The organism is Kitasatospora sp. NPDC091207 (assembly GCF_044768625.1).
GTDB lineage: Bacteria > Actinomycetota > Actinomycetes > Streptomycetales > Streptomycetaceae > Kitasatospora.
Genome location: NZ_JBIVVS010000008.1, coordinates 115,343 through 290,794, shown reverse-complemented (window position 1 = coordinate 290,794; position 175,452 = coordinate 115,343). Strand labels below are relative to the sequence as shown.

Annotated in this window: 157 protein-coding genes, 1 pseudogene and 1 riboswitch (1 of these 159 running past the window's edge); of the genes and pseudogenes, 73 read left to right on the top strand and 85 right to left on the bottom strand. The window is 73.9% G+C overall.

Annotated elements, in window-relative coordinates; genetic code table 11:
• Window positions 1-92: 92 nt before the first annotated feature.
• Both ACIQTO_RS17085 and ACIQTO_RS17080 read right to left on the bottom strand, forming a co-directional pair.
• On the bottom strand, window positions 93-539 hold the full coding sequence (locus ACIQTO_RS17085) for a hypothetical protein (RefSeq protein WP_402388391.1): 447 nt from the start codon (window positions 537-539) through the stop codon (window positions 93-95).
• A gap of 61 nt (window positions 540-600) precedes the next feature.
• Entirely contained in the window at window positions 601-1,107 is a 507-nt protein-coding gene (locus tag ACIQTO_RS17080) for a DinB family protein (RefSeq protein ID WP_402388390.1), read from the bottom strand.
• Between the two features lie 294 nt (window positions 1,108-1,401).
• Between ACIQTO_RS17080 and ACIQTO_RS17075 the strand changes: the two genes are divergently transcribed.
• Together ACIQTO_RS17075 and ACIQTO_RS17070 are read left to right on the top strand one after the other, a co-directional pair.
• Window positions 1,402-2,211 carry a class I SAM-dependent methyltransferase gene (locus tag ACIQTO_RS17075; protein ID WP_402388389.1) on the top strand — a complete coding sequence of 270 codons (810 nt, stop codon included), beginning with the start codon at window positions 1,402-1,404 and terminating at the stop codon, window positions 2,209-2,211.
• A gap of 219 nt (window positions 2,212-2,430) precedes the next feature.
• The gene (locus ACIQTO_RS17070; protein ID WP_402388388.1) at window positions 2,431-3,846 is read left to right on the top strand and encodes a non-ribosomal peptide synthetase condensation domain protein; all 1,416 of its coding nucleotides are present in this window, start codon (window positions 2,431-2,433) and stop codon (window positions 3,844-3,846) included.
• A 57-nt stretch (window positions 3,847-3,903) separates the two neighbouring features.
• Here ACIQTO_RS17070 and ACIQTO_RS17065 read toward each other — a convergent pair whose 3' ends face one another.
• From ACIQTO_RS17065 to ACIQTO_RS17040, 6 genes are all read right to left on the bottom strand, one after another.
• Window positions 3,904-5,436: a M1 family metallopeptidase gene (locus ACIQTO_RS17065; protein ID WP_402388387.1), complete on the bottom strand. Its 1,533-nt coding sequence runs from the start codon at window positions 5,434-5,436 to the stop codon at window positions 3,904-3,906.
• 187 nt (window positions 5,437-5,623) lie between these two features.
• Window positions 5,624-6,496, bottom strand: a complete 873-nt coding sequence (locus tag ACIQTO_RS17060; protein ID WP_402388386.1) for a sulfurtransferase — start codon at window positions 6,494-6,496, stop codon at window positions 5,624-5,626.
• 97 nt (window positions 6,497-6,593) lie between these two features.
• Window positions 6,594-7,673 (bottom strand): class I SAM-dependent methyltransferase, encoded by a 1,080-nt coding sequence (locus ACIQTO_RS17055; protein ID WP_402388385.1) that lies wholly within the window; start codon window positions 7,671-7,673, stop codon window positions 6,594-6,596.
• Between the two features lie 102 nt (window positions 7,674-7,775).
• Entirely contained in the window at window positions 7,776-9,428 is a 1,653-nt protein-coding gene (locus ACIQTO_RS17050; protein ID WP_402388384.1) for a beta-N-acetylhexosaminidase, read from the bottom strand.
• Window positions 9,429-9,507: 79 nt separating this feature from the next.
• Complete coding sequence (locus ACIQTO_RS17045) at window positions 9,508-9,834, bottom strand: hypothetical protein (protein ID WP_402388383.1); 327 nt, start codon at window positions 9,832-9,834, stop codon at window positions 9,508-9,510.
• 162 nt (window positions 9,835-9,996) lie between these two features.
• On the bottom strand, window positions 9,997-10,920 hold the full coding sequence (locus ACIQTO_RS17040) for a polysaccharide deacetylase family protein (RefSeq protein ID WP_402388382.1): 924 nt from the start codon (window positions 10,918-10,920) through the stop codon (window positions 9,997-9,999).
• Between the two features lie 174 nt (window positions 10,921-11,094).
• Between ACIQTO_RS17040 and ACIQTO_RS17035 the strand changes: the two genes are divergently transcribed.
• Entirely contained in the window at window positions 11,095-11,949 is an 855-nt protein-coding gene (locus ACIQTO_RS17035; RefSeq protein ID WP_402388381.1) for an SAM-dependent methyltransferase, read from the top strand.
• Between the two features lie 57 nt (window positions 11,950-12,006).
• On the opposite strand, the gene ACIQTO_RS17030 is transcribed toward ACIQTO_RS17035, so the two are convergent.
• Complete coding sequence (locus ACIQTO_RS17030; protein ID WP_402388380.1) at window positions 12,007-12,876, bottom strand: Fpg/Nei family DNA glycosylase; 870 nt, start codon at window positions 12,874-12,876, stop codon at window positions 12,007-12,009.
• Window positions 12,877-13,044: 168 nt separating this feature from the next.
• Between ACIQTO_RS17030 and ACIQTO_RS17025 the strand changes: the two genes are divergently transcribed.
• The 5 genes and pseudogenes from ACIQTO_RS17025 to ACIQTO_RS17005 form a co-directional block, all read left to right on the top strand.
• The gene (locus ACIQTO_RS17025) at window positions 13,045-13,557 is read left to right on the top strand and encodes an SRPBCC family protein (protein ID WP_402388379.1); all 513 of its coding nucleotides are present in this window, start codon (window positions 13,045-13,047) and stop codon (window positions 13,555-13,557) included.
• A gap of 64 nt (window positions 13,558-13,621) precedes the next feature.
• On the top strand, window positions 13,622-14,281 hold the full coding sequence (locus tag ACIQTO_RS17020) for a hypothetical protein (protein ID WP_402388378.1): 660 nt from the start codon (window positions 13,622-13,624) through the stop codon (window positions 14,279-14,281).
• 96 nt (window positions 14,282-14,377) lie between these two features.
• Entirely contained in the window at window positions 14,378-15,193 is an 816-nt protein-coding gene (locus tag ACIQTO_RS17015) for a DsbA family protein (RefSeq protein ID WP_402388377.1), read from the top strand.
• Window positions 15,190-15,816 (top strand): vitamin K epoxide reductase family protein, encoded by a 627-nt coding sequence (locus ACIQTO_RS17010; protein ID WP_402388376.1) that lies wholly within the window; start codon window positions 15,190-15,192, stop codon window positions 15,814-15,816. The genes ACIQTO_RS17015 and ACIQTO_RS17010 overlap by 4 nt, the downstream gene beginning before the upstream one ends.
• 61 nt (window positions 15,817-15,877) lie before the next feature.
• A pseudogene (locus ACIQTO_RS17005) lies at window positions 15,878-16,147 on the top strand (dihydrofolate reductase family protein); the annotation flags it as partial.
• 97 nt (window positions 16,148-16,244) lie between these two features.
• Here the strand turns inward: ACIQTO_RS17005 and ACIQTO_RS17000 are convergent.
• Window positions 16,245-17,243, bottom strand: a complete 999-nt coding sequence (locus ACIQTO_RS17000; protein WP_402388375.1) for an adenosine deaminase — start codon at window positions 17,241-17,243, stop codon at window positions 16,245-16,247.
• Window positions 17,244-17,511: 268 nt separating this feature from the next.
• Here ACIQTO_RS17000 and ACIQTO_RS16995 point away from each other — a divergent pair, with 268 nt between their 5' ends.
• Both ACIQTO_RS16995 and ACIQTO_RS16990 read left to right on the top strand, forming a co-directional pair.
• Window positions 17,512-17,796, top strand: coding sequence for a DUF6158 family protein (locus tag ACIQTO_RS16995; RefSeq protein ID WP_402388374.1), 285 nt, complete (start codon window positions 17,512-17,514; stop codon window positions 17,794-17,796).
• A 124-nt stretch (window positions 17,797-17,920) separates the two neighbouring features.
• Window positions 17,921-19,309: an NADP-dependent succinic semialdehyde dehydrogenase gene (locus tag ACIQTO_RS16990; protein WP_402388373.1), complete on the top strand. Its 1,389-nt coding sequence runs from the start codon at window positions 17,921-17,923 to the stop codon at window positions 19,307-19,309.
• A gap of 50 nt (window positions 19,310-19,359) precedes the next feature.
• Here the strand turns inward: ACIQTO_RS16990 and ACIQTO_RS16985 are convergent, their stop codons facing one another.
• Both ACIQTO_RS16985 and ACIQTO_RS16980 read right to left on the bottom strand, forming a co-directional pair.
• A complete protein-coding gene (locus ACIQTO_RS16985; RefSeq protein WP_402388372.1) occupies window positions 19,360-19,641 on the bottom strand; it encodes a hypothetical protein in 282 nt (93 codons plus the stop codon).
• 41 nt (window positions 19,642-19,682) lie between these two features.
• The gene (locus tag ACIQTO_RS16980) at window positions 19,683-20,720 is read right to left on the bottom strand and encodes a Ku protein (RefSeq protein WP_402388371.1); all 1,038 of its coding nucleotides are present in this window, start codon (window positions 20,718-20,720) and stop codon (window positions 19,683-19,685) included.
• 156 nt (window positions 20,721-20,876) lie between these two features.
• On the opposite strand from ACIQTO_RS16980, the gene ACIQTO_RS16975 reads away from it, so the two are divergent.
• On the top strand, window positions 20,877-21,179 hold the full coding sequence (locus ACIQTO_RS16975) for a hypothetical protein (RefSeq protein ID WP_402388370.1): 303 nt from the start codon (window positions 20,877-20,879) through the stop codon (window positions 21,177-21,179).
• Between the two features lie 68 nt (window positions 21,180-21,247).
• Window positions 21,248-23,497, top strand: a complete 2,250-nt coding sequence (locus ACIQTO_RS16970) for an MMPL family transporter (RefSeq protein ID WP_402388369.1) — start codon at window positions 21,248-21,250, stop codon at window positions 23,495-23,497.
• 39 nt (window positions 23,498-23,536) lie between these two features.
• On the opposite strand, the gene ACIQTO_RS16965 is transcribed toward ACIQTO_RS16970, so the two are convergent.
• A complete protein-coding gene (locus tag ACIQTO_RS16965) occupies window positions 23,537-24,805 on the bottom strand; it encodes a metallophosphoesterase (protein ID WP_402388401.1) in 1,269 nt (422 codons plus the stop codon).
• Between the two features lie 275 nt (window positions 24,806-25,080).
• On the opposite strand from ACIQTO_RS16965, the gene ACIQTO_RS16960 reads away from it, so the two are divergent.
• The 6 genes from ACIQTO_RS16960 to ACIQTO_RS16935 all read left to right on the top strand — a co-directional run bounded on the left by ACIQTO_RS16960 (window position 25,081) and on the right by ACIQTO_RS16935 (window position 33,874).
• Window positions 25,081-26,532 carry an amino acid permease gene (locus ACIQTO_RS16960; RefSeq protein ID WP_402388368.1) on the top strand — a complete coding sequence of 484 codons (1,452 nt, stop codon included), beginning with the start codon at window positions 25,081-25,083 and terminating at the stop codon, window positions 26,530-26,532.
• Window positions 26,533-26,693: 161 nt separating this feature from the next.
• A complete protein-coding gene (locus ACIQTO_RS16955) occupies window positions 26,694-27,626 on the top strand; it encodes an EI24 domain-containing protein (RefSeq protein WP_402388367.1) in 933 nt (310 codons plus the stop codon).
• Between the two features lie 569 nt (window positions 27,627-28,195).
• Window positions 28,196-28,864, top strand: coding sequence for a transglycosylase SLT domain-containing protein (locus ACIQTO_RS16950; RefSeq protein ID WP_402388366.1), 669 nt, complete (start codon window positions 28,196-28,198; stop codon window positions 28,862-28,864).
• Window positions 28,865-29,235: 371 nt separating this feature from the next.
• On the top strand, window positions 29,236-29,592 hold the full coding sequence (locus tag ACIQTO_RS16945; protein ID WP_402388365.1) for a hypothetical protein: 357 nt from the start codon (window positions 29,236-29,238) through the stop codon (window positions 29,590-29,592).
• Window positions 29,593-29,799: 207 nt separating this feature from the next.
• Window positions 29,800-30,834 (top strand): glycosyltransferase family 2 protein, encoded by a 1,035-nt coding sequence (locus tag ACIQTO_RS16940; RefSeq protein WP_402388364.1) that lies wholly within the window; start codon window positions 29,800-29,802, stop codon window positions 30,832-30,834.
• A gap of 151 nt (window positions 30,835-30,985) precedes the next feature.
• The gene (locus tag ACIQTO_RS16935; protein ID WP_402388363.1) at window positions 30,986-33,874 is read left to right on the top strand and encodes an FAD-binding and (Fe-S)-binding domain-containing protein; all 2,889 of its coding nucleotides are present in this window, start codon (window positions 30,986-30,988) and stop codon (window positions 33,872-33,874) included.
• 52 nt (window positions 33,875-33,926) lie between these two features.
• Here ACIQTO_RS16935 and ACIQTO_RS16930 read toward each other — a convergent pair whose 3' ends face one another.
• Window positions 33,927-34,391, bottom strand: a complete 465-nt coding sequence (locus ACIQTO_RS16930; protein WP_402388362.1) for a CBS domain-containing protein — start codon at window positions 34,389-34,391, stop codon at window positions 33,927-33,929.
• Complete coding sequence (locus ACIQTO_RS16925; RefSeq protein WP_402388361.1) at window positions 34,388-35,395, bottom strand: SPFH domain-containing protein; 1,008 nt, start codon at window positions 35,393-35,395, stop codon at window positions 34,388-34,390. Before ACIQTO_RS16925 ends, ACIQTO_RS16930 begins: the two co-directional genes overlap by 4 nt.
• A gap of 144 nt (window positions 35,396-35,539) precedes the next feature.
• On the opposite strand from ACIQTO_RS16925, the gene ACIQTO_RS16920 reads away from it, so the two are divergent.
• Window positions 35,540-36,349, top strand: a complete 810-nt coding sequence (locus ACIQTO_RS16920) for a uracil-DNA glycosylase (RefSeq protein WP_402388360.1) — start codon at window positions 35,540-35,542, stop codon at window positions 36,347-36,349.
• 29 nt (window positions 36,350-36,378) lie between these two features.
• Here ACIQTO_RS16920 and ACIQTO_RS16915 read toward each other — a convergent pair whose 3' ends face one another.
• The 3 genes from ACIQTO_RS16915 to ACIQTO_RS16905 form a co-directional block, all read right to left on the bottom strand.
• Window positions 36,379-38,307 carry an anthranilate synthase family protein gene (locus ACIQTO_RS16915; protein WP_402388359.1) on the bottom strand — a complete coding sequence of 643 codons (1,929 nt, stop codon included), beginning with the start codon at window positions 38,305-38,307 and terminating at the stop codon, window positions 36,379-36,381.
• The gene (locus ACIQTO_RS16910) at window positions 38,304-38,978 is read right to left on the bottom strand and encodes an isochorismatase family protein (protein WP_402388358.1); all 675 of its coding nucleotides are present in this window, start codon (window positions 38,976-38,978) and stop codon (window positions 38,304-38,306) included. The genes ACIQTO_RS16915 and ACIQTO_RS16910 overlap by 4 nt, the downstream gene beginning before the upstream one ends.
• Window positions 38,979-39,184: 206 nt before the next feature.
• Window positions 39,185-40,399, bottom strand: coding sequence for a 3-deoxy-7-phosphoheptulonate synthase (locus ACIQTO_RS16905; RefSeq protein WP_402388357.1), 1,215 nt, complete (start codon window positions 40,397-40,399; stop codon window positions 39,185-39,187).
• A 537-nt stretch (window positions 40,400-40,936) separates the two neighbouring features.
• On the opposite strand from ACIQTO_RS16905, the gene ACIQTO_RS16900 reads away from it, so the two are divergent.
• The gene (locus tag ACIQTO_RS16900) at window positions 40,937-41,701 is read left to right on the top strand and encodes an SDR family NAD(P)-dependent oxidoreductase (RefSeq protein WP_402388356.1); all 765 of its coding nucleotides are present in this window, start codon (window positions 40,937-40,939) and stop codon (window positions 41,699-41,701) included.
• A gap of 30 nt (window positions 41,702-41,731) precedes the next feature.
• Here ACIQTO_RS16900 and ACIQTO_RS16895 read toward each other — a convergent pair whose 3' ends face one another.
• Window positions 41,732-42,634 (bottom strand): ScbA/BarX family gamma-butyrolactone biosynthesis protein, encoded by a 903-nt coding sequence (locus ACIQTO_RS16895; RefSeq protein WP_402388355.1) that lies wholly within the window; start codon window positions 42,632-42,634, stop codon window positions 41,732-41,734.
• A gap of 133 nt (window positions 42,635-42,767) precedes the next feature.
• On the opposite strand from ACIQTO_RS16895, the gene ACIQTO_RS16890 reads away from it, so the two are divergent.
• The 3 genes from ACIQTO_RS16890 (at window position 42,768) to ACIQTO_RS16880 (ending at window position 46,952) form a co-directional block, all read left to right on the top strand.
• Complete coding sequence (locus tag ACIQTO_RS16890; RefSeq protein WP_402388354.1) at window positions 42,768-43,421, top strand: ScbR family autoregulator-binding transcription factor; 654 nt, start codon at window positions 42,768-42,770, stop codon at window positions 43,419-43,421.
• Between the two features lie 294 nt (window positions 43,422-43,715).
• Window positions 43,716-44,867: an IS701 family transposase gene (locus tag ACIQTO_RS16885; RefSeq protein WP_402388353.1), complete on the top strand. Its 1,152-nt coding sequence runs from the start codon at window positions 43,716-43,718 to the stop codon at window positions 44,865-44,867.
• 579 nt (window positions 44,868-45,446) lie between these two features.
• Window positions 45,447-46,952 (top strand): transposase, encoded by a 1,506-nt coding sequence (locus ACIQTO_RS16880; RefSeq protein WP_402388352.1) that lies wholly within the window; start codon window positions 45,447-45,449, stop codon window positions 46,950-46,952.
• A 154-nt stretch (window positions 46,953-47,106) separates the two neighbouring features.
• On the opposite strand, the gene ACIQTO_RS16875 is transcribed toward ACIQTO_RS16880, so the two are convergent.
• From ACIQTO_RS16875 to car, 3 genes are all read right to left on the bottom strand, one after another.
• Window positions 47,107-47,820, bottom strand: a complete 714-nt coding sequence (locus ACIQTO_RS16875; protein WP_402388351.1) for a ScbR family autoregulator-binding transcription factor — start codon at window positions 47,818-47,820, stop codon at window positions 47,107-47,109.
• Window positions 47,821-48,352: 532 nt separating this feature from the next.
• A complete protein-coding gene (locus tag ACIQTO_RS16870) occupies window positions 48,353-49,063 on the bottom strand; it encodes a methyltransferase domain-containing protein (RefSeq protein ID WP_402388350.1) in 711 nt (236 codons plus the stop codon).
• A 136-nt stretch (window positions 49,064-49,199) separates the two neighbouring features.
• Window positions 49,200-52,688 (bottom strand): carboxylic acid reductase, encoded by a 3,489-nt coding sequence (gene car / locus ACIQTO_RS16865; protein ID WP_402388349.1) that lies wholly within the window; start codon window positions 52,686-52,688, stop codon window positions 49,200-49,202.
• A 492-nt stretch (window positions 52,689-53,180) separates the two neighbouring features.
• Here car and ACIQTO_RS16860 point away from each other — a divergent pair, with 492 nt between their 5' ends.
• Window positions 53,181-54,584 carry an MFS transporter gene (locus ACIQTO_RS16860; RefSeq protein WP_402388348.1) on the top strand — a complete coding sequence of 468 codons (1,404 nt, stop codon included), beginning with the start codon at window positions 53,181-53,183 and terminating at the stop codon, window positions 54,582-54,584.
• Window positions 54,585-54,760: 176 nt separating this feature from the next.
• On the opposite strand, the gene ACIQTO_RS16855 is transcribed toward ACIQTO_RS16860, so the two are convergent.
• Complete coding sequence (locus ACIQTO_RS16855) at window positions 54,761-55,636, bottom strand: CHAD domain-containing protein (RefSeq protein WP_402388347.1); 876 nt, start codon at window positions 55,634-55,636, stop codon at window positions 54,761-54,763.
• 112 nt (window positions 55,637-55,748) lie between these two features.
• On the bottom strand, window positions 55,749-56,135 hold the full coding sequence (locus ACIQTO_RS16850) for a hypothetical protein (protein ID WP_402388346.1): 387 nt from the start codon (window positions 56,133-56,135) through the stop codon (window positions 55,749-55,751).
• 906 nt (window positions 56,136-57,041) lie between these two features.
• Between ACIQTO_RS16850 and ACIQTO_RS16845 the strand changes: the two genes are divergently transcribed.
• From ACIQTO_RS16845 to ACIQTO_RS16835, 3 genes are all read left to right on the top strand, one after another.
• The gene (locus ACIQTO_RS16845) at window positions 57,042-57,719 is read left to right on the top strand and encodes a hypothetical protein (protein ID WP_380576528.1); all 678 of its coding nucleotides are present in this window, start codon (window positions 57,042-57,044) and stop codon (window positions 57,717-57,719) included.
• A 237-nt stretch (window positions 57,720-57,956) separates the two neighbouring features.
• Window positions 57,957-58,784, top strand: coding sequence for a DsbA family protein (locus tag ACIQTO_RS16840; RefSeq protein ID WP_402388345.1), 828 nt, complete (start codon window positions 57,957-57,959; stop codon window positions 58,782-58,784).
• A 67-nt stretch (window positions 58,785-58,851) separates the two neighbouring features.
• Complete coding sequence (locus ACIQTO_RS16835; RefSeq protein WP_402388344.1) at window positions 58,852-59,511, top strand: vitamin K epoxide reductase family protein; 660 nt, start codon at window positions 58,852-58,854, stop codon at window positions 59,509-59,511.
• A gap of 40 nt (window positions 59,512-59,551) precedes the next feature.
• On the opposite strand, the gene ACIQTO_RS16830 is transcribed toward ACIQTO_RS16835, so the two are convergent.
• The 3 genes from ACIQTO_RS16830 to ACIQTO_RS16820 form a co-directional block, all read right to left on the bottom strand.
• Entirely contained in the window at window positions 59,552-60,634 is a 1,083-nt protein-coding gene (locus ACIQTO_RS16830; protein ID WP_402388343.1) for a serine hydrolase domain-containing protein, read from the bottom strand.
• Window positions 60,635-60,692: 58 nt separating this feature from the next.
• Entirely contained in the window at window positions 60,693-61,181 is a 489-nt protein-coding gene (locus ACIQTO_RS16825) for a GNAT family N-acetyltransferase (RefSeq protein WP_402388400.1), read from the bottom strand.
• A gap of 75 nt (window positions 61,182-61,256) precedes the next feature.
• Window positions 61,257-61,673 (bottom strand): ankyrin repeat domain-containing protein, encoded by a 417-nt coding sequence (locus tag ACIQTO_RS16820; protein WP_402388342.1) that lies wholly within the window; start codon window positions 61,671-61,673, stop codon window positions 61,257-61,259.
• A 427-nt stretch (window positions 61,674-62,100) separates the two neighbouring features.
• Between ACIQTO_RS16820 and ACIQTO_RS16815 the strand changes: the two genes are divergently transcribed.
• The 3 genes from ACIQTO_RS16815 to ACIQTO_RS16805 all read left to right on the top strand — a co-directional run bounded on the left by ACIQTO_RS16815 (window position 62,101) and on the right by ACIQTO_RS16805 (window position 64,676).
• Window positions 62,101-62,295, top strand: a complete 195-nt coding sequence (locus ACIQTO_RS16815) for a hypothetical protein (protein WP_327674940.1) — start codon at window positions 62,101-62,103, stop codon at window positions 62,293-62,295.
• Between the two features lie 113 nt (window positions 62,296-62,408).
• Window positions 62,409-64,022, top strand: coding sequence for a hypothetical protein (locus tag ACIQTO_RS16810; protein ID WP_402388341.1), 1,614 nt, complete (start codon window positions 62,409-62,411; stop codon window positions 64,020-64,022).
• Between the two features lie 279 nt (window positions 64,023-64,301).
• Window positions 64,302-64,676: an RNA polymerase-binding protein RbpA gene (locus ACIQTO_RS16805; protein ID WP_030396357.1), complete on the top strand. Its 375-nt coding sequence runs from the start codon at window positions 64,302-64,304 to the stop codon at window positions 64,674-64,676.
• Between the two features lie 168 nt (window positions 64,677-64,844).
• Here the strand turns inward: ACIQTO_RS16805 and fxsA are convergent, their stop codons facing one another.
• From fxsA to ACIQTO_RS16780, 5 genes are all read right to left on the bottom strand, one after another.
• Window positions 64,845-65,414, bottom strand: a complete 570-nt coding sequence (fxsA, locus tag ACIQTO_RS16800; RefSeq protein WP_402388340.1) for an FxsA family membrane protein — start codon at window positions 65,412-65,414, stop codon at window positions 64,845-64,847.
• Window positions 65,415-65,573: 159 nt separating this feature from the next.
• The gene (lnt, locus tag ACIQTO_RS16795) at window positions 65,574-67,196 is read right to left on the bottom strand and encodes an apolipoprotein N-acyltransferase (protein ID WP_402388339.1); all 1,623 of its coding nucleotides are present in this window, start codon (window positions 67,194-67,196) and stop codon (window positions 65,574-65,576) included.
• A 170-nt stretch (window positions 67,197-67,366) separates the two neighbouring features.
• The gene (locus tag ACIQTO_RS16790; RefSeq protein WP_402388338.1) at window positions 67,367-67,822 is read right to left on the bottom strand and encodes an N-acetyltransferase; all 456 of its coding nucleotides are present in this window, start codon (window positions 67,820-67,822) and stop codon (window positions 67,367-67,369) included.
• A gap of 102 nt (window positions 67,823-67,924) precedes the next feature.
• On the bottom strand, window positions 67,925-69,589 hold the full coding sequence (locus ACIQTO_RS16785) for an amidohydrolase (protein ID WP_402388337.1): 1,665 nt from the start codon (window positions 69,587-69,589) through the stop codon (window positions 67,925-67,927).
• 31 nt (window positions 69,590-69,620) lie between these two features.
• Window positions 69,621-70,061 carry an Lrp/AsnC family transcriptional regulator gene (locus ACIQTO_RS16780; protein ID WP_329486516.1) on the bottom strand — a complete coding sequence of 147 codons (441 nt, stop codon included), beginning with the start codon at window positions 70,059-70,061 and terminating at the stop codon, window positions 69,621-69,623.
• 229 nt (window positions 70,062-70,290) lie between these two features.
• On the opposite strand from ACIQTO_RS16780, the gene ACIQTO_RS16775 reads away from it, so the two are divergent.
• Window positions 70,291-70,743, top strand: a complete 453-nt coding sequence (locus tag ACIQTO_RS16775) for a hypothetical protein (RefSeq protein WP_380573055.1) — start codon at window positions 70,291-70,293, stop codon at window positions 70,741-70,743.
• Between the two features lie 133 nt (window positions 70,744-70,876).
• Here the strand turns inward: ACIQTO_RS16775 and ACIQTO_RS16770 are convergent, their stop codons facing one another.
• Window positions 70,877-72,040, bottom strand: a complete 1,164-nt coding sequence (locus ACIQTO_RS16770) for an acyl-CoA dehydrogenase family protein (protein WP_402388336.1) — start codon at window positions 72,038-72,040, stop codon at window positions 70,877-70,879.
• Window positions 72,041-72,431: 391 nt separating this feature from the next.
• Here ACIQTO_RS16770 and ACIQTO_RS16765 point away from each other — a divergent pair, with 391 nt between their 5' ends.
• Both ACIQTO_RS16765 and ACIQTO_RS16760 read left to right on the top strand, forming a co-directional pair.
• Window positions 72,432-72,989, top strand: coding sequence for a uridine kinase (locus ACIQTO_RS16765; RefSeq protein ID WP_402388399.1), 558 nt, complete (start codon window positions 72,432-72,434; stop codon window positions 72,987-72,989).
• A 429-nt stretch (window positions 72,990-73,418) separates the two neighbouring features.
• The gene (locus ACIQTO_RS16760; RefSeq protein ID WP_402388398.1) at window positions 73,419-75,509 is read left to right on the top strand and encodes an AAA family ATPase; all 2,091 of its coding nucleotides are present in this window, start codon (window positions 73,419-73,421) and stop codon (window positions 75,507-75,509) included.
• A 64-nt stretch (window positions 75,510-75,573) separates the two neighbouring features.
• Here the strand turns inward: ACIQTO_RS16760 and ACIQTO_RS16755 are convergent, their stop codons facing one another.
• The 10 genes from ACIQTO_RS16755 to ACIQTO_RS16710 form a co-directional block, all read right to left on the bottom strand.
• The gene (locus tag ACIQTO_RS16755) at window positions 75,574-76,557 is read right to left on the bottom strand and encodes an NAD-dependent epimerase/dehydratase family protein (RefSeq protein WP_402388335.1); all 984 of its coding nucleotides are present in this window, start codon (window positions 76,555-76,557) and stop codon (window positions 75,574-75,576) included.
• 150 nt (window positions 76,558-76,707) lie between these two features.
• Window positions 76,708-77,754: a hemolysin family protein gene (locus ACIQTO_RS16750; protein WP_402388334.1), complete on the bottom strand. Its 1,047-nt coding sequence runs from the start codon at window positions 77,752-77,754 to the stop codon at window positions 76,708-76,710.
• Window positions 77,751-79,091: a hemolysin family protein gene (locus ACIQTO_RS16745; RefSeq protein WP_402388333.1), complete on the bottom strand. Its 1,341-nt coding sequence runs from the start codon at window positions 79,089-79,091 to the stop codon at window positions 77,751-77,753. Before ACIQTO_RS16745 ends, ACIQTO_RS16750 begins: the two co-directional genes overlap by 4 nt.
• 245 nt (window positions 79,092-79,336) lie before the next feature.
• Entirely contained in the window at window positions 79,337-79,771 is a 435-nt protein-coding gene (locus ACIQTO_RS16740; RefSeq protein ID WP_402388332.1) for a PH domain-containing protein, read from the bottom strand.
• Between the two features lie 153 nt (window positions 79,772-79,924).
• Complete coding sequence (hisG, locus tag ACIQTO_RS16735) at window positions 79,925-80,773, bottom strand: ATP phosphoribosyltransferase (RefSeq protein WP_380573064.1); 849 nt, start codon at window positions 80,771-80,773, stop codon at window positions 79,925-79,927.
• Window positions 80,774-80,824: 51 nt separating this feature from the next.
• Window positions 80,825-81,097 carry a phosphoribosyl-ATP diphosphatase gene (locus ACIQTO_RS16730; RefSeq protein WP_030306151.1) on the bottom strand — a complete coding sequence of 91 codons (273 nt, stop codon included), beginning with the start codon at window positions 81,095-81,097 and terminating at the stop codon, window positions 80,825-80,827.
• A gap of 111 nt (window positions 81,098-81,208) precedes the next feature.
• Complete coding sequence (gene ribH / locus ACIQTO_RS16725) at window positions 81,209-81,682, bottom strand: 6,7-dimethyl-8-ribityllumazine synthase (RefSeq protein ID WP_402388331.1); 474 nt, start codon at window positions 81,680-81,682, stop codon at window positions 81,209-81,211.
• 43 nt (window positions 81,683-81,725) lie between these two features.
• Complete coding sequence (locus tag ACIQTO_RS16720; protein WP_402388330.1) at window positions 81,726-82,985, bottom strand: bifunctional 3,4-dihydroxy-2-butanone-4-phosphate synthase/GTP cyclohydrolase II; 1,260 nt, start codon at window positions 82,983-82,985, stop codon at window positions 81,726-81,728.
• Complete coding sequence (locus ACIQTO_RS16715) at window positions 82,982-83,629, bottom strand: nicotinamide riboside transporter PnuC (RefSeq protein ID WP_402388329.1); 648 nt, start codon at window positions 83,627-83,629, stop codon at window positions 82,982-82,984. Before ACIQTO_RS16715 ends, ACIQTO_RS16720 begins: the two co-directional genes overlap by 4 nt.
• Window positions 83,626-84,288, bottom strand: coding sequence for a riboflavin synthase (locus ACIQTO_RS16710; RefSeq protein ID WP_402388328.1), 663 nt, complete (start codon window positions 84,286-84,288; stop codon window positions 83,626-83,628). Before ACIQTO_RS16710 ends, ACIQTO_RS16715 begins: the two co-directional genes overlap by 4 nt.
• A gap of 187 nt (window positions 84,289-84,475) precedes the next feature.
• Window positions 84,476-84,603: riboswitch (FMN riboswitch) on the bottom strand.
• A gap of 236 nt (window positions 84,604-84,839) precedes the next feature.
• Between ACIQTO_RS16710 and ACIQTO_RS16705 the strand changes: the two genes are divergently transcribed.
• Window positions 84,840-85,088 (top strand): SCO4226 family nickel-binding protein, encoded by a 249-nt coding sequence (locus ACIQTO_RS16705; protein ID WP_402388327.1) that lies wholly within the window; start codon window positions 84,840-84,842, stop codon window positions 85,086-85,088.
• An 80-nt stretch (window positions 85,089-85,168) separates the two neighbouring features.
• On the opposite strand, the gene ACIQTO_RS16700 is transcribed toward ACIQTO_RS16705, so the two are convergent.
• Window positions 85,169-85,474 carry an antibiotic biosynthesis monooxygenase family protein gene (locus tag ACIQTO_RS16700; RefSeq protein ID WP_402388326.1) on the bottom strand — a complete coding sequence of 102 codons (306 nt, stop codon included), beginning with the start codon at window positions 85,472-85,474 and terminating at the stop codon, window positions 85,169-85,171.
• A 128-nt stretch (window positions 85,475-85,602) separates the two neighbouring features.
• Here ACIQTO_RS16700 and ACIQTO_RS16695 point away from each other — a divergent pair, with 128 nt between their 5' ends.
• A complete protein-coding gene (locus ACIQTO_RS16695) occupies window positions 85,603-86,298 on the top strand; it encodes an MSMEG_1061 family FMN-dependent PPOX-type flavoprotein (RefSeq protein WP_402388325.1) in 696 nt (231 codons plus the stop codon).
• A gap of 94 nt (window positions 86,299-86,392) precedes the next feature.
• Here the strand turns inward: ACIQTO_RS16695 and ACIQTO_RS16690 are convergent, their stop codons facing one another.
• Window positions 86,393-86,581 carry a YegP family protein gene (locus ACIQTO_RS16690; RefSeq protein WP_402388324.1) on the bottom strand — a complete coding sequence of 63 codons (189 nt, stop codon included), beginning with the start codon at window positions 86,579-86,581 and terminating at the stop codon, window positions 86,393-86,395.
• Window positions 86,582-86,744: 163 nt separating this feature from the next.
• Here ACIQTO_RS16690 and ACIQTO_RS16685 point away from each other — a divergent pair, with 163 nt between their 5' ends.
• Window positions 86,745-87,167 carry an HIT family protein gene (locus tag ACIQTO_RS16685; protein WP_402388323.1) on the top strand — a complete coding sequence of 141 codons (423 nt, stop codon included), beginning with the start codon at window positions 86,745-86,747 and terminating at the stop codon, window positions 87,165-87,167.
• Between the two features lie 82 nt (window positions 87,168-87,249).
• On the opposite strand, the gene ACIQTO_RS16680 is transcribed toward ACIQTO_RS16685, so the two are convergent.
• On the bottom strand, window positions 87,250-88,023 hold the full coding sequence (locus tag ACIQTO_RS16680) for a GntR family transcriptional regulator (protein WP_402388322.1): 774 nt from the start codon (window positions 88,021-88,023) through the stop codon (window positions 87,250-87,252).
• 268 nt (window positions 88,024-88,291) lie between these two features.
• Here ACIQTO_RS16680 and ACIQTO_RS16675 point away from each other — a divergent pair, with 268 nt between their 5' ends.
• From ACIQTO_RS16675 to ACIQTO_RS16655, 5 genes are all read left to right on the top strand, one after another.
• On the top strand, window positions 88,292-89,386 hold the full coding sequence (locus ACIQTO_RS16675; RefSeq protein ID WP_402388321.1) for a glycoside hydrolase family 19 protein: 1,095 nt from the start codon (window positions 88,292-88,294) through the stop codon (window positions 89,384-89,386).
• Window positions 89,387-89,542: 156 nt separating this feature from the next.
• Window positions 89,543-90,598 carry a serine hydrolase domain-containing protein gene (locus ACIQTO_RS16670; RefSeq protein WP_402388320.1) on the top strand — a complete coding sequence of 352 codons (1,056 nt, stop codon included), beginning with the start codon at window positions 89,543-89,545 and terminating at the stop codon, window positions 90,596-90,598.
• A 232-nt stretch (window positions 90,599-90,830) separates the two neighbouring features.
• A complete protein-coding gene (locus tag ACIQTO_RS16665) occupies window positions 90,831-92,015 on the top strand; it encodes a thiolase family protein (protein ID WP_402388319.1) in 1,185 nt (394 codons plus the stop codon).
• Window positions 92,016-92,245: 230 nt separating this feature from the next.
• On the top strand, window positions 92,246-95,872 hold the full coding sequence (locus ACIQTO_RS16660; protein ID WP_402388318.1) for a SpoIIE family protein phosphatase: 3,627 nt from the start codon (window positions 92,246-92,248) through the stop codon (window positions 95,870-95,872).
• Window positions 95,873-96,143: 271 nt separating this feature from the next.
• On the top strand, window positions 96,144-96,560 hold the full coding sequence (locus ACIQTO_RS16655; RefSeq protein WP_402388317.1) for a nuclear transport factor 2 family protein: 417 nt from the start codon (window positions 96,144-96,146) through the stop codon (window positions 96,558-96,560).
• 14 nt (window positions 96,561-96,574) lie between these two features.
• Here the strand turns inward: ACIQTO_RS16655 and ACIQTO_RS16650 are convergent, their stop codons facing one another.
• Entirely contained in the window at window positions 96,575-96,802 is a 228-nt protein-coding gene (locus tag ACIQTO_RS16650) for an SDR family NAD(P)-dependent oxidoreductase (protein WP_402388316.1), read from the bottom strand.
• 72 nt (window positions 96,803-96,874) lie between these two features.
• Window positions 96,875-97,897 carry a pseudouridine synthase gene (locus ACIQTO_RS16645; protein ID WP_402388315.1) on the bottom strand — a complete coding sequence of 341 codons (1,023 nt, stop codon included), beginning with the start codon at window positions 97,895-97,897 and terminating at the stop codon, window positions 96,875-96,877.
• Between the two features lie 167 nt (window positions 97,898-98,064).
• Between ACIQTO_RS16645 and ACIQTO_RS16640 the strand changes: the two genes are divergently transcribed.
• From ACIQTO_RS16640 to ACIQTO_RS16630, 3 genes are all read left to right on the top strand, one after another.
• A complete protein-coding gene (locus ACIQTO_RS16640; RefSeq protein ID WP_402388314.1) occupies window positions 98,065-99,156 on the top strand; it encodes a PP2C family protein-serine/threonine phosphatase in 1,092 nt (363 codons plus the stop codon).
• A gap of 118 nt (window positions 99,157-99,274) precedes the next feature.
• Window positions 99,275-99,670: a DUF3224 domain-containing protein gene (locus ACIQTO_RS16635; protein ID WP_402388313.1), complete on the top strand. Its 396-nt coding sequence runs from the start codon at window positions 99,275-99,277 to the stop codon at window positions 99,668-99,670.
• Window positions 99,671-99,778: 108 nt separating this feature from the next.
• A complete protein-coding gene (locus ACIQTO_RS16630) occupies window positions 99,779-100,609 on the top strand; it encodes a DUF5995 family protein (RefSeq protein WP_402388312.1) in 831 nt (276 codons plus the stop codon).
• A 40-nt stretch (window positions 100,610-100,649) separates the two neighbouring features.
• Here the strand turns inward: ACIQTO_RS16630 and ACIQTO_RS16625 are convergent, their stop codons facing one another.
• Entirely contained in the window at window positions 100,650-102,089 is a 1,440-nt protein-coding gene (locus ACIQTO_RS16625) for a GuaB1 family IMP dehydrogenase-related protein (RefSeq protein WP_402388311.1), read from the bottom strand.
• 301 nt (window positions 102,090-102,390) lie between these two features.
• Between ACIQTO_RS16625 and ACIQTO_RS16620 the strand changes: the two genes are divergently transcribed.
• A complete protein-coding gene (locus ACIQTO_RS16620; protein WP_402388397.1) occupies window positions 102,391-103,893 on the top strand; it encodes an SDR family NAD(P)-dependent oxidoreductase in 1,503 nt (500 codons plus the stop codon).
• Between the two features lie 21 nt (window positions 103,894-103,914).
• A complete protein-coding gene (locus ACIQTO_RS16615) occupies window positions 103,915-104,370 on the top strand; it encodes an NUDIX hydrolase (RefSeq protein WP_402388310.1) in 456 nt (151 codons plus the stop codon).
• A gap of 162 nt (window positions 104,371-104,532) precedes the next feature.
• Here the strand turns inward: ACIQTO_RS16615 and ACIQTO_RS16610 are convergent, their stop codons facing one another.
• The 3 genes from ACIQTO_RS16610 to ACIQTO_RS16600 are packed head-to-tail and all read right to left on the bottom strand — an operon-like array spanning window position 104,533 to window position 107,992.
• Entirely contained in the window at window positions 104,533-106,764 is a 2,232-nt protein-coding gene (locus tag ACIQTO_RS16610; protein WP_402388309.1) for an FtsX-like permease family protein, read from the bottom strand.
• Entirely contained in the window at window positions 106,761-107,471 is a 711-nt protein-coding gene (locus tag ACIQTO_RS16605) for an ABC transporter ATP-binding protein (RefSeq protein ID WP_402388308.1), read from the bottom strand. The genes ACIQTO_RS16610 and ACIQTO_RS16605 overlap by 4 nt, the downstream gene beginning before the upstream one ends.
• A complete protein-coding gene (locus ACIQTO_RS16600; RefSeq protein ID WP_402388307.1) occupies window positions 107,468-107,992 on the bottom strand; it encodes a PadR family transcriptional regulator in 525 nt (174 codons plus the stop codon). The genes ACIQTO_RS16605 and ACIQTO_RS16600 overlap by 4 nt, the downstream gene beginning before the upstream one ends.
• Window positions 107,993-108,570: 578 nt before the next feature.
• Between ACIQTO_RS16600 and ACIQTO_RS16595 the strand changes: the two genes are divergently transcribed.
• Window positions 108,571-109,239 carry a hypothetical protein gene (locus tag ACIQTO_RS16595; RefSeq protein WP_402388306.1) on the top strand — a complete coding sequence of 223 codons (669 nt, stop codon included), beginning with the start codon at window positions 108,571-108,573 and terminating at the stop codon, window positions 109,237-109,239.
• 70 nt (window positions 109,240-109,309) lie between these two features.
• Here the strand turns inward: ACIQTO_RS16595 and ACIQTO_RS16590 are convergent, their stop codons facing one another.
• Window positions 109,310-109,957, bottom strand: coding sequence for a YoaK family protein (locus ACIQTO_RS16590; RefSeq protein ID WP_402388396.1), 648 nt, complete (start codon window positions 109,955-109,957; stop codon window positions 109,310-109,312).
• Window positions 109,958-110,176: 219 nt separating this feature from the next.
• Window positions 110,177-110,530 carry a hypothetical protein gene (locus ACIQTO_RS16585; protein WP_402388305.1) on the bottom strand — a complete coding sequence of 118 codons (354 nt, stop codon included), beginning with the start codon at window positions 110,528-110,530 and terminating at the stop codon, window positions 110,177-110,179.
• 179 nt (window positions 110,531-110,709) lie between these two features.
• Between ACIQTO_RS16585 and ACIQTO_RS16580 the strand changes: the two genes are divergently transcribed.
• The 5 genes from ACIQTO_RS16580 (at window position 110,710) to ACIQTO_RS16560 (ending at window position 114,755) form a co-directional block, all read left to right on the top strand.
• A complete protein-coding gene (locus ACIQTO_RS16580; RefSeq protein ID WP_402388304.1) occupies window positions 110,710-111,693 on the top strand; it encodes a TIGR01777 family oxidoreductase in 984 nt (327 codons plus the stop codon).
• A gap of 95 nt (window positions 111,694-111,788) precedes the next feature.
• Complete coding sequence (locus ACIQTO_RS16575; RefSeq protein ID WP_402388395.1) at window positions 111,789-112,157, top strand: BlaI/MecI/CopY family transcriptional regulator; 369 nt, start codon at window positions 111,789-111,791, stop codon at window positions 112,155-112,157.
• Complete coding sequence (locus tag ACIQTO_RS16570; protein ID WP_402388303.1) at window positions 112,154-113,053, top strand: M56 family metallopeptidase; 900 nt, start codon at window positions 112,154-112,156, stop codon at window positions 113,051-113,053. The genes ACIQTO_RS16575 and ACIQTO_RS16570 overlap by 4 nt, the downstream gene beginning before the upstream one ends.
• A 372-nt stretch (window positions 113,054-113,425) precedes the next feature.
• Entirely contained in the window at window positions 113,426-113,692 is a 267-nt protein-coding gene (locus tag ACIQTO_RS16565) for a hypothetical protein (RefSeq protein ID WP_402388302.1), read from the top strand.
• A 910-nt stretch (window positions 113,693-114,602) separates the two neighbouring features.
• On the top strand, window positions 114,603-114,755 hold the full coding sequence (locus ACIQTO_RS16560) for a hypothetical protein (RefSeq protein ID WP_402388301.1): 153 nt from the start codon (window positions 114,603-114,605) through the stop codon (window positions 114,753-114,755).
• Window positions 114,756-115,440: 685 nt separating this feature from the next.
• Here the strand turns inward: ACIQTO_RS16560 and ACIQTO_RS16555 are convergent.
• The gene (locus tag ACIQTO_RS16555; protein WP_402388300.1) at window positions 115,441-116,454 is read right to left on the bottom strand and encodes a LacI family DNA-binding transcriptional regulator; all 1,014 of its coding nucleotides are present in this window, start codon (window positions 116,452-116,454) and stop codon (window positions 115,441-115,443) included.
• Between the two features lie 195 nt (window positions 116,455-116,649).
• A complete protein-coding gene (locus ACIQTO_RS16550) occupies window positions 116,650-117,672 on the bottom strand; it encodes an NlpC/P60 family protein (RefSeq protein ID WP_402388299.1) in 1,023 nt (340 codons plus the stop codon).
• Window positions 117,673-118,102: 430 nt separating this feature from the next.
• Between ACIQTO_RS16550 and ACIQTO_RS16545 the strand changes: the two genes are divergently transcribed.
• The 4 genes from ACIQTO_RS16545 to lysS all read left to right on the top strand — a co-directional run bounded on the left by ACIQTO_RS16545 (window position 118,103) and on the right by lysS (window position 125,145).
• Window positions 118,103-120,010 carry a methylmalonyl-CoA mutase family protein gene (locus tag ACIQTO_RS16545; RefSeq protein WP_402388298.1) on the top strand — a complete coding sequence of 636 codons (1,908 nt, stop codon included), beginning with the start codon at window positions 118,103-118,105 and terminating at the stop codon, window positions 120,008-120,010.
• A complete protein-coding gene (gene scpA / locus ACIQTO_RS16540) occupies window positions 120,010-122,214 on the top strand; it encodes a methylmalonyl-CoA mutase (RefSeq protein ID WP_402388297.1) in 2,205 nt (734 codons plus the stop codon). Before ACIQTO_RS16545 ends, scpA begins: the two co-directional genes overlap by 1 nt.
• 12 nt (window positions 122,215-122,226) lie before the next feature.
• On the top strand, window positions 122,227-123,222 hold the full coding sequence (gene meaB, locus ACIQTO_RS16535; protein WP_402388296.1) for a methylmalonyl Co-A mutase-associated GTPase MeaB: 996 nt from the start codon (window positions 122,227-122,229) through the stop codon (window positions 123,220-123,222).
• A gap of 267 nt (window positions 123,223-123,489) precedes the next feature.
• Complete coding sequence (gene lysS / locus ACIQTO_RS16530) at window positions 123,490-125,145, top strand: lysine--tRNA ligase (RefSeq protein ID WP_402388295.1); 1,656 nt, start codon at window positions 123,490-123,492, stop codon at window positions 125,143-125,145.
• 46 nt (window positions 125,146-125,191) lie between these two features.
• Here lysS and ACIQTO_RS16525 read toward each other — a convergent pair whose 3' ends face one another.
• The 7 genes from ACIQTO_RS16525 to ACIQTO_RS16495 form a co-directional block, all read right to left on the bottom strand.
• Window positions 125,192-125,758 (bottom strand): AAA family ATPase, encoded by a 567-nt coding sequence (locus ACIQTO_RS16525; protein ID WP_402388294.1) that lies wholly within the window; start codon window positions 125,756-125,758, stop codon window positions 125,192-125,194.
• A 23-nt stretch (window positions 125,759-125,781) separates the two neighbouring features.
• Entirely contained in the window at window positions 125,782-126,207 is a 426-nt protein-coding gene (locus tag ACIQTO_RS16520; protein ID WP_402388293.1) for a hypothetical protein, read from the bottom strand.
• A gap of 107 nt (window positions 126,208-126,314) precedes the next feature.
• Window positions 126,315-126,947 carry a hypothetical protein gene (locus ACIQTO_RS16515; protein ID WP_402388292.1) on the bottom strand — a complete coding sequence of 211 codons (633 nt, stop codon included), beginning with the start codon at window positions 126,945-126,947 and terminating at the stop codon, window positions 126,315-126,317.
• 56 nt (window positions 126,948-127,003) lie between these two features.
• Window positions 127,004-127,696, bottom strand: coding sequence for a pentapeptide repeat-containing protein (locus tag ACIQTO_RS16510; protein ID WP_402388291.1), 693 nt, complete (start codon window positions 127,694-127,696; stop codon window positions 127,004-127,006).
• 65 nt (window positions 127,697-127,761) lie between these two features.
• Window positions 127,762-127,932, bottom strand: a complete 171-nt coding sequence (gene amcA / locus ACIQTO_RS16505) for a multiple cyclophane-containing RiPP AmcA (protein WP_402388290.1) — start codon at window positions 127,930-127,932, stop codon at window positions 127,762-127,764.
• Complete coding sequence (amcB, locus tag ACIQTO_RS16500; RefSeq protein ID WP_402388289.1) at window positions 127,929-129,068, bottom strand: cyclophane-forming radical SAM peptide maturase AmcB; 1,140 nt, start codon at window positions 129,066-129,068, stop codon at window positions 127,929-127,931. Before amcB ends, amcA begins: the two co-directional genes overlap by 4 nt.
• 217 nt (window positions 129,069-129,285) lie before the next feature.
• A complete protein-coding gene (locus ACIQTO_RS16495; RefSeq protein ID WP_402388288.1) occupies window positions 129,286-129,765 on the bottom strand; it encodes an ATP-binding protein in 480 nt (159 codons plus the stop codon).
• 241 nt (window positions 129,766-130,006) lie between these two features.
• Here ACIQTO_RS16495 and ACIQTO_RS16490 point away from each other — a divergent pair, with 241 nt between their 5' ends.
• Genes ACIQTO_RS16490 through ACIQTO_RS16480 form a run of 3 tightly spaced genes read left to right on the top strand, consistent with a single transcriptional unit; the run spans window position 130,007 to window position 132,046 of the window.
• Entirely contained in the window at window positions 130,007-130,333 is a 327-nt protein-coding gene (locus ACIQTO_RS16490; RefSeq protein ID WP_402388287.1) for a putative quinol monooxygenase, read from the top strand.
• Window positions 130,330-131,568 (top strand): helix-turn-helix domain-containing protein, encoded by a 1,239-nt coding sequence (locus ACIQTO_RS16485; RefSeq protein ID WP_402388286.1) that lies wholly within the window; start codon window positions 130,330-130,332, stop codon window positions 131,566-131,568. The genes ACIQTO_RS16490 and ACIQTO_RS16485 overlap by 4 nt, the downstream gene beginning before the upstream one ends.
• 4 nt (window positions 131,569-131,572) lie before the next feature.
• Window positions 131,573-132,046: a hypothetical protein gene (locus ACIQTO_RS16480; protein WP_402388285.1), complete on the top strand. Its 474-nt coding sequence runs from the start codon at window positions 131,573-131,575 to the stop codon at window positions 132,044-132,046.
• 52 nt (window positions 132,047-132,098) lie between these two features.
• Here the strand turns inward: ACIQTO_RS16480 and ACIQTO_RS16475 are convergent, their stop codons facing one another.
• Entirely contained in the window at window positions 132,099-132,701 is a 603-nt protein-coding gene (locus ACIQTO_RS16475) for a superoxide dismutase (protein ID WP_402388284.1), read from the bottom strand.
• A 161-nt stretch (window positions 132,702-132,862) separates the two neighbouring features.
• On the opposite strand from ACIQTO_RS16475, the gene tsaD reads away from it, so the two are divergent.
• The 3 genes from tsaD (at window position 132,863) to ACIQTO_RS16460 (ending at window position 139,133) form a co-directional block, all read left to right on the top strand.
• Window positions 132,863-133,930, top strand: coding sequence for a tRNA (adenosine(37)-N6)-threonylcarbamoyltransferase complex transferase subunit TsaD (gene tsaD / locus ACIQTO_RS16470; protein ID WP_402388283.1), 1,068 nt, complete (start codon window positions 132,863-132,865; stop codon window positions 133,928-133,930).
• A 189-nt stretch (window positions 133,931-134,119) separates the two neighbouring features.
• Window positions 134,120-136,429 carry a collagenase gene (locus ACIQTO_RS16465; protein WP_402388282.1) on the top strand — a complete coding sequence of 770 codons (2,310 nt, stop codon included), beginning with the start codon at window positions 134,120-134,122 and terminating at the stop codon, window positions 136,427-136,429.
• A 373-nt stretch (window positions 136,430-136,802) separates the two neighbouring features.
• On the top strand, window positions 136,803-139,133 hold the full coding sequence (locus ACIQTO_RS16460) for a collagenase (protein ID WP_402388281.1): 2,331 nt from the start codon (window positions 136,803-136,805) through the stop codon (window positions 139,131-139,133).
• A 67-nt stretch (window positions 139,134-139,200) separates the two neighbouring features.
• On the opposite strand, the gene ACIQTO_RS16455 is transcribed toward ACIQTO_RS16460, so the two are convergent.
• The 3 genes from ACIQTO_RS16455 to ACIQTO_RS16445 form a co-directional block, all read right to left on the bottom strand.
• Window positions 139,201-139,689 carry a DUF5990 family protein gene (locus ACIQTO_RS16455; protein WP_402388280.1) on the bottom strand — a complete coding sequence of 163 codons (489 nt, stop codon included), beginning with the start codon at window positions 139,687-139,689 and terminating at the stop codon, window positions 139,201-139,203.
• Between the two features lie 80 nt (window positions 139,690-139,769).
• A complete protein-coding gene (locus tag ACIQTO_RS16450; protein ID WP_402388279.1) occupies window positions 139,770-143,090 on the bottom strand; it encodes a type 2 lanthipeptide synthetase LanM family protein in 3,321 nt (1,106 codons plus the stop codon).
• A 133-nt stretch (window positions 143,091-143,223) separates the two neighbouring features.
• Window positions 143,224-143,403, bottom strand: a complete 180-nt coding sequence (locus tag ACIQTO_RS16445; protein WP_402388278.1) for a hypothetical protein — start codon at window positions 143,401-143,403, stop codon at window positions 143,224-143,226.
• A gap of 404 nt (window positions 143,404-143,807) precedes the next feature.
• Here ACIQTO_RS16445 and ACIQTO_RS16440 point away from each other — a divergent pair, with 404 nt between their 5' ends.
• Window positions 143,808-144,320: a histidine kinase gene (locus ACIQTO_RS16440; protein ID WP_402388277.1), complete on the top strand. Its 513-nt coding sequence runs from the start codon at window positions 143,808-143,810 to the stop codon at window positions 144,318-144,320.
• A 110-nt stretch (window positions 144,321-144,430) separates the two neighbouring features.
• Here ACIQTO_RS16440 and ACIQTO_RS16435 read toward each other — a convergent pair whose 3' ends face one another.
• The 7 genes from ACIQTO_RS16435 to ACIQTO_RS16405 form a co-directional block, all read right to left on the bottom strand.
• Window positions 144,431-145,648 (bottom strand): serine hydrolase domain-containing protein, encoded by a 1,218-nt coding sequence (locus ACIQTO_RS16435; RefSeq protein ID WP_402388276.1) that lies wholly within the window; start codon window positions 145,646-145,648, stop codon window positions 144,431-144,433.
• A 175-nt stretch (window positions 145,649-145,823) separates the two neighbouring features.
• Entirely contained in the window at window positions 145,824-146,882 is a 1,059-nt protein-coding gene (locus ACIQTO_RS16430) for a LacI family DNA-binding transcriptional regulator (RefSeq protein WP_402388275.1), read from the bottom strand.
• Between the two features lie 127 nt (window positions 146,883-147,009).
• Window positions 147,010-148,725 (bottom strand): glycoside hydrolase family 36 protein, encoded by a 1,716-nt coding sequence (locus ACIQTO_RS16425; RefSeq protein ID WP_402388274.1) that lies wholly within the window; start codon window positions 148,723-148,725, stop codon window positions 147,010-147,012.
• Between the two features lie 2 nt (window positions 148,726-148,727).
• Window positions 148,728-149,606 carry a carbohydrate ABC transporter permease gene (locus ACIQTO_RS16420; RefSeq protein ID WP_402388273.1) on the bottom strand — a complete coding sequence of 293 codons (879 nt, stop codon included), beginning with the start codon at window positions 149,604-149,606 and terminating at the stop codon, window positions 148,728-148,730.
• Window positions 149,603-150,526: a carbohydrate ABC transporter permease gene (locus ACIQTO_RS16415; RefSeq protein WP_402388272.1), complete on the bottom strand. Its 924-nt coding sequence runs from the start codon at window positions 150,524-150,526 to the stop codon at window positions 149,603-149,605. The genes ACIQTO_RS16420 and ACIQTO_RS16415 overlap by 4 nt, the downstream gene beginning before the upstream one ends.
• Window positions 150,523-151,866 carry an extracellular solute-binding protein gene (locus ACIQTO_RS16410; RefSeq protein WP_402388271.1) on the bottom strand — a complete coding sequence of 448 codons (1,344 nt, stop codon included), beginning with the start codon at window positions 151,864-151,866 and terminating at the stop codon, window positions 150,523-150,525. Before ACIQTO_RS16410 ends, ACIQTO_RS16415 begins: the two co-directional genes overlap by 4 nt.
• A 156-nt stretch (window positions 151,867-152,022) precedes the next feature.
• Complete coding sequence (locus tag ACIQTO_RS16405) at window positions 152,023-153,177, bottom strand: aminotransferase class V-fold PLP-dependent enzyme (RefSeq protein WP_402388270.1); 1,155 nt, start codon at window positions 153,175-153,177, stop codon at window positions 152,023-152,025.
• Between the two features lie 300 nt (window positions 153,178-153,477).
• Between ACIQTO_RS16405 and ACIQTO_RS16400 the strand changes: the two genes are divergently transcribed.
• Window positions 153,478-155,826 carry a collagenase gene (locus ACIQTO_RS16400; RefSeq protein ID WP_402388269.1) on the top strand — a complete coding sequence of 783 codons (2,349 nt, stop codon included), beginning with the start codon at window positions 153,478-153,480 and terminating at the stop codon, window positions 155,824-155,826.
• Between the two features lie 76 nt (window positions 155,827-155,902).
• On the opposite strand, the gene ACIQTO_RS16395 is transcribed toward ACIQTO_RS16400, so the two are convergent.
• Window positions 155,903-156,307: an ArsR/SmtB family transcription factor gene (locus ACIQTO_RS16395; protein WP_402388268.1), complete on the bottom strand. Its 405-nt coding sequence runs from the start codon at window positions 156,305-156,307 to the stop codon at window positions 155,903-155,905.
• A 173-nt stretch (window positions 156,308-156,480) separates the two neighbouring features.
• Here ACIQTO_RS16395 and ACIQTO_RS16390 point away from each other — a divergent pair, with 173 nt between their 5' ends.
• On the top strand, window positions 156,481-157,359 hold the full coding sequence (locus tag ACIQTO_RS16390; protein WP_402388267.1) for a nuclease: 879 nt from the start codon (window positions 156,481-156,483) through the stop codon (window positions 157,357-157,359).
• A gap of 57 nt (window positions 157,360-157,416) precedes the next feature.
• Here ACIQTO_RS16390 and paaK read toward each other — a convergent pair whose 3' ends face one another.
• Window positions 157,417-158,763, bottom strand: coding sequence for a phenylacetate--CoA ligase PaaK (gene paaK, locus ACIQTO_RS16385; RefSeq protein WP_402388266.1), 1,347 nt, complete (start codon window positions 158,761-158,763; stop codon window positions 157,417-157,419).
• A 226-nt stretch (window positions 158,764-158,989) separates the two neighbouring features.
• A complete protein-coding gene (locus ACIQTO_RS16380) occupies window positions 158,990-159,898 on the bottom strand; it encodes a LysR family transcriptional regulator (RefSeq protein ID WP_402388394.1) in 909 nt (302 codons plus the stop codon).
• A gap of 278 nt (window positions 159,899-160,176) precedes the next feature.
• Here ACIQTO_RS16380 and ACIQTO_RS16375 point away from each other — a divergent pair, with 278 nt between their 5' ends.
• Window positions 160,177-160,872 (top strand): type 1 glutamine amidotransferase domain-containing protein, encoded by a 696-nt coding sequence (locus ACIQTO_RS16375; protein WP_402388265.1) that lies wholly within the window; start codon window positions 160,177-160,179, stop codon window positions 160,870-160,872.
• 162 nt (window positions 160,873-161,034) lie between these two features.
• On the opposite strand, the gene ACIQTO_RS16370 is transcribed toward ACIQTO_RS16375, so the two are convergent.
• The 3 genes from ACIQTO_RS16370 to ACIQTO_RS16360 all read right to left on the bottom strand — a co-directional run bounded on the left by ACIQTO_RS16370 (window position 161,035) and on the right by ACIQTO_RS16360 (window position 164,682).
• Window positions 161,035-161,769 carry a Mut7-C RNAse domain-containing protein gene (locus ACIQTO_RS16370; RefSeq protein WP_402388264.1) on the bottom strand — a complete coding sequence of 245 codons (735 nt, stop codon included), beginning with the start codon at window positions 161,767-161,769 and terminating at the stop codon, window positions 161,035-161,037.
• A gap of 262 nt (window positions 161,770-162,031) precedes the next feature.
• Window positions 162,032-164,290: a heavy metal translocating P-type ATPase gene (locus ACIQTO_RS16365; RefSeq protein ID WP_402388263.1), complete on the bottom strand. Its 2,259-nt coding sequence runs from the start codon at window positions 164,288-164,290 to the stop codon at window positions 162,032-162,034.
• Between the two features lie 119 nt (window positions 164,291-164,409).
• Window positions 164,410-164,682, bottom strand: coding sequence for a heavy-metal-associated domain-containing protein (locus ACIQTO_RS16360; RefSeq protein WP_402388262.1), 273 nt, complete (start codon window positions 164,680-164,682; stop codon window positions 164,410-164,412).
• 231 nt (window positions 164,683-164,913) lie between these two features.
• Between ACIQTO_RS16360 and ACIQTO_RS16355 the strand changes: the two genes are divergently transcribed.
• Entirely contained in the window at window positions 164,914-165,840 is a 927-nt protein-coding gene (locus ACIQTO_RS16355) for a hypothetical protein (RefSeq protein WP_402388261.1), read from the top strand.
• Window positions 165,841-165,912: 72 nt separating this feature from the next.
• On the opposite strand, the gene ACIQTO_RS16350 is transcribed toward ACIQTO_RS16355, so the two are convergent.
• Complete coding sequence (locus ACIQTO_RS16350; RefSeq protein WP_402388260.1) at window positions 165,913-166,770, bottom strand: LysR family substrate-binding domain-containing protein; 858 nt, start codon at window positions 166,768-166,770, stop codon at window positions 165,913-165,915.
• A 57-nt stretch (window positions 166,771-166,827) separates the two neighbouring features.
• Here ACIQTO_RS16350 and ACIQTO_RS16345 point away from each other — a divergent pair, with 57 nt between their 5' ends.
• Window positions 166,828-167,238 carry a DUF5997 family protein gene (locus ACIQTO_RS16345; RefSeq protein WP_402388259.1) on the top strand — a complete coding sequence of 137 codons (411 nt, stop codon included), beginning with the start codon at window positions 166,828-166,830 and terminating at the stop codon, window positions 167,236-167,238.
• A gap of 81 nt (window positions 167,239-167,319) precedes the next feature.
• Window positions 167,320-167,949 (top strand): serine/threonine-protein kinase, encoded by a 630-nt coding sequence (locus tag ACIQTO_RS16340; RefSeq protein ID WP_402388393.1) that lies wholly within the window; start codon window positions 167,320-167,322, stop codon window positions 167,947-167,949.
• Window positions 167,950-168,040: 91 nt separating this feature from the next.
• Here ACIQTO_RS16340 and ACIQTO_RS16335 read toward each other — a convergent pair whose 3' ends face one another.
• Complete coding sequence (locus ACIQTO_RS16335) at window positions 168,041-168,508, bottom strand: SsgA family sporulation/cell division regulator (RefSeq protein WP_402388258.1); 468 nt, start codon at window positions 168,506-168,508, stop codon at window positions 168,041-168,043.
• Window positions 168,505-168,708 (bottom strand): hypothetical protein, encoded by a 204-nt coding sequence (locus ACIQTO_RS16330; protein WP_402388257.1) that lies wholly within the window; start codon window positions 168,706-168,708, stop codon window positions 168,505-168,507. Before ACIQTO_RS16330 ends, ACIQTO_RS16335 begins: the two co-directional genes overlap by 4 nt.
• A 180-nt stretch (window positions 168,709-168,888) precedes the next feature.
• Here ACIQTO_RS16330 and ACIQTO_RS16325 point away from each other — a divergent pair, with 180 nt between their 5' ends.
• The 3 genes from ACIQTO_RS16325 (at window position 168,889) to ACIQTO_RS16315 (ending at window position 173,073) form a co-directional block, all read left to right on the top strand.
• The gene (locus tag ACIQTO_RS16325) at window positions 168,889-169,797 is read left to right on the top strand and encodes an Lrp/AsnC family transcriptional regulator (RefSeq protein ID WP_402388256.1); all 909 of its coding nucleotides are present in this window, start codon (window positions 168,889-168,891) and stop codon (window positions 169,795-169,797) included.
• Window positions 169,798-169,948: 151 nt separating this feature from the next.
• A complete protein-coding gene (locus ACIQTO_RS16320) occupies window positions 169,949-171,430 on the top strand; it encodes an APC family permease (protein WP_402388255.1) in 1,482 nt (493 codons plus the stop codon).
• A complete protein-coding gene (locus ACIQTO_RS16315; protein WP_402388254.1) occupies window positions 171,427-173,073 on the top strand; it encodes an amidohydrolase in 1,647 nt (548 codons plus the stop codon). Before ACIQTO_RS16320 ends, ACIQTO_RS16315 begins: the two co-directional genes overlap by 4 nt.
• Window positions 173,074-173,125: 52 nt before the next feature.
• Here ACIQTO_RS16315 and lysA read toward each other — a convergent pair whose 3' ends face one another.
• Together lysA and ACIQTO_RS16305 are read right to left on the bottom strand one after the other, a co-directional pair.
• Entirely contained in the window at window positions 173,126-174,565 is a 1,440-nt protein-coding gene (lysA, locus tag ACIQTO_RS16310) for a diaminopimelate decarboxylase (protein WP_402388253.1), read from the bottom strand.
• A 71-nt stretch (window positions 174,566-174,636) separates the two neighbouring features.
• Window positions 174,637-174,936: a hypothetical protein gene (locus ACIQTO_RS16305; protein WP_402388252.1), complete on the bottom strand. Its 300-nt coding sequence runs from the start codon at window positions 174,934-174,936 to the stop codon at window positions 174,637-174,639.
• A gap of 458 nt (window positions 174,937-175,394) precedes the next feature.
• On the opposite strand from ACIQTO_RS16305, the gene ACIQTO_RS16300 reads away from it, so the two are divergent.
• Window positions 175,395-175,452: the 5' end (the start) of an ABC transporter ATP-binding protein gene (locus ACIQTO_RS16300; protein WP_402388251.1), read on the top strand. Its footprint extends 719 nt past the window's final position; 58 of the gene's 777 nt are visible here — the first part of the coding sequence; the start codon lies at window positions 175,395-175,397; its stop codon lies off the right edge, out of view.

Genomic DNA, 175,452 nt, shown 5'->3' with positions numbered 1-175,452 from the left:
CGAGAGCTACCTCGCCGGCCTCCACCTCCGCGCCTCGATGATCTGGATCAAAGACCTCACCAAGACCCCTTGATCACGACCAAATACGCTCCCTAACCGGCCTCCGGGACTCCGGACCCCGGGACACCGGCCTCCGGGGGCCCGCCCAGGTCGGCGGCCAGCTCCTGGACGCCGTCCTCGCCGAACCGGTGGACCAGCAGCGCCACCCACTCCACCGCCTCGGCCCGCTCCAGCGGTGTCCAGCCGGACGCGGACGGGTGCTCGTCCACCACCAGGGCCTCGGCGACCAGCCGCAGCCCCTCCGGCACCGCCGGCAGCCGCGAGCCGTCCAGCCCGCGCAGGGCCAGCCGCCGGGCCGCCGCCGCGACCTCCCGGCCGCCGGCCGCCGGCGCCGGCAGCCCGCCGCCGCTCCCCGGCCCGCCCGTCGGCGCCTCCACCTGGGGCTCCGCGGCCAGCCAGGAGGCGATCAGCTCCCGGATCTCCGGCTCGTCCGCCATCTCCACCATGCCCGCAAGCATGCCGGCGGCAGGCTCGGTCATCATCACCGTCATGTGAACGAGAACGGCTGTCACCCCGTGCGGCGTTCATCCGCGCCCGCGGCTACGCCCCCACCGAGCCGTCGATCGCCTCGCGCAGGAAGTCGGCGTGGCCGTTGTGCCGGGCGTACTCGTGGATCAGGTGCAGCATCACCAGGCGCAGCGACACGTCCTCGCCCCACTTCGGCATGTGGCCCGTGACGTCCAGTGACGGCGCCGCCCGCTCGATCCGCCGGGCGTGCTCGACCTCGGCCGCCCAGGCCGCGAACGCCTCGCCCCGGTCGGCGTCGCCCGCGTCGTAGGCGACCTGGAAGTCCCCGTCCGGCGACCAGACGAGCGGAACGTCCTCCTTGCCGATCACCCGGCGGAACCACGTCCGCTCCACCTCGGCCATGTGCCGCACCAGCCCGAGCAGGCTCAGCGTGGACGGCGGGCTCGACCGCAGCCTCAGCTGCTCCTCGGTCAGCCCCTCGCACTTCATCGCCAGGGTCGCCCGGTGGAAGTCCAGGAAGGCGCGCAGCATCTCGCGCTCGCCCCCGGTCAGCGGCGGCGCGATCCGTTCGGTGGTCATCCCGGTCTTCTCCCTGGTCGGACGGTCACACGGGCACCCCGTCCGGGCCCCGCTCCCATCCAGTCCCATCCGGCCCCCGCTGTCCACCCGATTTCCGGCGGCGCCCCCGCACCCGAGCGGCGGGTGCGCCGCACCCCGTTGCCCCCAGTGCCCCCGACCGCGTCAACACGCCGTCCACCGCCGTCCCCCGCAGGCCTCATTCACCGCGGAATGCGTTCGGACACGCACCGGTTCGGGTACGTGCCACACGCGCCCGAGGGCCGGGCCGCGCCACACGAGGAAGCCGAGCAGCCGATGGACCAGAACCGCATTCCCGCGACCGTACGACGGACGTACGGCGTCGACGACCTGAGTCAGGCGCCCAGTTTCGCGGGCGGATTCATCAACTTCGGCGACTGGAGCGGCATCGACACCGACGCGCCCACCCCCGAGGACCGGATCCGCAGTCAGGAGGACCTCTACCGCCGGGTGCTGCGCACCTTCCCCGCCCCCACCGAGCGGCTGCGGCTGGCCGAGGTGGGGTGCGGGCGGGGCCTCGGCGCGGCGCTCGCGCTCTGCGAGTTCCGGTTCGCCGCGGTGACGGGCGTGGACATCCACCCGGACCAGGTCGAACGCGCCCGCGCGGTCAACGCCAAGGCGCTGGCGACCTTCCCCGACCGCCTCGCCTACAGCCTGGGCGCGGCCGACGACCTCCCCTTCCCCGATACCGCCCTGGACGGCCTCTACTCCGTGGAGGCGGCCCAGCACTTCCGCGAACTGACCGGCTTCGCCCGCGAGTCGGCCCGGGTCCTGCGCCCCGGCGGCCGCCTCACCGTGACCACCTTCTTCAGCTCCGGCCCCGAGGTCGCCGAGCGGCTGAGCATCCTGCTCGGCAGCTTCGCCGACGGCCTCGACGTCGCCCACCCGCTCGCCGGCTTCCTCACCGACCTCACGGACGCCGGCTTCACCGACGTCACCGGCGAGTCGATCGGCACCGCCGTCTGGCCGGGCCTGGACCGCTACCTGACGGACACCGTCCCGCCCGGCCACTGGTCACGCCACTTCCTCGCCGCCTGGCAGAACGGCCTGCTCGACTACCACCTCGTCACCGCCACCCGCGCCTGACCGCACCCGTCCACGGCCGTCGTCGCCGGCCGCTACGGACGGCGAGGTCCGGCCGGCCCGGCCGAGGGCTCGACGCCACCTGGGCGGTACGCCACACTCGTGCCTGGGCCGCACACGCGTTCCCACCGCACCGACCGTCCCACCCCGCCCCGCAGAGCACCCGGATCACCCCCACCCCACGCGCCGCCGCGTCCGGAACCCCACGACGGAGAGCACACGGTGACCACGAGTCAGCAACTGGAGATCGTCCTCTCGGCCGGCCGGTCCGGCACCGGGCCGGCGACCTGGGGCCAGCAGGCCATCTGGGACGCCGTGAGCCGGCTGGCGCCGGCCGATGCGCCGCGCTACAACATCACGGCCTCCGCCCCCCTGGACCCGGGCCTGCCGGTGCCGGTCGTCCTGGACGCCCTGGAGGGCCTGCTCCACCTGCACGACTCCCTGCACACCCGGCTCGCCCTGGACGACCGGGGCCGGCTGCGGCAGACCGTCGACCCGGACGGCCGGCTGACCGTGCACATCCGCCACTGTGACGGTGACGGCACCACCCCGGGCAAGGTCGGCGCCGAGCTGCACGACGAGTTGGCGGCACTGCCGTTCGACTGTGCCACCCAGTGGCCGCTGCGCGTCGGCCTGGTCGAGGCGGGTGGGCTGGTGCGGCACATGGCGCTCGTGCTGTCGCACTCGGCACTGGACGGCGCGGGCATGGGCCTGCTGGTGATGGACCTCACCGAACTGGCCCTGGGCGCGTCCGTCGAGTCGATCAGTACCGCTCGCGGCTCCCAGCAACCGCTTGAGGAGGCGGAGTTCCAGAACTCCCCGCGCGGCCTGCGGCGCGACGTGAACGCCCGCGCCCATGTGGTGCGCAAGCTGCGACTGGGGCCGCCGCGCCTCTTCCCGCCCGTCCCGGACGACGGGCCGAGACCGTTCCCGAACGCCGTGCTCAGCTCCCCGGCCCTGCTCCGGGCGATCGAGCCGGTCGCGGCCGCGCACCGGGCGAGCACCTCCTCGGTGCTCCTCGCGGCGGTGGCGGTGATGACCGCGCGGCTCTCCGGGTCCCCGGACGCGGTGCTCCAGGTCATCGTCAACAACCGCTTCCTGCCCGGGCTGGCGGCCGCCGTCAGTGTGGTGGCCGGCGACGGCCTGTTCCATCTGCCCGACGCCGACGGGGACTTCGGCGACGCCGTCCGCCGCACCCACGCCGCCTCGATCGCCACCTACCGGCACGCCTACTACAACAAGCGCCTGCTGGACGAGGAGATCACCCGGCTGACCGCCGAGCACGGCCCGCTCGCCGACCGGTCCTGCGTCTTCAACGACACCCGCGACCTGCTCCCGTCGGCGCTCGCCGGCTCCGACCCCGGGGCCGACCCCGAGCCCGGCACGGACTCCGGTACCGAGCCCGACCCCAAGGAGACCACCCTCACCTGGCCGGTGGAGTTCGCACCGCGCCCCGGCCTCTCCTACGCCCTGGACGCCCTCCAGACCGCGGACGCGCTCCGGCTCGCGATGACGGCGGACAGCTCGGTGCTCCCCCGCCCCGCGATGGAGCGCTTCCTCTACGGCGTCGAGGCCCTGATCCTCACCGAGGCCCGGGCCCTCGCCGAGTCCCGGGCCGTGGCCGCGCCCAGCTCCTGAGCGGCAAGCGCCCGCCGGTCCGGCCGGCCGCTCCACGCGGCCGGCCGGACCGGGGCGTCAGTGCCCCTGGTCGTGCACCGAGTTGGTCTCCTGGATCTTCTTCCAGGACTTCGGCTCCCGCGGCTGCGCCCCGGCGGTCTGCGCCAGGGCCGGCGCACCCGCCCCGGCCGACGGCGCCGCCGGAACGCCGGCCGAGGAGAGCGCCGGCTTCGAGTCGGTGAACAGCCAGGTGTGGAAGAGCTCCCCGAGCGGCTTGCCGGAGATCCGCTCGGCGTACGCCTGGAACTGCGGGATGCTGGCGTTGCCGTAGCGGCGCTCGGTCGGCCAGCCCTTCAGGATCCGGAAGAACGTCTCGTCGCCGACGGCGTTGCGCAACGCCTGGATGGCCACCGCGCCCCGGTCGTAGACGGCTCCGGCGAACTGGTGATCCGGGCCGGGGTCGCCCGGCTTGACGCTCCAGAAGGCGTTGTCGGCCGGGTAGGAGGAGTAGACGTAGTCGGCGAGTTCCTGCGCGGTGCCCTCGTCCTCGTGCTCGGACCAGAGCCACTGCGCGTAGCGGGCGAAGCCCTCGTTGAGCCAGATGTCGCTCCAGCGCTGGACGGAGACGCTGTCGCCGTACCACTGGTGCGCCAGCTCGTGGACGACGACGGCGGTGTTGGAGCCGCGGGAGAACTGCGCCGGGCTGTAGAAGATCTGGGTCTGGGTCTCCAGCGCGTAGCCGGTGGTCACATTGGGGACGTAGCCGCCGATCGAGTCGAACGGGTACGCACCGAAGTAGCCGCTCAGCCAGTCCACCAGCTCTCCGGTCCGCTCGACGCTGGCCCGTGCCGCGCCGTCGTTCGCGCCGAGGTCCTTGCTGTAGGCGGTGACGACCGGCAGCCCGCCGGGCGTGGTGTCGGTCCTGATGTCGAACTTGCCGATCGCCAGGGTGGCCAGATAGGTGGCCTGCGGCTTGGTCTGGCGCCAGTTGTAGCGCGTCCAGCCGGCCCGGGAGCTCTGGCCGGTCAGCAGGCCGTTGCTGATCGCCTGGGTGCCGTCGGGCACCAGGACGGAGACGTCGAAGGTGGCCTTGTCGGTGGGGTGGTCATTGCTCGGGAACCACCAGGGCGCGCTCTCCGGCTCGTTGGCGGCGACGCCGCCGTCGGGGGTGCGCAGCCAGGCGGAGAAGCCGCCGCGCTCCACCGCGCCCGGCTTGTCCGCGTAGCGGACCACGACGGTCACCGGGCTGCCCTTGGCGAGCGGCCGGGCGGGGGTGATCTCCAGCTCGGACTCGCCGGTGGCGGCGAAGGCGGCGGCGCGTCCGTTGACCAGCACCTCCTTGACGCCGAGCACGAAGTCCAGGTTGAACCGGGTGAGGTCCTGGGTCGTGGTGGCGAGGATGGTGGCGGTGCCTTCCAGGTCGTCGGTCGCGGGCTGGTATTTGAGGCGGATGTCGTAGTGCGAGACGTTGTATCCGCCGTTGCCGGCGTTCGGGTAGTAGGTGTCGCCGATGCCGGCCGCGCCGGGGCCGCCCTGGGCGGCGGAGGCGGGGACGGTCAGCAGCAGGGCGAGCGCGCCGGCGGCGGCAGAGACGATCAGCCTCTTGCGCACGGTGGTCCTCCAGGGTCACTGGGACAGTGGGTCGCATCGATCCCTGTCCCGGTGAGCCCGGACCCACTCCTTCAGGATGAAATGTTCATGAGAAGAAACGAGCCGAAATGGCGCCGCCGCGCACCCGTCACCCGTCACGGCCCCTCACCCGGCGGAACGCCCCTCCCCGCCCCCCGGTGTCCTCACCTCACGCCCCCAGCGCCACCGGCGCCCGCACCAGCGAGCCGTACTCCGTCCACGAGCCGTCGTAGTTCTTGACGTGCGGGTACCCGAGCAGCTCGGTCAGCGCGAACCAGGTGTGGGCCGAGCGCTCCCCGATCCGGCAGTACGCGATCACCTCGCGCTCCTGCGCCACGCCCTGCCCGTCGTAGAGCGCGCGCAGCTCCTCCGCGGACCGGAAGGTGCCGTCGTCGTTGGCCGCCTGTGACCAGGGGATGTTCACCGCGCCGGGGATGTGCCCGGGCACCTGGGCCTGCTCCTGCGGCAGGTGCGACGGGGCCAGCGTCTCGCCCCGGTACTCGGCCGGCGAGCGGACGTCCACCAGGACGGCGTCGGAGCCGGGCTTGGCGAACACCTCGGCCTTGGCCAGCACCTCGTCGCGCAGCGCCCGCACCTCGGGGTGTTCGGGCCCGCCCAGCAGCAGGCCGCTGTGCTGGTAGTCCATCACCTCCCCGCTGAGCTCGCGTTCCTCCAGCTCCCACTTCTTCCGCCCGCCGTCCAGCAGCCGCACCGGCCCGTAGCCGCGCAGTCGCAGCAGCCAGTAGGCGTAGGCGGCGAACCAGTTGTTGTTGCCGCCGTACAGCACCACGGTGGTGTCGTCCTCCACCCCGGCCGCGCGCAGCAGCCGCTGCACGCCCTCGCGGTCGGCGTAGTCGCGGCCCACCCGGCTGTGCAGGTCGGTGGTCCAGTTCCAGCCGACCGCGCCCGGGATGTGCCCCCGCTCGTACGCCGCGGTGTCCTCGTCCACCTCGACCACGCGGATCGTGCCGTCGTCGAGGTGCTGGGCGAGCCATTCGGTGGGAACCAGCGCCTCGGGGTGTGCGTAGCCGTTGCCGGTCATCGCCGCCCTCCTTCACTCGGACTCTTCGAACCTACGTCCGACCGCAGGCCCCGGCCACCCCCGATCCCCCGGCCCCGCGCCCCTCGGCCGGTACCCGCTACGCGTCGCCCCCGGCCGGCCGCACCACGTAGTACAGATTGAGCACGTCCCCCTCGACCCGCTTGGTCTCCACCGCGCCGAATCCGGCCTCGGCCAGCATCCGGCGGGCCGTCTGCTCGCCCCAGACCGTCCCCAGCCCCGCACCGCCCTCGCCGAGCGAGACCGTCATGCAGTAGAAGGTGGACAGCGCGTACAGCGCCGGGGCCAGCGGGTGGTCGATGTTCTCCTCCAGCCGGCTGCTGGCGGCGATGTCGCCCATCAGGAAGACGCCGTCCGGCCGCAGCGCGCCGGCCACGGCGGCCAGCGTCCGGTCCGGCCGGGCCAGGTCGTGGATCACGTCGAAGGCGGTGATCAGGTCGTAGGAGCCGGTGAGGTCGGCCGAGTCGGCGACGTCGAAGCGGGCGTTGTCCAGGCCCAGCCCGGCGGCTTCCGCCCGGGCCGCGGCGATGCCGGTCTCGGAGATGTCGACACCGGCGCACCGGCTCGTCGGGAAGGCCCGGGCGAGCAGGTTGACGGCGTGCCCCTGCCCGGTGCCGATGTCGAGCGTGTCGATCCCGGCGTCCAGCCGCTCGGTCAGTCCGGGCACCAGCGGGATGATCGCCTCCACCAGGGCCAGGTCGTAGACCCGCGCCGACTCCTCGGCCTGCAGGGCCTGGAACCGCGGGTACGCCGAGTAGGGCACCCCGCCGCCCCGGCGGAAGGCCTCCACGACCTGCTGCTCGACCTCGCCCATCAGGCCGAGGTACTGCGTCAGCCCGGCCATGTTGTCCGGTCCGGCCACCCTGGTGAGCGAGGCGGCGTGCTCCGGCGGCAGCGTGTAGGTGGCGTGCTCCGGGTCGTAGCCGACGATCCCGCCGACCACCATGCCGCCCAGCCACTCCCGGACGTAGCGCTCGTTCAGCCCGGCGGCGCGGGCGATCTCCTCACTGGTCGACGGGGCGAGGCCCGCCATGGTGTCGAAGAGCTCGGTCTGGTGGCCGATACTGACCATGAATCCCAGGCAGCCGTCGTTCATCACCTGCAGGATGCGACCCGCGAACTCCTCTTGTTCCACCGGGTCGAGTGTCGGTGCGGACATCGTTCCTCCTCCGCCGTCGAAGCCGACGCGAACTCCCCTCTCGTCACGCTACGCCGCCCGGCTCCGATCCCCCAGGCCCGAACGAACGGCCGCCCGACGGCGCTACCGCGCCGGCCAGGGGATCTCGGACCGCTTCTCGTAGCCGAAGCCGGCGGCCGTCCAGCGGGCCCCCTCCTCGGCGAGCCGCTGCCGGAACCCCGCCCAGTCGTGGCCCGCCTCCGGCGACCAGCCGAGTTCGGCCAGCGCCGGCAGCCTCGGCAGCAGCATCAGGTCGAGCCGCTCCGGGGTGTCCAGGGTCTCGGTCCAGAGCGGCGCCTCCACCCCGAGGACGGAGCCGGCCGGCAGGTCGACCAGGGTGTCCGGGTCCCAGGAGTAGGCGGACCGGACGTCGATCGTGCCGGCCCAGCGCAGTCCGAGCGGGTACGAGGCCTCGTACTTCATGTCGAGGTAGCTCCGGCCCGCCGGGGACATGATCACCTTCACCCCGCGCCCGATCGCGTCCCGGACGTCCTGGTCGCGGCCCTTGCCGTCCCAGTACTGCAGCAGCCCGACCCCGCCCGGTCCGGCGGCCGGCGCGGTCTGGTTCCAGCCGACCGGCGTCTTCCCGGCCGCGAGCACCTGGGCACCGACCCGTCGGACGAAGTCCCGGTAGGCCTCGGGCGGCACCGCCCGCACCTCGTCGCCGCCGATGTGCAGGTACGGGCCGGGGGTGAGCCGGGCGAGCTCGGCGATCACCTCACCGGTGAAGGCGAACACCGCCTCCCCGGTGGGGCAGACCGTACTGAAGCCGACCTCGGTCCCGGTGTACGGCCAGGGCCGCGCGCTGCCGGTGCAGTTCAGCTCGGGGTAGGAGGCGAGGATCGCGTTGCTGTGCCCGGGCAGGTCGATCTCGGGGACGACGGTGAGGTAGCGCTCCTGGGCGTACCGGACGATCTCCCGGTAGTCGGCGGCGGTGTAGAAGCCGCCGGGCGTACCGCCGACCTCGCTGCTCGCGCCGACGGCGGTGAGCGCGGGCCGGCCGGGGATCTCGATCCGCCAGCCCTGGTCGTCACTCAGGTGCAGATGCAGGTAGTTGATCTTGTACAGGGCCAGCCGGTCGATGTACCCCTCGACCTCGGCCACGGTGAAGAAGTGCCGCGCCACATCGAGCATCGCGCCCCGGTAGGCGTAGCGCGGACGGTCCTCGACGGCCACGGCGGCGACCGACCACGGCGGCCCGTCGGCCACCGGGGCCCGGCTCTCGATCCGCGGCGGCAGCAGCTGACGGAGCGTCTGGCCACCCCGGTAGAGCCCCGCCGGGGTGCGGGCGGTGATCCGGACGCCCTCGGCGTCCGAGGTCAGCCGGTACCCCTCGGCGCCGGTCTCGGCCGGCAGCGCGGGGTCGAGTTGGAGCCGGATGCCGTCGGCGGGCCCGTCCTCCGTCACCTTGAACGGGTACCCGGTCGGCCGCCGCAGCTCGCCGGCCAGCTGCTCGGCGATCCGCCGGACCTCGGCACCCTGCTCCCCAACATCACCGACCCGCACCGCGGTCCGTTCGGAGAGGCGGTAGCCGGGGCCCGGACCGGCGGTGGCGGCGAGCGGCGCGGGGACGATCCGGTCGGCGGTGCGCGGCCCGGCGGGCGGCCGGGCGGCGGCGGTGTCCTCCGGCCCGAGCACCCGGTGGAGGCCGAGGCCCGCGGCGGCGAGCAGCAGCACGGCGAGGACGATCAGCGGTCCGCGGACCCGGGCGGACAGCCCGGCGATTCGTGTCAGCAAGGCCGCTCCCGGTGCCGGTTCACCGGAATGGTCTCAACCAATCGCCGAACTGTCCCGCACTTCGACGGAATTGCTCACCTCAGGAGAACACCACGGAGCGCAGCTTGAGCCGGTTGCCGAGCTTCGTGCCCGGGTTCATCACGCGGAAGACGTCTCCATTGCAATCGAAGTCGAGGAAGACGGTGGCGGTCGAGGTGGTGAAGTTCTCCGGCGCGAACGCCGGATCCTTCTCGGTGGCCCCGAGGAGGTTGACGCACTCACCGCTCACCGGGTCGGCGATGCCGGCCGGGACGCCGGGCCCGACCTTGTAGAGGAAGTCACCAGTGGCGGCACCGGCGGAGGTCGGCACGGCGAGGACGAGGGCGATCGCACTGGCGGCGGCGAGCACGGTGTTGCGCAGACGCATGGGGGTGGGCCCTTTCAGGGCGGTACTCGGTGGTACCTGGGGAATTGATGCGTTATCACCCTAGAGGCCGCAAAATCGCAGAAACGGTTCTTCCAATCCACCCTTTCGAGTGGTTTAGGGCGAAAAGCCGCTACCTCCAACCCCGGGTCCGCCGGCCGCCGCTCACCCCGGGGGCGCGGTGAACCGGTACCCCGAGTCGATCAGCACCGGCAGGTACGTCTTCAGCGCGGCCACCGTCTGCGAACGGTCCCCGCCGCCGTCGTGGTTGAGCACGATCGAGCCCGGCCGAACGTCCTTCAGGATCCGGTCGGTGATCACGCTGGTCCCCGGCCTGGCCCAGTCGCGCGGATCCACCGACCAGGCCATGTTCCGCATCCCGAGGTCGGCGGCGATCTTGAGCGACGCCGTCGACCAGTCACCCCCCGGCGCGCGGAACCAGGTCGGCGGCTTGCCGGTGGTCTTGTTCAGCAGCTCCGAGGTCCGCTCCAGCTCGTCCCTGATCTTGGCATCGGAGAGACCGCGCAGGTCCGGATGGGTCCAGGTGTGGTTGGCGATGTGGTGGCCCCGGGCGGCGATCTCCCGGACCAGGTCGGGGTGTTCGACGGCGTTCTCGCCGATCAGGAAGAAGGTCGCCCTGATCCCGTGCTGCTCCAGGAGGGCCAGCACGGTCGGGGTGTGGCGCGGGTCCGGCCCGTCGTCGATGGTGAGGGCCACCACCTTCCGCTCGGCGTCGAGTTCGTACACCGGTTTGCTCTCGGCGGCCGTCAGCTTCCGGGGCGCGGCCACCGGCGAGCCGGAGGCGGCGGGGGCGGCGGGCGCCGAGGCGGTGGCGGTAGCGGAGGCGGTGGCGGACGGGGCACGGGACGGAGCCGCGGAAGGCGGAGCCGACGGAGCCAACGGGGCCGCGGTGGCGGACGCGGGCGCGGCGGCGGGCCCGTCCGACGGCGCGCCGGCCGCCTCGGCACCGGGTGCGGCGGCCCCGCCGTCCACCCCCTGCGACTCCCGGCAGCCGGCGACCCCGAGCAGTGACATCCCGGCCGCGACCAGCAGTAATCTACGCGAAGTAATCTGACGATCAGACAGCATGATCAATGCTTCCCCCGCGAACCGCCCCGCCTCCCACCGGCAACTCCGACGGCCCCCAGCACCACTCCGACGGCCCAGTTCCACCCCGGTCCGGCGGACCGGGCGACAGCCGCCCCACCTGGACCGCTACGCTGACCTCCCCAGTGTGATGATCTGTCTTCAGAGGACGTGGCCATGACGACAAGTCAGGACTTCTCCGACCAGCCCCAGGACGACGCCGTCGAGCTGAGCCAGTGGGAACGCTTCGGCGTCGACACCAGCGCTCCGCACTCCGCACGCGTGTACGACTACTGGCTGGGCGGAAAGACCAACTTCCCGCCGGACCGCGCCATGGGACAGGCCATCGAGCAGGCCGTCCCCAGCGTGAAGGCGATGGCCAAGGAGAACCGCGCGTTCCAGGGCCGCGCCGTCCGCTACCTGGCCCGGGAACAGGGCATCCACCAGTTCCTCGATCTCGGCACCGGCATCCCCACCTCGCCCAACACCCACGAGATCGCCGAGGCGGTCAGCCCGGACACCCGGGTGGTCTACGTCGACAACGACCCGATCGTGCTGGCCCACGCCCGCGCGCTGATGGTCTCCACGCCGGCCAGCCGCACCACCTACATCCACGCCGACCTGGGCAAGCCCGCCGAGTTGCTCGGCGACCCGGCGCTCACCTCCACGCTGGACCTCGACCGGCCGGTCGGCCTGCTGATGATCGCCGTCCTGATGCTGGTCGCGGACGAGGACGACCCGTGGGCCAAGGTCGCCGCGCTGCGCGACGCGCTGCCCAGCGGGAGCTGCCTCGCGCTCACCCACCCCACCCAGGACTTCGACCCGGAGAGCGTCGCCAAGGTCGCCGAGGCGGCCCGGGCGGGCGGGATGACCCTCGTCCCGCGCACCCGCGAGGAGGTCGCCGGGTTCTTCGACGGCTGGGAGCTGATCGAGCCCGGCGTCGCCCCCGTGATGGCCTGGCGCCCGGACGGCGAGCCGCCGGCCGACCCGACCGCCGCCTACTACTGGGGCGGCGTCGCCCGGAAGCTGTAGCCCGGCGTCCGTCGGTGCTCCCGGGGCGGCGCGGTCCGCCGGCCGCCCCGGGGCGGGTCACTTCAGCAGCCGCGAGAGCCGCCGGTCGGCGAGCGGCTTGCCGCCGGTCTGGCAGGTGGGGCAGTACTGCAGCGAGGAGTCGGCGAACGACACCTCGCGCACGGTGTCCCCGCAGACCGGGCACGGCTGTCCGGCCCGGCCGTGTACCCGCAGGCCGAGCTTCTTCTCCGCCTTCAGGTCCCCCGCCGCCAGCCCGCGCGACCGCTCCACCGCCGCGCGCAGGGTGGCGCCGAGCGCCTCGTACAGCTGGGCCGTCTCCGCCTCCGTCAGGCTCGACGCGAGCTTGTACGGGGACATCCGCGCCGCGTGCAGCACCTCGTCCGAGTAGGCGTTGCCGACCCCGGCCAGCACGGTCTGGTCGCGCAGCACGCCCTTCAGCCGGCGCCGCTCGCCGCTCAGCAGGGCGGTGAAGTCCGCCAGGGTGAAGCCCGGGTCCAGCGGGTCCGGGCCGAGCCGGGCGACACCGGGGACGTCGGCCGGGTCCGTGACCACGTACACCGCGAGCCCCTTCTTGGTGCCCGCCTCGGTGAGGTCGAAGCCGTCCCCGGCGGGGCCGTCCAGCCGCACCCGCAGGGCCAGCGGGTTCCGCCCGCCCGGGCGCGGGGGCTCGGGCGGCAGGCTGTCCTTCCAGCGGAGCCAGCCGGCCCGGGCCAGGTGGACCACCAGGTGCAGGCCGCCGGCCTCGATGTCCAGGAACTTCCCGTGCCGGGTGACCGGGCCGACCGTCCGCCCCTCCAGCGCCGTGACCGGCGGGTCGTAGGTCTTGAGCGCGCTGATGGCCACCGGCTGCACCCGGGCGATCACCCGCCCGGTCAGCCGCTCGGACAGGAAGGCGCTGAGGGCCTCGACCTCGGGCAGCTCCGGCATGCGCCCAGTCTCGCGCAGTCCGCCGGCGGCCGCCCGCCGGTCCGGCCGCCCCGGCCCCGTCGGCCCCCCGGCGCGGCGCCCTCGTTGCCCGCCGGCGGCCGCCGGGCGCAGGCTGGAGGTGTCCACGCACCACCGCAGTGAGCCGACCACAGGAGGTCCGGTCCCGTCATGAGCACGCTGGAGGAGCAGATCGACATCGACGCCCCGGTGCTGGCGGCCTGGGAGCAACTGCACCGGGTCCACGACTACCCGCGGTTCGTGGGCGGGGTGCGCAGCGCGTACCCGCACGGCAGCAACCTCGCCCACCTCGGAGTGGAGGTCGACGGCGCCGAGCGGGACGTGGAGACCGAGATCACCGACCGGGGCCGGGGCCGGGTGATGGCCTGGCGGACGCTGGACGGCGCGCGGCTGAACGGCGCGTTCGCGCTGCTCCCGCTCGACGGGAGCCACACCCGGCTGCAGATCCGCGTCGAGTACGACCCGGAGACGGTGCAGCAGGTGTTCGGCGGGCCGCGCGGCTTCGCCCAGGCCGGGGCGATCGAGCGGTCGGTCCGCGCCGATCTGGAGCTCTTCCGGGAGATCGTCGAGGCCCGGACGGCCGCCGCCCGGGGCGAGCACTCCGGACCACCGGCCGGCGCCGCCGGACAAGAAGCGAACAAGCCCAGCTCAGAACGGTCGTGAGGATCTTCACAGGATTCCGTCGGCCCGGTCGTCCACCATTCAACCTGTGGCAGACTCGGATGCCATGAGTACCGGCCCGGCCCCCAGGACGCTTCGCGCGGCGATCTTCGCCGCGCTGGTCGTGCTGCTCGCCGGGCTCGGCCAGGTGCTGGTCACCGGGCGCCCGCTGCCGCTCGGCACGCTGGCCCTGGCCGGCGGCGCCGTCTTCGCGGTGGCGTTCGTCCTCGCCGGGTCCGAGCGCGGCTACCCGGCGATCGCGGCGGTGTTCCTGCCGCTGGAGCTGGGCCTGAGCGCCTTGTTCGAGTTCGCCCAGAGCACCTGTCCGTCGCTGCCGCCCGGCTACGCCCGCGGCTTCGAGCCCCTGCTGTGCGGCGGCGGCTCGCTCGGCGGAGTCCTGCTGGGCCACGGGCTCTCCCGGTCCGCCGCCCTGCTGACGCTGCTGGCGCTGCACTGCGCGATCGCGCTGGCCGCCGCCTTCTGGCTGCGCCGCGCCGACGCCGCGCTGAGCGGCCTGGCCCGCGCCGCGCGGGTGCTCGGCGACTTCGCGCAGCGCTTCCCGGCCGCCGCCGGCCGCTGGCCGGCGCTGCTCGCCGCGCCCGTCCCGGCCCGCCCGGTGGTGCGGATGCCCTTCCCGCGCGCCAGCCGGGTCCGCGTCCCCGTCGAGGACGTGCTGCTCAGCCCCGCCGTCCGCCGCGGGCCTCCGGTGCCCGTCCCGGCCCGCTGAGAATCCCCTCCCCGCTTTCTCCGCCGGTCGTTCTCGCCGCGCGCCCGTGCGCGCCCGCCCGTCCAACCGACCGAGAGCACAGGACGACACCCCGCCATGAGCAAGAAGCCCCAGCCCAGCACTGCCCGGACCACCAGGAACGCCGCCCGGCGCGCCGCCACCGACCGGATGCGCGAGGAGCGCGAGCGGGCCGAGCGGTCGGCCCGGATCCGCCGCCGGACCGTCGTCGGCGCCGCCTCCGCCGCCGTGCTCGCCCTGGTGGCGGGCGTGGCCTTCGCCGTCGGCGGCTCCACCGGCTCCGGTGACGCCGCCGCTGCCGGACCGCTGGTCACCCCCGCCAACGCGGGCGGCGCCGACGGCACCGTGATCACCTACGGCAAGGCCGACGCGCCGCACACCCTGGAGATCTACGAGGACTTCCGCTGCCCGTACTGCGAGCAGCTGGAGACGACCAACGGCAAGACCATCCAGCAGCTCGCCGACGCCGGCACCTACAAGATCGAGTACCACCTGGCGACCTTCCTGGACCAGGGCCTGGGCGGCAAGGGCTCGCGCACCGCGCTGGCCGCCGCCGGCGCGGCGCTCAACGAGGGCGTGGACAAGTTCAAGCAGTTCCACGACGTCCTGTACGCCAACCAGCCCGACGAGCGCAACGACGGCTTCGCCGATGTGAACCGGCTGCTCGACCTGGCCGGACAGGTCCCGGGCCTGAAGACCGACGCCTTCGTGAAGGCCGTCCAGGAGGGCACCTACACCCCGTGGGCCAACCAGGTGAACAAGGCCTTCGACAAGAGCGGCGTCAGCGGCACCCCGACGGTGAAGCTGGACGGCACCAAGCTGGACGTCTTCGCGAACGGCGCGCCCGTCACACCCGAGCGGTTCACCGCGATGGTCAAGCAGGTGACCGGGTGACGCCCGACGGCACGGCCGCCGCACCCGCCCGCGGACACGGGGCGAGCAGGCCCTTCGCCCTCCTGCTGCTGATCGGCGGGGCGATCGGGATCTTCGCCTCGGCCGTCCTGACGCTGGACAAGATCCGGCTGCTGAAGGACCCGTCGTACGTCCCCAACTGCAACATCAACCCGATCATCAGCTGCGGCTCGATCATGCGCAGCGACCAGGCCGAGGCCTTCGGCTTCCCCAACTCGCTGCTGGGCCTGGCCGGCTTCGCCGTGGTGGTCACGATCGGCGCCGGCCTGCTGGCGGGGGCCACCTACCGGCGCTGGTTCTGGCTCGGCCTCCAGGCCGGGACGCTGTTCGGGATCGGCTTCGTGACCTGGCTGATGTACCAGGCGCTGTACCGGATCGGCGCCCTCTGCCCGTACTGCATGGTGGTCTGGGCGACGATGATCCCGCTGTTCTGGTACACCACCCTGCACAATCTGCGCACCGGTGTGATCCCGACCCCGCGCGCCCTGCGCCCGGTGGTGCGCGAGGCCGCCCGCTACCACTGGGTGGTGCCGGCGCTCTGGTACGCGGTGATCGCGCTGCTGGTCCTCAACCGGTTCTGGTACTACTGGAGCACTCTGGTCTGATCCCCCCGCCGGCTCCGGGCCCGACGCGGCCCGGAGCCGGCGTTCACGCAGGTGGGGCGCCATGCGCAAGATCATCCTCTTGATGTCGATCTCCCTCGACGGCTACCTCGAGGGCCCGGACCGCGACATCGGCCGGCACCGGGTGGACGAGGAACTGCACGCCGCCCTCAACCGGGAACTCGCCCGGATGGGCGGTTTCGTCAGCGGCCGGGTCACCCACGAGCTGATGGCCGGCTTCTGGCCCACCGCCGACCGCGACCCGGCGAGCAGCCCGGCGGTGAAGGAGTTCGCCGGGATCCGGCGCACGATGCCGAAGACGGTCTTCTCCCGCACGCTGCGCCACGCCGACCGGGACACTTCCCCAACGGCGTCGTCCAGCTGCGCCACGACCGGGCCGGGGAGCGGCGGGCGGACACCTCCGGCGCGGGTCACACGACGGCGGGCTCGAACACGTAGGCGGCCACCTCCGCCAGCAGGGCCGCCCGGCGGTCCTCGGCCAGGAAGGAGGCGTGGAAGGAGTTGGCGGCCAGCAGGCGCAGCGTCTCGGGGGCGAGCGCGAGGGCCTGCTCGACGGCGCGGAAGTTGTCGTCGACGTAGCCGCCGAAGTAGGCGGGGTCGTCGGAGTTGACGGTGACCAGCAGGCCGGCCGCGAGCATGGCGCGCAGCGGGTGGTCGGCCAGGGTGTCGACGCAGCGCAGACGCACGTTGGACAGCGGGCAGAGGGTGAGCGGGATCCGTTCGCGGACCAGGCGGTCGACCAGCGCCGGGTCCTCCAGGCAGCGCAGCCCGTGGTCGATCCGCTCGACGCCGAGGACGTCCAGGGCCTCGGTGATGTACGAGGCCGGGCCCTCCTCCCCCGCGTGGGCGACCCGGTGCAGACCGGCCTCGGCGGCGCGGCGGTAGACCTCGCGGAACTTGGCCGGCGGGTGGCCGACCTCGGCCGAGTCGAGCCCGATCCCGGTGATCCGGCCGAAGTGGGGCCGGGCGGCCTCGAAGGTCTCCAGCGCGGACTCGGCGGACTCGTCCCGCAGGAAGCACATGATCAGCCGGGTGCTGATCCCGTGCCGCTCCTCGCTCCGGTCCAGCGCCCGGCCGAGGCCCTCGACCACCACGTCGAGCGGCACCCCGCGCGCGGTGTGCGCCTGCGGGTCGAAGAAGATCTCGGCGTGCCGCACCCCCTGCGCCGCGGCCCGGGCCAGGTAGGCGTCGGCGAGGTCCGCGAAGTCCTGCTCGGTGCGCAGTACCGCCATCAGCGCGTAGTACAGGTCCAGGAAGGACTGCAGGTCGCTGAAGGAGTACGCGCGGCGCAGCTCCCCGGTGTCGGCGTACGGGAGCGTCACACCGTTGCGCCGGGCGAGCGCGAAGGCGAGTTCGGGCTCCAGCGTGCCTTCGATGTGCAGGTGGAGTTCGGCTTTGGGGAGCGGCATGGGTGATCGTTCCGAGCTCTGGGGAGGGAAAGGAAAGGTGCGTCGAGATAGTCATCGTACGATCCGCCCGGCCGCCCGCCACGACCGAGGGCCGTGCGCGCACCGTCCGCGACGACGGCTCCGCACCGCCTGGCGAAAGCCCCCGGGGGCGACGACACTGCCCGTACGGGCCTTCGCGCCGGCGCCGCCGGCGCGCCGCTCCCGGGTGTACCGGCGGCGACGACCGGGCACCGGTCAATGGGGGGCCCGTGCCGAGGAGGTAGTGGACATGCGGCACCCCGACGACGCTCCGCACAACAGGCCCGAGGGCATCTCCCCGCACGCGCTGGGCAACGACACGCTGCTGCACGAGCTGGAGCAGCTGCACCGGACCAGGCACGAGACGTTCCTGTACGGGTCGGACGACGCCCTGAAGCGGCACACCCTGCGGACCGGGCAACTGGAGGCGGAGTACCTCCACCGGTTCCCGAACCGGCTGGTCACGGCCGGCCGGACCAGGGCGGGCGCCCGCGCCCGCGAGACCGCGGCGCGGGCGGAGTCGCTGCCGGACTGAGGCCCGGGCGGCCGGCCGCCGGCGAAACACGCCGGGCGGGGGTGGTGCGCTCGGGGCGGGGTGTCGGCGAGGGTGGAGCGACGACTCCGGAGCAACCCCCCACGGACACCTGGGAGCCCACCGCATGGCCATCGCAAGCGTCAACCCCGCGACCGGCGAGACCCTGGAGACCTTCGAGGCGCTGGACGCCGCCGGCATCGAGCAGCGGCTGGCCCGCGCCGAGGCGGCGTTCCAGGCCTACCGCACCACGTCCTTCGCGTACCGCGCGGAGCTGCTGCGCCGCGCCGCCGACCTGCTGGACGAGGACCGGGAGGACATCGCCCGCACGATGACCCTGGAGATGGGCAAGCCGCTGGCGGCCGCCCGCGCCGAGGCCGCCAAGTGCGCGAAGGCGATGCGCTGGTACGCCGAGAACGCCGAGGCCCTGCTCGCCGACGAACACCCCTCCCCGGCCGACGTCGCCGACTCCGGCGCCGCCCGGGCCTACGTCCGCTACCGCCCGATCGGACCGGTGCTGGCGGTGATGCCGTGGAACTTCCCGTTCTGGCAGGTGGTGCGGTTCGCGGCCCCCGCCCTGATGGCGGGCAACGTCGGTCTGCTGAAGCACGCGTCCAACGTGCCGCGCACGGCGGTGGCCCTGGAGGAGCTGTTCCGCCGGGCCGGCTTCCCGGAGGGCTGCTTCCAGACGCTGCTGATCGGCTCGGGCGCGGTCGAGGGCATCGTGCGCGACCCCCGGGTGGCCGCCGTGACGCTGACCGGCAGCGAGCCCGCCGGGCGGGCGGTGGCGGCCGCGGCCGCCGACGAGGTGAAGAAGGCCGTCCTGGAGCTGGGCGGCAGCGACCCGTTCGTGGTCCTGCCGAGCGCCGATCTGGACGCCGCCGTGGCCACCGCCGTCCGGGCCCGGGTGCAGAACAACGGGCAGTCCTGCATCGCCGCCAAGCGCTTCATCGTGCACACCGCCGTGTACCGGCCGTTCACCGAGGCGTTCACCGCGGCGATGCGGGCGCTGACGGTCGGCGATCCGATGGACGAGGCCACCGAGGTCGGCCCGCTGGCCAGCAGCCAGGGGCGGGAGGACCTGGTGGAGCTGGTCGAGGACGCCCGGGCGCACGGGGCCCGGGTGGAGTGCGGCGGCCGGCGCCCCGAGGGCCGGGAGGACGGCTGGTTCTACGAGCCGACGGTGCTGACCGGCATCACCCCGGCGATGCGGATCCACCTGGAGGAGACCTTCGGCCCGGTCGCCACCGTCTACGAGGTCGCCGACCTGGACGAGGCGGTGGCGCGGGCCAACGACACACCGTTCGGGCTCAGCTCCAACGTCTGGACCACCGACCCGGCCGAGCAGGAGCGCTTCGTCCGGGACATCCAGGCCGGCGGGGTGTTCTTCAACGGGATGACCGCCTCGCACCCGGCCCTGCCGTTCGGCGGCGTCAAGCGCTCGGGCTTCGGGCGGGAGCTGAGCGACCACGGGATCCGGGAGTTCTGCAACGTCACCACCGTCTGGGTGGCCTGAGCCGTCGGACGGCGCCGGACCGGGGTCCGGCGCCGTCCGCCCCGGCCGGGTCAGGCCGCCATCCGGTGCTTGCCCTGGCCGGGCGTCAGCCAGCGCGCGATCATCCCGCAGAGCGCGATCAGGGTGATGCCCCACACGATGCTGAAGATGATCAGCCACGGCAGTGAGCTGACCTGGGAGCCGACGGCGCCGAGGCCGAGCGAGAACGCGAGCAGCAGGATCACCGCCGTCGGGCCGAGGCCGAGCAGGCCGTGCCAGGCGCGGTGGGCGAGGCTCGGGTGCTTCGGCGCCTCGGGGCCGGTGTCGAGCGCCTTGTAGGTCAGTAGGTCCATCTGGGATCGCCTCCGGACGTCGGGGACTGCCGGTGATCAGCTCACGAGGCCTTGCGGGGAGCTGCGGACTTCCTGCTGGGGGTCTTCTTGGCGGTACCGGCCGACTTGGCCGTACCGCCCGCGGTCCGCGCGGCGGCGCCCTGGCCGGCCGCGGCCTTCCCGGCCGCCGCCTTCTTGGCGGGCGCGCGCTTGCGGGGCGCCGGCTTCTCCTCGACGGCCGGCTCGTCCCGCGCCGCCGGCTCCGCCGCGGCTTCCGCGGTGGCTTCCTCCTCGCTCTCCGGCGCGGCCCGGCGGCCGCGGTGCCCGCCCTTGGCCTCCTTGAGGCTGCTGCGCAGGGCCGCCATCAGGTCGATGACGTTGTCCGGCGCCTCGCCGGGCTCCTCCTCGTGGGGCACCTCGACACCCTGGATCCGGGCCTCGACGACCTGCTGCAGCGCCCGCTGGTAGTCGTCGTGGAGCTGGGAGAGGTCGAAGTCCTCCGAGAGCGTGTCCATCAGCGAGCGCGCCATCTTCAGCTCCTGGGGCCGCACGGTCACCTCCCCCTCGGGCGCGATCCCGTCCGCCGACCGGACCTCGTCGGGCCAGATGCAGGTCTGCAGCACCAGCGTCCCGTCGTGCACCCGCAGCACCGCCGGGGACTCCCTGGTGCGCAGCGCGATCTTGGTGACCGCGATCTGGCCGGACGCGGTGAGCGCGTCGCGCAGCAGCGCGTACGGCTTGGCGGCGGCCTTGTCGGCGACGCCGACGTAGTACGCCTTGGAGAACATCAGCGGGTCGATCTCGGCGGCGTCCACGAACGCCAGCACGTCGATGACCTTCTTGCTGGGCAGCGGCAGGTCGGCGAGGTCCTCGTCGGTGAGGGTGACGGTACGCCCGTCGGGCGACTCGTAGCCCTTGGCGATCTCCGCGTAGGGGACTTCCTTCCCCTCCTGCTCGCAGTACCGCTTCATCCGCACCCGCCCGCCGTCCTTCGCGTGCACCTGGTGCAGCGGGAGGTCGTGCTCCTGGGTGGCGGAGTACAGGTGGACGGGGATGCTGACCAGCCCGAAGCTGATCGTCCCCTTCCAGGTGGTCTGCATGGGGTGTCGCCCCTTCCCGGACGTTCCCCCTACCGGAGATTTCCCACTCTGCCCGGATTCACCCCGATCGGCCACACGATCCCGCTCCGGACCCGTCCGGCCGCACCGGCGGGCCGCACCGGCGGACAATGGGCGACGGAACGAGGAGGTGGCGCCATGCCGGGGACGGACGCGCCCCCGCCGCCGGAGCGCACCACCTACGCCGTGGCCTACGCCGTGGCCGGGGAGCCCGGGGTGCGGCGGGCGGAGGTCACGGTGGTGCCCGGGTACTCGCAGGAGAGCGACATCCCGCGGATCCTGGCCGCCCGCCTGACCGGGCGGCCGGCGGACGGGCGGGTCGTCCTGCTGGAGCTGCGCCCGGTCGCCGTGCCCGGGTCGGCCCGGGCCGACCCGCCGAACGGAGGCACCCGGGGCGTGTCACCCGGGGATCGGACCGGGACACCCGGCTCCGCTCCCTAGCATCGGGACTCCGCGGTCTCGCCCGAGCAAGCGTGACAGAGCGTCACCTCCGGCCCCCAGGAGCGTTCATGCCCCCGTCCCCGGGCGGCCCCGCCCGCGTCCCCGGCCCCGCCCGGCCCCCGCGACCGCCCCGGCGCGGCTCCCTGCGCAGACTCGGCGAGTGGTGCGCGCGCCACTCGGTCCTGGTGATCGTGGTCTGGCTGGTCGCGGTGGCCGGCGTCCAGCTGATCGACCGCGCGGTCGGCGGGACGTTCTCGGACGACTTCTCGCTCTCGAACACCCAGGCGCAGGAGGGCCGCACCGTCCTCCAGGCGCACGAGCCGTCGGTCGGCGGCACCAGCGCGCAGGTGGTGCTCCACGACGCCCAGCCGCTGGCCGGCTTCCCGGACCAGATCGACCAGGCGGTCGGCTCGCTGCGCCAACTACCCCACGTGCAGTCCGCGCAGGGCCCGCTGCCGCCCGCCGGCCAGCCGTCCCCGCCCGGCGGCCCGCTCTCGGCCGACGGCCTCACCGGCTACATCACCGTCCGCTTCGACGTGAACCCGACGACCCTCGGCGACGACTACCTCGACGGCGTGGACGCGGCCGTCGCCCCGCTGCGGGAGGCCGGGGTGGAGGTCGAGTACGGCGGCCCGCTCGGCGAGCTGGCCCGCCCGGCGCCCGACGACCGGCTCAGCGAGCTGATCGGCTTCGGGGTCGCGATCGTCGTGCTGCTGATCGGCTTCGGGAGCGTGATCGCGGCCGGCCTGCCGCTGGTCACCGCCCTGATCGGCGCCGTGGTCGGCCTCGGGGTGCTCGGCCTACTGGCGGCGGCCACCACCTTCGCCACGGTGGCCCCGACCCTGGCCACCATGATCGGTATCGGTGTCGGCATCGACTACGCGCTCTTCCTGCTCACCCGGCACCGGCAGAGCCTGATGGACGGCAAGGATCCGGTCTCCGCCGCCGGCCACGCCGTGGCGACCAGCGGCCGGGCGGTGCTGGTCTCCGGCTGCACCGTGGTCATCGCCCTGGCCGGTCTGGTCGTCTCGCGGGTCAACTTCATCGCCAAGCTCGGCGCCGCCGCCGGGGTCACGGTGATCTCGGCCGTCCTCGCGGCCCTCACCCTGCTCCCCGCGCTGATGGGCCTGATCGGGCGCCGGATGGACCGCTGGACGGTACACCGGCCGATCGCCGAGACCGGGGTGGCGCCCGGGGAGGAGATCACCGGGACGTGGCACCGCTACGCCCAGCGGGTGGAGCGCCGCCCGTGGTGGTTCCTGACCGCCGGGGTGGTCGTCGTCGGCATCCTGGCCGTCCCGCTCCTCTCCATCCAGCTCGGCCACATCGACGACGGGGCCGACCCGACCACCTTCACCGACCGGCGCGCCTTCGACCTGATGTCCGACGCCTTCGGCCCGGGCTCGAACGGCCCGATCACCGTGGTCGTCGACCAGAGCGCCGTCCCGGCCGACGCCCGGCCAGCGGTGCAGAGCTCGGTGCAGCAGGCCCTGGCCGGGACGTCCGACACCGCCGGCGTCACCCCGCTCCAGACCAGCTCCGACGGTGACGTGCTGTACAACACCGTCACGCCCGCCCAGCGCCCGCAGGACGAGCAGACCACCCAGTTGGTCGGCCGGCTCTCCGGCACCGTGCTGCCGCAGGCCGTGGCCGGGACCGGTGCCACCGCCTACGTGACCGGCACGACGGCCGCCCAGGTCGAGTTCGGCGACATCGTCGCCGCCCGGCTGTTGCCGATCATCGCCGTGGTGGTCGGCCTGGCCTTCCTGATCATCCTGCTGGTCTTCCGGGGCCTGCTGATCGCGGTGAAGGCCGCCGTCCTCAACCTGATCTCCATCGCCGCCTCCTACGGCGTCCTGGTGGCGGTCTTCCAGTGGGGCTGGGGCGGGCCCGCCCTGGGGGTCTCCGGGACGGTGCCGATCGAGAGCTACGTCCCGATGATGATGTTCGCCATCGTCTTCGGCCTCAGCATGGACTACGAGATCTTCCTGCTCTCCCGGGTGCACGAGGCCTGGCTGCGCACCGGGGACAGCCGGGGCAGCGTCGCCCACGCCCTGGAGATCACGGCCCGGGTGATCAGCTGCGCGGCGCTCATCATGGTCAGCGTGTTCGCCGCCTTCATCGTGAGCGACAACATCGTGATCAAGATGATGGGCCTCGGGCTGGCCGTCAGCGTGCTGATCGACGCCACCGTGGTGCGGCTGCTCCTGGTACCGGCCGTGATGACCCTGCTCGGGCCGGCCGCCTGGTGGACGCCCCGCTTCCTGGACCGGGTGCTGCCGCACATCGACACCGAGGGCGAGGGCGAGCAGGTCTGAGGGCCGCCCGCGCGGGCCCGGGCGGCGGGCGGCGGGCGGTCAGGCCTGGAGCGAGGCCAGCGTGACGATGGTGATGTCGGACGGCGCGCCGACCCGCACCGGCGGACCCCAGGCCCCCGCGCCACGGGTCACGTAGAGCTGGGTGTCGCCGTAGCGCTCCAGGCCGGCGACGGTGGGGTTGGCCAGTTCGGCCAGGTAGTTGCCGGGCCAGAGCTGGCCGCCGTGGGTGTGGCCGGAGAGCTGGAGGTCGACGCCGTGCCGGACGGCATCGTGGACGGTGACCGGCTGGTGCGAGAGCAGCACCGAGGTGCGGGCCCGGTCGCGGTCGCCGAGCGCCCGGTCGAAGTCCGGGCCGTCGCCCTCGGTGCGGCCGGCGAGGTCGTTCACCCCGGCCAGGTCGAAGCCCGCGAGCTCCACCCGGGCGTTCTGCAACGGGTGGACCCCCAGCTCGCGGACGAAGTCCACCCAGGGCGCGGCACCGGAGAAGTACTCGTGGTTGCCGGTGACGAAGTAGGCGCCGTCGCGTGCCCGGAGCCCCGCCAACGGCTCCGCGGCACTGCCGAGTTCGGCCACCGAGCCGTCGACCAGGTCGCCGACGATCGTGATCAGGTCGGGCTGGGCGGCGTTGATCGTGTCGACGATCCGCCGGGTGTGGTCCCGCCCGAGGATCGGCCCGAGGTGGATGTCGCTGACCACCGCGATCCGGTAGCCGTGCGCCCGGGCGGGCAGCTTCGCCAGCGGAACGGTGACCTGCTTCAGGCGCGGCCCGCGCAGCACCCCGTAGGCGCCCGTGCCGACCACGGCGGCGGCAGCGCCGGAGGCGCCGATCGCGAGCGTCCGGGCGACGAAGAGCCGTCGCGCGGGCGAGGGCACGGCGGGCGGCGGCGAGGCGGACGGCGGCGGGGTCGGGGTCTCCTCGCCGGGCGCCGCGGCGTCGTCCCCGGCAGCGGCAGCGACGGCGCCCGGCACCGGCTCCGGCGGGGTCGCGGCCCTCGGGCGCGGCAGCCGAAGCAGCAGCGGCCGGAGGGCCTCGCCGACCGCCAGCGCCATCAGCAGGTAGAGCAGCACCGCCAGCCAGAGGTAGCCCGGCCAGGCCAGCCAGCGCTCGACGGCCAGCGGGAACGCCCGCCCGCCGACCAGCGCGCCCACCGAGAGCAGCGGCAGGACGACGGCCAGGGCGGTGCCCGTCCGGCGCCACCACCCGCCCGGAGCGGAGACGTCGCGCACCAGGCGCCGCCAGAGGTACCAGTGCGCGAGGGCCAGGACGGCGAGGACGGCGAGCAGACCGAGCACCAGGAGGACGATCATCACGCCGCCAGTATGAACGGCCGCCCAAGGAGCTCCGACGACGGCCCCCGAGCCGCCCGGGGCGGCTGGCGATGCGTCAGATTTGAGCTTTCAGCCGACCCACTTCACCTGTGCTGACCTGGCACTTTGTGTCCGCTGAGCGGACAGTTCCCGAGGCCTTGTTCCGATACTCGTAGGGAGAAGTTAAGTTGCACCGCAATGCGCGGGTCCGTCCCCCCACCCTCCGGCGAACGAGCCGAGGGGCAGCCGCGCTGGAAAGGCACAGGGCACCCTCGATGAGTGCGGAAACCACCACCTCGGCCGGCTCGCCGCCGTCCGATGCCGCTCCGCAGCAGCAGCTCCACCACGGTCACGGCGCCGACGGGCACCTGAAGGCCGGGCTCAAGAACCGCCACCTGTCGATGATCGCGATCGGCGGTGTGATCGGCGCCGGGCTGTTCGTCGGCTCCGGCGCGGGCATCGCGGCCACCGGCCCCGGCATCCTGCTCTCCTACACCCTGGCCGGCGTGCTCGTCGTCCTGGTGATGCGGATGCTCGGCGAGATGGCCGCGGCCGACCCGCAGAGCGGATCGTTCTCGGCGTACGCGGACCGGGCCCTCGGCCGCTGGGCCGGCTTCTCCATCGGCTGGCTGTACTGGTTCTTCTGGGTCGTGGTGCTGGCCGTCGAGGCCACCGCCGGCGCGAAGATCCTCAACAACTGGGTCCCCGGCGTGCCGCAGTGGGCGTTCGCCCTGATCGTGATGGCGGTGCTGACCGCCACCAACCTCTTCTCGGTGGCCTCCTACGGCGAGTTCGAGTTCTGGTTCGCCGGCATCAAGGTGGTGGCGATCGCCGCCTTCCTGGTGATCGGCACGCTGGCCGCGTTCGGGCTGCTGCCCGGCACCCACGCGGTCGGCACCGAGAACCTGACCGGCCACGGAGGCTTCCTGCCGCACGGTGTGGGCGCGGTCTTCACCGGCATGCTCACGGTCGTCTTCGCCTTCATGGGCAGCGAGATCGTCACCCTGGCCGCCGGCGAGTCGGAGGACCCGGAGAAGGCGGTCAGCAAGGCCACCAACAGCGTGATCTGGCGCATCGGGATCTTCTACCTGGGCTCGATCCTGCTGGTCGTGACCCTGCTGCCGTGGGACTCCGCGGCCGTCAAGGGCAGCCCCTACGTGGCCGTGCTGGAGCACGTCGGCATCCCGGGCGCCGGCCAGGTGATGGACGTGATCGTGCTGACCGCCGTGCTCTCCTGCCTCAACTCGGGGATGTACACCGCCTCCCGGATGGCCTTCTCGCTCGGCCAGCGCGGCGACGCCCCCAAGGCCTTCGCCTCGGTGACCAAGCGCGGAGTGCCGCGGATCGCGATCCTCGTCTCGGTGGTCTTCGGCTTCGTGGCGGTGTTCTTCAACTACACCTCCCCCGACACCGTGTTCTCCTTCCTGCTCAACTCCTCCGGCGCGGTGGCGCTCTTCGTCTGGCTTGTGATCTGCTTCTCCCAGCTGAAGATGCGCAAGATCATCGAGCGCGAGTCGCCCGAGCGCCTGACCGTCCGGATGTGGCTGTACCCGTACCTCACCTGGACCGCGATCGGCATGATCGGCTTCGTGATGGCGTACATGTTCACGGACGCCGACGGGCGCAAGCAGATGTACCTGTCGCTGGTCGCCGCAGCCATCGTGCTGACGGCATCGGCCGTGGTGGGCCGCAGGCGACGGGCTGCGGCGGTGGCACCGGCTGCCTGATCCGGGCACGCCGCCCGCACACCGGGCCCGGGAGCCGTTGCGGAGGCTCCCGGGCCCGGCGCCGTCTCCGGGCCCGGGCCGCCCCCGGGCCCCACCGCCGGTGCCGGACCGGGACGGGACCGGGATGACCCGCTGACGGCCAGCCCCTACCCTTTCCCCCTATGCGAGATCTTGCAGCGGGGTTGGGGTACCTGGCCAAGGGCCAGAAGTGGGTGGGCCGGCACGGCCGCTGGTGGGCGTTCGGGATGATCCCCGCGCTCATCACCCTGGTCGGGTACGTGGTGGCGCTGGTGTTCCTCGGCGGCTGGTCGGAGGACCTCGCGCGGTGGGCCACGCCGTTCGCCGACGGCTGGGGCTCGCCCTGGCAGGGGCTGCTGCGCACCGCGCTCGCCGCGATCGTCTTCGGCGGCGGGCTGCTGATCTCCGTGATCACCTTCACCGCGGTCACGCTGCTGGTCGGCCAGCCGTTCTACGAGTCGCTCTGCGAGACGGTCGACGAGACCGAGGGCGGGGCGCCCACCCCGCCGGAGGTCCCGCTCTGGCGCGAGCTGGTGGTCTCGGCCCGGGACAGCCTCCACGTCCTCGTCCGGGTGGCCGGGTTCGGCGTCCTGCTGTTCGGCTGCGGGTTCATCCCGGTGGTCGGGCAGACGCTGGTACCGGTGGCCGGCTTCCTGGTGTCCGGGTTCTTCCTCACCGTCGAGCTGACGGCGGTGGCCCTGCAGCGGCGCGGAGTGCCGCAGCGCGAACGGATCCGGCTGCTGCGCGCCCGGCTGGGGCTCGCCTTCGGGTTCGGCGTACCGCTGATCCTGGCCTTCCTGGTCCCGCTGGTGACCGTGCTCGCGATGCCCGGCGCGGTGGCGGGCGCCACCCTGCTGGCCCGCGACCTGGTGCCGGTGGAGGACACCGACGGCGAGACGGACGAGCCGGACGCGGCACCCGCCGGGGAGGGCGTCCCCGAGGTGCCCGGGTACGGCGGGCGGCGGCCGGTGCCGGGGAACCCGTACGCGGCGGGCTCCTTCGCGGCCGGCCAGGACACGGCCGGGCCGTACGGCGGCGGGGCGGGCGCCGGGCAGAACCCGTACTCCTCCCGTTGAGGGCCCGAGTACTGCGGCCGTGACCGCCCGGTCACGGCGGGTCGCCCTCGGGCGGCCGTGCTGTGAGGCCGCCCACACGACTCCACGCCGCTACTGCCCTCGATAGTTGTCGGCGCGCCGGCGACACCCCGCCGGCCGGTGGGGAGGCGGCGCGGGGCCCGGCCGACGGGGCGGGCGCCGACGGCCCGCACCCCGAAGAACGCAGGCCACCGGGCCGATTCACCTCTTTCTCCGACGGACGGGCGGGCGAGCACCCGTCCGTCGTCCGGATCGGACACCTCCCCTCGAAGCGCCCGGCCACGGTCGGGCGCTTCGCCGTTTCCGCCGCCCCACCGACTACCCGCCGTAGTAGTGGTTGCCTTTGCCGCCCGCGCCGGGCTCTGCGAAGAATGGCCAGTCGCCAGGCAGCGCGGACCGGTCCGTCCGCCGCGCACCCCGCCCGCCCCGCCGTCACGGCCGGGGTGCCATGGCCGTCCCGGACGGCATCGCGGGCCCTGTCCGCCCGTGCCCCCGTGCCGCCGGCCCCGTGCCCGCGGCACCGCCCCCGACGGAAAAGGATCGTCCGCTCCATGCAGCTCAGCCATGCCCGCCGCAACTCGCTGATCACCGGTATCACCACCCTCGTGGTGGCGGGTGCGGCCACCGCCGCCCTCGCCGTCCCGCAGAGCGGCGGCAACGTCGCCGAGGCGGCCGCTCCGGTGGCCGGGGTCTCCGTGGACGGGCAGCCGGTGGCCGCCCAGGCCGACGCGGCCGCAGCCGACGCCGCCGCTGCCGCCGCCCAGGCGCAGGCGCAGGCCGAAGCAGACGCCGCCGCGCAGGCCCAGGCCGCCGCCCAGGCGCAGGCCGAGGCCGACGCGAAGGCCCAGGCGGACGCCAAGGCCAAGGCCGACGCGGAGGCCGCCGCCTCCCGCTCCCAGGAGCGCGCCGCGCTCAACGCCAAGCCCGCGTACTCCGGCAGCCCCCGCGAGATCGCCGCCCAGATCGTGCCGGCCGGCCAGCTGCAGTGCTTCAGCAACATCGTGTCGCGCGAGAGCAGCTGGAACCACCTCGCCGTCAACGCCTCCTCCGGTGCCTACGGCCTGGTCCAGGCCCTCCCCGGCTCCAAGATGGCCTCCGCCGGCTCCGACTGGCGCACCAACCCCGCCACCCAGATCACGTGGGGCCTGGACTACATGAACTCCCGTTACGGCAGCCCCTGCGGCGCCTGGTCGTTCTGGCAGACCCACCACTGGTACTGAGCCGACCCCGCCACCGGCACCGAGGACCCCGCACGGCAGCGCCCGCGCGGGGTTCCCCGGCCGTTCCACCCCAGGGGTTCCCGGGCCGCCCCCGCAGGGCGTGGCGCAGCGCCGGGAGGTAGCGCCGGACGCTGAACCGACCCCGGCACCGGCTCCAAGGGCCCCGCACGGCAGCGCCCGCGCGGGGTCCCCGGCCGTTCCGCCCCAGGAGTTCCGGGGCCGTCCCGGCGCCCGGGCCGCAGACGGCGGAACGGGCCGCCCCCGCAGGGCGTGGCGCAGCGCCGGGAGGTAGCGCCGGGCGATGTCATCGGTCGGGAGCGAAGCGACCGGTTCCAGGCGCAACACCTACCGGGCCATGCTCAGGCCCCCAGGTGGGAGGCGAACTCGCAGGCCCGCCGACGGGCGTCCGCACCGCCGATCCGGGTGGCGATCCGGTCGATCACCTCGCGCTGGACCACCTCGCCGACCAGTACCCCGGCGGCCCGGTCCTGCGCGGCGCCGGTTACCGGAGCACCCGCGACGTCACGGGCCTGCCGCCGCGGGTGGCCGACGCGGCCCGCCCGTCGCTGGCCGCCGCCGGCCACCTCGGCGGTCCGGTGGCCGGGCGCGCCCGGGCCGCGTTCGTCGACGGCACGCACCTCACCAGGGTCACCGCGACGGCGGTCACCGCGGCGCCGGCCGCCGTCGCGGTGACCCTCCTGCTCCGGCGGCCGGACAGCGGCCGCTGACACCCGCTCCGCCCCGAGCCGGCCGCGGCGACCTGGCCGCGGGCCGGCTGGTCGGCGCCGCCGACCCCGGTGCGCTGCCGACGTGTACACGTCCGGCATGACGGGTGAAGATATGGCGCACGCCCGTACGATTTGACGCGGATTGATCAGAATTACAGGCCGTCAGCGCTTTGCCACCTTCCGCGTGCGCTCCTACGCTCCGGCCTCATGCCCTCACCCCTGATCAGCGTCGTGCTCCCCGCCTACGACCAGCAGAAACAGCTGACGGAATGCCTGGACTCGCTCCTCGCGCAGTCCTTCCGCGACTTCGAGGTCATCCTGGTCGCGGACCGGTCCCCCGACTCCCCGGCCGACCTCGCCGACGCCTACGCCGCACGCCACCCGCGCGTCTCGGCGCTGCACCTCAACGCCGCCGTCGGCGTGGGCGTCAGCCGCGACGCGGGCGCCGCCCGGGCCGCCGGCGAGTACCTGCTCTTCCTGGACGCCGACCACCTGCTGCCCCGGGACGGACTGCAGTCGCTCGCCGACCGGCTGGCGCAGACCGGGCCGGTGGACGTGCTGCTGTTCGGGCACACCCGGCGGCACGGCGGGCGGGACTGGCCGGGCGGGGCGGAGGCGCTGCTGGCCGGGGCCGGGCCCGAGGTGACCGGGGCGGCCGGCCGGCCCGGTCTGCTCGGCGCACCCGCGCTGATCTGGGACCGGCTGCTGCGGCGGGACTTCTGGCAGGACCGCGCGATCACCTTCCCGGACGGGCGCTACGAGGAGATCCCGGCCGTGCACCGGGCCGTGCTCACCGCCGGACGGATCGCGGTACTGCCGCGCGCCTGCGTCCAGCTGCGGCGCCGGGAGACCGTCCACCCGGCCGGCTCGCCCGGCAGCAGCCAGTTCGACATCTTCGACCAGTACGAGCGGAGCTTCGCCCTGCTCGACGAGGTGGCGGCCTGGCAGCCTGAGCTGGAGGCCGCCCGGGACGCCCTGTTCACCCGGATGATCCGGCACTACCTGTTCGTGTTCGACCTGGCCGGGTGCGTGGCACGGGCCGAGCGGCCGCAGTTCTTCCACCGCGCCGCCGAGCACCACCGCCGCTTCCAGCCGGCCGGGCACCGGCGGCCCGGCGGCCGGGAGGGCGTGAAGTTCTCGCTGCTGGCCGGGGGCGCCTACCCGGCCTTCGAGATGGCCAAGCTCTCGCACATCGCCAAGGGCACGCTCACCGGGTCGGCCCGGCGCCGGACCCCGGCCTGACGGCGGGCGACGGGCGGCAGGCCTGCGGCGGGCAGCCGCCCGGGGCGGCCGGCAGTCCGCCGGCCGCCCACCGGGGTGGCCCGTACCGGGCGCGGCGTCCGGCTGGAATGATCGGCCGCGGTACGCCAGCCCGCCCCCCGGGAGGACCCACGTGAGCCGACCGTCCGCCGCCCCCGGCGCCGACCTCGCCCGGGAGCTCGCCGCCACCCTGCGCGGCGAGGTCCGCTTCGACGCCGCCGAACGCACCGTCTACAGCCACGACGCGTCCAACTACCGTCACCCGCCGCTCGGGGTGGTCAAACCGGCCGACCTGGACGACGTGCGGACGGCGATGGCGCTCTGCCGCCAGTACGGGGTGCCGGTGGTGCCGCGCGGCGCCGGCACCAGCATCGGCGGGCAGGCGATCGGCCCCGGCGCGGTCGTCCTGGACTTCCGGCGCCACTTGGGCGCGGTGCTCGACGTGGACCCGGACCGCCGCACCGCCCGGGTCGAACCGGGAGCCGTGCTCGACCACCTCCAGCGGGCCGCCCGCCCGCACGGACTGCGGTTCGGGCCGGACCCGTCCACGCACAGCCGGTGCACCCTCGGTGGCATGATCGGGAACGACTCCTGCGGCGCCCACTCGGTGGTCTGGGGGCGCACCTCCGACAACGTGGAATCCCTCGACCTGCTGCTCGCGGACGGCACCGAGCTCACCGTCGGCGGCCCGCTCGGGCCCGCCGAACGCGCGGCACTGCGCGCACTGCCCGGCCGCGCCGGCCAACTCCACCGAGAACTGCAGGAGTTCACCGAGCGCAACCTCGCGGTGATCCGCCAGGGCATGCCGGACCTGCCGCGCCGCACCTCCGGCTACCCGCTGGACGCCCTGCTGCCCGAGCGCGGCCACCACCTCGCCCGGGCGCTCACCGGTACCGAGGGCACCTGCGCCCTGCTGCTCGGCGCCACCGTCCGGCTGGTCGAGGACCCGCCCGCCCGCGCCCTGGTGGTGGCCGGCTACCCGGACGAGACGGCCGCCGCCGACGCCGTACCCGCGCTGCTGCCGCTGCGCCCGCTGACCGTCGAGGGGATGGCCGCCGACCTGATCGAGGCGCTGCTCGCGGCCGGGCCGCGCCCGCCCGCGCTGGACCGGCTGCCCGAGGGGGCCTGCTGGCTCTTCCTGGAAGCCGGCGGCGCGACGCCCGCCGAGGCACTCGACGCGGCCCGGCGACTCGCCGACGCCGTCCGGCGGGAGCGCTCCGCCACCGCCGCCGTCGTCACCGACCCGGGCGAGCGGCGCCAGCTCTGGGGCGTGCGCGAGGCCGGCGCCGGGATCGTCACCCGGCTGCCCGGGGGCGGCGAGGCCTGGCCCGGCTGGGAGGACTCGGCCGTCCCGCCGGAGCGGCTCGGCGACTACCTGCGCGACCTGCGGGCGCTGCTGCGCCGGCACCACCTGCGCGGCGTCCCGTACGGGCACTTCGGCGAGGGCTGCGTCCATCTGCGGATCGACTTCCCGCTCACCGCGCCGCACGGGCCGGCGGTGTTCCGGGAGTTCCTGGAGCAGGCCGCCGACCTCGTGGTCTCGTACGGGGGGTCGCTCTCCGGCGAGCACGGCGACGGGCAGGCCCGCGCCGAGCTGCTGCCCCGGATGTACCCGCCCGGGATCATCGCGCTCTTCGGCGGGTTCAAGCGGATCTGGGACCCGGAGAACCTGCTCAACCCGGGCGCCCTGGTGGACCCGCGCCCGCTCGACGCCGACCTGCGCCTGGCCGGACCGGTCCGCGCGCTGCCGCTCGCCCTGCCGTACGACCAGGACGACGGCAGCCTGGCCAAGGCCGTGCACCGCTGCGTCGGGGTGGCCAAGTGCGTGGACCCCGACACCGGGGTGATGTGCCCGAGCTACATGGCCACCGGCGAGGAGCGCCACTCCACCCGGGGCCGGGCCAGACTGCTCGCCGAGATGCTGCGCGGCGAGCTGATCCCGGACGGCTGGCGCTCGCCGGAGGTCCGGGAGTCGCTGGACCTCTGCCTCGGCTGCAAGGGCTGCGCCGGCGACTGCCCGGTCCACGTCGACATGGCCACCTACAAGGCCGAGTTCCTTTACCAGCACCACCGGCGCCGCCCCAGGCCGCTCCCGCACTACTCGCTGGGGTGGCTGCCGCTCTGGCTGCGGGCCGTCGCGCTCGCCCCCGGCGCGGCCAACCTGATCGCCCGCTCACCCGCCGCCGGCCCGCTGAAGCGGCTCGGCGGGGTCGACCGGCGGCGGCCGGTCCCGGTGTTCCCGCCCGAGACCTTCACCCGCTGGTACCGCCGCCACCGCGCCGCGCACCCCGCCCCGGCGGGCGCCCGGCCCGTCCTGCTCTGGCCCGACACCTTCTCCGAGCACCTGCAGCCGAACGTCCTGCGCGCCGCCGTCGAGGTGCTGACCCACCTGGGCTTCGACGTCCGGCTGCCGGCCGGACCGGTCTGCTGCGGGCTCACCTGGTACTCGACCGGCCAGCTCGGCACCGCCCGGCGGGTGATGCGGCGCAGCCTGCGGGCGCTCGCCGGCACCGGCCTGCCCGCCGACACCCCGGTGGTCGGCATGGACCCGAGCTGCACCGCCACCCTGCGCGAGGACCTGCCCCGGCTGCTCGGCGCCGAAGGCCGACCGCTCGCCGAACGGACCCGCACCTTCGCGGAGTTCATCGACCGGTACGCGCCGGACGCCCCGCTCCCCCGGCTCCCGGTCGACGCCGTCACCCAGACCCACTGCCACCAGCACGCCGTCCTCGGTACTGCCGCCGACCGGCGGGTGGAGGCCCGCACCGGCCTGCGCAACCAGGTACTCGACTCCGGGTGCTGCGGCCTGGCCGGCAACTTCGGCTTCGAGCGGGGCCACTTCGAGGTGTCCGTGACGATCGCCGAACGGGTCCTGCTGCCCGCGGTGCGCGCGGCCGGCCAGGACACCGTGATCCTGGCCGACGGCTTCAGCTGCCGCACCCAGATCGCCCACCTCGCCGAGGGCCGCCAGGCCCTCCACCTCGCCGAACTGCTGCAGCGGGCCCTGCGGGAGGGATCCTGAGCGGTCCCGGGATCCGAACCACCGCGGTCCGGCAGGCCCCGGCCCGGCGACGCTAGGCCGTCTGCGGCTCCTGCACCTCCGTCGACCGCGGCGGCTCCTCCGCGCAGACCGCCGAGACGAACTCCGCCAGGCGGGCCTGCGGCAGGCCGCGCGCGATGTCCGCCTCGCTGATCATCCCGACCACCTCGTGCTCCGGGTGGTTGATCACCGGCAGCCGGCGCACCCGGTACTGCTCCATCATCCGCAGCACCTGCTCGGCGTCCTCGTCCGCCTCCACCGTCATCGGGCGGCCCTGGGCGATCTCGCCCGCCGTCACCTGTTCGGGGTCGCGGCCCTCGGCGACGCACTTCAGCACGATGTCCCGGTCGGTCACGATGCCGAGCAGCTTCTGCCGCTCACCGCAGATCGGCAGTGCGCCGACATCGCGTTCGCGCATGATCCGGGCGGCGGCGGCGAGGGTCTCGTGCTCGCCGACGCACTCCGCACCCGCGTGCATGATGTCGCTGGCTCTGGTCATGATCGGCCTCCTGACGTGCCTGCCACTCCCGTCCCTCCATCGTGGTCCGGGCCCGGGGGCACCGCCACCGGGGCCTGCCCGGCGCGGGCGGCCCCGTCCGCCCCCGTGGCCGGACCGTCCAGCGGCGAGTGCTCCAGCAGGTTCTCCAGCGGGGGCAGTTCGAGTTGCTCCACCTCGGCCGGCTTCGGCGGCTCGACCACCGGCGGGGCGTCCGCCTGCTCGCCGCCGCCGCCCGCCGTCCTCCGGTTCGCCTCCACCGCGCTGTCCAGGAACCGCAGCAGCTCCACCGGGAACGGCAGCACCAGCGTCGAGTTCTTCTCCGCCGCCACCTCCACCACGGTCTGCAGCAGGCGCAGCTGGAGCGCCGCCGGGGTCGCGCTCATCACCGCCGCGGCCTCCGACAGCCGCGCCGAGGCCTGGTACTCGCCGTCCGCCGTGATGATCCTCGCCCGGCGCTCCCGCTCGGCCTCCGCCTGCCGGGACATCGAGCGCTTCATCGACTCCGGCAGGGCCACGTCCTTGATCTCGACCCGGTCGATCTCGATGCCCCAGCCCAGCGCCGGGCTGTCGATCATCAGCTCCAGGCCCTGGTTGATCGGCTCGCGGTTGGCCAGCAGGTCGTCCAGCTCGCTCTTGCCGATGATCGACCGCAGCGAGGTCTGGGCGACCTGCGAGATGGCGAAGCTGTAGTCCTGCACGTTGACGGTCGCCTTCACCGGGTCCTCCACCCGGAAGTAGACGACCGCGTCCACCCGGACGGTCACGTTGTCCCGGGTGATGCCCTCCTGGGCGGGGATCGGCATCGTCACGATCTGGACGTTCACCTTGCGCAGCCGGTCCGCGACCGGCATCAGCCGCACCAGCCCGGGGCCCTGGACCTGCTCGCGCACCCGGCCGAAGCGGAACACCACGCCCCGCTGGAACTGCTGCACGACCCGGACGCTCAGCCCGGCCCACACGGCCACCAGTCCGACAGCCGCCAGCACCGCATCGAATATCAGCATCGCGGTCTCCTCGCGCGCACCACCGCGCCGGCGGTCGCCGCCCCGGCCCGGCCGGGGGCCGCCGGAGCAGCCGGTTCCACGCTACGCCTGCGAAGGCGCCGCCGGAACGGCCGCCCGCCGCCCGCCGCCCCTAGGATCGTCCTCATGCCCCAGCCCGCCGACGAAGGCCCGGCCACCGACCCGGCGGACCCGCGCCACCCGGCCGCGGCCGCCGCCCGCGCGGGCGCGCTCCCCGCGCTGGACCGCGTCGTCACCCACTGCCGGGCCTGCCCCCGCCTGGTCGCGTGGCGCGAGGAGACCGCCCGGACCAAGCGCCGCGCGTACCTGGACTGGGACTACTGGGGCCGGCCGATCCCCGGCTTCGGCCCGCCCGACGCGCCGCTGGTCCTGGTCGGCCTCGCCCCCGCCGCGCACGGCGGCAACCGCACCGGCCGGATCTTCACCGGTGACCCGTCCGGCGACCTGCTCTACGCCGCGCTGTACGAGCTGGGCCTGGCCAATCGGGCGGAGTCCGTCCGGCACGGGGACGGCCTTCGGCTGCACGGCGTCCGGATCACCGACCCGGTCCGCTGCGCGCCGCCCGACAACAAGCCGACCACCGCCGAACGGGACACCTGCCGTCCGTGGATCACCCGTGAGCTGGCGCTGCTGCGGCCGACGGTCCGGACCGTCGTCGCGCTCGGCGGGTTCGCCTGGCAGGCGCTGCTCCCGGCGGTCGCCGCCGCCGGCTGGCAGCTGCCCCGGCCCCGCCCGGTCTTCGGGCACGGCGCCCACGTGACCCTGCCGGCCGCCGACGGCGGGCCGCCGCTGGAGCTGTACGGGTGCTATCACGTCAGCCCGCGCAACACGAACACCGGCCGGCTGAACCCCGGCATGCTGCGCGGACTGCTCCGCACGGCCGCCCGCTCGGCCGGCCTGGACCCGCGCCCGGAGCGGCCGGCCCCGGCCGGCTGAGCACCGGGCGGGGCGGGCCGCTCCGGTCCTCACCCGGCCAGCACCTCGGTCAGCAGCCCGCCCACCAGCCGGACGCCGTCCTCGGTGAGGATCGACTCGGCGTGGAACTGCAGCGAGGCGAAGTGCGGCCCGCGCAGCGCGTGCACCTCGCCGCTCTCCGCGTCCCGGCTCACCTCCACCAGGCCCACGCCCTCGCACTCGACCTTGGCCTCGACGCTGCGGGCGGCGAAGGTGTTGTAGAAGCCCACCCGCTCCCGGGCCCCGAAGAGGTCGATCTCGCGCTGCACGCCCTGGTTCGGCGCCTCCCGGCGGACCAGGGGGAGGCCGAGCCGCAGGCCGAGCACCTGATGGCTGAGGCAGACCGCGAAGAACGGCCGCCGCTCCTGGAGCAGCCCGTCGATCGTCGACCGCAGCTGAGCGATCTTGGGGTGCTCCGCCTCGCGCGGGTCTCCCGGGCCAGGACCCATCACGACCAGGTCGTACCCGTCCGGCGTGTACGGCTCGTCAAACCGACGTACCGTCACATCGAGCCCCAGAGAGCGGAGTTGGTGGTCGATCATCGCGGTGAAGGTGTCCTCCGCGTCCACCACCAGCACCCGGCGGCCGGCCAGGACGGGCTCCGGCCGGGCCCGCGCCGCGTCCGGCGCCAGCCAGAACCCGGCGACGGTCGCGTTGCGCCGCTCCAGCGCGGCCAGGACGTCGGGGTGCGCACCGAGCCCGCCCGCGGCGTTCGCGGCCGGGGCCGGGGCCGGACCGTCCGCCTGGAGGGCCGCGAGCAGCCCGGCCGCCTTCGCCCTGGTCTCGGCCACCTCCTGGTCGGGGTCGGAGTGGCGCACCAGCGTGGCACCCACCCCGATCCGCACCCGCCCCCGGTCGTCGATGTCGGCGGTCCGGATCAGGATCGACGAGTCGAGGGCCGAGCCGCCGTGCTCGTCGCGCCCGATCAGGGCCACCACCCCGCTGTAGTAGCCGCGCCCCTGCGGCTCGTAGCGGTGGATGACCCGGCAGGCGCTCTCCAGCGGGCTGCCGGTGACGGTCGGGGCGAACAGCGTCTCGCGCAGGATCTCGCGCGGGTCGCGGTCGGTGCGCCCCTCGATGAAGTACTCGGTGTGCGCGAGCCGGGCCATCTCCTTGAGGTACGGGCCGACCACCCGGCCGCCCGTCCCGCAGATCCGGGCCATCATCTTGAGTTCCTCGTCGACGACCATGTACAGCTCGTCGGCCTCCTTGCGGTCGGCGAGGAAGTCCATCACCTGCGGCAGCGTGGGGCCCGAGGGCGGGTAGCGGTAGGTGCCGCTGATCGGGTTCATCACGGCGTCGCCGCCGGAGAGGCTGAGGTGCCGCTCGGGGGTGGCGCCGACGAAGGTACGGGCCCCGGTGTGGACGATGAAGGTCCAGTAGGCGCCCGACTCGCCCCGCACGAGCCGGCGGAAGAACGACAGCGCGCTGTGCGTCGTGTAGCCGGTGATGTCGGCGAGGAACGAGCGCTTGATGACGAAGTTCGCACCCTCGCCGCGGCCGATCTCGTCGGCGACGACCCTGCGCACCGTGTCGGCGTAGGCCTGGTCGTCCACGTCGAAGTGCCCGTCGGCCAGCGTGATCGGCACGTCCGGGAGCCGCCGCAGCACCTCGTCCAACGGCAGGACGCCCTGCCCGGTGACGGTCATCGCGATCAGGGGTTCGCCGTCGTCGGCGCAGGCGAAACCGCGTTCGGCGATCTGCCGGTAGGGGACGATCGCCAGCACCTCGTGGCGCGCGCCGTCGCCGGCCGCGGCCCCGTCGGGCACGGGGAGATCGGCCAGCGTCCCCGGCGTCGACACCGTACCGACCAACACGTCCAGGGCGTCCGGTCCGGTCGACTCCGGGCGGTGGATGAGCGCGAAGGCGGGCGGCCGCGGCGCGAGGACACGGTCCAGCAGATCCACGGCGAGCGGCGCCGACGCCCCGGCCCCGGTCATGCGCCGGCCTCCCGGACACCACCGGCCGCGACGGCGGACGGCCGCAGCCCGGCGAGGACTTCGTCGGTGGTGACCACCACGGCGCAGCGCTGCGCCGCGTAGTCGAGGGCCAGCCGGTGGTACTCCTCGGAGAAGTCCGCCACGGCGTCGGCCACCAGGAACGGCTGGATGTCGTTGGTGAACGCCTCGACCGCGCTCATCAGCACGCCGACATGGGCGTACACACCGCAGACCACGAGCTGGTCGCGGCCACGCTCGCGCATCCGCTCCAGCAGGCCGGAGCGGAAGAAGGCGCTGTAGCGCCACTTGGTGAACACCCAGTCGTCCGGGGCCGGTTCGAGCGGCTCCACGACCTGCCGGTCGACCGGGTCCACCCGCATGCCCGGTCCCCAGAAGTCCTTGAGCAGGCCGCGCTGCTCCTCGGTCATGCCGCCGGGCTGCGCCGTGTAGGCCACCGGAATGCCCAGCGCGGCGCTGCGCTCACGCAACCGGGCGGCGTTGCCGACGAGTTGGTCACGGATTTGCTCGGGGAACGGCCGCAGGAAGTACCGCTGCATGTCGTGCACGAGCAGCACCGCCCGGTCCGGGTCCACGGTCCACCGGGCGGTGTTGCCGGGCAGGTCGGCCGCGGTCGGCATCGGGTACGGCGCGATGGGGGGTATGCCCGCCATGGCCTTCCTCTCCTGGATCTGCTGGGTCGAATCGCCGGCGTGGCCGGCCGCGTCGGTGCGGCCGGCCACGCCGGCGCCGGTGCGTGGTGGCGCCGGTGCGTGGTGGGACGGCCCGGCACCACGGTCGCCGGGGGGCGGTGGTGCCGTGGTGCCGGGCCGGGTCCGGTTCCGCTCCGCGACGGCGGGAGCCGGGCCGGGGCCGGGGGTCAGCCCTGGACCCCGGCCGCGCCCACCGGGGCCGACCGGCCGGTCAGCCACCAGGCCGACACCACGGCGAGGGCCTGGCCCGGGTTGAGCCGGGGGTCGCAGAAGCTCGTGTACGTGGCCCCGACCTCGTCGATCCGGGCCTCGCTGTGGACGCATTCGGTCACGTCGTCCGGGGTGGTCTCCAGGTGGAGTCCGCCCGCCGTGCCGCCCGCGCCGCGGACCGCGTGCTGGAACTCCCTGACCTCGTGGGAGATCGTCTGCACGAAACGGGTCTTGAGTCCGTCCGGGGTACTGACGGTGTTGCCGTGCATCGGGTCGGTGAGCCAGATCACCGGGTGCCCCGCGCCGCGGACGGCGGCGACGAGGGCGGGCAGCCGCTCGGCCACCGCCTCGGCGCCCATCCGGGCGATCAGGGTGAGCCGGCCCGGCTCCCGCCGGGGGTCGAGCCGCTCGCACAGGGCCAGCAGTTCGTCGACCGCCATCGTCGGGCCGACCTTGCAGGCCACCGGGTTGACCACCTCGGCGAGCAGCGTGACGTGCGCCCCGTCGACCTGCCGGGTGCGCTCGCCGATCCAGGGCCAGTGCGTGGAGGCGAGCAGCAGCCGCCCCTCGTCGTCCCGGCGCAGCATGGGGACCTCGTAGTCGAGCAGCAACGCCTCGTGGCTCGTCCAGACGGGCGATCCGACGGCGAGCGGCCCGCCGCGGCTGCGCCAGCCCAGGTGCCCCATGACGTCGTAGGCGGTCTGATAGCCCGTCAGCAGTCGCAACGGGTCGGGGCGCCGCAGCTCGGGGTCGGCCTCCGGACTGTTGACCATGTGCCCCCGGTACACCGGCAGTTCGACATCGCCGACCCGCTCGGTGGGACGGGAACGGGGCTTGGCGAACTGTCCGGCGATCCGGCCGGCGCGGACCACCGGCTTGCAGGTGTCCAGTTGGAGCGCGCCCGCGAGCAGGTCGAGCACGCCGACCTTGCGCGCGACGTAGCCGGGGGTGCACTCGGCCGGGTCCTCCGCGCAGTCGCCCGCCTGCACCACATGGGCCTCGCCCGCGGCGACCCGGGCCAGCAGCGCGCGCAGCGTGCGGACGTCCTCGGCTTCGACGAGTGCGGGGCGGGTCGCCAGTTCCTTCCGGACCTGCCGGACCAGTGCCGCGTCTTCCCAGGGCGGCTGCTGCAACGCGCTTTCCAGTCGGATATCGAGCAGAGTACTTTCCACCGATTTCTCCAAATCGCGAACGGGCGATGGGCGCAGTTCGCCCCACGGCCGAGCAGGCGGGCATTTCGCGCAACTGTCAACAGAGCCGGAAATCGCGTCCACGCGGACCAGGGCCGGCAGTCGCCGCAGTGTCGGCGGAGCCGGGGATCTCCTCGTTCGTCCTGCGTGAACGTCGTTGGAACACGGAAGCGGCGGGCGGAGAAGACGGGCTGAACCGCGGCGCCCCGAACGATCGGCGCCGAACCGTCGGCGACCCCCCGCAACGGCCTAAATCATGTAACAGAAAGGAGATACCGCCAACGTTCGTCACCGCACTTCGTCAGGTGACCGGCAGTTCGTCAGGTGACCCGTAGTTCGTCAGGTGACGAATAGTCCATCAGGTCGTCGCGGGCACGAAGCACCGCCGACCGGCGGCGGCGGGCCCGGACGGCCCGACGACCCCCGTGCCTCCTCACTGACGTGCCGTCATATCACCGTGGCAGTAGGGAGACAGGCGAAGTTCATGCCTCTCGGGCGACGGCCTGCGAGACTGCGGTCATGGATAACGATCTCCTCTCCGGCAAAGTCGTCCTCATCACCGGCGCGAGCAGCGGCATCGGCGCGGCGGCGGCCCGCGTGTTCGCACGGGAGGGCGCCACCGTGGTCCTCACCGCCCGCCGGGAGGAACGACTGGCCGCGCTGACCGCCGAACTGCGGGACAAGGGGGCCCGCGCCGCGTACGTGGTGGGCGACGTCTCCGTCGCGGGGGACGCCGCCAGGGCGGTCGATTTCGCGGTGGCCGAGTACGGGCGGCTCGACTCGGCCTTCAACAACGCGGGGATCGGCGGCGACCGCACCCCGCTGCATCTGATGGCGGACGACGTCTACGACACCGTCATGGACACCAATGTGCGCGGCGTCTTCAACTGCCTGCGGTACGAGATAGCGGCGATGCTGGAGCACGGCCGGGGCAGCATCGTCAACAACAGCAGCGTGGGCGGCCTGGTGGCGATTCCCACCGCCGCCCCCTACATCGCCTCCAAGCACGCGGTCATCGGCTTCACCAGGGCCGCCGCCGACGAGTACGCCAAGCAGGGCATCCGGGTCAACGCGGTCGCCCCCGGAACCACCCGCAGCGAGATCACGGCCGACTGGTTCGGCCGCAATCCGGGCCTCGAAGATCTGGCCAACTCGCTGACGCCGCAGGGGCGCACGGCGGCTCCGGAGGAGATCGCGGAGGCGGCGGCCTGGCTTCTGAGCGACCGCTGCCCCTTCCTGACCGGCACGGTCCTGCCGGTCGACGGCGGCTTCGTCAACCAGTGAACCGCCCGCGACGGGCCGGCGGCGGCCCGGTCACCGCCGCACCCCGTTGAACTCGACCCGGAAGGCCGGCTCCCCGTCCTGGGTGCCCGTGACCCGGACGGCCGACAGCGCGGGGTGGCCGGCCGGCGCCCACTCGGCCTCGATCCAGCACGGCCGGTCGAACTCGACGTAGCGTCGGTAGCTGGTGGCGACACCGGCGGGCAGGAAGGACACCGGTCCCTGCAGGGCCTGGGCGGCCTGGGCCGCCGCCTCCAGCAGCGCCAGGCCCGGGACGTGGTCCACCGGGTGGTCGAAGAGCAGGTGGTTGGCCGGGTCGTTGCGCAGCAGCCAGCGGTGCGGCCGGTCGCCCGGCGCGAGGGCCACCTCGGTGGCCCGGAGCCGGCCCACGTGGTCGGCGGATATCGGCTCCGGTAACGACCAGGCGCCCCAGCCGACCCCGAGACCGTCACCTCGCACCCGCCGGTAGGCCGCGGGCGAGATCCAGCCGAACTCGGAGTCCGCCCGGGCCACCTCGGCGCCGTCGCACCGGACCAGGATGCCCATCCGCAGCGAACTGACCGACCGTCGGCCCCGGCCGGCGGCCGACACCGTGACCCGCACGTCCAGCGTGGCGCTGCGGCCGCGTGGCACCCGGAAGTCCGGGTCGATCGTGAAGTCCAGGGTGCTCAGCACGGTTTGGTGGTCCAGCGGTACGTCGTACTCGGCGTGCGCGACGACCAGGCCGCTCTGCCGGATGGTCTGGGCGAGTATCCGCAGGTCGTACGGCAGGTCCAGCTGGACGGCCGGCCATCTGACGTCCAGCGCGAACTCGTCGGCCCCCAGCCGCTCCCAGCCGGTGACCAGGATGGAGGTTTCGCGCCGAAGGTGTGCGTAGGCGCCGACGAGAGTCGGCGAAGGAGTGGATGAACGTGGTGCGAGAGTGACGTCTTGCAAGGCCCCCCCTTGGTCTGACGGGTCAGCACAGCTCAGCGGACTGTGCTATTCAAGTACCGGTTCTCCGGTCGGTTTCGAACCGCGAGCAAGTCTAGTTCAAGCAATGGTAAAGAGAATGCAGTGGAGGCATAAAGTGTCAAGGCAGGAGCGCGCGATCCACACCCGCCGAGTGATCCTCGAGGCCGCGGCCGAGATGTTCAACGAGCTCGGGTACGACGCCACCACCATCGGCGGCCTCATCGAACGGATCCAACTCACCCGCGGTGGGCTCTATTTCCACTTCACCACCAAGGAGCAGCTGGCCCGCGGCGTGCTGGCCGAGGCGGTGACCATGGAGGGGCTCGCCCCACAGGCCTTCAAGCTGCAGGAGTGGGTGGACCTCGCCCTCCTGCTCGCCCACCGGCTCCCCCGGGAGCCGATGCTGAGCGCCGCGATCCGGCTCTCCGTGGACGTCAAGTCCCGTGGCCTGTTCGGCACTCGGTGGCCCGACTGGATCGAGGTCGGGCAGGAGGTGCTCACCGAGGCGAAGGAGCGTGGTGAGCTGCTCGCCCACGTCGACCCCGCGGAGACCGCGCGGCTGTTCGTCGGGGCGTGGACCGGGGTCCAGCTGATCACCGAGACCCTGCCGGAGCACACGCTCTCCCAGGAGATCTCGAACCTGTTCGCGCTCGTCCTGCCCAATATCGCCAGCCCCGGCGTACTGGCCCGGCTGGACTCCTCGCCCTATCGCGCGAAGCGCCTCCTGGAGGAGGCCGGCCGGCCCGAGGCGCCGTCACCGGTGGGCTGAGTCCCGTGCGCCGAGTCCGGCGGGCCGAACCGGCGGGCCGAACCGGATGGGCGCGGCCGCCTCCGGGCCGCCCCGGCGGCCGGGCACCGTGCCGGCCGGCCGGCCGGCCGGCACGGGATCCGCGCGGAGGACCACGGCGGTTCCGCCGCGCGACAGGGCAGCCACCACCCACACCAGCCTGTATAAAATAGAACAGGACAGCAGTCCTCTTTTGGGAGTTCGAACCGGGCGCCACCGATGCGGGGCGGTGGTCCGTCCGGGCGGCTGGGGTGGCGGACCACAGGGGGATCAACCATGCGACACCTGCACCAATCTGTCGGCACGACCGAGGAATCGGCCCCCGCGACGGCGCTCGACCCCGAGCTCAGCGCCCGGCTGTTCGGCTCGCTGCGGCGCAGCGGGCAGCGGCTCAAGGCGGAGCAGTACGTCCGGGGCCTGCTGGCACTGGAGGGGCGCAAGACCTTACGCGGCATCGCGGCGCAGTTCGACGGCGTCGCGGCGCAGCAGAGTGTCCACCACTTCATCAGCGCCTCCCCCTGGGAGTGGATGCCGGTGCGGCACGCCCTCGCCCACCAGGTGCAGCGGACGCTGGCGCCACAGGCCTGGGTGGTCAGGCCGATCCTGATACCCAAGGCCGGATCCCATTCGGTCGGCATCGACCAGCAGGTCCTGCCCCTGGGGCGGATCGTCAACGGGCAGCACGCGGTGGGGGTCTGGCTGGCCTCCGGGCATTCCGCGGTCCCCGTCGACTGGCAGTTGCGGCTGTCCGCCCGCTGGCTGGCCGACCCCCTGCGGGAGCGGGCGAGCGTTCCCGCCGACGCCGCGGTCGCCACCATCGAGGACTGCGTCCGGACGGCGGTGGCCAACGTCCAGGAGATCGGCGTGCTGCGCGGCCCGGTCGTGGTGGACGTCGCGGAGGTGGACGCCGTCTCGGTCGCGCGCTTCCTCGCGTCGATGGGGGTCGCGTTCGTGGTGCGGGTCGGTCCGCAGGCGCAGCTGTGGCTCGACCGGACCGAACTGCCCAGCTACAGCGGCCGGGAGCGGACGGCGGGCGAACTCGCCGAGTCCCTGCCGCGGTTGCGCCGGCAGGTCAATCCGGGCGACGGACCCACCACGGCGGTGGCGATCCCCGTGGTGACCTCGCTGTCACGCGGTGAGCGGATGCTGCTGCTGGGCGAGTGGCGTCCGGTCGGGCGCCCGCGCCGGCGGCTGTGGCTCACCAACGCCGACGCGCCCTCCGTCCTCACCGCGCTGCGGCTCACCCGGCTTCCGGGCGTCGTGCTGCGGGACTTCACCGCGATCTCCGAGCGCGTGGGGGTGCGGGACTTCGGCGGGCGGTCGTTCCCGGGTTGGCACCGGCACATCACGCTGGCCTCGGTCGCCCATCTGATCGCCACCCTGGAGTCACGGGGGCCGGTGACGCGCGGCGGCCGCACCGGCGGCTGACCCGGCCGCTTTCGACTTCACAGGACTACTGTCCGGTAATGTGACACTCTCGCTCCGCATGCGATGGCATCGGCCCCGTTCGCTCCTTACTGTCATGGAGCAGCGCGCCAGGCCCTGATGGCCGCCACCGATCTCGGAACAGGAGTGCGTACCGTGGAGTTGACCCTCACCCGACCTTCCCGGCACCGCACTGCCGGCAGCCGTCGGCCCGCCTCACCGATACAGGATGGGCGTCCGCTCAGGAGCCCGTTCTCCGCCCGCCCTGATCGACCACCGCTCAACCGCCGGGCCCGTCGACTCCGGCGCTGAGGAGGTCGGCACCCCGCACCCTCCGGCGGCCGACCCGTCGCCCGCGGGACAAGCCCCCCGGCGACGGCCGGTCCGGGCTCCCGTCCCGTTTCCGGCCCGGCCCCACCGCTCCCCCAGCCGGCCCGACCGGTGACCAGGCATGCCCCGCGGGGCCGGACGGAGCCGTTCCGGCCACGCCCCCGCGCACCCCGGCCCGGTCACCTCGCGAGCCCGGACCCCGCCACCGCGGTCCGGCGCGCTCCCCCCGAAGACCACGACAACGGAGACGACTTGAGCACTCAGACGTTGGCACAGCGACGGCACGTCAAGGCTCCGGTCGGCGACAACGACCGGTCGAAGCCCTCCGCCCGTACCGCGAGCCCCGCCGGATTCCCGCCGGCCGCCCCGAGCACCACCGCGCCCGGCTCGGCCGGTCCGTCCACCGGCACCGCGTCGCGTCCGCCCCAGGCGCGTCCGGCACCGGCGGGCACCCTCGCCACCCGCGACGCGTCACCGCCCCGGCCGGGGCCCGAAGAGCCCTCGACCGCCGCCGAAGAACCGGCGGTGGCAGCCGGGTCGTCCGGGACGGGCCCGGTGCCGCACGCCCGCACACCGTTCCCGCCCGGCTCCCACGACGTCCTGCTCACCGACCTCTGCTCGATCCTCTTCACCTCGCTCTCCCGCAGCGACCAGTGCAGAAAGGGCATGCAGTACCTGCGCGGCCTGCTGGAGACGGAGGGGCGCAAGTCGATCCGGAACATCGCGGCACTGCTCGGCAAGCCGGCGTCGGAGCAGAACCTGCATCACTTCATCTGCAGTTCCACCTGGGACTGGGTGCCCATCCGCCGGGCCCTGGCCCACTATCTGGTCGGCGCGGCCGCCCCGCAGGCATGGGTGGTGCAGCCGATGATCATCCCCAAGACCGGCCGGCACTCGGTCGGCGTGGAGCGGCACTTCTTCCCCACCCTGGGGCAGGTGCTGAACGCCCAGCACGCGATCGGCGTCTGGGCGGCCTCGGAGGAGCTGAGCACCCCGGTGAACTGGCGTCTCCACCTGCCCGAGGTCTGGCTCACGGACGATCTGCGGCGCAGTCAGGTGTCGATCCCGGACGGGGTCGGCGTGGAGACCCTGGGCGAGGGCATGATCGAGGCCTGCCTGGAGACCACCACGGGGTGGGGTCTGCCGGTGCGGCCCGTGGTCCTCGACATCGGCGAGTCACAGGCCATGACGATCTTCGGGAAGCTCAACGCGCACGGTGTGCCGCTGCTCGCCCGGGTCGGCGGCGACCTCCGGCTCGCCGTCCTGGACTCGGTCCTGCCCGGCTCCGGGAGCAGGCCGCTGCCGGCCCACCGCATCATGAGCCTGGCCAAGGACATGCGCCGGCCCGTCCCGGGGAAGGAGCACGGGCCGCAGTCCGCGGCACGGGCGGGTCTGGCCGCGACCATCCGCGTCGGTCTGCCGTCGGTCTCCCCGGCCTCTCCGGCCTCTCCGGCCGCGGCGGGCGCCGGGCCGGCCGCGGCGGGCGGGGAGCTCCTGCTGCTGGGCATCGGCGAGGAGGGCGGGCACTGGCCGGCGGAGCTGTGGCTGACCAACCTGACCGCCGTGTCTCCGGCGACCCTGGTCCGGCTCAGCCGGCTCACCGGGAAGGTCGACCGGGACTTCACGGAGATCGCGGACCGGGTGGGCATCCGCGACTTCACCGGGCGCTCGTTCAGCGGCTGGCACCGTCACGTCACGCTGGCCTCGGCCGCCCACGCGGTCGTCGCGCTGGCCAACCGGCGCGAGCGGCCCGCCTGACCGGCCGGCGGGGGCGGCCGGCGGGCGCGGGGGGTGCCGGTGGCGGCCGGAAGGACCGGGACGGACGTCCGGTCTGCCGGTCAGGCCCCGCCCGGGCCGGGCCCGGGTGCGGACCGGCGCCACGGCGCCACCGCCGCCGGGCCCGGCCCGGCCGTCAGCAGCACGACAGCGCGCCGCAGGGCTGCGAGGCCTCCCGGCCGCCACCGTCGGACCAGTCCGCGTCCCGCGGCCGCTCCCCCGCCCCCGGGGGCTCCGGACAGCTGCCCTCCGGGTCGATCCCGGCCCGCACCTCCGGCGTCGCGAGCTGCGGCAGCATCAGCCGCCAGAACGGCGCGACCGCCTGACGCGAGTGCCACTGGGGATCGCGCCGCCCCAGCACCTCCAGGCCGGCGATGACGGCCGTGATGGCGGCCACGGCCTCGTCGAGCACGATGTCGGCGGCCAGACTGCCCTGCGCCCGGGCGACGGTCAGCATCAGCTGGACCCAGTCCTGCCACTGCTGCCACAGGTTCGCGCCGCCCGGCCAGGTCGCGTCGCTGCCGAGACAGAACCCCGCCCGCAACACGGCGTCTTGGGAGAGCCGCTGGGCCAGGGTGTGCGAGGTGTCGACGAGCAGCTGGAGTGGTGCGGGGTGCCGCAGGGGAATGTTGCCGGTGATGTGCAGCAGGGTTTCCGCGGCGGCCGATTCGACCGCCTCCCCGAGCGCCCGCTTGTTCCCGAAGTGGAAGTGCAGCGCACCGTGGCTGAGACCGGCCCGGACGCAGATCTGCGTAATGGAGGATTCCGCGAATCCGGATCGGGCGAAGGTCTCTGCGGCAGAACGGATCAGTTCCTGCCGTGTGCGGACGGCACGATTCTGCTTGGCCATGGGAGCGCTCCGGAAAAGTGGTGAGCGACGGGTGAAACGCACGGAAGTACGCCGCGGGGCGACAATGGAGGCGCTGATTCCGGCAGCCGTCACGCGGCCCGGCCGGATCATGCCCGGCAGAACGTGCGCCGGGGTGGATCGTGCCCGGTCCGGATCGGCCTGGATCGGCACCCGGAGAAAGCTGCTGCCGGGGCCGCCGCCCCCGGCCCGAACGACCTGCGCGCATTCACATGCACGGGGTCGGATTCTATCACGTCTGCAACTCCCCATGTACAGAACGTAATGATCCGGAGCGCGATCGGGATCGAATTGCCCGCCCGTCCGTTCGAGCCCTTCGACGGTCCGCCGGAATGCGCGTGCCGCCGGAATATTCCGGCCCCGGAGCCGGCGGCGGGCGGCGGGCGGCTCCGGGCCGGGCCCCGGGCGGGCCCGGCGCCGCAAGCGACGTCGCCCGGAGGGCCGGCCCGACGATGCGGGCCGGCCCTCCGGGCGACCGGGTGTACAGGGGTTCCGCCGCCTCGAACGCGCGCGGTCAGCGCCCGAGCGGGCGGATCTCGAAGAGCTTGTAGGTGACGTCCACCCCCGCCAGCTGCCGGTCCGCACTGCCCAGCATCGTCAGCGAGGTGCCGGTCTCGGCGGCGAGCTGGGCCTGCCGGCCGGCGTCGCCGAAGCTGTTGAAGGTCACCAGGGCCCGGCCGCCGGGCAGCAGCCGGTCGTGCACCTGGGCGAGGTAGCGGCCGAGGGCGCTGTACCCGCGGTCGAAGATCGCCCACTCGACGTCCTGGGTGAACTCGAAGTCCTTGGGGGCCTCGAAGACGCTGCAGTTCCAGAACACGGTGTCGAAGCGCTCCTCGGGGTCGAGCGCGTCGAACACGTCGCTGCGCAGCACCCGCACCCGGTCGCCGACGCCGTGCCGTTCGGCGTTGCGGGCCGCGCTGTCGACCGCGGTGTCGGTGATGTCGGTGGCGGTCACCCGGGCACAGCCCCGCAGGGCCGCCCAGACCGCGGTGACGCCGGCCCCGCAGCCGATCTCCAGGAAGCTGCCGCCCTCGGGGTAGGGGATGGCGCCGGTGTACCACTCGGTGCCGGTGCCCTGCCGCGGCTCGTAGGTACCCGGGATCAAGTCCCATTCCAGGCCGAGCAGTTCGAACGTGGTGGGCTCGGTCCCGTCGGTGCCCAGCTGCTCGACGAGACGGCGTCCGAGGTCGTAGCGCTCCTCGAACTTCTCGGATGTCTGCTCCATGGTTCTCTTCTCCAGGTGTCGATGTCCGATGAGCATGGTTCGTTGCTGTGCCCGGGCCCGTCCGGCTCCGGACCGCCCCGGGCCGCGGGGGCGGCGCGGCGGCGTCACACGGCCGCCGCCCGCCGCCACCGCGGACTCACCAACCGAGGCGCTCGCCGAGCAGCTTCAGGTCGGCGGCGTACTTGGCGATGAAGGCCGACGACAGCCGCGGGATGTCCCGCGCCGTCCCGATCCCGCCCTCCCGGACGGCGGCCCGGAAGCGGTCGGAGGGGATGACCGAGCCGGGCACCGCGTCCTCCGGCTGCCGGAACGCGTGGACGAGCGGCAGCGCCGAGTGCTGGCGCTGCCCCTCGGGCAGCGCCCGCAGCGCGGCCTCGAACCGGACGAACCAGTCGTCGTAGTCGGCGACCCGCTCGATCCGGTGCCCCGCCTCGGCCAGCCAGTCCACGAAGCTGTCGAGGGAGATGCCGTCGTCGTTCGGGTTGACCAGGCTGAAGGTCCGGTAGCCCTCGGCGCTCCGCCCGCCCAGGGTCACGACGGCGGCGGCGGTGAAGTCCACCGGCAGTCCGTCGTAGTGCGCCCGCCGGCGGTGGCCCCCGTCGTCGGTGCGGTAGAACGAGTGCGGCGCGATGCCGGTGGCGATGACGCTGAGCAGCAGCCGGGTGAACTGGTCCGGGACGTTCAGCTGCCCGACGTAGCGGCTGTGCGCGAGGATCATGTTCGACCGGAACGTGGTGACCGGGAGCCCGCACTGGTCGTGCGCCTCGCGGAGCAGCACCTCGCCGGCCCACTTGCTCGTCGCGTAGCCGCCGGCGTAGCCCTCGTCGGTCTGCTGGACGGGCAGGGCGGTCCGGACGTCGGAGTCCTCGTCCAGGGCCTGCCCGGCCCGGGAGGTGGCGACGGCCACGCTGGAGATGTAGGTGAAGGGCTTGATCCGGCCGGTGAGCCCCAGCCGGATCAGCTCGGCCGTCCCCACCACGTTGGCCTCGAACAAGTGGTTGTACGGGAGGACGTGGTTCACCAGGGCGCCGGCGTGGACGATCACGTCCACCTCGTCGGAGAGCCGCTTCCAGGTCGTGTCGTCCAGGCCCAGCCGCGGCTCCGCGATGTCGCCCGCCAGGACTTCCAGATGCCCGTCGGCGAGCTCCCGGTAGCGGCGCACCAGGTCCTCGTCCCCGCTGACGAAGGACTCGTCGAGGCGCTCGCGGGCCGCGTCGGCGTCCCGTCCGCGCACGACGCAGATCAGCGTCCCGCCGAGCGGGGCCAGCCGCTCCAGCCACTCCAGGCAGAGGAAGTGGCCGAGGTAGCCGCTCGCGCCGGTCAGCAGCACCGTCCGGGGTTCGCCGGCCGGCCGTGCCAGGGTGCGGGCGTCGGCGATCGTCCGGGTGTCGAGGAACTTGTCCAGCGTCAGGTCCTTGGCGTACACCCGGGCGCCGTCCTCGCCGTGCACCGACGCGAAGGTGGTCCCGTGCGGGCCCGTGGCGCGCTTGGTCTCGATGTAGCCGGCCAGCTGTTGGAGGTCGTAGGCCGGGCTGATCACGGTGTCGACGGGGACGCGCACGCCGAAGATGTCGTGGAGCAGGTTGGAGAAGGAGACGGCGGTCAGCGAGTCCCCGCCGACGTCCCGGAAGTGCGCGGCCGGGCCGACCTCGACGGCGGAGCCCGCGAGCAGTGCCCGGGTCGCCCGCTGGACCGTCTCCAGCACCGGCCGGTCGGCGCCCGTGCGGCGCAGCTCCAGCAGTTCCCGGCTCTCCCGGGCGGAGATGTCGGCGTACAGCTCCTCCAGCTGCCTGCCGTACCGCTCCTGGAGCCGGGGGCGCAGCAGCTTGCGGTGGTCCGAGAGCAGGCCGTTCGCCTGGTTGAACGGCTCGGTCTCGATCAGGACGTCGCGCGGTATCTCGTAGGAGTTCAGCCCGGCTTCCCTGGCGATCTGCTGAAACGATTCGCTCAGCAGCTGGCGGAGGCGCTCCTGCTCGTCGCCGAACTGTTCGAGGGCGGCCGGCGTGGGCACCACCACGGCCAGCAGATAGGACCGCTCGCTGTTGCCGTACACGAAGATCTGCCGGACCAGCGGGCTGGCCGCGAACTCGGACTCCAGTCGGGCGGTGGCCACGAACTCGCCCTGGGAGAGCTTCAGCACGCTCTTGCGGCGGTCCAGGATGGTGAAGCGGTCCGGCCCGAGCTCCGCGACGATGTCGCCCGTCCGGTAGAAGCCGTCCTCGTCGATGATCTCCGCCGACAGCTCGGGCTGCTTGTAGTACCCGGGCACGATCGCCTCGGACTTGAGCAGCAACTCCCCCCGCGGGTGCGGCGAGTCGGTCCGGTAGTAGCCGAGTTCGGGCACGTCGGCCAGCTTGTAGTCGATCACCGGCGGGCGGAGCAGCTTGTCGTCGACCGAGACGGCGGCGGCCTCGGTGGAGCCGTAGATGATGGTCAGCTCGAAGCCCAGCAGCGCCTCGACGAAGACCCGCAGTTCGGCGGAGAGCGGGGCGGAGCCGCAACTGGCCCAGGCCAGCCGGCCGCCCAGGAGCTTCTCCCGCATCTCGGCCAGGACGTCCGCCTCGACCGTCCGCCGGTCGGCGCCGGCGAGCACCCGCCGGTCGAGCTCGCTCTGGTACTTCTGGTAGAGCATTTCGCAGACCCGCGGCACCAGCGACAGTTCGGTGGGCCGGACCAGCGCGATGTCCTCGAAGAAGGTCGACATGTCGCTGCTCGCCGTGAAGTAGCTGATCCCGCTGCGGGCGAGGGTGTTCTTCAGCGACGAGTGTCCGGCGACATGGCTCATCGGCATGTAGTTGATATTGATCGCGAGAATGTCGGAGAACAGCTTCGACCAGGCACCGCCCCACATCGCGCTCAGCAGCCGGTCGGTGTACATCGCGCCCTTGGGCGTCCCGGTACTGCCCGAGGTGTAGATGAGCATGGCCAGCGGGTCGTCGTCGTCCTCGGGTACGAACAACGGCGCCTCGGGCAGCGCGGACCCGCGGCCGACGACGTCCGCCAGGGTGTCGACGGCCACCTCGCGGCCGGCCTGCGCGAGGCGCTCCCGGGCGGCGGTGAACTTCTCGAACTGGTCGCTGACCTCGGGGTGGTAGTCGAAGACCACGAGTCGGCGGGCCGAGGAGTTCGCCAGCAGCAGGTCGACGGCGACGTGCAGCCGCTCGATGCTGGCCGCGACGACGAAGGGCTCGGTCTCCTCGACGATCGAGACGAGTTGCGGGAGCGGGGCGCTGGTCTGCAGCGGAACGCTGACCACGCCGAGGTAGTTGCAGGCCAGGTCGACCACCGCGTAGTCGCCGCTGGCGAAGCCGAGGAGGGCGATCCGTTCGCCCGGCGTCACGGGATGGTCCGGGTGGCGGTGCCATTCCGCGGCCACCGCGCGGACCCGCCCCCAGAGTTCGCTGTAGCTGGTCGTTTCGTAGTGCGTCAGGAGACGGAGCGAAACGCGGCCGGTGTCGGCGTCCCGCACGAACTCCTTCGCGCGTTCGCCGATTGCGGGGCGATCCGTGTGGCGCCGCATGACATTTGCTAACGTTTGCGCAAGCCGCATTCTGGGTCTCCGCATCGCATCGCTGGCAGACTGTTGTGGCTGGAATTCGAAGGACCGGTGCTCGTCGGCCTGCACGCCGACGACGGCACACTCTTCTCCCGGACGATCCGTCCGTCGCTCCGAGTTCGTGCCCCGATGCTAACCAGAGCCGAACCGGGTTCCTGAACAAACGAACGACGATCTGTCAGGTCGGCCGTTTGCCGGCCGCCGCACTCCGAGTTCTCCCGGGCGGGCGCAAAGTCCTTCGCCTGCGGTCTTGTTGGCGGCCGGGCAGTGCCGACGGGGCGGCACGGCGGGACGGGGCCGCCGCGGCCCCGGCTCGTGCGACGCGGCCGGACGACGCCTCCCCCGACCGGCCGGCGCGGTCCGGAGAGCGGTAGTTGACACGCTTGCCGTGTTCGCCTTGCGAAGGTCTGGTTACTTAGGGCAGCATCAAGCTTATGCAATATAGCGCGCACACAATTATCGCGGACGCGGATTGAGCGCGCTCAAGATCATTCTAGTGGGAGGGACGTGCCCATGTCAGGCAGCTCGGCTCCGAGTGAACACCGGACGGGAGGCGACGCCTTGGCAGCATCCGAGGCAACGCCCGAGACGGCAGCACCCGAGGTCCAGCAGGACTCCCTGCGCTGGTCGGCACGGTTATGGGTGTCGCTGCTGATCTTCAGCGGCGTGATCCTGCTCGACGGGCTCGACGTCTCGATGATCGTGGTGACGATCCCCGAGATCCAGAACGAACTCGGGATGACCGCGGCCACCGCGCAGTGGCTGGTCGGCGCCTACATCCTGGCCTTCGGCAGCTTCCTGCTGCTGGGCGGCCGGGTCGCCGACCTGTTCGGCCGGCGGCGGGTCCTGGTGATCGCCATGGCGGCCTTCGCGGTCGTCTCGCTGTTCGGCGCGCTCGCCGACAGCTCGATGCTGCTGATCGTCTCCCGCTTCGTCAAGGGCATGGCGGCGGGCTTCGCGGCCCCGGCCGCGATGTCGCTGCTGACCACGACGTTCCCCGAAGGCCCGCAGCGCAACAAGGCGTTCGGCATCTTCAACGTCTTCGAGGCCTCCGGCTACTCCTCCGGCCTGCTGGTCGGCGGCATGCTCGCCGCCCTGAACTGGCGGTCCATCTTCATCCTGCCGATCCCGCTCTCCATCCTGCTGCTCATCGGCGCGCTGCGCTTCCTGCCGCCGGACCCGCCGCGCACCGAGCGGCCGCGCCTCGACATCGGGGGCGCCGCGACCCTGCTCACCGGCACGCTGCTGCTGGTCTTCACCGTGACCTCCGCCCCCGAGGCCGGCTGGAGCTCGCTGCGGACGATCGGCGGATTCGCCCTCTCCGCCGCCCTGTTGGCCGCCTTCCTGATCATCGAGCGCAGCGTGAAGGACCCGCTGATCCGGCTCGACATCTTCCGCAACCGCAGCCTGGTGAGCGCCAACATCAGCATCGCGCTGCTGTACGGCGGCGCGATGGGCTTCCAGTTCCTGCTCGCGCTCTACCTGCAGGACCTCCAGGGCTGGAAGCCCTGGCAGATGGCCCTGGTCCTGCTGCCGGCCGGCCTCATGGTGGTCATCATCGGCCCCAAGCTCGGCGCCCTGATGGAGCGGTTCGGCGTGACCAAGGTGCTGATGGTCGGGCTGGTGGCGTTCCTCCCCTGCTACCTGCTGATGCTCTTCATCGGCCCCGAGCCGGACCTCTGGCGGATCCTGCTGCCCGCGTCGGTGCTGTGGGGCGTGGGGTTCGCGCTCAGCATCGCGACGCTGATGGTGGCCGGCACCAACGGGATCGCGGACGAGGAGCAGGGGCTCGCGGCCGGGCTGCTCAACAGCTCGCTGCAGGTCGGCGGCGCCTTCGGCCTCGCCGTCGTCACCGCGGTCATCATGCCGGGCACCGAGCTGTCGATGTTCTACCCCGGGCTCGCCGTCATCCTGGGCTTCGCCGTCCTCACGCTCATGGCACAGTTGACGCATCGTCAGAAGTGAAACCGGCGGACCGCCCGGCGCCGTGGGACCGGACCTTCCGGTGACCGCCGCACCGGGCGGTCCGGCACCTACCGGACGTCCGGCCGGTTCCCGCCCGGGACGGACGGCCGGTTTCTCGCCGGGCCACCGAACCGGCCGCGACCGCGTCACCGAACCGCCCGCGCTCCGACGGGTGATCAGGCGAAGCGGGCCAGCTCGCGGCCGGACGCCCGCGCCCACACCGCCGGGAGCTCCGCCCGCGCCGCCCCGGCGGCCGCCAGCTCCAGCCCGTACAACACGCCGTACCCGAACACCTCGCCGGAGCCGGCCGCCCGCTCCCGCAACGCGGCCGCCGCCACCACCGCGTCCTGATGCTCCCCGAGCACCTCCTGGGCGGCCTTCATCCGCTCGACGTACCGCCGCGCCGCCCGACCGGCCACCGGCTCGGCCGTCTCCCCCGCGTAGCGAGCCCGCTTGGCCGCCTTCCGCGCCTCGTGCAGCGCCGCCGCCCGCCCCGGACCGGCGGCCGTCGCCGACCGGATCCGCTCCGCCGTCCGCCGCTGCTCCCGGGCCGCCACCCGGGCCAGTTCCGGCACGGCGGCCCGCCCGGCCCGCCCGCGCAGCGGCGGATCGGCGAGCAGCGCGGCCAGGCCGTCCGCCAGGGCCCGCCGGCGAGCGCTGTCCAGCGCCGCGACGACCTCCGGCCGGACCCTGCGGTACTCGGCCCGCGCCCACCGCTCCAGCCGCTGGGCGAGCCGCTCCGGCCCGCACGGCTCCGGCAGCTCCCGGGCCCGCGCCGCCAGCCGCTCGCCCAGCACCTCGCGGTCCCGGGCCCGGCCGAGGGCCGCCCCGAGCCAGCGCAGCTCGGCCACCAGCTCGTCGGTCGCCCCGGGTGCGAACAGCCGCCGGTACGTCCGCAGCGCGCTGCGCAGCCGGCGGCAGGCGACCCGCATCCGGTGCACGGCGTCCGGTTCGTCCGCCCGCACGGCGTCGTCCAGGCCGGCGAGCACCGCGGCCTGCTCCCCGATCCGGTCGAGCACCACCGCGCCCACCGTGCCGGCATCTGCGGCCATACGCGTTCACCCCTTCGCCTCGGGGCCTGCGGGACGCCTTCCAGGCTAGCCCGCCGGCCCCGGGCGGGCCGGGCCCCTGCCCTCCCGGGGCCGGCATCCGGCCGGACCGGAATCAGGGCCTCAGCTGGAGCGCCAGCGACATCGTGTAGCCGACCAGGGCGGCGAAGAAGCAGACCGCGGTGGCGTGCCGCGCGGTGAACGGCAGCCCGGAGAGCGAGGGGAAGAGGAGGACGGCGGTACCGGCGGCCAGGTCCGCGATGTAGAGGCCGCCGGGCGGGACCACCCCGGTGGTGCGGGCCGCCCAACCGGTGGCGACCAGGAAGCCGGTGAGCAGGACGAACCCGGAGAGCAGTCCGGAGCCGATGCTGGCGAGGGCGGGGTGCGGCTCGGGCGGCTCCTCCCCCTCCGGGAGGGCGGGGCGCAGCCGGTGAGCGACGGCGAGGGCCGTGACGGCGACCGTCACGGCGGCGGCGGCGCTGAGCAGGGGGCCAGGGTTCACCTGCGGCTCCTGGAGGTCGGATGGTGGCCGAGGACCGCGGCCAGCGCGGCCGGGACCAGGACGGCGAGGATGACGACGGTGGCCCAGACGGCCGGTTCGAGCGCGGGCGGCGGCCCACCGGCCGGGGGTGGCGGCGGGGGTGCGCCGACGAGCGCGGTCGTCGCGACCGGGCTGGGGGCCGCGGTGGGGACCGCTGGCGGCGGATGCGGGGCCGGGATGACGGCCGGGGCGGTCGCGGGGTGCGGAGCGACGGCCGGGGCGGCTGCCGGGGACCGGACCGGTCCGAGGAGCGGGGCGGACGAGGACGCGGACGGGTGCGGCGACGCCGCCGGCCCGGGTGCCGCGGACCGGGTCGGGGCGGCCGGCGGGGCCGAAGGGGAGCCCGGCGCCGAGGGCACTGACGCGGCGGCCGTCGGCGTGGGCGCGGCCGTGGGTACCGGTACCGGTACCGGACAGTGCGTCGGCGGCGGATGGACGGACGGCGGCGCGGGAGGCACCGGCGGCCATGGCAGTTCGGGAACCGAGGGCAGCGTGGGCGGCGCGGGCGGCGCGGGAGGCGCGGGAGGCCAAGGCAGCGGCACCGCCGGCGACGGCCGGGCCGGGCCGTGGGCCGGGCCCTGCGCCGGGGCGAGCCCGGGGAGGTGCGCCGCGGAGGCTGCGGGCGGACGCGGGTGCGCCGAGCCGCTGGCGTGGTCCATCGGCCGATTGTCGGATCACCTCCGCCTCCGGCGGCAGCCCCTGACCCCCTCTCACCCCGCCTCCCCCGCCCAAACCCATCCCGCCGGTGAACTCGCCACCCCCGTACCGCGAACGAACGACCGATGGCGGGCAATCAGTTCGACTGTCGCCGGTCACCCGCCGACGCACCCTCGTGCCGGGTGTAAGCGTCGTGGCATACTCCGGGGCATGACGACATCCACCCCCGCGACCAGGGCCCTGCGGGCCGCGGTGTTCACCGCGCTCGCCGTGCCGCTGTCCGCGCTGGGGCAGGTCGTCATCACCGGTCGCCCGCTGCCGCTCGGTCTGGTGGCCGCCGCGACCGCCGTCGTCTTCCTGGTCGCCACCGCGCTGGCCGGCGGGGAACGGCGGCTGCTGCACATCTCGGCCGTGCTGGTCCCGGTCGAACTGCTGCTCAACACGACCTTCAACCTGGGCCAGGCCGGCTGCGGCCCGGTCCTCGGGGCCGGGCACTCCCCCGCCCGCGGCATGAACCTGCTGGTCTGCGGCGGCGGCTCGGTGGACGGCTCGCTGTTCTCGGGGCCGCTGGGGCACACCGGGCCGGTCGCGCCCGCCGCCACCCAACTGCTGGTCCTGCTGGTCCACCTGCTGGTCGCGCTGGCCGCCGCCACCTGGCTGCGGCTGGGCGATGCCGCCCTGTCCGGCCTGGCCCGGGCCCTGCGCGTGCTGCGCCAGTCGGTCGCGGCCCCGCTGCGCGCGCTGTTCCTGCTGCTGGCGCCGGCGCCGGCCCGGCCGGTGCGGCGGGTGCCGCTGCCGGTCTCGGACCGCCCCCGGCCGCGCCGTGAGGCCGTGGTGCTCAGCCCCGCGCCGCGGCGCGGTCCGCCGGCCTTCGCGCCTGCCTGCTGACTCCCGGCTCCGCGCCCGTCCGACCGGCTCCGCGCCCGTCCGACCGGCTCCGCGCCCGTCCGACCGGCCCCACCCGCCCGGACACCCCGGCGCCCGGCTCCGCCCGGCGCCCGCAGGCAGCGCGCCCGACTCCCGCGTTCACCGACCCGAGCCCCCTCGCGCCCGCGGCGCCCCGCGCCGCCGCCGAGCCGGGCACCCCGCGCGCGTTCGCGCGCCGTGTACAGGAGTTGACCCACCATGGCCCAGCCCACCGAACAGCAGCCCGGCCGCAAGCAGTCCCAGCGCGTCAGCGCCCGTGAGCGGATCCAGGAGGCGCAGCAGCGCGAGCGGCTCGCCGCCAAGCGCCGGCAGCGGATCGTCGTCGGCGTCTCGATCGTCGCGGTCCTCGCCCTGGCCGGCGGCACGGCGCTGGCGATCAACGCGGCGGGCGGCGACAACGCGTCCGCCGCGTCCGCCGCCGCCGACCCGACCGCCCTGGTCGTCCCCGCCAACACCACCGGCCCGGACGGCACCGTGATCGTGTACGGCAAGCCGGACGCCGCCCACACCCTGCAGGTGTTCGAGGACTTCCGCTGCCCGGTCTGCAAGACCTTCGAGGCCACCAACGGCGACACCGTCCGGAAGCTGGCGGACGACGGCACGGTCAAGGTGGAGTACCACCTGGCCGCGTTCCTCGACAAGAACCTCGGCGGCAAGGGCTCGCGCACCGCGCTCGCCGCGGTCGGCGCGGCCCTCAACGAGGGCGTCGACAAGTTCAAGCAGTTCCACGACGTGCTGTACGCCAACCAGCCGGACGAGCGCGAGGACGGCTTCGGCGACGTCAACCACCTGTTGGACCTGGCCGGCCAGGTGCCCGGTCTGAAGACGGACGCCTTCGTCAAGGCGGTCACCGAGCGCACGTACGGGCCGTGGGCGAAGAAGGTCGCGGACGCCTTCGACGACAGCGGGGTGACGGGCACGCCGACGGTCAAGCTGGACGGCAAGCCGATCACCCTGTTCGCGGGGAAGAACGCGGTGACGCCGGAGCAGTTCACCGCCCAGGTGAAGCAGGCCGCGGGCCTGTAGTGAGCACCACCGGCCCGGCCGACCACCCGGCCGGGCCGGCCCTTCACACCCACCGGAGTGCTCTGCCATGACCGCCCCGACTGCCGTGAACCCGCCCCGCCCCGCCTCCACCGCCGCCGCCCCGCCGGGCCGTCCGCCGATCGGCGCGGGCCGGGCGTTCGCCCTGTTCCTGCTCCTCGGCGGACTCCTCGGACTGGCCGCCTCGGCCGTCCTGACCTTCGACAAGCTCCGCATCCTGGAGAACCCGTCCTACGTTCCCAGTTGCAACATCAACCCGGTGATCAGCTGCGGTTCGGTGATGCGCACCGAACAGGCGGAGGTCCTCGGCTTCCCGAACCCGCTGCTCGGCCTGGCCGCCTTCGGCGCCCTGGCGGCGGTCGGCGCCGGGCTGCTGGCGGGCGCCGCCTACCGCCGCTGGTTCTGGCTGGGCCTGCAGGCGGGCACCCTGGCCGGCGTCGTGTTCGTGCACTGGCTGATCGACCAGGCGCTGTACGACATCGGCGCGCTCTGCCCGTACTGCATGGTGGTCTGGGCGACGGTGGTGCCGCTGTTCTGGTACACCACGCTGCACAACCTGCGGTCCGGCGTGATCCCGGTCGGCCCCCGGTGGCGTCCGGTGGTCCGCGAGGCCGCCCGCTACCACTGGGCGCCGCCGGTGCTGTGGGCCGCCGTGATCGCGCTGCTGATCCTGAACCGGTTCTGGTCCTACTGGAGCACCCTCCTCTGAGCCCGCGCGGTGGCGGCCGGCGCGCCCGCGGACGCGCCGGCTACCCGAACACCGCCCGGCGGAAGGCGTTGCGCAGGTCGGTGAGCGGTTGGATCTCGCGGCCGTAGTGCACCTTGTTGGTGAGCAGCAGCGCCCAGCGGCCGAGCCGGCGGGAGACCCAGATCCCGGTGCCGGTGAAGCCGTAGTGGACGAAGGTGCCCTCGGCGGGGTCGGTGCCGGGGGCACAGAGCCAGGACAGCCCGCGCGCGGGGGTGAGTCCGCCGGTCTGTTCGCGCAGCGACTCGGCGGTCCAGGGCCCGGCCCAGGGCAGTGCGGGCGGCGGGTCGAGCAGCGCGGTGAGAAAGCGTTCGAGGTCGCGGGCGGTGGAGAAGGCGCCCGCGTTGCCGGAGACTCCGCCGAGCAGCCGCGCCGAGGGGTCGTGCACCACCCCGCGCAGGTGGGCCCCGACGGCTTCGTCGTACTCGGTGGGCGCGGTGCGGGCGGTCTCCACCGGGCCGAGCGGGCCGTACCGGGTGTCGGTCATCCCGAGCGGGCGCCAGACCTCCCGCTCGGCGAGCACGTCCAGCGGAGCCCCGGCCAGGTGCTCGACCAGGTCGCCGAGCAGCACGGCCGCCCGGTCGGTGTACTCGACGGCGGTCCCGGGCGCGCGGTGCAGCGGGGCGGCGAGGATACCGGACCGGATCGACTCCCGGTCCCGGCCGTAGCGCCGCTCGAACTCGGTGCGCAGCGGCATTCCCGCCGTGTGGGTGAGGAGTTGACGGACCGTCACGCTGCCGGTCGGCTGCCCGGCGGCCCGCGGCCAGGACGCGGCGAGCGGGCGGTCGAGCGGCAGCCGGCCGGCCTGCCACAGGGCGCCGGCACAGGGCCACAGCGCGATGATCTTGGTGAGGCTGGCGAGGTCGAAGAGCGTGTCGGCCGCCATCTCCAGCCCGCCGTAACGGCCTTGGCCGAGCACCCCGGCACCGCCGCGCCCGACCACGCCCCCGGCGTCACCGACGGCCCAGACCCCGCCCGCCCCGACGCGACGCAGCCCGGCCGTCACCAGCCGCTCCAACTCCCCGCCGGGGGCGGCGAACCCGGCCGGCGGGCGGGGGGCGGCGGCCCGCCCCGGCTGGTCGTCCATGCCTGCCCCCGCCCGCTCGGCCACCGGTCCGCCGGGAGCCTACCCAGCGGGCGCCCGGTCAGACGGCGGGCACGCCGTCGAACTCCTTGCCGAGGCAGATGCTCTGCGGGTGGTCGCGGTAGATGCCGAACTTCTGGATCGGGTCGTAGCCCTCGGACCCGTAGAGCGCGACCGCCTCGGGCTGCTCGGTGCCGGTCTCCAGCACGAACCTGGTCCGGCCGGCCTCGACGGCGGTCCGCTCCAGCCGGCGCAGCACCGTCCGGGCGAGGCCCCGCCCGCGCGCGCCGGGGACGACGAACATCCGCTTCAGCTCCGCGTCGCCGTCCCGCAGCCCGTGCGGGTCGGCCCGCTTGGCCCGCCAGCCGCCGCAGGCCACCGGCTCACCGTCGAGGTAGGCGATCAGGAACAGGCCCGCCGGCGGCTCGAAGTCGTCGGGGTGCAGCTGCGTGAGGTCGCCCTCGCCGTAGCGGCGGACGTACTCCTCCTGCACCTCCGCCGAGAGTCGCTGGGCGTCCGGGTGGCCGTAGCCGGTGATCCGGATCTCGATGCTGTCGCCCTTGCTGTCCCGCGCGCCGGCGGTCCCGGTGATGCTCTCCATGGTTGAAAAGCCTACGACCTCGGGTCAGCGGTTCTCGAACCGGGCGACCAGCTCCTCCTTGCCGAACATCCGGGCGGTGTCGACGGCGGACGGCGTACCGGCCGTCGGGTCGGCGCCGCCGGCCAGCAGGGCGGTGAGCACGTCCTCGGCGCCCTTGAAGACGGCGCCGGCCAGCGGGGTCTGCCCCCGGTCGTTGGCCCGGTTCGGGTCGGCGCCGCGGGCCACCAGGGCGGTGACGGTGGCGGCGTGGCCGTGATAGGCGGCGAGCATCAGCAGGGTGTCGCCGCGGTCGTTGGTGAGGTTGGCGGGCGCTCCGGCGTCGACGTAGGCGGCGAGGGTGTCGGTGTCACCGGCCCGGGCCGCGTCGAAGAGCTTCCCGGCCAGCTCGATCACCTCGGTGTCCGGGGCGTCGGCGGGCTGCTGGCTGGCGGCGTCGGTCATGGCGGGCCTCTCCTGGGCTCGGTCGCCCCCGGGCCTCGCCCGGGAGCTTCTCGGTGTGTCGGTCGCGCGTACCGCACCGTAGCGGCCCGGTGCGCGGACGATCCAGCGCGCGTCCGGCCTGCGGACGCCGGACGGATCGCGGCATTCCCCCGCACGACACGCGGCCGGGAAGGTTTCGCGGCCGTTCGAGCGAACTTCCCGGCCCCCCCGGAAGCCTCCCGCCCGCCCCCGGGGAATACCTCGCCGCGCCGGTACACCGGGCCGCCCGGCCCCCGTTCCGGGCGGTTCGCATACCCCCACCCGACGCACAGGTGGGTATTGGCCGAGAAAACCACCCATTTGCACCGTTCCATCATCTATTACTTTTTGTCACGATTAGGGCACATTCCGTGACACTGTCCCTGTCCCCCTCCCCGAGGAGCAGACCGTGATCCTCTCGATTTCCGGCATCGTCCTGTTCGGCACCATCGCCTTTCTCTTCTTCCGCAGGGACGGACTAAAGGTCTCCCACGCCATCGTCTGCGCCCTCCTCGGCTTCTATATCGCCGGTTCCTCGATCGCTCCGAGCATCACCGCGGGCGGCGCCAGCCTGGCCAGCCTGCTCGGCGGCCTGAAGTTCTAGCCCGGCCACTCCCCCGTACGGGCCCGGGCGCGGATCCCACCGCCCCGGGCCCCGTCGTTCACCCGACGCCGACCCCCTCACCCGACCGTCCCACTCGCCCGGGGAGCCAAGGAATGCCGCTCAACCGCCACCTCACCAAGGGCCGCGACCTCGCCCGCACGGCCGGCGACCACGCCTCCGACATGTTCGCGCCGCTGACCGTCATCGGGCGCGGAATGCGCCACCACGTCGCCTGGGCCAAGAGCCGCTGGCAGGCCACCCCGAAGGAGCGGCGCGGGCCGACGGTCTTCCTGGTCGCCGCCATGCTGCTGGGCATCTACCTGCTCCCGCACGGGCTGCTCTTCGCCCTGGTGGCCCTGATGGCCAGCGCCGCCTGGAACGGGCGCTCCCCCAAGGCCCCCGCTGCCCCGCCCGAGCCGGACGTCGCCGACGTCAAGCTCACCGCCCTGTACGCCGCGCTGACCCCGTACCTGACCGGGCCGGACGACCTCGCCCCGCTCTACCACCACGAGGGTGCCTACAAGGACGTCTTCGGCTCCTGGGAGTTCGACGGCGAGGGGCGGCTCGCCCGGCTGGAGCTGGTCTACCCGGCCTACTTCACCGACACCGAACCGGCCGCCCGGGCCCGGATCGAGCAGGTCGTCCAGGGCAAGGCCGGCCGCGCCCGGGAGTACCGCTTCGACTGGGACGAGGAGTCCAACCGGCTGCGGATCGCCGCGCTGGCCCCGCTGGCCACCGACATCGCGGCCCAGCGCTTCGTGACCACGCCCGGCGAGATCGTGCTGGGCTTCACCGACGAGGACGGCAGCGCCCGGACGATCCCGGTGGGCCAGGGCGGCACGATCACCCAGCAGCCCCCGGTGGTCTGGCGCACCGGCCCCCGCTCGGGCGAGCCGCACCTGCTGGCCCTCGGCGTGACCGGCTACGGCACCTCCAGCCTGATCCGCTCCGTCGCGCTCCAGGCACTGCCCTTCGGGGACCTGGTGGTGATCGACGGCGCCGGCACCGGCGAGCACGCCTGCCTGGTCAACCGGCCCGGCGTGCACACCGTGGAGACCAGCCTGCACGGCGCGCTGGCCGCGCTGGAGTGGGCCGCCCAGGAGACCGAGCGCCGGCTGACCGCGCTGAACGCCGCCCGGCACGCGGGGACGGCGCCGCCCGAGGACGTCACCCGCCCGCTCTGGCTGCTGCTCGACCACCCGACCGAGCTGAGCGAGCTGGCCCACGCCGAGGGCCGGCCGGACCCGCAGGACCTGCTGGAGCTCCCCCTGCGGCACGGCCGGGCCGCCCGGGTCACCGTGGTGATCGCCGACGACATCGAGGCCCGGGACCGGATCACCCCGACCGTCCGGGCCACCACCCGGGCCCGCGTCCTGCTCGGCCCGACCGGCCCCGAGGAGGGCTACGCCGCGCTCGGCGCGCCGCTGGACATCGTGCCCGCCGCGCATGCCCCCGCCGGCCGCGGCTACGCCCGGGTCGGCACCGGCGCCCCGGTCCGCCTCCAGGTGCCCGCCACCGTCGACCCGCTGGACGAGGAGGCCCCGGCCCAGCTGCGCGAGGCGGTGATCGCCCTGCTCCCGCACCGCGACACCCGGACCGAGGCGGCCGCACCGGTCGACGTCCCGCCACGCCCGGCCGGCCCGCCGCCGGCGGCACCGGCCGAGCCGCCGCGGCCGGTCGACCTCGGCAAGGAACACCCCGCCCTGCGGTTCCGCCCACTGGCCTGAACGGGGGCGACGGGGCGGGGCGGCGCACGGCGTCGCAACCCGCCCCGGTAGGCTCATGACGGAAAGGCCGACCGATCACCGTATGTGAAATAGGTGACACCTGAGGTGATATCCGCGGCCAGATGTGACAAATCGGGCGCCGATGGGTACAAACAGGGGCGGCACGACAGACGACGCATGTCCCGGGACGGGAATCTTCGTCGGAAGCCGAGCGTTGACCGAACGACGAAGAACAGCGACCACTAGTCCTGTGGGCCATAAGCCCGGGAGGCACGATTCATGAGCGAGCGAGCTCTCCGCGGCACGCGACTCGGGGCCACTAGCTACGAGACCGACCGTGGTATCGATCTGGCTCCCCGCCAGACCGTCGAGTACGCATGTCAGAACGGACACCGATTCGAGGTTCCTTTCTCGGTCGAGGCGGAGATCCCCTCGGCCTGGGAATGCCGCTTCTGCGGCCAGGAAGCAGTACTCCTCGACGGTGACGAACCTGAGGAGAAGAAGACCAAGCCCACGCGTACCCATTGGGACATGCTGATGGAGCGCCGCACGCGCGAGGAGCTGGAGGAGGTGCTGGCCGAGCGGCTGGCCGTGCTCCGCTCCGGAGGGATGAACCTCGCGGTACACCCGCGGGACACCCGCAAGAGCGCCTGACCCCGCTCCCGCCCCGGCGGGAGCACGCGAAAAGGGACCCTGGCCCCCAGGGTCCCTTTCGCGCTGTCCGGGTGAGGTACCCGGCACCCGGGCCGACGGAGCCCGCGGCCGTCCGGGGCATCCGTGCCCCGGACGGCCGCGGGCTCCGCGCGTTCGGCCCTTCGGCGGTCAGCCCTTCAGCGGCGGCCGGTAGGTGGTGTCCGGGCCCTGCGGGCCGGCGCCCGGCTCGACCACCTCGCCCTGGATCACCTTGCCGTCCGGGCGGTGGATGCGCAGCTGCTCCTGCAACCGCACCGCGTCCGCGAGCGGATCGGCGCCGACGCCGGCGGTGCTGCGCAGCGCCTTGTCCGCGAACCGGCGTCCGGCCGCCCGCCACAGGGCCCTGGTCGGCGGGAAGAGCAGGGTCAGCGCCAGCGCGTCCGACAGGAAGCCCGGCAGCATCAGCAGCAGACCGGCCAGCACGGTCAGGCTGGTGCCGGTCTGCGGCTGCTGCGACTTCGGGTCCCGGCTCTGGTCGATCGCCGCGGAGAACGCCTTCAGCCCCGCGCGCTTGATCAGCGAGCCGCCGATCACCGCGCCGGCGATCAGCAGCAGCACCACGGTCAGGCCGCCCAGCCACGAGCCCACCTGGACCAGCAGCCAGATCTCCAGCACCAGCCAGGCGGTGACCACCAGCGGAAGCACCCGGCGGAGCTTTCCGCGCCGGGCCTGAGGGGCAGGGGTAGCTTGCTGGGTCACGGTACGAATCCACTCCATAGCGGTGCTCTGCGCGCCGCACGGGAGGTCCGGGCCGGCTACGGCACCACCTGGTCCAACGATCCGCCGACGGCCGGTGTTCCGACCCCGCCCGGAGCCGGGGCGCCGGGTCAGCGGCGCCCGCCGACCGTCGGCGCCGGGTCAGGAGGACTCGGAGGAGAGCGGGCGGGTGGCCCTCCTGCGGCCGATCAGGACGGCCGCCCCGCAGGCCAGCAGGCCCGCGACGGCCAGCGTCCACTCGGGCACGGCGCCCACCCGGTCCGCCACCGTGGTGCCGTCGCGCAGCGGGACGACGGCGGACAGCTCGGCGGCGGTCAGCTCCTCGGTGCGCTGGACCACCGAGCCGTCGGGGGCGATCACGGCGCTGATCCCGCTGGTGGCGGCGATCAGCACGGCCCGGCCGTGCTCGACGGCGCGCAGCCGGGACATCGCGAGCTGCTGCTCGGGCTGGCCGGTCTTGGCGTAGGTCGCGTTGTTGGTCTGGACGACGAGCACCCGGGCGCCCTTGTCGACGGTGTCCCGGACGATCTCGTCGTACGCCACCTCGAAGCAGATGACGTCGCCGATCCTGGCCGGTCCCAGCTGCATGACGCCGTTGTGGTCACCGGGGTAGAAGTCCCGCGCGACCCGCTGGAGCCGGGTGATCACCTTGGAGAGCTGGTCGCGGAACGGCACGTACTCGCCGAACGGGACGGGGTGCTGCTTGGTGTAGGAGGCACCGGGGCCGGTCTTCGGGTCCCAGACGATGCCCTCGTTCTGGACGTGCTGCTCGTCCGGGCCGTCGACCAGGGTGCCGACCAGGGTGGGCACGCCGACCGCCTTCACGGCCTCGTCGATGCGCCGGTAGGCGAGCGGGTCGCTGAACGGGTCGAGGTCGGAGGAGTTCTCCGGCCAGATCACGATGTCCGGCTTCTCCACCTTTCCGGCCTTGATGTCGGCGGCGAGCTTCTCGGTGGCGGCGGCGTGGTTGTTGAGGACCATCATCGGCCGGCCGAGGAAGTCCATGCCCGGGTTGGGCACGTTGCCCTGGATCAGGGCGACCTTCACGGTGTCGGCGGGCGCGGTCGGCACCGGGACCAGGTAGCCGGCCAGCATGGCCGCGACGGCGCCCGACGCGGCCAGCACGGCGGCCCGGGGAGCCCGGCGGGGCCCGCGCAGCCGCAGTGCCGCCCAGGCCAGCAGGGCGCCGGCCAGCGCGACCGCGAAGGTCACCAGCGGGGCGCCGCCGATCGCGGCGAGCGGGGTGAACGGGGTGGCCGTGTTGGCGAAGGCGAGACGGCCCCACGGGAAGCCGCCGAGCGGCAGCCGGTCGCGGGCCCACTCCTGGGTCACCCAGAGGCAGGCCGCCCAGAGCGGCCGGCCGGGCAGCCGGGAGGTGAGCGCGAGACCGGAGCCGAGGGCCGCCAGGAAGAGCGCCTCGATCACGGAGAGACCGACGGTGGCGTCCCAGCCGACCACCCGCAGCCAGCTGAGCAGCAGCAGGAAGAACGGCAGGCCGAAGGCGAAGCCCGTCCAGGCGGCCTGCCGGGCGGTGCGGCCCTGGGTGAGCAGCGAGAGCGCGGCGACGCCGACCAGCGAGAGCGGCCAGAGGTCGAACGGCGGGAACGAGAGGGCGAGCAGCAGCCCGGCGAGCACGGCCAGCCCGGTGCGGGGCAGCCCGGACCGGACCTTGGTGAGGGCGCGGGCGGCGCGGCCGGGGGCGGCGGGCGTCACGGACGCCTCGGGGAGGGCGTCCGGCCGCTCCTGTGTGACGGGCAGTGCCACCGGCGCACCATTCTTCCTGGTCGGGCTGTCCGCGCTTGTCGGTCCGTTCGCGCGTTCTTCACCGTCCGTTGAGTTCGGACGCTGTGCGAAGACGGTACCCCGGAACGGGCGCCGCGCGTGAGGCCGGGTGGCCCGCCGATCAGCGGGTTCCCGGCCCCGGGAGCGCGGTGTCAGCGCGGGCTGTGGCGGACCGTGCGCAGCGGCCAGTCGGCGGCCAGCCAGGCCGACACGGCGCGGTACAGCGGGGCGTCCAGTTCGGCGCGGTCGGCCCGGACCCAGGAGCTGACCGCGGTGGTGGCCGGGTCCTCGCGGTCCGGGTGGATGTAGACGCAGCCGACGACGGCGTCCCCGGGGCTCTCCAGCACGGTGTAGGTGAACGCGCGGCGGTACTCGAAGTCGGCGGCGTGCCGGCGCAGGTCGGCGAGGTTCCGCTCCGGCGTCATGCCCTCGGCGGGCGGCCAGCTGCCGGTCCAGCCCGGGGTGGCGTGGATGTGGTCGACGCTCGACGTCCAGGCCGCCAGGTCGGAGGCGTTGTGCTGCTCGCCGAGGGGTTCCAGGCGGAACCCCTCGGCGGCGAGGGCGCGGGGGACGGCGAAGTCGGCGGGCACCAGCGGATGATCACTCATGCCGGTCAACCTACGCGGAGCGGGCCGGCCCGCTCGCCCGGATCCGGCGCGCGGCCCCGGAGCCGCGCCGCGCGCCCGCGGTCCGGCGCGCGGAGCCGGGGTTCAGCGCGCGGCCTCGCGGTCCGGCGCGGCCTCGTGGACGGTCCGGCCGCGGACCACGGTGCGCAGGCAGACCGGGAGCGGGCGACCCGGGGTGAGGTCCGGCAGCCCCGGGGTGCCGGAGCGCGGGTCGGTGGACCAGCCGGCCACCCGGGAGTCGGGGGCCTGCACGACGAGGTCGTCGGCGGCCCAGACCGCGTAGCTGGCGATCGCGCCGGGCACCAGGACCCCGTCGTGGTCGCGGCCGATCGCCCGCCAGCCGCCGCGGGTGTGGGCGGTGAAGGCGGCGCGGGCCGAGATCCGGTGGTCGAGGGTCCGGTGGAAGGCCGCCGCCCGGACGGTGCCCCAGGGGTCGAGCGGGGTGACCGGGGCGTCCGAGCCGAAGGCCAGCGGGACGCCGGCCCGCAGCAGCCCGGCGAAGGGGTTGAGCGCCGCGGCGCGCTCGGCGCCGAGCCGCTGGACGTACATGCCGTCCGGACCGCCCCAGGCGGCGTCGAAGGCGGGCTGCACGGAGGCGGTGAGGCCGAGTTCGGCGAAGGCCGCGACGGACGCCCCGTCCAGGGCCTCGGCGTGCTCCACGCGGTGGCGCAGCGCCTTGACGCGGTTGGCGCCGACCCGCTCGCCGGCTGCCCGGACGCCGGCGATGACGGCCGCGACGGCGGCGTCGCCGATGGCGTGGAAGCCGGCCTGCAGCCCGGCCTCGGTGCAGGCCGCGACGTGGTCCGCGACCTGCTCGGCGCTCAGGTAGGAGGTGCCGGTGTGGTCGGCGTCGGCGTACGGGCTGTGCAGGCAGGCGGTGTGCGAGCCGATCGCGCCGTCGACGAAGAGGTCCCCGCCGACGCCCACCGCACCGAGCCGGCGGGCCGTCTCGACGCCGCCCAACTCACCCCAGTAGCCGAACACTTCGGGGCCCTCGCCGTCGGCGGCGAGGGCCAGCAGGGCGGCCAGGTCCTGCTCCGAGGAGATCTCCGGGCCGGCGCACTCGTGCAGCGCGCCGATCCCGAGCTCGGCGGCCCGGGCCAGGGTCGCGCGCTGGGCGCGCCGGCGCTGCTCGGGGGTGAGGCGGGAGAGCGCGGTCTGCCGCACGGCGTGGTGGGCGTCGCGGGTGAGCGGGCCGGTGGGGGCGAAGCCGGGCCGGTCCGCGAGGCCGGCGGTGAGCGCGCGCAGCGCGGTGGTGGCCAGCGCGGAGTGCACGTCGGTGCGGGAGAGGTAGAGGGCGGCGCCCCCGGCGGCCGCGTCCAGCTCTGCGAGGGTCGGCGGGCGGCCCTCGGGCCAGCCGCTCTCGTCCCAGCCGTGGCCGATGAGCACGCCGCCCGGCTCGGGCCGGGCCGCCACGAAGGCGGCGACGGCGTCCAGCGCGGCGGCGAGCGAGGGCAGACCGGTGAGGTCGAGACCGGTGAGCGCCAGTCCGGTGGCGGTGGCGTGCACATGGGCGTCGACGAAGGCCGGGGTGACCAGGGCGCCGTCGAGCTCCACGATCTCGTCGGCGGAGTCGGTGTACGCCTCGGCGGCGCCGTCACTGCCCACCCAGGCGACGTGCTCGCCCTCGACGAGCATCGCGGTGGCGAAGGGGTCGGCGGGGCTGTAGACGGCGCCGCCGCGCAGCAGGACGGTTCGTGGGCCCCTCCTGCCCGAGGGCGGGCCAGGAGGGAGGGTGCGTTCGGTCATGGCGCCAAGTCTGCACCTCCCGGGGGCACGGTCAGAGCTTCGGGGGCCTCGCCTCGTAGGGCGTCGAGAGCACGACGGTGGTGCGGGTGGAGACGCCGGCCGCGCTGCGGATCCGGGCCAGCAGGTCCTCCAGGTCGCCGGGGGCGCCGACGCGGACCTTGAGGATGTAGTTCTCGTCCCCGGCGACGCTGTGGCAGGCCTCGATCTCGGGCAGCCCGGCGAGGCGCTCGGGGGTGTCGTCGGGCGCGCTGGGGTCGAACGGCTTGACCGAGATGAACGCGGTCAGCGCCAGCTCGACCGCGTCGGGGTCGACGATCGCGGTGTAGCCGCGGATCACGCCGCGCTGCTCCAGGCGGCGCACTCGCTGGTGCACCGCCGAGGTGGACAGGCCGGTGGCCTTGCCCAGGTCCGTGTAGCTCATCCGGCCGTCCTCCAGGAGCAGCTGAACGATGCGTTGGTCGAGATCCTCCACAAGGCGCAAACCTACCCGGTCGGGGGCGCGCGCCGCGCCACCGAGGGCGCGCACGGTGTCACTCGCGGTCGTACGGGGTGCCGGGCGGGCACATGCCGGGCGAATGTGGCGAAGGACACACCCGGTGCATCACCGTGCACCGGCCTGCAGGGTTATGAGTCCGTATCGGCGGGAAGTGCTGGTTGTGGCCCCGGGCGACCACGCCGGGCCCGATCCGAGGGGGATCACCATGCGTGCAACTGACCAGCATTCGCTGAGCGCCGACGACACCCACGATATGACCGGCCGCGAGGACCTCGCGGTCCCCCACGAGCTCGCGCCGGGGGTGGATCCGGGCGAGGGCGAGACCTGGGAGATCTTCCGGGTGCACTGCCCCGAGTGCCGCCGCCCGATCGCCCTGGTGGGCGACGAGGAGCGGCTGCCGCAGCACGCCGTGCTGCCGACCGCCTGGCACCCCTTCTCGCCCGCGCTCTGCCCGGGTTCGGGCGCGCCGACGGACGACCTGGCGGACGTGGAGTCGGCGGAGGACGCCGAGGCGGCGGGCCTGGAGGCACTGCTGGCCCTTCCGTCCGAACTCGACTGGCGCACCCAGCCGTTCTCCCACGCCGTGGCGCACCGCCCGGTGCAGACGGCGCCCGCGCCGGCCATCCCGCAGCAGCGCAGCCGGCTCGTCCGGCGCTGACGGCGGCCGCCGGGCCGGGAGTTGACCGACCGTCAGTTCTCGGTCGGCCCCGGGCCCGGCGCCGGCCCGGAGCATGCCTCCGGGCGCCACTCCGCACCCTGGAGTGACGCCCGGAGGCCGTTTTCGGGGGCCGTCAGCGCGCGGTGAGGTGGCGGCCGATCACCAGGCGCTGGATCTGGTTGGTGCCCTCGACGATCTGCAGCACCTTCGCCTCGCGCATGTAGCGCTCGGCCGGGAAGTCCTGCGTGTAGCCGTAGCCGCCGAGCACCTGGACGGCGTCGGTGGTCACCCGCATCGCCGCGTCGGTGCAGAACAGCTTGGCCATCGCCGCGTGCTTGGAGAACGGCCGGCCGGCGTCGCGCAGGCGCGCGGCGGCCAGGTAGAGCGCCCGCCCGGCCTCTATCTGGGTGGCCATGTCGGCGAGCATGAAGGACAGCCCCTGGAAGTCGGCGATCGGCCGGCCGAACTGGCGGCGGGTGCCGGCGTAGTCGACCGCGAGGTCGAGCGCGGCCTGGGCGACCCCGATCGCGCAGGCGGCGATGCCGAGCCGGCCGGAGTCCAGGGCGGCGAGCGCGATCTGGAAGCCCTGGCCCTCGGTGCCGATCAGCCGCCCGCGGTCGACCCGGACGCCGTCGAAGTGCAGCTGCGCGGTCGGCGAGGAGCGCATGCCCATCTTGTGCTCCGGCGGCGCGGCCGACAGGCCGGCCACCCCGGCGGGCACCAGCAGGCAGCTGATGCCGCGCGGACCGGGCTCGCCGGTGCGCACCAGGGCGCTGTAGAAGTCGGCCTCCCCGCCGTGCGTGATCCACGCCTTGGTGCCGCTGATCACGTACTCCCCGCCGTCCAGGTCGGCACGGGTGCGCAGCGCGGCGGCGTCCGAGCCGGACTGCGGCTCCGAGAGGCAGTAGGCGCCGAGCTGGTCGCCGGCGAGCATGCCGGGCAGCCAGGCGGCGCGCTGCTCGTCGCTGCCGAAGCCGGCCAGGGCGTGGCAGGACAGCGTGTGCACGCTGACGCCGAGGCCGACCGCCAGCCAGGCGCCCGCGAGCTCCTCCAGGACCTGCAGGTAGACCTCGTACGGCTGGTCGCCGCCGCCGTACTTCTCCTCGTACGGGAGGGAGAGCAGGCCGGCCTCGCCGAGGGTGCGGAAGATCTCCCGCGGGAAGCGGCCGGCGGCCTCGTCCTCCGCGGCCCGCGGCTGGATCTCGCGCTGGACCAGGTCCCGGGTGAGGCTCAGCAGTTCGCGGGCCTCCTCGGTCGGCAGCTGGCGTTCCACGGCGTTCGCGGGGGACGGGGTCATGGCGGCGGTCGCCTCCTCGTTCGGGCACCGGACCCTGGTGTGGCGGGCCCGACGCGGGTGTGGCAGGTCGGCCCGACCGGCACCGGGTTGCGGTGAACGGCCGTTCACAAGCGTGGCGAAGTGAGTATGCCCGATCACGGCGCTGCCGTCACGAGCTGCGGGGAAACACGGTCCGTCCTGGCGTGCGGGCCACCGTAGGGTTGCCGATGTGGCCTCTTCCGAAACCCCCAGCACCCCTCCGGGCGACCTGACGGCCCCCGCCGCCGGCGGGGCGCGGACCGCGCCCGGCCCGCGCGGCGCGACAGCCCGTCCGCGGGACGCGGCACCCGGCCCGGACGGCGCGCGGGGGCCCTACGACGCCCCGGGAGCGCTCACCGCGCTCGCCGCCGGGCTGCGCGCGCTGGAGCCGTCCTGCGGCCCGGTCCGGCTGGTCGCGGTGGACGGGCACGCGGGGTCCGGCAAGACCACCTTCGCCGGCCGGCTGGCCGCCGCCCTCGGGGGTGCGCCGGTGGTCCACCTGGACGACCTGGCCACGCACGCCGAGCCGTTCGGCTGGACGGAGCGGCTGCGCGCGCAGGTGCTCGACCCGCTGGCCGCCGGCCGGGACACCGCGTACCGGGTCTACGACTGGACGCTGGGCCGCTTCGCCGGCACCGCGGCGGTACCGCTCGCCCCGGTGGTGCTGATCGAGGGGGTCGGCGCCGGGCGGCGGGCGGTGCGGCCGCGGCTGGCCCGGCTGATCTGGATGGAGCTGGCGGCCGAGGACGCCCGGCGGCGCGGCGAGGAACGGGACGGACCGGGGCTGGCGGAGTTCTGGGCCGGCTGGGCACGGGCCGAATCGGCACATTTCGCGGCCGACCCCAGCCGCCCGTACGCCACCACGACCGTGGACGGAGTGACCGGACGGATCTCGCCGGACACCGTCGGTGAACCTTCAACAAGCCCTTGACCTGCGGTATCGCCAGGACTTACGTTCTCCTCAGTTGCCGAAGTCGTTGATCGCGCAACATCGGACTCGGCATCCCCGGCTTGTTCCCCCGTGAGCCGGGGATGCCGTCCCCTCCCGCCGCCCGGAGCCCGCCGACACCGGCCCCGCGGCCCCGCCGGATCCGCACCGGCGCCCAACCACCGCGCGTCCGATCACATTTGACTCCGTGCGGCACTCTTCCGGATCAGCGCCGCGCCGGTACGATTCCTGGAGGCGCAGATGCGCCCCGGGGGCTATCGACGACCGGCCGGCTTCTCCGCACGACGAATCGCCGACCGAGCCCCGAGGCACACGCGGGGGGCGTGAGTGACGACGGTGGACAGTTCCGACGGCAACACCGCAGGCGGCCCGGCTCCGAACCGGCTCGCCGACCGCGCCTGGCTGCGCGCCATGGACGCGTACACGGCGGGCGCGTACGCCCGCGCGGAGGAGGAGTTCCGCGCGGCCGTGCGGCTGGACCCGGGGATGGCCGACGCCTGGCTCGGCCTGCACGCGCTGCGCAGCGACACCTCCGGCGCGCTGCTCGCGATGTACCGCCACCGGAATCGGTTCGGCGAACAGCGCCGGCTCCACCGGCGCCCGCTCAGCTCCTGGTACTGGCTGGGCTGGTGGGTGCAGCCCGTCCTGGAGGACGGCCGCGACCTGGCACTCGCACACGCCTCGCACTGGCTGGACGGCCGTCATCTGGCCGCGCTGGACAAGGCGTTGGAGCAGTGCCCGATCCCGGAGGAGGACCCTTCGGCGCGCTTCCTGCACGCCTGCCGCTCCTATCTGCTCAAGGACTGGGAGCAGTTGATCCGGGACACCGACCGGCTGCTGGACGACCCGCTGCTCGGTATCGAGGCCGGGCTCTTCGCCGGCATGGCGCGGGTCCGGCTGGACATGTGCGCCCAGGCCCAGGCCCCGCTCGCCGCCTCGCTCGCCCGCTGCCGCTCCGAGCAGCCGCAGCGCAAGGAGCTGCGGTACTGGCTGGCCCGGGCCTACGAGGGGGCCGGGCGCAGCGCCGCCGCGCTGCCGCTCTACCGGGCGGTGCACCGGGCCGATCCGGCCTTCATGGACACCGCGACCCGGCTCGCCGCGATCTCCGCCGAGGACGGTGTGGTCGACGCGCTGCTGGACGCGGTCGGCGGCCTCGGCCGCGAGGCCGGCCGGCCGGCGGGTGCCGAAGACGGCTTCGACGCCCTGTCGTTGGGCCTGGACACGGTGGGCGCCGAGGAGGCGGGGCTGGACCCGGCGTCGCTGGAGGCCTCGGGGTGCGAGGTCGCGGGCCTCGAATCCGGCGGGTTCCCGGCCGAGCCGTATCCGGGCGAGGCGTTCCAGCCCGAGGCGTTCCCCTCCGAGGCGTTCGCCGGTGAGCCCTACCAGTCCGAGCCGTACCAGTCCGAGCCGTCGCAGGCCGGGGCCCTCCCGGCCGGGACCGGTGGGCCGGCCGCGCCGGTGCCGCCGGGCGAGGGGGTGGCGGCCGACCGGGAGGCCGGGCCGCCGCTGCCCGCCGGCGAGCGCTCCGGCTCACCGGTGCCACCGCCGGCCCCCGTCGCCTCGGCCGGGACGGCGATACCGGTCCGGGGCGAGGCCCTGACCAGATCGGCGGACGGCGGCTCCGCCCCCGCCGGACGCAGCGGCAGCGAGCGGGAGTTGGACGCGGCGCTGGCCGAACTCTCCCGGATGGTCGGACTGGAGCCGGTCAAGCGGCAGGTCCGGGCCCTCTCCGCGCAGCTGCGGATGTCCCGGCTGCGGGCGGCGCAGGGGCTGCCGGTCCAGCCGCCCAAACGGCACTTCGTCTTCTCCGGCCCCTCCGGCACCGGCAAGACCACCGTGGCACGCATCCTCGGGCGGGTCTTCCACGCCCTCGGGCTGCTCTCCGGGGATCACCTGGTCGAGGCCCAGCGGGCCGACCTGGTGGGCGAGTTCCTCGGCCAGACGGCCGTCAAGGCGAATGAGCTGATCGACTCCGCGCTGGACGGCGTGCTCTTCATCGACGAGGCCTACAGCCTCTCCAACTCCGGCTACAGCAAGGGCGACGCCTACGGCGACGAGGCGCTGCAGGTGCTGCTCAAGCGGGCCGAGGACAACCGCGACCGGCTGGTGGTGATCCTGGCCGGCTACCCGGAGGGCATGAACCGGCTGCTCGCCACCAACCCCGGCCTCAACTCCCGCTTCACCACCCGGGTCGACTTCCCCAGCTACCGCCCCGGCGAGCTCACCGCGATCGGTGCCGCGCTGGCCGACCGGGACGGCGACGGCTGGGACGAGGACGCCGCCGAGGAGCTGGCCAGCATCTGCACCCACGTGGTCCGCGAGGGCTGGATCGACGACCTGGGCAACGGGCGGTTCATCCGCACCCTGTACGAGAAGTCCTGCGCCTACCGGGACCTGCGGCTCTCGCTGCTGCGCGAGCCGCCGGGCCGCGAGGACCTGGCGACCCTGCGGCTGCCGGACCTCGTGCAGGCCTACGGCGAGCTGATCGACGGCCGGGGCTGACCGACGACCGGGGCGGCCTCGGCGGCCGGCCCCGGGCCGGCGGGCCCGGCCGTCGCTCCGGGGCTCAGGCCCCGAGCAGCTTGGCCTCCCGCTCCGCGTCCAGGCCGACCACCGGCCGGTCCGGACGCTGCGGGGCCGTGCCGCCGATGGACCGCAGCCAGGCCCAGGTGTCCGCGACCGTCTCCGCGACCGGCCGGCAGCGCAGCCCGGCGGCGACCGCCCGGCCCACGTCGGAGCCGTGCACGGTCGCGTGCAGCTCGCCCGGCGGGACCCAGACCGGCAGGTCGCTCCACGGTTCGATGCCGGCCGCCAGGATCGGGCCGGGCTCCGTCCAGCGCAGCCGCGCGTCCGAGCCGGTGGCCCGGACGCAGGCCGCCAGCAGCTCGCCCATGGTGGCGTGCCCCTGCGGGCTCACCAGGTCGTACGCGCCGCCGAGGCCCGCCACCAGGGCGTCGAGCGTCCAGCCCGCGAGGTCCCGGGCGTCGATGTACCGCACCGGCAGGTCACGCGGGCCGGGCGCGAGCACCGGGCCGCCGCGGGCGATCCTGCCGAGCCACCAGGGCAGCCGGCCGACGTTCTCGTAGGGGCCGAGGATCAGCCCGGCGCGGACCAGCAGCGCCCGGTCGTCGAAGGCGTCCAGCAGGGCCAGCTCGCCGCCGCGCTTGGCCTGCGGGTACGGGACGTCGCCGGCGTCCGGCGAGCCCTCGACCACCGGCGCGCTCTCGTCCGCCCCGGCCGGGGTCGGGTACGCGTACACCGAGCGGCTCGACACATAGGCGTAGCGGCCGACCCGGGCCGCCAGCAGCCGGGCGCTGTCGCGCACCGCCGAGGGCGCGCCGGACCAGGTGTCCACGACCGCGTCCCACTCCCCCTCGGCGAGCGCGGCCAGGCCGCCGCCGGCCGTCCGGTCCCCGTGCAGGGCCCGCACGCCGGCCGGCGGCGCGTGCGTCCCCCGGTGGAAGACCGTCACCTCCCACCCCCGTGCCGGCGCCTCCTCGGTCACGGCCCGACCGACGAACTCCGTCCCACCCAGCAGCAGCAGTCTCATGCCGACCACCCTGCCCAGCGGACGGCGTTCCGGGAACCGTCGCACGCTCACAGCGGATTCGCCGGCAGCAGAACGGCCGGGCCCGGACAACAGTCCGGGCCCGGCCGACGTACCGACGTACCGACGTACCGACGTACCGGCCTTCGGACGTCAGGCGGCGGAGCGGTGGTCCGGGTCGTGCACCTCGCCGACCAGCTCCTCCACCACGTCCTCCAGCGTCACCACGCCGAGCGTGCGCCCGTCCTGGTCGAGCACGGCGGCCAGATGGCAGGCGGCCCGGCGCATCGCGCCGAGCGCGTCGTCCAGCGGGAGCGTGCCGCGCACCACGGTGATCGGGCGCCAGAGGCGGGCCGGGACGGGCGCCGCCTGGTCCTCGACGTCCAGGATGTCCTTGAGGTGCAGGTAGCCCAGGTAGCCGTGGGCGGCCGGGTCGCCGTCGGTGACCGGGAAGCGGGAGAAGCCGGTGCGCAGCGCCAGCTCCTCGACCTGGGCGGCGGTCACCTTGGTGTCCACGGTGACGAGCTGCTCGGGCCTGAGCAGCACCTCGGTGACCGGGCGCCGGCCCAGCTCCAGGGCGTCCTCCAGTCGCTCCTGGCGGCCTTCGTCGAGCAGGCCGGCGTCCCGTGAGTCGAGCAGCAGGTACATCAGCTGCTCGGTGGTGAAGACCGACTCCACCTCGTCCTTGGACTCGACCTTGAACAGCCTGAGCACGGCGTTCGCGAAGGCGTTCAGGAAGACGATCACCGGCGTGAGCCAGCGGGCGAGGCGGTCCAGCGGCGGGCCGAGCCAGAGCGCGGCCTTCTCCGGACCGGCCAGCGCCATGTTCTTCGGCACCATCTCGCCCATCACCATGTGCAGGAAGACCACCACGGCCAGCGAGATCCCGTACGAGAGCGGGTGCATCAGGCCGGCGGGCACGCCGAGCGCGTGGAACGGGCCCTCCAGCAGATGGGCGATGGTCGGCTCGGCGAGCGCGCCCAGGCCCAGCGAGCAGACGGTGATGCCGAGCTGGGCGGCGGCGAGCATCGCGGAGACGTTGGAGAGCGCGTGCAGCACGGTGCGGGCCCGCTTGTTGCCGGCTTCGGCGAGCGGTTCGATCTGGCTGCGGCGGACCGAGATGACGGCGAACTCGGCGCCGACGAAGAACGCGTTTCCGAGCAGGAGCAGGAGGGCCACGGCCAGTTGGAGCGCGGTCATCGGGTCCCGTCCTCGTCACCGGGGCGCGCGCGCCCGGTCGTGCGTTCCACCCGCACCCGGCTGGTGCGGTGGCGGTCCACCGCCTCGACGGTCAACCGCCAGCCGGGCAGTTCGGCCTGCTCGCCCGGCACGGGCAGCCTGCCGAGCAGGTCCGAGACGAGACCGGCCAGGGTCTCGTACGGGCCGTCGGGAGCGTGCAGGCCGATGGACTCCAGCTGGTCGAGCCGGGCCCGGCCGTCGGCGGCCCAGACGGGCAGCCCGTGGACCGGCGGGAGCGGGAGCAGCTCGGGGGTGTCGGCCGGGTCGTGCTCGTCCTGCACCTCGCCGACGAGCTCCTCGACGATGTCCTCGACGGTGACGACACCGGCGGTGCCGCCGTACTCGTCGACCACGATGGCCATCGGCTGGAGCCGGCGCAGCCGGTCGAGCAGGCGCTCGGCGGGGAGCGTCTCCGGCACCAGCAGCGGCGGCACCGCGAGGTCGCCGACCCTGACCAGCCCGCGCCGGGCGGGCGGCACCGCGAGGGCGTCCTTGAGCGTGACGGTACCGGTGACCTCGTCCAGGCTGTCGGTGTAGACCGGGAAGCGGGAGAGGCCGGTGGCCCGGGTGAGGTTGAGCACGTCGGCGGCGCTGGCGTCGCGCTGGAGGGCGGCGACGTCGATGCGCGGGGTCATCACCGACTCGGCGGTGAGGTCACCGAGGCCGAGGGTGCGCACGAAGAGGGTGGCCGACTCCTCGTCCATCACGCCGGCCCGGGCGGAGTGCCGGGCGAGCGAGCCCAGCTCGGCGGGGGTCCGGGCGTGGCCCAGCTCCTCCTGCGGCTCGATGCCGAAGGCACGGACGGTGCGGTCCGCCGAGCCGTTCAGGAAGCTGATCAGCGGGCGGCAGGCGCGTGAGAACGCCATGTGCGGGGAGGCCACCGAGCGGGCGACCTGGAGCGGCCGGGAGATCGCCCAGTTCTTCGGGACGAGTTCGCCGATCACCATCTGCACCACGGTGGCCAGCAGCAGGCCGACGATCACCGCGACGCCGCGGGCCGCCCCGTCGGGCAGGCCGACGGCGGTGAACACGGGCTTCAGCAGGACGGAGAGGGCCGGCTCGGCGAGCATGCCGACCACCAGCGAGGTGACGGTGATGCCGAGCTGGGCGCCGGAGAGCTCGAAGGAGAGGTGCCGCAGGGCCCGGGCGACCCGGCCGGACTTGGCGTCGCCGGCTTCGGCGGAGCGCTCCACCGCGCCGCGCTCGACGGTCACGAAGGCGAACTCGGCGGCCACGAACAGGCCGTTGGCGAGGATGAGCAGGAACGCCGCGAGCAGCAGCAGCCAGGCGGTGATCACAGTGCCGCCTGCCTTCCGGGGTGGGGAAGTCGGGCGGCGCAGGTACTACCGGACGGATCGTCCATGGACGGGGGGAGTCACTCCTCAAGTCGTTTCCGGCAGGGCCCGCTGTCAAATGGCATGGCTTTGCCCTGCTTTTTACCAGCGTAGACGATACCCGTGCGACTGTCGGCCCCCCGTTCGGACCCGCTCAGGGGCGGGTCCGGGGGCGGGTCCGGGGGCGGTCCCGGGCTGCCCGGCGGGGGTCAGCGGCCGCGGCGCTCGGCCAGGTCGCGCAGCGCCCGGGCGTCCGCGATCGCCTGCGCCTTGCCGAGCCCGGACTGGATGCCGACCACGGCCAGCGAGGTGCCGTCGGCCAGGTCGAGGGTCGCCCACGGGTCGCCCTGGCGGAAGTTGACCCGGACGATCTCGGCCCAGGCCAGCCGGCGGCGGCGGACGAAGTTCACCACGGTGACGCCCTCGGCGTCGGCGCTCACCCGGGGCCGGGCCAGCATCAGGCCGACGCCGGCGAAGAGCACGCCGCTGAGCACCATCATGAGCCGGTCGTTGAACTGCCAGCTGGCGGGGAGCGCGACGGCGATCGCGACGAACATCACCACCAGCAGCGCGCAGACCGGCAGCAGCACGGCCCGGGTGCGGCGCGGGGCCCAGGTGACGGGGAACTCGGCGGGGGTGGTCACGTGGGTCTCCGGGGTCTTCCAGTCGGGGCGGGTACCGGCAACCGCCGGCTGCCGTCAGCGAACCGGCCGCTGTCGGCGAAAGGGCGGGGGCGCCGACCGGCGCCCCCGCCCCATTGAACCGCTGCTTACCTCCGCGGCTTCACCCGCGGTGGTTCAGAGCCGGCAGGCGTGGATGTTGGTGACCAGGATGGCCCGGGCCCCGATGCCCCAGAGGTCGTCCATGATCCGCTGGGCCTCCTTGCGGAGCACCATCGAGCGGACGGCCACCCAGCCCTCGGTGTGCAGCGGGGAGACGGTCGGCGACTCCAGGCCGGGGGTCAGCGCGACGGCGGCGCCCACGCTCTCGGCCCGGATGTCGTAGTCCATCAGCACGTAGCGGCGGGCCACCAGGACACCCTGGAGCCGGCGCAGGAACTGGTCGACACCCGCGTCCTCCCCGGCGCCCTTCGGGCGGATCACCACGGCGTCCGAGATCAGGATCGGCTCGCCGAAGACCTCCAGCCCGGCGTTGCGCAGGCTGGTGCCGGTCTCCACCACGTCGGCGATCACATCGGCCACGCCCAGCTGCACCGCGGTCTCCACCGCGCCGTCCAGCTTGGTCACGGTGGCCTTGATGCCGTGGTCGGCCAGGTGCTGCTCCACCAGGCCGGTGTACGAGGTGGCGATCCGCAGCCCCTCCAGGCCCTGCACGTCCTTCACGTCCACGCCCTCCGGGCGGGCGAAGCGGAAGGTGGAGCCGCCGAACCCGAGGGCCAGCACCTCCTCGGCGTTGGAGTGCGAGTCCAGCAGCAGGTCGCGGCCGGTGATGCCGACGTCCAGCCGGCCGGAGCCGACGTACACCGCGATGTCGCGCGGGCGCAGGAAGAAGAACTCGACCTCGTTGTTCGGGTCGACGAGCACGAGCTCCTTGGGGTCCTTGCGCTGGCGGTAACCGGCCTCATGGAGCATCTCCGCCGCGGGACCCGAGAGCGAACCCTTGTTGGGGACGGCGATGCGCAGCATGGAGGTCGGTTCCTTACCTGTTGGGAGGGGGGTGTGCTGTTTCGGACCGGTTCAGAGGTACTTGTAGACGTCGTCGAGCGTCAGCCCGCGGGCGACCATCATCACCTGAAGGTGGTACAGGAGCTGGGAGATCTCCTCGGCGGTCTGCTCGTCCGACTGGAACTCGGCGGCCATCCAGACCTCGGCGGCCTCCTCGACGACCTTCTTGCCGATCGCATGGACGCCCTGCTGGACGAGCTGCGCGGTACGGGAGGACGAGGGGTCGCCGGTGGCGGCCTTCTGCTGGAGCTCGGTGAAGAGCTCCTCGAATGTCTTCGAAGCCATGATGGACTCACCTTACGGCGTGCGGGCTTACGGGCGGTAAACGGTCCCGGACCGTGGACAGTCGTTTGGACGTCCACGGCCCGGGACCGTGCCGGCGGGCGGGTGCCGGGCTCAGGCGAGCGACCTGAGGACGACGGCGGTGGCGACGGCCGCCGTGACGGCCTCGTGCCCCTTGTCCTCGGCGGAGCCCGGCAGGCCCGCGCGGTCCAGTGCCTGCTGCTCGTCGTCGCAGGTCAGGACGCCGAAGCCGACCGGGACACCGGTGTCGACGCTGACCTGGGTGAGACCGGCGGTGGCGGCCTGGCAGACGTAGTCGAAGTGCGGGGTGCCACCGCGGACGACCACGCCGAGCGCGATCACGGCGTCGTAGCCGCGGTCCGCGAGGCGCTTGGCGGCGACCGGCAGTTCGAAGGTGCCGGGCACCCGCAGCACGGTCGGCCCGTCGATGCCGAGCTCCTTGAGGGCGCGGTGGGCGCCGTCCAGCAGGCCGTTCATCACCTGCTCGTGCCACTGGGCGGCGATCACGGCGACCTTGAGGCCGGCGGCGTTGTCGATGGTCAGCTCGGGGGCTCCGTGGCCGCTCATGTGCTGTTCCTCTTTCGGGGGTCGGTCGGGACGGAGGTGGGTCTCAGGAGCCGAGGCCGGGCAGGTCGTGGCCCATCCGGTCGCGCTTGGTCCGCAGGTAGCGCAGGTTGTGCTCGCCGGCCGGGGTCTCGACCGGCTCACGGCCCTTGACCTTGAGGCCGTGCTCGGTGAGCGCGGCGAGCTTCTCCGGGTTGTTGGTGAGCAGGGTGAGCGAGCGGACGCCGAGGTCGCCGAGCATCTGGGCGCCGATGCTGTAGTCGCGGGCGTCGGCGGGCAGACCGAGGTCGAGGTTGGCGTCGACGGTGTCGCGGCCCTGCTCCTGGAGCGCGTAGGCGCGCAGCTTGTGGGCGAGGCCGATGCCCCGGCCCTCGTGACCGCGCAGGTAGAGGACGACGCCGCGGCCGGCCTCGGCCACCTTGCCCAGCGAGGCCTCCAGCTGCGGGCCGCAGTCGCAGCGCAGCGAGCCGAACACGTCACCGGTGAGGCACTCGGAGTGGACCCGCACCAGCACGTCCTCGCCGTCGGGCAGGCGCCCGTCGGCGTCCAGCCCGCCGGCGACCAGCGCGAGGTGCTCCACGCCGTCGATGGTGCCCCGGTAGCCGATCGCGGTGAACTCCCCGTACGCGGTGGGCAGCGCGGTGACGGCGGCCCGGTCCACGTGGAGCTCGGTGCGCCGGCGGTAGGCGATCAGGTCCTCGATGGAGATGATCGCCAGTCCGTGCTCCCGGGCGAAGGCGACCAGTTCGGGCAGCCGGGCCATGGTGCCGTCGTCGTTGACCACCTCGGCGATGGCGCCGGCCGGTGCCAGCCCGGCCAGCCGGGCCAGGTCGACCGCGGCCTCGGTGTGGCCGGGGCGGACGAGCACGCCGCCCTCGACGGCCCGCAGCGGGAAGACGTGCCCGGGGCGGGTGAGGTCGCCGGCCCCGGTGCCGGCGCTGGAGAGCAGCCGGACGGTCCGGGCCCGGTCGGCCGCCGAGATGCCGGTGTCGACCCCGTCGCGGGCGTCGACCGAGACGGTGTACGCGGTGCCCTTGCGGTCCTCGTTGACCTGGGTCATCGGGGGCAGCTTGAGCCGGTCCAGCTCCGCGCCGGTCATCGGGGCGCAGATCACGCCGGAGCTGTACCGGATGGTGAAGGCCATCAGCTCGGGGGTGGCCGCGGAGGCGGCGAAGACGATGTCGCCCTCGTTCTCGCGGTCCTCGTCGTCGACCACGATCACGGCGCGGCCGAGCGCGATGTCGGCGACGGCCCGCTCGACGGGGTCGAGCGCGAGGTCGAGGTCGTCGGTCTGGTCGGTGGTCATGCCGTGGCTCCCTGGGGGACGGTGGCGGACGTGGGGCGCGGCTCACGGGTGCTCAGCCACCAGGAACGCAGGCCGAGCAGTACCAGGACGAAGTAGATGGAGTAGGTGAGGCCGGAGAAGGAGTAGCCGCTGTTGAAGGCGAGCGGGACGCCGACCACGTCGACGGCGATCCAGGCGAACCAGAACTCCACCCAGCCGCGGGCCTGGGCGACCATCGCCGCCAGCGTGCCGACGAAGATGTAGGCGTCCGACCAAGGACTCCAGGACAGGCTGGGGTTGGCCAGGAACAGCCAGGCCAGCGCACTGGTGCCGAGCGCGGTGCCGACCACCAGGGCGGCCCGCTCGGGCCAGCTCGCGAACCGGACGGCGATCCCGTCCGCGCCCCGCCGGCCGCGCCGCCACCGCGTCCAGCCCCAGGCCGCCGTGGCGACCACGATCAGCTGCTTGCCGATCAGGCCGGGGACGTGGCCGTTCAGGTAGGCCGTGATGAGCACGGCACCGGACAGCAGCTGCACCGGCCAGCTCCACACCGAGCGGCGCCAGCCGAGCGCCAGGCCGAGCAGGCCGAGCAGGTTGCCGATCATGTCGGCCCACTTCACGTGCTCACCGAAGACGGTGAACGCTTCTCCACTGAGCCAGTTCACTGGGCTTCTCCGGCGGTCGTCGACGGCAGGGCGCGGGAGTCGAGCAGCCGCTCCACGTACTTGGCGAGGACGTCGACCTCCAGGTTGACGCTCTCGCCGACGGCCTTCGTGCCGAGCGTGGTCAGCGCGAGGGTGGCCGGGATGAGGCTGACGGTGAAGCTGTCGCGGGCGGCCTCGACGACGGTCAGGCTGACGCCGTCGACGGTGATCGACCCCTTCTCCACCAGGTAGCGGGAGATGGCGGCGGGCAGCGAGAAGCGCAGTACCTCCCACCGGAGTTCGCCGGCGGCGTCGCGCTCGCCGGGCTCGCGGCCCACCAGGGTGCCGGTCGCGTCGACATGGCCCTGGACGAGGTGCCCGCCGAGCCGGGCGCCGAGTGCCATCGCGCGCTCCAGGTTGACCCGGGAGCCGGGCGCGAGCTCACCCAGGCTGGAGCGGTGGAGCGTCTCGGCCATCACGTCGGCGCTGAACTCGGCGGTGCCGGCGGCCAGTTGCTCAGGGGAGTCGACCACGGTCAGGCAGACGCCGTTGACCGCGATGGAGTCGCCGTGGCGCGTGTCCTGACAGACCACCGGGCCGCGCAGGCGGATTCGCGAGGAGTTGCCGATCTCCTCGATCGACACGACCTCGCCGAGCTCTTCGATGATGCCGGTGAACACCCGGGTTCTCCTCGCGCTTAGGGGCGCGGACTCCGGGGCGGCACGGGAGAGGACACGGACGGGCACGGGTGCGCGGGCCAACGGCAGGACCCGTCGCCGGGTTGCCGCGAACCGCCGGGAGAGGACTCTCCCGTCGCACACCTCCCCGAGGTCCACCGGGGGACCACGGGCACTGCTCTTCGTCCGCCGCGCACGCCTCCCATCCGGACTTTAACCGTCGGTCCAGGAATTTCACCTGGTCAACCGGCCGCTGGCTGCGGACGGGTCGCGGACTGTAACCGCCGGTTCGGATTTTCACCGACCCCGGAGTGCGCTGAACGTCACTGCTACTACTGACGTCATTGTGCCACGGTCCGCACAGGGCGAGGGAGAGGCTTCGGCTGTGGCCTGTTTCACGCGGGGGGCGGGAATGCCCGGGGGTGCGCGCGGGTGCGTGCGACGGCGGGCGGCGGGCCCTCGGGCCGCCCGGTGGCGGGCCGGGGTGCGGCGGGCGCAGGCTGGTGGTACACGGCCGACACCGGCCGGCCGCGACTCCTGGAGGTGCGAGGACGATGGCCAAGTTCATGGACGTCCACCACGGCATGACCGGAATCACCGGTGAACAGCTGCGGATGGCCCACCAGGCCGATCTGGCGATCGAGGGCGAGGAGGGCGTGCACTTCGAGCAGGCCTGGGCCGACCCCGAGTCGGGCACGGTGTACTGCCTCTCCGAGGCGCCGTCGAAGGAGGCCGTGCAGCGCGTCCACGAGCGCACCGGCCACCCGGCGGACGAGGTCCACCCGGTGCCGATCGCGGTGTGACGCCGACCGGCCCGCGCTCCTCGCCCGGGTGTGACACCGACCGGCCCGGCGCCTTCGGGCCGGCCGCGCCCGCGCCCGGCTCAGTGGGCCGGGACCAGCGTGAAGTGGCTGACCTCGGGCGGGTGCGCGAGGTAGCGCAGCTCGCCCTCCGACCAGACCGGCCTGATCCGCCACATCGGCCCCGCGTACCCGCGCAGGGCCTCCTCGTCCCGCCAGCGGCTCACCACCAGCACCCGGTGCCCCTCCTCGGTCACCGAGCGCAGCAGCTCGCCGCCCAGACAGCCGTCGGTCCGCCCGAGTTCGGGGATCACCTCCGTGGCCAGCACCGCGCAGAACTCTTCGACGCGCCCGGCCATGACCTGCCCGGCCCAGATCCTGACGATCACGTCCACCACCTCCCGCGAAAGGCCCTGCCCCCCATTATCTGCGCAAAAGCGCTGGTGGGGAGCGCTGGACGGCAGCTCGGTGAGAGCCACCGGCCCGGCCGCGGAAACGGCTTCGCTAGATTTCCGGTATGACCACCACACCGGAAACTGCCCTGTCGTCAAGCTCCGGACCCACGCCCCCCGGGAGCCTGTTCGCGGCGCTCGACGCGACCGCGGTCCGCGCCGCGGCCGAGCTGCGGGAGATCTACGAGCAGCCCGGTGACCACGCGCGGCGCAAGCAGGTGGATCACCTCCACGAGGTGGCACGGAAGCTGATCGCCTGCTCCTCGCTGGTCTTCGTGGCGAGCGCGGACGCGGCCGGGCGGTGCGACGTGTCGCCGCGCGGCGGTCCGGCCGGGCTGGTGTCGGTCCTGGACGAGCGCACCCTGGCGATCCCGGACGCCACCGGGAACAAGCGGCTGGACACCCTGCACAACATCATCGAGACCGGCCAGGTCGGGCTGATCTTCGTGGTGCCGGGCCGGGACACCACGCTCCGGGTCAACGGGCGGGCCTGCGTCTCCACCGACCCGCGGCTGCTGGAGCAGCTGACGGCGGTCGGCAAGCCGCCGCGCAGCGCGATCGTGGTGGCGGTCGAGGAGGTGTACGCGCACTGCCCGAAGGCGTTCCTGCGCGGCTCGGCGTGGAAGCCGGAGAACTGGCTCGGCAAGGACGAGCAGCCCAGCTCGGCCGAGGTCACCCTCTCCCACCTGCGGGATCCCGCGCTGACCATCGAGATGATCGAACAGGCCGAGCGGGAGGCCCTGCTCCACCGGTACGAATAGCGGCCCCCGCGCGGCGGGCCTCCCGGCGCGGACCTCCCGGCGCGGCGGACCGACCCCGGAGGGCCGGTGCGCCGCCTGCCGGCGCGGACCGGTCTCAGGCCGCGGCCTTGACGTCCACCACGCTCGCGTCGGCGGCCGCCCGCCGGACGGCGTCGACGCCCTTGTGGGCCGCCTCCTTGCTCGCGTAGCCCTGACCGGTGGCGACGATCTCGCCGTTGCCCGCCTTGAGCCGGAACCGGTACTTGCCCCCGGCGTCCTCGTAGACCTCGAACTTGCCCGACATCCGGGCCACCTCCTCGTCCTCGACGGGACGCGGGGTGCGCCCCTCCAGCACCGTGCGCCCGCGCGCCCGGCCACCGCACCCGGTCGACGGCCGGACGGGTGACGCGGCGCGGCGCGGGGCCCGTGGGGGTGCCGGGCCGGCGGACGGTGGTTTGAATGGACGGATGGACTGCGTCTTCTGCGCGGTGGTGGCGCACGAGGAGCCGGCCCACCTCGTCCTGGACGACGAGGTGGCGGTGGCCTTCCTGGACCGCCGGCCGCTCTTCCCCGGTCATGTGCTGGTCGTGCCGCGCGCCCACCACCCGACGCTGGCGGACCTGCCGGCGGCGCAGGTGGGCCCGTTCTTCCTGCGGGTGCGGCGGCTGTCCGCCGCCGTGGAGCGCGGGCTGGGGGCGGCCGGCAGTTTCGTCGCGGCGAACAACCGGATCAGCCAGTCGGTACCGCATCTGCACGTGCACGTGGTGCCGCGCAATCCGAAGGACGGGTTGCGCGGCTTCTTCTGGCCGCGCGGGACGTACCCGGACGAAGCGGACGCGGCGGCGGTCGCCGACCGGCTGCGGGCCGCGCTCGCCGCGTCCGGGCCGTAGGGGCCGGGCCGGGGGCCCCGGCCGTCATTCGCGGGGCTCCGGCCGGGGCGACGGCCGGAGGCGACGCCCGGGGCCCGGGCCGTCAGTCGGCTGCCAGCCGGGTCGTGAAGCTGAACCGGTCGCCCCGGTAGAGCGAGCGCACCCGTTCCAGCGGGGCACCGGCCGCGTCCCGGGTCAGCCGGTGGAGCAGCAGCATCGGCAGGGCGGGCGGGGTGCCGATCAGCAGGGCCTCGCGCGGGGAGGCGAGCACCGTCTCGATCCGCTCGTCGGCCGCGCCGAACTCGATGCCGGCCTTCTCCCGGAGGAAGGCGTAGAAGGACGCTCCGGGGTCGAACTCCCGGTCCAGCGCGGGCACCCGGGCCACCGCCAGATAGGTGCTCTCCAGGCCGACCCGCTCGCCGTCCGCGAGCAGCACCCGCTCCAGGTGCCAGACCCGCTCGCCCACGGCGACGGCCAACTGGCCGGCGAGCAGCGGATCGGCGGCGAACTGCTCCAGCCCGATCAGGTTGCGGCCGGGGACGCTGCCCTGGCGGCGGACGCCCTCGGTGTAGCTGGCCAGTGAGAGCGGCTGCTCCAGCTTCGGCCCGGCGACCACGGTGCTGCGCCCGCGCCGGCGGACCCGCCCCTGGATCAGCAGGTCGCGCAGGGCCTGCCGGAGGGTCTCCCGGGCCACCTCGAAGCGGGCCGCGAGTTCACGCTCGGTCGGCAGCACGCCGCCCTCGCCGAGCTCGTCGATCAGCTCCTCCAGCCGGCCCTTGACGGCGTAGTACTTGGGCACCCGGCCGTGTTCGGGGATACCCGACCTGATCGGCGCGCCGGGGCCGGGCGGGGTGGCCGGCCCGGAGGTCTCTTCCATCGCGCCATCCTCGCAGACCGATCGGCGCCGTCCGATTCCGGCCGAATTCGACCCGGCGGGCCATCACCCCCTTGACAGGTATAGACCATTCCGCTTGAGTCTGGGGTCAACCCCGCACGGACCGCACCGGCCCGCACCCCGGTCGACCCGCACGCACCCCGGCCGGCCCGTCCCCCACGACGCGCCGCCCCCACGCGGGGCCGGACTCCCCGTCACCACCCACCTCCCTCCACGACCGTGCGGCCCCCACCGCACAAGGGGTGATCAAGTGTCAACGAAACGTCTGCTCGCACTGCTCTCCGCGATGGTCACGGCGCTGGCCGTCGTCCTACTGCTGCCCGCCGCGGCGGCCAACGCGGCGGCCTGCGCCACCCCGTGGAACGCGTCCACCGCGTACACCGGCGGCGCCTCCGCCTCCTACGGCGGGCACAACTGGTCCGCCAAGTGGTGGACCCAGAACGAGACCCCGAGCACCGCCGGCACCGGCGTCTGGGCCGACCAGGGCACCTGCGGCGGCGGCCCGACCGACCCGACGCCGACCTCCGGAAGCTGCGTCTACCCGGACTGGGCGGCCGGCCGCACCTACACCACCGGCACCGTCGTCCGCTACACCAACGGCGGGCTCTACCGGGCCACCCACGACAACCCGGGCTACGACCCGGTGATCAGCACCTGGTACTGGGAGCCGTACACCTGCGGCCCGACGACCCCGACCCCCACGCCGACCACGACCGCGAACCCCGGCGGATTCCCGGTCAGCCAGGCGCAGTTCAACCAGATGTTCCCGAACCGGAACTCCTTCTACACCTACCAGGGCCTGCTCGACGCGCTCGGCGCCTACCCCGGCTTCGCCAACACCGGCAGCGACACCGTCCGCAAGCAGGAGGCCGCGGCCTTCCTCGCCAATGTGAACCACGAGACCGGCGGACTGGTCTACGTGGTCGAGCAGAACACCGCCAACTACCCGCACTACTGCGACACTTCGCAGTCGTACGGCTGCCCGGCCGGGCAGTCCGCGTACTACGGGCGCGGCCCGATCCAGCTGAGCTGGAACTTCAACTACAAGGCCGCCGGCGACGCCCTGGGCATCGACCTGCTGCACAACCCCAACCTGGTGCAGACCGACCCGGCGGTGGCCTGGAAGACCGCGCTCTGGTATTGGAACACCCAGAACGGCCCGGGCACCATGACGCCGCACAACGCCATCGTCAACGGGTACGGCTTCGGCGAGACGATCCGCAGCATCAACGGCTCGCTGGAGTGCAACGGCGGCAACCCCGCGCAGGTGCAGAGCCGGATCAACGCCTACCAGTCCTTCACCCAGATCCTCGGGACCGTCCCGGGCTCCAACCTGAGCTGCTGACGCGGCGCCAGGGGTGAGGCCACCCCGGTACGCCCCGCCGCTCCCCCGGCACACCACGGGGAGCAGCGGGGCGTACGCCTGCCGGAGGACCGGCGGGGGCCGGAATCATCGCCACGGCGGACGACCGGGCGCCGGCGGCCCCCTACGCTCGAAGCCATGAACGACCTTGGCAGCCTTGTCCAGCAGACCGCCGACCGGCTCGCGGCCCAGCAGGTCGGCGTGGTGGTCGCCGGGCTGGCCGGCGGCGCGGTGGAGATCCGCGGCGCCGGGAGCACCACCGCCGACCGGGCCGGCGGCACACCCGGCCCGCGGACGCTGTTCGACATCGGTTCGGTGACCAAGGTGTTCACCTCGCTCGCGCTGGCACGGCTGGCCCTCGCCGGCACGGCCGGGCTCGACGAGCCGCTGGCCGACCTCCTCGCGGGCGCGCTGCCGCCCGGCGCGAGCGTCCCGGCCAGGCGCGGTACGCCGATCGCGCTCCGGCACCTCGCCACCCACACCTCCGGCCTGCCCCGGCTGCCCGCCGGGATGATGCTGCCGGCCCTGCTCCGCCCGAACAAGCCGGACCCGTACCGCCACTGCACCGACGCCGTGCTGCTCGCCGGGCTCGGCCGGACGAGGCTGCGCGCGGTGCCCGGGCGCGGCTTCCGCTACTCCAACCTCGGCGCCGGGCTGCTCGGCCTGGCGCTGGCCCACCGGGCCGGCACCGGGTACGAGGATCTGGTGACCCGGGAGATCTGCGAGCCGCTCGGGCTCGTGGACACGGTGATCGCCGTCGACGAGGAGCGGGCGGCCAGGCTCGCCCAGGGGCACTCCCCCGGGCGCCGGCCGGTACCCGGGTGGCAGTTGGCCGGCCTCGCCGGCGCCGGCGGGCTCCGCTCGACCGCCGCCGACCTCGTGGTGCTGCTGCGGGCCCAACTGGCCTCGGGCACGGACGACGACTCGCCCCTGGCACCCGCGATCGCCCTCACCCGGCAGACGACGCACAAGGTCAACCCCTTCGCCTGGGCGCACCTCGGCTGGCTCGGCCACCGGCTGCACCCGCGGCAGGGCGGCCACCTGCAGATCTGGCACAACGGTGGGACGGGGGGCTTCCGCTCCTTCGTCGCGTTCGACCCGGAGAAGCAGGTGGGCGTCATAGCCCTGGCCAACACCCGCCGCTCGGTCGACCCCGGAGGCATCGCCCTACTGCGCGCCCTGCAGAACGCCTGACCGGCGTCGCCGGTCGGCGTCGGCGCGCCGACGCCGACCGGAGGCCGTAACCCAGGGCGCGGGCTCGACCGGGGCGGGTCGCTCCGGCAGACGGCGGGGCACGGCGGAGGACGGACCGGAGGCTTAATAGTTGGATTTCCAAACCCACTCCCCTATAGTGGGTTTGCCTCCCCACCTACCCTCCTGCCCCGGGCCCGACCGCCCGGGGCTCCCCCAGAGGAAGGCGGCCGTCATGCGTGACGCCGTAATCGTCGAAGCCGTCCGCACCCCCATCGGCAAGGGCAAACCGGGAGGCTCGCTCTCGGCCGTCCACCCGGTGGAGCTGCTCGCGCACACCCTTCGCGCCCTGATCGGGCGCAGCGGCATCGACCCCGCCCTGGTCGACGACGTGATCGGCGGCTGCGTCGACCAGGTCGGCGAGCAGGCCATGAACACCACGCGCTACGCCTGGCTGGCGGCCGGCCTGCCGGAGTCCGTCCCGGCGACCACCGTGGACCGGCAGTGCGGCTCCTCCCAGCAGGCCGTCCACTTCGCCGCGCAAGGCGTGATCGCGGGGGCGTACGACCTGGTGGTGGCGTGCGGCATCGAGTCGATGAGCCGGGTGCCGATGTGGTCCAACGTCCCGCCCGGCGCGGACCCGTTCAGCGCCGCGATCGCCGCCCGCTATCCCGGCGGGCCGATCCCGCAGGGCGTCAGCGCCGAGCTGATCGCCGCCAAGTGGTCCATCGCGCGTGAGGCGATGGACGCCTTCGCCCTCGACTCGCACGCCAAGGCCGCGCACGCGCACGCCGCCGGCTGGTTCGAGGCCGAGCTGGCCCCGGTGCCGACCCCCGGCGGGATCGTCGCGACGGACGAGTCGGTGCGTCCGGGCAGCACGCCCGAGGCGCTGGCCGGGCTCCGGCCCTCCTTCACCGACCCCGCCATGAGCGCGCGGTACCCGCAGATCGCGTGGTCGGTGACGGCCGGCAACAGCAGTCCGATCAACGACGGCGCCTCGGCGGTGCTGATCACCAGCAGCGAGACGGCCGCCCGGCTGGGGCTGCGCCCGCTGGCCCGGCTGCACTCCTTCGCGGTGACCGGCTCCGACCCGCTCCTGATGCTCACCGGCGTGCTCCCCGCCACCGAGAAGGTGCTGCGGCGGTCCGGGCTCTCGCTGGCGGACATCGACCTGTTCGAGGTGAACGAGGCCTTCGCCTCGGTGGTGCTGGCCTGGCTCCGGGAGACCGGCGCCGACCCGGCCAGGCTGAACGTCCAGGGCGGCGCGATCGCCCTGGGCCACCCGCTCGGGGCGAGCGGCACCCGGCTGATGACCACGCTGGTGCACGCGATGCGCCGGCGCGGGGCGCGCTACGCGCTGCAGACCATGTGCGAGGCCGGCGGCCTGGCCAACGCCACCGTCCTGGAGGCACTGGACTGACCGGACCGCCGGGCCGGGTTCCCCACCCGCCCGGGCCGCGGCGGCGGCCGCGGGGCCGGTGGGCGAAACGCGCGGTACGCGGGGGGTGCGTGGGAAGATGGCAGGGCTGGCAGAAACGATCTCCGGGCGGTTCTCTGGCCATGGTGAACGAGCAGCGTGATACCGGCGGGTCCGGGGGTCCGAGCCCGGGGCAGCCGGGTGCCGGGGGGTCGCGTCAGGACGCCCTGCTGATGGTCCCGATCGCGACCACCCTGATCGAGGCGGACGGGCGGATCCTGCACTGGAGCAGCGACGCCGAGGCACTGCTCGGCTACAGCGCCGAAGAGGCGATCGGCTCGCTGGCCGCGCAGTTGCTGGCCACCGACGACCAGCGGCCCGAGGTGCTGGGGCTCTTCCAGGACATCGTGGACGGCCGCGGCTGGTCGGGCGTCTTCCCGGTGAAACACCGCGATGGCCACTACGTCAACCTGGAGTTCCGCACCCACCCGATCTCCGGCCCCGGCGGCAGCCCGCTGGTGCTGGCCGTCGCGTCCGACGTGACGACGCTGCGCCGGATCCAGGCGGACCTCGCCATCCTGAACGGCTTCTTCACGCAGTCCCCCGTCGGCATGGCCGTGTACGACTCCCGGCTGGCCTTCGTCCGGCTGAACGACGCGCTGGCCCGGGTCAACGGCCTGCCCGCCGACGCGCACCTGGGCCACCGCCTCACCGAGCTGCTGCCCGGCATCAACGGCGCCGAGAGCGAGGCGGTGATGCGGCAGGTGCTGGAGAGCGGCGAGCCCGTCGTGGACACCCGCTCGCACGGCCGCACCCCCGCCGACCCGGCGCACGACCACGCCTGGTCCGCCTCCTACTTCCGGCTGGAGGACCCGGGCGGGGAGGTCCTCGGGGTCAGTTCGACGGTCATCGACATCACCGAGCGCTTCCGCGCGGACGCCCGCGCCGCCCGCGCGCAGGAGCGGCTGGCGCTGCTGGTCGACGCCACCGCGTCCATCGGCACCACCCTGGACCTGCGGCAGACCGCCCGGGAGCTGGCCGACGCCATGGTGCCCAGGGTCGCCGACATCAGCGGGGTGTTCGCCCTGGAGGCGCTGGCCGCCGGGCGCACCGTGGAACCGCTCGACCCGACCGTCCCGCACCTGGTGCGCCGGCTGGCGCTCGCCACCACCGACCCGCTCTACCCGGCCGACGCGCTGCCGGTGGACGCGGTGTACGAGCTGGCGCCGGACTCGCCGTACGGGCGCGCGCTGGCGACCGGCCGGACGGTGGTGGTGCCGTCCTGGGAGCTGCCGCCGCTGAGTTCGGCGATCACCGAGAGCCGCCGCCAGGCCTACCTCGGCGACCGGCCCCGCTCGGTGCGGATCACCCCCCTGGTGGCGCGCGGCACCACCCTCGGCATGGTGGTGTACTCGCGGCGCGGCGAGCGGGAGTCCTTCGCCGAGGCGGACATCACGCTCGGCGACGAACTGGCCTCACGGGCCGCCGTCGCCATCGACAACGCCCGGCTCTACCTGCGCCAGCACCAGACCGTCCTCGCCCGCCAACAGGCACTGCGTGAGGCGAAGGCCGCGCAGGAGCGGCTGGCGCTGGTCAACGTCGCCTCGGCGCGGATCGGCACCACCCTCGATCTCGCCCAGACCGCGCAGGAGCTGGCCGAGGTCGCGACGCCCCGGCTGGCCGACACCGTGGTGGTGGAGGTGCTGGACGACCTGGTGCGCGGCGAGCGCGAGGTCCGCACCCCGGCGGACGGGTCCGCCGTGCTGCGCCGGATGGCGTTCCACTCGGCGCGCGGCTCGACGCTGGCGCCGATCGACCGCACCGGCGGGGTGCAGCGGTTCCGGCCCGGCTCGCCGTACGCCTGGAGCCTCGCCCACCGCAAGCCGGTGCTGGTGCCGCGGATGGACGAGGAGGGGATGGCCTGGTTCGCCGACGACCCCGTCCGCACGGCGGCCGTGCAGGAGCAGAACGTCCGCTCGTTCATGGTGGTGCCGCTGATCGCCCGCGGCTCGCCGGTCGGCGTCGCCGCCTTCTACCGGACGGTGGTCGAGCACCCCTACGAGGACGACGACCTGGCGCTGGCCGGGGAGTTGGCGGTGCGGGCGGCCGTCTCGATCGACAACGCGCTGCTGTTCACCCGGGAGCGCGACGCGGCCGACGCCCGCCAGCGCGCCCTGGACGAGGCGTGGGCGGCCCAGCAGCGGCTCTCGTTGCTCAACGAGGCGAGCAACCGGATCGGCACCACGCTCGATCTGCACCGCACCGCCGAGGAGTTGGTGGCGGTGGTGGTCCCGCGCTTCGCCGACTTCGTCACCGTCGACCTGCGCGACGTGGTGCTCGGCGGCGAGGAGCCGAGCCCGGTGCCGGACGACGGCTCGGTCCTGATGCGGGCGGTCGCCGTCGGCGAGGTCGGCGCGGACGGCACCATGTCGGCCGCCGCCGACCAGGTGGGCGCCACCTCGCAGTCCGCGCAGGTGTACGCGCAGAGCCTGCGCACCGGCCGCTCGATCCTGATCTCGGAGGTCGACGAGGCCGCGCTGCGCCGGATCGTGGCCTCGCCGGACCGGGTGCAGCCGGGCCTCGACGCCGGGGTGCACTCCTACCTGATGGTGCCGCTGCTGGCCCGCGGGATGGTGCTGGGCGGCGCGGAGTTCCTGCGGACCCGCAACCCGCTGCCGTACGGGCCGGCGGACCGGGCGCTGGCCGAGGAGCTGGCCGCGCGGACGGCGCTCGCGATGGACAACGCCCGGCTCTACCGCCGCGAACGGGACACCGCGCTCACCCTGCAGCGCAGCCTGCTGCCGCAGGAGATCCACCGCACGATCGGCCTGGAGATCGCCTACCGCTACCTGCCCAGCAGCGTGGTCAGCGAGGTCGGCGGCGACTGGTTCGACATCGTCCCGCTCTCCTCCGGCCGGGTCGCCCTGGTGGTCGGCGACGTAATGGGCCACGGTATTCGCGCCGCCGCCACCATGGGCCAGCTCCGCACCGTGGCAAGGACGCTGATCACGCTCGACCTCGACCCGGAGCGGGTGATGCACCGGCTGGACGAGGCCACCTCGGGGATCGGCGAGGGCCAGTTCGCCACCTGCGTCTGCGTGATCTACGACCCGGTGGACCGGCGCTGCACCGCCGCCTGCGCCGGCCACCTGCCGCCGGTGGTGGCCGACTCCGACGGCCGGGCCCGGCTGATCGAACTGCCCCCGGGCGCACCCCTCGGCGTCGGCGGAGTCCCCTTCGAGAGCGTCGAGTTCACCCTTCCGGAGAACGGCATCCTGGCGCTCTACACGGACGGCCTGGTCGAGCGCCGGGGCCGGGACATCGACCAGGGCCTGGACCTGCTCTGCCGGACCGTCGCCGACCGGCGCCGCTCGCTGGAGCAGACCTGCGACGCCGTGCTGGCCGAACTCACCGGCCGCACCAGCGAGGACGACATCGCGATCATCCTGGCGCAGGCCCTGCCGACCGGCAACGACCGGATCGCCACCCTCTCGCTCAGCGACGACCACGCGATGGTCGCGCACTCGCGCCGCTTCACCCGGGAGACGCTGACCGGGTGGGGCCTCGGCGCGCTCGCCGACTGGGCCGAGCTGCTCACCAGCGAGCTGATCACCAACGCGCTGGTGCACGCCGGATCGCCCGTCCAGCTGCGGCTGTTCCACAACCGGGTGCTCACGGTGGAGGTCGCCGACCGGGACAGCGAGTCGCCCCGGATCCGCCGCGCCCGGGAAGAGGACGAGGGCGGGCGCGGCATGCACCTGGTGAACGAGCTCGCGCACCGCTGGGGCAGCCGCCGCACCCGGGACGGCAAGGTGGTCTGGTTCGAGCTGGAGCTGCCGCCGGGCACCGACGCCCGGTGACCCACCGCCGGCCCCGCCACTCCTCCCCCGCACCCGCCCCGGCCTGGCACGACAACCGACGCTTGTCGCCGTCCCCGCACGGTTGTTGGCCCGCACCGCCGGCCGGCCGCTTGACTTGCCCTCAGCAGGACGACCGGGCACCACCGGGGCACCACCCCGACGCGGTGCCCGGAACAACGCCGGACAGAGCACCCGGCCACAGGACACAGCGGACAGCGCGGCCGGGCGACAGCCCCGGCGACGCCTCCGGACCGGAACCCGAGGAGCCATCGTGAACCAGCTCGCCCCCCGCGCCGTCGTGGAGCGCTACGTCACCGCCATCGCCACCGGCGATCTGCCCACCGCGGTGGCCTCGTTCGCCGAGGACGCCACCTGGTCGTACCCGGGTGACCTGCCGCTGTCCCGGGTGTGGCGCGGCCGGGCCGCCATCGCCGAGGACTTCCTGGGCGCGGTGGGCACCCTGTTCGCGCCCGACGGCGCGCCGGAGGTGACGCTGACCGGGCTGCTCGCCGACGGCCCGCAGGTGGTCGCCGAGTGGACCGCGCGGGGGACGGCGGCCAACGGGACCGCGTACGACAACCAGTGCCTGGGCGTCTTCACCGTCGAGAACGGCCTGATCACCGCGGTCCGCGAGTACCTCGACACCCACCACGCGGCCCGCACGCTGTTCGCACCGACGGCCGGCTGACGGCCGGCGGCCGGTCAGCGCCGGGGGCGGGCCGGGACGGGGGCGGGCGGCGCGACCACCGTGGTGACGGCGGCCAGTTCGGCTTCGGCCGCGGCGAGTCCGGCCGCGTCCCGGGCGGTGATCACGAGCTGCCAGCCGTCGGCGGCGAGGGCCCGCGCGAGGGCCCGGCCGAGGCCGCGCGAGGCGCCGGTGACCAGGGCGACGGGGGCGGCCGATCCTGCGGTGTGCTGCGGTGCGTTCATGGCACCACGATCGCTCCGGCACGGTCCGGAACGGATCGGCCCGCAGGCCGGGGGGCCGGTCGTCCGTTCGGCCTAGACCGCCCGACCGAGGCCGGGTGCGAGACCCGGTCCGCGCTCCGGGTCGGGCCGGTCGAGCGGCCCGGCGCCGGCCCGCTGGTCCGCCCAGGCCTGCGGGTCGGCCCAGGCGGCCAGGGTGCGGCGGGTCTCGAAGCGGCGCGGCCGGCCGGTCAGCGGGTCGGTGAACTCGACCACGGAGGCGAGCAGTTGCAGCGGCCGGCGGAAGTCGTCCGGCGCCGGCTCCGGCAGTACCACCGGGTACACCGGATCCCCCAGGATCGGCACCCCGAGACCGCTCATGTGCAGCCGCAGCTGATGGGTGCGCCCGCTGAGCGGCCGCAGCCGGTAGCGGCCCAGCCCGTCGCGGTGCCCGATCAGGTCGATCCGGCTCTCGCTGTTCGGCGGCGCGTCCAGCTCCCGCGCCGCGATCACGCCGCGCTCCTTGACGATGTGGCTGCGCACCGTGCGGGGCAGCGCGAGCCCCGGGTCGTGGGCCGCGACGGCCTGGTACTCCTTGCGCACCAGCCGGTCACGGAAGAGAGTCTGGTAGGCGCCCCGGTCCTCGGGCCGCACCACGAACATCGCCAGGCCCGCCGTCAGCCGGTCCAGCCGGTGCGCCGGGCTGAGCGCGGGCAGGTCGAGCCCGTGCCGCAGCCGGGAGAGCGCCGTCTCGACGACGTGCCGGCCGCGCGGGGTGGTGGCCAGGAAGTGCGGCTTGTCGACCACCACCAGGTGGTCGTCGTGGTGCAGCACCTCCAGCTCGAACGGGACCGGGACCTCGGCGGGCAGGTCGCGGTACAGCCAGAGGTGACCGGCCGGGCGGAACGGCTCGTCCGGCCCGATCGGGCCGTCCACCCCGACGATCTCGCGCCCGCGCAGCAGCGCGTCGATCCGCTCCGGGTCGACGGTCGGCAGCCGCTCGGCCAGGTAGGCGCGGACCGTCGGCCACGACCCCTCGGCGGGCAGCCGCAGGTGCACCGGGTCCACCCCGCGGCGCTGCGGGAGGGGTGCGGTCGGTGCCTTGCGCTTGCGTCTCATCTCGCGGCCAGCCTAACCGGGGGCGCCGCGACGGCCGGGGCCGCACGGGCGACCGGGGTCGCGGGGGGCGGTCCGGGCCGGGAGCCGCCGGGCGCCCGAGGTGCCGGAGGCCGCCGGGCCGGTGGAGAGTGGACAGTGGGCCCCACCCGCCCAGCGGAGGTGTACGTGTGACCGCAGACGGCCCCAAGGACGCGCTGCCGGCGCTGCGCCTGCCCCGGCGGACCAGGCGGCTGCTGGGCTGCGCCTTCCTGCTGCTGGTCGCGGCCGTGGTGGCCGACCTGCTCACCGGGCCGGGCACGACGCTCTCCCCGGTACTCGCGGTGGCGCCGATGCTGGCGGGGGCGACCACCCGCTCGGCCCGGGTGCCGCTGTTCGCGGGGGCGGTCGCCACCGCCGCCGTCGTCCTGCTGGAGGTCAGCAACAGCCATCTGCCCAACTCCGTCCACCTCACCGCGCTGATCACCGTCCTGGCCGCCACCCTGGCCAGCGCCGCCAACGTCGTCCTGGTGTCGGCCCGGGAACGCGAGCTGACCCAGGTCCGCACGGTGGCCGAGGCCGCGCAGCGGGCGCTGCTGCGCCCGCCGCCGGAGCGGCTCGGGCCGCTGCGGGTGGCCGTTCGGTACGCGGCGGCGGCGGCCGAGGCCCGGATCGGCGGGGACCTCTACGAGGTGGTGGACACCCCGCACGGGATCCGGATCCTGCTGGGGGACGTCCAGGGGCACGGGCTCCCGGCGGTGGAGACCGCCGCCGACGTGCTGGGGACGTTCCGGGAGGCGGCCCGGACCGAACCGGACCTGGCCCGGGTGGCGGAGCGGCTGGACGCGGCGCTGGCGGGCCGCGCGGTGAACGAACGGTTCGCGACCGCCCTGCTGCTGGACGTGGAGCGCTCCGGCGGGCGGGCCGGCTTCGTCAACTGCGGGCATCCGCACCCGCTGCTGCGCCGGGCGGGGCGGGTGACCGAACTGGCGCCGCCGCAGCACGCCCCACCGCTGGGCCTGCTCGGGCTGATCGGCGGGCACTACCGGGCGGGCGGCTTCGACCCGCTGCCGGGGGACCTGCTGCTGCTCTACACCGACGGCGTCTCGGAGGCCCGGAACGCCGCGGACCGGTTCTACCCGTTGGCGCAGCGGCTGGCCGGGCTCCCCGCCGCGAGCCCCGGGGCCGTGCTGGACGCGCTGCTCGCCGACGTCCGCGACTGGGTCGGCGTGGCCGGGCCGACCGACGACGCGGCGCTGCTCGCGCTGCGCTGGGAGCACTGACCGCGCGAGAGCGCGGCGCCGCGCGGGCCGGCCGGGCGCGACTGTCAGTGGCCCGTGCCAGGCTGTGGACGCGACCGGCGGGGTGCCGGCCGGGCGACGGCGTCGAGGGGACAGTGCCATGGGCCGGAAGACGGACGGATCGTTCGAGCTGACCAGCTTCGAACCGGAGGAGACGGACGAGCGGCCGGGGGCGACGCTCGGCCGGGTCCGGATCACCAAGACCTTCACGGGCGGCCTCACCGGCAGCAGCGTGGTGCGGATGCTCTCCGTCCTGGACGGCGCGGGCGGCCCGGCCGCGTACGTCGCGGTGGAGCACTTCACCGGCGAGCTGGACGGGCGGACGGGCTCGTTCGTGCTCCAGCACGCGGCGCCGGGCAGCCACGGCGAGCGGCTCGCGATCCGGGTGGTGGCGGGCACCGGCGCCGGCGGGCTGGCGGGGATCACCGGCACGTTCGAGCTGTCGACGGACGACGGGGGCGCGCACACCTACGTCCTGGAGTACGAGCTGGACTGACCGGGACGGGAGCGGCCGCGCGGTGGCCTCCGCGCGGCGACCGGCCGTTCCTCCGGGCCGCTGTCACGATGATGCGATCAGTGCACGATCGACATCGGAGGGTGACGCATGCCCGGTACGGCGGCCTCGGTGACCGGTGCCACGACGACAGCGACCACCACGACGGCCGGCGGCACGGACACCGTCGACGGGGTGCTCGCCCGGCTGCGGGAGATCGGCGCCGGGCTGCCCCCGGACGACGGCGTGGCGGTCTTCAACCGGATGTACCTCACCGTGACGGACGCCGTGCGGCGCGGCCTCGCGGGCCCGCGCGCGGACCCGCCCGGCGGCACGCCGCCCCACCCCGGTCGCCCGTACTTCACCGACCCGGTCGCGATGGCGGAGCTGGACGTGGTGTTCGCCGGGCGCTACCTGCTGGCCGTGGACGCCGTGGCGGCCGGGCGGCCCGCGCCGGCCTGCTGGGAGCCGCTCTTCGAGCTGCGCGGACACCGGGGGGTCCATCCGCTGCAGTTCGCGTTGGCCGGGATGAACGCCCACATCCAGCACGACCTGCCGCTCGCCGTGGTCGACACCTGCCACCGGCTCGGCTGCGGGCCGGAGCGGCTCGCCGAGGACTACCGGCGGGTCAACGGCCTGCTGGCCGGGGTGGAGACGACCGTCCGGGAGCAGCTGATGCCCGGCCCGGACCTCCTGGAACGGGCCGAGCCGTTGACGCACCTGCTGGGCGCCTGGTCGGTCGACGCCGCCCGGGACGCGGCCTGGGCGACGGTCCGGGCGCTCTGGCGGCTCCGGGACGTGCCGTCGGCCGCCGAGGCGCTCGCCGCCGCGCTGGACGGCTCGGTCGGTCTGCTCGGCCGCGCCCTGCTCACCCCGCTCGGCCCGGACAGGCCGCCGGCCGGCCGGCTCCCCGAGGCGAGGAACCGGCCGGCCGGCGGTTGAGCGGGTCGGACGCCCGGACGAACGGACGCCCTGCGGGCGATCAGGCCCAGCTGGAGTGCAGCGGCTTGCCCTCGGCGTAGCCCGCCGCGCTCTGGATGCCGACCACGGCCTTCTCGCGGAACTCCTCCAGGCTGGAGGCGCCCGCGTAGGTGCAGGAGCTGCGCACGCCGGCGACGATCGAGTCGATGAGGTCCTCGACGCCCGGGCGGGCCGGGTCGACGAACATCCGCGAGTGCGAGATGCCCTCCTCGAAGAGCGCCTTGCGGGCCCGGTCGTAGGCGGAGTCCTGCGACGTGCGGTTGCTCACCGCGCGCGCCGAGGCCATGCCGAAGCTCTCCTTGTACTGGCGGCCGTCGGCGGTGGTCTGGAGGTCGCCCGGGGACTCGTACGTCCCGGCGAACCAGGAGCCGATCATCACATTGGACGCGCCGGCGGCCAGCGCCATCGCGACGTCGCGCGGGTGGCGGACGCCACCGTCGGCCCAGACGTGCTTGCCGAGCCGGCGGGCCTCGGCCGCGCACTCCAGGACGGCGGAGAACTGCGGGCGGCCGACGCCGGTCATCATCCGGGTGGTGCACATGGCGCCGGGGCCGACCCCGACCTTGAGGATGTCGGCACCCGCCTCGACCAGGTCGCGGACACCGGCGGCGGAGACCACGTTGCCGGCCACGATCGGGATCCGCGGGTCGAGCCCGCGCACCGCGCGCAGCGCGCTGATCATCGACTCCTGGTGGCCGTGCGCGGTGTCGACCACCAGCACGTCGGCGCCGGCCTCGATCAGGGCCTTGGCCTTGCCGGCCACGTCGCCGTTGATGCCGACGGTGGCGGCGACCCGCAGGCGGCCCCGCTCGTCGACGGCCGGGGTGTAGAGGGTGGCGCGCAGCGCGTTCTTGCGGGTCAGGATGCCGACCAGGCGGCCCTCGGCGTCGACCACCGGGGCGAGCTTGCGGTGCGCCTCGCTCAGCTTGTCGAAGGCGGCGCGCGCGCCGATGCCCTCGTCGAGCAGCACCAGGTCGCGCGACATCACGTCGGCGAGGCTGGTGAAGCGGTCGACGCCCTGGCAGTCGGAGTCGGTGACCACGCCGATCGGCCTGCCGTCCTCGACCACGACCAGCGCGCCGTGCGCGCGCTTGTGCAGCAGCGAGAGGGCCTCGGCGACGGTGGCGCCGGGGGCCAGGGTGATGGCGGTGTCGTGCACCAGGTGGCGCTGCTTGACCCAGTCGATGACCTCGGCGATCACCTCGGTCGGGATGTCCTGCGGGATCGCGACCAGGCCGCCGCGGCGGGCGACGGTCTCGGCCATCCGGCGGCCGGCGATGGCCGTCATGTTGGCCACCACCAGCGGGATGGTGGTGCCGGTGCCGTCGTTCGAGGAGAGGTCGACACCCTGCCGGGAGCCCACGGCGGAACGGCTGGGGACCATGAAGACGTCGTCGTACGTAAGGTCGTACGAGGGCTTGAGGTCGTTCAGGAAGCGCATGAAGAAAGGGCTCTCTGGCTGGGAGAAGGTACACCTCGGGTGCGGTTGCGGCGAGGCCGCCGGGCGCACTCGGGCGCCCGGCACCCAACGTTCGATTCTCCGCTACCCCCGGACCAAAAGCCAGTTCGAGGACGATTGCTGGCACAGTGCACAACGCATGATCAACGGAGCGCCCCTCGATATGGATGTTCATCCAAAAGGCCGCCTTTTCGCCCCGGCCAGGGCCGCTCCCGTACCATTCACGCGGTAAACGAGGCGATCCAGGAAAGCGGCAGCGGGCATCATGACGGCGGGCGTGGACATCGAGCAGGACATCGAGCGGGGCGGCGGCACGGAGGTCACCGAGGGGGAGATCGACTACGGTCCCGGCCTCGACCCCGAGCGGCTGCGGCTCTGCCTCGACGTGATCGCCGAGCTGGACGAGCTGCACGTCGACCACCCGGACGCGATCACCGTCCGCCAGGCCGTCGGCGGCATATTCCGCACCCTCAAGCAGCGCCGCCGCCAGGAGACCCGGGCCCGCAAGACCGCGAACGACCGCGAGGTCACCGCCCGCACCGCCACCGGCGCGCCGAGCCGGATCGACGACGAGACGGCCGGCGCCTTCGGCCTGACCACCGTCACCACCACCGAGATCGCCGGCATCCTGGAGCGCCCGCGCTCCTGCTACACCTGCAAGCAGCGGTACGTCGAGGTGGACGCCTTCTACCACAACCTCTGCCAGAACTGCGCGGTGAAGAACCGCGCCCACCGCGACGCCCGCGCCGACCTCACCGGCAAGCGCGCGCTGCTCACCGGCGGCCGGGCCAAGATCGGTATGTACATCGCGCTGATGCTGCTCCGCGACGGCGCGCACACCACCATCACCACCCGCTTCCCCAACGACGCCATCCGCCGCTTCACCGCGATGCCGGACAGCGCCGACTGGCTGCACCGTCTGAAGATCATCGGCATCGACCTGCGCGACCCGGCCCAGGTGATGGCCCTGGCCGACGAGGTCGCCGCCGACGGCCCGCTGGACATCCTGATCAACAACGCCGCGCAGACGGTGCGCCGCCCGCCGGAGTCGTACCGCGAGCTGGTCAACGCGGAGTCCGCGCCGCTGCCGGCCGGTGAGCTGCCGCAGTCCACCACCATCGGCCGCTTCGGCAGCGGCAGCGTCGACCTGCCCGCGCTGCCCGCGCAGGCGAGCGGCGGGAGCGAGCGGATCTCCGCCGAGGACGTCACCTCGCTCGCCCTGGTCACCGGCTCCGCCACGCCCGCCCGGATCGAGGCCGGCACCGCGATCGACGCCGGCGGCCTGGTGCCCGACCTCGCCCCCACCAACAGCTGGGTGCAGACCGTCAACGAGGTCGGCCCGGTGGAGCTGCTGGAGGTCCAGCTCTGCAACTCCACCGCGCCGTTCATCCTGATCAGCCGGCTCCGCCCGGCGATGGCCGCCTCGGCGTCCCGCCGCAAGTACGTGGTCAACGTCTCGGCGATGGAGGGGGTCTTCCAGCGCGGCTACAAGGGCGCCGGCCACCCGCACACCAACATGGCCAAGGCCGCGCTGAACATGCTCACCCGCACCAGCGCGCAGGAGATGTTCGAGACCGACGGCATCATGATGACCGCCGTCGACACCGGCTGGATCACCGACGAGCGCCCGCACCCGGACAAGATGCGGCTGGCCGAGGAGGGCTTCCACGCCCCGCTCGACCTGGTCGACGGCGCCGCCCGGGTCTACGACCCGATCGTCCGCGGCGAGCGGGGCGAGGACCTTTTCGGCTGCTTCCTCAAGGACTTCGACCGCTCCGCCTGGTAGACCACCGCGAGGAGAACCGAGTTGACCACCGCACCGCTGATCGGCGCCGGCGTCATCGTGCCCACCGGGGACGGCCGGGTGCTGCTCGGCCACCGGATCACCGCCGGCGAGCCGCCCACCTGGAGCCTGCCCGGCGGCAAGGTGGACGACCCGGGCGAGTCCTTCGAGCAGGCCGCCGCGCGCGAACTCGCCGAGGAGACCGGCATCGTGCTGCCGGCCGCCGCGATGCGGGTGCTCGCCGTACTGCTCGACCACGAGTCGGGCCGGCCCCGGCTCACCGCGGCCGTGCTCGCACCGCCGAGCCTGGCCGCCGCGGTGGTCACCGAGCCGCACGCCTGCGGCGGATGGGAGCGCGTCCCGCTCGACGCCCTGCCCGAGCCGATGTTCTACCCGTCCGCGCTGGTGCTGGGCAGCTGGCTGGCGGACGCCCCCGCGGTGCTCCGGCCCGGCACGTACGCGTACCCCGTCGCCGGCTGAGGCCGGTCGGCGGGGTACGCGTGGCGCGAGGACGGTCAGCCGTCGCGGGGCGGCGCCGGAACGGTCGGGCCGCCCCGAGCCGGTTCGACGGCCGCGAGCCGGTTCGACGGCCGCGGTCCGGCTCCGACCCGGCTGCGGTCCTGCCCGGCGGCTACGTCCGGTTCAGCCGTTGCGGGCCGCCTCCGGGCCGGTGATCCGCCTCAGCAACGGGAGCGTCGAGGCGATGATCCCGAGCGAGGCCGCCAGGCCGAGCCCGGTCAGCGCGTAGTACAGCGCCCCCGGCGACACCAGGTCGTAGCTCATCTGCGACTTGAGGAACATGGCCGAGGCCGCGAAGCCCGTCCCGATCGAGAGCGCCGACACCAGCAGCAGCGGCAGCGCGCTCTCCAGGCCGACCACCCGTTGCAGCAGGCCGAGCGGCGCCCCGGTGAGCCGCAGCATCGCGAACGGCCGCCGGCGGTCGGAGAGGCCCGCCACCACACTGACCGCGAGGCTGCACCCGGCGATCGGCAGGGTGGTCAGCAGGACCACGTCGGCCAGCTGCCGCCAGCCCGCGAGTTGCCGCTGCGCGCTGGTGCCCCAGTCCTCGACCATGCGGGACGTGAGGGTCGGGTAGGCCTTGGTGAAGAGCGTCCGCAGCTGCTCCATGGCCGAGGACGACCCGTCGGTGGTCGCGTAGATCATCTTCACCGGAAGCCCGGCCACGTCCGCCGCCGAGACCGGCGCCGCGGGCCATTCCTCGCCCACCGCCTCCTGCAGATTGACGAACTGCCACAGCGGGACGGCCGCGACGCTCGCACCCGGCGCGCAGTGCCCGATCACCGGGATCTGCGCCAGCTCCGAGCAGAGGACCAGGGCGGGCGGGTACGCGTCCGGGTCCGCCGGGTCCTTGCCGATCCCGGCCGGGTCGATGTGCGCCAGCGCGATCCCGTGGAAGCCGGGGACCGCCCGCGCCCGCTCCAGCAGGCTGTCGGACACGGAGTCGATCACCAGGGGGCCCAGGTAGTCCCTCGGGGTGTGCACCACGGCCTTGCGGGTGCCCGGATCGCCGCTCAGCGCACCGCGGTTCTCGTCGATGGTGCCGATGACGCACACGGTCGCGGTGGTGACGAACAGCGCGAGGACCAGGCCGGCGACCGAACGGAACCCCGCCTTCGGGTCGTCCGCCAGGCGGCGCACCGCGATCAGCGTGGCCGGGCGGCTGGTGCGCCGGGCCACCGTCCGGGCGGCGGCCATGGTCAGCCACGGGCCGGCGATCACCAGACCCAGCATCACCAGCAGGAAGCCGGTCAGGTAGGCCGCCGTCTGCCCGTTGGTCGTCGGCGGCCGGTTGTCGACGAAGTAGCCGAGCTCGGCGAGGCCGAGCAGCAGCGGGACGAGCCGCCGGGCGCTCGGCGGCCGCGGGGTGACCCGGCGGGTGACGCCCAGGGGCGAGATGGTGACCCGGCGCAGCGCGAACCGGGCGGCGAGCGCCGCCGCGACCGGCACCCCCAGCGCGACCCCGGCCGCCTGGAGCGCGCCCAGGCTCAGGTCGGCGGCGAAGAACCGGTCCCCGGTGAACGGCACGGTGGCGACCAGCGGGCGCAGCGCGACGTACAGGCCGAAGCCGACGACCGTACCGATCACCGATGCCGCCGTGGACTCGACCGCCGAGATCACCGACACCTGCCGCGGCGTGGCTCCCACCAGCCGCATCGCGGCGAAGCGCTGCTCCCGGGTGGCGGCGGACAGGCGGGTGGCGGTGCCGATGAAGATCAGCACCGGGAAGATCAGCGCACCGGCCACCACGGAGAGGATCAGCGTCATCGCGTCGCCACGCACGCCCTGGCCGTAGCAGTCGTCGTCGCACGCGGACGGGACGGCGGTGGCGATGGTCGTCACCGCCACGGCCCCCGGCGCGGCCCTGACCTCGTCCACGGTGCGGCCGATGACCAAGGACAGGGTGTCCGGCGACGGCAGGGCCTCGTCACCCAGGAGCCCGGCCGGCCGGCCCGGGAAGCGGTCGGCCAGCTCGACGGCCGGGACCTCGCGCAGCAGCGCGGCCAGGGCCGGCGAGGCGTAGTACTCGCCGGGTGCCGGCACCTTGCTCAGACCGGGCGGGACCGGCGAGGTCGGGCCGGTGGCCGCGACCTCCGCCTCGAAGACGGTCTTGCCCTGGTAGTAGTCGCCGTGGCCGTGCCACCAGAGCGGGTCCACCTGGGCCGTGTCGGTCCGGGCCTTGGCCCCGGTGTTCATCCAGAGCTGCCGCTCGTTGGCGCGGTCGACGGCGTTGAGCCCGGCGAACGTCGAGAGCAGCAGCCCGACGCCGACGGCCACCGCCGCCGCGATCATCGCCAGCCGGAACAGGGCCTCTTTCCCGCCGCTGACGGCGAGCCGGAGCGCGAAGTGGATCACGAGGCGATCCGTTCCGACACGCGCTCCGCCGCCGGACCCGCCGGGAGCGAGGTGGCCCGGCCGTCCCGGACGATCGCCTCGCGGTCGGCGTAGGAGGCGACCCTCGGCTCGTGGGTGACCAGGATGACGGTGGTGCCCTGCTCACGGGCGGCGCCGACCATCAGCTCCATCACCTGCTCGCCGGTGAGCGAGTCCAGCGCGCCCGTCGGTTCGTCGGCGAAGAGCACCCGGGGGCGTGCCACCAGGCCGCGGGCGAGGGCGACGCGCTGCGCCTGACCGCCCGACAACTCACCGGAACGGCGCCGCTCCATGCCGTCCAGCCCGAGCCGGGCGAACCAGGGCCGGGCCTCGGCCAGCGCGGCGGCCCGCCTGGTGCCGTTCAGCAGCAGGGGCAGGGCGACGTTCTCCTCGGCGGTCAGCTCGGGGACGAGCTGGCCGAACTGGAAGACGAAGCCGAACCTGTCACGCCGTAAGGCGCTGCGCCCGGCCTCGTTCATGGTGTCGATGCGCTCCCCGTCGAAGCGGACCTCGCCGGCGTCGGGGACGAGGATGCCGGCCAGGCAGTGCAGCAGCGTCGACTTGCCGGAGCCGCTCGGCCCCATGATGGCGAGCACCTCGCCGGCGTCCACCACCAGGTCGGCACCGCGCAGGGCCGGGGTCTCGCCGAAGGCGAGCGTGATGCCGCGGGCCTCGATCAGCGCCGTCATGACCGCACCGCCTCGGCGAGCGCGTCCAGGCGGGCGGCGGTCAGGTCGATCCAGCGCAAGTCGGCCTCCAGGTGGAACAGTCCGTGGTCGGCGAGCAGGGCGTCGACCAGTGCGCCGTTGCGGCGCAGGTCGGTGAGTTCGCGCATCCGCCGCATGTGGGCGGCGCGCTGGGTGTCGAGGTACAGCTCGGCGTCGCGGCCGAGCATCAGGGCCAGCACGACCTTGGTGAACAGCACCGTCTGCAGGTTGGGTTCGGGTGAGACGGGCTCGACGAGCCAGTGCTCGAACTCCGTCACACCGGCCTCGGTGATCACGTAGCGCTTGCGCTCGGGCCCGTCGCCGGGCTCGGCCTCACCGGGCACCACCTTGCCGTCCCGGGCCAGCCGGCCGAGCGTCGCGTAGACCTGGCCGTAGGGCAGGGGCTTGCCCCGTCCGAAGAGGGCGTCGTAGTCGCGCTTGAGGTCGTAGCCATGGCTCGGCTCTCGCTCCAGCAGCCCGAGAAGGGTCAAAGGAACACTCATGGGAGGACCGTACACCAGGCGTATACACCGAGGGTATAGCTGGCGAGAATACGCCACCGACCTGGGAAGACGTCGGTGTCGTGGACAGCTTCGAGTCCACTCGAAGGCCTCCGGCGTGAGCGGGGGCGGGACTGAGCGAAGCCGCGCGTGAGCGGGGGCGGGCGTGCGCGGGAGGCGGCCCCACGTCCGCCCCCCGCTCCACACGGGTGGCCCGACTCGCCCCCACAGCGGGCCGGGCCCGCCGCGCCCCGGCACTCGGAAGACGCGGCTGCGACCAGCCTGCCCCGCGCACCCCTCCCCTGCCGAGGGCCGAACGTCCCGGTCGTACGTATCCGGTCGTACGTATCCGGGACGTCCCCGCCCCGAGCCCCCCGACGAACCCGCACACCGGCCGCGCCGCCGCCGGGCCCGCCGACCGGCCGTCAGGACCCGGCGGCGGACGGGCCCGGCACCGCGGGCACGCACGGCTCTTGTGCGGGGGCCGGGGCGGGGGGAGATTGGGAGCCGGAGCCCCGGCGGACGATCCCGGCCGGACGCCCCGCACACCGCTGCGACCCACCATCCGAGGAGCACGCATCGTGTCCAGCACCCCCGGGCCGGTCCGGCCCGCGTCGCTGCCGCGGCGGGCCGGGCGGCAGCTGCGGCGGGCCGCGGGCAGCCGCCGCGATCCCCTGGTCCGGCCGCTGGACCGGTCCCGCAGCCGGGCCTGGTGCGCGGCCGTGCTGGGACTGCTCCTCACGCTGGCCGCCGGGGTCGGCGGTGCGCTGCTCGGCTACCAGTCCGTCGGGCGGGACACCGACGCCGACCTGGCCCGGCTGCGCCAGGTCGACGCCGTCGTGACCGGCACCGGCCGGCACGGGGCCGCGGTGGGCAGCCGTGCGGCGGGCGGCTACCAGGGCCGGGTGACCGCCGAGGCCGCCTGGACCGCGCCCGACGGGCAGCCGCGCGCCGGCGCCGTCGAGGTGCACCGGACGGCCCTCGTCGGAACCACCGTCACCATCTGGGTGGACGAGGCCGGTCGGGCGACCGACGCCCCGACCACGCGCGCCGGCCTGGCGATCGAGGCGGCCTGCGTGGGCCTCGCGGGCTCCGCCCTCCTCGGGGCGGCCGTCCTCGCCGCCCTGGCCCTGCGGTTGCGCACCCTCGACCGGCGGGCCGACCGCGCCTGGCAGCGGTCCTGGGCCAGGCTCGAACCGCTCTGGAGCGGGCGCACCAGCCACAGCTCCGGCGGGGCCCAGGACGACTGACACCGGCCGGGGCCGCCGGCCGTTCGCGGGCCGACCCGTCAACCCGGCCGGCGGCCGGTCCGACGGTGCCTCAGACCCCGCCGTCCCGACCGGTCCAGGCCGGGGCCGGGTGGCCGGCGGCCGCGCGGCGGGTGAGGACGGCGACGGCGACGACCAGGGTCAGGGCGAGGCCGAGAGCCGCCGTCACATCGGCGTTCAGGACGAGCGCGGCGCCGAGGAAGGCCCCACCGAACATCCAGCCGGCCGAGGCGAACCGGCGCAGGCCGGCCAGGTCGGCGGCCAGGCCGGTCAGGGCCATGGTGAGGACGGTGGTGGTGAGGTCGGGGATCCGGAAGGACCGGACGACGGCGTTCTGCAGCCCCATCGCCAGCCCGAGCAGGACGGTCAGCGTGTAGCGGACCGGCTCGGCGGTGTGACCGGCCAGCGCCGCCACGACCGTGCTGACGGCCAGCAGCGCCGCCTGGAGGACGGCGGAGACGACCAGCAGCCGCCCCCGGTGACCGGGCAGGCGCTCGCTGAGCCGGCCGCCGGCCAGCGCACCCGCCAGGAAGGCGCCCAGCGCGGCGAGCGAGGCCGTGGCGGAGAAGCCGGCCGCACCCGCCAGGGCGAAGCCCAGGAAGACCACGTTGCCCGTCATGTTGGCGACGAAGACATGACCGAGAGCGAGATAGCTCACCGCGTCCACCAGCCCGGTGACGACGGTGAGCACCAGCAGCATCGGCACCAGCGGGCCGTGACGGGGGTCGCTCCACACAGCTGTCCTCCTCCGGTTCGCGCGTCCCGGGTGATCTCCGGCGCACGTCCCGTTCTACGCCCGTCCGGCCGCCCCGGGCACGCCGAACCCCCGCCGGGGCCCGTTCGGGCTCCGGCGGGGGAGGCTCGGCGCGGGCCGGACCCGGCCGCGCGGCGGTCCGCCGTCAGCAGTCCTGGTCCGCCGTCAGCCGCCCGTGTCCGCCCTCAGCAGTTCCTTGAGCGTGGTGCTGAGCGCCGCGTCCATGGCCTTGGCCACCTCGGCGTCGGCCGGCCCCGCCCAGGGGGCCTTGGGCTGGGCACCGGCCTTGGTGCTCGTCCAGACCGCCAGCTCGTTCACCGTGCCGTCGGGCGCCGTCAGGTAGGCGTGCAGGACGACGGCGGCGCCGCCGGGCTGCGGGACGGTCACCGTCGCGGCGACGTACGTCGCGTCCTCGGGGCTGGTCAGCTTGACCGTCGCCCCCGGGGCGGTCTGTTCCTTCCCCCGATGTCGCGATGCGTCGGCACGGGCCCCGAGGTCCGGGACCGGCCGGCGATCCACCCCCCGTGGTCCGAGCGGTGGTCAGCTCGCGTGTCGACGGCGTCGAAACCTAGTGCGAACGGGCCGCGGCGCGCAAAGCGGCCACCGCCCCCCCTTGGGGGCGCCACCCGGCGACGCTCCTTTTGAACACGTTCAGATCTGAGCTACGCTGCACCGGGAACAGACCGAGGGGGGCTCTTATGAAAATCGTCATACCCGGTGGCACCGGACAGGTCGGCCGGATCCTGGACCGGGCGCTGAGCGCCGAGGGCCATCACGTCCTCGTGCTGACCCGGCGCCCGCGCCGCGATCGCGAGGTCTACTGGGACGGCCGCACCCTGGGGCGCTGGGCCGAGGCGATCGACGGCAGCGACGCGGTGATCAATCTGGCCGGGCGCAGCGTCAACTGCCGCTACACGCTCGCCAACCAGCGCGCGATGCTGGACTCCCGGGTGGACTCCACCCGGGTCGTCGGCCGAGCCGTCGCCGCGGCGCGCAGGCCACCGCGGGTCTGGCTCCAGATGAGCACCGCCACCGTCTACGCGCACCACTTCGGCGCCCCGCACGATGAGCGGACGGGTGTGCTCGGCGGCGGCGAACCCGACGTCCCCCGGCGCTGGGACACCAGTGTCGCCATCGCCCGGGCCTGGGAGCAGGCCCAGCAGGAGCCCGCGACGCCGGACACCCGCAAGGTCGCGCTGCGCTGCGCGATGGTGATGAGCCCCGACCGCGGCGGCGCCCTCGACCTGATGCTGCGCCTGGCGCGGTGCGGATTCGGCGGTCCGATCGACGGCGGCGGCCAGTACATGTCCTGGATCCACGACCGGGACCTCGTCCGCGCCGTCGGCTTCCTCCTCGAACGGGACGACCTGGCCGGGCCGGTCAACATCGCCGCGCCCCACCCGCTGCCCCAGCGCGCGTTCATGCGGGCGCTGCGGCGGGCCGGGGGCATCCCGGTGGGCCTGCCCGCCACCCGGTGGATGGCCGAGATCGGCGCCTTCGCCCTGCGCTCGGACACCGAACTGCTGCTCAAGAGCCGCTCGGTGGTGCCCGGCCGGTTGCAGGAGACCGGTTTCGGCTTCGAGCACCCGCACTGGCCGGAGGCGGCCGCCGAGCTGGTCCGGCGGATGCGCCGCCGACCGGTACCCGCCGGCGGCGGGCGCGCCCGTACGATGGCCCGGTAGGCGGCCGGGCGGACGGCCGCCGAGCCGGGCCGGGGAGACCGGTCCGGTCGGCGACCGGCGGACCGGCCGGGTGCGGAAGGGACGTTCGGGCGGTGTTGCGCGGGTTCGGCGATCTGGAGGCCGAGATCATGGACCGGCTCTGGTCCTGGGACCGGGCGGCCACCGCCCGCGAGATCGTCGACGACCTGCGGCAGCGGCGGCCGCTCGCGTACACCACCGTCACCACCGTCGCCGACATCCTGCACACCAAGGGGTGGCTGCGCCGCGAGAAGGTCGGGCGGGCCTGGGTGTACCGGCCGACCTGCACCCGCGAGGCGTACACCGCCCAGCTGATGCACCAGGCCCTGGAGACCACCTCCGACCGCGCCGGGGCTCTGCTGCACTTCGTCGACCGGATGAGCGGGGACGAGGCCTCGGCGCTGCTGGCGGCCCTGGAGCAGGTCAAGGCGAGGGACACCGGGTGACGCTCGCACTGCTCGCGCTCCACCTCGTGCTGGTCGGCGTCGTCCTCCCCCGGCGGCTGGCCGGTGCGCGCCGGCTCCAGGCCCGGCCGGCGGCGGGCGTGGCCGTCTGGCTCGCGCTGATGGCCTCCTTCGGCACCGCGCTGCTGCTCGTGGCGCACCACCTGGCGGCGCCGCTCGGGCACGATCCGGCCGGACTGGTCGGCCTGATCCCGCACGTCGAGGCGGAGCGGACCGCCGCCCCGCACGCGCACGGCTGGTGGGCACCGGCCGTCGCCGCGCTCGCCCTGGGCGCGGCGGCCGTGCCGCTCGGGGTGCGGGCCGCGCGGCTGCGGCGGCGGCACCGCGCGGTGCTGGACGTGGTCGCCGTCCGCGACCGGCGCCGCGACGCCCTGGTGCTCGACGACGCCCGCCCGGCCGTCTACTGCCTGCCCGGCCGGCGGGCCCGGGTCGTCGTGTCGCGCGGCGCGGTGGACCTGCTCGACGAACGCCAGCTGACCGCCGCCCTGGCGCACGAGCGCGGACACATCCGGGGCCGGCACCATCTGGTGCGGCTCGCGGTGGACACCTTCGCCATGGTCCTCGGCCGGCTGCCACTGGCCCGCACCGGCCGGGCGGAGGTGGCGCTGTTGCTGGAGATGGCCGCCGACGACGCCGCGCTGACGGCCGCGACCCGCACCGAACTGGCCTCCGCGCTCTGCCTGCTGGCCACCGGCGGCCCGGTGGGCGGGCCGACGGGCGGGCCGGTGTTCGCGGCGGCCTCCACCGGCGTGCTGGCGCGGGTCCAGCGGCTGGGCCGGCCCGCGACCGACACCCGCACCTGGGCCTCCGCCTCGCGCGCCGCCGCGCTGTCCGCGCCACTGCTGCCCTATCTGCTGGCCTGCGCGCCGCACCCCTAGGCACCGGCGGACGAGGCCCGGCCCCAGGGTCGAGGCATGCCGCAGTGTTCCCCGGCGCCGAGGTGATCGACGTGGTGCCACGTACGGGCGGTCAGTTGGGGAGGGCGTACGAGCTGCGCCGCACCGATCCCGCCCACGGCGCGATCCTCAAGGTGTACGCGCCCGAGTGGACGTGGAAGCGGGCCAAGGGGGTCCACATCTACCGGATCCTCGCGGACCTCGGTTCCCTCCCGTTACCGCAGGTGCTCCACCACACGCCGAGCGGAGCACCCGGCGGCCGGGCCGTCACCGTCCTGAGCCTGCTGGCGGGACACCCCCGCTGGGAGGCCGAAGGATCTGGACGCGGCCCGAATCCCCTCCCGCTACCGGGAGATGGGCGCCCTGCTGGCCACGATCCACCGGATCGGCCAGCAGGGCTACGGATACGTGACCGACCGCGGCGATCCCGAACGCCACGCACTCTTCGAGGGCTACGGACCGCTCCCGACCGACGCCCCCGAACGCCTAGACCTCTACCGCCTCCACCACGCCCTTGAGTTGTGGACCTGGTTCCGTTCGATCGGCACCGTCGACCCCCTGGACGCCATCGCCGACGACATCGCCCGCCTCGCCGGCCACCGCTCCGACACGCCCGCATGATCCGGGCGAGACCGGGATCAGGTGGCAGCCCGCCCGCGCCTGCCGACCGAAGGGCAGATCCGTCCCCTCGTCACGGAGGAGATCAGCCAGAGGACTCGAACCATTCGGGTTGGATAGGGTGTGCCGGGTGCGTAGCCCGCCTGCGAGTGGCCCGAAATGCCCGAATCTCTGGAAGTTGCCAACCCCGCCACCTCGCCGGACAGACGTGCAGCTCATCGACTCCGCTCCCCGCACATGCGGGGTTGGTCCCTTCTGCTGGGGGCAGAGGGCCCGGACGTAGCGCCGCTCCCCGCACATGCGGGGTTGGTCCCTGCCACATCGTGGCCAAGGTCCTGTGATGGCGCCGCTCCCCGCACATGCGGGGTTGGTCCCCTGGTGTACCGCAACGGGGACATTTCCAATATCCACTCCCCGCGCATGCGGGGCTGGTCCCTCCGCCTCCTTCAGGAGCGTCTCCCGCTCCAGCCGCTCCCCGCACATGCGGGGTTGATCCCCCGAACGCTACCGAAGCCGAACAGCTCTCGGCCCGCTCCCCGCACATGCGGGGTTGGTCCTGCGGCGTCGATGGCGCCGGCGGCGCGGAAGTACCGATCCCGGCGCTCAAGTACGGCGAGGGCGCCCAGGACCGGGCCGAGGCCGGCCTTCTCCCCAAGGCCCTGACCTCGGACGGAGGGGCGAGGGCTTCGCGTGAAGCCCTCGCCCCTCCACCCCCGGACAACGCGTGGACACATCCGGCACACCTGTTGCTCACTAACCGACGGACCTTCAAACACCAGGACAACAGCCCGACTCGACTTCGAACTTGAGAGCAGATCTCGAAAACTGGTGTAGAATCAGAGGTGCAAGGGGGGCCTTGAGGCTGATGCCGAAGCCATCGGCGGGCCACCCACCGACAGGGGGAACGACCGTCATGACCTACCACCTCGATACCGCGCGCGCGATCATCAACGAGCGGATGCGCGAGGCCGAGCAGCACCGTCTCGCCCACGCGATGTACCTCAAGAGCCGCGCCGAGGCCAAGACCCGGCGGGCACGCCTGCTCCTCTCCCGTCTCGGCGGATGAGCACCACCGCGAGCTGTCGCTCGCGGCATTCCGGCCGGACGCGCAGTCGTCCGGCCGGTCGCTGACCCGGGGACACGCGTCCGACCGTCCCCACCCACCTCCGGGCGTTGACCGAGTCCGCCCGGGATGTGCGATCTCCCCACCAGGCACGGATCGTCCGCCGGACACGAGGAGCCTCCGGGCCTCCCGGCGCGCAGGGCCTGAGCGACGGCCCGGGCCGACGATCGATCCGATCGCCGGGGCCCGGCTTCCGCACCATCACGTCAGGCGGGAATCGTGAAGACAGCCGCCTCGCGCGGCCCACGCCGGAGCGGGTACTGACCGACCCGGCCGTCCACGCACGCACGCACGCAGGAGATGGGCGTGGCCGCAGGGGTGGGCGTACTCGTCCACCATGTGCGGCATGACCTCGCGGATCGCCGGCCGCCCCCGGCCGGCGCGCACACCTCCGCCGCGAGCCCCTGTCCTTGCGGCATCCCTGTCAATCTTTTGCGCACCGCGTTCGGCTCCTCGCTGCCCTCCGATGCGGAGATCTTCGAGCAGGTCGGCGGGCCGAAGGGCCGGCCCACCGGGCGCTCCACGTCATGCCGGCCGGCTGACGGACCGGCGCGGCGAGGGCCCCTGGAGACCACGTGGTCTCCAGGGGCCCTCGTTCGTGCGGTGCGCGGTGCGGTGCCCGGGACGGTCAGGACTGTGCGCGCGGTGGCGCCGTCGACCCCCGGACCACCAGCTCCGGCTCGAACAGCAGCTCGTCGTGGGTGATCCGGGCGCCGCCGATCTCCCCCACCAGCAGGTCCACCGCGGCCCGGCCCATCGCCTCGATCGGCTGCCGGACGGTGGTCAGCGGCGGGTCGGTGCAGGTCATGAACGACGAGTCGTCGTAGCCGATCACCGACACGTCGTCCGGCACCGAGAGGCCGGCCCGGCGGACCGCCCTGACCGCCCCGAGCGCCAGCGGGTCGCTCGCGCAGATGATGCCGGTGACGCCCTCCCGGAGCAGCCGGGTGGTGGCGGCCTGGCCGCCCTCCAGCGTGAACAGCGCCCGCTCGACCCGGCTCTGCGGCAGGTCGAGGCCGGCCTTCGCCGCCGCGGCCTGCGCGGCGGCCAGCTTGCGCCGGGACGGCACGTGGTCGGCCGGGCCGAGCACCAGGCCGATCCGGCGGTGCCCGAGCTGGCGCAGGTGGCCGATCGACTGCTCGACGGCCACCGCGTCGTCGCAGGACACCCGGGCGAAGTCGAGACCGTCGATGGCCGCGTTCAGCAGCACCGTCGGCAGACTGCGCTCGGCCAGCCGGCCGTAGTGGTCGTGGGCGGCGTCGGCCTGGGCGTAGAGGCCGCCGAAGAAGACGACGCCCGAGACCTGTTGGGAGAGCAGCAGGTCGACGTAGTCCGCCTCGGACACCCCGCCGGCGGTCTGGGTGCAGAGCACGGGGGTGAACCCCTGGCCGGCCAGCGCGCCGCCCACCGCCTCGGCGAAGGCCGGGAAGATCGGGTTCTGCAGCTCGGGCATCACCAGGCCCACCAGCCGGGCGCGTTCGCCCCGCAGCTGGGTGGGGCGCTCGTAGCCGAGCACGTCCAGGGCGGTCAGCACGGCGGCCCTGGTCGCCTCCGAGACGCCGGGCTTGTCGTTCAGCACCCGGCTGACGGTGGCCTCGCTGACCCCGACCTTCTGCGCCACCTGGGCAAGTCGTCGTGTCATGGGGGGAGTGTACGTCGTTCCGCGCAAGAATTTGCGTGTTCTTGCGCTCTCTTGAAGGACCTCCTGAACCACTCTCCTGGAGGGCCTCCTGAACCGCTGAGCCCGGGCACGCGCGCACTCGGCCGAAGGTGCCGCCGGGCGTCGTTCCGCCCGGCGGCACCTTCCCTCCGCTTCCCTCCGCGCGCGGCGCGAGCCCTAGAGACGGACGGCGCCGACGTACGGCATCGCGCTGATCGGCAGCACCTCGACGTTCTTGCCGGTCCGCGGGGCGTGGATCATCTTGCCGTCGCCGATGTAGATGCCGACGTGGTGCAGGTCCGGGTAGAAGAAGACGAGGTCGCCGGGCTGGAGATCGCCTCGGGCGATCCGCTGACCGACCTTCCACTGGTCCTGGGAGATCCGGGGCAGCTTGACGTCGGCGGCCCGCCAGGCAGCGCCGGTCAGACCGGAGCAGTCGAAGCCGGAGGGGCCGGTCGCACCCCAGACATAGGGCTTGCCCAGCTGCGCGTAGGCGAACTGGACGGCCGCGGCGGCCCGGCCGGTGGCCGGGCCGCTGTACGCGGGGCGTTCGGCGGCGCGGGAGGCCCGGGCGGCGGTGTCCTGGGCGTTGACCTTGGCCCGGTCGGCGGCGCTGAGCCGGTTCAGCATCGCCTGCGCCTTGGCCAGCTTGTCCTGGATCCCCTTCTTCTCCTCGGCCAGCGCCGTGCCCGCCGCGTCGAGCTGGGCCAGGGTGGCGGTCGCCTCGGCCCGGTCCTGGTCGAGCCGGCGCTGCTCGTTGCGGGCCTGCGCGAGCAGCGCCGCCTGGGAGTCGAGGACCTGGTTCTGCGCCGAGGCCTTCGCCAGGTAGCCGCCCGGGTCGGAGTCGAGCATCAGCTGCACGGACGGGTCGATGCCGCCGTTGCGGTACTGATCGGCGGCCACGGCGCCGAGCTGGGTGCGCAGCTCGTTCATCGCCTCCTGACCCCGGACGACCTTGTCCTGGATCCGGTTGGCCTCACCCCGGAGCTGCTGCTCCTTCTCCCGGAAGCCGTTGTAGCGCTCGATCGACTGCTCGGCCTCCTCGCTGAGCCGGTCGACCTGTTCCTTGACGGCGTCGAGCGTGGGCGCCGGCTCGGCCTGCGCGGTGCCGGCAGCGAGCACCGCACCGCCGGCCAGCGCCGTGGTCAGGACCGCCATCCGGGCCCGACCGGGCGGGCTGGGCTTTCGGCGCTTTCCCATGACGATGGGCTCCTTCGCGGTGGTACGACGGTGCGTCACCCCGCCCGGCGGGCGGCGCCGGGGCGGGGACGGGCCCCGCGGGACGGGCCAGACGGGGCAGCGGACGGGGCAGGGCGGACAACGGGTCGGGCAGGGGTACGGCAGGGCGCAGCAGGGCAGCGCGAAGCGGGCGGGAGCGCACCGGCGGCTTCCCGACGTACTTCTACTAAGCAACTTAATAGATAACCGGTGCGGTTCCGCAACCCGCCCGCGCCCCGCCCGCTCCGCCCGCCCGCGGCCCCGGCGTCCACTCCTTGAGAACTTCCGGCTCCGGGATTCCAGGGGGTATCCAGGGGTCGACCCCTCTGAAGTGCGACGAAGCGCAAAGCGAGGGCAAGGTCACACCCTCGTCCTCTGCTGCGCCCACGCAAACGAGCGCTAACCTGCGGGCATGACGGTCCCGCCCGAAGGGCTTCCCCTGGCCGCCGAATTCCCGGCCGCACACCGCGAGCAGTGGCAGCACCTCGTCGAGGGCGTGCTCCGAAAGTCGGGTGCGCAGCCCGCGGACGGCGCAGCGGCCGAGCAGGCGCTCACCACCGCCCTCCAGGACGGGCTGCGCGCCCGCCCGCTGTACACCGCCGAGGACTCCTCGGCCGAGCCGGGTTACCCGGGCTTCCCGCCGTTCGTCCGCGGCGGGCGGCCGCAGGGCAGTTCGGTCTCCGGCTGGGACGTCCGCCAGCGGCACACCGACCCGGACCCGCGCCGCGCCAACGAGGCGGTGCTGGCCGATCTGGAGAACGGCGGGAGCTCGCTCTGGCTGGAGCTGGGCGGCGACGCCCTGCCGGTCGCGGCCCTGCCCGAGGCACTGACCGGCGTCTACCTCGACCTGGCCGGCATCGTGCTCGACGCGGGCCCGGAATTCACCGACGCCGCCGAGCAGTTGTTCGCGCTCTACGAGGAGCGCGAGATCTCCGCCGGCGCCGCCGCGGGCAACCTCGGCGCCGACCCGCTGGGCCTGGCGGCCCGCACCGGCGACGCCGGGCGCACCGAGGCGCTGCTCGCCGAGGCCACCGTCCTCGCGGCCCGCTGCGCCGAGGGCTTCCCGGGCCTGCGGGCGCTCGTCGTCGACGCCCTCCCCTACCACGAGGCCGGCGCCTCCCCCGCGCAGGAGCTCGGCTGCTCCCTCGCCACCGGTGTCGCCTATCTGCGCGCGCTCACCGCCGCCGGGCTGTCCGTCGACGCCGCGCTCGGCCAGCTGGAGTTCCGCTACGCGGCCGACGCCGACCAGTTCCTGACGATCGCGAAGTTCCGTGCCGCGCGCCGGCTCTGGGCCCGGGTGGCCGAGGTGTCGGGGGCCGCGCCGGAGGCCTCGGCGCAGCGTCAGCACGCCGTCACCTCGGCCGTGATGATGACCGCGCGCGACCCGTGGGTGAACATGCTGCGCACCACGGTGGCCTGCCTGGCCGCCGGCGTCGGCGGCGCCGACGCGGTGAGCGTCCAGCCGTTCGACAGCGCGGTCGGCCTGTCCGACGCCTTCGCCCGCCGGATCGCCCGCAACACCCAGTCGATCCTGCTGGAGGAGTCCCACCTGGCCCGGGTCGTCGACCCGGCCGGCGGCTCCTGGTACGTGGAACAGCTGACCGACGAGCTGGCGCACGCCGCCTGGGCCTGGTTCCAGGAGATCGAGCGGGCCCGCGGCCAGCGGGCCGCGCTGGGCTCCGGCCTGGTCGGCGAGCGGATCGCGGCCACCTGGGCGGAGCGCACCACGGCACTCGCCAAGCGGCGCGAACCGATCACCGGTGTCAGCGAGTTCCCGAACCTGGGCGAGCAGCCGCTGGTCCGCCCGCCGGCCCCGGCCGGGCCCGGCGGCGGGTTGCCGCGGGTGCGGCGCGCCGACGCGTACGAGGCGCTGCGTGCCCGCTCGGACGCCCGGCTGGCGGCCACCGGGGCCCGCCCGGCCCTCTTCCTGGCCTCGCTCGGGACGGCCGCCGCGCACACCGGGCGCACCACCTTCGCCGCCAACCTGTTCCAGGCCGGCGGCATCGCGACCACGGCCGTCGAGACCGCGGTGACCGAGCCCGGCGCCCCGGCCAGGGTCGCCGAGGCCTTCGCCGCCTCCGGCGCGCGGGTCGCCTGCCTCTGCTCCAGCGACCAGCTGTACGGCGAGCACGCCGAGGCCGTGGCGGAGGCGCTCAAGGCCGCCGGCGCCCGGCGGGTGCTGCTGGCCGGCCGGCCCGGCGAGCGGCGCGAGGCGTACGAGCGGGCAGGCGTGGACGGGTTCGTGGTCGCGGGCGGCGACGCCGTCGCGGTCCTGTCCTCGCTCCTGGACGAGATCACCGACGAAAGCGGAGTGGCCTGATGATCCCCGACTTCACCGGAATCGGGCTGGCCGGGGACGGCCGGGCGGACGTCACCGGCGAGCAGTGGCGCACCGCCTGGCGGCAGTCCACCGGCAAGGACGTCGACGAGCTGCTCTGGGACACCCCCGAGGGCATCGGCGTCAAGCCGCTCTACACCGCGGACGACCTGGCGGGCCTGGACTTCCTGGGCACCTACCCGGGCATCGCCCCGTACCTGCGCGGCCCGTACCCGACGATGTACGTCAACCAGCCGTGGACGGTGCGGCAGTACGCCGGCTTCTCCACCGCCGAGGAGTCCAACGCCTTCTACCGCCGCAACCTGGCGGCCGGTCAGAAGGGCCTGTCGGTCGCCTTCGACCTGCCGACCCACCGCGGCTACGACAGCGACCACCCGCGGGTCACCGGCGACGTCGGCATGGCGGGTGTGGCGATCGACTCCATCTACGACATGCGCCAGCTCTTCGACGGCATCCCGCTGGACAGGATGTCGGTGTCGATGACCATGAACGGCGCGGTCCTGCCCGTGCTGGCGCTGTACATCGTGGCGGCCGAGGAGCAGGGGGTGGCGCCCGAGAAGCTGGCGGGGACCATCCAGAACGACATCCTCAAGGAGTTCATGGTCCGCAACACCTACATCTACCCGCCGCAGCCGTCGATGCGGATCATCTCGGACATCTTCGCGTACACCTCGCAGAAGATGCCGCGGTACAACTCGATCTCCATCTCCGGCTACCACATCCAGGAGGCCGGGGCCACCGCCGACCTGGAGCTGGCCTACACCCTGGCCGACGGCGTGGAGTACCTGCGGGCGGGCCTGGACGTCGGCCTGGACGTGGACGCCTTCGCACCGCGCCTGTCGTTCTTCTGGGCGATCGGCATGAACTTCTTCATGGAGGTCGCCAAGCTGCGCGCGGCCCGGCTGCTCTGGGCCAAGCTGGTCAAGCAGTTCGACCCGAAGAACGCCAAGTCGCTTTCGCTGCGCACCCATTCGCAGACCTCGGGCTGGTCGCTCACCGCACAGGACGTGTTCAACAACGTCACCCGCACCTGTGTGGAGGCGATGGCGGCCACCCAGGGCCACACCCAGTCGCTGCACACCAACGCCCTCGACGAGGCGCTGGCGCTGCCGACCGACTTCTCGGCCCGGATCGCCCGCAACACCCAGCTGCTGCTCCAGCAGGAGTCCGGCACCTGCCGTTCGATCGACCCGTGGGGCGGCTCCGCGTACGTCGAGAAGCTCACCCACGACCTGGCCCGCCGTGCCTGGCAGCACATCCAGGAGGTGGAGGCGGCCGGCGGCATGGCCAAGGCGATCGACGCGGGCATCCCCAAGCTGCGCGTGGAGGAGGCCGCCGCCCGCACCCAGGCCCGGATCGACTCCGGCCGCCAGCCGGTGATCGGCGTCAACAAGTACCGGGTGGACAGCGACGAGCAGATCGACGTGCTCAAGGTCGACAACTCCTCGGTGCGCTCCCGCCAGATCGAGAAGCTGCGCCGGCTGCGCGACGAGCGCGACGAGGCCGTCACCCAGGCCACCCTGCACGCGCTCACCCGGGCCGCCGAGGCCGGCCCGCAGCGCGGCGGCGGCCTGGACGGCAACCTGCTCGCGCTCGCCGTGGAAGCGGCCCGCGCCAAGGCCACCGTCGGCGAGATCTCGGACGCCCTGGAGAAGGTGTACGGCCGGCACTCCGGCCAGATCCGTACCATCTCGGGTGTGTACCGAGACGAAGCCGGGCCCTCGGCCCCCCTCCAGCGCACCCGGGACCTGGTCGAGCGGTTCGAGCGGGCCGAGGGCCGGCGGCCGCGCATCCTGGTCGCCAAGATGGGCCAGGACGGCCACGACCGCGGCCAGAAGGTGATCGCCACCGCCTTCGCCGACCTCGGCTTCACCGTCGACGTCGGCCCGCTGTTCCAGACCCCGGCGGAGGTCGCCCGCCAGGCAGTCGAGGCGGACGTGCACATCGTCGGCGTCTCCTCGCTGGCCGCCGGCCACCTCACCCTGGTGCCGGCCCTGCGCGCCGAACTGGCCGAGGCCGGCCGGGAGGACATCACCATCGTGGTCGGCGGGGTCATCCCCCCGGGTGACTTCGACGCCCTCTACGAGGCGGGGGCGGCTGCCGTCTTCCCGCCCGGCACGGTGATCCCGGAGGCCGCCTTCGACCTGCTGAAGTCGCTCGCCGCCGACCTCGGCCACGACCTGTGAGCCGCTGAGCCGATGGCGCCCCGGACGATCGACCTCGACCAGTACGCCCAGGGGGTGCGGGACGGCTCGCGCGCCTACATCGCGCGGGCCATCACCCTCGTGGAGTCCACCCGGCCCGACCACCGCGCGCTGGCGCAGCGGTTGCTGACCATGCTGCTGCCGCACGCGGGCGGGGCGGTCCGGGTGGGCATCACCGGCGTCCCCGGTGTCGGCAAGTCGACCTTCATCGACGCCTTCGGCACCCGGCTCACCGCCCTGGGCCACCGGGTCGCGGTGCTCGCCGTCGACCCGACGTCCAGCCGGACCGGCGGCTCCATCCTGGGCGACAAGACCCGGATGGAGCGGCTCGCGGTCGACCCCGACGCCTTCGTCCGCCCCTCCCCCACCTCCGGAACGCTCGGCGGGGTGGCCCGGGCCACCCGGGAGTCGATGGTGGTGATGGAGGCCGCCGGCTACGACGTGGTGCTGATCGAGACGGTCGGCGTCGGACAGTCGGAGACCGCGGTCGCGGGCATGGTGGACACCTTCCTGCTGCTCAGCCTGGCCCGCACCGGGGACCAGCTCCAGGGCATCAAGAAGGGCGTACTGGAGCTCGCCGACGTGATCGCGGTCAACAAGGCGGACGGACCGCACGAGACCGACGCCAAGGCCGCCGCCCGCGAACTCGCTGGCGCGCTGCGCCTGTTGCAGGCCCCGGACGCCCCCTGGACACCCCCGGTGCTCACCTGCAGCGGCCGCGACGGCACCGGGCTCGACGTGCTGTGGGAACGGCTGCAGCAGCACCGCAAGGTCCTCGACGCCACCGGCGCGCTGGAGACCAAGCGCCGCGCCCAGCAGGTGGAGTGGACGTGGGCGATGGTGCACGACCAGCTCTTCTCCCGACTCCACGAGCACCCCGAGGTCCGCGCCCTCGCCCCCACCCTGGAACACCGGGTCCGCGAGGGCACCGTCCCGGCGAGCCTGGCGGCCCAGCAGATCCTGGACGCCTTCTTCGGCACCTCGCCCTAACGATCACAGCCGGCCGCGAACCCGGCCACCGCACAAGGCGCCCGACGGTCGCCACAACGCCACCTCGCACAAAGGCGTGAAGGTTGAGTGCCGTGTCCCACCCATGCGTGGGACACGGCACTTCACACGTCTCGCGCCAACTATCACAGTCTTGATTATCCGTCAAATCATATCGTGTCGGGCATCGTTCGGGTGTGTGGGCCGAACCCCCTCCCCTGCTAGCCGTATCCTTCTCCTGTCCCACCAGGCGATACAAGGAGGCGGACCGTGGCAGGCGTGAAGCAAGGCGATTGGGTGGCTGCGGCAGCGGACCAGGTCATCGCCGAGGGCAAACGCCGTGGCCCTGACTCGCCCCTCGTTTGCGCATCCGGTATCAGCCCGTCGGGGCCGATCCACCTGGGCAACCTGCGGGAGATCATGGTCCCGCACTTCGTTGCCGACGAGATCCGGCGTCGCGGGCTGGAGTGCAAGCACATCCTTTCCTGGGACGACTACGACCGGTTGCGCAAGGTCCCGGCTGGGCTGCCGGCCTCGTTCGCCGAGCACATCGGGCGGCCGCTCACGGCAGTACCGGACCCTTGCGGCGAGCACGAGAGCTGGGCGGAGCACTTCAAGATTCCGTTCCGGGCCGCGCTAGCGGATCTCGGCGTCGAGGTCACTGAGATCAGCCAGACCCAGATGTACACCTCGGGCGCGTATCGGGAGCAGATTCTCCATACGATGCGGAACCGGGAGAAGATCAACACTGTCCTGGGCCGGTACCGCACTAAGAAGACAGAGGCGCCTGACGAGGAGGACGAGGGCGAGAGCGCCGGCAGCGACTACTACCCGTACAAGCCGTACTGCACCGCATGCGGGCGGGACACCACGACTGTCAGCTCCTTCGACGAGGACAGTACTGAGATCCGCTACACCTGCGAGTGCGGGCAAGACGGCAGCTTCGCCCTTTCCGAGGGCAACGGCGGCGGCAAGCTGGTCTGGAAGGTCGACTGGCCGATGCGCTGGGCGTATGAGGGCGTCACCTTCGAGGCTGGCGGCGTCGATCACTCCTCCCCCGGTTCCAGCTTCACCGTAGGCTCCCAGCTGGTGCGGGAGATCTTCGATGGTCAGCCGCCCTCCTATCTCGGCTACTCGTTCGTCGGCATCAGCGGCGCCGCCAAGATGAGCGGATCTGCCGGTGGGGCCCCGACTCCCACGAATGCCCTCCAGATCCTCGAAGCGCCGCTGCTGCGCTGGCTGTACGCCCGGCGTAAGCCGAACCAGGCCATCACTGTGGCCTTCGACCAGGAGGTCAACCGGCTCTACGACGAGTGGGACGCCCTCAGCCGAAAGGTCAGCGCCGGCCAGGCCGAGGCCACGGAGCTGGCCGTACGCGAGAGGTCGATCGGGTCCGCCACTCGAACGCTGCCGAGCACCGAACAGGTTCTGCCGTTCCGGACGCTAGCCTCCGTGGCCGACATCACCACCGGCGACGAGGAGCAGACACTCCGCATCCTGCGGGACATCACGGTGGATGCTCCGCTAACAACCCTGGACCACGCCCGTCCGCGGCTCGACCGCGCGCAGGCCTGGGTGACCGGCTACGTTCCTACCGAGGAGCGCACGCAGGTCCGAACCGAGCCCGACCATGCCCGGCTGGAACAGTTGTCGCCGACCGAACGTGAGGCGCTCAAGCTCCTGCTCGACGGGCTGGGTGAGCACTGGTCCCTGCCCGGACTGACTTCGCTCGTGTACGGGATTCCGAAGTTGCAGGCCGGACTGGAGTTGGACGCGCCCGCCACCCCGGAGCTGAAGGCCGCCCAGCGTGCGCTGTTCTCGCTGCTGTACACGCTGTTGGTCGGCCGGGACACCGGTCCGCGGCTGCCGACGCTCCTGCTGGCGCTCGGTGCGGAGCGCATCAGGACGCTGCTTAGCGTCGCGTAAAGAGAGGTGGGGCGGCTCCGATCGGACCCGCCCCACCTCGGCCTTCCTACGTCCTTGCCTTCCGCGCCTGCTGAAGTCCGGTGAGGCGGAGGATCTCGTCCGCCACAGCACGGGGGTTGCGGTTGCCGGTCTCCAGGTGCGTGGCGAACACGGGCTCGCTGAGAGCAGCGATGCAGCGTTCGACCTGAAGGCCTTCCCAGCTGAGTTCACCCCACTCGTCCGGGCCCTCACCGCGGGCCCGGAGACGGTCGCGGATCGTCGCGGCGTCGGCGAGCAGGGTGAAGTGCTGGACGTCATGCCCCTGTTTGCGCAGCGGTCCGACGATCTGTGCGAGCACTGCGGTCCGCGCGATGGTCATCGGTACGAGAAGCGTCCGGTTGTACGCCCGCGACGACTCATCGATGAGGCAGCGGGTCAGCGCCGGCCAGACCGGCTCCAGTTCGAACTCCTCTGTCCTCAGCCGTTGAGGTAGCTGGGCCCACAGCATGTGCCCGACCTTCTCGGGGTCGATGACCAATGCCTCGGGCAGGTCGTCGGCGAGGATGCGGACAGTGGTGCTCTTGCCCACGCCGAACGGGCCGTTCACGAAAACAATCACTTGCTGCACCTCCATCTTCAGGGATCCTGGAGTGCTGGTCAGAAGAGTTCGACGAAGCGACGAGGGTAGGTGCTCGCGCTATAGCGCAGGACCAGAACCGAGAAGCTCTGGTGTTCGCGAAGCCGGTTGGTGGCGTGTTTGATCGAGCGCAAGCGGGAGATCATCGCCGCACGCACCACCGGCTCCTGGACACCGGACTGCGCACACGCCCGGTCGACTGTGGAGACGCAGTAGTGCTGGATGTCGGCGTCACTCTCGGGGACGAGTGTGTGGTCCGCCTGATGAAGAACGTCGAATCCCTTGAAGAGCGCCAGGGCCTGCTCACGGCTCTCCATCGGGCTGCTGATGCCAAAGACGTCCCGGCGCAACGCAGCGATACTGGGCGGGAGCGGTTTCTCGCTCCAGAACGGCGAGGCGAGGACGTATCCGCCGTCGTCCAAGAGCTGGGTGAGCCGCACCGCCATGGCTGTGGGATCCGGGAGGATCCTGGACGGCTTCCGCACGGCCTGACGCCACGGAACCACGGCCCCGGCCCGGTGCACACCGGGCCGGGGCCGCCGCCTTGCCCGACTCAGCCGTCGTTGGCCGCCGCGAATGCACCCTGCGGCCAACGACCGAGCCAGAAGACCGCAGTTGACTCCCGCTGCCCCTCGGTGGAGCCGTCGTGGGGCAGGAACTCGGTGGGAGCCACGTAGCCGTCGCCGGGGTCGAGACGCAGCCGGTAGCAGCGCAGGGGCAGACCTTCGGCCACGTAGCTGCGCAGGTCGTCGGTGTGCGGGTAGCGAGAGACGAAGTCGCTGTGCACAGCACGACAGATGGCCCGGGCGTCCTGGTCGCAGACGAGCAGGTAGCGAGCGCCGGGCCCGAGGTTGACGCACAGTCGGCGGCGACCCGTGTGCTTGGCCGCGTACGGGAGCTTGTCCCAGTTGTCGAGGTGCAGGCCGATCAACCGGCCGTCACGGTGGTTCGGTGTGGTGGTGAGCGTGTCGGCCGGGCTGCACGCCCGGCCGAGGTGGGTAACGCCCGGGCGGTCAAGCCGGGTGCGGTCGATGCTCCTGACATCGACCAGCTCCACCAGAACCTCACCCGGGGTGTCGACCGCCGGCGCCAGGAACTCGGCGAGTTCCCGGGTCAGCGCCCGCCAGGGGCCGGAGGGCACCACGGCGCTTTCCTCGTACGCCCGGTGTCCGTGAACGGCGCGCACATCGGCCACCTCACACCGGTCGGCCAGAAGGTCGAACCCGACTGCGACGGCGAGGCTCATCGGCCCGCCCTTCCGACCGGAAGGTCCTCCCCCCACGTGACCGCCAGCTCGGCGGCAAGCGCCTGACCGAGGTCAGCCTGCTGCGCGTGGTCGATGATGACCCTCGCCAGGTTGGCCACGCCTCTGACACCGCTCAGCTCGTTCCCGCGCAGGTCCACGTCCTTGTAGGTGCCACGCCCGAACTCGGTGGCGCGCAGCGTGCAGTCCTCCAGGATGGCGCGGGTCAGATCGCATCCGGTGAACGTCGTCTCGGAGAGGACACACCGGGAGAACGCGACCGGCCCGGTGGCGCGGACCTGCTCGAAGCTGGAGTAGTCGAGCCTGCAGTTCTCAAAGATCACGTTGTCCAGCGTGAGACCGCTGAGATTCGCACCCATGATCTTGCAGTTACGGAAGACCACCCGGGACAGCTTGCCGTCCGCCCACTGCGCCGATCCGAGGTCGCAGCCGTCGAACTCGACCGAGTCGGCGCGCACGTCCTCCAGCCGGACCCGGGCGGCACGCAGGTTGCCGATGCGGCCGGTGATCAGCCGGGCGTGCGCCAGATCGAGATCGCGCAGGTCGGCGTCGGCGTACTGGAAGTCCTGAACGGTGCCACGGCTGTTCTCCAAGGTGGTGACATTCAAAAGGTAGCCGTCGGCGAGGTCCGGCAGGGTGACGCGAACGCGGCCGAAGGTGCGGGTGTCCATGATCGTGTCTCTCTCGGGAACCGCTGGGCCCGCGATCACCTCGCGGGCCCAGCATCGTCGGCGGGCTACTTCTTGTTCCAGTTGTCCCAGGTCGGCCGGTTGTCGAACTTGGGCGTGTTGTTGGCCCAGGTGGGCCGGTTGTCGAACTTCGCGACGACGGAATCGGCTGTCGTCGCCTCCACCAGATCGGTGATCACGTCGGCTTCAGTGGTGGCCAACAGTTCGAGCAGGGTCATGCTGCGGTCTCCTTGCGGACGGTATCGGACAGGGCGACGAGAAGGGCCTGCCGCGACACGCGGCAGTAGCTCGTTTCGGTGGTGTCGAAGCTGCCGTTCTCGAAGTACCGGTTGCCAGCCTGCGCGCCCCGGCAGAAACCGAAGAACTCGCAGGTGGCCTCGCACGCGTCCAGGCCGGTCAGGAACTCGTCCACGTAGCGCAGTCGGTGGGCGGCCGCGAGCATCTCGCCGATCGTGTGGTCCAGGACGTTTCCGGCCCTGAAGTTCCGGTAGGCGGGCGCAGTAATGCCCGCCAGCTCGGGGGACAGGAGAACGACATCTCCGGCAGACGACACGGTGGGGATCGGGTCGATCAACACCGCCCGGCTTCCGTTCCCCATCCGCAGCGAGCGCAGGTATCCGCCGAGCCTGTCGATCTCCCGCACCTTCAGGCCCGGATGCCTGCGAGTCCACGCGATCGTGCGACGCCAGAACTCGGTGGCATCCTCGAAGGACGGGGTCAGCCGATCAGTGCTGACGCCCTCGCTCTCCTCGATGTTGAAGCCGACCGTGTGGCACCCCAGAGAGTCGAAGAATTCCAGCAGTTCCTCGGGCCGCCCGATGCTCTCCGCCGTCACGACGGCGATCACGGAGAAGCCGATCCCATGGCGACGAAGCCGGAGAATCCCCTTGATGATGCGATCGAAGATCGGCCGACCGCGCCGGTCCACCCGCGCGGTGTTGCAGCCGGCCGGGCCGTCGACGCTCACGCCCACACGGACCTCGCGTTCGGCGAAGAACTCGCACCACCGGTCGCTGATCAGAGTGCCGTTGGTCTGCACGTAGTGGTGCAGTGCCCCCGCACGGCGCAGGGATTCGAAAGGCTCGGCGAGCTCGGTGAAACGCCGCACCCCGACCGTGAGCGGCTCACCGGCGTGCCATACCAGATCGACCGGCGCGGCGGGAGTCGCGAACTGTGCGGCGGAGCGGGCCACCGCTTCGGCGACGCGAAGCGGCATCGGCGTGCGTCGGCCCTTCTCGGGCAGGTAGCAGTAGTCACAGCCGACGTTGCAGTACCCGTCGGGCTGGACGACCAGGGTTCGCGGTACAGCAGCGATCCTCCGCCGGTACCGCTCACGTCCTGGTGGATCGGACATGGGAATCCCCTCGCTCGGTACGTACGTGTCTCTCGACGGCCCGGCCCGGACCCGCGAGAGCGGTCCGAGCCCGTTCCAGTGCCGTCCGGCGATCCGTCAGCGGGGCCCGACACCGGCGGTCGTCGGTCACAGCCCTTGGCGAACCCGACCGTCACGACGGCCGAGAAGAGAAGCCCCCACACCAGGCGCACCACGGTCGACCCGTCGAGCCCCGTCATCACGCCACCTCGGGCAGGGAGTGGAGGTCGCAGGCCGTGCCCCACCCGTGGGTGGGGCACGACGTTTCAGCGGGTTCCTGGAACTCGAACCAGACGACCTTGCCCATCCCCGCCGGGTACCACCCCCAGGCCTGCGCCAGCTCCGCCACCAGCAACAACCCACGCCCACCGCAGGATTCGGCTTCACGCTCCCGCCGTGGGAGTGCCGGGCACCGATCCGCGACCTCCACCCGCAGTCGTCCGGCACGGCGCCGGACGGTCACCGTGCAGGCGGGCTCGGTGTGCACCAGAGCGTTGGCGATCACCTCACTCGCACACAGCTCCACGTCCTGGAGCACGCCGGGCGCGAGTGCCACGCCCCAGTCCCGCACGACCGCCATCACCATCCGCCGTGCCGCCGGCACCGCCTCCACACCCGGCGGCGCACCCCACTCGACCGGAACCGGGAACCGCGCGGTGCTGAGCGGACTGACGATCATGTTCCACCTCATTGCTCCTCCATCGCTTCAGGTGGGCCTGAGAGCGTCATCGGCTCTCAGGCCCACCCACGAGGCAGCGGCCGCCCGTGGACGGCAGCGGAAGGGACGCCATTCGTAGCACTCAGCCACGGTGGCACCACTTAAAGTAGTCGCAGAGAATCTGCGAGTCAAGGAGTTCTGCTACTCGCAGCTCTTCATCGACTCGTGCGAGACTCAATCCTCCAGCCGGAAGGGGAGAGTTATGGGGTTCGGTCTTGTTGTGCGCTTCGTCGCCCGCGACGCGGTAGCGGCCCGCGCCTTCGACGAACTGGCGAGGGAGGCGCTCGAAGGAATCCGATCCGAGGAGCCCGGCACCCTCGTCTACGTCAATCACGCCGTACCGGACGAGCCGCGCGTGCGAGTCTTCTACGAGCTGTACGCGGACCGGGAAGCGTTCGAGGAGCACGAACGCCAGCCCCACACCCGCCGGTTCCTGGCCGAACGCGGCCAGTACCTCGAATCGTTCGACGTCACGTTCCTGGACGAGATCGCCGGCAAGGGCTCGTCCGGCGACCAGGCCGCCCGGTGAACCCCGATGAGCAGCGGGCGTTCGGCGCCCGGGTCGCCCAGCTCCGCAAGAGTCGCGGCATGAGGCAGGATCAGCTCGCCGCCGCCATCAGTCGAACCGCCAGTTGGGTGTCTCAGGTCGAGCGTGGCGTTCAACCGGTGGTCCGCCTCGACGTACTCCAGCTGCTGGCCAACGGCCTCGGCGTGTCCATTCAGACGCTGCGGCCCGACGCACCGTCACCCGGGGTGCCCGCGCACTCGACCGCGGACCGGCCCAACGACCTCGACCTGGCGCGGCTGTCGCTCTCGGGGCATCCCGCTCTCGATGCGCTGCTCGACGACAGCTCCCCGGCAGAGACTCCCGACCTCACCGAGCTAACCGCTGCCGTCGAAGGACTCTGGCACCTGACGCACAGCGCGCGATTCGCCGAGTTGAGCACGGCCATGGCCGATGTCCTGCCACGGCTGGAGCGGGCAGCACGGACCTCTGCCCCGGACGAACGCCCCGAGATCCATCTCCTCCTCACCCAGGCCTACCAGGCTGTCGCAGCCGCCTTCGTCCGCCAGGACGAAGGCGACGCGGCATGGGTGGCCGCAGATCGAGCCGTCCGAGCGGCCGAACAGTCCGGGCACCACCTGTACGTCTTTGCCGGCATCTACCGGCTGGCCCACGCGTTCGTCCGGCTTCAACGACTCGACCAGGCAGAACACGCAGCCGGGAGCGCGGCGGCCGCCCTACGGCGCTACGCCTCGACAACCAGCCCGTCGCCGGAGGCACTTTCCGTACTCGGCGCACTCCACCTGGTTCTCGCGTTGGCCGCCGCCCGCGCCGGCCAACGCGACAAGGCACGGAACGAACTCGGCACCGCCCGCGAGATCGCGGCCCGACTCGGCGAGGACCGCAACGACTTCAATCTGGAGTTCGGCCCCACCAATGTGGAGATCCAGGCCGTCTCGACGGCGGTCGACCTCGGCGACGCGGGCGAGGCCCTGGACCTTGGCCACCGGATCGACGCCGGGCAGCTCTCGTCCGAGCGGAGGTCCAGGCTACTGATCGACCTCGGGAGGGCCCACGCTCAGAGGCGTCAGCTCGGGGAGGCCCTCGAATGCCTCCTGCGCGCCGAGGAACTGGCACCCGAGAGCGTCCGGGCCCACGTGGCGGCCCGGGCGACGATCCGTGAACTCATCCTCATCGCAGGACGGAGCGCACCACCGGAGCTGGCGAAACTCGCCAAGCGCGCGAACGCCGTGGGGTGACGGAATGCGGATCGGGATCACGGGGCACCGAGGGCTCACAGCCGAGGTGGAGGGGCAGATCCGGTGGCTGCTGGAAGGCGCGCTCGCGGGAGAGGACCGGAGCCGGCTGACCGTCGTGTCCTGCATCGCGGACGGGCCGGACGCGTGGCTGGCCGAGGTCGCGCTCGACCGGGGCGCCCGACTGGAAGTCGTCGTGCCGGCCGACGAGTACCGGGCCGGGCTTCCGGAATGGCATCACGACGTCTACGACCGACTGCTGCACGGCGCGGCCGCCGTTCACCGGATCGGGCGGGTCGAGTCCGACGAGGCGGCCCACATGGCGGCGAGCGAGCTTCTCGTCAGGCAGGTCGACCGGCTCCTCGCCGTCTGGGACGGCCTGCCGGCACGCGGGTTCGGCGGGACGGCGGACGTCGTCGCGTACGCGCGGCGGCAGGGTGTGCCGGTGGAGGTGCTGTGGCCGGAGGGAATGCGGAGGTGAACCGGCCCCGGACCGCGTGCGGTCCGGGGCCGGCCCCCTTGCGTTGGCCCGGTCAGGCCGCGGTGACCGCCGCGAGGCGGGTCGAGACGTCCTGCCAGTTGACGACGTCCCAGAGCTTGGTGACGTAGTCCGGGCGGACGTTGCGGTACTGCAGGTAGTACGCGTGCTCCCAGGCGTCGAAGGCCAGCAGCGGGGTGGTGCCCTGGCCGACGTTGCCGTGGTGGTCGTAGACCTGCTCGACGATCAGGCGCTTGCCGAGCGGCTCCCAGGAGAGGATGCCCCAGCCGGAGCCCTGGACGCCGGTGGTGGCGGTGGTGAGCTGCTTCTTGAACGCCTCGAAGCTGCCGAAGTGCTCGGTGATCGCGTCGGCGAGGGCGCCCTCGGGACGGTCGCCGCCCTCCGGGGAGAGGTTCTCCCAGAACAGCGAGTGCAGCACGTGGCCGGAGAGGTGGAAGGCGAAGGTCTTCTGCAGGCCGACCAGACCGCCGAACTGCTCCTTGTCGCGCGCCTCGGCCAGCTGCTCAAGGGTGTCGTTGGCGCCCTTGACGTAGGCCGCGTGGTGCTTGGAGTGGTGCAGCTCCAGGATCTCGGCGGACATCGCCCGCTCCAGGGCGGAGTAGTCGTACGGCAGGTCGGGAAGCGAGTAGGTGCTCATCAGGAGACGGGCCCTTTCAGCGAGTTCAGCGGTGGTGATCGTGCCGGGACCACACTATTGCGTATGGCTTGCAGGAACGAAGGGTGGGCTCCTGCATATTCCCCGTGTCCCGTCGTGCACAATGGACGCTCGAATGTAATGAGCGCTAAGGGTGTGTGACCATGACCGGATCGCCGGTGGTGCTGGGGATCGAGTCGTCCTGCGACGAGACCGGCGCCGGCCTCGTCCAGGACGGGCGGCTGCTCGGTCAGGCGCTGGCGTCCAGCATGGACGAGCACGCCCGCTTCGGTGGTGTGGTGCCGGAGATCGCCGCCCGCGCGCACGTGCACGCGATGGCCCCCGTCGTCCAGGAAGCCCTGAGGCAGGCCGGGCTGACCCTCGCCGATGTCGGCGCCGTCGCGGTGACGGCCGGGCCCGGCCTCTCCGGGGCGCTCCAGGTCGGGGTGGCCGCCGCCAAGGGCTACGCCTTCTCGCTCGGCGTCCCGCTCTACGGCGTGCACCACCTGGCCGGGCACGTCGCCGCCGCGACACTGGACGGCGGGCCGCTGCCGAACCCCTGCGTGGTGCTGATCGTCTCCGGCGGGCACACCTCGCTGCTGCTGGTCCGCGACCTCGCCCGCGATCCGATCGTCCACCTCGGCGACACCCTGGACGACGCGGCCGGCGAGTGCTTCGACAAGGTCGCCCGGATCCTCCACCTGCCCTACCCCGGCGGGCCGGCGATCGACCGGGCCGCGCGCGAGGGCGACCCGAAGGCCGTCCGCTTCCCGCGTCCGCTGACCGGCCGCGACGACGCCCCCTACGCGTTCTCCTTCTCCGGCCTCAAGACCGCGGCCGCCCGCTGGGTCGAGTCCCACCGCGCGGCCGGTACCGAGCCGAACGTCGCCGACGCGGCCGCCGCGCTCCAGGAGGCGATCGCCGACGTGCTGACCCGCAAGGCCGTCAGGGCCTGTACCGACCACGGGATCTCGACCCTGGTGGTGGTCGGCGGCGTCGCGGCCAACTCCCGGGTCCGGGCGCTGGCCGAGCGGCGCTGCGCCTCGGCGGGGATCACCCTGCGGGTGCCGCCGCTACGGCTGTGCACCGACAACGGCGCGATGGTCGCCGCGATCGGCGACCTGCTGGTCCGGGCGGGTGCCGAGCCGGCGCCGGCCGGGCTGTCGATCGACCCGTCGGCGCCGCTGGAGTTCGCGGCGCTCACCCCGCTCGCCGCGCCGCGGGCCGCCTGACCCGCTCCCCCGCGACCCCGGCCGCCCCGGCGATCTGACTGTCTTCTGACAACGTTTCGGTTGCGGCGGGGATCAATCCGACCTGAGGCCTTCCCGCCACCGTGCGACATGTGCCATTTTACATGTCACACATCGAGCGGTCGCGTCCCCCAACAACGCGGCCCCGAACGGCCCCGGAGGCCCCCACAGATGCGTCCCTCCCGGATATCCAAGGCCACGATGCGCGGCGTGCCCGCGCTCGGCGCGGCCTTCTTCATCGCGCTCGGCCTGCTCGCCCCCCAGAGCCAGGCCGCACCGGTGGGATCGGCCGCACCCGCGGCCAAGGCCACCACCGGTGCCCCCTCGGCAGCCGCGCCGAAGTCGATCCCGGTACCCAAGTCCCCCGACGCGAGCACCGGCGGGCGCCCGCTCGCCGCCGAGAGCGCCGGCAAGGAGACCGCCACCAAGGCGGCCCCGCAGACCCCGGCCGCCGCCACCAAGAGCGCCAAGCAGTTCTCGGCCGCCGCCGCGGGGGTCGACTGCAACATCTCCGGCGTGATGGCCGCCTCGGGCAGCGCGCTGGTCCAGCAGCTCAAGGCGCTCCCCGACGTCACCTGCACCTACCCGCTGTTCGACCTCACCGGAACCGACGCCGGCAAGGTCTTCAACGAGGCCCAGATGGTGACCGTCTCCGACGCGCTGCGCACCGCCTCGGCCGCCTACACCGGCGACAACAGCGCGGGCATCGGCCAGCTGGTGATGTTCCTGCGCGCGGGCTACTACGTGCAGGGCAAGAACACGGCCGCCGTCGGCAACTACGGCACCCCGCTGAAGACCTCGATCCGCGGCTCGCTGGACGCCTTCTTCGCGGCCCCGCGCAGCCAGGACGCCACCGAGGCCAACGGCGCGACCCTCAACGAGGCCGTCACCCTGATCGACAGCGCCGACGAGAACGGCCGGTACGCCGGCGTCGTCAAGCGCCTGCTGGCCGGCTACACCAGCGGCTGGCCGAAGGCGATGGCCACCGCCGTCCAGCACGCCGGGTGGGTCATCGAGGGCGGGTTCGACGCCAAGCGGGCCGACACCGGCTTCGTCGCCGCCCTCCAGGCCGACCCGACCATCGCCACCACCTGGGCCGCCTTCGTGACCCGCAACGCCGCCCAGATGGACGGCGGCGACGTGGTCACCAGCATCGGCATGATGCTCGGCAACCTGGTCGGCAACGACGCGCTGCGGGCCCAGGGCCGCCCGCTGGTCAAGGACCTGATCAACCGGTACCCGCTGGTCGGCGCCACCGGCCCGCTCACCATGAACCTGGTCTGGTTCGCCGAGAAGCAGGACAAGGGCAACTGTTCCTACTACGGCACCTGTGACCTGCCGACCCGGCTCGTCCCGCTGGTCCTGACCGTCAACCACACCTGCAACGCCAACCTGCGGATCCGCGCGCAGGACATGACGGCCCAGCAGCTGTCGGACACCTGCACCAGCCTGATCAACCAGGACGCCTTCTTCCACAAGGTCATCAAGGACAACGGGGCCATCCCCGGCGACCTGAACACCAACCTGGAGGTCGTCGCCTTCGACGACTACTACAACTACTCGCTGTACGCCTGGATCATGTACGGCATCGAGGTCGACAACGGCGGCATGTACGAGGAGGGCAACCCGGTCGCGGCCGGCAACCAGGCCCGCTTCATCGCCCACGAGGCCGACTGGCTGCGCCCGACCTTCCAGATCTGGAACCTCAACCACGAGTACACCCACTACCTCGACGGCCGCTACAACATGGCCGGCGACTTCGAGGCCGGCATGACCACCCCCACCATCTGGTGGGTCGAGGGCATCGCCGAGTACATCTCGTACAGCTACCGCAACGAGCGCAACGCCGCCGCCATCACCGAGGCCGGCAAGAAGACCTACAAGCTGAGCGAGCTCTTCGACACCACCTACGACAACGCCGACTCGACCCGGATCTACAACTGGGGCTACCTGGCCGTCCGTTACATGCTCCAGTCGCACCCGCAGGACGTGAACACGCTGCTCGCCAAGTACCGGGCCGGTGACTGGAACGGTGCCCGCACCCTCCTGAAGCAGACCATCGGCACCGGCTACGACGCCGACTTCGCGACCTGGCTGACCGCCTGCGCGGCCGACAACTGCGGCACCCTGCCGGCCGCCGACCAGGCCCCGCTCTGCACCATCGCCGACACCCGCCAGTTCGACAAGAACTGCCGCCGGGACAACGTCGCGGCCACCACCGGCAACTACAGCTACAGCTTCCTGAACCTGCCCGCCGGCGTGAAGCAGCTGACCATCACCACCACCGGCGGCACCGGCAACGCCGACCTCTACTACGGCGGCAGCAGCTGGGCCACCACCGGCAACGCCCTGGCCAAGTCCACCAACGCCGGCAACAGCGAGACGCTGACCATCACCAACCCGCCCGCCGGCTGGGTCTACTTCAGCCTCTACGCCCAGCAGGGCTTCACCGGCGCCACCGTCACCACCCAGTACCAGTAGGCCGCTTCACCGGCGCCCACAGGGGGCCGTTGAACACCGAGGGCCCCGCCGCACCGGCGGGGCCCTCCGCCATGCCCGGGAGGGCCCTCCCGGGCCCCGTGGCGCACCCCCGTACCGCCCCCGCGCCGCCGTCGCACTGCCCCCGCGCCGCCGTCGTGGCTCCGTCGTGCCGGCACGCCACCGCCCTGCCCGCGACGCCGAGGGCGCTCGCGCCGCCGCCCGGAGCCCCCGGCCTGACAACGTTTCGGTTGCGGCGAGAAGCAATCCGGTCCGAAGCCTTCCGCATGTGATGCGACATGTGCAATTTTACATGTCACACATCGAAGGCCGCGTTCCCCAACAGCGGCCACAACGGCCCCGGAGGCCCCCACAGATGCGTCCCTCCCGGATATCAGCGGCCAACGCGCGCAGAATTCCCGCGCTCGGCGCCGCTTTCTTCATCGCTCTCGGCCTGTTCACACCCCAGAGCCAGGCCGCCCCCCTCGGCGCCACGGCCCCGGCCGGCGTGAACGCCGCCGGAGCCGCCTCCTCGTCGCCGCGGTCGATCCCGGTCCCCAAGTCGCCCGAGGCGACGAACAGCAGCACCTTCAAGCTCTCCTCGCAGGACTACGGCCAGGAGTCCACCGCGCCCGCCGCGCCGGCCACCGCGCCCGTCAAGGCGGCCAAGCAGTTCTCGGCCGCCGCCGGGGATCCCTGTCCGGATCTCTCCGGGCTGATCAACGCCACGGGCAGCGCGTTGATCCAGCAGCTCAAGGCACTCCCGAACGTCCCCTGCGCCTACCCGCTGTTCAACCTCACGGGCACCGACGCGGCGACCGCCTTCGGCGAGGCCAAGATGGTGACCGTCGCCAACGCGCTGCGCGACACCTCCGCCACCTACCCGGGCGACAACAGCACCTCCGTCGGGCAGCTGGTGATGTTCCTGCGCGCCGGCTACTACCTGCACGAGGTCTACCCGGGCGTCATCGGCACCTACGGTCCGACGCTGGAGACCGCGGCCCACGGCGCGCTGGACGCCTTCTTCGCCGCCCCGCACAGCAAGGACATCACCGACGCCAACGGCGACCTCCTCAACGAGGTCGTCACGGTGATCGGCCAGACCAAGTCGCTCGGCCGGTACACCGGCGTCCTCCAGCGGATGCTCGCCGGCTACAACGGCACCTGGCCGCAGAAGATGAACCTGTCCCTGCAGCACTTCGACTGGATCATCGAGGAGGGCTTCGACCCCAAGGCCGACAGCCAGGGCCTGAAGGCGGCCCTCAAGGCCGACGGCAGCCTCCTCACCGCGTGGGCCGACTTCATCACCCGCAACGAAGACCTGCTGAACCGCGATGACATGGTCAGCAACATGGGCCGCTACCTCGGCTACGCCCTCGTGGTCCCCGAGCTCAAGCCCCAGCTCCGGCCGCTGCTCAAGGACCTGATCAACCGGTACCCGAACGTCGGCCCCACCGCCCCGATCACCATGAACCTCGCGTGGGCGACCCGCAAGTTCGACAAGGGCAACTGCGCGGCCTACGGCATCTGCGACCTGAACACCCGCCTGATGCCGGTGATCCTGCCGATCCAGCACACCTGCAACGCGGGGCTGAAGATCCGTGCCCAGGACATGTCCCCCGCGCAGCTGACCAGCACCTGCACCAGCCTGATCAACCAGGACGCCTACTTCCACAAGGTGATCGGCGACAAGGGCGCGATCCCCGGTGACGTGAACACCGACCTGGAGGTCGTCGCCTTCGACGACTACTACAACTACTCGCTGTACGCCTGGTCCTTCTACGACATCGACGTGGACAACGGCGGCATGTACGAGGAGGGCAACCCGGCCCTGCCCGGCAACCAGGCCCGCTTCATCGCCCACGAGGCCAGCTGGCTGCGCCCGAGCTTCCAGATCTGGAACCTCAACCACGAGTACACCCACTACCTCGACGGCCGCTACAACATGGCCGGCGACTTCGAGGCCGGCATCGTCACGCCGACCATCTGGTGGGTCGAGGGCATCGCCGAGAACATCTCCTACGGCTACCGCAACCAGCGCAACAGCGACGCGATCGCCGAGGCCGGCAAGAAGACCTACAAGCTGAGCGAGCTCTTCGACACCGTCTACGACCAGACCGGGGACCCGGACGTCAACTCGAACCGGGTCTACCGGTGGGGCTGGCTGGCCGTCCGCTACATGCTCCAGGAGCACCCCGCCGACATCCAGGCCGTGCTCACCAAGTACCGCGCCGGTGACTGGAACGGTGCCCGCACCATCCTGAAGCAGACCATCGGCACCAGCTACGACGCCGGGTTCGACACCTGGCTGACCGCCTGCGCGACCAACGACTGCGGCCCGCTGCCGGAGGCCCCGGTCACCCCGACCACCCCGCTCTGCACCATCGCCGACACCCGCCAGTTCGACAACAACTGCCGCCGGGACAACGTCGCGGCCACCACCGGCAACTACAGCTACAGCTTCCTGAACCTGCCCGCCGGTGTGAAGCAGCTGACCATCACCACCACCGGCGGCACCGGCAACGCCGACCTCTACTACGGCGGCAGCAGCTGGGCCACCACCGGCAACGCCCTGGCCAAGTCCACCAACGCCGGCAACAGCGAGACGCTGACCATCACCAACCCGCCCGCTGGCTGGGTCTACTTCAGCCTCTACGCCGGACAGCAGGACTTCGCCGGCGCCACCGTCACCACCCAGTACCAGTAGGACCGTCGCGGTAGTCCACGTACCACGGCACTCCCGGCGAAGGGCCCCGCTCCGGCGGGGCCCTTCGTCATGCCCCGGTTCCGGCCGCCCCGGCGGACCAGGTGACCAGCGGCGGCCGGACGGCGGCGCAGAGCGGGTGCCCCTCGGCGTCGGTCAGACCGAGCCGGGCCACCAGCAGGCCACCGCGCACGGCCGCCTCGACGGTGTCCCGCTCGACCGCCGCCAGCATCAGCTTGGCCCGGCGGAACACCGTGAAGCCGCCGGCCCCGCCCGCGACCCGGGAGAGGTGGACGAACCGGGCCCCCGGGCCGCCCTGGACGTACGGGCCGAGGAGGTCCGGGCCCGGGAGGTCCGGTCCGGCCTTCACCGCGCACTCCAGGGTCCAGACCGCCCCGGCCGCGTCACCGGCCACCGGGTCGAGCAACTCCCCCGGCCTGCCGCGCCGTTGGACCGCGACGTGGATGTCGTCGTAGCCCGGGAGGCCCGGGGCCCCGGGGCAGCTGCGCCCCGGGAGGTCGGTGGCCTCGATCCTGATCCGCACGCTCGTGTCCGCCATGGCACCATCCTGCCGCGCGGGCCCGCGCCGGACCGGCCGGCCGGCACCCGGGACACCACGACCGGCGCGACGGGCCGCGCTCAGCGGACGACCGGCGGCCGCAGGGCGAGGACGGACGGGACGGCCTCGGGGGCGGCCAGGCGCAGCAGACCGTGGCCGATCCCGGCGAGCCCCACCAGCAGCGAGGGACTGTGGACACCGCTCGGCAGACCGCAGACCCAGCCGCGTTCGTCCAGGGCGTCCAGGGTGGCGGCGGCCCGGCGCAGACCGGCCGCCCGCCAGCGGCCGCCGGCGAGCAGCAGCGGCTCCAGGTTGCCGAAGTCGCCGTGGCAGAGGGAGAAGTTGCCCCCGAAGCCGTGCCGCAGCACGGTGTCCAGCGCGGTGTCGCGCTCCTCTCCCAGCCACCCGCCGTCGGCGTCCGGGAGCGGGGACCGCCCTTCGGAGCCGGCCGGCTCCCCCGGGCCCAGCTCGACGCGGGCGAGCGCGATGCCCGCCGCGCCGTGGCACCAGAGCGCCGGGTAGGACGGCGCGTGCGGCCCGTCGTCCTCGCGGACGTCGCGCCAGTTGGCGGCGGCCGGATCGAACAGGGAGCGCTCGTACTCCAGGGCGCCGCGCGCGAGCGGGGGGAGACGGCGGTCGCCGAGCAGGGCGCCCGCCCGGGCCAGCGCCCAGGCGATGCCGGAGCCGCCGTGGGCGAACCCGGCGAGCGGCCGGGACGCGGCGCCGGCCAGCGAGGCGGGCAGCCAGCCCACACCTCCCTCGGGGTGCGGCCGGGCCTGCTCGACCAGCCGTTCGGCGCAGCGGGCCAGCGCGTCGGTCACCGCCGGGCCGGGGCGTACGGCGGCCCAGGCGGCGAGGCCGCCGATGGTGCCGGCACTGCCCGCGAGCAGGTCGTAGTGGACGTCCTCGGCCGCGGTGGCGGCCGCCCGGGCGACCAACAGGTCGGCGAGTTCGTCGAGTTCGGGATCGTGACCGGCCCGGTGGGCGGCGAGCTGGGCGAGCGTGTAGAGCAGGCCGCCGGTCCCTGCCAGTCCGCCGGTGAGGCGGCCGGCCCGGCGGCGGACCTGCCGGCGGAGCGTCGCCTCGGCCGCGGTGGCCGCCCTCCGGTGCTCGCGGTCGCCGCCGACCCGGGCGAGCTGGTCGAGGAAGAGCACGACGCCGGCGGTGCCGCTGTACAGGTCCGGTCCGAGTTCGGCGGGCGCCCAGCGGCCCGGCGGGGCCCAGTTGGGCCCGGTCCAGGCGAGATCGGCGCGGCCCCGGTACGCCTCGCTCAGCAGCTGTTCACCGGCGGCGGCGGCCTTCTCCAGGGCCCGGGCCCGCAGCGCCCCGACCGCCGGCCCGTCCGGAAGGCCGTCGGCCGACGGCTCCGGGAGGCCCTCGGGCGTCGGCCCCGGCCGGGCGTCGGCCGGCCACCCCGGCCGGGCGGCCGTCGAGGCGGCGGCGGTGGGCCGGGGCTCGCGGGCTCCGTCCGCCGTGGTGACGGAGAGGCGCAGCAGCTGCAGCTGACGGGCGAGGTCCTCGGGACCGAGCCGGTCCACCGTCGCCAGCGCCGACGCCAGGGCCGGCCGGGCCGCGACCCCGGGCACCGGGGAGCCGTCACCGGCACGCGCGTCCACGCCGTCCGGGCGGATGGTGAAGACCGGGACGTCGCCGCGCCACAGGTCGGCGCGCTCGTGCGGGAGGAAGGGCAGGGCGTGCTCCTCCCAGGCCGCCAGCGCCCAGAGCCGGTCCAGGTGGCGGTCCTGGTCGAGGGCGTCGCGCAGCAGGTCGGGGTGGCAGCCGGTGGCGAGCAGGCTGCGGTACTCCAGGGTGTCGCGGCGCAGCAGCCTGGTCTCGTCCGCCGCGAAGGCGCCCACCAGGTCGCGGAGCCGCTCCCTGTCCTCGGCCAGCAGCAGGTACGCCTCGGTGAACCCGGCCTCCAGCTCGGCCACGAAGTCGGCGGTCCGCAGCGGCTCGCCGGGCGGGACGGGACGGCTGCCGGCCGCCTCGACCGGCAGCCGCCGGTACTCGACGCGCAGCTCGTCGGTGCCCTCGCCGACCAGCACGGGCACGGCGCGCGGCGGCAGCGCGGCCGGGTCCCAGCCGAGCGCGGAGAGGTCGGCGCCGCCGTTGCCGTCCTCGTCCCACATCCGTTCGGGCAGCAGGCCGGAGCGGAGCACCGAGTGGGCGGCGTCGTGGCGGGCGAGGCGCTCGGACTCGGAGAGGTCCTTGGCGGGTTCGTGCAGGTCGGGGTGGAGCAGGGCCTCCAGATCGATCAGGACGGGCCGGTCGCGGACGGCGAGCAGGTTCTGGGCGTGGCAGTCGACCGCGTCGAGCACGTACAGCAGCGCCGCGAGGGCGCCCGCACGGTGGTGGAAGTCCCGCAACTCGGCCCGGTCGCGGGCCGGTTCGGCGGTGACGTGGGCCACCCAGCCGTAGCCGTCGCCGAGCAGGTGGGGCAGCACGGTCAGCGGCAGGCGCAGCCTCGGGTTGAGCCGTTCCACGAGGTGCTGGAAGTGCAGCTCGGCGCCGAGCGGGCGCGGCTTGTAGACCACCCGCACGTCGTCCTGTTCCCAGGTCAGCGCGCAGACGGTGGCGCCACCGCGGTGCGGGTCGCCCAGGCCGGTGGCGAGTCCGGTGAGCCGGCCGAGCGGGCGGCCGGCGGCGAAGGTGCGGGAGAGCGCCGGGAGGTCGGCGGCGAGCCGGCGGAACAGGGTGAGGTGGGTGTCCGTCCACTGCTCGGCGGCCACCGCGAGGCGGCGGGCCAGCACCGGGTACTCGGCGAGGAGGCGCAGCGCGCGCTCCGGTGCGGTGAGCGCGGCCAGGAACCCCCGGTACCGCTCCTCGGCGGTGGCGCCGGTCAACTCGCCGGAGAGCCGGGCGACATGGAGTTCGGTGATCACGGTGCGGACGGCCAGGGCGTGCGCGGCGGCGGTGAGCGCGGGCGTGACCAGCGCGGTCAGCTCCCCGGGGGTGCCGAGGGCGGTCAGGCCGGGGTCCGTCGCGCCGAGGGCGGCGAGGCCGGCCCGCAGCCGCTCGGCGGCGTCGGCCAGCAGCGGGGCGACGAGGGCGGCGAAGGCGTGCCGCTCCTCGATCACCGGCGCGCCGGCCGGGTCGGGCGTCTCGAAGGCGGCGGCCAGCCGCTCGGCCCACGGCTCGGGCCTGCCGAGGCGATCGGCCAGGGCCTCGGGCGACTCGGCGAGCAGGGCGCGCAGCGCGTCCGGGTCGAGTCCGTCGGCGGCGAGGCGGCGCTCGAACCAGCCCGGCCGGTCGAACGGCGGCTGGGCGCGCCAGCGGTCGAGCACCCGGTCGGCCCGGGCGCCCCGCCCCGGGTCGGGGTCGGCAGCGGCGCCGGCCCGTCCGCGCCGGGCCAGCGGAACGGCGCGGGCCGCGGCCCGTCGGAATGCGGACGCGTCGGGCACGACCGGTGCCGCCTCTCTGATCGTTCGGGGTCCCCGGGCTCGGGGCTCGGGTCGGCTCGGGGCTCGGTTCGGTTCGGGGCTCGGTTCGGGGCTCGGGTGGGCGCCCGCGGGCCTCGGGCGCCCACCGGGCGGCTCAGAAGCTACAGAGGCGCGCGCAGCTGGAGAGGGAGTCGCAGGTGCCGTTCCGCACCGCGGCGGTGACGTAGACCTCGCCCGCCGGGTCCCCGGCCGGGTGGAGCTGGTGACCCTGGCCGAGGGTCAGCCGGTAGTCCTCGTCCTTGAGTGCGCGGACCTGCTCTGCCGTGGGCAGCATGATGCCTCCTGAAGGGAGTCGAATCCGGTACGGACGTGCCGAACTCCGGATCCTCCCAGCGCGCCACCGGCCAGACCAGGGTCGTGCATCCGCACGACCCGGTTCCGGCCAGGATCGCCCCGGCCACGACGCCGCCGGTCGGACGGCCTCTCCCCGGCCGGACGGCGCCCGGACCGGCCCCGCGTCCGCCCCGCGGCGGCCCTGCGGCTGACCGGAATCCGGACGGTGGCGCCCGGGCCGAGCGGCCGGCACGTTTGAACGCGGACGGTCGAGGACGCCGGCTCCCGAGAACCCGGGCAGCCGAGGACGCCGTCCCCCGAGGACGCCCCCACTCCTGTGGCAGTCCCACCCGGCCGCCGTCAGGATGGGAGGCCAGGGCCCAGCCCCGACCCGATCGGAGTGCGATGACCGACCAGCACAACGTCGTTCTGCTGACCTTCCCGGACCCGTCCACGTGCCGTCCCGCGTTCGAGGAGGCGGAGCACCTGCCCGGCCTGCGGCAGGCCGCCGTCCTGGAGCGGTCCGCCGACGGCCTGCTGGAGACCAAGGACGGCTACGCCCGCGGCGCCGGAGTGGCCACCGTGGGCTCCGGCGTGGTCGGCGGCCTGATCGGACTGCTCGGCGGGCCGATCGGCTCCCTGCTGGGCTTCGCGGCCGGTGCGGCGCTCGGCAACGCCGCCGAGGAGGGCCGGGCCGCCACCGGCGGGGCCGGGCTGATCGTGCTCTCGCCGCGGGTGCCGGACGGGACGGCGATGCTGGTGCTGGACATCCGCGAGGAGTCCCCGGCGGCCGCCGACGAGTTCGCCGCCCGGCACGGGGCCGCGGTCGAGCGGATCCCCGCCGAGGAGTTCGCCGAGCAGGTCCGCGCCGCCGAGGAGCGCGCCGAGGAGTCCCCGGAGGGCGGTCCGGGGGCCTGACGGCGGTCGGCGCGGAGCGGCCCGGGCCGCACTCAGTCGACTCGGCTCCGGGTAACCGGCCCGCCGCCAGGCGTGCCTGACGAATCGTCAGTCAGGCAGCGCCCGAGTGGCTAGCGCGGGGGAACCGGGCGGTCGTAGACGTTGTCCGGGGTCGCGATCTCGGTGATCGCCCGGGCGAGCAGGGTGGACGGCTCCTGGCCCTGGGAGCGGATGTCCGTGTTGATCTCGATCACGAGGGTGGCCCGCTGCGCGGGCAGGTAGACGGTCACGGTCTCGTAGCCGGGGATGGAGCCGTTGTGTCCGATCCATCCGCCGGTCTCGAAGATCCCGAGCCCGTAGCCGGTGCCGGGGAACCCGGTCGGCAGCACCTTGAGCCGCTCGCGCTGGGTCCGCGGGCTGAGCAGCGTCCCGGTGGCGACGATCCTGGCCCAGCGGCGCAGGTCGTGCAGGTCCGAGATCATCGCCCCGGCCGCCCAGGCCCAGCTCGGGTTCCAGTCCGTGGCGTCCTCGGTCGCGCCGCTCGGCGTCTGGTCGGTGTAGCCGCGCGGGTGCGGCTCGGGGAACTCGGGCCCGGTCGGGAACAGCGTGCGGTGCAGTCGGGCCGGGCGCAGCACCCGCTGCTCGATGAAGTCGACGAGGCGGTGGCCGCTGACCTTCTCGACCACCAGGCCGAGCAGGACGAGGTTGGTGTTGGAGTACTGGAACGTCTCCCCCGGGCCGAAGGTGTTCGCGTGCTTGAAGCCGTAGGCGAGCACCTCGCGCGGGGTGAAGGAGCGGCTCGGGTCGCTCTCCAGTGCCTGGATGAAGTCCGGGTCGGCGGTGTAGGGGAACAGGCCGCTGCGCATCTCGGCGAGCTGGCGCAGGGTGATGTCGGTGCCGCAGGGCACGCCTTCGACGTAGTCGGAGATCGGGTCGTCCAGCCCGATCAGACCGTCGTCGACCAGTTCGAGCAGCGCGGTGACGGTGAAGGTCTTGGTCTCGCTGCCGATCCTGGTGTACCCGTCGGTGGTCATCGGCCGGCCGGTGGCCCGGTCGGCGACGCCGGTCGCGCGGACGTAGCTCCCCTTGCCGGGCATCCACAGTCCGACGGCGACGCCGGGGACGCCCGCCTGCCGGCGGACGTCCTCGATGGCCCGGTCCAGCCTGGCGGTCAGTTCGGGGCCGAGGCCGCCCGCCGGGTCGTCGTCCTGGTCGTACCGGTCGAGCCGGTCGTACGGGTCGGCGCTCGCGGCGTGGACGGCCGTGGCGGGAGTGGCTGCTGTCGGGGCCAGTACGGACAGCGCGAGGAGCGCTGCGGCGATCAGGCGGCGGGACGGGGTACGTCGCATGGCGGGCGCCTCTTTCCATCTCAGGGGCTCAGATGGCAAAGGTCACCACTCGGACCCCGGGGGGAGGTCCCCGTCCGGTACGCCTCCCGGTGAGTCCACTCGTTCGGCGCCGCGCCGCCGCCGCGGGCCACCGGCGGGTGCCCGGACCGGCGCACCGCCGGTCCGGGCAGCCGGCTCACCCCGAGCTGTCCCGGACGATCAGTTCGGCCCGCAGCACCAGACCCCCGCCCGACGGCTGCTCGCCCCGGACCTGGGCCAGGAGCAGCCGCACCAGTCCGGCCGCGATGGCCGGCAGGGGGAGCCGGACGGAGGTCAGCGCGGGGTACAGGTGCCGGCAGAGCGGGGTGTCGTGGAAGCCCACCACCGCCACGTCCCGGCCGACGGTCAGTCCTTCGGCCCGGACCGCCTCGTAGACGTCGAGGGCCAGCAGATCACTGCCCGCCGCCACGGCGGTCGGCCGGCCGGGCCCGCGCAGCAGCGCCCGTACCGCCGCCACGCCGGCGCCGGAGCGCTCCGCCCCGGCGCCCCCCGTCGCGGTGCCCCGCCGTGCCGGCTCCACGACGGTCAGGCCCCGCCGGTCCGCCTCCGCCCGGAAGCCCTCGCGCCGGTCGGCCATCCACGGCAGGGCGGCCGCGCCGCCGACGAAGCCGACCCGGCGGTGGCCCCGGTCCGCGAGGTGCCCGGCCACCTCCGCCGTCGCCGCGGTGTTGTCGATGTCCACCCAGTGCTGCGGGCGGTCCGCGCCGGTCCGCCCGAAGGCGGCGAACGGGACGCCGGCCCGCACGACGTGGGCGACCCGGGGGTCGTCCGTCAGGACGTCCGCCAGCACGAGGCCGTCCACCTGGCGGGCCGCCAGCAGCTCGTCGATCGCGGGCCGGGGGTCCGCCGTGCCGGGTGCCGGGCGGAAGAGCAGCACCCGCTGCCCCTCGGCCCCCGCCGCGTCGACCAGGGCCTCCAGGAAGCCGGCCATCAGCGGATTGGGGTCGAACGGGTCGTCCACCGGGGCGAGGTAACCGAGGGTGCGACGGGCCCCGGTGCGCAGCGCGCGGGCCGACTGGTCCGGCTGGTAGCCGAGCCGTTCGACGGTCGCGGTGACCCGGGCCAGGGTTTCCGGCCGGACCTTCTGCGGTGCGTTGATGGCGTTGGAGACGGTCTGCCGGGACACCCCGGCAGCGCGGGCGACCTCCTCGATCGTGGTGGCGCCGCGGCGCGGCCGGGCCGCTGCCTCGGACATGGGTCCTCCGCTCGGTCGGTCTGGGGGTCGTGCGGTCACGGAGCCAGGCAATCACACGGCCGCCCCGGACCGGCGGCCGGTCGGGCCACCGGTCCGGACCGGCCGCCCGGCCCGGGGTCGCCGGGGGTCAGGGCCGGCGCAGCGTCAGCAGCCCGCCGCGCGGCACGGGGACGACCACCGACCCGGTCAGGTCGAGGGCTCCCTGCTGCAGGACGCGGCCCCGGGCGTCCTGGACGGTGGCCTCCGCCTGTCCGGTGCCACCGACCAGGTGGACCTCGGGGTCGTTGTCGGCGTTGGCGACCAGCAGTGTGCGCCACGACTCGGCGACCGCCCGGACGGGCAGCGGGGCGTACCGCGCGACCGCCACGGTGTCCGGGCCGACGGCCGTGACCAGCGGGTAGCCGAGGTCCGGCCGGGCCGGGCGCAGCTCGCCGAGCTGCAGGGTGGCGAGGTGCTCGCGCACGATGCCGAGCCAGAAGGCGAGGACCTCGCGCTGCTCGGGGGTCTGGGTCGCCAGGTCGACGGAGATCTGCGGCACCGAGAACAGCACGTTGATCAGGTGGCAGGCCACCTGCTCGGGCGGCTCCGCCGGGTGCCACATGAGCATGTCGGCGTGGACCGCCATCGGCCCGGCGACCAGCCGGGTGTCGATGGTGCGCTGCCGGTTCTCGGCCGGGCTGAGCGGGCAGTCGGTGGCCCGGACCATGGTGGTGTACGGCCAGAGGCCGGGGCTGACGTAGGGCTGGCGGTGCTCGATCATGGCCTGCGGCCGGACGGCGGTGATCCGGCCCCGGATCGCGGCGAGCAGCCGCTCGACGCCCTCGGCCACGGTGGCGCAGTCCGCCTCGGGTCCGGCCTCGGGCGGGTCCTGGACGTCGAACCAGTCCACGAAGTCGATCTTCAGGCCGTCCATCCCCCACTCCTCGACCGCCCGGGCCAGCCGGTCGGTGAGGTGCTCCCGGACGACGGCGTAGCGCGGGTCGGCGACGATCGCGCCCATCCGGTCGTTCTCGCGCAGCGCGTACCGGCCGAGCTTCTTCGCGGCCTCGCTGTCCACGCCGATGAACGGCAGCGCGTACCAGAGCATGTACTGGACGCCGAGGTCGTGCACGCGCCGGACGTGGGCGGCGGTGTCGGGCAGCGAGACCGGCTCCCAGTCCCCGCAGTGCGCGTAGCCGCGGGTGCGGTCGCCGGTCATCCAGCCGTCGTCGACGATGATCACGTCGAGCCCCAGCTCCTTGCCGAGGGCGGCCTGGGTCTCGACCGCCTCGGGGCTGACCTCCTGGTGCAGCGAGTACCAGGTCGAGTAGGCGGGGAGGCGGGCGGCGTCCGGGACGTCGGCCTCCCGGCCGGCCCACCACCAGCCGGCGATGCCGGCCAGACAGCGGGCGAAGTGCCGGCGCGAGGTGTCGATCCGGACGGTCAGCCGTCCGGTGGCCTGCACCCAGAACCGGAACTCGCCGGACTCCTCGACGACTCCGGCACCGGCCAGGACGTCCACCCGGTCGGCGGCGAAGGCGCAGATCGCGACGTCACCGGTGCCGACGAGCGCGGCGACCGGCGCGCCGCGGGTGAGCGCGGTCCGCCGCGGCGCGCTCCAGGCCGCCGGCAGCCAGCCGCTGAGGCTGGACTCCGGGGTCCAGAAGGCGGTCGCGTCGACGCACGGGACGCGCCATTCGATCCGCACCTCGCCCGCGTCGGCCGCGGTGACCTCGATGACGCCCTGGTCGGTCACGCGCGCCGTGGCCTCGCCGGTGACCAGCAGCTCCAGCCCCTCGACGGCCAGCGGGCGGGGCCGGCCGGCGGCGGCCGCGCCGGCGTGCGGCTCCCAGATCTGTTCCATGGTCAGCCCTTCGTAGCGCCGGCCAGCAGGCCGGAGATGAACTGCCGCTGAAGGACCAGGAAGAGGACCATCATCGGCACGGTGGAAACGGCGGTCCCGGCGAGGATCGCGCCGTAGTCGGTGGTGCTCTTCATGCCGTGGAGCGTGGCGAGCGCCACCGGCAGGGTGTGCATGTCGGCGCTCCGCAGTGCGATCAGCGGCCAGACGAACTGGTTCCACGACCCCAGGAAGAGGAAGATGGACAGCGCGGCGAGCACCGGGCGCATCACCGGGACGACCACGCTCCACAGCACCCGGAACTCGCCGGCGCCGTCGACCCGGGCGGCGTCCAGCAGTTCGTCCGGCATCCCGCTCAGGGACTGGCGCATCAGGAAGATCGCGAACGGCACGCACAGGCCCGGGAGCACGACGGCCTGGTAGGTGTCGAGCAGGCCGAAGGACATCATCATCTTGAACAGCGGCACCAGCATCACCTGCTCCGGCACCACCAGGGTGGAGAGCAGCACCGCGAACAGCACGGTGCGGCCCCGGAACCGGAACTTGGCGAAGGCGTAGCCGGCCAGCAGGGCGACGATCAACGCGCCCACCGTCTGCAACCCGGCCACCAGCAGCGAGTTGACGAGCACCCGGCCCAGCCCGATCTTGGCCTGGAGGCGGTCGACGTTGTCGCCGAAGGCGTCGCCGGGCAGCAGCGCGGGCGGCCAGGAGAAGATCTCGCTGTCCTTGTGGCTGGCGGCGACCACCAGCCAGTAGAAGGGGCCGACCGAGAGCCCGGCGACCCCGGCCAGCACGAGGGTCAGGGGCAGGCCGCGCAGTCGCGTCCTCCGGGCGCCGCTACGGCTGCCGCGCCGACGCCCGCTCTCCGTGGTCACGGTACTCATGAGCGCTCTCCCATCAGGCGCATCTGGATGGCGCCGAGCACCGACACGATCAGGGTGAGCGCGTAGGCGATGGCGGAGGCGTAGCCGAAGTCGAAGTACCGGAAGCCGTTCTCGTACAGGTACATCGACACGGTGAGGGTGGCGTTGTCCGGGCCGCCGTGGGTCAGCACGTAGGGCTCGTCGAAGAGTTGCAGCGTGCCGATGGTGGAGAGCACCACCGTGAAGAGCAGCACGGGCCGCAGGGCCGGCACGGTGATCGACCAGAAGCGGCGCAGCGGTCCGGCGCCGTCCACCATCGCGGCCTCGTACAGCTCCTTGGGGATGCCCTGCAGGCCGGCCAGGTAGATGACGGCGTTGTAGCCGGTGTAGTGCCAGGTGAGGACGAGGACGACGGACATCCGGGACCAGAACGGATTGCCGAGCCAGTCCACCGAGGGCAGGCCGACGGCGTCCAGGAGCCAGTTGACGGCGCCCTGGTCGGTGTTCAGCAGGAAGGCGAACATCACGCCAGTGGCCACCAGGCCGGTGACGGAGGGCATGAAGACGCCGAGCCGCCACACGGCGCGCCAGCGCACGAAGACCGAGTTGATGCCGACGGCCAGGAAGAGCGCCAGGACGAGCATCAGCGGCACCTGGACCACGAGGATCACGCCGGTGTTGCGCAGGGCCGTCCAGAACAGCGGGTCGTCCAGCAGTCGCCGGTAGTTGGCCAGCCCGGCGCCCTTGGTGGCCGAACCCGCGCCGGTGGTCAGCGAGAGCAGCAGCGAGGAGATGATCGGGTAGGCCTTGAACACCGCGAAGAGGATCAGCGCGGGGGCGAGCAGCAGATAGGGCAGCGCGCGGCGGCGCAGCACCGCCCGGCGCCGGGCCGGTGTCGCCACCGCCCCGGCGGGCTCGACGAGTCGGGCGGTGGCGGTCATGCGATGGTGCGCCCGGTCTGCTGGGCGAGCTGCTTCGCCGCGTCCTGGAGCACGGCCGCCGGGTCGCCGCCCTTGACGAGGACCTTGACCTGGGCGTCGCTGGCGAGCTTCAGCGCGCGGGCGTAGTCGCCGGAGTAGTTGGTGGCGTCCGCGCCCTCGCCGAGCAGGTCGGCGAAGGTCTTCAGGACGGGCTGGCCGCCGTAGAAGCGGTTCGGCGCCGCGTACATCGGATCCGCGTAGGCCGCCGTCAGGGAGGGGAAGACGCCGCCGGCGGTGAACATGCCGTTGACCGAGGCCGGCCGGGTGAGCGCGTACTCGACGAACTTCCAGGCGGCGACCCGGCGGGGGCTGGAGGCCGCGACGGCGAGGTGGGTGGAGTTGACGATCGCGGCGCGCTTGCCGCCGGCGGTGACCGCCGGGGGCCGGGCCAGCCGCCAGTTCCCGCTCTGGTCGGGGAGCTTGGTCTCCAGGTAGTGCGCGGCCCAGGCGGGCAGCGGGGCGACGGCGACCTTGCCGGCCTTCACCAGGTTGAGCCAGCCCTGGTCACCGGCCGCGTCGCCGACCAGCCCGGCGTCGTCCAGGCGCTTGAGGATGGTGAGCGCGCGCACCGCCTCCGGGGAGCCCAGGGTGATGGCGCCCTTGAGGTCGAAGTAGAAGGCGCCCTGGAGCTGCATCAGCGACTGCAGGAAGTCGAGGTCGGTCTCGGGGGTGGCGGGCTTGTTGATGCCGATCAGGGATATCCCCGGGTTGGCCGCCTTGAACGCGTCGGCGCCGGCGAGCACGTCGTCCCAGGTCTGGAAGGTGCTCGGGTCCAGGTTCGCCTTGTCGAAGTAGTCCTTGCGGTAGTAGAAGCCCAGCGGGTTGACCTCCCAGGGCAGCGCGTAGGCATGACCGTCCTTGCCGCTGACCACCGGCCAGAGCCCTTGGACGAACTTGTCCTTGTGGGAGTCGGCGCCGAGCGCCGAGAGGTCGGCCAGGCCGCCGGGGAACTTCTCCAGGTAGCCGGGGAGGTAGTCGCAGCCGATGTGCAGCACATCGGCGAGGCCCTGCCCGCCGGCGGCCAGGCCGACGGTGATCTTGTCCCAGATCGCCGGGTTGCCGACGTCCTGGACATCGATCTTGATCCCCGGGTTGTCCTTCTCGAAGGCCGGGACGACGCCGCGCAGCGCCTGGGCCGCGGTGGTCCAGGACCAGACGGTGACGGTGCCGGTGGCGGCGTCACCGCCGCTGCCGGAGAGGGAGTCGGACCCGCCGCAGGCGGCGAGTGCGCCGCCTGCGGTGAGGGCGAGCGCGCCGGCGCCGGTGGCGCGCAGCAGGTCCCGACGGGAGACAGATGACATGGCTGACCTCTCTGAGGGGTGGTGGTGGGGTGGGGCACGGCGCCCCCGCGGGTGGCGACGAGGTGCGACGGGGTGCGACGGAGAGCCGGAGCGACGGGCGGGGCCGGTCGGGCCGGCGGGGCGGGCGGACGGGAGGCGCGGGGCGGCGGGGGCCGGTCAGCCCGTGGGCACCGCGCCCAACGCCCCGGTGAGACGGGCGACGGCGTCCGGCCGGTCGGTGGAGGCGTGCGGCGAGAGCCGGATCCAGGGCGTGCGCAGGGTGGTGGCGAGGCCGGCCGCCGTCAGGGCCTCGTGAACGGCCTGCGGGTCGGCGCCCGGCAGGCGGAAGCGGCCGATCCCGCTGCCGGTGGCCGATCCCGCGCCGGCCGGGCGCTCCCCGGGGCCGGCCGCGCCGCCGCCCGCCGTCCGCGCGCCCACCGTGCGGGCGGCGGCCAGCAGGGCGTCGAGCGTCTCGCCGATCCGGGCGTTGATCGGCCCGACGCCGACCGCCCGGACGAGCTCCAGGGCCGCCCCCAGGGCCGCGACGGCCGGTCCGTCGGGGTTGGTGAGCGTGTGGGCGACGGCGCCCGGCCGGGGCGGGCGCGGGTGGTGGCTCGCGCCGATCGGGTCGATGACGCCGGACCAGCCGCCGAGCCCGGGTTCGAGCAGCCCGGCGACGCGGTCGCGCACCATCAGCAGTGCGGCGCCCCAGCCGGCCCGGAGCCACTTCTGGCCGCCGGAGGCGAGCACATCGGCGGCGTCGGCGTCGAAGTCGACCGCGCCGAGTGCCTGGATGGCGTCCACCACGAGGACCCGGTCCGGTCCGATCACCTCCTTGATGGCGGCCAGCGGCGCCCGGAAGCCGGTCGCGGAGTCCACCGCGCAGACCGACACCGCCCGCACCCGGTCGTCCAGGTGGGCCCGGACGGAGTCGGCGGTGACCGGACCGTCGATCAGGCGCACCGCGAGGCGGCCGTGGTCGGCCGCCCGCAGCCAGGGGTAGACGGCCCCGGGGAAGTCGTCGCGCCCGACCAGGACCACGCCCTCGCCCCGGACGGCGTGCGCGGCCGCGAACATTCCGTGCGAGGTCGACCCGACGAAGGCGATCTCGTGCGGCAGGCAGTCGAGCAGCTCCGCCGCCGTCCGCGCCGTCCGCGCCACCGAGCGGTCCAACTCGTCCAGCGCGGCGAGCCCCTGGCCGTGCATCAACTCGGCGGACCGGGTCAGCACCGTACGCACGTCGGCCGAGACCGGCCCGACCCGCGCGAAGTCCAGATAGCCGGCCGGCTCGTCGAACTGCCGCAGGTACGCGGGGAGAGTCCACGCCGACATGAGACAACCCTTCGATTTGAACGTTCAAACAGACATAACTCATCAGAACCAAACAGGTTCGAACGAGAGAGCCACAGTGAAGCTCGCGCTCCGGGCGACGTCAAGACCTCGAACAAAGAACACGAATGGATAACGTGGGCGCAATCTCTTGCAAGTGCAATTTCACATTACTATGTTACGTACTGTCATCCCCCTCCCCGCCGTCGCTCGGCGGGCCCCTCCCCACCGCCACCCCCTCGGCGGTCCTCGGGCATGACACCCCCACGCAGGACACCCCCCACGCCCCACCGAGGAGTTCCGGTGCCCACCTCCAGAACCGTGCGCAACACCCTGCTCTCCGCAGCCCTGGCCACGGCCCTCGCCGTGCCGCTGCTGCAGAGCGCCCAGGCCGTCGGCGCCGCTCCGGCCGTCACCGTCCGTGAGCTCACCACCGGCGCCGCCCGGACCCCGGCACAGGCCCCCGGCCAGGCCGCCGACCAGGTCGCCCACCAGGGCGCCCCCGGCGGGGCCACCACGGTCGGCCCGCAGGGCGCGCCCGGCGCCACCGCGCTCCAGCCCACCACCGGCACCCCCGAGAGCGACCCGGCCGAGGCCACCCTCGCCGCCGTCACCGCCCAGGCGACGCCCTGCCCGTCCGAGGTGTTCACCTCCCTCACCCCGGCCCAGCTGGCGGACTTCCTGACCGACCGCAGCCACAGCTACCAGGACTGCCTGCGTCCACTGCTGACCAGTTGGAACGTTCAAACCGCCAAGGTCATGACTCCCGCGCACGTCCAGGCCGTCGCCGCGCGGATCAGCCAGCTCTCCTCGCGCTTCGACAGCGCCAACAACCTCAACCAGCAGGAACTCTGGTACTACCTGCACATAGCCGTCTACTTCGACTTCTCCTACGACGAGATCAACCTGGGTGACGCCGGCACCGTCGCCGCCATCGACCGCGCCATCCGCGACTACACCGCCAACCCGCGGGTGTTCGATCCCACCACCACCAACGGCTCGACGATGGGTGAGCTGCTGCAGACCAGCAGCGCCCCCGGCCTGCGCCTGGCGCGCATCCCGCTGGTCAAGCAGGTCGTCCGGACGTTCGCCCCCGGCAGCACCGTCATCGGTGACGCGGGCTGGAACTGGGCGGTCCAGGGCGCCCTGCAGATCAACTTCCAGGGCATCAGCAACGTCGGCGAGGACCCGCAGGGCCTGTTCCGCGCCGCGGTGGCCGCCGACGCCGACTACCGCGAGGCCTTCCGCGCCTACGCCGGCTACACCCACCTCAAGGGGACCTACAGCGAGTGGGCCGCCTCCGACGCCATGCTGGAGTACGGTCGCTTCGCCCAGATCGACGCCCTGAAGGCCGAGGTGAAGTCCCGGATCGGCGCCCAACTGCAGCTCACCGAGGCGACCTTCGGCCGGATGAGCAAGCCCTGGGCCAACCTGGTCGGCCCGGTCAACGACCTCGGGCTCTGCGCGCAGTACGGCGTGTGCCGCGCCGACATCGAGAAGGCGCTCTTCCCGAACACCTTCAGCTACGACAACGGCGCCCTGGTGGTGCGCACCGCCCTCGACCGGGCCACCGCCGACCAGCTCTACTACGCCACCAAGCAGGTCAAGGCCCAGTTCTTCCGCGTCCTGGGCACCGACCAGCCGATCGCCGGCGACGACCACCCGGTGCTCACCGTCCAGCTGTACGACACCAAGAGCCACTACCAGGCCTTCCAGCCCACGCTGTTCGGCATCGGCGACGTCAACAACGGCGGCATGTTCCTGGAGGAGCGCTCCACCTTCTACACCTACCAGCGGACCACCGAGGAGTCGTACTTCAGCCTGGAGGAGCTCTTCCGGCACGAGTACACCCACTACCTCAACGCCCGCTGGGCCATCCCCGAGAACGGCTACACCAGCCGCTGGCCCAGTGACGCGACCTTCGCCATGAACGAGGGCACCGCCGAGTACTTCGCCGGCTCCACCCGCGACGGCGGCGTGAAGGCCCGCAAGTACATGGTCCGCCAGGTCGGCTGGGACGACGAGGCCGGGACCCCGCGGCTGACCGTCGACCAGGTCCTGCACGCCACCTGGGCCTCCCAGGGCTTCCGCGCCTACCCGTACGCGGCGACCTTCTTCAACCTGCTCGGCGAGAAGCACCCCGACCAGCTGGCCGAGATGTACCGCCTGCTGCGCGCCGACGACAAGGCCGGCTACGACGCCTGGCGCGACCGCCTCGGCCGGGACGCCGCGCTCCAGCGCGAGTACAACGCCTACCTGGACGCCGAGATCCCGCTCGCCGACTCCCTCTACGTCCCGGTCACCAAGTACGCCGCGAACAGCTCGCTGCGGTACGCCTGGGCCTCCGAGGTGCAGTCCGCCTTCGCCGCCGCGACCCAGAACGCCCCGGTCTGCAAGGACAACGGCGACTGGAACAACAAGATGCGCTTCAGCTGCTCGGGCCGCATCACCGCCAACCTCACCAACGCGGCCGACGCCGGCCGGGTCCGGGCCGACATGGCCGCCACCGTCGACACCTACCTGCTCGGCCGGGGCGGCGCCGCCGCCAACAACCTGGCCGACATGAACTGCTGGTTCGGCAAGGTCGACGTCTGGCCCACCGGCCAGGCCGGCACCGCCGACTACAACTGCGAGGGCCCGCTGCGCCGTTGACGGACGGGGCCCGGCCCGGCTCGGCGCCCGCCCGACGGCGGCACCGGGCCGGGCCGGGCCTGTCGCCGGCGCGGGCTCAGTCGTGCGGCGGCAGCCCGCTGAGCTGGTGGTCGGCCACGTTGAGCGCCTCGTCGACCAGCCGGCGCAGATGCCCGTGCCGCAGGGCGTAGACCACCCGCCGGCCGTCCTTGCGGGTGGTGACCAGCCCCGCCAGCCGGAGCTTGCCCAGATGCTGGCTGACCGACGGCCGCGCCGCGCCGCACGCCTCGGTCAGCGTCGTCACATCGGCCTCGCCCTCGCCCAGGCGCCGCATCAACGCGAGCCGGGTGCGGTCGGCGAGCAGCGCGAGGATGGCGGCCGCCGTCTCCAGCCGCTCGTCGTTCCCCGGTTGCCCGTCGCCGGCCGGCTGCCCGTCCCGCCGCTGATCACTGACCGGCTGCTGCGACCGATGTGCACCTGATAGTCGAAGGCTCCCGCTCATGGCCACATCGTAGAGGGCTCGCCCGTTCACGCACGGCGCGGTCGTACGGCCGCGCGCCCCCGCCGCACCCCCGCACCCGCCGCGGCACCCGAATGCGTCGCCGCGAGTCACCGGGCCGGTTCGGCCACGGAGCAACAATGAGTGCCCCCGCCACTCATCCTCCGGAGCAGCCCATGCCCATGCTCGCGATCAAGGGAACGTACCGGCTCATCGACAGTGACCCCGACGGCGACACCGTGCATTTCCTGCCGCAGGATCCGGGCTTCTGGTGCGACGTGCCCGGCAAGCACCGGGTCGGACGGAACAGCCGCGGCGGCGGCAAGATCCGCATGGAGGGCATCGACGCGCTGGAGACCCACTACCCGGGGGTCAGCACCGAGGCCGTCCACCAGCCGATGGACCTGGGAGCGAGCGGCGCCCGCGACGAGCTGATCTCCTGGCTCGGCTTCAGTGACGTCGTCCGGGGCGAGGACGGCAAGGTCACCGCGTCGACCCCGGAGACCGTCCCCGGTTTCGTCCTCGCCGACGGCGCCGACGTCTTCGGCCGCTGCATCGCGCTGGTCGGCCGGGGCACCCTCCCGGCCGGTGTCCCGAACGGCCGGCGGATCGAGGTCACCCCGGACCTGCTGCACCAGACCGCCAACCACCACCTGCTCTCGCGCGGCCTGGTCTACCCGACCTTCTACACCAGCCTCCCCGAGGTCCTGCGCCTCGACATGACCGCCACCTCCCAGCAGGCACGGGCGGCGAAGGCGTCGGGCAGCGTCTGGGCGCACGACGTCACCACCGACGGCGCGGTGATCGAGGACCTGACCTCGATCACCGACCACCAGGTGATCCTGCCGAAGCTCTTCCGCCGCCTCGCGGACTACATCCGCCTCTTCGGGCCCTCGCTCGGCTGCTTCCCCGCCTACCTGGCCGGTGAGGCCGAGGAGTTCTTCCTCCCCGAGCAGACCACCTCCGTCACCGGCCTCCAGAACGTCGTCGAGATCAACGGCGACACGATCCGGATGACCCGGAAGATCGAGGACATCGTCCTCGTGGAGAAGTGACCGCCGGCCGCCGGCGGCACCCTCCCCCGCAGGGCGACCCGGCGGCCGCGGCCCCGCTCACCGCTCCCGCAGGTCCACCACCCGGCGGATCTTGCCCACCGAGCGTTCCAGCGTGTACGGCTCCACCACCTCGACCTCCACGGTGACGCCGACCCCGTCCTTCACGCCCCGGGCGATCGCCGACGCGGCGGCCGCCCGCTGCTCGGGGGCGGCGTCCGGGCGGGCCTCGACCCGGACCGCCATGTGGTCCAGCCGGCCCCGGCGGGTGAGGTGGAGCTGGAAGTGCGGTGCCACCGCGGGGGTGCGGAGCAGGATCTCCTCGATCTGGGTCGGGAAGACGTTCACCCCGCGCAGGATGATCATGTCGTCACAACGGCCGGTGACCTTGGCCATCCGCCGGAAGGCGGGCCGGGCCGTCCCGGGCAGCAGCCGGGTGAGGTCGCCGGTGCGGTAGCGGACGACCGGCAGCGCCTCCTTGGTGAGGGAGGTGAACACGATCTCGCCGCTCTCGCCGTCGGGCAGTACCCGGTCGGTGAGCGGGTCCACCACCTCCGGGTAGAAGTGGTCCTCCCAGATGTGCAGCCCGTCCTTGGTCTCCACGCACTCCTGGGCCACGCCCGGGCCCATCACCTCGGAGAGGCCGTAGATGTCGACGGCGTGGATGTCCATCCGCTCCTCGATCTCGCGGCGCATCGCCTCCGTCCACGGCTCGGCGCCGAAGATCCCGACCTTCAGCGAGGTACCGCGCGGATCGACCCCCTGCTTCTCGAACTCGTCGAGCAGGGTGAGCAGATAGGAGGGGGTGACCATGATGATCTCGGGCCGGAAGTCCCGGATGATCTGCACCTGCCGGGCCGTCATACCGCCCGAGGCGGGGATCACCGTGCAGCCCGCCCGCTCGGCACCGTAGTGCGCGCCCAGGCCACCGGTGAACAGCCCGTACCCGTAGGCGACATGCACCTTGTGGCCGCGCCGGCCGCCGGCCGCCCGGATGGAGCGGGCCACGACATCGGCCCAGACCGAGAGGTCGTGCTCGGTGTACCCGACGACGGTGGGCCGGCCGGTGGTGCCACTGGACGCGTGGAGCCGCCGGACCTCCTCCATCGGGACGGCGAACATCCCGAAGGGGTAGCTCTCCCGCAGGTCGGCCTTGGTGGTGAAGGGGAACCGGGCCAGGTCGGCGAGGGTCCGGCAGTCCTCGGGGGCCACCCCGGCCGCGTCGAACTTCCGCCGGTAGAGCTCGACGTGGTCGTACGCGTGGCGCAGGGTGGCCCGGAGGTGGGTCAGCTGGTGCTCCGCCAGCTCCTCGGCGGTGAGCCGCTCCCCGGCGTCGAGCAGCCCGGCCGGGAGCGGCTCACCGCGGCGCGCACCCGAGGGGGCCGGTTGGGTCGCTCCAGCGCTCATCGTGTCTCCGTTCGCCGTCCCCGCCCGCCCAGGTACCGACCGATCATTCGGTCAGTGTTCGACAGGCCAAGTAATCCAGCACCCGAACCACCTGTCAAGGGACGCGGCCCTGGTCGGGGGCCGGTCCGGGGGGCCTCGTCCCGGGTCCGGGGCCGGGACCCGGGGTTCTCCTGGCGGCTCCCCCGGGAGCTCGACGGCGGGCCTGCCGGGCGACAGGTCCGGGCCGTCACCACGTCCGGGCGGCCACCAGCAGCCGGTCCCGGACCCGGGCCGACTGCCCGCTCAGGTCCGCACCGGGGCGTTGGACGAGATAGCCGGTGTTGATCGGCGGGTCCTCGGGATCGTGCAGCAGGACGAGGCCGCCGTCGGCCAGCCGGTCCGCGCACAGGTAGCGCGGCACCACCGCGAAGCCCGCCCCGGCGGCCACCGCGGCGACGACCCCGCGCAGATCGGGCACGGTGAGGGCGGCCCGGCAGGAGAGACGGCGGCCGAACACATGGCGCCAGTAGCGGCGGACGATCGGCAGGTCCTCGGCATACGCGACCAGCGGCACCTCGTGCAGGGCGGCCGGGCCCTCGGCCGCGAGCCGCCCGCGCACGCGCTCGGCCCAGACCGGCGCGGCGACCAGCACGAACTCCTCGTCGCCCAGCGGCACGGCCGACAAGGTCCGCCCGCGCGGCCTGGTCGTCGCGATGACCAGGTCGTGGCGGCCCGCGCGCAGTTCCCCCAGCAGGTGGTCGGTCAGGCCCGCGGTCACCCGGAGCCGCACGCCGTCGGCGACCAGCGGGGCGAGCGCGGGCAGCACCAGCGTGCTGAGCAGTTCGGCCGGACCGGCCAGGTGGACCGGTTCCGCCCCGGCCTCGGGGCGGGTGCCCGCACCGGTGGCGGCGGTGAGCGCGTCGAGCGGCCCGGCGATCCGGGCGGCCAGTTCCTCCGCGACCGGCGTCGGGGCCACCCCGCGCGGCAACCGTTCGAACAGCTCGCGCCCGGCCTGGCGCTCCAGCGCGCGGATCTGGGTGGTCACCGTGGGCTGGGAGAGGCCCAGCACCTGGGCGGCGGCCGTGAACGACCCGGCCCGGTGGACGGCCAGGAAGGTCCGCAGCAGGTTGAAATCGGCGGGCACGGCCGGCGGCAGCCCGGCCGACGGCGGACCGGAAGGCTGCGGCCGCGGTGCGGCCGGAGGCACGGCCGGCCGCTCGGCGTCGGGGCGGTTCACCCGGCAAGCCTAATCCCCAGCACCCATACGCATTCCTATGGCATCCATCGGATCTGCCATTGGTGGCCGCCGGGACACCGGGCCTATCGTCGGACCCATCGCCGAACTGACGGTCCGGACCGGGAACGTCAGTGCTCCCAGGGCGTCAGACCGTACCTCCGGGCCCGTCCGGCCCGCCCGCAGAGAAGAGCCCCCGCATGTCGAAGATCCTCTTCGTCGTCACCGGCGCCACCTACTGGACGCTCGCCGACGGCACCCAGCACCCCACCGGCTACTGGGCCGAGGAGGCCGTCGCCCCGTACCAGGCGTTCAGGGCCGCCGGCCACACCGTCACCGTCGCCACCCCGGGCGGGGTCGTCCCGACCGTCGACAAGGGCAGCCTGGCCCCCGAGGTCAACGGCGGCGAGGAGGGCGCCGCGAAGATCGCGGCCGGCCTGGAGGCCTTCACCGAACTCCGCCGGCCGGTGCGGCTGGAGGACGTGGACCTCGCCGACCACGACGCCGTCTTCTACCCGGGCGGCCACGGCCCGATGGAGGACCTCGCCGTCGACCCCGTCTCCGGCCGGCTGCTGGTCGACACCCTGGCCTCCGGAAAGCCGCTCGGCGTGGTCTGCCACGCACCCGCCGCGCTGCTGGCCGCCACCCTGCCGGACGGCACCAACGCCTTCGCCGGCTACCGGCTGACCGGCTTCACCAACGCCGAGGAGACCCAGGCCGGCCTCGCCGACAAGGCCAAGTGGCTGCTCCAGGACCGCCTGGTCGCGGCCGGCGCGGACTTCCAGGAGGGCGAGCCGTGGGCCCCGAAGGTGGTCGTCGACCGCAACCTGGTCACCGGCCAGAACCCGGCCTCCGCCGCCCCGCTCGCCGCCGAGCTGGTCAAGAAGCTGTCCTGACCGTCGCGGCCGCCGACCGGCCCGACGAACCCCTCCGCCACGTCGGTGCCAGGGGCGTGTCCCGATCGGCGGTCCACCGGTACGCCCGGGGCGAGGACGACGCCCTCCGCCGGGCCCGCGCGAGCACCCGCACCGGCAGGCGCTCGCGCGGGCCGGCGCCGATCAGGTGACCGCCGGGGGGCCGAACTCGCGGACGGCCTCGGCCACGATCGCGTCCAGGCTGGCGTGGTGGGCGCCCCGCCAGTAGGCCTGCCCGCAGTCGGCGCACTGCGCGAACGCGTCGTACGACCGCTCGGTGCCGTCCCGGAGCTGGTCCCGCACCGAGGTCTTGGTGACGGCGCGCAGCGTCCCGTTGCAGGTGGTGCAGCGGCTCCAGGGGGCGAGCGGGGGCGCGAAGCGCGACAGGACGTCCCGCAGTTGCTCGGCGGGCCGGTGGCTGTACACGTAGGCGCCCGCCCAGAGTTCGCGGCGCCGCAGCAGGCCGCGGTCGCGCGAGAGCAGCACCCGCTGCTCGGCGGCCGAGCGCGCGGCGAGCGCGGCGTCGCCGATGTCCGGGTTCTCGTAGGCGGCGTCGACGCCCAGCAGCCGCAGCCGGCGCGCGAGCGTCCCGAGGTGGACGTCGAGCAGGAACCGCGGCGGCCCGGCGGACGGTTGCGGTCTGCGGACGGCCCGCACCGAGATCAGCTCCCCGGCCGCGGGGACGTGGGACCCGCCCACCTGCCGCCCGTCCACGAGCAGGGTGCCGACCTCGGTCAGCGGAACGCCGAGCGACTCCACCACGTGTCCGAGCGTCGCGGCCCCGTCGGTCCGCAGGGCGATCCGTTCCGACCGCCGGCCGGCGGCGAGGAAGACGTGCAGGTCGGGGGCGAAGCTCAGCCAGATCTCCGGTCTCTCCACCCGGCCAGCATGCCAGCGGCCGGGCGGCCGCGGCCAGCACTTTTCCGTGCCCCCGAGGTCTCGCCGACCCGCACGGCGGGGCCGGCCGGGCGTGCGGCGCCCAGCAGTCGACGCGCCGTCCGACACCGGGCTCGACGCTCCTCCAGGAGCCGGTGACGGTCAGCACGGCGATGGCGGCGGTGCGGAGGCCGGGGCGGCGAATCGCCGCGGCCGCTCCCCACCCGGTCGGGTGCGGAGCGGCCGCGGCGATTCGGGCGCCAGGTCAGCGGAAGGTCCGCAGCCGCAGGCTGTTGCCCACCACGAAGACGGAGGAGAAGGCCATCGCGGCCCCCGCGATCATGGGGTTGAGGAGTCCGGCGGCGGCCAGTGGCAGGGCGGCGATGTTGTAGCCGAAGGCCCAGAAGAGGTTGCCCTTGATGGTGGCCAGGGTGCGGCGGGAGAGCCGGACGGCGTCGGCGGCGGCGAGCAGGTCGCCGCGGACGAGGGTGAGGTCGCTTGCCTCGATGGCGGCGTCGGTGCCGGTGCCCATGGCGAGTCCGAGGTCGGCCTGGGCGAGGGCGGCGGCGTCGTTGACCCCGTCGCCGACCATGGCCACGACCCGGCCCTCGGCCTGGAGCCGCCGCACGGTGGCGACCTTGTCCTGCGGCAGCACCTCGGCGATCACGTCCTGCGGCCTGATACCGACCTCGGCGGCCACGGTCGCGGCCACGGCGGCGTTGTCGCCGGTGAGCAGCATCGGGGTGAGCCCGAGGGAGCGCAGCCGGGCGATGGCCTCGGCGCTGGTCGGCTTGACGGCGTCGGCGACCTCCAGCACGGCGCGCGCCTCGCCGTCCCAGCCGACCGCGACGGCGGTCCGCCCGGCGGCCTCGGCCGCGCGCTTGGCCTCGGCGAGCCGGTCCGGCAGGTACTGCGACCAGTCGGCGAGCAGCTGCTCGCGGCCGACCAGGACGGCGTGCCCGTCCACCACGCCCTGGACGCCGAGGCCCGGGACGTTCTCGAAGCCCTCCACGGCGGGCAGTTCGCCCGCCTTCTGGGCCGCGGCGGTGGCGATGGCGCGGGCGATCGGGTGCTCGGAGGCGTGTTCCAGGGCGCCGGCCAGGCGCAGCGCCTCGGTCTCGGTGACGCCGTCGGCGGTGTGGACGGCGAGCAGGGTCATCCGGCCGGTGGTGACGGTGCCGGTCTTGTCCAGGACGACGGTGTCCACCCGGCGGGTCGACTCCAGCACCTCCGGGCCCTTGATCAGGATGCCGAGCTGCGCGCCCCGTCCGGTGCCGACCATCAACGCGGTCGGGGTGGCCAGGCCCAGGGCGCACGGGCAGGCGATGATCAGCACCGCGACCGCGGCCGTGAACGCGGCGGTCCAGCCCTCGCCGGTGCCGATCCAGTAGCCGAGGGTGGCGACCGCCAGGGTGATCACGACGGGGACGAAGACGGCGGAGATCCGGTCGGCCAGCCGCTGGGCGGCGGCCTTGCCGTTCTGGGCGTCCTCGACCAGCTTGGCCATCCGGGCGAGCTGGGTGTCGGCGCCGACCCGGGTGGCACGGACCACCAGCCGGCCGCCGGCGTTGACGGTGGCCCCGGTGACGGTGTCGCCGACCGCGACCTCGACCGGGACGGACTCGCCGGTCAGCATCGAGGCGTCCACCGCGGAGGCGCCCTGCTCGACCACCCCGTCGGTGGCGATCTTCTCGCCCGGACGGACCACGAAGAGGTCGCCCACCGCCAGTTCGGCGGTCGGGACGCGGACCTCGACGCCGCCCCGCAGCACGGTGACGTCCTTGGCCCCGAGCTCCAGCAGCGCCTTCAGCGCGGCGCCGGCGGTGCGCTTGGAGCGCGCCTCGAAGTAGCGGCCGGCCAGGATGAACGCGGTGACGCCGGCCGCGGCCTCCAGGTAGATGTTGGCGGAGCCGTCACCGCGCGCGATGGTGAACTCGAAGCCGTGCCGCATGCCCGGCATACCGGCGTGGCCGAAGAAGAGGGCCCAGAGCGACCAGAGGAACGCGGCGCCGGTGCCGACCGAGACCAGGGTGTCCATGGTCGCGGCGCCGTGCTTCAGATTGGTCCAGGCGGCCCGGTGGAACGGCCAGGCCGCGTAGGTGACGACGGGCGCCGCCAGGGTGAGCGAGAGCCACTGCCAGTTGTCGAACTGCAGCGCCGGCACCATCGCCATCGCGATCACCGGCACGGCCAGGGCGAGCGCGGTGAACAGGCGCTGCCGCAGCGGGGCGAGGTCGTCCGCCTCGGGGGCGCCGTCGGAGCCGTCCGCACCGTCGGCCGACGCGGTGGCGACGGGCCGGGGCAGGGCGGCGGTGTAGCCGGTGGCCTCGACGGTGGCGATCAGATCGGCGACCTCGACACCGTCCGCGACGACGAGCCTGGCCTTCTCGGTGGCGTAGTTGACGGTGGCCTCGACACCGTCCATGCGGTTGAGCTTCTTCTCGATCCGGGCGGCGCACGAGGCGCAGGTCATGCCGCCGATCTGGAGTTCCACCTCGGTGGAGGCGGGTGCCTGGGTGGTCATCTGGGCTCCTCGTGAGTCGTGGGTCGGGGTGGGGCGGGTCCGGGGTCCGGATACCCCCGGGGGGGGTTGTGCGGGGGTGGTGCGGGCCCCGGACTCCGGGGCGGATCGGGCGGCGCCCGTCAGACGCGACCGGTCAGCTGGTAGCCCGCCGCTTCGATCGCGGTGCGCAGGGCCGCCTCGTCCGGCTCGGCCTCGGCCGCGACGGTGACCAGGCCGGCTTCGACGTCCACCCGGACGGCGGTGACGCCGGCCAGGGTCGAGACCGCCGTCGCGACGGACCGCTCGCAGTGGCCGCAGGTCATCCCGGCGACGGCGTAGACCGCGGTCACCGCGGCGGTCGGCTCGGCGACGGCGGTGGTGGAGCAGGTGCCGGTGGTGGAGCAGCAGGACATGGTTTCCTCCGATGGTGTCCGACGATCTCGCCAACATACCCATGGGGGGTATCCGTTCGGCGTGATCCCATTAATACCCATGGGGGGTATCCGACGCAACCCTTGGATGCCTTGACTTCATACCCTAGGGGGGTATTCACTCGGGACGCGGCTCCCGCCTCCGGGACGCCGGCCGGCGGGTGCCCGACGATCCGGCGCACCCCCGCCCCACGGGCCCGAAGGAGTTCCGCCATGAACACCGCACTGAAGATCGCCGCCTTCACCGCCGGCCTCACCACCGTGTTCGGTGCCGCCTACGGCGTCGGCCAGGCCTCCGGAGACGTCCCGGCCCCCCGGCCCGGCACCGCCGCGCACGGCGCCCCCGCCCCGCGGGACACCGCCGGGGTCGCGCCCGCCCCGGACGCCCACCGGCTGCCCGGCGGCCTCCAGATCTCCGAACGCGGCTACACCCTCAGCCTGGACACCCCGTTCGTCACCGCCGGCGCCCCGGTGGACCTGCGGCTGCGCGTCCTCGGCGCGGACGGCCGACCGGTCACCGCCTACCTCCCCGCGCACGAGCGGGAGCTGCACCTGATGGTCGCCCCGCGCGACCTCTCGACCTTCCAGCACCTGCACCCCACCCGGGCCGCCGACGGCACCTGGAGCACTCCGGCCGCGCTACCGGCCGCGGGCGAGTACCGGGTCCTCGCCGAGTTCACCCCGGCCGGCTCCACCGAGGGCCTCACCCTCGGCGCCGACCTGCACGCCGCCGGCGACCTGCGCCCCGCGCCCCTGCCGGAGACCGGGCGCACCGTCACCGTGGACGGCTACACCGTCACCCTGGGCGGGGAGCTCACCCCCGGCCGCCCGGGTCGGCTCACCCTCACCGTGGCCAAGGACGGCCGGCCCGTCACCGACCTCCAGCCCTACCTCGGCGCCTACGGCCACCTGGTCGCCCTGCGGGCCGGCGACCTCGCCCAGCTCCACATCCACCCGGACAGCACCGCCCCCGGCCCGGACGTCACCTTCACCGGCACCGCACCCAGCGCGGGCGACTACCGGCTCTTCCTGGACTTCCGCCACCGGGACACCGTGCACACCGCGGCCTTCACCCTCCCCGCCGGCACCACCACCGCCACCGCCGTCCCCGTGCCGGCGCCGGACGGCCACCGGCACTGACCGGCCGCCCCGGGCGAACGGCCACGACCCCGCCCCCGGCTCAGGCGCGGGCGGGACCGTGGCCGGGACGGCTCAGGACGAGCGACGGGGGCGGCCCTTGCGGGCGGCACCGGCCTTGCCCGCACCCGCCCGACCCGCACCCGGCTTGCCACCGCCGGACTTTCCGCCCCCCGACCGGCCGCCGGCACCAGCCTTGCCCGCGCCCGCCTTGCCCGCACCAGCCTTGCCCCCGGCCGCCGCCTTGCCGGAGCCGGCCCGCGGCCGGCCGGCGGCCGCGCCGGGCTTCTGCTTCGGCTGGTCGGCCGCGGGAGCCGTCTGGCCCCGGCCGCGCGAGCTGTTGACCGTCCGCCCACGGACGATCCCGATGAACTCCTCGATCAGGTCGGTCGTCCGGTCCAGCTGCCAGGCCAGGGCGACCTGCGACTGCGGCGCGTCCGGCACCGCCCGGAAGATGAGGTCCCGGCGGTGGTGCAGCCGGGCGAGCGACTGCGGGACGAGGAGGACACCGACTCCCGCGGCCACCAGTTCGATCGCGTCGGCCGTGGTGGCCGGGCGCTCGATCGCGGGGCGGCCGGGCAGGTTCTCCCAGCCCAGGGTGTCGTCCAGCGGATGGAAGACGACCTCGTCGGCGAGGTCCGCGACGGGTACCTCCTCGGCCGCCGCCAGCCAGTGGTCCTTCGGGAAGACCACCACCGTGCTCTCGGTGTAGAGCGGGATCGCGCTGAGGCTGTCCCGGTCGACCGGGAGCCGGACCAGCCCGGCGTCGGCCTCGTCGGCCACCAGCGTCCGCGCGCCCTCCTCCACCGCCACCGCGACCAGGGTGAGCGGCACATCGGGCAGCCGCTCCTGCCACACGCGCACCCACTTACCGGGTGTCACGCCCGGAACGTATACCAGCCGGAACGAGGGGTTCGCCTGCATCTCTGTCACGCTGCAAGGCTACCGACCGTGATCGGGGCCGCCACTCACTCGCTTACCCTAGTCACCATGACATCGCTCAAGTCGAAGACGACCCAGACCATGAAGCCGGCCACCGCCGCGAAGAAGCTGGGCATCTACCTCAACGCCGCCCCCGCCGAGTTCCAGGAGGGCGTGATCTCCCGCGAGGAGTTCAACACGCTGCAGTCCGACCCGCCCGGGTGGCTCCAGGACCTGCGGCGCAACGGCCCGCACCCCCGCCCGGTCGTGGCGGCCAAGCTCGGCGTCTCCGTTTCGGGCCTGGCCCGCGGCGGGGTCACCGAGGCGCTCACCACCGAGCAGATCGAGGCCCTGAAGACGGAGAACCCCACCTGGCTGGAGCGCGAGCGCACCGTCCAGGCCGAGGTCCGCAAGGAGGCCGTGCGGATCAAGGAGAAGAACGCGCAGCAGGCCGCGACCCCGCCCGCCAAGACCGGCTGACCGGAGGACCGCGCTCCCCGCTCGACGCGGAAATCCGACCCCCGGCGCCGTGGGGCGGGGCACCCCCGCAGGGTGACCGGCATGACGGGCGCGGCCGGGGAGCTGGTGGGTGGGCGCTATCGACTGGTCGACCCGGTCGGGCGCGGGGGAATGGGTCGTGTGTGGCGTGGCCACGACGAGCTGCTCGATCGTGAGGTGGCGGTCAAGGAGGTGCTGCTGCCGCCCGACGCGGCGGCGGACCTGCGCTCCGAGCCGATCGCGCGCACGGAGCGCGAGGCGCGCGCCGCGGCGCGGCTGCGGCACCCTGGCATCGTGACGGTGCACGACGTCGTGCACCATCAGGGCGTTCCGTGGATCGTCATGGAGTTCATCGCCGGCCCCTCGCTCGCGGGTCTGATCCATGCCGAAGGGCGCCTCGACCGGGAGCGGGTCGCGGACCTCGGTGCCGAACTCGCGGACGCCCTCGCCCATGCGCACGCCGCCGGAGTGGTGCACCGCGATCTGAAGCCGGACAACGTGCTGGTGAGCGGGGACCGCCTGGTCATCACGGACTTCGGCATCGCCCGACTCCTCGACGCCACCGAGCCCTTGACCGGGACGAACACCGTCATCGGCACCCCGCAGTTCATGCCTCCGGAGCAGTTGGAGGGCCGGCGGGTCGACGCTCCGGCAGACCTGTGGGCGCTCCCCGCCCCGACCGCCCACGCGTAGGACGGCCCGCCCACGCCTACGACGGCCCCTCGGCCAGGTCGGCCGGCCCCCACCCCCGGTGTCGGCCGCCCCGGCCCTGCCACCGTCACCGTCACGACCAGGGCCGCCCGTGGTCGAGCAGGCGGCGCACCAGCCCGTCCAGGTCGACGTACTCGTGCTCGCGGCCCGGCGGGACCAGGCGGTCCGCGCGTGCGAGGAAGGACGTGACCTCGGCGGTCCGGGCCCGGAGCACGACGCTTCCCTCGTCCCCGCCGAGCAGGACCAGCACGCTGCCGGCGTCCTCCCCGGTGCCCGGCCGGATCGACACGTCGCCGATGCCCACCGCCCGCGTCACACCCGCAGCCAGCAGCTCCCGCGCGAACATCCAGGTGATCGGGTCGGCCCGGTCGACATGGCTGTCCAGGTAGACCGCGTAGGGCTCGGCCACGTCGTAGCGCAGGCGCGCCTTCACGCAGACGCTGAGACCGGGGCAGACGAGCGCCCGCAGGTCGAGGTCCAGGGCCGCCACCGGAGCACCGGAGCGCTGCGGGGGGACCTGCGGCGTCTCCCGGCCGGTCATTCCGGCTGCCCCGTGGCGCCGAGGACGGTCGGGAGGAACCGGGGTGGTTGCACCAGCCGGTGCCACTCGTGGTCGACCTGGCCGGGCACGGTGCGCCCGTAGCCGGTCCAGAGCGCGACGAGGTGCGTGAAGATCGGGGCCTGCTCATGAGGAATCGTTTCTTCGCCTGCGAAGGCGAAGGCCTGGAGGTCGTTTCTCATGCCTGGACAACGACGCGCCCCACCTGCGGTAACCCTCCACCGACGGCGGACTCGCGCCCGCCACCGGCGCGGGGCGCCGTGCGCCCGCCCACCCGGCCCCGGCCGACCCGCGCGCACTCGGCCCGGCGGGGGCCGGATAGATTGCCGGGACCAGCCACCCCGCCGCCCCGGGAGCCCCTCGTGCTCGACACCACGGACGCCGCCCTCGTACGCGAACTCCAGCGCGACGGCCGCGTCAGCTACCAGCGGCTCGCCGAGCTGCTGGAGATCTCCCGGGAGGCCGCGCGGGCCCGGGTGCAGCGGCTGCTGACCCGGGGCGAGGTGCGGATCGTCGGCATCGTGCCCCCCGCCGTGGCCGGGATCACCACCGTCGCCCACGTCTCCCTGGACGTCGCCGGCCCCGCCCGGCCGGTGGCGGCGGCGGCCGCCGGACGGCGGGCGGCCAGCTTCGTCTCCTGCACCGCCGGTCCGCGGAGCGTGCTGGCCGAGCTCAGGGTGGCCGACGACGCCGCGCTGGAGCGCGAGTTCGCCGCGCTGCGGGCGGTGCCCGGGGTGCGCGGCGTCGAGGTGTTCCGCTGCACCGAGCTGGTCCGGGACGCCTACGCGCAGGCCGCCCCGGACGTCCGGCCGGGCGGGCCGCCCGCGCTGGACGCGACCGACCGGCGGCTGCTCGGGCTGCTCCAGGCCGACGGGCGGGCCAGCTTCGCGGCACTGGCGGATCGGATCGGCCTCTCCCAACCCGCCACCCGGGCACGGGTGTTGCGCCTGCTGGAGGTCGGTGCGGTGCATGTCACCGGCCTGGTGGAGTCCCGTGCGCTCGGCGTCCGGGAGGCCGCCGGGGTGGGGCTCGGGGTACACGGACCGGTGCGGGAGGTCGCGGAGGCGGCCGCCGCGCTGCCGGGCGTCAACTACGTGGCCGCCGGCTACGGCCGCTTCGACCTCGTCTGCGGACTGGACGCCCCGGACCGCCCGGCGCTGCTGCACGGCCTGGAGGCGGTGCGCGCGCTGCCCGGCGTGACCCGCTCGGAGTCCTGGGTGCACCTCGACATCGTCAAGGAGTCCTACACCTACGATCTGCCCATCGAATAGGCATTCAGTAGGCCTAGTTAACGACGGGCGGATGATTCGCAGGCTGATGGCAAATCTCTGAGCGAAATGACACCCGAAAGCCCTTGACGCTTTCTTTTCACCCACCTTTCAATGGTCGGACACCTTCCCCGTGAGAGAGTCCGGTCCCCCGATGGTCTCTTCCCCTCCCCCACAGACCGCCGGCTCCCCCCAGCCCGCGGTCGAGGCGCTCCCCCGTTCACTGGGCGTCTTCGGCGGGGTCCTGCTCACCCTGTCCTGTGTCACGCCGGCCTCGTCGCTGTTCATCGTGGTCCCCCCGCTGCTGATGTCGCAGGGCAGCGGCGCCGTGATCAGCCTGCTGCTCGCCGCCGTGCTCTCGCTGGGCGTCGGCCTCTGCTACGCCGAACTCGGCACCCTGGTGCCCAGCGCCGGCGGCGAGTACTCGATCGTCGGCCAGGTGCTCGGCCGGCTGGCCGGCTGGCTGGTCTTCATGATCTCGATCGTCTCGCTGCTGGTCATCCCGCCGATCATCGCGCTCGGCACCGCCGGTTACCTCGGCTCGGTGCTCTCGCTGGACCCGGCGGTCGCCGGCGCCGCCGTGATGGCGCTGGCCGTCGCGGTCGGCGTCCTGGACATCAAGTCCAACGCGCTGATCACCGGGGTCTTCCTCGGGCTCGAAGTGCTCGCCGCCGGGATCGTCGCGGTGCTCGGCTTCACCCACGTCCACCAGCCGGTGTCCTCGCTGGTGCACGCCGTCGTCCCGGACGGGCAGGGCGGTACCGGACCGTTCACCCTCGGACTGCTGGTCTCCGGGCTCGCCGTGGCGATGTTCACCTACAACGGCTTCGGCACCGCCGTCTACCTCTCCGAGGACCTGCGCGACCCGCGCCGCTCGGTCGCCCGTACGGTGCTCTGGTCGCTACTGGCCGGGGTCGTGGTGATCACCGTCCCGGTCGTGGCGATCTGCCTCGGGGTCGACTCGCCCGACCGGCTGGCCGCCGGCGACCTGGTCGCCATCGTCGACTCCTGGGCCGGCAGCACGGTGGGCACCTTCGTCAGCCTCTGCATCGCCGCCGCCATCCTCAACGCCGTCATCGTCATGGTGATCCAGAACGGCCGGGTGCTGTACGCCTCCGCCCGCGACCGCACCTGGCCCGACCCGGTCAACCGGGCGCTCGGCACATTGCACCCGCGCTGGGGCTCGCCGTGGGTCGCCACGCTCGCGATCGGCGCGCCCGGCGCCGTCCTGGCCCTGACCGTGCCGATCGACGCGCTGCTCGGCTTCACCGGTGTCGTCGTCGCCGTGATCTACCTGCTGCTCGGGGTCGCCGCGCTGCTCGCCCGACGCGGCCGCCACCGGGACACGGCCGCCTGGCGGATGCCGCTCTGGCCCGTCGCCCCCGTGCTCACCACCGTCGTGCTCGGCTACGCGCTCACCCAGCAGGCCGGGCGGGACCTGCTGATCACCCTCGCGGTGCTGCTCGTCGGCGTCCTGTACTGGTTCCTCTACCTGCGCCCGCGCAGCGCGACCCACTGGGTGCTCAGCCTCCCGGCCGACCAGGCCGACGCCCCGCGCACCGCCGCCGACGGACCCGCCACCGCCGCCGACCGCACCCCCGCTGCCGTCACCGCCACCGCCTCGGAGAACTCGTGAACCGCCCCGCCGACCTGATCGTCCACAACGCCCACGTCCACACCGTGGACGACCGGCGCCCGCGCGCCGAGGCGGTCGCCGTCCGCGACGGCCGGATCGTCCATGTCGGCGACGGCGCCGACTGGCGCGCCCTGGCCGGCCCCGCCACCGAGGTCGTCGACGGCCGCGGGCGCCTGCTGGTGCCGGGCTTCGTCGACAGCCACAACCACGTCCGGCTCGGCTCCGACGCCGCCTGCGTCCAACTCGCCGGCGCCGCCGACCTGCCCGAGATCGGCCGCCGGATCACCGAGTGGCTGGACCGCAACCCCGACGCCGACTGGATCGAGGCCGAGGCGTTCGACTACTCCGCCGTCCCGGGCGGCCGGATGCCCACCGCCGCCGACCTCGACCCGTACACCGGCGACCGCCCCGCCCTCGTGCTCAGCTACGACGTGCACACCGCCTGGCTCAACACCGCCGCGCTGCGCCGCCTGGGCATCACCGCCGACACCCGCGAACTCGCCTTCGGCACCGTCCGCAAGGACCCGGCCACCGGCGAACCCACCGGCTTCCTCACCGACTTCGCGGTGCGCGGCCTCTCCCGCGACGGGCACCGCGCGCTGCGCGCCGCCGGCGTGCCGTGGGCCGACCCCGACCGGCAGTACGGACGTCTCGCCGCCAGCCTCGACCTGGCCGCCCGCTACGGCATCACCACCGTCGTCGAACCGCAGAACTCCCTGGACGACCTCGCCCTGTTCGAGCGGGCCATCGCCGAGGGCCGGCTGCGCTCCCGGCTGGTCGCCGCGCTGTTCCACCCGCGCGGCACCACCGCGGCGGACCTCGCCGAGTTCGCGGCGGCCGCCCGCCGTCACACCGGCGACCGGTTCCGGGTCGGCCCGCTGAAGCTGTACATCGACGACGTGGTGGAACCGCACACCGCCGCGCTGCTGGAGCCCTACGCGGGCCACCACAGCCACCGCGGCGAGACCTTCTACCCCGCCGAGGAGTTCGCCGAGCTGCTGACGGCGCTCGACGCGGCCGGCTTCCAGGCCTTCGTGCACGCGACCGGGGACCGCGGCATCCGCACCGTGCTGGACGCCGTCGAGCACGCCCGCCGGGTCAACGGCCCGCGCGACGCCCGGCACCAGGTCGTCCACGTCGAGTGCCTCGACCCGGCCGACGTGCCGCGCTTCGCCGAACTCGGCGTCGTCGCCTGCATGCAGCCCCGGCACTGCTCCCCCGACATCGCCGGCCCCGGCAAGGACTGGGCCGAGGCGGTCGGCGAGGGGCGCTGGTCCAAGGCCTGGCCGATGCGCAGCCTCCAGGAGGCCGGGGCGACACTGGCCTTCTCCAGCGACTGGAACGTCGCCGAGATGGACCCGCTGGTCGGCCTCTACACCGCCGTCACCCGCCGGGGACTGGCCGGCGGCGACCCGTGGATGGCCGAGGAGACCGTGTCGCTGGCCACCGCCCTGCGCGGGTACACGCTCGGCAGTGCCCACGCCAATTTCCTGGACGACCGGCTCGGGTCGCTCACGCCCGGCAAGCTCGCCGACCTCGTGCTGCTCTCCGACGACCTGTTCGCCCTCGACCCGAAGGCGATCCTGGAGGCCCGCGTCGAGCTGAGCGTCGTCGACGGGGAGGTCGTGCACCGGGCCTCGTGACCGCCCGCCACACCCCGGACCCGGGCCGGCCGGGCCCGGGTCCGGGGCCCGGTCAGCGGCCGACCTCGCGGGCGCGGAAGTCCTCGACGGTCTCACGGCGGATCAGCAGCCGGGCCCGGCCGTCCCGGACGGCGGCGACGGCCGGGCGCCCGACCAGGTTGTAGCCGGAGGCCATCGAGAACTGGTAGGCACCGGCGGCCGGGACGGCCAGCAGGTCCCCGGCCCGCAGGTCGGCCGGGAGGCCGGCGCCCCGGACCAGCACGTCGCCGGCCTCGCAGTGCCGGCCGACCACGTCCGTACGGGCCGGCGGGGCGTCGGAGTGCCGGCCGACCAGCCGCACGGTGTACGGGGCGCCGTAGAGTGCGGGCCGCGGGTTGTCGCTCATGCCGCCGTCGACGGCGGCGAAGACCCGGCCGTCGGCGCCGTGCTTCACGGACAGCACCCGGTAGAGGGCCACCCCGGCCGGCCCGGCGACGGCCCGGCCGGGCTCGACCACGAGGCGCGGAACCGCGAGCCCGGCCCCGGCGCAGCGGGCCGCGAGCCGCCGCGGCACCAGGGCGGCGAAGCCGGCGAGGTCGAAGGCGTCGTCCCCGGGCAGGTAGCGGATGCCGTGGCCGCCGCCGAGGTCCAGCTCGGGCAGCTCGACGCCGTGCCGGTCGCGCACCTCGGCGAGGAAGGCGACCACGGTGTCCACGGCGGCGAGGTAGGGCTCGACCTCGGTGATCTGCGAGCCCAGGTGGCAGTGCAGGCCGACCAGGTCGAGCCCGGGCTGGGCCAGCACCCGGGCGATCGCGTCGGCCGCGTCCCCACCGGCGATCGGGAAGCCGAACTTCTGGCCGCCGACGCCCGTGCGCACCGCCTCGTGGTGGCCGGCCGCGATGCCCGGGACCACCCGGACCAGCACCCGCTGCGGTGTGTCCGCCGCCACCAGGGCCGCCAGCCGGGCGATCTCGCCCGGCCCGTCGATGACGATCCGGCCGACCCGCAGCCGCCGGGCGAGCCTCAGCTCCTCCGGCGTCTTGGCGTTGCCGTGCAGCACGATCCGCTGCGCGGGGAACCCGGCGGAGGTGGCCAGCAAGAGCTCACCGGACGAGCAGACGTCCAGCCCCAGGCCCTCCTCGGCGACCCAGTCGGCCATCGCGCCGCAGAGGAACGCCTTGGCCGCGTAGAGCACGTCGGCCTGCGGCAGGGCCTGCCGGTAGGCGCGGGCGCGGGCCCGTACCTCCTCCTCGTCCAGGAGGTACAGCGGGGTGCCGAACCGGTCGGCGGCCTCGGCCAGGCCGACCCCGCCCACCAGCAGGTCCCCGCCGGGGGCGGCGTGCGCCGAGGCCGGCCAGGGGGCACCGAGCGGCGCGGCGGTCCCGGGGGACCCGCCCGGTGCGGTACCGGGCGCACCGGGCGGCGCGGTGCCGGGCCCGGCGGCCGGCGCGGATTCGGCCCGGCGGGCGGGGGCGGGGAGGACGGCGGTCGGGGTGGCGGACTGCTTCGTCATGGCGGGCTGCTCCTGCGGGGGAGGTCGGGAGGGTCGGCGCGCCGGGGGTGTCGGACCCGGCGCGGGCGGCGTCAGTCGAGGTAGTGCAGGGCGATCCGGCAGTGCGCCGCCCGGCCGCGCGAGGACCGGGCGGCGGCGGTGGACGGCTCGTCACCGTCCTGGTCCTCCCCCGGCCGGAGGGCGTCCGCCGGCCCGAGCGCGTCCGCCCGCCGGAGGGCGGCGATCGGCGCGGGGCGGCGGCGCGGCGGTACGGCGTCGGGCCCGACGGCGGCGAGCCGCCCTCCGGCGGTGACGGCCGTGGTGACGGTGCCGGCGGTGACGGTGGCGGCCGGGCCGGCCGTGACGGCGAAGCGGGCCTGGGTGTCGCTCATGGCGAACGTTCCTTCCGGAGTGGCCGCGGGCGCCGGTGCGGGCCCGCAGCTCCAGTGGAGCCCCGGTCCGCCCCGGCCGCGGCCGGCCTTGACGCGGGGCCTACGCGCGACGGGCCCTCCTTGACGGCTTCCTGACGTCCGCCGGGGCGAACGGGTGTGGCCGGCGGCCCTTCGCACCGGCGACCGCCCGCCGGCGAGCACGAGCGCGGCCCGGACGGCAGCGCGACGAGACCCGGACGCCGGCTCGGCGGGCCCCGGAAGCCGGCTCGACGGGGCCCCCGACGCCGGCTCGGCGGACCCCGAACCACCCACTGGACGAGATATGTCGTCAACCTGCATATACTTTTCCTCGGCAGGTGCGATATACATACGGGGTATGCAAGCCCGGCCCGGCCAGGAGGCTTTCCGCCCCGCCGTCCGAGGGCTTCCCGACGCCCGATCCTCAACAAGGGGGACCCATGTTCCAGACCAGTCCGTCCAGGAACGGCACCGACCCGGTGCTGCACCTGGACAACG

Excerpts from the sequence above, each read along its gene's own strand:
- ACIQTO_RS17085 (WP_402388391.1), bottom strand. The coding sequence starts at position 539 with ATGACCGAGCCTGCCGCCGGCATGCTTGCGGGCATGGTGGAGATGGCG.
- ACIQTO_RS17080 (WP_402388390.1), bottom strand. The coding sequence starts at position 1,107 with ATGACCACCGAACGGATCGCGCCGCCGCTGACCGGGGGCGAGCGCGAG.
- ACIQTO_RS17075 (WP_402388389.1), top strand. The coding sequence starts at position 1,402 with ATGGACCAGAACCGCATTCCCGCGACCGTACGACGGACGTACGGCGTC.
- ACIQTO_RS17060 (WP_402388386.1), bottom strand. The coding sequence starts at position 6,496 with ATGACCGGCAACGGCTACGCACACCCCGAGGCGCTGGTTCCCACCGAA.
- ACIQTO_RS17055 (WP_402388385.1), bottom strand. The coding sequence starts at position 7,673 with ATGTCCGCACCGACACTCGACCCGGTGGAACAAGAGGAGTTCGCGGGT.
- ACIQTO_RS17045 (WP_402388383.1), bottom strand. The coding sequence starts at position 9,834 with ATGCGTCTGCGCAACACCGTGCTCGCCGCCGCCAGTGCGATCGCCCTC.
- ACIQTO_RS17040 (WP_402388382.1), bottom strand. The coding sequence starts at position 10,920 with ATGCTGTCTGATCGTCAGATTACTTCGCGTAGATTACTGCTGGTCGCG.
- ACIQTO_RS17035 (WP_402388381.1), top strand. The coding sequence starts at position 11,095 with ATGACGACAAGTCAGGACTTCTCCGACCAGCCCCAGGACGACGCCGTC.
- ACIQTO_RS17030 (WP_402388380.1), bottom strand. The coding sequence starts at position 12,876 with ATGCCGGAGCTGCCCGAGGTCGAGGCCCTCAGCGCCTTCCTGTCCGAG.
- ACIQTO_RS17025 (WP_402388379.1), top strand. The coding sequence starts at position 13,045 with ATGAGCACGCTGGAGGAGCAGATCGACATCGACGCCCCGGTGCTGGCG.
- ACIQTO_RS17020 (WP_402388378.1), top strand. The coding sequence starts at position 13,622 with ATGAGTACCGGCCCGGCCCCCAGGACGCTTCGCGCGGCGATCTTCGCC.
- ACIQTO_RS17015 (WP_402388377.1), top strand. The coding sequence starts at position 14,378 with ATGAGCAAGAAGCCCCAGCCCAGCACTGCCCGGACCACCAGGAACGCC.
- ACIQTO_RS17000 (WP_402388375.1), bottom strand. The coding sequence starts at position 17,243 with ATGCCGCTCCCCAAAGCCGAACTCCACCTGCACATCGAAGGCACGCTG.
- ACIQTO_RS16995 (WP_402388374.1), top strand. The coding sequence starts at position 17,512 with ATGCGGCACCCCGACGACGCTCCGCACAACAGGCCCGAGGGCATCTCC.
- ACIQTO_RS16990 (WP_402388373.1), top strand. The coding sequence starts at position 17,921 with ATGGCCATCGCAAGCGTCAACCCCGCGACCGGCGAGACCCTGGAGACC.
- ACIQTO_RS16985 (WP_402388372.1), bottom strand. The coding sequence starts at position 19,641 with ATGGACCTACTGACCTACAAGGCGCTCGACACCGGCCCCGAGGCGCCG.
- ACIQTO_RS16980 (WP_402388371.1), bottom strand. The coding sequence starts at position 20,720 with ATGCAGACCACCTGGAAGGGGACGATCAGCTTCGGGCTGGTCAGCATC.
- ACIQTO_RS16975 (WP_402388370.1), top strand. The coding sequence starts at position 20,877 with ATGCCGGGGACGGACGCGCCCCCGCCGCCGGAGCGCACCACCTACGCC.
- ACIQTO_RS16970 (WP_402388369.1), top strand. The coding sequence starts at position 21,248 with ATGCCCCCGTCCCCGGGCGGCCCCGCCCGCGTCCCCGGCCCCGCCCGG.
- ACIQTO_RS16965 (WP_402388401.1), bottom strand. The coding sequence starts at position 24,805 with ATGATCGTCCTCCTGGTGCTCGGTCTGCTCGCCGTCCTCGCCGTCCTG.
- ACIQTO_RS16960 (WP_402388368.1), top strand. The coding sequence starts at position 25,081 with ATGAGTGCGGAAACCACCACCTCGGCCGGCTCGCCGCCGTCCGATGCC.
- ACIQTO_RS16955 (WP_402388367.1), top strand. The coding sequence starts at position 26,694 with ATGCGAGATCTTGCAGCGGGGTTGGGGTACCTGGCCAAGGGCCAGAAG.
- ACIQTO_RS16950 (WP_402388366.1), top strand. The coding sequence starts at position 28,196 with ATGCAGCTCAGCCATGCCCGCCGCAACTCGCTGATCACCGGTATCACC.
- ACIQTO_RS16940 (WP_402388364.1), top strand. The coding sequence starts at position 29,800 with ATGCCCTCACCCCTGATCAGCGTCGTGCTCCCCGCCTACGACCAGCAG.
- ACIQTO_RS16930 (WP_402388362.1), bottom strand. The coding sequence starts at position 34,391 with ATGACCAGAGCCAGCGACATCATGCACGCGGGTGCGGAGTGCGTCGGC.
- ACIQTO_RS16925 (WP_402388361.1), bottom strand. The coding sequence starts at position 35,395 with ATGCTGATATTCGATGCGGTGCTGGCGGCTGTCGGACTGGTGGCCGTG.
- ACIQTO_RS16920 (WP_402388360.1), top strand. The coding sequence starts at position 35,540 with ATGCCCCAGCCCGCCGACGAAGGCCCGGCCACCGACCCGGCGGACCCG.
- ACIQTO_RS16915 (WP_402388359.1), bottom strand. The coding sequence starts at position 38,307 with ATGACCGGGGCCGGGGCGTCGGCGCCGCTCGCCGTGGATCTGCTGGAC.
- ACIQTO_RS16910 (WP_402388358.1), bottom strand. The coding sequence starts at position 38,978 with ATGGCGGGCATACCCCCCATCGCGCCGTACCCGATGCCGACCGCGGCC.
- ACIQTO_RS16900 (WP_402388356.1), top strand. The coding sequence starts at position 40,937 with ATGGATAACGATCTCCTCTCCGGCAAAGTCGTCCTCATCACCGGCGCG.
- ACIQTO_RS16885 (WP_402388353.1), top strand. The coding sequence starts at position 43,716 with ATGCGACACCTGCACCAATCTGTCGGCACGACCGAGGAATCGGCCCCC.
- ACIQTO_RS16875 (WP_402388351.1), bottom strand. The coding sequence starts at position 47,820 with ATGGCCAAGCAGAATCGTGCCGTCCGCACACGGCAGGAACTGATCCGT.
- ACIQTO_RS16870 (WP_402388350.1), bottom strand. The coding sequence starts at position 49,063 with ATGGAGCAGACATCCGAGAAGTTCGAGGAGCGCTACGACCTCGGACGC.
- ACIQTO_RS16855 (WP_402388347.1), bottom strand. The coding sequence starts at position 55,636 with ATGGCCGCAGATGCCGGCACGGTGGGCGCGGTGGTGCTCGACCGGATC.
- ACIQTO_RS16845 (WP_380576528.1), top strand. The coding sequence starts at position 57,042 with ATGACGACATCCACCCCCGCGACCAGGGCCCTGCGGGCCGCGGTGTTC.
- ACIQTO_RS16840 (WP_402388345.1), top strand. The coding sequence starts at position 57,957 with ATGGCCCAGCCCACCGAACAGCAGCCCGGCCGCAAGCAGTCCCAGCGC.
- ACIQTO_RS16835 (WP_402388344.1), top strand. The coding sequence starts at position 58,852 with ATGACCGCCCCGACTGCCGTGAACCCGCCCCGCCCCGCCTCCACCGCC.
- ACIQTO_RS16830 (WP_402388343.1), bottom strand. The coding sequence starts at position 60,634 with ATGGACGACCAGCCGGGGCGGGCCGCCGCCCCCCGCCCGCCGGCCGGG.
- ACIQTO_RS16820 (WP_402388342.1), bottom strand. The coding sequence starts at position 61,673 with ATGACCGACGCCGCCAGCCAGCAGCCCGCCGACGCCCCGGACACCGAG.
- ACIQTO_RS16810 (WP_402388341.1), top strand. The coding sequence starts at position 62,409 with ATGCCGCTCAACCGCCACCTCACCAAGGGCCGCGACCTCGCCCGCACG.
- ACIQTO_RS16805 (WP_030396357.1), top strand. The coding sequence starts at position 64,302 with ATGAGCGAGCGAGCTCTCCGCGGCACGCGACTCGGGGCCACTAGCTAC.
- ACIQTO_RS16790 (WP_402388338.1), bottom strand. The coding sequence starts at position 67,822 with ATGAGTGATCATCCGCTGGTGCCCGCCGACTTCGCCGTCCCCCGCGCC.
- ACIQTO_RS16785 (WP_402388337.1), bottom strand. The coding sequence starts at position 69,589 with ATGACCGAACGCACCCTCCCTCCTGGCCCGCCCTCGGGCAGGAGGGGC.
- ACIQTO_RS16775 (WP_380573055.1), top strand. The coding sequence starts at position 70,291 with ATGCGTGCAACTGACCAGCATTCGCTGAGCGCCGACGACACCCACGAT.
- ACIQTO_RS16770 (WP_402388336.1), bottom strand. The coding sequence starts at position 72,040 with ATGACCCCGTCCCCCGCGAACGCCGTGGAACGCCAGCTGCCGACCGAG.
- ACIQTO_RS16760 (WP_402388398.1), top strand. The coding sequence starts at position 73,419 with ATGGACGCGTACACGGCGGGCGCGTACGCCCGCGCGGAGGAGGAGTTC.
- ACIQTO_RS16755 (WP_402388335.1), bottom strand. The coding sequence starts at position 76,557 with ATGAGACTGCTGCTGCTGGGTGGGACGGAGTTCGTCGGTCGGGCCGTG.
- ACIQTO_RS16750 (WP_402388334.1), bottom strand. The coding sequence starts at position 77,754 with ATGACCGCGCTCCAACTGGCCGTGGCCCTCCTGCTCCTGCTCGGAAAC.
- hisG (WP_380573064.1), bottom strand. The coding sequence starts at position 80,773 with ATGCTGCGCATCGCCGTCCCCAACAAGGGTTCGCTCTCGGGTCCCGCG.
- ACIQTO_RS16730 (WP_030306151.1), bottom strand. The coding sequence starts at position 81,097 with ATGGCTTCGAAGACATTCGAGGAGCTCTTCACCGAGCTCCAGCAGAAG.
- ribH (WP_402388331.1), bottom strand. The coding sequence starts at position 81,682 with ATGAGCGGCCACGGAGCCCCCGAGCTGACCATCGACAACGCCGCCGGC.
- ACIQTO_RS16720 (WP_402388330.1), bottom strand. The coding sequence starts at position 82,985 with ATGACCACCGACCAGACCGACGACCTCGACCTCGCGCTCGACCCCGTC.
- ACIQTO_RS16705 (WP_402388327.1), top strand. The coding sequence starts at position 84,840 with ATGGCCAAGTTCATGGACGTCCACCACGGCATGACCGGAATCACCGGT.
- ACIQTO_RS16695 (WP_402388325.1), top strand. The coding sequence starts at position 85,603 with ATGACCACCACACCGGAAACTGCCCTGTCGTCAAGCTCCGGACCCACG.
- ACIQTO_RS16690 (WP_402388324.1), bottom strand. The coding sequence starts at position 86,581 with ATGTCGGGCAAGTTCGAGGTCTACGAGGACGCCGGGGGCAAGTACCGG.
- ACIQTO_RS16685 (WP_402388323.1), top strand. The coding sequence starts at position 86,745 with ATGGACTGCGTCTTCTGCGCGGTGGTGGCGCACGAGGAGCCGGCCCAC.
- ACIQTO_RS16680 (WP_402388322.1), bottom strand. The coding sequence starts at position 88,023 with ATGGAAGAGACCTCCGGGCCGGCCACCCCGCCCGGCCCCGGCGCGCCG.
- ACIQTO_RS16670 (WP_402388320.1), top strand. The coding sequence starts at position 89,543 with ATGAACGACCTTGGCAGCCTTGTCCAGCAGACCGCCGACCGGCTCGCG.
- ACIQTO_RS16665 (WP_402388319.1), top strand. The coding sequence starts at position 90,831 with ATGCGTGACGCCGTAATCGTCGAAGCCGTCCGCACCCCCATCGGCAAG.
- ACIQTO_RS16660 (WP_402388318.1), top strand. The coding sequence starts at position 92,246 with ATGGTCCCGATCGCGACCACCCTGATCGAGGCGGACGGGCGGATCCTG.
- ACIQTO_RS16650 (WP_402388316.1), bottom strand. The coding sequence starts at position 96,802 with ATGAACGCACCGCAGCACACCGCAGGATCGGCCGCCCCCGTCGCCCTG.
- ACIQTO_RS16645 (WP_402388315.1), bottom strand. The coding sequence starts at position 97,897 with ATGAGACGCAAGCGCAAGGCACCGACCGCACCCCTCCCGCAGCGCCGC.
- ACIQTO_RS16635 (WP_402388313.1), top strand. The coding sequence starts at position 99,275 with ATGGGCCGGAAGACGGACGGATCGTTCGAGCTGACCAGCTTCGAACCG.
- ACIQTO_RS16630 (WP_402388312.1), top strand. The coding sequence starts at position 99,779 with ATGCCCGGTACGGCGGCCTCGGTGACCGGTGCCACGACGACAGCGACC.
- ACIQTO_RS16625 (WP_402388311.1), bottom strand. The coding sequence starts at position 102,089 with ATGCGCTTCCTGAACGACCTCAAGCCCTCGTACGACCTTACGTACGAC.
- ACIQTO_RS16605 (WP_402388308.1), bottom strand. The coding sequence starts at position 107,471 with ATGACGGCGCTGATCGAGGCCCGCGGCATCACGCTCGCCTTCGGCGAG.
- ACIQTO_RS16600 (WP_402388307.1), bottom strand. The coding sequence starts at position 107,992 with ATGAGTGTTCCTTTGACCCTTCTCGGGCTGCTGGAGCGAGAGCCGAGC.
- ACIQTO_RS16590 (WP_402388396.1), bottom strand. The coding sequence starts at position 109,957 with ATGCTGCTGGTGCTCACCGTCGTCACCGGGCTGGTGGACGCGGTGAGC.
- ACIQTO_RS16580 (WP_402388304.1), top strand. The coding sequence starts at position 110,710 with ATGAAAATCGTCATACCCGGTGGCACCGGACAGGTCGGCCGGATCCTG.
- ACIQTO_RS16565 (WP_402388302.1), top strand. The coding sequence starts at position 113,426 with ATGGGCGCCCTGCTGGCCACGATCCACCGGATCGGCCAGCAGGGCTAC.
- ACIQTO_RS16560 (WP_402388301.1), top strand. The coding sequence starts at position 114,603 with ATGACCTACCACCTCGATACCGCGCGCGCGATCATCAACGAGCGGATG.
- ACIQTO_RS16555 (WP_402388300.1), bottom strand. The coding sequence starts at position 116,454 with ATGACACGACGACTTGCCCAGGTGGCGCAGAAGGTCGGGGTCAGCGAG.
- ACIQTO_RS16550 (WP_402388299.1), bottom strand. The coding sequence starts at position 117,672 with ATGGGAAAGCGCCGAAAGCCCAGCCCGCCCGGTCGGGCCCGGATGGCG.
- ACIQTO_RS16545 (WP_402388298.1), top strand. The coding sequence starts at position 118,103 with ATGACGGTCCCGCCCGAAGGGCTTCCCCTGGCCGCCGAATTCCCGGCC.
- scpA (WP_402388297.1), top strand. The coding sequence starts at position 120,010 with ATGATCCCCGACTTCACCGGAATCGGGCTGGCCGGGGACGGCCGGGCG.
- meaB (WP_402388296.1), top strand. The coding sequence starts at position 122,227 with ATGGCGCCCCGGACGATCGACCTCGACCAGTACGCCCAGGGGGTGCGG.
- ACIQTO_RS16525 (WP_402388294.1), bottom strand. The coding sequence starts at position 125,758 with ATGGAGGTGCAGCAAGTGATTGTTTTCGTGAACGGCCCGTTCGGCGTG.
- ACIQTO_RS16520 (WP_402388293.1), bottom strand. The coding sequence starts at position 126,207 with ATGGCGGTGCGGCTCACCCAGCTCTTGGACGACGGCGGATACGTCCTC.
- ACIQTO_RS16510 (WP_402388291.1), bottom strand. The coding sequence starts at position 127,696 with ATGGACACCCGCACCTTCGGCCGCGTTCGCGTCACCCTGCCGGACCTC.
- amcA (WP_402388290.1), bottom strand. The coding sequence starts at position 127,932 with ATGACCCTGCTCGAACTGTTGGCCACCACTGAAGCCGACGTGATCACC.
- amcB (WP_402388289.1), bottom strand. The coding sequence starts at position 129,068 with ATGTCCGATCCACCAGGACGTGAGCGGTACCGGCGGAGGATCGCTGCT.
- ACIQTO_RS16495 (WP_402388288.1), bottom strand. The coding sequence starts at position 129,765 with ATGATCGTCAGTCCGCTCAGCACCGCGCGGTTCCCGGTTCCGGTCGAG.
- ACIQTO_RS16490 (WP_402388287.1), top strand. The coding sequence starts at position 130,007 with ATGGGGTTCGGTCTTGTTGTGCGCTTCGTCGCCCGCGACGCGGTAGCG.
- ACIQTO_RS16480 (WP_402388285.1), top strand. The coding sequence starts at position 131,573 with ATGCGGATCGGGATCACGGGGCACCGAGGGCTCACAGCCGAGGTGGAG.
- ACIQTO_RS16475 (WP_402388284.1), bottom strand. The coding sequence starts at position 132,701 with ATGAGCACCTACTCGCTTCCCGACCTGCCGTACGACTACTCCGCCCTG.
- tsaD (WP_402388283.1), top strand. The coding sequence starts at position 132,863 with ATGACCGGATCGCCGGTGGTGCTGGGGATCGAGTCGTCCTGCGACGAG.
- ACIQTO_RS16465 (WP_402388282.1), top strand. The coding sequence starts at position 134,120 with ATGCGTCCCTCCCGGATATCCAAGGCCACGATGCGCGGCGTGCCCGCG.
- ACIQTO_RS16460 (WP_402388281.1), top strand. The coding sequence starts at position 136,803 with ATGCGTCCCTCCCGGATATCAGCGGCCAACGCGCGCAGAATTCCCGCG.
- ACIQTO_RS16455 (WP_402388280.1), bottom strand. The coding sequence starts at position 139,689 with ATGGCGGACACGAGCGTGCGGATCAGGATCGAGGCCACCGACCTCCCG.
- ACIQTO_RS16445 (WP_402388278.1), bottom strand. The coding sequence starts at position 143,403 with ATGCTGCCCACGGCAGAGCAGGTCCGCGCACTCAAGGACGAGGACTAC.
- ACIQTO_RS16440 (WP_402388277.1), top strand. The coding sequence starts at position 143,808 with ATGACCGACCAGCACAACGTCGTTCTGCTGACCTTCCCGGACCCGTCC.
- ACIQTO_RS16435 (WP_402388276.1), bottom strand. The coding sequence starts at position 145,648 with ATGCGACGTACCCCGTCCCGCCGCCTGATCGCCGCAGCGCTCCTCGCG.
- ACIQTO_RS16430 (WP_402388275.1), bottom strand. The coding sequence starts at position 146,882 with ATGTCCGAGGCAGCGGCCCGGCCGCGCCGCGGCGCCACCACGATCGAG.
- ACIQTO_RS16425 (WP_402388274.1), bottom strand. The coding sequence starts at position 148,725 with ATGGAACAGATCTGGGAGCCGCACGCCGGCGCGGCCGCCGCCGGCCGG.
- ACIQTO_RS16420 (WP_402388273.1), bottom strand. The coding sequence starts at position 149,606 with ATGAGTACCGTGACCACGGAGAGCGGGCGTCGGCGCGGCAGCCGTAGC.
- ACIQTO_RS16415 (WP_402388272.1), bottom strand. The coding sequence starts at position 150,526 with ATGACCGCCACCGCCCGACTCGTCGAGCCCGCCGGGGCGGTGGCGACA.
- ACIQTO_RS16410 (WP_402388271.1), bottom strand. The coding sequence starts at position 151,866 with ATGTCATCTGTCTCCCGTCGGGACCTGCTGCGCGCCACCGGCGCCGGC.
- ACIQTO_RS16405 (WP_402388270.1), bottom strand. The coding sequence starts at position 153,177 with ATGTCGGCGTGGACTCTCCCCGCGTACCTGCGGCAGTTCGACGAGCCG.
- ACIQTO_RS16395 (WP_402388268.1), bottom strand. The coding sequence starts at position 156,307 with ATGAGCGGGAGCCTTCGACTATCAGGTGCACATCGGTCGCAGCAGCCG.
- ACIQTO_RS16390 (WP_402388267.1), top strand. The coding sequence starts at position 156,481 with ATGCCCATGCTCGCGATCAAGGGAACGTACCGGCTCATCGACAGTGAC.
- paaK (WP_402388266.1), bottom strand. The coding sequence starts at position 158,763 with ATGAGCGCTGGAGCGACCCAACCGGCCCCCTCGGGTGCGCGCCGCGGT.
- ACIQTO_RS16375 (WP_402388265.1), top strand. The coding sequence starts at position 160,177 with ATGTCGAAGATCCTCTTCGTCGTCACCGGCGCCACCTACTGGACGCTC.
- ACIQTO_RS16365 (WP_402388263.1), bottom strand. The coding sequence starts at position 164,290 with ATGACCACCCAGGCACCCGCCTCCACCGAGGTGGAACTCCAGATCGGC.
- ACIQTO_RS16360 (WP_402388262.1), bottom strand. The coding sequence starts at position 164,682 with ATGTCCTGCTGCTCCACCACCGGCACCTGCTCCACCACCGCCGTCGCC.
- ACIQTO_RS16355 (WP_402388261.1), top strand. The coding sequence starts at position 164,914 with ATGAACACCGCACTGAAGATCGCCGCCTTCACCGCCGGCCTCACCACC.
- ACIQTO_RS16345 (WP_402388259.1), top strand. The coding sequence starts at position 166,828 with ATGACATCGCTCAAGTCGAAGACGACCCAGACCATGAAGCCGGCCACC.
- ACIQTO_RS16340 (WP_402388393.1), top strand. The coding sequence starts at position 167,320 with ATGACGGGCGCGGCCGGGGAGCTGGTGGGTGGGCGCTATCGACTGGTC.
- ACIQTO_RS16335 (WP_402388258.1), bottom strand. The coding sequence starts at position 168,508 with ATGACCGGCCGGGAGACGCCGCAGGTCCCCCCGCAGCGCTCCGGTGCT.
- ACIQTO_RS16330 (WP_402388257.1), bottom strand. The coding sequence starts at position 168,708 with ATGAGAAACGACCTCCAGGCCTTCGCCTTCGCAGGCGAAGAAACGATT.
- ACIQTO_RS16320 (WP_402388255.1), top strand. The coding sequence starts at position 169,949 with ATGGTCTCTTCCCCTCCCCCACAGACCGCCGGCTCCCCCCAGCCCGCG.
- lysA (WP_402388253.1), bottom strand. The coding sequence starts at position 174,565 with ATGACGAAGCAGTCCGCCACCCCGACCGCCGTCCTCCCCGCCCCCGCC.
- ACIQTO_RS16305 (WP_402388252.1), bottom strand. The coding sequence starts at position 174,936 with ATGAGCGACACCCAGGCCCGCTTCGCCGTCACGGCCGGCCCGGCCGCC.